This window comes from Actinomycetospora straminea (assembly GCF_028737255.1).
In the GTDB taxonomy this organism is placed as follows: Bacteria; Actinomycetota; Actinomycetes; order Mycobacteriales; family Pseudonocardiaceae; genus Actinomycetospora; species Actinomycetospora straminea.
Map to the genome: position 1 here is coordinate 57,001 of NZ_JAQZAN010000004.1, position 230,686 is coordinate 287,686.

The following is a 230,686-nucleotide window of genomic DNA, read 5'->3' on the forward strand; positions in this document are numbered from 1 at the left end:
GCGGCGAGCTCGGCGACCGCCCCGGCGTCGGGGTCGGCGGGCGGGGTCGCCGGCAGGTCGGTGCAGGTCCAGGACGCCGGCGCCTGCCCGAGCAGCGACACCGCCATGAGCCGCGCCTCGGGCTCGTGGTCGGCGTAGGCCTCGGGGAACCCGCTGCGCTGCACCGTCTGCGCGGCCACCGTGACGTCCATGCCCGCCCAGCCCGGCACCTGCAGGAGCGCGGTGTAGAAGGCGGTGGTGCTGTAGACGGGGTCGAGGATCTCCTCCTCGGAGCCCCAGCCCTGGCTCGGGCGCTGCTGGAACAGGCCGAGCGAGTCCCGGTCGCCGTCGCGCAGGTTCGCCAGGCTCGACTCCTGGATGGCGGTGGCGAGGGCGATCGTCACGGCGCGGTCGGGCACGCCGAGACGCCGGCCGACCCCGACGATCGTCGCCGCGCTGTCGGCCTGCTCGGGGCTGAGGGTCCAGGTCGCGGGCAGGCCGGGGGAGTCGGGCGGGGCGGTGATCGTGCACCGGGGCCGGGCGGCGACGTCGCTCTCGGCGAGCACGACGACGAGCGTGACGAGCAGGGCGAGGACCGCGACGACGACCGCGACGACCACCGCGAGGCGGGCCCGCGCGCCGATCGGGGAGCTCAGGACGGTCCTCCCTGCGACACCTCGGCGCGGTGCTCGGCCACCGACGCGACGACCTCGGTGAGGAAACGGTGGACGACGTCCAGTTCGGCGGGCGTGTAGCCCGTGAGCACGGCGTCGAGACGCGCGGCGAGCGGGCCGAAGAAGGCGCGCCCGACATCGGCGCCCGCCGGGTCGTGGTGCAGCGTGACCCGGCGGCGGTCGATGTCGTCGCGGCGGCGGTGGAGGTGCCCGAGGCGCTCGAGGCGGTCGACGGCCGCGGTCGTGGCCCCCGACGACAGGCCGACCTCCTCGCCGAGCCGCCCCGGCGTCAGCGGGTCCCCGTCCCGCTCGGCGCGCAGGACGGCGAGCAGCGCGGCGGCGTCGGTGCGGTGCAGCCCCTGCCCGGCGGCGAAGACGTGCCCCAGCCGCCCGGCCTCGTCGGCGTAGGCCTGCAGCAGGTCGACGAGGTGCTCGCGCTCCTCCCGGCCACGGTCCGTCACGTCCTGCAGCCTAGTCGCGCTCCCTGTATTCTCGACGATCGAGAGATTCGACGATGAAGGAGTGTCGGGTGACGACGTCGGTGCGGTCGCGGGTGACGGTGGCGGACCGGGTGCGGGCCGGGGCCCTGCTGCTCGGCGCGCTGGTGCAGGTGGTCGCGGGCGGGCTGGGCGGCTCGGGCGCGTTCGGCCTGTCGGTGGGCCAGGTGGCGCAGGAGAACACCACGGTCGTCATGCCGGTGCCCGCGGCGTTCTCGATCTGGGGCGTGATCTACGCCGCGCTGCTCGTGCTCGCCCTGCGCGGCGTGCTGCCCGGCCAGCCGGAGCGTCCGGTGCAGCGGGCCACGGGCTGGTGGCTGGTCGCCTCCGCGGTGCTCAACGCCGGCTGGATCCTCGCGTTCTCGGCGCAGGCGGTCGTGCTCGCGCAGGCCGTGATCGTCGGGCTGCTCGTGGTGCTCGCCGTGGCACTGGCGCGCCTCACGGCCCACCCCGCGGACGGGGCGGCGGACCGCTGGATGCTCCACGGCCCCGTCGCGCTCTACGCGGGCTGGGTCAGCGTCGCGACCGTCGTCGGCGCGGCCACCACCGGCACGTTCCTCGGCGCGCCGGGCGCCGGCGGCGTCGCGACGGTGCTGGGCGCGCTGGTCCTGCTCGTGACCGGGGCGATCGCCGCCGCCGTCGTCGCCCGCACCGCCGGGGCGCTGCCCTACGCGGCGTCCGTGGTCTGGGCGCTCGGGGCGATCGTGGTGATGGGCCCGCCGCTCGCGGTCGTCGTCGCGGCCGTCGTGGCCCTGGTCGCGGTGGTGGCCGTCGCGGTCCGGCGCGTGCTCGCCGCGCCCCGGGGTCGGCGCGTGGCGGCGGCGTTCGGCTGACGCGGGATCACCAGCACGCCGAGATCACCAGGACGCCAGGCACCTCGCGAGCCCTCCCGAGGTGCGTGGCGTCCTGCTGATCACGGCTCTTGCTGCTCCGGCCCTTGCTGCTCCGGCCCTTGCTGCGTCCGCCCGCCCCGCGTGGTGAGGTGATCACCGAGCGGAGGAGGGCACGCGGGTGCTGGTGTGGCTGGTGCGCGTGGTGGCGGTGGTGTGGCTGCTCGGCGTGCTCGTCGTCGCGGTCGGCACGTACGCCCCGCGGCTGCCGGTGATCGGGTTCCTCGGGTCCTTCGTCACCGGGCAGTACCCGCTGCACGCCGCGCTCGCGGCCCTGACCGGCGTCGGGCTGGGCGTGCTGGCGCGGGCGCTGGGGGCGCGGACCGACGGCGCGGTCGTCGCCGGCGTGGCGCTGGTCGCCGCCGTGGCCCTCGTCGGGGTCCTCGTCACCCAGGTCCGCGCGTCGGGGACCCGGATCGACTGGTGGCAGGCGCTGACGGTCACGGGCCAGCCCGACGGCCGCCCCGACCGCACCGAGCCCTACGCCGCGGACGAGCTCGGGCGGCCCCTGCTCCTCGACCTGTACCGGCCGGCCGGACCCGGCCCGCACCCCGTGGTCGTGTGGGTTCACGGCGGCAGCTGGGTGCGCGGCGAGCGCACCGACCGGACGGCGCTGTGCCGCTGGCTCGCCGACCGCGGGCACGCCGTCGTCGCCGTGCAGTACCGCCTGCCCCCGCCCGCACCGGTGGGGGAGGGCCAGCGCCGCGACGTGGCGGCCGCGGCCGCGTGGGCGGCGGAGCACGCCGGCGAGGAGGACCTCGACCCCGGCCGCCTCGTGATCGCCGGGCAGTCGGCCGGCGCGACGCTCGCGCTGAGCACCACCGCCGGCATCCTCGCCGGCGAGCTCGCCGCGCCGCGCCCGCGCGCGGTGGTCGCGTACTACCCGGTCACCGACCTGCGGGCCGTGGACCGCTCGCTCCAGGACGCCGTGCTCGGCGGGCGTGCCGCCGACGACGTGGCGGCCACCCGGGCGTCGTCGCCCGCCGCCCTCGTCCGCCCCGACCTGCCGCCGACCCTGCTCGTGCTCGGGTCCGCCGACCACTTCGTCTTCCCCGACCGCGTCCACGCCTACGACCGCGACCTGCGCGCCGCGGGCGTTCCCGGCCGGCTGGTCGAGGTGCCCCACGCCGACCACGTCTTCGACTTCCCCTTCGGCAGCCCGGGCGCCCAGGCCACCCGCCCGCCGGTCCTTGCGTTCCTCGCCGAACACGTGGGGACGCGGACGTCGTGAGGATCGAGGAGGTCGCCGACGGCGTGCACCTCGTGCGCGGGTCGGCGGTGAACTGGGTGCTCGTCGTCGACGGCGCGGCGGTGACGCTGATCGACGGCGGCTACCCGGGCGACGCCGACGCCGTCGGGGCCTCGCTCGCCGCCCTCGGGCGCGGGCCGGGCGACGTCGTCGCGGCGCTGGTCACCCACGCGCACGTCGACCACGTCGGTGGGCTCGCGCCGCTGGTCGCGCGCCACGGCATCCCGGTGCTGACCGGCCCGGTCGAGGCGCGCCACGCCCGCCGGGAGTTCCTCGAGCAGGCGGGCCCCGCCGACGTCGCCCGGAACGCCTGGCGGCCGCGGGTGCTCGCCTGGGCGGTGCACGCGGCGCGGCTCGGGGCGCTGCGGGAGGTCGCGCTGCCGACCACGAGCGGTGTCGCCCACGCCGCGCCGCTCGACCTGCCCGGCCGCCCCGTCCCGGTCGCGACGCCCGGCCACACCAGCGGGCACACCGCCTACCTGCTGCCCGGGGCCGGCGTGCTCGTCAGCGGAGACGTGCTGGTCACCGGGCACCCCACGAGCCGCCACCACGGCCCCCAGCGCCTGCCCGCGTTCTTCGACCACGCGCGCGGGTCGCTCGCGCCGCTGGCCGGCCTGGACGCGGGCGTGCTGCTGCCCGGCCACGGCCCCGCCTGGCACGGCACGCCCGCGGAGGCGGTGACACAGGTCTCCCGGCGCGAGGGCTGATCGTGGTGGACTGCCCGGCATGACCGATCGGGGGACCGAGGACGTCGTCGCGGGCCAGGAGCCCCGCCGGCGCTGGAGCATCGTCGGACCGGGCATCGTCGTCGCGGCGACCGGCGTGGGCGCGGGCGACCTCGTCGCCACCCTCGTCGCGGGCGCCGAGTACGGCTACACGCTGCTCTGGGCGGTGGTGCTCGGCGTCGTCGTCAAGATCGCGCTGGCCGAGGCGACGGGCCGCTGGCACCTCGCGACCGGCTCCACGATCTTCGCGGGCTGGCGCTCGCTGGGGTCGTGGACGACCGTCTACTTCGTCGTCTACGTCGCGATCTGGGGGTTCGTCTACGGCGCGACGGCGATGACGTCGTCGGCGCTGCCGCTGGCCGCGATGTTCGGCGGCTCGATCCCGGCCTGGGGCATCCCGTGCGGCCTGGTCGGGCTGGTGCTCGTGTGGTTCGGCTCGTACCCGCTGTTCGAGAAGATCATGACGGTGCTCGTGGGCGTCATGTTCGTCGTCGTCGTGGGGCTCGCGATCCTCGTGCTGCCCGACGTCCCGGCGATGCTCGCGGGGCTGCTCCCGACGCTGCCGCAGGGCTCGGGGATCTACACGCTCGGGCTGGTCGGCGGCGTCGGCGGGACCGTGACGATGGCGGCGTACGGCTACTGGGTCAACGCCAAGGGCTGGCGCGACAGCTCCTGGATCCGGGTCATGCGGCTGGACAACCGCGTCGCCTACATCACCACCGGCATCTTCGTCGCCGCGATGCTCGTCGTCGGCGCCGAGCTGCTCTACACGGCCAACATCGCGCTGGTCGAGAGCGACCGCGGCCTGCTCGACCTCGACGCGATCCTCGCCCAGCGCTTCGGTCCGGTGATCGCGACGCTGTTCCTGGTCGGCTTCTTCGCGACGTCGTTCTCGTCGCTGCTGGGCGTGTGGCAGGGCGTGAGCCTGATGGTCACCGACTTCGTGCGCACGCGCCGCGAGGCCGTCGCCCGGACCCCCGAGCAGCTCGCCGCCGCCGGGCAGCTCTCCGACGACGCCGAGCGCTCCGTGCCGTTCCGGGCCTACCTGCTGTGGCTGACGTTCCCGCCGATGCTGCTGCTGTTCCTCGGGCGGCCGTTCGCGCTGGTCGTCGCGTACGGCGCGCTCGGGGCGTTCTTCATGCCGTTCCTGGCGATCACGCTGCTGTGGTTGCTCAACAGCAGCCGCACCCCGCGGGAGTGGCGCAACGGGTGGCTCTCGACGACGTTGCTCGTCGGCGCCGCGGCGCTGTTCCTCGTCCTGTGCGTGACCGAGCTGATCGACACGTTCGGGTAGGGCTATGTGCGTGATCTCCTGAGCTATGGCTCAGGAGATCACGCACGTCGAGGTCAGAACGTCAGGACCAGGCGGCCCCGGACGCCGCCGGCCTCGAGGCGCCGGTGGGCCTCGGGCGCCTTCTCGTACGGGATGGTGTCGGCGACGCGCAGGGTCAGCACGCCCTCCTCGGCCTGGCGGCGCAGCCGGTCCAGCGCCGCGTGGTCCTCGGCCACCTCGCGCACCAGCACCGGGTGCCAGGTGATCCCGCGCTCGTCGGCGCCCCGGTGGCCCCGCACCGTCGCGATCCTCCCGCCGTCGCGCACCGCGTCGAGCAGCGCGTCGCCCTGCAGCGAGCCGTCGACCACGGCGTCGACCCCGCCCGGCTGGTCGTCGCGGATGCGCCGGGCCACGTCGTCCCCGCGGCGCACGACGACGTCGGCGCCCAGCTCCCGCACCAGGGCCTCGTCGTCCTCGGAAGCGTCGGCGACGACGGTCAGCCGGTCGGCCTTCGCGAGCTGCACGACGTAGCCCCCGAGGGCGCCCGCCGCCCCGGTGACCGCGACCGTCTGCCCCGGGGCGAGCGCGAGCGTGTCGAGCGCGAGGCGCGCGGTCAGGGCGTTCATGGGCAGGGTGGCGGCCTCGACGATCGACGCGGTCGACGGCGCCCGCACCGCCGACGCCGCGGGCACGACGACGTGCTCGGCGTAGGCGCCGTGGGTGCCGTCGGGCACGACGATCGCCATCGCCGCGTCGCCGACGTGCAGCTCGGTGTCGGTGCCCTCGCCGATCTCGTCGACCTCGCCCGCGGCGTCCATGCCCGGCACGTACGGCGGCGGGTCCTTGCGCTGGCGCTCGGCCCGGGAGCCGTCGCGGGCGAGGGTGTCGGTGGGGTTGACGGCCGCCGCCCGCACGCGCAGCCGGACCTCGCCGGGACCGGCGTGGGGCTCGGGCAGCTCGACGACCTCGAGGGCGTCGGGCCCTCCGTAGGACTTCACTCCGATGGCTCGCACGCATCGTGCCTACCCGGACGGGTAGACCGGGACGCGTGACGACATCGCCGCGCCGCTTCCGCGTCGTCGACAGCCCGATCGGCCCGCTCACGCTCACGTGGGACGACGAGCGCGGGGCCGTCGTCGGGGTGCACGTCCACGACCAGCACGAGCGCGGGCCCGACCCCGCGTTCGGCGTCCCCGACGAGGGCGCCTGCGCGGGCCTCGACGCCCTCGCCGTCGAGCTCGACGAGTACTTCGCGGGGGAGCGGCAGCGGTTCTCGGTGCCCGTCGACCCGCCCGGGACGGCGTTCTCGCGGGCCGTGTGGGCGGCCCTGGCCGAGGTGCCCTACGGGTCGGTGACGACCTACGGCGCGCTCGCGGCGGCGGTCGGGAAACCGCGCGCGGCGCAGGCCGTCGGGACCGCGAACGCTCGCAATCCGGTCAGCCTGCTCGTTCCCTGTCATCGCGTGGTCACCGCGGCGGGTCATCCCTCGGGTGGGGGACCCGGGATCGCACGCAAGCGATTGCTCTTGGCGCTGGAGCGCCGGAGCCCTTGACCCTGCCCTCGCGGCGAGTACCGTCGGACGTGTTGCTGTGGTGCCGATCACAGGAGCTGACGGGTGATCCGCACCGCGCACGCGACCGCAGTGGAATGACCGGGAAGAGGTGATGGATTGGACGCAGGGAAGACCCCGCACCGCATCACGAGGACCCGGTCGTCCCGGCGCCGCACCGCGCACGGGAGCTGATCCAGACCAGACTCCACGCCGCTGAGCGCATCCAGTCGGTCGGTGGGACGACCGGGACCGTGCGGGTCCCGAGCTGACACTTCCTCCCAGAAACGGACCGGCGTCCCCGCCACGGGGGCGCCGGTTCGTTGTGTTCGGGGTGGCTCCTCGCTGGTGATCGACGGGGACTTCGCGCGCGTAGAAGCAGCGAACAGCCCGTTCGCTGCGACCGGGCCCGTCCGCGGCGGCCGGGCCCGTCCGCCGCGACCGGGCCCGTCAGTAGTGGACGACGCCCCGCTCGCCGCCGGCGGCCGCGACGGCGCCGCCGGTGACGCTGACCGCGCGGGGGGAGGCGAGGAACGCGACGACGTCGGCGACCTCGTCGGCGGTGATGATCCGCCGCAGGCTGGTGGCCGCGGCGAGCTCGGCGCGGACCTCGTCCTCGGAGCGCCCGGTGGCCGCGACCCGGTCGGCGATCATGCCGGCCGTGCGCTCGGTCTCGGTGTAGCCCGGGTGCACGACGACGACGCCGACGCCGTGCGGGCCGAGCTCGTCGGCGAGGTTCGCGGTGAGCGCGGCGACGCCGACGTTGCGGATCGTGCCCGCGATCGAGCCGGTGCGCCGGGCGTTGAGGCCGGAGATGTTGACGATCCGCCCCCAGCCCTGCGCGGTCATGTGCGGCGCCACGGCGCGTGCCGTGCGCAGGTAGCCGAGCACCTTGGTGTCGACCTCGGCGAGCACCGCGTCGTCGGTCAGCTCCGCCAGCGGCGGGATCGGCGACCCGCCCGCCGGCCGCGCCGCCGCGTTGACCAGCACGTCCACGCCACCGAGCACGCCGACCGCGCGGTCGACCATCGTGCGCACCGCCGCGTCGTCGGTGGTGTCGGCGACGATCGTCAGCACCGTCGACGCCGGGCCGGCCGAGCGCACCCGCCCCGCCGCGCCCTCCAGCGTGTCGGCGTCCCGGCCGACGAGCACGACGTGCGCGCCCTCCGTCGCGAGTGCCCGCGCGCACGCCAGGCCGATGCCCCGCGAGGCGCCGGTGACGATGGCGACCCGCCCGCCGAGGTCCAGGTCCACGCTCAGCTCCAGTCGTAGAAGCCGCGCCCGGACTTCTGCCCGAGCTCGCCGCGCTCCACCTTGTCGCGCAGCAGCTGCGGCGGGGTGAACCGCGGGCCGAGCTCCCGCGTGAGGTGCTCGGCGATCGCCAGGCGCACGTCCAGGCCGACGACGTCGGTGAGGCGCAGCGGGCCCATCGGCCAGCGGTAGCCCAGCTGCATGCCGGTGTCGATGTCGTCGGGGCTCGCGACGCCCTCCTCGACCATGCGGATCGCCTCGAGGCCCACGGTCAGGCCCAGGCGCGAGGTCGCGAAGCCGGGCGCGTCGTTGACGACGATCGAGGTCTTGCCCAGCGCGTCCACCCAGTCGCGGCAGGCCTGCGTGGTGGCCTCCGAGGTCCCCGGGTGCACGACGAGCTCGACGAGCTTCTGGGCCGGCACCGGGTTGAAGAAGTGCATGCCGATGACGCGCTCGCCGGGCAGCTCGGCCGCGATCGCGCCGATCGAGAGCGACGAGGTGTTCGACGCGAGCACGGCCTCGGGGCAGGCGCGGGCGGCGGCGCCGAGCACCGTCTGCTTGATCTCGACCCGCTCGGGCACCGCCTCGACCACCAGCGCGGTGTCGGCGGGCAGCTCCTCCACCGCGGTGGTGGGCGTGAGCCGGGCGACGAGGTCGTCGCGCGTGGTTCCCTCGGGCAGCTTGCCGCGCTGCGCGGCGCCGTCGAGGCTCGCCGCGACGGCCTGGGCCGCCGCGTCCAGCCGGGAGCCGTCCGCCTCCACGAGCACGACCGGGGAGCCGGCGGCGAGCAGGACGTGGGCGATCCCGGCGCCCATCGTGCCGCCCCCGATGACGGCGGTCGTCGGGCGTGCGTCCATGCGGTGGGACCTCCTGGGTGATCGAGCGCTCAGCCCGTGTCATAGCACGGCGGGGCCGTGCAGCGCCGCCGTGACGTGGTCGGGCAGCAGGACCGCGTGCCGGGCGACGTCGCCGAGGAAGCGGTTGGTCAGGGCGTCCGGGTCGGCGCCGGTGTAGGCGGCGAGCTCGCGCTCGACGCGCGGGACCGGGCGGGCGACGGTGCCGGGGAAGTCCGTCGGGACGATCGCCGCGGGCACCAGTGACGGCCCGATCCCGGCCGCCGTGAGCAGGGGCGCGACGGCCGTCTGCTCGGTGCGCACCGCCACCCGCGGCCGGTAGCCGACGCGCTCGCAGGCGTCGAGGAGGACGTCGGCGAGCGCGTGGTCGGGCGCGTACTGCACCCACGGGACGTGCTCGAGGCGCGTGAGGGCGATCTCACCGCCGGCGGGGGCCATGACGTCGTCGGGGCCGAGGTTCGGCGGCAGCAGCACGACCATCTCCTCCTGGCCCAGCGTGCGCTGGCGCCCGCGCCACCGGGCGGGCACCGGCCCGACGCCGACGTCGGCCTGCCCGTCGGCGATCGCGGCGGCGAGCGCGTCGCCGTGGCGGTGCTCGAAGAGGCGCACGGTGACGTCGGGGTTCTCGGCGCGCCAGCGGCGCAGCACGCCGGGCAGCAGGCCCAGGCTCACCGAGTAGACGCAGGCGATGCGCAGCTCACCGCCCTCCGATCCGGTGACCTGGCGCGCCGCGGCGTGGCCGCGCTCGGCCGCGGTGACCGCGGTGCGGGCGTGGGGGAGCAGGGCGCGGCCGGTGGGCGTGAGGTGCACCGCACGCGGGAGGCGGTCGAACACCGACCCGCCCAGGTCCTTCTCCAGCGCCGCGATCTGCTGCGACAGGCCGGGCTGGGTGACGAACAGCCGGTCGGCGGCCCGGGTGAACGAGCCCTCGTCGACGACGGCGAGGAACGACTCGAGCTGCCGCAGGGTCGGTGCCATCAGCTCATCTTATCGATCCTCGCACTCAGCTTCTTCGACTTATGGTTGCTGGCCGCGAACCGTGGATCGGGACGACAGCCAGCCCGTCGAACCCCCCGAGGAGCTCCCCGTGCCTCTGGCCCTGCTCGCCCTCGCCCTGGGCACCTTCGGCATCGGTACCACCGAATTCGTGATCATGGGCCTCCTGCCCGAGGTCGCCTGCGCGCTCGGCGTCCCGGTCAGCGAGGCCGGACACCTCGTCTCCGCCTACGCGGCGGGCGTCGTGGTCGGCGCGCCCCTGCTCGCCGGCGCCACCGTCAAGCTCCCCCGCCGCCCGGTGCTCATGGCGCTGATGGGCGTGTTCGCGGTCGGCAACCTGCTCTCGGCGGTCGCGCCGGGGATGGGCTCGCTGCTCGCGATCCGCTTCCTCACCGGCCTGCCGCACGGCGCCTTCTTCGGCGCGGCGTCGGTGGCCGCGGCGGCGATGGTCGGCCGCGACCGGCGCGCGACCGCCGTCTCGCGCGTGTTCCTGGGCCTGACCGTCGCCAACGTGGTCGGCGTGCCGCTGGGCACCCTGCTCGGCCAGGCCGCGGGCTGGCGGGCCACCTTCGCGGTCGTCGGCGTGATCGGCCTGGTCGCCGTCGCCGGGATCGCCGCCTTCGTGCCGGCCGCCGAGCCCGCCGCGACCGGGCGCGGCGCGCTGCGTACCGAGGTCGCGACCCTGCGCCACCCGCAGGTCGTGCTCGCCCTCGCCGCCGTGGTCTTCGGCTTCGGCGCCATGTTCGCCTGCTACAGCTACGTCACCCCGATGCTCACCGAGGTCGGCGGCTTCTCGACCGCCACGGTCACGGTCCTGCTCGCCGTCGTGGGCCTGGGCATGACCGCGGGCTCGGTGCTCGGCGGGCGCGCCGCGGACCGGGCGCCGATGACCACCCTGTACGCGTGCCTCGTGGCGCTCGCCGGGGTGCTGGTGAGCTTCGTGGTCACCGTGCACCACCCGGTGCTCGCGGTGCTCTCGCTGTTCGGGGCGGGCATGTTCTCGCTGGCCCTGGGCCCGGCGATCCAGACGCGCATCCTCGACCTGGTCGGCGAGGCCCCGACGATGGCGTCGGCGGCGATCCAGTCGGCGTCGAACATCGCAAACTCGCTGGGCGCCTGGCTCGGCGGGATGGTCATCGCCGCGGGCCTGGGCTACCTCGCCCCCGCGGTGGTCGGGGCGGTCCTCGCGGTCGTGGGCCTCGCCGTCCTCGCGCTCTCCGGTGGCCTGGAGGTCCGCGTGCGCCGGCGCGACGCCCGGGCGGCGCTGGCGGCGGCCTGACCTCATGTGCGTGATCTTCTGAGCCATAGCTCAGAAGATCACGCACCTAGAGCGCCACGACCAGCAGCACCGGCACGCTGACCAGCGTCGTGAGCAGCGCGGCGTCGCGGGCCAGCGGGACGCCGGTGCCGAAGCGCACGGCGTAGCCGAAGACGTTCTGCGCGGTAGGCAGGGCCGCCGAGACCACGACCGCGAGCAGCGCCGGGCCGGTCAGCCCGAACGCCGACCCGATCGCCCACGCCAGGAACGGGTGCGCGAGGTTCTTGAGGACGATCACCGCGCCGAGGCACACCGGGTCGTCGTCGCGGCCCGGGCGCTGGGCGTGCGCCAGCGAGAGCCCGAACGCCAGCAGCATCGCCGGCACCGCGAGGTCGGCGAGCAGCTCGACCGGCTCGAGCAGGCTCTCGGGGACCGCCACGCCCGCCACGTTGAGCAGCAGGCCCGCCACCGTCGCCAGCAGCAGCGGGTTGCGCAGCGGCGCGACCAGCGCGTCCGCCAGGCCCGGCTCCTCGCCCCGGCGCCGGGCGGCGACGACGTCGAGCAGCGTCGTGTACGCCGGCGTGAGCACGGCCAGCTGGAAGATCAGCGACGGCGCGATCTCGGCCGCGCTGCCCAGCGCGTACGTCGCGATCGGGATGCCGAGGTTGCCGGCGTTGAGGTAGCCGCTGGCCATCGACCCGACGACGGTCTCCCCGCGCGGGCGCCGCCGCAGCAGGCCGACCGGGACGTAGAGCAGGCACACCGCCACCGCCGCGAGCGCGGTCACGACGAGCCCGGTCGACAGCACGCGGGCCACGTCCGCGCGCAGCAGCGTGACGAACAGCAGCGCCGGGCTCGCGACGAAGAAGGCGGTGCGCGAGAGCGTCTCGGTCGCGCCGTCGGGCAGCACCCCGAGGCGCCCGACGACGATCCCGACCGCGACGACCACCCCGATGACGAGGAAGCCCTCCAGCACCCCGCTCACCGGTCGACCACGCCCGGCACCCTAGGAGCGCTGCGCGGCGTGCCCTACGGTCCCGTGACCATGGGCATCCTCGACCGCTTCCGACTCGACGACCGCGTCGCCGTGATCACCGGCGCCTCCTCCGGGCTGGGCGTGGTGTTCGCCACCGCGCTGGCCGAGGCGGGCGCCGACGTCGTGCTCGGCGCCCGGCGCGCCGAGAAGCTCGAGGACACCCGCCGCGCCGTCGAGGAGCGCGGGCGCCGCGCGATCACCGTCAGCACCGACGTCGCGTCACCCGACGACTGCCGCAAGCTGGCCGACGCCGCCGCGAACGAGTTCGGCAAGATCGACATCCTGGTCAACAACGCCGGTGTCGGCACCGCCTACCCGGCGACCAAGGAGACCCCGGACCAGTTCCGGCAGGTCATCGACGTCAACCTCAACGGGTGCTACTGGATGGCCCAGGCCGTCGTGCCGCACATGCCCCACGGCGGTGCCATCGTCAACGTCTCGAGCATCCTCGCGCTGACCACCGCCGGGCTGCCGCAGGCCGCCTACTCGGCGTCGAAGGCGGGCCTGATCGGCCTGACCCGCGACCTCGCCCAGCAGTGGACGCCACGCAAGGGCATCCGCGTCAACGCCCTCGCCCCCGGCTTCTTCACCTCGGAGATGACCGACAGCTACCAGGAGGGCTACCTCGAGAAGATGATGCCCCGGGTGCTGGCCGGGCGGATCGGCGATCCCGAGGAGCTCGCCGCGACGCTGGTGTGGCTCGTCTCCGACGCCGGCTCGTACGTCACCGGGACCACCGTCACGGTCGACGGCGGGGTGACGACCACCTAGCGGCCGGGTAGCCCGGCGGTCATGGACGACACCCTCACCGAGGAGCAGAAGCTGACCGCCCGCGCCGTGCTCGAGCGCGAGGGCCGAGGGTTCGCCGAGGAGATCGGGCTCGGACGCACCGACAACCCGGCGAGCCTGTTCGGTCTGCTCGTGGCGGCGGTCCTCGTCGCCCCCCGCGGCGAGGCGACGGGACCCGCGCGCGCCGCGCACGAGGTCACCAACCGCTGGCACACCGCCTCCGACCTCGCGGCCGCGAACGAGCAGGACGTCGCCAAGGAGCTCGGGGCGGCCGTCGAGGGGTTCGACCGCGACGACGACCGCGACGACAGCGCCTCCGCCGACGCCGGGACGCTGGTGGCGCTCGCGTCGTCGCTGTCGGCGGACTGGGGCGGTGACCTGCGCACGCTGCGCGACGAGGCCGGCCGCGACCCCGCCCGCGAGCGCGAGCTGCTCACCGCCCTGCCCGGGGTCGACGACGCCGTCGCCGACGTGTTCCTGCGCGAGGTGCAGGTGCTCTGGGAGGAGGTCTCCCCGTTCGCCGACACCCGCGCCCTGCGGGCCGCCGCCACGCTCGGGCTCGGCGAGACGGCCGCCGACCTCGCCCGCTACGGCAGCGGCGCCGAGAAGACCGGCCGCCTCGCCGGGGCCCTGGCCCGCATCGAGGTCGAGGGCTCCCACGACGAGGTGCGGCGCACGACCTCCTAGGTGGCCGCGGTCTCGTCGGCCGCCAGGGCCTCGGGCAGCACGTGCGCGGCCTCGAGCAGGCTCGGCCCGTACCAGGTGAGCAGGCGCCCGCTGACCAGCGCGGACGGGGCGTCGAACGCCTCCGGGCCGTCGTCGGCGGTGAACCGGTACGGCTCGTCGGGCAGGACGACGAGGTCGTGGGCCGGCAGGTCCGCCGGGTCGAAGCGCGGGTAGCGCTCGGGGCTGTCGCCCAGCACGTTCTCGATGCCGAGGCGGGCGAGGACGGACCCGGTGAAGGTGTCCGAGCCGACCGCCATCCACGGCCTGCGCCAGATCGGGACGACGGCGCGGCGCGGGTGGTCGGGGAGCAGGAGCGAGTCCCACGCCGCGCGGGCCCCGTCGAGCCACGCCGGGCGGTCGAGCCCGCACGCGGCCAGGACGCGCTCCAGCGAGCGCAGGGCGCCGTCGACGGTGCGGATGTCGGTGACGTAGACCGCGAGGCCGGCCGCGCGCAGCTTCTCGAGCTCCGCGGGCTTGTTCTCCTCGGCGTTGGCGAGCACGACGTCGGGCGCCAGCGCGACGATCGTGTCGATGTCGGGGTTCTTCGTCCCCCGCACCCGCGTGACCCCGTGGTCGTCGAGGTCGTCGGGATGGGTGCACCAGTCCGTCGCACCCACCAGCAGGCCGGGCTCGGTGACCCCGACGGCCTCGGTGAGCGACGGGACGAGGCTGACCACACGCCTGACGGTCGCGGGGAGCGGGACGCGGCGGCCCTCGTCGTCGACGACGTTCATGCCCCCAGCGTGCCACCCCCGCGAAGTCCGATACCGTCGGTACCGCCATCTTCTGCGTGACCGGAGGAACACCGCCGTGGACCGTTGGGCGTCGGGCATCGACACCGCCTGGCTGCAGCTCGAGCAGCCGGCCAACCGCATGGTCGTGCACGGCGTGCTGTTCTGCGACGGGCCGGTGGACGTCGCGGCGGTGCGCGAGCGGGTCGCGGAGCGGTGGCTGCCCGCCTACCCGGGGCTGCGCCAGCGCCCGACGTGGTCGGCCGGCGGGCTCGGGCCGGTGCGGTGGGTCGACCACGAGCCCGACCTCGCCGCGCACATCGACACCGTCGCGCTCGAGGCGCCGGGCGACGACGCCGCGCTGGCCCGGCACGTCGGGCACCTGATGTCTCGTCCGCTGCCCGACGACCGCCCCTGGTGGGCGATGCACGTGCTCACGGGCTGGCAGGGCTCGGGGACCGCGGTGATCGTCAGCATCCACCACGGGCTCGCCGACGGCGTGGCGCTCAACCACCTCTTCCACGCCCTGGCCGACGACCCGCCCGGCACCGACGAGGGCACCCCGGTCGCCTACGCCGCGCCGCCCAAGCGCCGGCGCGGAGCGCGCGACGTCCGCCTCGTGCGCCGCGAGATCCCGCAGCGCCTGCGCCGGCTGACGCGCACGGTGGCGGGGTCGTCGCGGCCCGGCGGGGCGCAGGAGCTCGCGGCGACGAGCACGGCGATCGGGCGCTCGACGGCGCTCATCGTCCGCCCGCCCGCCGACGCCGCGACCGCGCTGCAGGGCGAGCTGGGGACGGAGAAGTCGGCGCGCCGGACCCGCGCGGTGGACCTCGCCGCGGTCAAGCAGGCGGGCAAGGAGCACGGCGCGAGCGTCAACGACGTGCTGTGCGCGGCGATCGCGGGCGCGCTGCGGACCTACCTGGGGGAGGACACGCCGCGCCTGCGGGCGGTCATGCCGACGAACCTGCGCCGCCTCGACCGCCCGGTGTCGCACTGGCTGGGTAACGAGTTCGGGCTCGTGCTCCCGACGATCCCCACCGACGAGCCGGATCCCGGCAGGCGCGTGGAGCGCGTGCACCACGTGATGTCGCAGATCAAGCGCACCAACCAGGCGCTGGCGACCTTCATCGGGATCGCCGCCGCCGGTCACGGCCGCGCCGCGTGGACCCAGGCGCTCGTCGCGCGCTACGCCGAGGCCGCCTCGCTGATCATCACGAACGTGCCCGGGCCGGTGCGGGAGCTGACCCTCGCCGGCACGCCGATCCGCGACCTGCTGTTCTGGGTGCCGTGCTCCGGGCGCCTGGCCCTCGGCGTGAGCATCCTGAGCTACGCCGGCCGCGTGCGCCTCGGTGTCGCCGCCGACACCGGCGTGCTGGGCGGCGCCGACGGCGTCGACCGCTTCCTCGCGGCCCTGGACGAGCAGCTCGCCGACATGCTCGCCTGACGTGCCCGGTGACTGGCTCGTATCGCTCGCTGGGCGAGCGATACGGGCCAGTAACCGTCGGGATCGCGGCTACATCGAGCGCCGGTACTGCCCGCCGACCTCGAAGAACGCCTCGGTGAGCTGGCCCAGGGTGCAGACGCGGGCCGCGGACATGAGCTCGGCGAAGACGTTGCCGCCCGAGGTGGCGACGTCCTGGAGCCGGCGCAGGGCCTCGGGCGCGGTGTCGGCGTGGCGGGCCTGGAAGTCGGCGACCCGCTGGAGCTGGCCCTGCTTCTCCTCCTCGGTGCCGCGCGAGAGGTCGAGCTCGGGCGCCTCCTGCTCGGCGTCCTCGGGGGGCAGGAAGGTGTTGACGCCGACGATCGGCAGCGTGCCGTCGTGCTTGCGCGACTCGTAGAGCAGCGACTCGTCCTGGATCTTGCCGCGCTGGTAGCCGGTCTCCATGGCGCCGAGCACGCCGCCGCGCTCCGCGAGGCGGTCGAACTCCGCGAGCACGGCCTCCTCGACGAGGTCGGTCAGCTCGTCGATGACGAAGGACCCCTGCAGCGGGTTCTCGTTCATCGACAGGCCCCACTCGCGGTTGATGATCAGCTGGATCGCCAGCGCGCGGCGCACCGACTCCTGCGACGGGGTGGTGACGGCCTCGTCGTAGGCGTTGGTGTGCAGGGAGTTCGCGTTGTCGTAGAGCGCGCACAGCGCCTGGAGCGTCGTGCGGATGTCGTTGAAGTTCATCTCCTGCGCGTGCAGCGACCGCCCCGAGGTCTGCACGTGGTACTTCAGCTTCTGGCTGCGCTCGTTCGCGCCGTAGCGCTCGCGCATCGCCACGGCCCAGATGCGGCGCGCGACCCGCCCGATGACGGAGTACTCGGCGTCCATGCCGTTGGAGAAGAAGAACGACAGGTTGGGCGCGAAGGCGTCGATGTCCATCCCGCGGGCGAGGTACGACTCGACGTAGGTGAAGCCGTTCGCCAGCGTGAAGGCGAGCTGGCTGATGGGGTTCGCCCCGGCCTCCGCGATGTGGTAGCCGGAGATCGACACCGAGTAGAAGTTGCGCACGCCGTGCTCGATGAACCACTCCTGGATGTCGGCCATCATCCGCAGCGAGAACTCGGTGGAGAAGATGCAGGTGTTCTGGCCCTGGTCCTCCTTGAGGATGTCGGCCTGCACCGTGCCCCGGACGTTGCGGTACGCGTGCTCCGCGAGCTCGGCGCGCTCGTCGGAGGACGGCTCGCGGTCGTGCTCGGCGCGGAACGCGTCCACCTGCTGGTCGACCGCGGTGTTGAGGAAGAACGCGAGGATCGCCGGTGCCGGGCCGTTGATCGTCATCGACACCGACGTCGTCGGCGACGTCAGGTCGAAGCCGGAGTAGAGGACCTCCATGTCGTCGAGGGAGGCGATCGAGACCCCGGACGTGCCGACCTTGCCGTAGACGTCGGGCGGGGTCGCCGGGTCGTGGCCGTAGAGGGTCACCGAGTCGAACGCGGTCGACAGGCGCTTGGCCGGCGAGTCCTGCGAGAGGTAGTGGAAGCGGCGGTTGGTGCGGAACGCGTCGCCCTCGCCCGCGAACATGCGCGCCGGGTCCTCGCCCTCGCGCTTGAACGCGAACACCCCGGCGGTGAACGGGAAGTGCCCGGGGAGGTTCTCGCGGCGCAGGAAGCGCAGGACCTCCTCGTCGGCGGTGAACGGCGGCAGCGCGACGCGGTTGACCTTGTTGCCCGAGAGCGTCTCGCGCGTGAGCTGGGTGCGCAGCTCCTTGTCGCGCACGTGGACGACCATCTCGTCGCCGGCGTACGCCTCGACCGTCTCCGGCCAGGAGTCGATGAGGGCGGCGGCCTCGCCGGGCAGGTCGCGCTCGGCCTCGGCGAGCACGGCGGGCAGCTCGCCGGCGTCGCGGTCGCCGAGGGCCTCGACGGCGGTGCGCAGGGCCGCGCGCCGCCGGGCCGCGGTGACCATCGCGTCGGTCGCCTCGTGGTAGCCGCGCACCGTGGCCGCGACGTCGGCGAGGTAGCGGGCGCGCTCGGGCGGGATCGAGGCGGCGAACTCGGTGGAGGTCTTCGTGTCCGGGATCGTCAGCCGGCCCTCGCCGACCGTGAGGCCGTGCTCGCCGAGCAGCGTGCGCAGGTGGCCGTAGAGCGCGGTCACGCCGTCGTCGTGGAACGTCGCGGCGCTCGTGCCGTAGACCGGCATGTCCTCCCACGATGACGAGAACGCGTCGCGGTTGCGGACGAGCTGGCGCGCGACGTCGCGGCGGGCGTCGTCGGCCCCGCGGCGCTCGAACTTGTTGATCGCGACGGCGTCCGCGAAGTCCAGCATGTCGATCTTCTCGAGCTGCGACGCGGCGCCGAACTCCGGCGTCATGACGTAGAGCGAGGCGTCGACGAGGTCGACGATCCCGGCGTCGCCCTGTCCGATGCCCGGCGTCTCGACGATGACGAGGTCGACGCCCGAGGCGCGCAGCAGCAGGATCGCGTCGTCGAGGTGCTCGGGCAGCGTGCCCCCCGAGTTGGACCCCTTATGGCCGCGCGACGCCATCGACCGGAAGTAGACCTGTGCGCCGCCGAGGGAGTTCATGCGGATGCGGTCGCCGAGCAGCGCGCCGCCGCCCTTGCGCCGGGTCGGGTCGACCGCGAGGACCGCGATGCGCAGCTTGTCCTCCTGGTCGAGGCGGAAGCGGCGCACGAGCTCGTCGGTCAGCGACGACTTGCCCGAGCCGCCGGTGCCGGTGATCCCGAGGACCGGCACCTGCCGGCCCTCGATCGTCGACGTCGCGCGCTCGCGGACGTCGTCGGGCAGGGCGCCCGCCTCGGCGACCGACAGGGCGCGGGCCAGGGTCGCCGGCTCGCCGGTGAACACGCCGTCCCAGCTCGACGGGGGCTGCGCGCCGAGGTCGACGTCGCAGGCCCTGATCATCGTGTTGATCATGCCCGGCAGGCCCAGGCGCTGGCCGTCGGTGGGGGAGAAGATGTGCTCCACGCCGTGGGCGTGCAGCTGGTCGATCTCCTCCTGCACGATGACGCCGCCGCCACCGCCGTAGACCTTCACGTGCCCGGCGCCGCGCTCGCGCAGCAGGTCGACCAGGTACGAGAAGTACTCCAGGTGCCCGCCCTGGTAGGAGCTGATGGCGACGCCGTGGGCGTCCTCCTGGATCGCGGCGGTGACCACCTCGTCGACCGACCGGTTGTGGCCGAGGTGGACGACCTCCGCGCCCTGGCGCTGGAGGATCCGCCGCATGATGTTGATCGCGGCGTCGTGCCCGTCGAACAGGCTCGCCGCGGTGACGAAGCGGATCGGGTGGGTCGGGACGTACAGCTCGTCCGTCATGCTTCCCTCGCAGTCCTGGGGGGCGCCTCGCCGGAGAATAGTAGGACGTCAAAGCGTTTTCCGGTGGGCGACGCGCATCACTCACGCAGCGAAGTCGGCGTTGGGCCGAACGAGTGGCTACTAGGGCGCGTCGGCGCCCGTAATGGTTACTGTGCGTCGAGAACGACAAGGAACCCGCCGTTCCCGCCCCACTCGCTCCTTCCCCCCGGGAGACCTGTTGTGACCACCCCGACCACGCCCTCCGGTCCGCCCGCCGGTCAGGGCGTCCCGTCCGCCCCGACCAGCGTCGTCGGGCAGCCGGGCCACGCCCCGTACGGGTACGGCGGGTATCCACCGGCGGGGCAGGGCGGATACGGGCCCCCGGCGTTCGGTGGCGGCCCCGGGTACGGCATGCCCCCGACGGGTGCGATGCCCGGGTACGGCCCGCCGCCGCCGGCGCCCCGACGTGGCTGGATCGGCTGGCTCGTCGGCGGCGTCGCGCTCGTGCTCGTGGCGGGCGTCGTCGGCGCGTTCCTGCTGTTCTCCGGCGGCGGCACGCTCATCGCGGTGTCGACGACCAGCGCGGCGATCCCCGACGCCGACCCGAACGGCCTCGCCGCACCGCTGGTGCTCGACGGCTCGGGCAAGGTGCAGTCGATGCACGTCGAGGCGTCGATCACCCACCCCTACACCTGCGACCTCACCGTCGTGCTGGTGTCGCCGCAGGGCACCCCGGTGACCCTCGCCGACCCGCCGACCTGCAGCCGCTCGACCCCGGACCTCGACATCAACCTCGACAGCGCCACGCCGGGCAGCCCGCTCGCCCCGGTCGTCGGGCAGGAGGCCGGCGGGGAGTGGCGCCTGCAGGTCGTCGACGCCGTCGGCATCGATCAGGGCTCGCTCACCGGCTGGGGCCTGACGGTCCAGACGGACTAGGCCCCGCATCCGTGCGCTCGTGGGGCGGGCCCCCACGGGTGCGCTCGGACTGCAGCGCGAGCACGCCGACGAGGGACCCGGCGCCGAGCAGCTCGCCCGCGAGGGCCAGCCGCAGCGCCTCGGCGAACGGCATCCAGCGGGCGCGGCCGGGTTCGTAGGGGTCGAGGGGGCGGTCGCCGGGCTCGCTGTCGGTCCACACGTGCACCGACATGGGCGAGACGACCATGCCGGGCAGCGGCTCGAAGGCCACGAGCGTGCGCCCGGGGCCGGCCGGACGGCGGCCGGTCTCCTCGGCGGCCTCGCGGGCCGCGGCCTCCTGGGGATCCTCGCCGGGCTCGACGATCCCGCCCGGGAGCTCCCACCCCTCCTGGTCCACGACGTGGCGGTGGGTGCGCAGGACGAGCACCCGGTCGTCGGCGTCGAGGACGAGGGCGACGGCCACCCGGGGGAGCACCGCCCGTTCGTGGTCGAAGCGGTCCCCGGCCGGCGCAGTGACGTCCTCGACCTCGACGCGGAGTGTCCGGCCGGCATACGCGGTGTGCCGCGAATGGACGACCCAGGAATGGTCCGGTTGCGGCGTGTCTTCGGTCATGCGGCGGGGTAATTGGCAGTCCCGAGCAAGTGATCAACTCGTGACCGAGGAGTAGTAGCAGTGATCATCCTGGGCGTCATCCTCATCATCATCGGGGCCCTCACGGGCATCTCGATCCTCTACACGATCGGCGCCATCCTCGCTGTCGTCGGCCTCGTGCTGACGATCCTGGGCGCCGTCGGCCGTGGCGTGGGCGGTCGCAAGACCTACTTCTGATCCCCGAGTGACGTGCGCGGCCCGTCCCCCGTGGGGGACGGGCCGTTCCCGTCCGCGGCCCGCCTCTCGCGGTCCAGGCGCGCGACGACCTCGCCCGCCGGCTCCTCGGTGACCGCGTGGTACCCCGTGCCCGCCCAGAGGTGCACCGCCTCGGCGTCGCCCGCGCGCGACGCCGCGGCGCGCAGGGGGCGGGTGAGGTGGTGCAGCTCGGGATAGGCGGCCGGCGCCGCGGTCGAGTGCTCGCGGGTGAAGCGGTTGACCAGCGCCCGCGCGGGCCGCCCCGTGAACGCCCGCGTCACCACCGTGTCGCGGCCGCCGGCGCGCAGCGCCGCCCGGTGGGTCGCCGACGTGCCGGCCTCCGGCGCACCGAGGAACGCGGTGCCCAGCCCGACCGCGGTCGCCCCCAGCGCGAGCATCCGCGCGATCCCCCGCCCGTCGTGGAGCCCGCCCGCGGCGACGATCGGGAGGTCGGTCGCGGTCCGGATCGCGGGCAGCAGGCGCTCGAGCGGCTCGGCGCCCGCCTCCGGGTCGCCGCCCGGGTCGACGTGCACCCCGCGGTGCCCGCCCGCCTCGCGGCCCTGCACCCACAGCGCGTCGACGCCCTGGACCTCCGCGGCGCGGGCCTCGGCCACCGACGTCACGGTGGCGACGAGGCAGGCCCCGGTGTCGCGCAGTGCGGCGTACCGCTCGGACGAGGGCAGCGCGAACGTCACCGACACGACCGCGGGCCGGTGCCGCGCCAGCACGGCGATCTTGGCGTCGACGGCGTCGTCGTCGATCCGCGGCTCCCCGAGCTCGACGCCGTGGCGCGCCGCGTCCTGCTGGAGCCGCGCGCCGTAGTCCCGGACCGCAGCGGCCCGGGCGGTGGCGTGGCCGGGGTCCGGGTCGGGCGGCGCGGGCAGGAAGAGGTTCGCCCCGAAGGGCCGGTCGCTGCGGGACCGCAGGTCGGTGAGCTGCTCGTCGAACGCCTCCGCGGTGAGGTAGCCGCCGGCGAGGAAGCCCATCGCCCCCGCCTCGGCGACGGCGGCGACCAGGGCGGGGGTGGACGGACCGCCGGCCATGGGCGCGGCGATCAGCGGCACGTCGAGCGGGGGGAGCGTCGGCACGCCCGCATGGTGCTACGGCGCGGCATCCCGGAACAGGTACTCCCCGGCCGCGTCCCAGGGCCCGCCGCGGTAGCGCCACAGCCCCAGCCCGGTGATCGTCGCCGACCACGGCCGGTGGGTGGCCGTGAGCTCGGCGAGGGTCGCGCGCGCGGTCGGCGGGTCGACCTTGTTCTGCACGGTGACGTGCGCGCGGAGGCGCTGCTGGTCCTGGCGGGTCAGGTCGCCGGCGAAGCGCCGCGCGATCGCCGTGTGCACGTCGGCGAGCCCCGGCGCGTCGACGGGGTGGGCGACGCCGCGGCCCAGCGAGATCGGCGCCTCGATGGTCGCGGCGATCGGCGGCCGGTCGGTGACCTCGTCGAGCGCCGCCGCGACCTCGCCCACCCGCGCCCCGGGCAGCGCGTGGAACAGCGTCAGGTGCGCGCCGACGACCCGCCGCCCCGCCGGGAACCAGCGCCGGCGCCGGGCGTCGAGCTCGTCCTGGCTCGCGGCGTCGAACAGGGCGGTGACGATCAGGGGATCGGTGTCGGTCACGGGCCCGCCCGCCAGCCGTCGGGGTCGTCCCAGGCCTGCAGCGTCCGCCTGCTCGTGAAGCGGCGCTCGGTACCCGTCCGCGGGTCGGGGAAGGCGAGCTCGCGCGCGAGCAGCTGCAGCGGCGCGCGGAAGTCGTCGAGCGGCACGTCGCGCACCTCCGGGTAGAACGGGTCGCCGAGCAGCGGTACCCCGAGCGAGGCCATGTGCACCCGCAGCTGGTGGGTGCGGCCGGTGTGGGGGGTGAGCCGGTAGCGGGCGAGCTCGTCGCGGTGCTCGATCAGCTCGACCAGCGTCTCCGCGTTCGGCTCGCCGGGGACCTCCTGCGCGGTGACCACCCCGCGCTCCTTGACGATGCGGCTCTGCACCACCCTCGGGAGGTCCAGCGCCGGGTCGTGCGGCGCGACGGCCTCGTAGACCTTCGCGACGCGCCGGTCGCGGAAGAGGTTCTGGTAGGTGCCGCGCCGCGCGGGCTCGGCGACGAACAGCACCAGCCCCGCGGTGACCCGGTCGAGCCGGTGGGCGGGGCTCAGGAACGGCAGGTCCAGCGCGTGGCGCAGCCGGACCAGCGCGGTCTCGCGGACGTGGCGCCCGCGCGGGATCGTCGCGAGGAAGTGGGGCTTGTCGACGACGACGATCTCCTCGTCGCGGTGCACGACCTCGACGTCGAACGGCACCGGCGCCTCGTCGGGCAGGTCGCGGTGGAACCACACCACCGACCGCGGCACGAACGGCGCGTCCGGGCCGAGCGGCCCGTCGTCGCCGACGATCCGGCCCTCGGCGAGCATCGCGTCGACCCGCGCGGACGGGACCGGCAGCCGGTCGACGAGGTGGTCGCGCAGCGTCGCCCACGGCCCGTCGTCGGGCATCCGCACCCGCGCCGGGTCCAGCCCGTCCCGCGGTGGGAGCGGGGGACGGCGGCGGGGCACGGCGTCGAGGTTAGATCAGCGCCGTCGCGAGGCCCGTGGTCAGCAGGTCGAGCGTGGCCTCGGGCACCGTGCGGTAGCTCGAGCTGCCGCGGTGGCGCCACATGCGGTCGGCGAAGTCCCAGGCGAGGTCCCGGGTGCCGGTGACGAGGATGTCGCCGAGGACGTTGCCCGCGCGGTCGAAGAACGACCCGTCGCCGCCCACGTCCGACCACGGCGCGTCGAAGCGGTTGCAGAGCTCGTCCATGTTGCGCTCGAAGATCGTGTTGATCGCGAGGTAGTCCGCGTACTGCTGCTCGACGGTGCCGAGCGGCACGCGGTGGCGCTCCCAGACGTCGAGCAGGGCGAACGCGAGGTCGAAGTTGACGTGCGCGTTCACCCCGGCCGCCGCGAACCGCCACGGGGCCGTGTCCTCCTGGCGCCGGTCGAACAGCACCTGCCAGCACCGCGGCGCCCCGGAGCCGTCGGCGTGGGCGACGATCGCGTCGAGGTAGCGGCGGGCGAACGCGATGTCGAGCTCGATGATGAAGTCGCCCGGGCACGTGAAGAGCCCGCCCTGCCGGTAGCCGTCCAGCACGTCGACCGTGATCTGGTGGTAGAGCCGGCTGAAGGACGCGACGCCGTCCTCGGCACCCTGCGGGGGCAGCTTGGCCGCCCGGTCGGCGATCCGCTCGAGCGCCCTGATCACCTTCGGGACGTCGTCGGGCCGCGGCTCGGACAGCTTGGCCAGCGCCTTGGCGTTGGCCTTGGGGGAATCAGCCACGATGGCCTCTCTCCGATCCGGTGGGTCGGGCGCGGACGCGCTGGAGCAGCGCCGCGGCCTGGGTGCGGGAGCGGGTGCCGGTCTTGGCGAGCACCCGGGAGACGTGGACGGCGACGGTGCGCTCGCTGATGTAGAGCCGGTGGGCGATCTCGCGGTTGGACAGCCCGTCGGCGAGGACGGCGAGGACCTCGTGCTCGCGGGAGGTCAGCGCGGCGAGCTCGGGGGCCACGCCGCCGTCGCCCGCGCCGGGCGCCGTCGTCACCGCCGCCTCGCCGGCGTGGGCGATGTCGAGGCGGGCCCGGCGGGCGAGCCCGGCGATCTCGTCGAGGAACGGGCCGGCGCCCATCTCGCTCGCGGTCGCCGCCGCCGCGCGCAGCGCACGGGCCGCCTCCCCACGCCGCTCGCCGGTGTCCAGCAGGGCCTCGGCGCGGCGCAGCAGGGCGTAGGCGGCGGGGTAGCGGTTGAGCTGCGCGCTCCACATCTCCGCGACCTGCCCCCACGCCACCGGGTCCGACGCCCCGGCCGCGCGCCCGGTCTCGGCGTGGCACATCCGCACGTAGGCCAGGACGACGCGGCGCAGCGCCGGCACCGTGTGCGGGATGCGCCGCTCGAGGTGGGCGACGTGGCGGGCGAGGCGGTCGAGGGCCGCCCGGTCGGTGGTCATGCCGTGGGCGGCGGCCTCGGCCTCGGCGCGCAGCCCGTGCCAGACCAGCGGCGCGACGAGGAAGACGTCGTCGGGCGTGTGCTCGGCGACGTCGAGACCGCGCGCGACGAGGGCGCGCGCGAGGTCGGGGCGCCCGCGCCACATCTCGACGCCGGCGCGCAGGGTCAGCAGCGGCACGCGGTAGCGCGAGGCGACCGTGCGGCGCCGGGGCGGCGCGGCGGCGCGGGCGTCGAGCACGTCGACGTCGCTGCCGGACGGGCCGAGCAGGTCCCCGGCCTCCTCGCCGGTGCCGTCGAGCGCGAGGAGGTCGACGGCGCGGAGGTCCTCGTCGGCCTCGACGAACTCGCCGCGCCCGACCTGCAGCCGGCACCGGGCGAGCCGCACCTCGAGCGCGTCGGCGCCCGTGGGGGAGAGCGCCCAGGCCTCGTCGACGGCGTCGGAGGCCTCCGACCAGCGCCCGAGCCGGAACAGGCCGTTGGCCGCCGTCGCGAGCAGCCGCACGCCCGCGGAGCGTGCGAGCCCGAGGTCCCGCATGCGCGCCACGCCCTGCCGGGCGATCTCGACGCCCTCGTGCAGCTCGCCCAGCGGGCCGGAGAGGAGGTCCGCCCAGGACTGGTAGGCGCGCCCGACCGCGGCCGCGTCGCCCGAGCGCTCGGCGATCATCAGGCCGTCGGCGACGGCGGCCAGACCGGCGTCGGGGTTCTCGAGGTAGGCCAGCGCGAAGCCCAGCGTGGCGAGCATCGGCGCCTGCTCGGCGAGCTCGCCCTCCCGGCGCGACACGGCGAGCGCGCGCTCGGCCTCGCGGCGGGCCCCGCGCACGTCCCCGGTGATCAGGAGCGCCTCGGCGTGCGCGGCGTGCACCGCGGCGAGGGCGGGGTCGTCACCGACGCGCCCCGCGGCCCGTCCGGCGTCGTGCAGGACGGCCACGGCGTCACCGGTGCGCCCGGCGTCGAGCAGCGAGCGCCCGAGCCGCACCACCGCGGGCAGCTCGGCGGCCCCGGCCGCGGCGGGATCGGGCACGAGGCGTTGCAGCAGGTCGACCGCGACGTCGTACTCGCCGGCGAGCCGGGCGGTGTCGGCGGCGCGGGCCAGGAGGTCGCCGGCGTCGGCGTCGGCCGGGGGCAGCGCCGGTGGTCGGTGCCCCGGCAGGACCCTCGCGGCGGGCGGGACGGCGCGGGCGGCGACGAGGGCCAGCGCGGCCATCCACTGCCGGTACGCGGTGCCGAACTCGTGCATCTGCTCGGCGACCGTGGCCGCGTGCACGACGGCGGGCAGCGCCCGCTCGGGGTCGTCGGCGCGGGCCCAGTGGTGGGCGCGGCGCAGCGTCACCGCCGGGCCGTGGTCCGGGTCGGGCTCGCGCCCGTCGCCGAGGACGGCCTCGTAGGCGAGCGCGTAGCGGCGGTGCAGCCCGCGGCGCTCGCCGGGCATCAGCTCGCCGGCCACGACGTCGCGCATCAGCCCGTGGCGCAGCGCGTAGCCGTCCACCTCGGGGTCGACCACGACCATCGCCGCCTCCGCGGCCTCGCGCAGCGCCGCGAGCAGGTCGTCCTCGTCGTCGGTGCGGACCACCTCGGCGAGCAGCCGGTGCGGGACGGGCTCCTCGCCGAGCGCGAGGGCGGCGACGACGGTCTGGGCGAGCGGGCGCAGCGCGGAGAGCCGGCCCAGGACGAGCCCGCGCAGCCCGGGGGACAGGCCGTCGGCGGCGCCGTCGGCCACGGCGGCGAGGGTCTCGGCGATGATGAAGGGGTTGCCGCCCGAGCGTCGCCAGACGAGCTCGGAGAGCGCCGCGTCCCCGCCGTCGGCCCGCACGATGTCGGTGACGACCGCCCGCGGCAGCGGCGTGAGCGCGATCGCGCGGACGGCCCGGTCGCGCGTGAGCTCGGGGAGCATGCGGCGCAGCGGGTGGGCGGCGTCGAGGGCCTCCGAGCGGGCCGTGGCGACGAGCAGGATGCGCTCGTCGGCGAGGTGCGCGACGAGCGAGACGACGAGCTCGCGGGTGGTGCGGTCGGCCCAGTGCAGGTCGTCGACGACGACGAGCACCGGCACCTCGGCGGCGATCGCGACGAGCACCCGGCGCACGAGCTCGAGCAGGTGCCCGCCCGACGGCAGCGTCGTCCCCGGCCCGGGCTCCAGGAGCGGGGCCAGCTCGTCGCGCCACGGGGTGAGGGCCGCGCGGGCGGCCAGCACGGGCGGCGGCGCGTCGTCGGGGGCGCGCAGCAGGCGGCGCAGCCCGGTGGCGACCGGCCACAGGGGTAGCTGCTCGCCGACGTCCACCGCGGCGCCCGCGACGACCACCCCGCCGTCGGCCTCGGCGCGGTCGGCCAGCCCGCGGACCAGCCGGGTCTTGCCCGCGCCGGCGTCGCCGGTGAGCACGACGGTGAGCGCGCCCTCGGTGCGCGCCCGGTCCCAGCAGCGGGCGAGCACGGCGGCGTCGGCGGCGCGCCAGGGTGCGGCGGCGGTCCCGCCGGCGTCGGATCCCCCCTGACCTGGCACGACGGAAGACGCTAGGCCGGACGATTCGACGCCGTCCAGTGGCGTACGCGGGCACCGTCGCTACCTAGTCATTTCTTCTGATGTCCCGCTCGCGGGTGATCCGCGAGGCTTCTCCCCGAGGGCGGGTCGACGGTCGTCGGGGGACCGGGAGGGGTCGCTCGGACGTCCTCGCGCTCGCCCGCCGGACCCCGGCCGGGCGCGCGACGGGAGGGGGAGGCGGGGCAGCGGGCGCCCGGGGGGACGCCGGCCGGGCCCCGCCTCCCCTTTCCGCGTGCCCGGGCCGCTCAGCCCCAGAGACGCTCGGTGGCGATCGCGGCGCCCCGGCTCAGCGCCCGGAACTTCTCCCACACCACCGTCGGGTGCACCTCCGGCGAGTAGCTCGCGCGCGACGAGAACCCGCAGTCCGCGCCGGCGATGACGTTCTCCCGCCCGACCACCGAGGCGTACCAGCCGATCATGTCGGCGATCAGCTCCGGGTGCTCCACGTAGTTCTGCGCGTGACCGAGCAGCCCCGGGATGAGCACCGACCCGTCGGGCAGCGGGAGGTCCTGCCAGATCTTCCACTCGTGCATGTGGCGCGGGTTGGCGACCTCGAAGGAGTAGCCCCCGGCGCGGATGCCGAGCATGTACGGCGCGACCTCGCCCATGCCGATGTCGTGGATTCGCGGGCCGTGGTTGAGCCCGTAGCAGGTGTGCAGCCGGATCTTCTCGGTCGGGATGCCGCGCAGGCTGTGGTTGACGATCTCGGCGTGCTCGCGGGCGGTGCGGTCGCGCTCGGCGGGCTCGAGGGTCGGGTCGGAGAGGATCTCGATCAGCCACGGGTCGTCGACCTGCAGCAGGAATCCCGCGTCGACGATCGCCAGGTACTCCTCGCGCAGCGCCTCGCCGACGGCCTCGTAGTACTCCCGCTCGGTCGCGTAGTACTCGTTGCGCCCGAAGCCGCGGGGCGACGTCGAGGGCAGGAACGCCTCGACGACCCCGGAGACGCCCGCGAGCGCCTTCTGCAGGTTGGCCAGGTCGGTCTGCAGCTCGTCGTGACCGGTGTAGCGCACCGGCCCCGTGCAGGCGATCTCGACCATGGGCGCGACCGTCTTCGCGTACTTGCCGAGGTAGCCCGCGTAGTACTCCGGGAACGCGTCGATCTCGACCTGCCAGGACGGCGGCAGGAGGCGCTCGCCGGAGTCGGGCGCGAACCCGTCGAGCCGGCGCTGGATGTAGGTCGCGAAGCTGACCTTGCCCATCTCGCCGTCGGTGACGACGTCGAGGCCGACCTCGCGCTGGCGGGCGACGACGTCGGCGACGGCGTCGGTGACCTGCCGGGCGAAGAGATCGGCGTCGTAGGGGCGGCCGTGCTCCTTCTCCCGCATCGTGTCGAGCAGGGCCTCGGGCCGGGCGAGGCTGCCGACGTGGGTCGTCAGGACACGGTCGGTGCTGCGCTGCATGGCACCGACGCTAAGAGGGCCGCGGGGAGGCGGGCACCACGTCGTTCCGGTGGGGCGAACGCCTCAGCGGCCGGCCGTCAGGGGGACGGTCGCCGCGGGCAGCGGCGGCGGCACCCGGGCGTGCAGGCCCTCCTCGACACCGGCGGCCACCGCCAGCAGCCGGCCCTCCGACCAGCGGCCGCCGATCAGCGACAACCCCAGCGGTACCCCGTGGGACATCGCCATGGGGACGCTGGTGCTGGGGTAGCCGGCGGTCGCCGCGGGCCCGGCCGGGCTGACCGAGAAGTGGTCGCCGTTCACGAGGTCGGTGGGCCAGGCGGGGGCATTGGTGGGCGAGACGAGGGCGTCGACGCCGGCGAGCGCCGCGTCGAGGTCCGCCCGGCTGAGTGCGGTCGGGTCGGCGCGGGCGGCCCGGTAGCGCGGGTCGGTCACGTCGCCGCGGGTCGCCGCGGCCTGCTCGAAGAGCTCCTGACCGAAGAACGGCATCTCCCGGCCCGCCTGCTCGCGGCCGAAGGCGATGAGCTCGTCGAGCGAGCGCGGCCCCGACACCCCGGGCGAGCGCAGGTAGGCGCCGAGGTCGTGCGCGATCTCCGTGGTCAGCGCGCTGTTCGCGGCCGCCCTGGCCCGGCTCGCGTTCGGCAGCCGCACGGGGTCGACGAGCTCGGCGCCCAGGCCGCGGAGGCGGTCGAGCGCCGCGGCGTAGGCGTCGTCGGTCTCCTCGCTCGCGCCCTGGTCGTCGCGCAGCACGCCGAGCCGGACCCCGGCGAGCGGTCGGGGCGCCACGGTCGGGGTGACCGGGTGGGCGTCGGCCTCGGCGGTGGAGGGGTCGCTCGCGTCGCTGCCCTGCACGACCGCGAGGACGGCGGCGGCGTCGCGCACCGAGCGCGCGAGCGGCCCGACCGTGTCCTGGGCCTGCGAGTACGGCACCACGCCCGACCGGCTGACCAGCCCGACGCCCGGCTTGACGCCGACCACGCCGTTCGTCCCTGCGGGGCAGACGATCGAGCCCGAGGTCTCGGTGCCGAGCGCCACCGGGGCGAGCGCCGCCGCCACCGCGGCCGCCGAGCCGGAGCTCGACCCGCAGGCGGTGCGGGTCGGGTCGTAGGGGTTGCCGGTGGTGGCACCGGTGGCGCTCCAGCCGCTGGCGGACTGCGACGAGCGCGCGCCCGCCCACGCCGTCATCGTCGTCGACCCGAGGATCACCGCCCCGGCCTCGCGCAGCCGGCGCACGGCCTCGGCCTCCGGCGGGCGGGAGTCGGCGAGGGCGAGCGAGCCCGCGGTCGTCGGGAGGGTCGGCCCGACGCTGGTGTTGCCCTTGGCCATCACGGGGACGCCCTCGAGCGGACCGGTCCGCCCGGCGGCCCGGCGGGCGTCGCTGGCCGTGGCCTGGTCGCGGGCGGTGGGGTCGACGGCCAGGACGGCGTGGACCCCGGGGTCGACGGTGCGGATGCGCTCGAGCGACCACGCGGTCAGCGCCGCCGCGGTGAGCCGGCCGCGCGCCATCGCGTCCTGGAGCGTCGCGAGGTCGGCGGTCTGGAGGTCGAGGTCCGCGGGCGGGATCGGCGGGGGAGCGGTCGGCGCGGCGGTCGCGGGCGGCGGCGGGGTGTCGACCGGCCGGTCGGCGCAACTCGCGAGGAGGGTCGCGAGCAGGGCGAGGACGGCGAGGAGCAGGCGCATCAGTGGTGGGGGTGCCCGTGGGTCGCGGCGGTGGTGTGGGCGTCGGTGGCGTCGTCGGAGGTGCTGTCGGGAGCGCTGTCGGTCGCGGTGCCGGAGGCGAGGCCGGTGCCCACCGCGGCGAGGTCGGGGTCGGGCCGGCGGGCCCGGCGGCGGCGCACGACGACGTCGGCGAGCCCGAGGGCGGCCGCGGCGAGGACGCAGGCGAGCACCACCGCGAGGCCCGCGGCGAGCGCGGTGCCCTGCTGCCCGGAGGCGGCGAGGACCGCGAAGAACACCGTCGCCACCAGCGCGATCCCGATCGACGACCCGATGCGCTGCGCGGTCTGCTGCATCCCGCCCGCGGTACCGCCCTGGTCGGTGGGCACCTGCTGCAGCGTCAGCGCCTGGTTCGGCGTGATCACGAGCCCGCTGCCGATGCCGGCGACGAGCAGCGGCAGCGCGGTCAGCAGCCCGGTCGACGGGTCGGTCCGCGCGTTGACGATCAGCAGCGTCGCGAGGATCCCGGCGGCCATGACGAGCGTGCCGGCCAGCACCAGCGGTCGCCCGACCCGCACGACCACGCGCCCGCCCCACGCCGCCGCGACCGCCGAGCCCACCGCGTAGGGCATCGTCGCGAGCCCCGCGAGCAGGGCGGAGTAGCCCAGGCCCTGCTGCAGGTAGACGGTGAGCACGAAGAAGATCGCGGTCGAGCCGGCCATGTACAGCGTGCCGAGCGAGGTCCCGAGGACGTAGCCGGGGCTGCGCAGCACCCGCTCGTGGAGCAACGGGTCGTTCCCGCGCCGGGCGTAGCGCCGCTCCCACGCCACGAAGCCCACACCGACGGCGAGCCCGACCGCGAGCGTCCACCACGGGGCGGCGGCCGGATCGCGCTCGGCGAGGACCACCGGGAGCAGGACCCCGAGCACCGCGACGCCCAGGAGGACCGCCCCGACCGGGTCGAGGGAGGTGCGCGTGCGCTCGGCGGGTGCCGGGTCGGCGGGCAGCAGGCGGGGCGCGAGCACGAGGGCCGCGAGCGCCAGTGGCAGGTTGACGAGGAAGACCCAGCGCCAGCCCTCGCCCGGCCCGCCCAGCGCGATGAGCAGCCCGCCCAGCAGGGGCCCGACCGCCGTCGACGACGCGTTGACCGCGCCGAAGACGCCGAACGCCGTCCCGCGCTCGGTGCCGCGGAACATCTGCTGGATGAGGCCGAGCAGCTGCGGGTTGACCAGCCCCCCGGCGAGGCCCTGGACCAGGCGGGCGACCACCAGCCACGTCGCGTCCTGCGCCAGCCCGGCCGCGAGGCTCGCGAGGGCGAAGAGCACGAGGCCGGCGACCAGCACCCGCTTGCGGCCGCGCCCGTCGCCCAGGCGTCCGGCGGGGACGAGGGCGAGGCCGAAGGTCAGCGTGTAGCCCGCGACGATCCACGAGAGGTCCGCCGGGCTCGCGCCCAGGCCCTCCCGGAAGGCCGGCAGGGCGACGTTCACGATGCTGACGTCGACGAAGATCATGACGCCGGCGAGCATGCAGACCGCGAGGGCTCGCCAGCGTCCGGGGACGGGTGTCCCGTCGTCGGTGCGCTGGTGATCCGTCGCGGGCACGAGGCCGTGGCTACCCGTGCCCGCGACGCGTCATGTCCCGGCGTGTCGCGTCACCCAACGTGGTGGCGATCCTGTCGTCCAGTGCCAGCGTGGACGCCAGGCTGGTACGCGCCGCTCAGCTCCGGGCGCGCTCCAGGTCGGCGGAGACGCGGGCGGCGGCGCGGCGCACGCCCTGGACGACGGCGGGCTTGCGCGGGCCCAGGATGCGCGAGGTCGGCGCGACCACCGACAGGGCGGCCACCGGGTGCGGGCGCCCGCCGCGGGTCAGCGTGATCGGCGCGGCGATCGACGACCAGCCGGGCTCGAACTCCTCGCGCGACGTGGCGTAGCCCTGTTCGCGGGTCGAGGCGAGGATCTGGCGGTAGCGCAGCGGGTCGACCACGGTGAACGGGGTGTAGCGCTGCAGGCCCCGCTCGAGGATCGCGGTGACCAGCGCCGGGTCCGCGGCCGCCAGCACCCGGCCGGCGCTGGACGAGTGCGCCGGGTTGCGGCGGTGCTCGCTGCGGAAGCGGACGTTCATGCTCGCGGCCTCGGCGCGCTCGACGTAGAGCACGTCGGTGCCGACGACGACGCCGAGCTGGATCGTCTCGCGCAGCAGCTCGCGCAGCTCGCCCATCGCGGGCAGGGCGACGTCGCGCAGCATCAGCCGGTCGACGGCGAGCTGGCCGTACTCGAAGAGCCGCAGGCCCAGGCGGTAGCGCCCCGAGCCGGTCCGTTCCAGCAGCCCGCCGGTGGCGAGCGCGGCGAGCATCCGACACGCGGTGCTCTTGGCGATGCCGAGCCGGGTGGCGACGCGCGTCGCGCCGAGCTCGGCCTCGTCGGCGAAGCAGTCGAGCACCGCGACGGCGGTGGACACCGACCGCAGCGGCGAGTCGTCGTCCCCCGTGGGACCGGTGTCGAGGTCGAGCGGGGGCAGGGACAGGACTGTCATCGACTCACGCCTCCCCGGTCTCTTCCCACCGCGGGAACTCGTCCGGCGGCGGCACGTTCACCTCGGTGACCCGGTTGCGGTACGACACGAAGGCGGTGCGGCAGCCCTCGCGCATCTTGATGCGGATCTCCTCGGTGTTCAGCGGCTCGCCCGGGTCGTAGCCGTGCGCCCAGGTGGCGAACGCCCGCATCGGCCCGGAGTGCGTCGCGGCGAGGATGCGGCGGTGGCTCACCGAGCCGTCGGGCTGCGTCGACTCCGTGATGAGCCGGTGGAACCCGCGCCAGAAGCGGCGCACGCACATCGCCGGCGGCTCGAAGTACATCATCGGGATCGTCAGCCACTCCTGGATCGGGTCCGCCCCGCCCAGCTGGGTCCGGTAGAAGCGGTCGATCTCGACGAGCCAGCGCGGGCGGTCGCCGACGGCGAGGCGCTCGAGGGTCTCGTTGGTGGCCTGGTACTGCCGGAACGCCGAGGTGACGTCGCGCAGCCCGTCCGGGGTCCACACCCCGAAGTTGCGCAGCTCCGGGATCGGCTCCTTCTCGCTGATCTCGGCGTCGATGCCCCACATCTGCAGGCCGTCGGTGACGCCGTTGTAGAGCTGGTCGGCGGTCTGGCGGGCGCGGTTGGTGTCGGCGCAGACGAGGCGCACGCGGTCGCCGTGGTCGAAGCGCCGGGCCAGCTCGTGCCCGCGGCGGTGCGCCTGCCAGCCGCCCATCGGCGTCAGGCCGGCGTCGGTGGAGTAGCCCTGGGTGATGCCGTGCCGGATGATCGAGATCTCGCAGACGATCTTCTCGGACGACCGGCGCTCCACCGGCGCCGCGATCTCCTTGCCGCGGCTCGCCTCGGCCAGCGCCGGGGTGAACGACGCGCCGTCGTGGGTGACGGTCGTCGTCTCCACCGGCGCCGACCCGCGGTCGCGGAACCGGCGCAGGTAGAGCGGCGTGCCGTCACCCTCGGGCGGGGCCTCGGGTGCGCTCGGCGCCGCGGCGGCCGACGCGCGGTCGGACTCCGGGGCCTTCCCGCCACCCCGGCGCGCGCGGTAGCGGGCGAGGTAGTCGGGGGCCTCGTAGCGGTGGACCGACCGGGCGTCGGGCCGCTCCACGCCGGTCACGAGTGCACCGTGAAGAAGCGCTCGTTGACCTGGCGGTGGTAGTAGAAGATGGCGCGCCCCATCTCCTCCTCGGTCCAGGTGATCGGCTCGAAGTCCGGGTCGACCCAGTAGCCGCCGGTGAAGAGCTCGTTGCGGTTGCCGGCCGGGTCGAAGAAGTAGGTCGTGTAGCCGCGGGTGACGCCGTGGCGCGTGGGGGCCACATCGATCGTCACGCCGTGGTACGCGAGTGCGTCGGCGGCCTCCCGGATGCCGTTCCAGTCGTCCATCCAGAACGCGAAGTGGTGCAGCGCCCCGTTCGGCCCGGTGATGACGGCGATGTCGTGTGGGGTGTGGGAGTGCTCGAGGAACGTCGCGAGCTGGTGGCCGTCGTTGGCGAGGATCTGCTCGGTGAGCCGGAACTCGAGCAGCTCGGTGAAGAACGCCGTGAACGCCTCGACGTCCTCGGCCATGACGAACAGGTGGTCGAGGCGCGGCGGCGCGATGCCGATGAGGTCCTGCGGGCGGGGCGGCGGGTTCGTCCTCGGCAGCATGTTGCCGATGCGCTCGGTGCCGTGCGTCAGCTCGACGAGGTGGCCCGACGGGGACTCGAAGCGGATCGCCTCGCCCCAGCCCGGGCCGAGCTCGCGGGCGGCGAACCGCTTGACCGGCACCCCGGCCGCCTCGAGCTTGGTCGTGAAGTGGTCGAGGTCGCCGGCCTCGTTGAGCTTGAACGACATGTGGTCGAGGCCGTAGGTGGGGGCCTCGCGCAGGATCACCGAGTGGTGCTCGCGCTCGTCCCAGCACTTGAGGAAGACCCGCGGGGCGCCGTCGCGCTCGTCGCGCGCCGTCTCCACGAGGCCGAGGACCTCGGTGTAGTACGCGGTCGCGAGCTCCAGGTCGGGGACCCGGACCTCGACGTGCTGCAGCCGGATGATCCGGTCGGAGGTGGTGGCCACGTGTCCTTCTCCCTTACGTATGCATCCGCAGGAAGCGCTGGCTGACGACGTTCTCGTAGTAGAAGAGGCCCTTGCCGAAGTTGTCCTCGGTCCAGGTGAGGATCTCGGTGTCGGGGTCGACCCAGTAGCCGCCGGTGAAGACCTCGTTGCGGATGCCGAGCGGGTCGAAGAAGTAGATGGTGTTGCCGCGCGTGACGCCGTGGCGCGTCGGGCCCTGGTCGATCTGGACGCCGTTGTAGGCGAGCGTGTCGGCGGCCTGGCGGATGTGGTCCCAGTCGTCGAGCCAGTAGGCCCAGTGGTGCAGGGCGCCGTTCGGGCCGTTGACGATGGCGATGTCGTGCGGGGAGCGGGTGTTGCCCGCGAGCCACACGCCGAGCTGGTGGCCGTTGCCGTCGAGCACCTGCTCGGTCATGCGCATGCCGAGCACGTCGATGAAGAACGCCGCGGACTCCGCGACCTCCTCGGCGTTGACCAGCATGTGGTCCATGCGCGGCGGGGCGATGCCGGGCAGGTCGGGCGGCGGGACGGGCGACGGGTTGCGCTTGCCGAGCACGTTGCCGGTCTTCTCGATGTCCCAGACCAGCTCCATGATCTGGCCCGACGGGACCTCGAACCGGATCGACTCGCCCTGGCCGACGGCCTCGCCGCGGCTGACCCGCGACGTCGGGCAGCCGTACGCCTCGACCTTCTTCTCCAGGTCGTGGAGGTCGTCCTCCTCCTCGACGCGGAAGGTGAAGGAGTCCATCCCGGTGCGCGGGTTGTAGCGCATCCGCAGGGAGTGGTGGTCCTCCTCGTCCCAGCACTTGAGGTAGACGCAGTCCTCGGTCCGCCGGACCTGCTGGAGGCCCATGACCTCGGTGTAGTAGGCAGCGGAGAGGTCCAGGTCGGGCGTGCGGACGTCCACGTGGGCCAGGCGCAGGATCCCCATGCCTCGGCTCCTTTCCGGTCCTCCCGGCGTGCTTGACGTCGCGACGCTAACCGCCCTAGCGTTCCGGAAGGAAGCAGTTGCGTTCCGCACATCGGAACGCGGCCCCTTGACTGCGGGCGCGACGGAGGGCACGGAGGGGACACGGCATGGCGGACCCGATGGCGATGCGCCGCGCGGTCGCCGGCTACGTCGAGGGCGTCCACCGCGCCTACCTGCAGCAGGCGACGACGTTCCCGCCGGCGGTGCAGGGCCGCCTGCCCCTGCTGTCCGCCGGACGCCTCACGGTCGCGGCGGTCGGCGCGCGCAACCTGCACATCCTCGCCACCACCGAGGGCCTCGGTCCGCCGCGCGGGCAGGAGGTGGAGGTGCCGGGGTCGGCCGAGGGGCTCGAGTGGGTGGTGCGGTTCTACGACCCGGTCGTCGTGCCCGCGCTCGGGCTCATCGACGAGTCCGACGGCCCGGCGTCGGAGAAGGTGCGGGCCGCGCTGGGGATCTCCACGGTCGTCTATCACGTCGTCACCCAGCCCGGGTCCGGGCTCTCGCCGCACCACGCCGGCCACGTCGGCTCCGGGCTGGCCAGCGCGCACTCGGCGGCCGCGCGCGACTTCGAGCGCCTGCGCGACCGGGCCCGCGGGCGCGAGGCGCTCGTCGACGAGATGGAGGGTGCGGCGGTCGCCGGCCTGCCGCGCGCCCAGGTGCTGCTGGCCCGCGCGATCCGCCCGCACGACGCCGCGGTCGGCGAGGCCGTCGACGCCGCCCTGCGCCCGGGCGCCACGCCCGACCCGGACGCGGTGCGCAAGGTGCTGCTCGCGAGCTTCATCCAGGAGCCGGCGTGAGCCCGTCATGAGCGATGCGCCCCTGCAGACGGTCACCAACGCTGCGCGCCTGCTCAAGGCGTTCCTCACCCGCGAGGAGTCGCTCGGGGTCTCCGAGCTCGCGCGGCGCCTGGGCCTGGGCAAGAGCGCGGTGCACCGGCTGCTCGTCACGCTGGCCGCGGAGGGGCTCGTCGAGCAGGACCCGCACACCGGCGGCTACCGCCTCGGGCTCGTCGTCTTCGAGCTCGGCGAGGCGGTGCGGGTGCACATGGACCTGCACGCCGCGGCCGGCTCCGTGCTCGCCCACCTCCGCGAGGAGACCGGCGAGTCCACGCAGGTCGGCATGCTCGACGGCCACGACGTCGTCTACGTCGACCGCCTCGAGTCGAGCCACGCGCTGCGGCTGTTCACCGAGACCGGCCGGCGCGTGCCGGTGCACTGCACCAGCTCGGGCAAGGTGCTCATGGCCTTCGCGTCCGAGCCGGTCCGCGAGCGCTTCCTCGCGACCGCGACCCTGGCCCGCCACACCCCGCACACGATCACCGACCCCGACGAGCTGCGCCGGGCGCTGGCCACCGTGCGCGCCCGGGGCTGGGCCGACGCCGTCGACGAGCGCGAGATCGGCGTGGCGTCCCTCGCGGCGCCCATCCGCGACGCGCGCGGCGTCGTCGTCGCCGCGATCGGCATCGGCGCGCCGGTCAGCCGGTTCCGCGCCATCCCGCGCAAGCGCCTGGCCCGCACGATCGTCGAGGCCGGTGAGGCCGTGTCCCGCCGCCTCGGCTGGTCGGAAGAGGCACCCCTACTCGAGAAGGAGAGCTGAGTGGCCGTCACCGACGCCCCGGTAGATCCGATCAAGGCGAAGGCGCGCGCACTCTTCGAGGCGCGGCGCACGCGGGTGCCGATCCCGCCGTTCACCGACAGCGAGCCCGACCTCGGGATGGCCGACGGCTACGCGATCCAGCAGGAGCTCGTGCCGCTGCTGCTCGCCGACGGCGACCGGGTCGTCGGGCACAAGGTGGGCGTCACGTCGGCGGCGATGCAGAAGATGATCGGCATCGACACCCCGGACTACGGCCCGACCCTGGCGTCGACGGTCTACCGCGACGGCGACGCGATCCCGCTCTCGCGGTTCATCCAGCCCAAGGTCGAGGCCGAGATCGTCTTCGTGCTCGGCGAACGGCTGCAGGGCCCGGGCATCCGGCCGACCGACGTCGCGCCCGCGATCGCCGGGGTCGCGGCGGCGATGGAGATCGTCGACTCGCGCATCGTCGACTGGCGGATCAAGCTCGCCGACACCGTCGCCGACATGGCGTCCAACGGTGCGGTCGCGATGTCCTCGCGGCTCGTGCCGCTCGCGGGGCTCGACACCCGGCTCATCGGGATGACGTTCACCCGCAACGGCGAGCTCGTCGACACCGGGGCGGGCGCCGCGGCGCTCGGGGACCCGCTGGCGGTGGTGGCGTGGCTGGCGAACGTGCTCGGCGAGGCCGGCGTGGCGCTCGAGCCCGGCCACACGATCATGACCGGGGCGCTGCACGCGGCGGTCCCGATGGCCGCGGGCGACGTGTTCCGCGCGGAGTTCGACCGGCTGGGACCGGTGACGATCAGGGTGGTGGAGTGACCATGGCCGATGTCCACGAGCTGGCGTCCCGGCTGACCAAGGCCGTCACCGAGCGCACCGCGATCGACCCGCTCACCGACGACGTCCGCGACCTCGACCTCGAGACGGGCTACGCCGTCCAGCGCGTGCTGCGCGAGCAGGCCGGACCGCGGGCGGGCTGGAAGCTCGGGGTGACGTCGCGGGCGAAGCAGGCCCAGGTCGGGGTGTCCGACCCGGTCTTCGGTTTCCTGCCGGGTGCCGCGGCGCTCGACCTCGGCGCGCCCCTGCGCACCGGGGAGCTGATCCAGCCCCGCGCCGAGCCGGAGATCGTCTTCGTGCTGGGCCGGGACCTCGCCGGCGAGCACGTCACCGCGGCCGACGTGCTGTCGGCGACCTCCGGGCTCGCGGTGGGCATCGAGATCCTCGACTCCCGGTTCCGTGACTACCGCTTCACCATGGCCGACGTCGTCGCCGACAACACCTCGGCGGCCCGCTTCGTCGTCGGCACGCCGGTGCCCGCGGCGGGCATCGACGTCCGCCTGGTCGGCGTGCTCCTGGAGAAGAACGGCCAGCTCGTCGCGACCGCGTCGGGCGCGGCGTCCCTGGGCCACCCGGCGGCGGCCGTGGCCTGGCTGGTGCGCCGCCTCGCCGCGTCGGGGGAGGGCCTCGCCGCCGGGGAGGTCGTCCTGTCCGGTGGCCTGACCGCCGCCACCCCCGTCGTCGCCGGCGACGTCGTGACCGTGACCATCGACCGCCTCGGGACGGTCGAGCTCGCCTGTACGTGAGTGGTTTTCCCGGCTGCAGCCGTGGATTTCGCTCACGAGGACCGGAGGCAACGCCATGCCGCTCGTGCAGATCACCCTCGCCCGGGGCCGCAGCCCCGAGCAGCTCGCCGCGCTGGGGGAGGAGGTCACCGCCGCGGTGACGCGCGCGGTGGGCGCCCCGGCCGAGAACGTCCGGGTCGTCGTCACCGAGTGCGAGCCGGAGCACTGGTTCGTGGGCGGTGAGTCGCTGGCGTCGCTGCGGGCCTCGGGCCGGCGGTGAGCCGGTCGTGAGCTGGGTGCGCGTCGACGCGCCGGGCGTCGTGACCAGCGACGACGGCCGGCGCTTCGTCGTGGTCGCGGTCGACGACGGCTACCGGGTCGTCGACGCCGTGTGCCCCCACAACCGCGGCCCGCTCGAGCAGGGCTGGGTCCGGGACGGGCGCACCCTCGTCTGCCCGTGGCACTGGTACCGCTTCGACCTGGACACGGGGGCGTGCCCGACCTCGCCGCAGCACGTGCTCGGCGTCTACCCCCTGCGCGAGGTGGACGGCGTGCTGCACGCCGACGTCGGGGACCCGCCGCGGGCGCTGTCCTGGTCGGAGCGCCTGCGCGCCCACGCCCGGGAGTGACCGGTCCCCTGTCCGGACCGCGTCGGGGAAACGGCGCCCTCGTCGTGATCGGCGGCGGGGTATGTTGCCGCGCGTGTCCTCCCCCTTCGGCGGCTCCGGGTCCGAGGACCCCCAGCGCTCCGAGTCGTTCGGCTCCCAGCCCACCCAGCACGGCCCGACGGCCGACCCCTCGGCGGCCCAGGGAGGCCAGGGCGCCCCGGCGCCGGGTCAGGGGCAGTACGGCCAGTCCGGCCCGCAGCCCTACTACGGCGGCTACGAGCAGCAGGGGTACGGCCAGCAGGGGTACGGCCAGCAGCAGGGGTACGGCCAGCCCTACGCCCAGCCCGGCTACGACCCGCAGCAGGGCTACGGGCAGCCGGGCTACGGCCAGCCGGGCTACGGCCAGCCCTACGGCCAGCCGGGGTACGGCCAGCCGGGATACGGGCAGCCGGGGTACGGCCAGCCCTACGGTCAGCAGGGGTACGGGCAGCCGGGCTACGGGGCGCCCTACGGCCAGCCCGGCTACAACCCCTACGGCCAGCCCGGCTACGGCCAGCAGCCGCCGAGGAAGAACAAGGCGCTGCCCTGGATCCTCGGTGGGGTGGCCGTCCTGGTCGTCGCGATCGTGGCGGTCGTCGTCCTGGTCGTGACGCTCGGCGGCGGGCCCGTGCAGGCGGCCTCGGCCCGGTCGGTGCCGATCCCCGACGCGAACCCGGCGGGCGTCACCGACGTCCTCACCCTCGACGGCTCGGGCTCGGTGTCGGCGCTGCAGGTCAACGCGACGATCTCGCACCCGTACACCTGTGACCTCGTGGTCTCGCTGCGCTCCCCGCAGGGGGCGACGGCCGTGCTCGCCGACAGCAACGACTGCGACCGCAACCGCCCCGGCCTCGTCCTGGCGCTCGACAGCCGCCAGCCCGGCAGCCCGCTGGCCCCGCTCGTCGGCCAGCAGGTCCAGGGCCCGTGGACGCTGGTCGTCGCCGACGGTGTCGCGATCGACCGCGGCACGCTCGACGGCTGGAACATCACCGCCGAGCGCTGACCGTCGACCGGCCCGGAGCTGAGGCGTTCTCAGCAACTCGCGCAGGACTGTCAGGGGTCGGGTCTACCGTCGAACACATGAGCGAACAGGTGATGGGGCCAGAGGCACGGGCCGCGCTCGAACGCGCCCGCCTCGGCGAGGTCGCCCGTCGACGCGAGAGCTACACACGGCTGGAGCAGGTCGCCGAGCTCGATCGGTCCGCGGTCGCGGAGGTGACCGGCGACCGCTCGACCGAGCGGCTGCTCGAGGAGCTCTGGCGAATCAGCGCCGCGGAAGCCCGCCGCGCGGTCGCCGAGTCCCGCGACCTGTGCCCCCGGCGCTCGTTGCTCGGCGAGGCACTGCCGCCCCGGTTGCCCTGCACCGCCACCGTGGCTGCCTCCGGGGAGATCGGGCCGGCCCACATCGCGATCATCCGCGCCACCATGCGACGGCTCGACGGCGTCGAGGGCCTCCCGGCGCACGCGTGGGCCGACGCGGAGCAGGCCCTGGCCGACGAGGCCACGCGGTGGGGACCGCGGGGACTGCAGGCCGTGGCCGACCGACTGCTCGCCCACCTCGACCCCGACGGGGACGAGCCGCCCGAGGAGGCCCGGAGCCGGGACGACGAGCTGCTGGTCACCCGTCGGCGCAACGGCACCCTGCTGTTCCGCGGGCGCATGGGCGACCCGGTGGACGGCGAGGCGTTCCTCGAGGTCATCGACGGGCTCGCCACCCGGTGCGGGCCCGAGGACCAGCGCGAGCTCGCGCTGCGCCGCGTCGACGGGCTCAAGGACCTCGTCGCCGACGCCCGCAGCCCCCGCGGCATCGCCGGCGACACCACCGGCCCCGACCCCGATGGTCGACCCGAGGGCGACGGCGAGGTGCCGACAGCGTTGCTCCCTGAGCCGCGCCGCGCCGACCCCGCCGAGGGTGCGTCGCGGGTCGAGCGGCCCGGCAGGGCGCTGCTGACCATCACCATCGACCACCGGTGGCTCCGCCAGGCCCTCGGGGAGCGGGGCGGCTACGGGTTGCTCGATTCCGGAGCGCGGGTCCACCCCGCCACCGCCCGTCGCTGGGCCTGCGACGCCGAGATCATTCCCGTGGTCCTCGGCTCCCGGTCCGAACCCCTCGACGTCGGTCGCACCCGGCGCACCGCCACCGACGCCATCCGCCGGGCGCTCGACCTGCGCGACGGCGGTTGCGCCTTCCCCGGATGCGCCCGCCGGCCCCGCCGCTGCCAGGCCCATCACGTCGATCACTGGCTCGACGGCGGCGACACGGCGCTCGACAACATGTGCCTGCTGTGCTCGTTCCACCACCAGCTGATCCACCACGGCCACTGGACGACTCGGATGATCGACGGGCGGCCCTGGTTCACCCCGCCCTGGGTGATCGACCCCGACCGACGGCCTCGACCCGGCGGACGGCCCCGCGTCCCCACCTGACGGGAGGAGTGGAGCGGTACCCGATCTCCGGAGGACGGTCAGTGCTCCGGCTCGTGCCCCAGGGCGGTCTCGCCGGTGGTGGTCACCTCGCCGGTCCAGCCGCACGAGCCGCACCAGCAGTAGAAGCGGCGGGCGTCGCCCTCCCAGAACTCGGTCGCGAGCCCGAGGTCGCGGGCGCACGCCGGGCAGAACCGGGGGGCGTCGCGGCGGTGGGCCTCGACGTCCGCGGCGAACCGGCGGTCGATCCGGGCCCCGGGGGAGCCGTCGGGCGGCCGGGGCGGGGGCTGCGGAGGGGGAGGTGTCACCGCGGGATCAGCCCCGAGTCGACCTGCGCCGAGGTGTCGGGGGCGAGGGTGGCCGTGCCGATCCCGCCCTCGGGGGTGAAGGACGGGCGCCCGGCCTCCTTGTCGGCCTCCACCCGCGCGGCCGCCGAGAGGTGGACCTGGGTGATCGTGTCGAGCGCAGGGGAGTAGCGCGTCGAGCCCATGCGGCAGAAGTCGAGCGCGAACCCGGCGCCGCCGGCGTGGAACTTGTCCTTCTCGCAGGGCAGGTCGATGCGCTCGTGCGGCTCGCGGATGGTGCCCAGCGGGTCCTCGCCCTTGGCGACCGCGGCCATCTGCTGGCGGAACATCTTGCGCAGCATCGCGACGCCGATGTCCGAGCGGCCGAGGTGCTCGGTGGTCCGGTCGGTGATCGGTCCCTGCGTCACCCAGGCCATGATGTCCTGGCCCTCGACGTAGTTGACGACGTGGTGGCCCCGCTCGTCGAACACCGGGATCTCGTAGTCGGGCACCCTCTCCTGCGCCACCGGCTCGTACCCCTCGGGGGCGTGGACGGTGTAGAGCATGAACCGGGTGGTCGTCCGATTGATCGGCACGCGGATCTGCATCTGGTGGATGCCGCCGCCCCCGACGCGCATGTTGTAGGGGAAGACGAGCGGGTGCCCGACCTTCCAGTCGTCGTTGTCCTCGCTGGCCCCGGCGAGCACGCGGCGCTTGATGATGCCCCACTCGAAGGCGTCGAACCCGATGCGCTGGTGCTTCTTGCCGAACGACGCCGGTGCCTCGAAGCCCTCGTGGCGCCCGATGAACTCGAAGTAGCGCCCGTGCAGGTGCTCGACGTGGTGCGGGTCGACGGCGTTCTCCATGACCTGCACGTAGTTGCAGGGGATGTCGGCCCAGCCGATGTCGCGGAAACCGTCCATGACGTAGACGTCGAAACGCGGCAGCAGCGGCGCCGGGTCCGGCCCGACGTAGGCCCACACGAGCCCGCCGAGCTCCTCGACCTTGCCGGCGGTGGCCCGCACGCGCTCCTGGAAGTTGGTGTTGTCCTTCTCCGCGGGCTGGTCGGTGCACGCGCCGTCGGTGTCGAACTTCCAGCCGTGGTACGGGCAGCGCAGGCCGTCGCCCTCCACGACGCCGTAGGCCATCGACGCCTTCCGGTGCGGGCAGGGCTCCGGGATGATCCCGTAGCGCCCGGACGGCGAGCGCCAGAGCGCGAAGAAGTCACCGAGCAGCTCGACCCGCTTCACCGGGAACTCCTCGAGCTCGCGGGTGAACGCGACGGGGTACCAGTAGCGGCGCAGCACCTCGCCCATCGGCGTGCCGGCCTCGACGGCGGTGAGTTCCTCGTTCTGCTCGGCGGTCAGCACGTGAGCCCTCCCGGGGTGTGGCGGTGCCCCGACGCTAGGCAGCCGCCGCACCGGCGAGAAGGGTTCCGTCCCGCTCCGCGGGATGGTGCGCTGCGCGCAGGTGAGCAGAAAGGAGTGCTCCAGCACTCATTTCTGCTCACCTGCCGCAGGCACCCGGAAGCGCCGGCGGTAGGCCAGCGGCGACAGGCCGACCGTCTCGCCGAGGTGGGCCCGCAACGACGCCGCCGTGCCCAGGCCGACGGCCGCGGCGACCCGGTCGACGGGCAGGTCGGTGCCCTCGAGCAGGCGCCGCGCGTGGGCGAGGCGCTGGGCGACCAGCCAGGCGTGGGGCGAGGTCCCGGTCTCGGCGCGGAAGCGGCGGGTGAAGGTGCGGACGCTCATCGCCGCGTGCGAGGCGAGGGCCGCGACGTCGAGGTCCTCGTCGAGGTGCTCGAGCGCCCAGGCCCGCGCTCCGCCGGTGGTGCCGGTGGTCCCCACGCCGGCGCGGGGGAGCGGGTGGTCGATGAACTGGGCCTGCCCGCCGTCGCGCCACGGCGACACGACGAGGTGGCGGGCGACGGCGTTGGCGACCTCCGCGCCCTGGTCGCCGCGCAGCACGTGCAGGCACAGGTCGAGACCGGCGGCGAGGCCCGCCGAGGTGGCGACGTCCCCGTCGTCGACGAACAGCACGGACTCGTCGACGTCGAGGTCGGGGTGCAGGCGGCGCAGGTCGCCGGCCCGGGCCCAGTGGGTGGCGACCCGGCGCCCGGCGAGCCGCCCGGCCGCGGCGAGCACGAACGCGCCGGTGCAGATCGACATCCAGCGGGCGTGCGCGGGCACGGTGGCGAGCGCGGCGAGGAGGTCGTCGGGCAGCGCGCCGTCGCGGCGGGCCGGCACGTAGTGCGTGCCGGGGACGATCACCGTGTCGGCGACCGCGAGCGCCTCCGTGCCGTGCTCGAGCAGCAGCGAGAAGCCCGCGGTGGACGCGACGCGCTCCTCGAGGCCGCACACCCGCACGTCGTAGAGCGGGCCGTCCGGTCCCTCCGCGGTCCCGAACACCTGCGGCGGGATCTGCAGGTCGAAGCCGACCACCGGGGGCAGGGCGAGGACGGCGACGACGTGCGGTCGGCCGGCGGCAGCGGGCATGGCCGGATTCTTGCACGAGTTGGCGTTCCGGCCACTGGCTCGGCGCGCGCTCCTGGCGCAGGCTGTCCCCTCGTGACCGAGACGCGGCCCGACCCCCCGGCCCCGAGCCCGCCCCGCACCCGCTCCTCCGCCTGGCCCTGGGCCGTCGCCGCGACCGCGTTCGTGACCCTGCTCGGCGCGTCGGGCTTCCGCTCCGCGCCCGGGGTGTTCGTCGAGCCGCTGCACGCGGAGTTCGGCTGGTCGACGGCGACCATCTCGTCGGCGGTGTCGCTGAACCTGCTGCTCTACGGGCTCATGTCGCCCTTCGCGGCGGCGCTGATGGAGCGCTTCGGGATGCGGCGCGTCGTCTCGATCGCGCTCGTGCTCGTGGCGGTGGGCAGCGGGCTGACCGTCTTCATGACGGCGTCGTGGCAGCTCATCCTGCTGTGGGGCGTGCTCATCGGTGGGGGGACCGGGTCGATGGCGCTGGCGTTCGTCGCCGTCGTCACCGGGCGCTGGTTCGTGCAGCGCCGCGGCCTGGTGTCCGGCGTGCTCACCGCGGCACAGGCGGCGGGCGGGCTCGTGTTCCTGCCGCTCATGGCGTCGCTCGCGGGCTCCGTGGGCTGGCGCGCGGCGTCCCTGGTGATCGCGGCCGGGGCCCTGCTCGTCGTGCCGCTGGTCCTGCTGTTCCTGCGCGACCGGCCGTCCGACGTCGGGACCGTGGCCCACGGCGCGGACCCGGCGGTGGACGAGCCCACCGAGGTCGTGACGACGGGCGCGGCCCGGCGGACCGTCACCGTCCTCGCCGACGCCGCTCGCACCGGCACGTTCTGGCTGCTCGCGGGCGGGTTCGCGATCTGCGGCGCGACCACCGTCGGCCTGCTCAACACCCACTTCGTGCCCGCCGCCCACGACCACGGCATGCCGGCGACGACGGCGGCGGGCCTGCTCGCGGTGGTCGGCGTCTTCGACGTCGTCGGCACGATCGCGTCCGGCTGGTTCACCGACCGCGTCGACCCGCGCAAGCTGCTCGCCGTCTACTACCTGCTGCGCGGCGGGTCGCTGGCGGTCCTGCCGTTCCTGCTCGCGCCGACCGCCGCCCCGCCGCTGTGGGCGTTCATCGTCTTCTACGGGCTGGACTGGGTCGCGACCGTCCCGCCGACCGTGGCGCTGTGCCGCGAGCGGTTCGGCGCCCGCGCCCCGATCGTCTTCGGCTGGGTCTTCGCCGCCCACCAGCTCGGCTCGGCGATCGCCGCGGTCGGGGCCGGTCTCATCCGGGACGTCACCGGCGACTACGACGGCGCCTGGTGGGCCGCGGGCGTGCTCTGCGTCGTGGCCGCCGGGCTCTCGCTCGCGATCTCCCGGCGGGCGGGGATAGCGTCGGTGCGGTGACGATCTCCGTGCACCCCCCGGCCGGCGACCGCGACTGGGGCGGTCGGCTCCCGCGCAACGAGACGCTCGACCTCGACGACGACCAGCGCGCCGCCCGCGAGGAGATCCTCGAGCGCTCCGCGCGCTGGGCCGAGCGTTCCGGGTTCGCGCCGACCGACGACGCGGGCGGGCTGATCGGCCCCTTCAACGCGTTCGCGCTGCGGCCCGCGCCCGGGCGGGCGTTCAACCGCTGGGTGCAGACCGACCAGCGCGGCTCGTCGCTCTCGGCGCCGATCCGCGAGGTCGTCATCCTCACCGTCGGGGTCGCCTGGCAGGCCGACTACGAGGTCTACGCCCACGTCGCGGTCGCGCGGACCGTGGGGCTGTCCGAGACCGTCATCGCCGGGCTGCGCGCCGGGGACACCGACGGCTTCGCGCCCGATGAGCTCGCCGCCCACCGCTTCGCCGAGGAGCTCGTGCGCACCCACCGCGTCACCGACGCGACCTACGCCGCCGCCGTCGCGGCGTTCGGCCGCGACGGGGTGCTCGACCTGGTCCACCTCGTCGGCATGTACCTCGCGACCTCGGCGCTGCTCAACGCGTTCGAGGTCCCGGCGCCGCCGATCCCGGCGCCCTAGCCTCTCGGCATGGCGGCGCGCCCGAGCTGGGAGCTGACCTCGGTGCGCAACGCCGCGCGCCTGCTCAAGGAGTTCTCGGTGACCGACCGGGAGCTGGGGGTCGCCGAGCTCGCCCGCCGTCTCGGCCTGGGGACGAGCACCGTGCACCGCCTGCTCGCGACCCTCGCCGACGAGCGCCTGCTCGAGCGCGGCCCGACCGGCACCTACCGGCTCGGGCTGGCGGTGCACGAGCTCGGGGCGTCCGTCGCGCCGCACGTCGGGCTGCACGAGGCGGCGATGCCGGCGATGGCGGGCCTGCGCCACGCCACCGGCGAGACCGTGCAGCTCGCGGTGCTCGACGGCCTGCACTCGGTGTACGTCGAGCGCCTCGAGAGCCCGCACACCGTGCGCATCTTCGCCCGCGTCGGGACGCGGCTGCCGGCGACGACGACGAGTACGGGCAAGGTCCTGCTCGCCGCCCTGTCGCCCGCGGACCTCGACGCCCGGCTCGCAGACTGGACCCCCGAGCGGCCCACCCCGCACTCCATCGCCGACCCCGCCACGCTGCGCCGGCGCCTGCGCGAGATCGCCGCACGGGGCTGGGCCGACAACCGCGAGGAGAGCCGCCTGGGCGTCGTGTCGGTGGGCGCGCTGATCCGCGACGGGGCGGGGGCGCCGGTGGCCGCGGTCAGCGTCGCCGTCCCCGTCGACCGGGCCGCCGCCGCGACGATGCGCCGCTACACGACGCTCGTGACCGACACCGCCGACGTCATCACCCGGCGGCTCGCCGCTGGAGCAGGAGGCTGACGAAGGCGACGAGCGCGAGCAGCGCGACGATGCCGGCGAAGACGACGCCCGCGGTGACCGGCCCGAACGCCGCGGACGCGACGCCCTCGCCGACCACGGGCAGCGAGATGCCGACGTAGAGCACGAGGAAGAAGCTCGACGCGACCTCGCTGCGCCGCTCCGGCGGGCTGCCGGCGTTCACCGCGCCCAGCCCGGCGCGGAAGCTCATGCCCTGCCCGACGCCCGCGACCGCGGCCCCGGCCACGAGCAGCGCGAGCGAGGCCAGCGCGAGCGCGGATCCGACGCCGGCGGCGCCGACGACGAGCGCGGCGCAGCCGACGAGCAGCGAGCGGCGCTCCGGCAGCCGCGACGACGCGATCTGCCCGATCGTCGACGCCCCGAGCAGCGTGAACACGACGAGCCCGGTGACGAGGTGGTCCCGCACGCCGAGGACCTGGCCGAGGAACGACGCCGAGACCGCGGTGAACAGGCCGAGCACCGCGAACCCGGCGAACCCGGCGATGGCCGCGCGCACGAACACCCCGCGGACCTCGGGCGGCACCGCGACCCGCTGCGGGCGCCAGCTGACCGGGCCGTCGGTGCGCTCGGTCGGGTCGACCACCCGCCACAGGAACGCCCCGACCACCAGCACCATGCCGATGTGCACCGCGTACGGGAGGGACAGCGGTGCGGGCAGGTACTCGGCGAGGGCGCCGGCGACGACGGGGCCCAGGCCCAGCCCGAGCATGTTCACGCAGGCGGCCGCGAGGCTGTAGCGGCTCTGCCGGCCCGCCGGCGCCAGGTCGACGAGGGCGGCGGTGGCCGTGCCGGTGAAGATGCCGGCCGAGAGCCCGGAGAGCACGCGCCCGGCGAAGAGCGCCGGGACGCTGTCCGGGACGAGGAACACGGCGCTGGAGACGGCGGCCAGCGCGAGGCCCGGCAGCAGCACGGCGCGGCGCCCGAGCTGGTCGGACAGCCGCCCGAAGAACAGCAGGGCCAGCATCACGCCCACGGCGTACGTCGCGAAGACGAGGGTCACCACGACCCCGCCGAACCCGAGCTCCTGCTCGTAGATCGGGTAGAGCGGCGTCGGCAGCGTCGCGCCGAGCATCGTGACCAGGAACGCGAGGGCGACGACCACCGCGGCCGTCGGGCCCCGCAGTCCCCGGGCGGGGCGGGTGGTCTCGGTCGACGAGCTGATGGTGGTTCTCCGTCCGGCGGTGCGCGATCGCACGCCGGACGGCGTTCCCCCGCCGCGCCGGCCCCATACCGGCGCGACCGGGGGTGTGACCGGACTAGCGCCCCGGGATCGGCTTGCCGGAGAACAGGTACTTCTGCGCCAGCGCCACCGGGTCGTACGCGGCCGGCGTCGCCTCCTCGGGCGCGGCGGTCACCGTCACGGGGCGGGTCTGCACGATGCAGACCGGGTCGCCGGCCCGCCGGTGCCGGCTGATCACCCACTCCACGTCCACCGGGTGGCCGTAGTGGTCCTCGATGGCGCGGACCGCGGCGCAGATCGCGCCGATCTGCTCGTCGTCGAGCACGCGGCGGTCCGCCAGCTTGGCCGGCATGTCGATCTCGGTGACGGCGCCGACCGCGAAGTCGAACGCCGACACGATCCGCTTGTGCGCGACGTCGTACTTGAGGACCCGGCCGTCGGCCTTGCCGATCTCGACGTGGTCGGGATCGACGAGGCCCTGCACGATCGCCTCGCCCCAGCCCCAGCTGGTCTCGACGACGATCCGGTCGGCCTTGCCGGTCACCGGGTGGACCGAGAACGCCACGCCCGACGCGCGGGCGTGGATGAGCTCGATGACCCCGACGGCGATCGGCATCGCGTGGTGGCTGATGCCGCGGCGCAGCCGGTAGGCGAGCGCCCGGCCGGTGAACAGCGAGCCCCAGCAGTTGCGGACCGCGTCGAGCACCCGCTCGATGCCCGACACCCCGAGGTAGGTGTCGAAGATGCCGGCGAACGAGGCGTCCGCGGCGTCCTCGCCGGTGGCCGACGAGCGCACCGCGACCGGCACGTTGACGTCGACGGCGCGCAGGCAGAGCTCCTCGTAGGCCTCGGTGAGCCGGGCGGTGAGGTGCTCGCCGATCGGGGTGTCGCGGAACATCGCGCGGATCGCGGCCGAGGCCTCCTCGACCTCCGCCTCGGACGGTGTCGCGCCGAGCCGCTCGATCACCGCGTCGATCCGCGCGTCGAGGCCCGACTCGGAGCAGTGCCGGGCGTAGGCGTCGACGGTGACGGCGAAGCCCTGCGGGACCTCCACCCCCGACTGCAGGAGCTCCGCGAGCCGCCCCATCTTCGAGCCGCCGGCCGCGATCGCGCGCTGCGGGTCGACCTCGTCGATCCAGACGACGGCGTCGCAGCTGTGCACGGGCTCGGCCGTCCCGCTGGTACCGCTGCTCCCGCTGGCCTCGGGGGACCCGAGGGGGTCGGTCACGCTCATGGCTGCCTCCGGCGCGGCGGTCACCCGGCGACCCCCGCAGGGGTCTCGGCGACGCCGGACGTGGTGGTGGGTGCCTTCGTGAGGATGGTGACGGTGCCGTTCGTCCCGTCGACCTCGATCTCGTCGCCGTCGGAGATCGACAGCGTCGCGACGCCGACCGCGGTGACCGTCGGGACGCCGTACTCGCGCCCGACGATCGCCGCGTGGGACAGCATGCCGCCTCCGTCGCACACCGCACCCGCGATCTTGCCGAAGGCCGGCGTCCAGTTCGGCGACGTCGACTCGCAGACGAGGATCGAGCCGGGCTCGAGGCGGTGCAGGTCGTCGGAGGACTGCAGCACCCGGGCGATGCCCCGCGCCGTGCCCTTCGCGGCCGCGACGCCGGACATCACGGTCTGCCGGGCCGCGTCGGGGTTCTGCACGGCCTTGATCGACTGCGGGTTCAGCCCGAAGATCTCGATGAGGATCGGGTCCTCGACCGCCTCGGGGATGGTGCCGAGCACCTTGGGCATCTCGCCGCGCTTGGCGTGCCAGTGGTCGAAGTACTGGCGGCGGTCGGCGACGAGGCTCTTGAGCTCGCCCGCGTAGGGCCGGCGTCCGGCGGCGACGTCCATGAGCTCCGGCCAGAACAGGTAGAGCATGTCGTCCTTGTGGTCGGCGCCCTGGCGCCGCGCCAGCTCCTGGCAGCCCCACCGCAGCGGGAGCATGACCTTGAGGTCGATGTAGTAGTTGTGGTCGTCCTGCCACCAGGGGAAGTTGGCCTCCTGGTTGGACCGCAGGCCGGCGTCGAAGACGGCCTGCTCCTCCCGGGTCAGGCCCGACCGCGCGTTCTCGATGGCCGTGTCGCGCTCGGCGAGCGCGTTGCGGGCGGCGGCCTCGAAGTCGTGGTCCTCGGGTCGCTTGAGGAAGGTCTTGACCAGGCCCAGGGCGACCGAGTTGTCCTCGATCCAGCTCGGGACGCCGACGTCGCAGGTCGCCTCCGCGCGCCAGCCGTAGACCTGCAGGAAGTCGTCGAACTCGGTCAGCCAGGTCGACGCGGCGCCGCCGTGGCGCGCGAGGGCGTCGCGCAGCTCGTGCGGCTCGTGGGTCTCGAAGACGTCGGCGAGGCCCAGCTGCCGGGCGCGGCCGGCGAGCCGGTCCAGCTCGCGGTCCGTCTCCATGATCTTGGTGTCCTCGCCCTGGAGGAACTTGCCGATCTCGTTGGGGTTGATCCCCATGTCGGCGCAGGCCCCGTAGAAGCCGAGGAAGTTGGCGAGCATCGGGTACATGACGCCGAAGTGGATCTCCATGGCGCGCTTGTGGTAGCGGCGGCCCTGGCCCAGCAGGTCGCTGAGGTCCGGCGTGCCGGCGAAGTCCACGCCGCGGAAGTACTGCCAGGTGGCCTCGAGCTCGTCGCGGCCGCTCTCCCAGATCGAGCGGTAGTTCTGCAGGAAGTGGGGGAGGTTCGTCGCGATGCGGTTGGCGCGCGCACCGATCTCGCGGGGATCGGTCTCGGGGAGCGCACAGCCGTAGAGGTGCGTGCCGGCGAACCGGGCGGTGACGCCGCGCCCCGGGGGCAGGGGCAGCGACTCGGCGGCGTGCTGGGTGCCCCAGCAGTAGCCGTCGCCGCTCCACAGCGTCGCCGCGAGCGGGGTCAGGCCGCGCGACCAGTGGAAGTCGAGGAACCAGAACCCCTGCTCGTCGCCCGGCCGGAAGGGGCTCGCCGGGTCGACGATCCACGGCATCTCGAAGTGCTCGGGCCGGTATCCCGGGTACCACTCGCCCGTGGCGAACTCGTCCACCGGCACCACGTTGGCCATCTGATCCTCCTCGACGATGAGCGCCCGATCACCGTTCATCGCCGCGCCGCTGTGAGGCAAGCAACACGTTCCGCCACCGCGAACGTTGCCCGCCGCCGAACGGGCCTCTGGTGTGCCACTCGTGGACCCCTAGGGTCACGCGCCGTGGGAGATCGTGCGGACCCGCTCCTCGCCGTCGTCGTCGGGGCCACCGGCGCGCTGGGCGGGGCGATCGTGCGCCGGCTGCGGGACCGCGGCCTGCCGGTGCTCGCCGTCGCCCGGTCCGCGGAGGCGGTCGCGGCGCTGGCCGCCGACGACGAGGGCGTGCTCCCCTGCGCCGCGGACATCGGCGACGACGCCTCCGGCCCGGTGATCGCCGAATCCCTGGCGGCGCGCGGGCTGCCGGTGCGGATGGTCGTGCAGGCCGCGGGCCTGCCGGCGCTGGGTGGCCTCGACGCCGTGGAGCCGGCGGCGCTGGGCGCGGCGGTCGCGCTCAAGGTCGGCGGCCTGCTGCGCCTGGTCCGCGCGGCCGAGCCGTGGCTGGGGGAGGGCTCGCGGATCGTCGCCCTCGGCGGGCACTACGGCGCCGAGCCCTCGCCGCACGTGCCGGGGGCGGGGGTCACCAACGCGGCGCTCGCGAACCTCGTCCGCCAGCTCGCCGACGCGTACGGACCGCGCGGGATCACCGCGCACCTCGTCGCCCCCGGGCCCGCCGACACCGAGCGCCTGCGCCGGCTCTCGACCGCGCAGGCCGAGGTCCGGGGCGTGGACGTCGAGGCGGTCCTCGCCGAGCGGCGCGCCGAGTCCCCGCTGGGCGCGCTCGTCACCCCCGAGCAGGTCGCGTGGGCCGTCGCGACCCTCCTCGACCCCGAGGCCTCGGCCCTCACCGGCTCCACCCTCGCCCTCGACATGGGGGCGCGCCGGGGCGTCTGACCCCGGCGTCAGGGCGGCGCCACCGCCATCACGGCCTCGACGACCGCGGGCCCGTGGCCGAGCACGGCGTCGTTGTGGTCCGCGCCGGGCACGGCCACGACCCGCCCGCCGGCCGCCGCGGCCACCGCCCGGCTCTGGGCCGGCGGGATGATGCGGTCGGCCTCGCCGAGGACCACGACCGTCGGCACGCGGGTGCCCGCCACGGTCTCGACGACGGGGAAGCGGTCGGTCAGCAGGGCGCGGACCGGCAGGAACGGGTAGGCGAGCTCGCCGACGGCGGCGAGGTCGATGAACGGCGAGCGCAGCACCATCCCGGCGGGCGGCGCCTCCGTCGCGAGCCGGGCGGCCACCGCCGACCCGAGGCTCTCGCCGAGGTGGATCAGCCGGTCCGGGGCGACGCCGCGCTCGCGGACGAGGTGCTCGCGGGCCGCGCGGGCGTCGGCGAGCAGCCCGTCCTCGCTCGGGCGTCCCGGGTTGCCGCCGAAGCCCCGGTAGTCGAACAGCAGCACGTCGAGCCCGCGTGCGGTGAGCGCGGCGGCGAGGGGCGCGCGCAGCGACCGGTCGCCGGCGTTCCCGTTCGTCACCAGCACCGTGACGTCGCGGCGCTCGCCCTGCGCCGGGGCGAACCACGCGCCGAGGCGCAGCCCGTCGGCGGTGGTGAGCACGACGTCCTCGCCCTGCGCGAGCATCGTGCCTGCCGGCGGGACCGGCCCCGACGAGGGCAGGTAGACCAGCTCACGCTGGAACCACCACAGCCCGCCGACCAGCACGAGCGCCGCCACGACCAGCACCGCGACGACCGTCGCCACCGGTCCGATCAGCGCACGCACCGCCACCCACCTCCCGGTGTCGATGATGACGTGCCCGATTCGTACCGTCTGGCGGAACGAACGGCACGGGGAGTCCGGACCGGGAGGTGCTCGTGGACGTCGCGATCGTCGCCGAGGAGGCCGCGGGGGCGCGCGCCCTGCAGCGGGTCGCCCGTAGCGACCACCGTCCCGTCGTCGTGCTCACCGCGAGCAGCCCTGACGACGCCGGCTCGGTGGCCGCGACGGCCGCCGGCCTCGGCGTCCCGACCCTGCCCGCCGACCGCGTCCGCGACCCCGCCCTGGCCGACGACCTGCGCGCCCGCGGCGTGGACGTGCTGCTCAACGTCCACTCGCTGCACCTCGTCCGCCCGGAGGTCCTCGACGCGCCGCGCCTCGGCGCGTTCAACCTCCACCCCGGCCCCCTGCCCGAGTGCGCGGGCCTCAACGCCCCGAGCTGGGCGATCGCGCGGGGCCACACCGAGCACGGGGTGACGCTGCACTGGATGGAGGCCGGGATCGACACCGGCGACGTCGTCGACCAGGTCCGGTTCCCGATCACGCCCGACGACACGGGGCTCACGGTGTCGGTGCGCTGCATCGGCCACGGGCAGGAGCTCGTCGACCGGCTGCTCGGCCACCTCGACGCGGGCACCGTGCCCCGCCACCCCCAGGACCGCAGCGCCCGGCGGTACTTCGGACGCGGGGTGCCGCACGAGGGCCGGGTGCCCTGGTCGGCGCCGGCCGACGAGGTCCTCGCCTTCCTGCGGGCCTGCGACTACGGGCCCTACCCCTCGCCCTGGGGCGTGCCGCGGACCTCCCGGAACGGCGCCGGGGAGATCGGGATCGTGCGCGCGGCGGCCACCGGGCGGTCCTCCGCGGGCCACGCGCCCGGCGAGGTGGACCGCGACGACGAGGGCCCGGTCGTCGCCACCGCCGACACCTGGATCCGCCCGCGCCGGGTCGTCGTCGACGGCCGGGGGACCGACCCGGCCGAGGTGCTGGCGGCGGGGGACCGGCTCTCCTAGCCCGATCCGTCAGACGACCTGCAGGCCCAGCGCCCGGCACACGTCCGCGGCCTGGGCGGTCGACACGATCGCGCCCCGCAGCACCGCCGGCGTGTCCGGGGTGATCTCGCCGAGGTCGGCCCCGCGCAGGTCGGCGCCGGCCAGCCGGGCGTGGGTGAGGTCGGTGCCGCGCAGCGCGCAGTCGGTGAGGACCGCGTCGCGCAGGTCGGCGCCGGACAGGTCGGCGTCGGAGAGGTCGACCCGCTCGAGGCGCCAGCCCCGCAGAGCGGCGTCGGCGAGCCGGGCCAGGGCGAGCGAGCAGCCGTCGACGCTGAAGGTGACCGCGAGGCTGCGCATGCCGGTGAGGTCGGCGCCGATCATGCGGCAGTCGCGGAACGCCGTGTCGGTGAGGCGGGTGCCGACGAGGCGGGCGCGGGAGAGGTCGACGCCGGTGAGGACCGCGTCGGTGAGGTCGGCGTCGGAGAGGTCGGCCTCGGCCAGCGAGCCGCCCTCGACCGTCGCGCCGTCGAGCACCGCGCCGCGCAGCCGCGTCCTCGTCAGCGTGCAGCGCTCGAGCGTCGCGGCGCCGAGGTCGACCCCGGAGAGGTCGAGCTCGGTGAGGTCGCAGCGCCGGAGCACCCACCGGCCGCCGTCGGACAACGCCTCGCGGACCGCCTCGGGGTCGGCGCCGGAGAGGTCGACGTCGGTGACCTCGGGGCCGAGCTCCAGGGCGGCGAGGGGGTCGGTGCGCACGGGCGCCGAGTCTGCTCCTCAGCCGGGGATCGGGGCCCCGGAGGGCACGCCGGCGTCCACGTAGGCCCGGTAGAGCTCCTCCCACGCCGGGGTGCGGCCCCCGGGGGCACCGCCGGGCGTGCCGGCGAGCGCGGCGTCGAGGGCGTCCAGGCACAGGTCCCACCCGGCGGCGTTGCGCGAGGCGCCGTCGCGCTCCTCCATGACGTGGGTGAACGTCAGCCGCGTGCGGCCGTCGCGCAGCGTCTCGACCTCGAACCACAGCTGCTCGCCGCCCCACGAGAACCCCACGCGGTGCGGCGGCTCGTGGACCAGGACCTCGCCGCCCCCGCCGTCGCCGTCCTCCTCGAAGGAGAAGGTGACCGCCGCGCCCGGCGCCCACGACGACGCCGCGACCCGGGCGGGGAACCAGTGCGCGAGCTCGTCGGGGTCGGTGAGCAGCGTGAACACCCGGTCGGCGGGGTGGTCGTACTCGCGGACGAAGCGCAGCGCGGGGCGGCCGTCGATCTCGAGGTAGCTGCCGGTGGGGCTCACGGGGTGTCCTTCCGTGGATCGGTCTCCTCGAGTCGCCGGCCGAGGGCGTCGAGGCTGTCGGACCACAGCCGCCGGTAGGGCGCGAGCCAGGCGTCGAGGGCGACGAGCGGTGCGGGGTCGACCTCGTACACGCGCCGCTGGGCCTCGGGTCGCGCGCGCACCAGCCCCGCCTCGCGCAGCACCCGCAGGTGCTTCGACGTGCTGGGCTGGCTGAGCGCGAGCAGGTCGACGAGCTCACCGACCGCCCGGGGCCGCTCGCGCAGCAGCCCGAGCATGGCCCGGCGGTGCGGGTCGGCGAGCGCCGTCCACGTGCCGGCGTCGGGGGCGGTGGTCACGGCGTCGAGCATGCCGCATCGGGAATATGCCGCGCAAGGCATAAGGCGGTCGCGTGGCGCCGCGCGCGTGATCAACGGGGAGTTCGCGCGCGTAGAGGCAGCGAACAGCACGTTCGCTGCGACCTACCCCGAGGCCCGCGCCGCGATCTCGTCCCGGCGGGCCCCGGACGCCGGCACGCCGCCGATGGCCCAGTCGTCCGGCGGCACCTGGAGGACCCGCCCGCGCACCCGGGAGCGCTCGACCCCGAGGACGTCGACGATCAGGTCGGTGACCTCGGCGAGCAGCCGGTGACGCTGCTCGACCGGCCGGCCCTCGAGCACCACCGCGGTGAAGTACGGCGCCGGCGCGCTGCCGGTCTCGCCGCCGACCACGACCTGCTCGCGGGCGTGGAGCGTCGCGACGCCCGGATGCGCTCGAGCGGCGACCCGAGCACCTCGGCGTAGCGTCGGCTCGCCTCGCGCAGCAGGCGCGTCACGTCCGCGGGGTCGTGGTCGCCCTCGACGAGGTGGACCTCGAGGACGGGCACGTCAGCCCTGCTCCCGCTCGCGGGCCAGCTCGAGGGCGATGTCGATGATCATGTCCTCCTGGCCGCCGACGAGGCCGAGCTCGCCGCAGCGGCGCAGGATGTCGGGCACCGGGACCTTGTAGCGCTCGCCGGCGTGCTCGGCGTGGAGCAGGAAGCTCGAGTAGACCCCGGCCCAGCCCTGGGTGATGGCGTTGCGGTCCATCTTCGGCCAGCGGTGCAGGTAGGGGCGCACGACGTCCTCGGCGGCGTCGAGCAGCGCGGTGACGTCGAGGCCGGTGGCGATGCCCATCCGGTCGAAGACGGCCGCGAGCACCTCGGTCGGCGAGTTGCCCGACCCGGCCCCGAGCGCGCAGAGCGAGCCGTCGATCTCCTTGACGCCGACCTCCGCGGCGATCACCGAGTTGGCGACGCCGAGCGAGAGGTTCTGGTGACCGTGGTAGCCGACCCACGCCTCGTCCCCGACCTCGGCGAGCAGCGCCTCGAACCGCGCGCGGGCGTCGTGCATGAGCAGCGCGCCCGCGGAGTCGGTGACGTACGGGCACTGGCAGCCCGCGTCGACCATGATCCGCGCCTGCTTCGCCAGGTCCTCGGGCGAGGTGCGGTGGGCCATCATGAGGAACCCGACGGTCTCCATGCCCAGGTCGCGGGCGACCCCGAAGTGCTGCGGGGAGACGTCGGCCTCGGTGCAGTGGGTGGCGACGCGCACGACGTCGGCGCCGGCGTCGCGGGCGCGGCGCAGGTCGTCGACCGTCCCGATGCCGGGCACGAGCAGCACCGCGATCCGGGCCTGCGTCGCCTCCTCGCGGGCGGCGGCGATGAGCTCGAGCTCACTCGTGTGCGAGAAGCCGTAGTTGAAGCTGGAGCCGCCCAGCCCGTCGCCGTGGGTCACCTCGATGACCTCGACGCCGGCCCGGTCGAGCGCGCGCACCGTGTCGCGGACCTGCTCGACGGTGAACTGGTGGGCCTGCGCGTGGCTGCCGTCGCGCAGCGTCGTGTCGGTGATGCGGACGTCGTGACGAATCTCCGGCCGGCTCACGCGGCCACCTCCATCTCGGCCGCGACGAGCTCGCCGACCTGCGCGGCGGCCGCCGTCATGATGTCCAGGTTGCCGGCGTACTCGGGCAGGAAGTCGCCGTTGCCCTTGACCTCGAGGAACACCGCGACCCGGCCGCGCCCGCCCCACGTGTCGGTCGGCGGGTCGAACTGCGGCTCGGCGCGCAGCGTGTAGCCCGGGACGTACTGCTGGACCCGCTCGACCATCCGGTGCACCGAGGCGGCGACGGCGTCGTGGTCGGCGTCGGGCGGCAGCGAGCAGAACACCGTGTCCCGCATGATCATCGGCGGCTCGACGGGGTTGAGGATGATGATCGCCTTGCCGCGCTCGGCGCCGCCGACCTCCTCGACCGCCCGCGCGGTGGTCTGGGTGAACTCGTCGATGTTGGCCCGCGTGCCCGGCCCCGCCGACCGCGAGGCGGCCGATGCGACGATCTCGGCGTAGGCCACCGGCACCACCTGCGACACCGCCGCGACGATCGGGATCGTGGCCTGCCCGCCGCAGGTGATCATGTTGACGTTCGGGGCGTCGAGGTGCTCGGGCATGTTCACCGCCGGGCAGACCATGGGCCCGAGGTGCGCGGGCGTCAGGTCGATCGCGCGGATGCCCGCCTGCTCGTAGCGGGGCGCGTTGGCCGCGTGCGCCTTGGCCGACGTGGCCTCGAAGACGATCCGGGGCAGCGGGTCCTGGCGCAGCAGCCAGTCGACGCCCTCGGCCGACGCGGGCACGCCCATCGCCCGCGCCCGGTCCAGCCCCTCGGACTCGACCACCCCGACCATCGCGGTGACCTCGATCCGCGCGCTGCGCGCGAGCTTGGCCAGCAGGTCGGTGCCGATGTTGCCCGGCCCGACGATCGCGGCCGGGACCTTCGCAGGCGCAGTCATGACCGCAGCGTGGCACCGGTCACGCCCGCCGGGGAACCGCGACGTTCCGCCGACCGGGACGGGTCGGGTCCGTTGTTCAGGTCAGTTGTCGTGCGGCCCGGCCGGCGGCCTCGACGACCTCCTCGGCGCAGCGCGCCAGCACCGGGCGGGTGAACAGCGAGGAGGGCCCGGCGACCGACAGCCCGCCGACCGGCCGGCCGTCGGCGTCGACCACCGCCGCCGCGACGGAGGTCCGCCCCGCCTGGAAGGTCGAGGACACGACGTAGCCCGCGCGCCGCGCGGCGTCCAGCTCGTCGTGCAGCGCCGCGCGGTCGGGTGGGGCGACCTGCTCGTCGCGGCACAGGCGCCCGATGCGCTCGTCGACCTCCGCGGCCGGCAGCCGTGACAGCGCCGCCTTGCCGCACCCGCCGCGCCAGGCGGGCGCCCGCAGGCCGACCCGGTTGTCCATCGGTGCGCGCACCGGACCGGCCTCCCGGTGCAGGTAGACGGTCCAGCCCCCGACGAGCTGCGCGACGTGGACCTCCTGCCCGGCCGCCCGGCGCAGCCCGCCGAGCCCGCCCTCGACGGCGGCGACGAGCCCGGTGCGTTCGATGATCTGGCCGGCCAGGCCCACGAGCAACGGACCGAGCCGCCAGCCGCGGCGGGGCACGGTCTCCAGCAGCCCCTCGGCGGCCAGCGTGCTGGCCAGGACGTGGACGGTGCTGCGCGGGATGCCGGTCCGCTCGGCGAGGGCGCGGGTGGACAGCACGACGGTGGTCGGGCCGAAGGCGCGCAGCAGCACCGCGGACTTGCTCACCGCCGCGACCGTCACCCGATCGAGTCTGGGGCGCCCCGATCGCCGGTGTCCAGCACGGCGTTGTCCAGCTCAGCGGGACGGCGGCCTGGGGAGCCGGTCGCGGTCTGCCTAGCGTCCCGGGCCATGGCTCGTGTGTTCCACGTCACCGCCGGCAGCGGCCGGTCGGCCGCGCGGCGGGCGCCGCGCCACGAGCCCGCCCCCGGCCCCGCCGCTGTGCCGGCGGGCCCGTCCGGCGGCGGCGGCATCGTCGCCGGCTACCTCGCCCCGCACCCGCCGCACCTCGTCTACGCCGAGAACCCCCCGCAGAACGAGCCGCGGTCGACGGGCGGCTGGGAGGTGCTGCGCTGGGGCTACGAGGAGCTGCGCCGCCGGCTGAAGGCCCACCGGCCCGACGTGCTCGTGGTGCACGCGCCGCACTGGATCACCATGGTCGGCCACCACGTCAACTGCGTGCCGAACCCGCGTGGCGTCTCCGTCGAGCCGATCTTCCCGCACCTGTTCCGCTACCACTACGACTTCCGCACCGACGTCGACCTCGCCGAGGCGATCGTCGACGAGGGCGCCCGCGCCGGGCTGGTCACCAGCGCCCTGCGTGAGGAGGGCGTCCGCGTCGACTACGCGACGATCGGGGCGCTGCACCTGGCCAACCCCGACTGGGATCTGCCGGTCGTGTCGCTCTCGGCCAACAACAACCCGTACTACTACTCCGACGCCTCGCTGGCCGAGATGGAGACGCTCGGCGCCGCGACCCGCCGGGCGATCGAGCGCACCGGTCGGCGCGCGGTGCTGCTCGCGTCCAACTCGCTGTCCCACCTGCACTGGGACACCGAGCCCGAGCTCCCCGAGGACATGGGCGTCGAGCGCCCCTTCGACCACGCCCAGTACGCGGGCGACATGGCGCTGCTGCAGACCATCCGCGAGGGCCCGACCTCCCGGCTGAAGGAGGCCGTGCCGGCGCACATCGAGGCCACGTCGTCCGAGACGAAGGCGGGCAGCCTCACCTGGCTGCTCGCCGCGATGGGCTGGCCCGCGATCGCCGGCGACGTGCTCGCCTACGGCACGGTCATCGCGACGGGCAACGCGGTCGTGGAGTGGGTCCCGTGACCCCGCCGGCAGCCCTGGTCCCGGCCATGCCCCACCTCCTCGCCGGCGACCCCGCCCCGAGCTGGGCCGAGCTCGCCGCCGCGACCCGCACCGTCGGCGACCGCCTGCGCGCCGCCCGCGTCGACACGGTGCTGCTGCTCTCGACCCAGTGGTTCACCGTGCTCGGCCACCAGGTGCAGTGCGACGACCGGCTGCGCGGGCGGCGCACCGACGAGAACTGGTACGCCTACGACTACGGCCACCTCGACCACGACCTGGCCGTCGACGTCGAGCTCGCCCACGCCTGGGCCGACGCGATCGACGCCGCCGGCATGCAGGCCCGACGCACCCGCTACGACGGCTTCCCGGTCGACACCGGCAGCGTCGTCGCCTCCCGCTTGCTGGACCCCGACGGTCGGGGCCGGTGGGCGCAGGTGTCGTGCAACCTCTACGCCGACCCGTCGGCGATGGCCGAGGTCGCCGCCGCCGGGGTGCGCGCCGCGTCCGGGCTGGGCCGCCGCCCCGGCGTGGTCGCGGTGAGCGGGCTGTCGTCCGGGCTCACGCCCCGCTGGATCCGCCCGTCGGAGGACCGGGTCGAGCCCGAGCACGACCGGTGGAACCGGAAGGTGCTCGACGCGATCGCTGCGGGCGACCGCGACGCGGTGCTCGGGATGCGCGAGGAGTTCGCCGCCGCGGCGCAGGCGGACAGCCAGTTCCGGGCCGTCGCGTTCCTCGCCGGCGGCGGCGCGGTGGACCGACCGGGCGAGGTCCTCGCCTACGGGCCGGTGTGGGGCACGGGTGCGGCGGTCGTCTGGTGGAACGAACAGGAGACGTGATGGCACGGGCAGTGGGGTTCATCGAGGCCGAGGGGTTCGTGCCGGTCTTCGACGCGGTCGACGCGATGGTCAAGGCCACCGAGGTGGAGGTCCGCGGCGCGGTCCGCCTCGGCGGCGGGCTCGTCGCCGTCGCCGTGACCGGCGACCTCGCGACGGTCGAGGAGGCCGTCGAGGTCGGCGAGGAGGTGGCGCGGGCGGTGTCCGGCCGCGCCGTGAAGTCGATCGTGTTCGCGAGCCCGTGCGTCCCGGTCCAGGCGCTGGCCGGCGACCTGTCGATGGTGGGGAGCTGACCGACGTGGCCGAACGGGGTGCGGGAGCCATCGGGATCCTCGAGACGCGCGGCGTGGTCGCGCTGTCGGCGGGGATCGAGGCGATGATGAAGACCGCCGACGTCGAGACCATCGCCGTCGAGCGGGTCAGCAGCGGCTATCTCGCCGCGGCCGTCCGCGGCTCGCTGGCCGCGGTCCGGCAGGCCGTCAACGCCGGGTCGGCGGCGGTCGAGCAGTACGGCGAGCTGCGCGCGGCGCAGGTCTACCCGAAGCCGCACGGTGTGTCGGTCGGCCTGCTGGAGAACGGCAGCTCCGAGCGGCTCGCGCGGGCGATCGCGTCCGGGGCGGAGCGGTGATCCTCGGCGAGGTCGTCGGGCGCGTCTGGTCCGAGCGCGAGGTCGACGGGCTCGGCGGGGCGCGGATGGTGGTGGTGCGCGAGCCCGGGTCCGGCGCGCAGCGGGTGGCGGTCGACCTGCTCGACGCCGGCACGGGCACGACCGTGCTCGTCGCCACCGACGAGGCCGCGGCGGCGGTGACCGGCCGCAGCTGCGTCGACGCGGCGGTGGTCGCCCTCGTCGCCGGGTGGGACGGCTCGTGAGCGCCGGCTGGATCGTGGGCCTGGCCGACGCCGCGGCCGCGGACGTCGCCACCGTCGGCGGGAAGGGCGCCGGGCTGCACCGGCTCGTGGCCCTGGGCGCCCGGGTGCCGGCCGGGTTCGTCGTCACGACCGACGCCTTCCGCGCGGCCCTCGACACCGTCGCCGCCCAGGTGGAGGCCCCTCTGCAGGCACTGGGCCCCGACGCCCCGATCGACGCCGTGGAGCGGGCGGCGGCACAGGCCCGGGCGCGCCTGCTGCGCACGGCCTCGGCCGGACCGGTCCTCGAGGAGGTGCGCGCGGCCTACGACGACCTCGCGGGCGGCATCGCGCGCGTCGCGGTGCGCTCGTCCGCGGTCGGCGAGGACGCCGCGGGCGCCTCGTTCGCCGGGGAGCACGACACGTTCCTCGAGATCCGGGGCCGCGACGCGGTCGCCGACGCCGTCTGCCGGTGCTGGGCGAGCCTCTACACGGCGCGGGCGGTGTCCTACCGCGAGCACGCCGGGGCCGGACCGGCCGGGGCGATGGCGGTCGTGGTCCAGGAGATGGTCCCGGCGCGCGCGGCCGGCGTGTTCATGACCCTCAACCCCGCGAACGGCGACCGCTCGACCGTGGTCTGCGAGGCGGTGTGGGGACTGGGCGAGCCGCTGGTCTCCGGCGCCGTCACCCCCGACCGGTTCGTCGTCGACAAGGTCAGCGGCGAGGTCGTGCGCCGCGAGATCGCCGACAAGCCGCGCCAGTTGGTCCGCGGGGAGATGCCGGGGACGGCCGAGGTCGACGTCTCCGCCGAGCGGCGCGGCCGGCCGTGCCTCGACGACGCCGAGCTCGCCGAGCTGCTCGACCTGGCCCGCCGCGTCGAGCGCGACGCGGGTGTGCCGCAGGACGGCGAGTTCGCGGTGGCCGAGCCCGGTGGCCCGGCCCGCGTCCACCTGCTCCAGACCCGCCCGGAGACGGTCTGGAGCACGCGGGCCCCGCGGGCCGCGACCAATGGTTCCGGCGCACGCACCGCCCTGTCCGCAGTGCTCGCCACGCTCACCCGCGGCGCGGCCGCGACCAGCACGACGCCCGAAGGGACGCCCGACCATGGCGGCTGACCGTTTCCCGAGCCCGTTCGACATCGAGACACCGCCCGGCGCGGAGGGCTGGGAGTCGATGTACGACTGGTACCACCTGTTCGGCTCGGAGCGCCGTGAGCTGGACGAAGGCCGGTTCTGGTTCGCCGACCGCCTGCACCACCCCGACGTGCTCCACCCGTACGACGAGATCCAGTGCGAGTGCTGGTGGCAGGCCCTCGGCGCCTTCAACACCCGCATCTTCGCGATGCCACCGGCCTTCGGCGTCGACCAGCGGATCGTCAACGGCCGGCTCTACGTGACGCCGGTGGCCGCGCCGGCCGAGGACGTCGCGGCCCGTGCCGAGGAGTTCGGGAAGCGGGCCGGGCACTACTACGAGCGCTGGGACGCGATCTACACGGAGTGGAAGGAGAAGGTCACCGCGAAGCTCGAGGAGATCCGCGCGCTGCGCTTCGAGCCGCTGCCCGACCTGGAGCCCGAGTCCACGGTGTTCGACCACACCGGCCACTCGGCGGGGTTCCGGATGATCCGGGACTTCGACCGCCTCGTGCTGACGATGTACGAGACCTACCAGTACCACTTCGAGCTGCTCAACATCGGCTACGCGGCGTACCTGACGTTCTTCGCGATGTGCCGCCAGGCGTTCCCGGACATCTCCGACCAGTCGATCTCGCGGATGGTCGGTGGCCTGCGGGTCGAGCTCTACCGGCCCGACGACGAGCTCAAGCGCCTCGCGAAGGAGGCCCAGCGTCTCGGGCTGGTCGAGCGCCTGTCCGGCACCGAGGACGCGGCGACGCTGTTCGCGGCGCTGCGGCAGGACGCGGCGGGCGCCGAGTGGGTCGCCGACTGGGAGCGCACCGCCGACCCGTGGTTCCTCATCAACACCGACCCCGGGCACCCCGGCGGCTACCACACCTACCCGACCTGGGCGGACCAGCCGGACATCCCGCTGGCGTCGGTGCGCGAGTACCTGCGCCGGCTCACCGACGGCGAGTCGATCGACCGCCCGACCGACGAGGTGCTCGCCGAGCGCGACCGGATCACCGCCGGCTACCGCGAGCTGCTCGCCGACGACGACCGCGCGACGTTCGACGACACCGTGGCGCTCGCCCGCCAGGTGTTCGCGTTCATCGAGGAGCACGTGCTCTACATCGAGCACTGGATGTGGGCGACGTTCTGGGCCAAGTCCCACGAGCTCTCCCGCGCGCTGGCCGCGATGGGCGAGATCGACGAGCCCGAGGACATGTTCTTCCTGCGCCGCTACGAGGTCGCCGAGGCGATCTACGACTGCGTCGCGGCGTGGTCGGTCGGCTCCCGCCCGCGCGGCGCGGACCACCTGCGCCCGCTCATCGCCCGCCGCCGCGAGATCTACACCGCGCTCCGGGCGTGGGAGCCGCCGCCGGCGCTCGGGCCGCCGCCGACCCAGATCGACGAGCCGTTCACGGTGATGCTGTGGGGGATCACGACGGCGTCGGTGTCCGAGTGGCTGCGCGCCGACGGCGACGACGGCACCCTGCGCGGCACGGCCGGCTCGCCGGGCGTCGTCGAGGGGCCGGTGCGGGTGGTCACGCACCCGTCGGAGCTCCCGGACGTCCAGCCCGGCGACGTCCTGGTCTGCCCGGCCACGTCGCCCGCGTGGGCGCCGGTGTTCGCGCGGACCGCCGCCACGGTCTCCGACGTCGGCGGGATCATGAGCCACACCGCGATCGTGTGCCGGGAGTACGGCATGCCCGCGGTGGTCGGCACCGGCAACGCCGTCGCCACCCTGCGCACCGGGCAGCGGGTGCGGGTGGACGGGGACACCGGCGTGGTGACCGTCCTGTGACGGTGGGACCGTCCTGCGCTCCCCGCCCCGCCGGGCGGGGAGCGTCGGAGTCCGCGCCCCCCGACGCGGTGCGGGCCGCCCGGCGCCGGGCGCTGCGCCGCACCCGCACCACCGGCGGCACGCTGCTGCTCGACATGGGCGGGGTGGTGATCCCGACGCTGTTCGAGTCGACGGCCGTGCCGGGGTTCCCGGCCGGGCCGACCGGCACCGACGAGGACTACCGGTCGGTCGAGCGGGGCGAGTCCCAGGAACGCGACTACTGGGCACGCCTCGTCGCGCGCCGGCCGGACATCGACATCGGCGCCCTGTGGCGCGAGTGCTCCTACGTCCGCGGCGAGGTGCTCGGGCTGGTCGAGCGGCTCGCGGGACGGGTGCGGGTGGTCGCGTTCACCAACGACATGGCGCACTGGTTCGGCGACGACTGGCCGGCGCGCTTCCCGGCGGTGGCGCGGTTCGACGGGGTGCTCGAGGCCGCGAAGCTGGGCGTGCTCAAGCCCGACCCCGCCGCCTTCCGGGCCGCCGCCGACGCGCTGGCCGAGGACCCCGGGCGCTGCCTGTTCGTCGACGACCTCGCCGCCAACCTCGACGGGGCCCGGGCCGCCGGGATGGCCGCCGAGCTGTTCGAGGTCACCGACCCGGCCGGCTCGGTCGCCCGGGTCGCGCGCGCCCTGGGGCTCCCGCCCGACGAGCCCCGCCGGCGACGGGTGTGGTCGCCGTGACGGCTCCCGAGGAGCGGCTGTCCGCGCTCGGCCTCGAGCTGCCGGCCTTGCGCCGTCCCGCCGGGCACTACCGCGGCTGGACGACCGCCGGCGACGTCCTCTACCTGTCCGGCCAGGGCGCCGACGGGCACACGGGACGCGTGGGGGCGGACCTCACCGTCGCCGCCGGCTACGCCGCGGCCCGCGCCTGCACGCTCAACCTCCTGGCCCAGGCCCGCGACGCCGTCGGCTCGCTCGACCGCGTCGCGCAGGTCCTCGTGCTGCGGGGCTACGTCGCGTGCACCGACGACTTCACCGACCAGCCCGGCGTGGTCGACGGGGCCTCGGACCTCCTCGTCGAGGTCTTCGGCGAGCGCGGGGAGCACGCCCGCACCGCGATCGGGGTCCGGGCGCTGCCGCGGGGGTTCGCCGTCGAGCTGGACGCGGTGCTGCGTGTGCGCTGAGCGCGTGGCCTACGGGGACGACCCCGCGCAGTTCGTCGACCGGTACCCCGGCAGCGGGGCCGGCACGGTGGTGCTGCTGCACGGCGGGTTCTGGCGGGCCCGCGTCGGGCTCGACCACATCGCCCCCGTGGCCGCGGACCTGCACGCCCGCGGGCACGCGATCGTCAACGTCGAGTACCGGCGGGTGGGCCAGGCGCCGTGGCCCGCGACGCTCGACGACGTCGAGGCCGCGCTGCGCCTGGTGGGGGAGCCGGCCGTGCTCGTGGGCCACTCGGCGGGCGGGCACCTCGCGGCGTGGGTGGCGTCGCGGGTCCCGGCGGCCGGCGTGGTGTCGCTGGCCGGGGTGCTGACCCTCGCCGACGGTGCGCGCGAGGGCATCGGGAACGGCGCCGTCCGGGACCTCGTCGGCGGGCTGCCCGACGAGGTGCCCGAGCGCTACGCCGCCGCCGACCCGGCCGCGCTGCTGCCCCTGGGCGTGCCGCTTCGCGCGGTGCACGCGCGCGACGACGACCGCGTGCCGTTCCGGGTCAGCGAGCACTACGTCGCGGCCGCCCGGGCCGCCGGCGACGACGCGGCGCTCGTCGAGGTCCCGGGCGACCACTTCACCCTCGTCGACCCGCACCACCTCACGTGGCCGACCGTGTACGGACAGATCACGGATCTGCTCGCCTAGTGGGAAGGGCCTCCGACCTGCGACGATCCGTCGGGTGAGCACCGTCCTGCTCGAGCGCGCCACGGAGCTCGAGGTGCTCGCCTCGACGCTCGCGCCGGCGGCCGCCGGGCAGGGGACCGTGGTCCTGCTCGCGGGCGAGGCGGGCATCGGCAAGACCAGCCTCATCCGCGCGTTCCTCGCGGCGGTCCCGCCCGGGATCCGGGTCCTGGTCGGCGCCTGCGACGACCTCGTCACGCCCCGCACGCTCGGCGCGGTGCGCGACGCCTTCGCCGGTCACTCGCCGCGCCTCGACCGCGTCCTCGCCGAGGGCACGCGCGACGACGTGCTGGTCGGGGTGCTCGCCGAGCTCGTCGAGTCGTCCCGGCCGACGGTGCTCGTCGTCGAGGACGTGCACTGGGCCGACGACGCCACCCTCGACGTCCTGCGCTACGTGTCGCGACGCATCGAACGGACGTCGGCGGTGCTGGTGGTGTCCTACCGCGACGACGAGGTGGGTCGCGACCACCCCGCGCAGCGCCTGCTCGGCGGACTCGCCGCCATGCCGGCGCACCGCGTCGTCATCCCGCGCCTGTCCCCGGCCGCCGTGGCGAGGCTCGCCGGGAGGACCACGTCGGGGTCGCTGTACGCGCTCACCGGCGGCAACCCCTTCTACGTCACCGAGGTCGTCGCGGCCGGGAGCCGCGGCGACGGGGCGGTGCCGCTGACCGTCGCCGACGCCGTCATGGCCCGCGTCCACGGGCTCCCGGCGGCGACCCGCAGCGCGCTCGAACAGCTCGCCGTCGTCCCGTCCCAGGTCGAGCTGCCGCTGGCCCGCGCCCTGCTGGGCGACCTCACCGTGCTGGCCGAGGCCGAGCGGCGCGGGGTCCTGCAGGTGCGTCCGGACGCCGTGGCCTTCCGTCACGAGCTGGCGCGGCGCGCGGTGGAGGACTCGCTGCCGGTGAGCGAACGCATGCATGCGCACGCCGCGGTCCTCGACGCGCTGCTCGGCGCCTCCGGCGATCCCGACGAGGTCGAGCTGCCCCGGGTGCTGCACCACGCCGTCGAGGCGGCCGACGACGAACGGGTCGTCGCGCTCGCCCCGCGGGCGGCGGCGCGGGCGGCGCGCGACGGCGGCTACGGCCAGGTGATCGAGTGCCACCGCCTCCTGCTCGAGCGCGAGCACCTCGTGCCCGCCACCGAGATCGGGACGACCCGGTGCCAGCTGGCCGCGGCGCTCTGGACGATGGACTCGCCCACCGAGGCGCTGGAGCACGGGCTGGCCGCGGCCCGGATCTTCGAGGAGCTCGGCGACGTCGTCGCCCAGGGTGAGGCGTTGGCCGTGCTCGCGCCGTCGCAGTGGTCGCTGGCGCGCACCGCCGAGGCGAAGGTGAGCCTGGCGCGTGCCGTCGCGCTGCTCGAGTCGGTGCCCGAGACGCCCACGCGGACCTTCGCGCTGCTGTGGTACGCGGTGCTGCTGGGTGTCGCCGGCGACGGGGACGCCCTGGCCGCCGCCGAGCAGGCCGCGGCCTCGGCCGAGCGCACCGGGGCGCCGGAGCACATCGGCATGAGCCGGACGTGCCTGGGCCGGGCGCGGGTGATGCGCGGCGAGCACGACGCGGGCCTGGAGCTGATGCGCGCCGGCCAGGCCGCCACCCGCGCGGCGGGGGCGCACACGTTCGCCCTCATCGCCCACGGGCTCCTCGTGCTCGACCTGTTCGCCCTGGCGCGCTACGCGGAGTGCCGGCGTCACCTCGACGAGGCCATCGCCTACGCCGAGGAGCTCGAGACCTGGTTCCTCGCGTCCTCCTGGCAGGCCATCGGGCACTGCCTGCAGGCCGTGCACGGCGAGTGGGACGAGGCGATCGCCGGGCTCCGCGAGATCGCCGGCGTGCGGGGGGCGGAGGAGAAGGGCTCGCTGCGGTACGCGCTGCCGCCGCTCGCCGGCCTGCTCGCGCGCCGGGGCGAGGACGACGCCGCGGCGTACCTGGCGTGGAGCCGGGACCTCGCTGCCCGCGCCGACTGCTACGACGTCGGGTGGGCGTCCGGGCTGGTGGAGATCGAGGCGGCGTGGCTGTCGGGGCGCCCGGCCGACGCCGACGAGGCGGTCGCGCGGCTCGCCGCATGGACCGCCCGGCCCGGTCGCGAGTTCGACCGCGGCGAGCTGGCCCGCTGGGAGACCCGGCTCGGGCGGCCGGCCGCGGTGCCGGCGGGCGCCCGGGCCGTCCACGCCGCCGGCATCCGCGGCGACTGGGAGGCGGCGGCCGCGGCGTGGGAGGCCGAGCGGATGCCGTACCACCAGGCGCTCGAGCTGCTCGACTCCGGGGAGGCGGAGCCGACCCTGCGGGCGCTGCGGATCCTCGACGGGCTCCGGGCGAAGCCCGCCGCCCGCCTGGCCCGTCGGCGGCTGCGCGCGCTGGGCGTCTCGCACATCCCGCGCGGCCCCTACGCGGCGACCCGCGCCAACCCCGCCGGGCTGAGCGACCGGCAGGTCGAGGTGCTGCGCCTGCTCGCCGAGGACCTGACCAACGCCGAGATCGCGGCCCGCCTCGTCATCTCGGAGAAGACCGCCGACCACCACGTCTCGGCGATCCTGGCGAAGCTGGTGGTGCGGACCCGCCGGGAGGCCGCCGCGGTCGCCCGCACGCTCGGCGTCGCCCCCGAGAGGCGGCGCGCGCCCCGCGCCTGATCAGGCGTGCGGGTAGCCCCGCCCCGCGTAGTCGAAGCCGCCCAGCTCGAGGCGCTCGTACCCCGCGGCCTGCGGCGAGGCGTAGTAGGCGCGGATCTCGGTGATGCGGCCCTCCTCGTCGAACTCGTACCACTCCGCGCCGCGCAGGATCACCCCGAGCGAGCCCTTGTGGTGGGTCCACTCGCACACGGCCTGGCGGCGGGCCTCGTCGACGACGATCGCGTCGACGGTCCACGACGATCCCCGCTCGCGGACCGCGGTCGCCCAGCGCTCGCCGATCGCCTGCGCGCCGACCCAGGGCCCGTCGTACATGTCCGGCGGGAAGAAGTGCCGGGCGTGGTCGGCGAGGTGGGCGGCGACGGCGTCGGCGTCCCCGGCGGTGCAGGCGTCCATGTAGCCCCGCACCGTCGCCTCGAGCGCCGCGGAGGTGGTGCCGGCTGCTGTGCTCACCGCGCGAGCATGGGGAGCCCGCGCCGCGCCTGGCAAGCGCGGGTGCGCAGGACGGAACGGGAGCGGCGGGCCAGGATGACCCGGTGACACCGAGCGGGCGCGTGCGGCAGGACGAGGTCTACCGGGGCGGGATCACGGGGCGGCGGCCGGTGGTGCCGACCGCGTTCCCGGCGCTCGAGCGGCGGGCGCGCCGGGTGATGTCGCGGCGGGCCCATGCCTACGTCGCCGGCGGGGCGGGGAGCGAGGAGACCGTGCGCGCCAACCGCGCGGCCTTCGAGCGTCACCGGATCGTGCCGCGGATGCTGCGCGGGGTGGGGGAGCGCGACACCTCGGTGGAGATCTTCGGCCGGCGCCACGAGCACCCCCTGCTGCTCGCCCCGATCGGCGCCTGCGACCTCGTGCACCGGCGCGCCGACCTCGCCGTCGCGGAGGGCGCCGCGCACGCCGGCGTGACGATGATCGTGTCCAACCAGGCCGGCTTCCCGTCCGAGGAGATCGCGCCGAGGGCGACGGCCGGCTGGTGGTCGCAGCTCTACTGGTCGACCTCCGACGACCTCGTCGACAGCTTCCTGGCCCGGGCCGAGGCGGCGGGCGCCGGCGCGGTCGTCGTCACCCTCGACACGACGACCCTCGGGTGGCGCCCGCGCGACCTCGACCTCGGGCACCTGCCCTTCGCCCGCGGGCTGGGCATCGCGCAGTACACCTCCGACCCGGTCTTCGCGCGGCTCACGCAGGAGACCGCCGACGGCCCCCGGCGCCCGTCCCCGACGCCCACGCCGGCCGCCGTCCGCACGCTGCTCGAGATCAGCCGTCACCACCCCGGCGCCCTCCTCGACAACCTGCGCTCGCCGCTGCCGCGGGCCGCGGTCGAGACGTTCCTGCGCGTCTACTCCCGGCCCACGCTCTCCTGGGACGACATCGCCACCCTGCGCTCGCGCACGCGCCTGCCCGTGGTGCTCAAGGGCGTCCTGCACCCCGACGACGCCCGCCGCGCCCTGGACCACGGCGTCGACGGCGTGCTCGTCAGCAACCACGGCGGGCGGCAGGTCGACGGCGGCGTCGCGGCGCTCGACGCCCTGCCCGGCGTGGTCGAGGCGGTCGACGGGCGGGCGCCGGTGCTGCTGGACTCCGGCGTCCGCAGCGGGTCCGACGCCGCCCGCGCGCTCGCCCTCGGCGCGACGGCGGTGTGCCTGGGCCGGCCGTGGGTCTACGGCCTCGCGCTGGCCGGGGCGGCGGGGGTGTCCCAGGTGGTCCGCGACGTCCTCGCCGAGCTGGACCTCACCCTCGCCCTCGCCGGGGCCCGCACCGCGGCCGACGTCGAGCTCACCCCGTTCGCCACGGCGGAACCCGCCGCGCGGGGCCGGGGCTGATCACGACAGGGTGGAGGGCATGTCCCGGGTGCTGCTGATCCGCCACGGCGAGACCCACGGCTACTTCGACGACGTCGGGCTCACCGAGCACGGCGAGGAGCAGTGCCGGGCGAAGGCCGCCGAGCTCGCCGCCGACCTGCCCGACGGCGCCGCGGTCGCGCTGGTCCACGCGCCCACGACCCGGGCCACCGCGACCGCGCGGACGCTCCGCGCGGTGCTCGCCGCCCGCCGCGACGACCTCGACCTCGGCGACCTGCGCCCCGACGCGCGGTTCGACAGCGTCCAGTTCCTGCACGACGGCGCGGCCCGCGAGTCGTCCGGGGTCGCCGCGCACCGGCTGCGGTTCGCGGAGAACGGGGCGGGCGTCCCCGACTGGGTCCGCGCCTACGACCGCTTCGACACCGACTACGGCGCCGGCTCGCGCCTCGGCGGCCCGATCGACCGGTGGATGGACCTCGTCAGCCTCCACTTCGAGCCGCCCCAGGTGATCGCCTACCGGGCGTGGGCCGGGATCCGCGCCCTCGGGGAGGGGACGACGCTGGTGTCGTCGCACTCCGCGCTGCTGCGCGGCTTCGCGGCCGCCGCGCTCGGGCACGACCCCGGCGAGCCGCGCAACCTCGAGCACGTCGAGGTGGTCCACGACGGCCGGCGCGCGGTCGTGACGTTCCGCGGCGAGACCGCCGAGGTCGACGTGCCCGCCGAGCTGCCGCCGTGGCTCGACGCGTCGTACCTGGAGGCGGGGGAGCGGGCCGCCCACCGGTGGTGAGCGCACTCGTCGCCGGGTCGTGACGTTTCGGGCCCCCGGACCCCGCCGATTCCCCTGGGTCAGCGCTGTCCAGCACGGGGAGCCCCCACCATGTCCCTCGCCGAGACCCTCGCCCGCCTGCGGGCGCGCCTGACCGGGGAGAGCGGTCCCGTCGGCCCCTCCCGCTCGTCCGACGGCGACGAGTCGGACGCGGGCCACGACCCGCGCACGGCGGCGTCGCGCGTCACCGGCGGCGTCCACGCCGAACATCGCGGCGACCAGGGTTCGGTCACCGGCACCGGCGACACCGACACGTTCGTCGGCCGGGCCGCCGGCCGCGACCTGGGCTACGCCGGCGAGACCGGCGCCGAGGCCCGCCGCGAGGCCGAGCGGGGCGAGCGGTGACCGGCGGCGACGGGGGCGGCTCCGGCCCGATGCAGGCGAACCACCGGGTCGTGTGGGTGCACCGCGTCGGCGCCGTCGTCGTCGCGATCGTCATCGCGGTGTTCGGCGTCCTCGGCTTCGTCGGCGGCCTGTCCTTCTTCGACACCCAGGGCGCCCCGATCGCGGGCCTGTCCACGAACGGCGCGCTCTCGACGATCTCGGTGGTCACCGCCGTCGTGCTCATCGCCGCCGCCGTCCGCGGCGGGCGGCTGTCGTCGACGGTGATGATCGTGGTCGGGACGCTGTTCCTGGTCTCGGCGTTCGTCAACCTCTGGCTCATCGGCACGCCGTACAACCTGCTGGCCTTCCGCCTGCCGAACGTCTTCTTCTCGATCGGCGCGGGCCTGGTCCTGCTGTTCACCGGCGCCTACGGGCGGCTCTCGGCGAAGCTGCCGAGCGACAACCCGTACAAGCAGGAGCGGCGCCCCGGCGACCCCGAGGACCACGGCGACGCCGCCGAGGCGCCGCAGGACTCCCACCGCCAGCCGCGCCCGTCGTCGCCCGCCGAGGCCGCCGCCGACCTGGCGATGGCCGAGGCCGAGCGCGCGCTCGTGCAGGGTGCGGCCACCGCGGACCAGCGCCGGCGCCTGGCCGCGGCCGAGCGTGCGCGGACCCACGAGGAGCGCCGCGAGATCTGGATGGGGTTCGACCGGTCCGACGAGCGTTCCGGTCACCGCCCCGACCGACGCTCCCACCGACGCGGCACGACCATGGCGTGATCACCCGGCTCGCTGTCGACCCCGCTGTCGACCCCGCTGTCGACCTCGACCCGACCCGGCCACCCGGCCCCTGGTCCCGCCGTCGCGTGACTGATAGACGTGGACGCATGACCGTGAGTGCGCCCGCCGCCGTCCGCGTCGAGGTCGAGGGGTCGACCGCGGTGCTCACCCTCGACAACCCGAAACGCCGCAACGCCCTGTCGGTGGCGACGATGACGGAGCTGACCGCCGCGCTGCGCGACGCGTCGGCCCGCGAGGGTGTGCGCGTCATCGTCCTGCGCGCCGAGGGGCCCGCGTTCTCCGCCGGGCACGACCTGTCGGAGATGATCGACCGCACGCTCGAGCAGGAGCGTGAGGTCTTCGCGGTCTGCACCGAGCTCATGACCACGCTGCACGCGGTGCCCCAGCCGGTGATCGCCGCGGTGCAGGGCGTCGCGGTCGCCGCGGGGTGCCAGCTCGTCGCCGCGTGCGACCTCGCCGTCGCCGCCGACGTCGCCGTCTTCGGGACGCCCGGGGTGAAGATCGGGCTGTTCTGCTCGACGCCGATGGTCGCGGTGACCCGCGCGATCGGGCGCAAGCGCGCGATGCAGCTGCTGCTCACCGGCGAGACCATCGACGCCGCGACGGCCGCCGAGTGGGGCCTGGTCAACCAGGTCGTCGCGCCCGACGCGCTCGACGGGGCGGTGCGCGAGCTCGCGGCCAAGGTCGCCGACGCCAGCGCCGTCACCCTGCGCATCGGCAAGGAGGCGTTCTACCGCCAGGTCGACCTGCCCGAGGACGCGGCCTACGAGCAGATGCAGGAGACGATGGCGACGAACGCGATGACCTGCGACGCGCAGGAGGGCATGTCCGCCTTCCTCGCCAAGCGGGCCCCCGTCTGGGCGCACCACGACTGACCCCCTCACGAGGCAAAGGAGCCCCGTCATGGCCTTCCCCGGCCTGCAGCACGTCGCGATCACGGTGTCCGACCTGGATCGCAGCACCGAGTGGTACACCCGCCTCCTCGGTGCCGAGCCGGTGCTCGTCGAGGACGAGGAGGGCGGGGAGTTCCGCCACGTGGTGTACGCCCTCGACGGCGGGACGCTCTTCGGGCTGCACACCCACATGGGCAGGGAGTCGAAGGACCGGGCCGACGAGCGGCGCACCGGGCTCGACCACGTCAGCTTCGGCCTGTCGAGCACCGCGGAGCTCGAGCAGTGGCGCGACAAGCTCGACGAGCTGGGCATCGAGCACGGCAGCATCAAGAAGGCGCACTACGGCTCGGGCGTCTCGTTCCGCGACCCCGACAACATCGCCCTCGAGTTCTTCATCGCCCCGGGCACCTGAGCCGGCGTGGTCCGCAGCGAACGCGCTGTTCGCTGCTTCTACGCGCACGAAGTGCCCGTTGATCACCGAAGGGCCTGCGCTCCCGGTACGAGCGAACGCGCTGTTCGCTGCTTCTAGCGCAGCGAACAGCGCGTTCGTTGCGACGGAGTGGGTCGCCGCCGAACCGTCACAGGCCCTATGGTCCTACGGAGCAACTTCTCGGGTCGGTAGACGTATCCGGTGATAGGCTGCCGGTATGGCTGCACGACGGGACTACTTCGACGGCTGCGGCGCCGCGCACGCGCTCGACCTCGTCGGGGAGCGGTGGGCGCTGCTGGTGGTGCGCGAGCTGGTGCTCGGGCCCAAGCGGTTCACCGACCTGCGGGCGGGTCTCCCGCACGCCAGCCCCAACGTCCTCTCCCAGCGCCTGCGCGAGCTGGAGGACGCCGGCGTGCTGCGCCGGCGCCGCCTGCCCCCGCCCGCCGCGTCCGCGGTGTACGAGCTCACCGAGTGGGGCCAGGAGCTCGAGCCGGTGCTCCAGGCCCTCGGGCGCTGGGCGGCACGCTCGCTCCCGGAGTCCGACAGCATCAAGGTCGACTCGTTCGTCCTGTCGCTGCGCACGATGTTCGACCCGGCCCGCGCGGCCGACGCCGACGTCACCCTGCAGCTCGTGCTCGACGAGCAGCCCTTCCGCACGCGCCTGGCGCACGGGGTGCTCGACATCGAGCGGGGCGAGGTGTCCGGCGCCGACGCGACGGTGCGCTGCTCGCCGACCGTCCTCGCCGGCGTCGTCTACCAGGGCCTGTCGGTGGACGCCCTGCAGGCGGACGGCGCCCTCGAGCTCACCGGCGACCCCGCGGCCCTGCAGGCGCTGGTCGACGCCGTGCACCTCCCGGAGCCCCTGCCCGCCTGACGCCGCTGCTCACGGACGGCGTGGCCACTCCGGCACGAGGTCGGTGTGGTCGCGCGTGCGGCGCAGCGGGAAGCGCGGCGGTCGCTTCTCGAGGAACGCCGTGACGCCCTCGGCGGCGTCGGCGTCGCGCCCGAGCTCGACGATGGCGCGCGAGTCCAGGGCGTGCGCCTCCCACGGCGAGGCGGCCGAGAGCATCGACCACATCATGTGCCGGGTGACGGCCACGGACACCGCCGAGGTGTTCTCGGCGACCTCCCGCGCCAGGCCGTACGCCGTGTCGAGCAGCTCGTCGTCGCCGACGACGCGCGAGACGAGCCCGCCGTCGAGGGCCTCCTGGGCGCCGAAGACCCGGCCCGTCATCGCCCACTCCATGGCCCGCGAGATGCCCACGACGCGCGGCAGGAACCAGCTCGACGCCGCCTCCGGGACGATCCCGCGACGCGCGAAGACGAAGCCGAACCGGGCCGACGCGCCCGCGAGCCGCACGTCCATCGGCAGGGTCATGGTGGCCCCGACGCCCACGGCCGCGCCGTTGATCGCGCCGATCACCGGGACCTGCAGCGCCGCGAAGCGCAGCGCCACCACCCCGCCGCGGTCGCGTCCGACGCCGTCGACCTCGCCGTAGCGCGCCGCCTTCGTCTGTGCGGGGTCCCGTCCGCGGTCGTCGAACGTGCTGCCGCCCTCGCCGAGGTCCGCGCCGGCGCAGAACGCCCGGCCCCGCCCGGTGACGACGAGCGCGCGGACCGCGTCGTCGGCGTCGATGGCGTCGCACGCCGCCACCAGCTCGTCGCACATGCGGCCGGTGAACGCGTTCATCCGGTCCGGCCGGTCGAGCACGATGGTGGCAATCCCGTCCGTGATCGAGTACTCGATCTCCGTGCTGTCCTGCACACGACCTCCTCGCCACCGTTGTCTCGCCACCACTGCCTCGCCACCAGTGCTGCGCCGCAGCCTCCCGCCGGCGCCCGGAACGGTCAACCCTGACCGGAAACGGCGGGCGCTCATCCGGGCAACGAGGAGGTCTCGGGCGGCGCGCGGCGTGGACATGCCCCGATCGGGGTACAAGAGTGAGGAGTCCGGGTCGACGGTGCGGTCGCCCGTTCCCGACCGGCGCTCCGAGCGCCCGAGGAGGGCCCGTGACCACTGCACTGCCGAGGTCGAGCGAGTCGGCCGACATGCCCGAGCACACCGGGCCCCCGGGGCCCACAGGACCCCCGGGGCCCACCGAGGTCGTCGTCGCGGTCCCCGACGACGCGGCCACCCTGAGCTGCCGCCTCCACGGCGTCATCGCCGGGGCGGGCGCGGGCGCGGTGCTGACGATCGTCGTCGACGCCGGCGACCGCATCCACGACCCCGATCTCGCCCGCGTGCTCGCGTGCGCCCGCGACGCCGCCGCCGGGCGTGGCCTGGGGTTCGTCGTCCGCTAGCAGGGGCGCCTGTCGGACCGCCGTGCTTTCCTGGAGCCATGTCGTTCGTCCACGGGCACCCGCGTGAGTCGGGCTGGGTGGTGAGCCACTACCGGCGTCCCCAGCACGCCGGGGACGACCAGCTCGATCTCGCCCTGCCCGCGCCGCGCGCGCAGCAGGACGAGGCCGAGCAGGCTCAGGACGACGCGACCGACGCGACCGTCGACGCCGACGACGGCGACGGCGACCCGGACGAGCGGGCCAAGGTCCGCTCCATCCCGCGCCGCACCGCGTCCACGAGGTAGGGCCGCAGCCGCTCGGGCTCGACGATGGCGTGCACCGAGCCCATCTCCTGGGCCCGGGCCACCGAGTGCTTGGTGTCGAACTCGTCGGCCACCTCGCCGAGCTTCTCCGACCGCACGACGGGCCGGACGTCCGCGAGCTCCGCGCGCAGCTCGGCCACGTCCTCGCCGCGCTCCAGGCCCTCGCTGATGCGGCTCTCGAGGTCGGCGACGCGCGGGTCGGCGGCGGTGCGCTTGGCGACCTCCCCGGAGAACACGACCGCCGCGGCCGGCGCCCCGCCGATCACCGAGGCGTAGGAGCCCTGGACCGCGGCGATCTCCATGTCGTCGTTGAGCGTCCCGGAGAACACCACGAACGCGCCGCCGTGGTAGCGGGAGACGACGCAGAAGACGATCGGGCCGTCGAAGTTGACGACCGCCCGGCCGATCTCCGCGCCGTACTCGAGCTGCAGGCCGCGCAGCGACTCGGGCGAGCCGTCGAAGCCCGACAGGTTGGCGAGCACGACCAGGGGCCGGTTGCCGCTCGCGGCGTTGATGGCCCGCGCGGTCTTCTTCGACGAGCGCGGGAACAGCGTGCCCGCCGTCCACTGCGCGGGCCCGTCGACCGGGGGCGGCCCGCGGCGGGGGAGGGGCTTGGACTCGATGCCGATGAGCGCGACGGGGTGCCCGCCGAGGTGGGCGTCGAACACGACGACCGACTCGGCGGCCTGCATGTCCGCCCAGCGCTCGAGGGTCGCGTGGTCGGCGTCGGCGACACCGCCCATGAGCGAGCGGATGTCGAAGGGCTTCTTGCGCTCGGCGTTGACGGCCGGGTCGAAGATCTCGCCGAGCCGGTCGAAGCCGTCGCCGTGGTGGGGCGCGTCGCGCACGTCGCGGTCCACCGGGTCGTCGGTCGGCGCCGGGCGGGGGAAGCGCTCGCCGGGCACGACGTAGGTGTGCCGGTAGTGGGCGAGCAGGACGTCGACCGCGCCCGAGAGGTCGGGTGCCCAGTACTGGGCCTCGCCGTTCGGCCCCATGATCCGGTCGTAGCCGCCGATGCCGTAGTTGTCCTCGGCCGAGACGCCGCCGGAGTAGTCCAGCGACTGCTTGCCGGTGAGCACCATCGCCGAGTCCGGTGTCATGACGAGGATGCCGCGCGTGTGCATGAGCATCGTCGCCTCGGCGTTCCAGTAGGGCTGGGCGCCGACGTTGATGCCGGTGACGACGACGTTGATCTCGCCGCCGTCCTGGGTGAAGTCGATGATCGCCCGGAGCACGCGGGAGATCCAGTCCATGTTCTCGGTGCCGGAGTCCATCGCGATCTTGGCGCCGGCCGACACCGCGTACCACTCGATGGGCACGCCGTGCTCGCGCGCGAGGTCGATGGCGGCGATCACCCGGCGGCACTCGGGCTCGGCGATCGCCCCGAGGGCCCGGGTCGGGTCGCCGAGCAGCACGACGCGCGTGAGGCCCTCGGGCTGGCGGCGGGTCGGCGTCGACACCATGCCGAGCACGAAGTTCGCCGTGTTGGCGCCGTAGGGCCGGTCGACGGGGACCGGCGCCAGGGTGTCCGGGTCGAGGTCGTACTCGGTGAAGGTGCCCGGCTCGCCGTCGGCGTCGGGGCTGCGGGTCATCAGCGGGACGAGCTCGTAAGGGTAGAGCGCGCCGCGGCGTGCGGCCTTGATGACCTTCTGCGTGTACGCGTCGAGCTCGCCCATCGGGTGGCTCGGCGGGTCGGTGACCCGCAGCGTGAGCCCGGCGCCCGGCGGGCGGCTCATGCGCAGGACCAGCTCGCGCTCCGGGGTCCGGAACCGCACCATGACCTGCTCGATCCCCAGCGACTCCGTGCGCGGCGCGAGGGTGCGCACGATGCCGTCGAGCTCGGCGAGCGGCACCTCGACCACGGGCCAGACGTAGAGCAGCACGCGGTTCCAGCGCAGGCCCGCGAGGTCGGCGTCGGCGGCGCGCGCCGAGCGCAGGCTGTCCAGCGCCGCGTCGAGGACGGCCTCGACCTGGGGCAGCGCGCGGATCGAGCCGTCGTCGTCGCGCAGCACCGTGAGGTCGCGGACGTCGCCGGTGACGATGAGCCGCTGGTCCTCGGGGACGTGACGGCCGCGGGCGTGGAACAGGTGCACGTCGGTGGCCGACGGCAGGCGGGTGAGCTCGAAGTCGCGCAGCCGCCACAGGCCGAGCCGCTCGGCGACCATCGGGTGCAGGCCGCGCAGGGTGCGGTCCTCGACCGGCGCGCCCTGGTCGTCGCCCCGGAAGGTGAACCAGCTCGTCGCCGGGCCGCCGTGGTCGCCCTCGCGCACCGTGCCGCGGATGCCGACGGTCACGCGCCCGACCGCGCCCGGGACGGTGCCGATCGAGTCGCGGATCCGCGTCGCGCGCTCGTCGGGGCCGTCCGGGGACTCCGGGCCGCGCGGGGAGGTCACGTAGAGGTCGACGAGCACGGTGTCGCCGGCCGGCAGGGCCTCGATGAGCCGGTGCAGGTCGGTCGAGACCGTCGCCGGCGCGGTGGCGCCCTCGGACTCGTCGACGGTGGCGACGGTCGCCAGCACGACGTACGAGGCGCCGTCGTGGGTGTAGCGGGCGGTCAGCAGCGGGCGGCCGTCGTGCTCGTCGACGCGGACGTCGCCGAGGTCGCGGATGAGCCCGTAGTAGCGGCGGGTCATCACCTCGAGCATCGCCGCGTGGTGGCGGTCGCCGAAGACCCCGAGGATCGGTTCGCCGGACGCGACGATGTCGTCGATCTGCGCCGACCGGGTCGCGGGGTCGTCGGACAGGGCGTCCAGCTCGGCCCGGACCCGCTCCTGGGTCTCCTCGCGCTCGCGCTCGATGAGCGGGGCGTCGAAGCAGCGGAACCGCACCTGGCGGGCGAGGTCGCCGATCTGCGGGTGGCGCACCTGCGTCGCGGCGACGAGGTGGTCGAGCTCGGCGCGGTAGGCCTCGCCGCCCCCGTCGCGGTCCTGGCCCACCGACTCGGGGTGGCGCAGCCGCGCGCCCAGGAGCGCCGCCACGACGGGCTGGTGCGCCCCGGCCCGGCGGTGGGCGAGGAACATCCGGTAGAGCGCGGGGCCGAGCAGCTCGGGCGCGGCGGTGAGGTCCGGGACGCCGTAGTGCGCGAGCGCGCGGCGCAGGCGCAGCCGGAACGACTCGGGCAGCACCTCGGCGTCGGGGTCCCGCGAGCGCAGGTAGGCGTAGAAGTACTCCTGCGGGTTGCGCGCCGACTCCTCGTCGACGGCCGTGTCGTCGAGCTCGCCCGGCCCGCCCTCGAGGCGGCGGTTGCGCGAGAGCGCGGAGAGGTCCGCGACGATCCGCAGGATGCCGATCTCGTCGGAGAGCAGGCCCGGGTCGTCGGCCGGGAGCTCCTCGCGGGCCCGGTCGAGCGCGTCGAGCAGGGGCCGGGCCTCGCGCTCGTCGACGTCGTAGCCCAGGACGAGCGCGCGCAGGGCCGCGAGCGCGTCGTGCGCCCGGGTGCGGGCGTCGCCCTGCTCGTCCTCGGGGCGGGGCGAGGCCAGGGCGGCCAGGCTGACCCGCTCCTCGCCCGCCGCCGCGGCGGGGTCGTCGGCGTCGGGCTCGAGGCGGACCAGGCGGGTGCCGCCCTCGACCTGGGTGTTGGCGTCGACCAGCACCTCGGCCACCCGTCCGGTGACCGGCGCCCGCAGCGCCGTCTCGAGCTTCATGCTCTCGACGACCGCCACGACGTCGCCCTCGGTGACCGCGTCGCCGGGGGAGACGGGGATCGAGACGACCATCGCCGGCGCGGGGGCGCGCACCAGCCCGGCCTCGCCGCCCGCGATGCGGTGCACGGCGCCGTCGACCTCGACGAGGTAGTCCGGGCCCTGCGCCACCGAGAGCACGCCGAAGGTCTGGCCGCCGACGGTCAGCCGGCGCTCGAAGCGCCCGGAGCGCTCGACGACCACGTCCACCCCGGCGCCGTCGCCGTCGAGCACCACGCGGTAGTGCGACGGCCGGGTCCGGGCCACCCGCAGCCGGTAGGACTCGCCGACGACGCGGACGTCGACCTGGTGCCACACCTCGTGGCCGACCTCGGGCCGGCCGCGCTCGGCGGAGAGGAACAGGCGCCCCTGCTGGCGGAACTCGTGGGCCTCGTGGGCCTCGACGGCCGCCGCGAGCAGCGCGACGTCGACCCGGCGCGGCGGGGTGTAGCCCTCGGCCATCATCGTGTCGAGCCACGTCGTGTCCGCGGTGCCCTCGCGGACCTCGGGGCGCGAGAGCAGGTCGAGCAGGAACGCCTTGTTGGTCGTGCCGCCCTCGACGACGACGGCGGTCTGGCGGATCGCGCGGGCGAGGCGGGCGCGGGCCTCGTCGCGGTCGCGGCCCCAGGCGATCACCTTGGCGATCATCGAGTCGTACTGCGGCGGGATGACGTCGCCGGTGGCCACGCCCGTGTCGACGCGGATGCCCGGGCCGGCGGGCAGCACGAGGTGGCGGATCGCGCCGGGCGCGGGCGCGAAGCCGTGCTCGGGGTCCTCGGCGGTCAGCCGGGCCTCGATGGCGTGGCCGGAGGCCGGGGGCTCGATGGGGTCTGCCATCACCGCGTCGCCCAGGACGTCGGCCAGCGAGCCGCCCATCGCCACGTGCAGCTGGAGCTTGACGACGTCGACGCCGGTGACCGCCTCGGTGACCGGGTGCTCGACCTGCAGGCGGGTGTTGACCTCCATGAACGACAGGACCTGCTGCCGCGGGTCGTAGAGGAACTCGACGGTGCCGGCGTTGACGTAGTCGGCCGCGCGGGCGAGGTCGGCGGCGCTGCGGCGCAGCAGCCGGTCCTGCTCCGCGTCGAGGGCGGTCGACGCCGACTCCTCGATGACCTTCTGGTTGCGGCGCTGGACGCTGCAGTCGCGGACCCCGAGCGTCACCACCCCGCCGTGCCCGTCGGCGACGACCTGCACCTCGACGTGGCGCCCGCCACGCACCGCGCCCTCGAGGAACACGGTGCCGTCGCCGGCGGTGCGCTCGCCCTCGGCCGACGCGCGCGTGAAGGCGTCGTCGAGGTCCTCGGCGCGGGCGACGAAGCGGATGCCCCGGCCGCCGCCGCCCGCGGTCGCCTTGACCATGAGCGGGAAGCCGATCTTCTCGGCGGCCGCGCGGGCGGCCTCGACGTCGGCGACCGGCCCGCCGCTCCACGGGGCCATCGGCACGCCGACGCTCTCCGCGATCCGCTTGGACTCGATCTTGTCGCCGAGCCGGCGCATGGTCTCCGAGCCCGGCCCGACGAAGGTGACGCCCAGCCGCTCGCACAGCGCCGCGAACTCCGCGCGCTCCGAGACGAAGCCCCAGCCCGGCCAGACGGCGTCGGCCTCGCGGGCGACGAGGGCCCGCTCCAGCTCGGCGAGGTCGAGGTAGGGGACCGGCCCCATGTCCTCGGGGTCGTCGGGGCCGATGAGGACCGCCTCGTCTGCCTCGCGCACCGCCATCGCGTGCCGGTCGACCGCCGTGTGCACGGCGATGGTGCGGATCGGGGGGAGCTCGCCCTCGTGCTCGGCGTTCCACTCCCGGACGGCGTTGATCAACCGCATGGCGGGCTCGCCACGGTTGACGATCGCGAGACGCCGGAACGGACGAGGGGGCACGCTCACGGTCGCCGACCCTAACGGCGACGGGCCGTCGCGCGAGTCCTCGCGGCGGGCCGCTACGCCGGCAGGCGGAAGATCGGCGTCCCGTCGGCCCGCCGGACCGGTTCAGTCGCGGGCGCGGGCCGCCGGGAACGTCAGCAGACCCGGGACGTGCCCGACCCCCCGGCGCGGGACGACGACCCGGTGCCGCGGTGCCTCCTCGCGCAGGGAGCGCAGGAGGTCGGTCACCGACCGGCCCTCGCCGTGCGCGCCGGACCGGGCGGGCTCGGTCGCGGCGAGGTCGCTGAAGATCGGCGTGGGCTCCATCGCCGGCGACGCTAGCCGCGGGCCTCGTCCTCCGTCCGGACCTGACCACGATCGTGGGCGGTGGTGTCACCCGGCGGCGTGGCCGGGCGACGCAGCACCCGGACGAGCCGCACGACGACCCCCACCGCCCCCAGCCCGCCGAGGACGACGAGCACCGCCTCGCCCCACCCGTCGAGCGCGCCCTGGATGATCACCGCGTGGCCCACGCCCAGCACGACGACGAGCCCGGCGAGGCTCCCGTGCACGAACCGCCAGGTGGCCGCGGACCAGGGCAGGCGCCGCCGCAGCAGGCCGAGCAGCGTGACGACGACGAGCAGCACCGTCGCGAACAGCGCCATCCGCGCCCGCGTCGGCCCGTCCGGCGACATCGAGTAGAGCGCGTCGTCCGGGCTCTCGACGACCAGCGCGACCACGTGCACGGCGACGAGCGCGGCGACGATCCCGCCGACCCGGACGTGCGCGCCGACCCGGCGCCGGGTCAGCCAGGGCTGGACCGCCAGCGCGGCGACCGCGACACACGCCGCCAGCGTCGACACCACCACCACCGGCGAGGCCTGGGCGAGGTGCGGGGCGGCCAGCGCGAGGGCGACGAGCAGCGCGCCGCCGAGCGCCGCGACCGCGACGAGGACCCTCACGACACCGGCGCCAGCGTCAGGTCGACGACGGCGAGGGTGTCGTCGGCGCGCAGGACGTGGCGCTGCCACACCGAACGCCACGGGCTGTCGTCGGGGTCGTGGGCGACGTGGACGTTGGGCTCGCCGAACTGGGCGACGGCCGGGTCGGTCGAGACGCGGTAGCGGCCGTCGGGACCCGTGAGCACGGTCGTGCGGTTCTCCCGCTCGCTGCCGAGGGCGGTCTGCAGCCACACCTGCACGGGCACGCCGGGCAGGGGGCGGCAGGCGGTGTCGCGCACGAGGCCCGTGACCACGAGCCCGCGGCCCAGCGGCACGTCGAACGGGGCGTCCTCGCGGTAGTTGTTGTCCCCGCCGGGGTTGGTGACGGTCGGGGCGCACGACGCGCCGGGCAGGGGCGGGGGGAGCGCAGCGACCGGCGCGGCGACCGCACCGGCGGACTCGCCGACCTGGCGCGCCCCGGTCCCCGACTCGTCGGAGTTCCACAGCGCGGCGGCGATCATCGCCACGAGCAGCACGACCGCGCCCACCGCGAGGGGGTGCGGGCCGGTGCGGGTGGTGGGCACGTCACCAGGGTGCCCTGCGCGCGGATCAGGCGGGGACGCGGGCGAGCACGACGGAGTTGACGACGTCGGTGTGCGGGTGCAGGACCGCCAGCGGCTCCAGCCCGCCGAGGCCGTCGCCGGCGACGTCGAGCACGGGGTAGAGCAGGCCGCGCAGGGAGTGCGCGCTGCGGGCCAGCACGGTCGCTCCGGGGCGCATCCGGGCCCGGACGTGGGCCAGCGCCGCGGTCTTGGCGTCGGGGTCGAGGCCGACGAGGGCGGCCACGCAGACGAGGTCGTAGCCGGCGAGGTCGTCGAGGTGCAGGACGTCGCCCTCGCGGACGGTGACGTCGTCGCCGAGCGCCCGGGCCACCGCGCCGCCGAGCGCGACCGCCTCGGCGTCGACGTCCACCGCGTCCACGGCGACGCCGTACCGGGCGAGCAGGAGCGCCGAGAGCGGCAGGGGCCCGGCGCCGACGAACAGGGCCCGCCGCGGCGGGAGGGGGGCGTGGCCGGCGACGGCGTGGTACTCGATCCGCGTGAGGTCGCGGTAGTTCTGCAGGTAGGGGAAGCGCTCGAGGGCGGCGGCGGGATCGTCGGCGGCGAGGACGCGGCGGGCCCACGCCCGCTCCAGGGCGTACTCGCCGGCCGAGCACCGTGCCCGCAGGTCCGGGAGCCGGTCGGTGAGCTGTGGGTCGGCGAGGACGGCGTCGACGACGTGGGCCGGGCGCGGGACGACGGCCAGCCCGACGAGGCGGGTGAACAGGGCGTCGGTGCCGGGGCCGGGCTCGAGCGTCGGGGCGGCGACGAGGGCGTCGTGCAGGGCGAGGATCTCGGTGACGAGGGCGGCGGCCCCGCGGTCGGGCGTGCAGGCCCGCACGGGCACCCGGGCCGGGAGGTCGAGCGGGCGTTCGGCACGGCTGCGGGCGGCGGCCCGGGCGGCGGGTCGGGCAGCGGGTCGGTCGAACGGGGTGCTCATCGGGAGTGGACCTCCACCGGGCGGGGCGTCGTCGGCCGGTCACCCATGGAACACGATCTGTCGCCCTGGCACGATACGTAAACGTGTACGCAACCGACAACGTCGACGCGACCCGCGCGTTCGCCCACCTGCCGGACCCGGCGCACGTCGAGGTCGCCGTCGAGGGGCTGCGGATGCTCGCCGACCCGACCCGGTTGCGGATGTTGTGGCTGCTCTGCGGCGCGGAGCTCGACGTCTCGACGCTCGCCGACCGGCTCGGAGCGACGCGGCCCGCGATCTCGCAGCACCTCGCGAAGCTCCGGCTGGCGGGCCTCGTCACCCAGCGGCGTGCGGGACGTCACGTCCTCTCGCGTGCGCGGGACCACCACGTCGGCGAGCTCCTCGACGTGCTCGTGCACGACGCGGGACACCGTAGGGCGATGAGCGCGCACCCCGCGGGGGGCGCGCCGTAGGGTCCGGCGCCGTGGGGGAGGCAGCACCGGACGTCCCGGACGCGCCGGACGGGCGGCTGGGCGAGGTCGTCGCCGCGCTCGCCGCGGGACGCACCGCCGCGCAGGTCGTCGACGCCGAGGGGCGCCTGGCGTGGGTGTCCGAGCAGATGCAGCTGCTGGCCGGCATCGACGACGGCACCGACCTCGGCCTCGGGCACCACCTCGACGAGGTCCTCGAGCGCGAGGTCTGGCACGACCTGCTGACCGCCGAGGCCGTCGACACGCTGCGCCACGAGCTGCACCCGCGCCTCGCCGACCCGGGGAGCACGCCGCTGTGGGTGCTCGCGCTGGACCTGCGGGTCGGCGGGCGGCAGCGGGGCGTCGGCATGCTCGGGGTGACGCTGCGCCACCCCGACGGGAGCCCGCTGGGCGCGGTGCTGATCTACGCCCCGCTGCTGCCGGCGCGGGTGCTGGCGCTGGTCAGCGAGGGCGACGAGGCCATGTTCACGCGGATGGCGGACCTCTCCGCGCCCGCGCAGCGGCCGGCCGCCGTGGTGTTCGCCGACATCGACGGCTCCGGCCCGCTGTCGCGGCGGCTGCCGACGCCGGTGTACTTCGAGCTGGTCCGGGGGGTGACGACGGCGTTCGACGAGCTCGTCGGGCGCCACGGCGGCATCGTCGGCAAGCACGCGGGCGACGGGGCGAGCGCCTACTTCCTCAGCGACTCCCACGGGTCCGACGCCGCGGCCGCGGGCGCGGCGCTGCGGACGGTCCAGGAGCTGCCGGGGGTCGTCGCCGACGTCGTCGCGGACCTCGCCGAGAGCGGGGCGGAGATCCGCCGCGAGGACTGCCTCATGAACATCGGCGCGCACTGGGGCGCCGACCTGTTCATCGGCCAGATCGTCACCGGCGGGCGCCTGGAGGTGACGGCGCTCGGCGACGAGGTCAACGAGTGCGCGCGGGTCGAGCAGGTCGCGAGCGGGGGCCAGCGGCTGGTGACGAAGAACCTGGTCGAGCGCCTCGACGACGAGGCCGCGAACGCCCTGGGCCTGCGCCCGCGGAGCCTGACCTACCGGATGCTCGCCGAGCTCACCCGCGACGGCGAGGCCGCGGGCGGCAAGGCCGAGCGCGACGCCGGGTCGCTCGCGGTCCACGATCTGGGCCCCAGCGGGCTACGGTGACCGGCGTGAGCGCCGCCGAGAAGTCGTCGTTGATCAGCGAGGAGGAGCGGCAGCGGCTGACCACCGCCCGCGACCGCATCCGCGAGGAGTTCCTGTTCTCCCGTGAGCACCGCCCGCCGTCGACCGGCAAGGGCATCCACCACACGGCCCTGATCTGCCGCGACGTGCGCACGACCGTGGAGTTCTACCAGAACGTGGCCGGCTTCCCGGTCACCGTGCTGTTCGAGAACCGCGACCTCGCGGGCTCGACGCACTTCTTCTTCGACGTGGGCAACGGCAACTGCCTGGCCTTCTTCGACCTGCCCGGCGTCGACCCCGGCCCCTACGACGAGGTGCTCGGCGGGCTGCACCACATCGCCATCTGCGTGCCCGGCACCCAGTGGTACGGGATCAAGAGCCGGCTCGACGAGCGCGGGATCGAGTACATGGTCGAGTCGCAGGTCTCGATCTACACGCGCGACCCCGACGGCGCCCGCATCGAGTTCATCATGGACCCGCTCGGCGAGATGTACGGCGAGGACACCGTCTGACGCAGGGGTGGGTCAGCGTGGCGTCCACGCTGTCACCGGACGCGCGGAAATCCCCCACGATCACGGGGCTCAGTAGCCCGACACCGCGCCGCCCGCCAGGTCCTGGCGGGCGGCGGCGGTGCCGTCGCGCAGGCGCGCGAGGTGGTCGCCGACGAGCCGGGGGTCGGCGGGCCGGGGCGGGCGCGCCCGGGCGGGCGGCCGGATCGTGCCGGGCGCGAGCCGGGCGGCGGGCTCGCGGATCGGGAGCCCGGCGGCCGTGAGGTCGGGCGTCGGCGCGTGCAGGGCGCTGCGCGCGGCGTCGTACCCGCGGTCGGCGGGGGAGGTCCAGGCCGGGTCGTCCTGCGCCGGCGCCGCGTCGACGTCGAGGAACCAGGCGGAGAGCTCGTCGAAGATGGGCTCGTCGTCCGCCGGGCGGCGGTGGGCGCCGTGCTCGCGGTCCGGCGCCCGGTCGGGGGGCGCCGCCGCGGGACCGCCGTCGAACAGCGGCGCCTGCGCACGTGGCCGCGCGACCGGCTGCTCCGGGATCGTCGGCTGGTCGAACGCTGCCGTCGGCTCGGGGACGACCGGGCCCGGGGCCTCCCGCGGCGGTGCCTCCCGTGGCGGGGGCGGCGGCGGCACCGTCGAGATCTCGCCGGACGGCGGCGGGGGCGGGACGACCACCTCGGGCCGCGGCGCCGGACGGGGCCGCACCTCGGGCTCCGCGGGCGTCTCCGGTCCGGTCGGTCTCGTCGCGGTCATGGGACGCGCGGCGCCCCAGCGCGACATCAGCTCCCGCACCTCGGCGTCGTCGGCGGCCGGCACCCGCAGCACGGGGACCCCGTAGCGCCGCAGCCGCCGGCGGAACCGCTCGGGGAGCTGGGCGTGGCGCATCCCGTCGAGCTGCTCGAGGTACTCGCCGCCCGGCGTCGGTCGACCGGCGAACGGCAGGTCGTCCTGGACGAACCGCCACAGCGCGCGGAGACGTTCGCGGCCGTCGAGGACGACCTCGCGCTCCTCCCCGCCGGCGACGACGAGCGGGGGGATCGGCCAGTCCCGCACGACGGTGTCGACGAGGAGCTGCTGGCGGCGCGTGTCCCAGGTGCCCGTGTCGGACCAGCCCGGATCGAGCTCGCCACGGCCGATCCGCGCGAGCAGCACCTCGAGCTCGACGACGGTGTGGTGGAGCTCCATGGCTGATCTCCGGGGCTGGCGGGTCCCGATCGCGCGACGGCCGACGCCCGGGGAGCCGGGCGCCGTCGCGATCGTAGGAGGTCAGGTGCCCCGCGCGGGCGGGTAGGACACCACTGGGCCTTCCGCACGAACGGGGCACCCGGCGACGGCGCACGCTGATCGTGGGGGGTTTCCTGACGTCCAGTGCCAGCGTGGACGCCAGGCTGGCACACCTCGCGAGCCACAGGGCGCCCGAGCGTCAGCGGCCCCGCCAGACCGGGGCGCGCTTCTCGGCGAAGGCCGCGGCGCCCTCGCGGGCGTCCTCGCTGTTCAGCACCGGCCCCAGGATCTCGCCCTGGCGCGCCCAGACCTCGTCCGCCGGCCAGGTCGGCGACTCGACGATGACCTGCTTGCTCGCCCGCACCGCGAGCGGCCCGTTCGCGCCGATCCTCCCCGCCAGCTCGCGGGCGCCGTCGAGCGCGCCGCCGGGCGCGGTCAGGTGGTTGACCAGGCCCCAGCGGTGGGCGTCCGCCGCCGACATCGGGTCGCCCGTGAGCGCGAGCTCCATGGCCACGGCCCGCGGGATGCGCGTCGGCAGGCGCAGCAGCCCACCCGCGGCGGCCGCGAGCCCGCGCTTGACCTCCGGGATCCCGAAGCTCGCCTCCTCCGACGCGACGACGAGGTCGCACGAGAGCGCCAGCTCGCAGCCCCCGGCGAGCGCGGGGCCCTCGACGGCGGCGATCAGGGGCTTGGCCGGTGGGCGCTGGGTGATGCCGGCGAAGCCCCGGTCCCCGATGTGCGGGCGCTCGCCGCGGAGGAACGCCTTGAGGTCCATGCCGGCGCTGAAGAACCCGCCGGCGCCGGTGAGGATGCCGGTGACCAGCGCGTCGTCGCCGTCGAGCTCGTCGAGGGCGTCGGCGATGCCCTGCGCGACCGCGGTGTTCACCGAGTTCCGGGCCTTCGGCCGGTCGATCGTGATGACCAGCGTCGTGCCCTCGCGCTCGGTGCGGAGGACCTGCTCGTCGGGGTCGGGGGAGCTCACCGCGGCGCCATCCGGATCGCGCCGTCGAGACGGATCGTCTCGCCGTTGAGCATCGGGTTCTGCAGCATCGAGACCGCCATCTGCCCGTACTCGGCCGGGTCGCCGAGGCGTCGGGGGTGGGGCACCGAGTCGCCGAGGGCCTTCCGCACGTCCTCGGACAGCGTCGCGAACAGCGGGGTGTCGAAGAGCCCCGGGGCGATGGTGTTGACCCGGATCAGCTTCGAGGCGAGGTCGCGCGCGGCGCACAGCGTCATCGACACGACGCCGCCCTTCGACGCCGAGTAGGCCATCTGCCCGATCTGGCCCTCGAACGCGGCCACCGACGCCGTCATGATCATCGCGCCGCGCTCGCCGTCCACCGGCTCGGTGCGGGCGATCGCGGCGCCGGCGAGGCGCAGGGCGTTGAACGACCCGAAGAGGTTGACGCGCACGACGCGCTCGAAGGCCTCCATGTCACCGGGGTCGCCGTTCTTCTCGACGACGCGGGTGAGGCTGCCGATGCCGGCGCAGTGTACGAGCGCGCGGAACGGCCCGGCGGCCTCGGCCGCGGCGACCGCCTGGCCCAGGGCGTCGGCGTCGGTGACGTCGGCGGCCACGAACTCACCGCCGAGGTCGGAGGCCACCTCCTTGCCGTTCGACGACGGCAGGTCGGCGACGACCACGCGCCCGCCGGCCGCGGTGATCGCCTTCGCGGTGGCCAGGCCGAGGCCCGACGCGCCGCCGGTGACGAGGGCCGAGACGCCCTGCAGATCCATGATCGGAGTCCTCCCGTGGTCGTGGTGCGGACCGCACCGTAACCAGTCACGGCTGACCGTGTCACCGGGTCCGGCTGCCGGCCCGCGTCCCGGTCACCGCGGCGGCGACGCCCGCCACCACGAGCACCAGCACCGACGCGCCGACGACCGCCGCCCACGGCGCGACCGTCTCGATCAGCACGCCGGCCAGGGGCGAGGCGATCGTCGCCCCGACCATGAGCGCGGAGCTGTGCAGGCCGGTCGCGACGCCGCGCGCCGCGTCCGGTGCGAGGCGCCCGACGGTCTCGGCGGCCGCGGCCAGGGCGGGCGCGCAGAACGCGCCGGCGGGCACGAGCAGCAGCGTGATCGTCCACCACGGCCCGCCGAGGGCCACCGGCAGCGACCCGGCCGCGAGCAGCGCCAGCAGCGCGGCCGTCGGCGGCGTCCGGCGTGCGGCCCCGTAGATCCAGCCGCCGAGCAGCGACGCCGCGCACCAGACGGTGTTGGCGAGCGCGAACCACGCCGTCTCGTCGCGGGCGGTGAGCATCGCGACGACCGCCAGCTCGGTCGCGGTGAGCATGAGGATGGCCGCGCCGGTCGAGGCGAGGGCGACGAGCATCGGGCTGCGCAGCCACGTCCGCAGCCGCGGCGGCCTCCCGCCGTGGGCGACGCCGGGTGGCCGCACGGGCGGGTCCAGCCGGGCCAGCGCCGCGGTCGCCAGCACGAACGCGCCGCCGACGACCCACGGCCCGGTGCCGGGCAGCGTCAGGGCCACCAGCGTGCCCAGCGCCGGCCCGACCGCGTAGGTGACCTCCACCGACATCGCGTCGAGCGCGAACGCGGGCCGCTGGTGCTCGGCCGGCACCGAGGCGGCCAGCGACTGGCGCACGATCGAGAACGCCGGCGGCATGAGCAGCCCGGCGACAAGGGCGGCGGGCACGAGCGCGGTGGCGCCCAGCAGCGGCACGACGGCCCAGAACACCGCCTGCACGACCCCGCACAGCGCCAGGACCGGGCGCAGCCCGTGGCGGTCGATCAGCCGTCCCAGCAGCGGCGCCCCGAGCGCCACGCCCGCGGTGACCGCGCCCCCGACGAGCCCCGCGGCCGCGAAGCCGCGGTCCATCCCCACCGCGACGTGCAGCGTGAGGAACACCCCGACCGCGGTGACGGGCAGCCGCGCGGCGAACCCGATCGCCACCAGCGGTGCGAGGCCGGGCAGGCGCAGCACCGCCCGGTACGTGGCGAGGCTCCCGCCGACCGCCGTGTCCGCCACCCCGCCATCATCACCCGCGGGCGCCGGCCGCCCCGCGACGATCACCCCGGGCACGTCTGTCCGCCCCCGCGCGTGGGCACACTGCCGACCATGACCGCCCCGACCGACCCGCCCGTCCTGCCCACCGCGAGCTACGCCGTCACCGCCGCGACCGGCCACCTCGGCCGCCTCGCCGTCGACGCCCTGCTGCGGCGCGGGGTGCCCGCGCGCAACGTCTTCGCGCTCGTGCGGCAGCCGGACAAGGCCGGCGACCTCGCCGACCTCGGCGTCGGCGTCCGCGAGGCCGACTACGACCGTCCCGACACCCTCGACCCGGCCCTCGAGGGCATCGAGCGCCTGCTGCTCGTGTCGAGCCCCACGGTCGGCAACCGGCTCGAGCAGCACACGAACGTCCTGCGCGCCGCGGACGCCGCCGACGTCGGGTTCGTCGTCTACACGAGCGTGCTGCACGCCGACGAGACCGAGCTGGCGCTCGCCCCGGAGCACGCCGCGACCGAGGACGTCCTGCAGGGCTCGGGCATGCCGTTCGCGGTGGCCCGCAACGGCTGGTACGTCGAGAACTACACCGGCCGCCTCGACGAGTACCTCGCGCGCGGGGAGATCGTCGGTGCCGCGGGCGACGGCCGCGTCTCCGCCGCCACCCGCGCCGACTACGCCGAGGCCGCGGTCTCGCTGCTCACCGGCGACATCGCCGACCAGCAGGGCTACTGGGAGCTCGGCGGCCCGGCCTTCTCGATGACCGAGCTCGCCGCCGCGATCACCGAGGTCACCGGCATGGAGGTGACCTACCGCGACCTGTCCGCCGAGGAGTACACCGACGTCCTGCGCAGCGCGGGGATGGACGAGGACACCGCCGCGTTCGTCACGGGCCTCGAGCTCTCCACCGCCCGCGGCGAGCTGGAGACCGACAGCCCGGCGCTGGAGAACCTGCTCGGCCGCGCGCCGACGTCGCTGCGCGACGCGATCCGGGCGGCGCGGCTGTAGCTTCCCCGGTCATGGAGACCTTCCACGGACGCGAGGAGCTGGTCGCGTCGCTGGGGCGCGAGCTCGGGCCGGGGGAGTGGCTGGAGATCGGCCAGGACCGGATCGACGGGTTCGCCGACGTCACCGGCGACCACCAGTGGATCCACGTCGACCCCGAGCGCGCGGCGGGCGGGCCGTTCGGCGCGACGGTGGCGCACGGGTTCCTCACCCTGTCCCTGGTGCCGCTGCTCCTCGACGGCCTGCGCCGCGTGGAGGGCACCCGGATGGGGCTGAACTACGGCCTGGAGCGCGTGCGCTTCCCGTCCGCGGTGCGCTCGGGCACCCGGGTGCGGGCCCGCTCCACGCTCGTCGACGCCACCGACGTCGGCGAGGGCGGGCTCCAGCTCGTCACGCGCGTGACGATCGAGGTCGAGGGCTCGGCGAAGCCGGCGTGCGTCGCCGACCTCGTGACCCGCGCCTACTTCTGAGCGGCCGCTACCGGAGGGTGATCGGGCACGGACGGTGAGGCGTGCGGGCCGTGCGGTGCGACGAACGGGACGGGAACGCGACGGGACGGCCCCCAATCGGGGCAGTTCGGAGGTCGTGGGCGGGGGCCCCGGGTTGCGGCCGACCGGCACCGGGTAAACACCTGTTCACACCGGGCCGCGTCGATGCGGCGGCGGTGCGAGGAGGTGGTCGTCATGGACGCCCCCACACCGATCTGGCGATCGGCCCACCCCGGTGCCGAGGCGCTCCCTTTCCCCTCCTGGTGGCTCACCGCCACCGACCTCGCCCGGGCCTCGGTCGAGACGGTCGCCTGGCACACGGTGCGGCACGTCCTGCCGACGGGCGGCCGTGGTGACGGGCGCCCGGTGCTCGTCATCCCCGGGTTCTGCACCAGCGACCTCGCCACGGGCTCCCTGCGCGCCCACCTGCGCAAGCGTGGCTTCCACACCCACCGGTGGACCCTCGGACTCAACCGCGGCTTCACCGACGACATCCTCCACGGCCTGCTCGAGCGCTTCGACGAGCTGCACGCCCGCCACGGGCGCAAGATCGCGATCGTCGGCTGGAGCCTGGGCGGGCTGATGGCCCGCTGGCTCGCGCAGCTCCGTCCCGACGCCGTCGAGCGCATCATCTGCCTGGGCTCGCCGTGGCGCGCCGAGGCCGAGGAGAACCGGGTGTCCGGCGCCTTCCGGGCCGCCGAGCGCCACTGGGGCTTCTCGTCGGACACCGCGGACGTCGTCGACCTCATCCGCCGCCCCGTGCCGGTGCGGTCGATCGCCGTGTACTCGCCGTTCGACGGCCTGCTGCACGGCGAGGGCTGCCGCCAGGACGACGGGGACCTGTGCGAGAACGTCGTCGTGCCGGGCAGCCACTGCGGGCTGACCCACAACCCCGCGGCGGTCGTCGCCGTCGTCGACCGGCTCGAGGTGCCGCTGGACCGCTGGCGGCCCTTCCGCTGGGCGTCGGCGGTGTCGCACGGCTTCGCGGGCGACGGTCGGACCCCCGAGCAGCGAGCGGCGGCCGTGCCCCCCGCGCCGGTCGCGGCGGCGGCCTGAACCGGATCGGTCGCCCGCGACCGATCGAGACGTGGATCTCACAGCCGTCCATCGGCCGGAGGTGTACGACGGTCGGTAGGAGGTGAGCATCAATGGCTGATGTCTCCCGGCTGCCGTGGGCGATCACCGACCACTGGGACTGGCAGCGCCACGCCGCGTGCCGCGGCATGAACTCCGAGGTGTTCTTCCACCCCGACGGAGAGCGCGACCCCCGGCGCAGCCAGCGTGTCGAAGCAGCGGCACGCATCTGCTCGGGGTGCTCGGTCCGCGAACCCTGCCGGGACTGGGCCCGCCGCGTCGCCGAGCCCTACGGCGTGTGGGGCGGCGAGAGCGAGCAGGAACGCCGCGAGCACCTCGCCCGCGTCCGGACCGACCGCAGCGCCTGACCCGCTCGCGGGGGAGTGGCAGGCTGGTGACCATGGACGCGCCGACGGTGTGGGCCCGTGGTCACCTCGCCGACGGGGACGGGCGGGTGGTCCACGTCGACGTCAACGGACTGCCCGTCGCGTGCACCGTCCCCGCCGACGACGACGTGCCGGAGGGGGCCACCTCGTACGGCCTGCTCGCCGCGTCCCTGTCCTCCTGCACCGCGATGTCGGTGCGCACGTTCCTCCAGCGCTGGGAGTGCGACGGCAGCGACGTCGAGGTGGACGTGGCGTTCGAGTCCTCGTCCCCTCCGGTCATGCACCGCCGGGTCCGCCTCACCGCACCCCTCGACGAGGACGCCCGCCGCCAGCTCGCGTCCGTCGTCGACAGCACCCCGGTGACGATCCTGCTGCGCGACGCCCTGGTGATCGTCACGCAGCTGGACGTGCGCACACCCTGAGGGTCAGACCCCGCCGTCGAGCAGCGTGTGGAGCCGGACGATGCGCCCGTCCTGCGTGAGGGCGATGTCGGTGCCGGTGACGACGGGCTCGCCGCCCTCGGGGCCGAGCGCCCAGGTCAGGACGCCGAGGTCCCCGCTGACCCGGACGGGCCCGGTGGGACGGAAGGCGAACGCCGGCGGCGCGTCGGCGAGCAGCGCGGCCACCTTGGCGTCGATCGCGTCGCGACCGCGCACCGCGCCCTCCGGGTCCTGGAACAGGACGTCGGCGTCGTAGAGCTCGTCGATCACGGCGCGGCGGCGCGCGTCGTCGCGCTCGCCGAACACCTCGAGCAGGTTGCGGGTCAGGATGTCCTCGACGTCGGCCATGCCGCGATCATGCCGCGATCACGCCCCGGATCACGAGCGCGGCAGCACGCTCGTGAACACCCGGTGCGCCGCGGCCTTGACCTGGTCGGGCAGGACCCCGTTCACCGCGGCCTGGGCCTTCACCCACGGCGAGCCGCCGACGACCGCCGTCCGCCCCTTCATCATCGCCGCGTAGCCCTGCGCCGCGACCGTCGCGGGGTCGTCGACGGCCGAGCGGGCGAGCAGCGTGCCGTCGAGGCCCGCGCGGCGGAAGAAGTCGGTGTCGGTGGGGCCGGGCATCAGCGAGGTGACGGTGACGCCGGTGTCGCGCAGCTCGTCGGCGAGCGCCTCGGCGAGCGACTGCACGAACGACTTCGCCGCGTTGTACACCGGCTGGCCCGGGCCGGGCATCGTCGAGGCGATCGACGACGTGATCAGCAGCTTGCCGTGGTCCCGCGCCGTCATGTCCGTGAGCAGCAGGTGGGCGAGGTGCACGACGCCGCGGACGTCGAGGTCGACCACGCGTAGCTGGTCGGCGACCGGCGCGTCGAGGAAGGCGCGGCCCTGACCGACGCCGGCGTTGAGCGCGGCCGCGGCGAGGGGGCGGGGGAGGGCGGCGTGGAGCGTGCGGACCCCGTCCTCGGTCGCGAGGTCGGCCTGCACGACGTGCACCTCCACGTCGTGCCCGTGCAGCTCCCGGGCGGCGTCGGAGATCGCGGCGTCCTCCGCGGAGACGACGAGGTCGTGGCCGTGGCGGGCGAACTCGTGCGCGAGCGCGAGACCGATCCCGCGCGAGGCGCCGGTGACGAGGGCGAGGGGGCGTGCCATGCGACAGGGCCTACCCGGAGGTAGCCGCCCCGCACGCGTCGGCGACCCGGCTGGAATACCCGTAGCCACTTCAACGCTTGTAGCAACTATCGAGCACGAGTGATGGGGTGACGAGATGACCGAGCTGCTGCTGGTCCCCGTCGACGACAACGTGGTCTTCCCGGGGATGACCGTGGTGGTGCCGGCCGCCGAGGTGGGGCCGGTCGAGGCGGGCGAGCAGGTCCTGCTCGTCCCGCGTCACGAGGGGACGTTCGCCGCGGTCGGCACGGTCGCCGACGTCGGTGGACGCACACGCCTGCCGAACGGTGTGACGGCGGTCCAGCTGACCGGCGTCCACCGCGGGCGCGCGGGCACGGGCCGGACCGACGACGAGGGACGCCTCCGCGTGGAGGTGACCGCCCACCCGGACGCGGTGGAGCGCGACGGCCGGATCCGCGAGCTGGAGACGACGTACCGCGCGGTGGTCGAGGAGGTCCTCGAGCTGCGCGGTGACGACGGCCGGGTGTCGGCGGTGCTGCGCGGCATCGACGAGCCCGGGGCGCTGGCCGACACGTCGGGCTGGGCGCCGGAGATCCCGTACGACGAGAAGGTGTCGCTGCTCGCGACGCTGGACGTCCGCGAGCGCCTGGAGCTCGCCCTGCGCCTGCAGCGCGAGCGGCTCGCCGAGCTGCAGGTGCGCAAGTCGCTGCGCGAGGACGTCGAGTCCGGCGCGGCCAAGCAGCAGCGCGAGTACGTGCTGCGCCGCCAGCTGGAGGCGATCCGCAAGGAGCTCGGGGAGGGCGGCGACGACGCCGGCTCCGGCGACGACTACCGGGCGAAGATCGCCGAGGCCGGCATGCCCGACCACGTGCGCGAGCAGGCCGAGCGCGAGCTCGCCCGCCTCGAGCGCGCCGGCGACCAGTCCGGCGAGTCCTCGATGATCCGGACCTACCTCGACTGGCTGCTCGCCCTGCCCTGGGCGCAGCGGTCCGCCGAGCAGCTGGACCCGACGGCCGCGCGCGGCGTCCTGGACGCCGACCACACCGGCCTCGAGGACGTGAAGGACCGCATCGTCGAGTACCTGGCCGTCCGCAAGCTGCGCCGCGACCGCGGCGTGGAGGACGACAAGAAGGCCGGCACGATCCTCACGCTGGTCGGGCCTCCGGGCACCGGCAAGACCTCGATCGGCGAGTCCGTGGCCCGCGCGATGGGCCGCGAGTTCGTCCGGATGTCGCTCGGCGGCGTCCGCGACGAGGCCGAGATCCGCGGTCACCGGCGCACCTACGTCGGCGCCCTGCCCGGGCGTCTGGTGCGGGCGCTGCGCGACGCGGGCACGATGAACCCGGTGATCCTGCTCGACGAGGTGGACAAGGTCGGCGCCGACTGGCGCGGCGACCCGTCCGCCGCGCTGCTGGAGGTCCTGGACCCGGCGCAGAACCACGCGTTCCGCGACCACTACCTCGACGTCGAGATCGACCTCTCGCAGGTGGTGTTCCTGGCGACGGCCAACCAGCTCGACACGATCCCGGGTCCGCTGCTCGACCGCATGGAGGTCATCTCCTTCGACGGCTACACCGTCGAGGAGAAGGTCGCCATCGCGCGTGACCACCTGCTGCCGCGGCAGATCACGAGTGCCGGCCTCACGGTCGACGACGTGACCGCCGACGAGTCGGCACTGCGGCTCGTGGTGTCCGAGTACACCCGCGAGTCCGGCGTCCGCCAGCTCGACCGCGAGCTGGGCAAGCTGACCCGCAAGATCGCGACGGAGATCGCCTCCGGGGCGAGCGGCGTCGTCGTGGACACCGACGTGGTGCGCAGGCACCTGGGCCGGCAGCGGGTCTTCACCGAGTCCGTCGAGCGGACCGCGGTGCCCGGCGTCGCGACCGGCATGGCCGTGACCGGCGCGGGCGGCGACGTCCTGTTCATCGAGGCGGCCGCCATGGCGGGCGACGAGGGGCTGGTCCTGACCGGCCAGCTCGGCGACGTCATGAAGGAGTCGGCCCGGATCGCCCTGTCGTGGGTGCGCTCGCACGACGCGGAGCTGGGCATCGCGCAGGACGCGTTCACGGGGCGCTCGTTCCACGTGCACGTCCCCGCGGGCGCGATCCCGAAGGACGGGCCGTCGGCCGGCGTCACGATGGCGACGGCGCTGGTCTCGCTGCTCACCGGCCGCCCGGTGCGGCACACGGTGGCGATGACCGGCGAGCTGACCCTGCAGGGTCGCGTGCTGCCGATCGGCGGCGTGAAGCAGAAGGTGCTGGCCGCGCACGCGGCGGGCCTGACGCAGATCGTCGTCCCGGAGCGGAACCGCGCCGACCTCGACGACGTCCCCGCCGACGTCGCCGGGCAGCTGGAGTTCCACCCGTCGATGACGATCAGTGAGGTCCTGGACGTGGCTCTCGAGCCCGTCTCCCAGGGCCTCGAGGTGGCCGCCTGACATGTGCTCACGGGAGCCGATACCGCCCGAGGTGCGCGCGCTGACGGCACTGCTGGAGCGACGCTGGTCGCTCTCGGTGCTCTACGCCGCGCACCTCGGTGCGGTCCGGTTCTCGGAGTTCGAGCAGGCCCTCGGCCAGGTGCCGCCCGCGACGCTCGCGGCGCGCCTGGCCGATCTCGAGGCGGCGGGGCTCATCGAGCGGCGGGTGCTCGACACCCGCCCGCCCCGCACCGAGTACGCCCTCTCCGCGGAGGGCCGGCGCCTGGCGCCGTTGCTGGAGGCGCTGACCACCTGCAGCCGCGACCGGCGACCCCGTTGACGTGGGGCCCTACGCTCACGGCGTGAAGGTCCTGCTCCTCGAGAACATCCATCCGGTCGCCGCCGACGCGCTGCGCGCCCGGGGCTTCGAGGTCGACGTGCGCTCGTCGGCCCTGAGCGGCCCCGAGCTGGCCGACGCCCTGCCCGGGGTGTCGCTGCTCGGCATCCGGTCCAACACCACGATCACCGCCGACGTCCTCGACGCCGGCAAGGACCTGCTGGCCGTCGGCTGCTTCTGCATCGGCACCAACCAGGTCGACCTCCCCGCCGCCGCCGAGCGCGGCGTCGCGGTCTTCAACGCGCCCTTCTCCAACACGCGCAGCGTCGTCGAGCTGGTGCTCGGCGAGATCATCGCGCTGGTGCGCCGGCTGCCCGAGAAGACGCAGCGCATGCACGAGGGCATCTGGGACAAGTCGGCGCGCGGCAGCCACGAGTTCCGCGGGCGCACGCTGGGCATCGTCGGCTACGGCAACATCGGCACCCAGCTGGGCAACATGGCCGAGGCCGTCGGGCTCCGAGTGATCTTCTACGACACCGCCGACCGCCTCGCCCACGGCAACGCCCGCCGCGTCGAGTCGCTCGAGGCGCTGCTGGCCGAGGCCGACATCGTGAGCCTCCACGTCGACGGCCGCCCCGGGAACGCCGGCCTCTTCGGCGCCGAGCAGTTCGCGCAGATGAAACCGCGCTCGATCTTCATCAACGCCTCGCGCGGCATGGTGATCGACGACGAGTCGCTGCGCGAGCACATCCTGTCCGGGCACCTCGCGGGCGCCGCGATCGACGTCTTCCCGATCGAGCCCAAGGCCCAGGGCGACGCCTTCGAGTCGCCGCTGCGCGGGCTCGACAACGTGATCCTCACCCCGCACGTCGGGGGCTCCACGCAGGAGGCGCAGGAGGAGATCGGGCACTTCGTCAGCGGCAAGCTGCTCAACTTCGTCACCACCGGCGTCACCGCGCTGTCGGTGAACATGCCGGAGGTCGCCCTCCCCGCGGCGCCCCACGCGTTCCGCACCGGCTTCCTGCACACCAACACCCCGGGCGTGCTGGCGGGGATGAACCAGGTCCTCATCGACCACGGCGTCAACGTCGTCAGCCAGGCGCTCGCGACCCGCGGCGAGCGGGGCTACGTGCTGACCGATACCGAAGGCGCCATCCCGGACGAGGCGCTGTCGGACCTGCGCCGGTCGTCCCACACCGTGTGGTTGCGGACCTGGGCGTCCTAGTAGCTTCCCGGCGCGCCACGGAGACGCAGTCCCAGCGCGAGCGCCGGTGGGCGACGTCGAGTCGGTCCAGGGCCGCCTCGCAGACGGCGAGGATGTCGAGTGACTTGTCGGAGAAGAAGTAGCGGGGGTACTCGTAGCGGACCATCCCGGACGACCTCTTCGTCGAGGTCCGGTTGGTGACGCGGCAGCCGTCGGCGTGGATGAGCCCGCGAACCAGCGGTCCAGGGTGCTGCTCGGCGATCTGTTCTTGCCACGGCTCCAGCGCGATCGCGCGAGGAGTGCATCGCGGACCTCGGCGGCGATACCCGGCCAGTCGTCGGCGCAGTAGATCGCCGCGACACCAGTGGGCGACCGTGCCCTTGGCAGCCGAGGACGCGAGCGACCTCGAACGGGCGGAGGCCGACCGCCGCCGGCTTCAGGGCCTGGGCGACCGTCGTCCGGGGGTGCACGTCGCCATGGTGCTTCCGCGCCCCGACAGTGCCCTGGTCACCCTTCGATGCGCCCGGGGAACGGGATCGGTCGGACCTCTATGCTTCTCCTGTCCGGCTCAGACTCGTCCCTCGAGGTGCCGAAGCCGGCCGAGCCGCCCCCGTAGCCCAATCGGCAGCAGGCAATGGTCTCAAACTCCATACAGTGTGGGTTCGAATCCCACCGGGGGCACCGTGGGTTCCGCCTCCCCTTGCGCGTTACCGCGCGCCCGGGAGGCAAGCGTCACCGTCGGGGGGCGGGCGTTCGACAGGTAGGCTCCTGAATCGACACGGCCTGCTCCGACGGTCGTCGCCGGCCACCGGCCGCGGCCCGGACAGGTCGGCCGTTCCTCCCAGGTCTCACCGGGGCGGCCCGACGAGGGCGGCGCGACGAGGCGATCACCGAGGAGCCCTCATGAGCCAGTCGGCCGACACCATCAGCGAGACCGCGAGCGCTCCGGAGGACCAGGTCCCCACCGGGCTGCGCGTCGTGGTCGCCGAGGACGAGGCGCTCATCCGGCTCGACCTCGTGGAGATGCTCCGCGAGGAGGGCTACGAGGTCGTCGGCGAGGCCGGCGACGGCGCGGAGGCCGTGCGCCTCGCCCGCGAGCTCCGCCCGAACCTGATCATGATGGACATCAAGATGCCCGGCACCGACGGGCTCGAGGCCGCGCGCACGATCGCGGGGGAGCGGCTGGCGCCGGTCGTCATGCTCACCGCGTTCAGCCAGCGCGAGCTCGTCGAGTCCGCGCGTGACGCGGGCGCGATGGCCTACCTGGTCAAGCCGTTCTCGAAGACCGACGTCGTGCCGGCCATCGAGCTGGCCGCCTCGCGGTTCGCCGAGGTCACCGCCCTGGAGGCCGAGGTCACCGCCCTGGAGGCCGAGGTCGCGGGCCTCACCGAGCGGCTGGAGACCCGCAAGGCCGTCGAGCGCGCCAAGGGCCTGCTCATGGCCAAGAAGAAGATGTCGGAGCCCGATGCCTTCCGCTGGATCCAGCGCACCGCCATGGACCGGCGCACGACCATGAAGGCCGTCGCGGACGCGGTCGTGGAGACGTTCGGCTGACGGTACGCAGCGTGAGTGCCCCGATCGGGTGACAGGCACTCGGCCGGCGGCCCGCCAGGACGCTGACCAGGACAGACGTATCCCTACCGTCCCCTGCGCGGCCGTCACTCCGCCGTGACCTACCGTGGGCCCTCGCCACGCATCGGACGGCGAGGGGTTGAGGCCAGTGGGCGCGCGACGGCGACGTCGGTTCGGCACGGTCGCGGCGCTGGCCGTCGCCGTCGTCCTCCTCGCCGGGTGCGGGGGCGTGAGCGGGTCGTCGGGCGACGGCAGCGACTGCGACACGAGCCGCGGCACGCTCGTCGTCGGCCTGGTGGCGCCGCTGTCCGGCGAGCTCGCGTCGGTGGGGCTCGGCATGAAGAACTCCGCCGACCTCGCCGTCAGCCAGGCCAACGCGCGGTGCGCGGTCCCCGGCTACCACCTCGCCGTGCAGAGCCAGGACGACCGCGCCGACCCGGCGACCGGCGCCGCGGCCGCCCGGACGCTCGCGCAGGACCCGTCGCTCCTGGGCGTGCTCGGGCCCTTCAACTCGTCGGTGGCGCAGGCGATCCAGCCCGTGCTCAGCGACGCGGGCATCGTGCAGATCTCGCCCGGCAGCACCGCGACGTCGCTGACCCGCGGCGCCAACGCCGTGACGGCACCGCTTCGGCAGTACCAGACGTTCTTCCGCACCGTCGCGACCGACGCCGTGCAGGGCCCGGCCGCCGCGACGTACCTGACGCGCGTCGAGGACAGGCGCCGCATCGCCGTCGTCTCCGACGGCAAGACCTACGGCGAGGGCATCGCCGAGGAGTTCGCCAAGCAGCTCGCGACCGAGGGCGGCCAGGTCGCCGTCCGCGTCACCGCCCCGCCCGGGTCGGCCCGCGACGGGGTCGTCGCGCGCGTCGCCGCCGCCCGGCCGGACGCGGTCTTCTACGGCGGCGAGTACCCCGAGGGCGGTCCGCTGTCGGCGGCGCTCGCCGCGCGGGGCGTCACCGTGCCCGTGATGGGCGGCGACGGCATCGTGAACCCCGGCTTCGTCACCTCCGGGGGCCGGGAGGGCGACCTCGGCACGTCGGTGGGCCCGCCCCCGGAGACGCTGCCGGCCGCGCAGGGGTTCGTCGACGCCTACCGCCGCGCCGGCTACCCCGAGAGCATCGGGTCGTACGGGGCCTTCACCTTCGACGCCGCGAACGTGCTCGTCGACTCCGCCGTCCGCACCCTGGGCGACGACCGCGAGTGGAGTCCGGCGGTGCGCCCGGAGATGGTCCGGGCGGTCCAGGGCTTCCACGGCGACGGCGTCACGGGGCCGCTGTCGTTCGACCGATTCGGCGACGTCAGCCGCGACGCGGTGACCGTCTACCGGGTGCAGGCCGGCGGCTGGTCGGTCGTCGGTCCCGTCGACTGAGTCCCGACCAGCGGATCTCCACCTCCGCCGCGAGCGGATCTCCGGCCTGATCGGACGTTACGGTCCGAATACGACGGCCCCGCCGCTTGCGCGAGCGCCGTCACGCGCCTATACCTTCCACACCCGACTGGGCGAGCGATCACGCGAACCCGTCGCGAACATCTGACAGCAGGTGACGGAGGTGGACGTGATCCGACGACGGATCGCAGCCGCGGGTGCGCTCGTGGCGGCGGTGGCGCTGGTCCTCAGCGGCTGCGCCAACCAGGGGGGCGGTGAGCAGCAGGGCGGGGGACCGGCGGCGGGTGCGCCGAGCCAGCCGACCAATGCGGAGCTGCCCGCCGGCAACGGGCAGGGGCGCTGCGCGCCGGGCACGTCGATCGGGTACGCGGGCACCATCGCCGGGCAGAACGCCGCCCTCGGCATCGCGATCCTGAACGCTGCGCAGCTCGCGGTCGACCAGCACAACCAGGCCAACCCGAACTGCCAGGTGACCCTGGTGCGCGCCGACACCGGCGGCACCCCGGACACCGCGGTCGGCCCCACCACGGCGCTGATCAACAACCCGGCCGTCCTCGGCATCGTCGGCCTGCCGTTCTCCGGCGAGTCGCGGGCCGTCGGCCCGGCCCTCAACGCGGCCGGCCTCGTCAACATCACGCCGTCGGCCACCAACCCGAGCCTGACGCAGAACGGGTGGACGAACTTCTTCCGCGGCCTCGGCAACGACGCCGTCCAGGGCCCGGCGGTCGCCCGCTACATCCAGCAGCGGGTCAACGCCCAGAACGTCTGCGTCATCAAGGACGACTCGGACTACGGCATCGGTCTGGCCACCCAGGTCAGCCAGGTGCTCGGCCCGGCAGCCGGCTGCCAGATCGACGTGAAGACCAACCAGCGCGAGTTCTCGGCCATCATCGGCCAGGTCCAGCAGACCAACCCGCAGGCGATCTTCTACTCGGGCTACTACCAGGAGGCCGCGCCGCTGATCCAGCAGCTGCGTGACGCCGGTGTGCAGACCACCTTCATCGGCCCCGACGGCGTGAAGGACGAGCAGTACGTCGTCAACGCGGCCGGCTCGGCCGACGGCACGCTGCTGTCCTGCCCGTGCGTGCCGCAGGAGGGCTTCACCGACTTCACGAACGCCTACCGCCAGGCCTTCGGCGTCCCGCCGCAGACCTACTCGGCCGAGTCGTACGACGCCACGACGATCCTGCTGCGGGGTCTCGACCGGGGCATCGCCGACCGCGCCGGGCTGCTCAACCACGTCCGCAACTACCAGGGCCAGGGCCTCACCAAGTTCTTCCAGTGGAGCCCCACCGGCGAGCTGACGAACACGCCGGTCTGGATGTACCGCGTCCAGGGCAACACGATCGTCACGGACAGCCAGATCTGACCGACCCGTCCGGCGTCCTCGGCCGCGTCCCCGCGCACCGTCGCGCGGGGGCGCGGCCGTCGGGTGTCGGGCACGATGTCCGCGGGCGCCGCCCGCGGATGGACACTCCCGTCCAGCATCCCCCGTGCCTGCCGCAGGGCGGGCGCCCGACGCCCCCGGGGAGCGCGTCATCTCCACCGTCCTCGACCCGGCCGTGCTCACGCCGCTGGTCGTGCACACCGAGGCCTGGATCAACTTCGACGTCGGTCTGCTGATCGACCGGTTCTGGGCGAACACCATCAACGGGCTCGCCTACGGCAGCATCTACGCGCTCGTCGCCCTGGGCTACACGCTGGTCTACGGCGTGCTCCAGCTGATCAACTTCGCACATTCCGAGATCTTCGTGATCGGCGTGTTCGGGGTCTACCTGACGTTCCTCGGGCTCGGGTTCGAACCCGGCGCGCTGCCGAACCTGCCGCTGGCCGCGATCATCCTCGACCTGCTGCTCGCCGGGGTCGTGGCGATGGTGGTCGCCGGGCTCGCCGCGGTCGGGCTGGAACGGGTGGCCTACCGGCCCCTGCGACGGCGCAACGCGCCGCGCCTCGCGTTCCTCATCACCGCGATCGGCGCCTCGTTCGCGATCCAGCAGGTCATCCGCATCGTGCGGGGCTCCAACCCCGAGGGCACGATCCGCCTGCTGCCGCCGTCGCCCGCGTTCACGGTCTTCGGCGCGCCGGTGACGAACCTGCAGATCGTCATCATCCTGGCCTCGATCGCGATGTTCATCGTCGCCGATCAGTTCGTGAACCGCAGCCGGCTGGGCCGCGGCATCCGGGCGGTCGCGCAGGATCCGGCGACGGCGACGCTGATGGGCGTCAACCGCGAGCGCGTCATCATGATCACGTTCCTGGTCGGCGGCGTGCTCGCCGGTGCGGCCGCGCTCTTCTACCTCATGACGATCCCGCAGGGCGCCGTCTACAACGGCGGCTTCCTGCTCGGCATCAAGGCGTTCACCGCCGCGGTGCTCGGCGGCATCGGCAACCTGCGCGGGGCGCTGCTCGGCGGCCTGATCCTCGGCGTCGCGGAGAACTACGGGCAGAGCCTGTTCGGCGGCGACTGGCGCGACGTCGTCGCGTTCGTGCTGCTCGTGCTCGTGCTGATGTTCCGCCCGACCGGCATCCTCGGCGAGTCGCTGGCGAGGTCGCGCGCATGAGGACCCGCTTCGCGACCGTCTCGCACTGGTGGAACAGGCAGAGCCGGCCCGTCCAGTGGGCCTACATGGTCCCGGTCGTCCTGTTCCTGCTCGCCCTGCCGGTGCTCAACCCGCCGATCATCACCACCGAGCCGTACACCGACTTCCCGATCTCGCTGTTCAACGCGGCGGTGTTCGCGCTCATCGCGATCGGGCTCAACGTCGTCATCGGCCAGGCGGGCCTGCTCGACCTCGGCTACGTCGGCTTCTTCGCCATCGGCGCCTACACCGCGGCGCTGCTCTCGAGCCCCGACTCCGAGCTGGGCGTGCGCTACCCGTGGCTCGTCATCGTGCCCATCGCGATGGTGGTCACGATGATCTCCGGGGTCATCCTGGGGACGCCGACGCTGCGCCTGCGCGGCGACTACCTCGCGATCGTCACGCTGGGCTTCGGCGAGATCGTGCGGTTGCTCGCCGACAACGTCGACCCGCTGCGCGGCAACCGGGGCTTCCAGAACATCGCCCGTCCCGGCGGCGAGTTCGCGGACGGCACCCCGATCTTCAGCCAGACCGACGCGCTCGGGTTCTACTGGCTCGCAGTGATCATCATCGTCATCGTCCTGCTGTTCATGGGGAACCTCGAGCGCTCGCGGGTCGGGCGCGCGTGGATCGCCGTGCGCGAGGACGAGGACGCCGCCGAGCTCTCCGGCGTGCCGACCTACCGCTTCAAGATCTGGGCGTTCGCGATCGGCGCCGCGGTCGGCGGCCTGTCCGGGACGCTGTTCGCCGCGCAGGTCGGCTACGTCAACAACCAGCGCTTCGACGTGACGACCTCGATCCTCTACCTCGCCGCCGTCGTGCTCGGCGGCCAGGGCAACAAGGTCGGCGTCATCGTCGGGGCGTTCATCGTGTCCTACATCCCGGACCGGTTCCAGTTCGAGCCGCAGTACCGCTTCCTGGTCTTCGGCATCGCGCTGATCGTGCTGATGATCTTCCGTCCGCAGGGCCTGCTCGGCATGCGCCAGCACCTGCTGACCTACGGCCGCCAGGCGTACCAGAAGCTGTTCGGGGCCAGGGCCGCGGTGGCGCCGAGCGGGCTCTCGGCGTCCTCGCGCGCCCGCGGGGACCTCCCGGAGGCCGTACCCGACGACCACGCGGGCACCTCGCCGCGCGGAGGTGGGGAATGAGCGAACCCACGCACGACAGCACCTCGACCAGCCTCGACGTCCCGCCCTCGGAGGAGGGCCTGCTCGAGTCACTCGAGCACATGGACGCCGCCGAGCGCGCCGAGCACGACGCGGCGGTGTCGGCGAGCGTCGCCCCGGCCCGCGACTTCGCCGTCGCGCAGGGGGAGACCCTGCTCGCGGTGGACGGGCTGACGGTCCGCTTCGGCGGCCTCACGGCGCTCGACGACGTCACCTTCGACGTCAAGCGCGGCGAGATCCTCGGGCTGATCGGCCCGAACGGTGCGGGCAAGACCACGTGCTTCAACATCATGACCGGCGTCTACCGGCCGACGGCGGGCGACGTCCGGCTCGAGGGCCAGTCGCTCGCCCGGATGAAGCGCTACCGGATCATCCAGGCCGGCGTCGCGCGCACGTTCCAGAACATCCGGCTCTTCGGCGCGATGACCGCGCTGGAGAACGTCGTCGTCGGCACCGACGCGCGGCACCGGACGTCGGTGCCGGGCGCCCTGCTGCGGCTGCCGCGCCACCGTCGCGAGGAGCGCGACGCGGTCGAGAAGGCGATGGCGCTGCTCGAGTTCGTCGGCATCGCCGACCGGGCCGCCGACAAGGCCACGGCCCTGCCGTACGGCTACCAGCGACGCCTGGAGATCGCCCGCGCGCTCGCCACGGAGCCGAAGCTGCTCTGCCTCGACGAGCCGGCGGCCGGCTTCTCGGCGACGGAGAAGGACGCGCTCTCCGAGCTCATCCTCAAGATCCGTGACGACGGCTACACGGTGGTCATCGTCGAGCACGACATGCGGGTGGTGCTCGGCGTGACCGACCGCCTCGTCGTGCTCGACTTCGGCCGCAAGATCGCCGACGGCCTGCCCGACGAGGTCCGGCGTGACCCCGCGGTGATCTCGGCGTACCTGGGTGGCGCGGTCGAGGACGCACCGGCGGGCGCGGGGGAGGAGGACGCATGACGACCATGCTCGAGCTGGACGACGTGCACGTCGCCTACGGGCGGATCCAGGCCCTGCGCGGGATCTCCCTGCGCGTCGAGGTGGGCCAGATCGTCGCGCTCATCGGCGCGAACGGCGCGGGCAAGACCACGACGATGAAGGCGATCTCGGGCATCCTCGGCCTGCAGTCGGGGTCGATGCGCTTCGAGGGCGAGGACCTCACCGCGATCCGGGCCGACCTGCGGGTGGGCAAGGGCATCAGCCAGGTGCCCGAGGGCCGCGGGATCTTCCCGGGCATGACGGTGGCCGAGAACATCGACATGGGCGCCTACCTGCGCAGCGACCGGCGCAGCCCGGAGTTCGCCGCCGACCTCGAGCGGGTCTACGAGCTCTTCCCGCGCCTGGCCGAGCGCCGCTCCCAGGCCGGCGGGACGCTGTCCGGCGGCGAGCAGCAGATGCTCGCCATGGGCCGCGCGCTCATGGCCCGCCCGCGCCTGCTGTTGCTCGACGAGCCGTCGATGGGGCTCGCGCCCCAGTTCATCGCGCAGATCTTCCGCGTCATCGAGGAGATCAACGCGCAGGGGACGACGGTGCTGCTCGTCGAGCAGAACGCCACCCAGGCGCTCGGGCTCGCGCACGAGGCCTACGTCATGGAGACCGGCGAGGTCACGCGCTCGGGCACCGGGGCGGAGCTCCTCGCCGACCCGACGATCCAGGACGCGTACCTCGGGGTGAGCTGACCCATCGGCGGCGGTCGGGGCAGCGCGCTGCTCCGGACGGTGCGGCGCGGGACCGTCGACGTCCACGGGGTGTGGCGAGGCGACCCTCAGGCGACGGGCAACGGCTCGCCCTCCCGCGGAACGACCGGGGAGTTCGTGCGCGTAGAGGCAGCGAACAGCGCGTTCGCTGCATCCCCGGACGCGAGCCCCAGGGTCCGGGCCACGGCACCGCGCAGGGTGGTGGCGGGGTCGGTGGCGACGGCGTCGTGGCGCCAGGCGACGCGGCCGTCGGGTCGGACGAGCACCGCGCCGCCGCTGCCCAGCCGGTAGGCCCGGCTCAGCCGGCCGCGCGGGTCGTCGAGGACCGGCGCGTCCACCCCGACCTCCGCGGCCGCCCGGCGCCAGCTGTCCTCGGCGGTGACGACGGTGAGCCGCCCGTCCCAGAGGTCGAGCGTCGAGCGACGCCGGCCGTCGACGCTGACCCAGACGTGCGGGGCCCGCTCCCCGGGGGCCGCGGTGAGCCGCGAGGGGTCGACGAGTGCCTGGTCCCCGTACCGGGTGCCCAGGTCGCCGACCATGCCGTCGGACGGGTCGGTCTCGCCGGCCCGCACCGAGCGGCGGGCGTTGCGCTCGCCGACTGGCCGGCGCTCGGTCACGTAGCTCGCGAGCAGCCCCTCGCCGGCGCGGCCCCGCGCCGCCCAGGCCAGCTTCCAGCCCAGGTCGTGCCCGTCGTGCACCGCGGTGTTGAGCCCGACGGCCGCGATCGGCGTCATGCGGTGCGCCGCGTCGCCGACGAGGAACGCCGCACCCGCTCGCGAGGCGGTCGCGAGCTCGGCGGCGAGGTCGAACGTGGCGGCGCCGAGCAGCTCGGGCTCCAGGTCCGGCACCCCGGTCGCGGCGCGCACCATCGCGACCCACTCCGCGTCGGTGGGCACGGTGTCGGGGGTGACGCCGAGGCGGGCGAAGCCCCAGCGGTCGGTCCCGGACGCGGTCCCGAAGGCGATGAGCAGCCCCGTGCCCTCCGGGTGGGTCAACCAGTAGAGCGCGTGGCGAGGCCCGGGCAGGACGCGGGAGAGGTCGGCGCGGAAGAGCACCTGGGCCGCGGGGCCCAGGCCCCCGAGGGGCTCGGTGACGATCCCGAGGGCGGTCCGCACGCGGCTGCGCGGCCCGTCGGCGCCGACGACGAAACGGCTGCGCACGGTGTCCGGCGTGCCGGTGATCGTGTCCCGCACCCGGGCCCACGCCCCGTGGTCGTCGACGGCGAGGTCGGTGAGCTCCGTGTCGAAGCGCACCTCGACCCCGGCCGCGCGGGCGGCGTCGAGCAGGATCGGCTCGAGGTGGTCCTGGGCGCAGCAGGCCGGGTACGTCGGGCTGACGGCCAGCGCCTCGCGGGGGAACGGGAAGCCGAGCGCGCTCTCGGTCAGCTCGCCGTCGGCGAGCGTCACCCCGGTGGCGCTGCGCGCGATCACCGTCGAGCTCGCGGCGCGGACGGCGTCGGCGACGCCCCAGGCACGGAAGATCTCCATGGTCCGCGTACTGAGCCCCGAGGCCCGGGGATGGATCGAGGTACTGCGGTGCCGTTCCACGACGAGCACCTGCGCGCCGTGGCGCGCGGCGGAGATGGCGGTCGCGAGGCCCGCGGGGCCGGCGCCGACGACGAGGACGTGGGGTGTGTGCTCCATGGCGTCGAGGGTCACGGCCGGGCCCGCGCCGCGCGTCCGTGGTGACTACCGATCCAACGCCCAGGCCCGCAGCCCGACCCGGTCGGTGGTGCCGGTCTTGGCCAGCAGCCGGGCCACGTGGGTCTCGACGGTCCGGGTCGAGAGGTGCAGGCGGGCGGCGATGTCGGCGTTCGTGCGGTGCTCGACGACGAGCGCCAGGACCTCCGCCTCCCGCGCGGTCACCCCGAGACGTCGCAGCTCCGGGGCCACCCCGTCGCCGGACCGTCGGGTGGGCGCGCCGGCGGCGCGCAGCAGGTCGCGGCAGGTCCGGGCCAGAGCCCGGGATCCGGCGTCGTCGCCCCGCTCGTGGACCGCGAGGTCGGCACGCAGCGCGGGCACCGGGTCGCCCCAGCCGTCGCGTACCGCCGCGTCGAGGACGATCGTGCGCAGCAGCCGGTGCCACCACGGCCAGTCCGCGAGCTCCGTGGCCGCCGCGGCGACGAGGGCGTCCGCCTCCGCGGCGCGCCCGGCGCGTCCCGCCGCCACCGCGTCGGCGTAGACGAGCGCCGCGCGGTTGGGCACGGCGATGAGCACCGGGTGCCCGCGCAGGCGGTCGCGGGCCTCGGCGTCGCGGTCGCCGACGGCGGTGCGCAGCAGGGGCCAGAGACCGTAGAAGGGGACCGGTGCGGCGCTGCGGTGGGCGAGCACGGCGGGCACGGCGCGGTCGACGAGGTCGGCGGCGCGCGGCAGGTCGTGGGCGAGCAGCGCGGTCAGTGCCGGCACGAGCGGGCCGAGGACCGCGATGTCGGCGGGGAGGTCGGCCCGGGTGGACGCCCTCGCGAGCAGGGCCTCCGCCCCGGCGCGGTCGCCGGTCAGCGCCGTCGACGCCGCCGCGAACAGCTCGGCGGTGCCCTGGAGGGTGGCGAGCCGCAGGCGGCCGAGCTGCTCGATGGCCGGGTGCAGGATGGCCAGGGCCGCCCGCGGGCCGTGCACGTGCAGCGCGGCGTCCGCGCGCAGCAGGTCGGCCTGGGCGGCGCGGGCGAGCATGCCGTGGCGCTCGGCCAGGTCCCGCGCGGCGTGCAGGTCGGCGGCGCCGGTGTCGCCGCGGCTCATGCGACGGGCGCCGAGGGAGAACAGCGCCTCCACCCGCCACGGCGCGAGCCCGTGCTCGGCGGCCACCGCCGCCGCCCGACGCACGAGGGCGTCGGCGTCGGGCGCGGAGTCCGGCGACGCGACGGCACAGCGGGCCAGCACCAGCAGCGCCTCGCAGAGGGTCGCGGCCACCTCGCTGTTGCCGTCGCGGATCAGCGCCGCGTCCGCGGCGGCCACCGCCTCCTGCGCCCGCGGGGCGGCGACGGCGGTCGCGCCGGCCCCGTACGCGGCGTCGGCACCGAGCACCAGCGAGCGGGGGTCGTCGGGGCGCGCGGCGCGTCCGACCCACTCGTCGGCCTCGCCGTAGCGGCCCGCGAGCACCGCGGCCCGGGCCAGGCGGAGGCACAGCTCGGCGTGCTCGTCGCCGGCCACGTCGCCGAGGGCCGCCTCCCCGAGGGCGAGGGCGTCCGCGGCCGCCCCGCGCAGCGTCAGCACCCGGACCCGCTCGGCGGCGACGCGGCCCGGGGCCGCACCCAGGGCCCCGGCGCGGCGCAGGAGCTCGTCGGCGTGACCGAGGGCGCCGCGGTCGGCGTCGCGGCGGGCGAGGTCGAGCAGGAGCGCGACGGCCCGCCGGTGGTCCCCGGACTCCGCGTGGCGGTCGGCGGCCGCCTCCCGGTCGCCGGGCGCGTCGCGGGCCTCGAGCGCGATGGCCACCCGCGCGGAGACGGCGGCGCGGTCGGTCGGCAGGAGGGCCGCGAGCACCGCGTCGCGGGTCAGGGCGTGGCGCCAGGTGAGGTGGTCCCGGGCGGCGACCAGTAGCCCGGCCCCGACCGCGGCTCGCAGCCCGTCGAGGACGGCGTCCCCGCCGACGCCGGTGGCCGCCGCGAGCAGGCGGTGGTCGGGGTCGCCGGGCGCCACGGCCGCGGCGTCGAGCACGACCCGGGCGGTCGCGGGCAGCGTCGCCAGGCGGCGGGCGACCAGCGCGGTCCAGCTCGGCGGCACCGTCCCGTCGCCGGCGTCGAGGAGCTCGGCGACCAGGAAGGGCAGGCCCTCGGACCGGCGCACCAGGTCGTCGACCGCGGCGCGTCCGGTCCCGTCGGACGCCACCAGTGCCGCGACCTGGCCGGCGTCGAGGCGGGCCGGGCGCAGGACGGTGACGTCGGGGTGCGCGACGAGCGTGGCGAGCGCGGCCACGGGGTCCCCGGCCTCCGCCGGCCCCTCGTCGTCGCGCGCCCCCAGCGCGAGCACGACCGGGACCCGGCCGACGGCCCCGGCGAGGTAGGCGAGCAGGTCGTGGGTGTCGGCGTCCGCCCAGTGCAGGTCGTCGAGGACCAGGACCGCACCGTCGGGGTGGAGGGCGGCGAGCAGGGCGAGCACGCCCTCCCCGAGGACGACGGCCGCGTCGAGGGCCGGTCCCGCGGGCGTCCCGGCCGGCCCGTCGACGGCGGCGCCCGGCACGAGCCGGGCGAGCGCGGCCCGGAACGGCCGCAGCCGCGGGGACTCCGGCAGGGGCGCGTCCCGCAGGGGCGGCGCGAGCGCCTCGGCGAGCGGGCGGTACGCCCCGCCGCCCGCGACCGCGCGGCCGGTCAGGACCCCGAGGCCGGCCGCCGCCGCGACGTCGGCCACCTCGGCCAGCAGCCGGGACTTGCCGATGCCCGCCTCGCCCGTGACCAGCAGCGTCCCGCCGTGGCCCGCGCGTGCCGCGGCGACGCGGGCGCGCACCACGGCCCGCTCGGCCTCCCGGCCGACCAGCGGGCGTCGCGGCGCGACCATCCGCCCATTGCAGCGCGGTGGCGCCGCCCTGACCAGGGGCTCAGCCGCCGGACCCCGGCGGGCGCGAGCGGTAGACGCAGGTCAGCTTCGCGGTGCAGACGCGGCGGCCCTCGTCGTCGCTGACGACGATCTCGAAGGTGCCGATCGTGCGGCCGACCGACAGCGGGGTGCAGACGCCGGTCACCTTCCCGTCCAGGGCCGAGCGGTGGTGCGTGCAGGAGAGCTCGAGGCCCACCGGCATGCGCTCGGGCCAGCCGTGCAGCGCGGCCGCGGTCGACCCGAGGGTCTCGGCGAGCACACCGTTGGCGCCCCCGTGCAGCAGGCCGAAGGGCTGCCGGTTGCCGGTCACGGGCATCGTCCCGACGACCCGGTCGGGGTCCCACGCCGTGATCTCGATGCCCATCCGCGCGGCGAGCTGCTCGTCGGGGTACTGGACCTCGATGTCGGGCACCGCAGCGGACTCGGGGGCCGAGGAGCTGGTCATCCCCGCAGGGTAGGGCGGGCCCGGGGACGGGGCCGCCCGGGCGCCCGGGGTGTGTCGGGGGTCGCGCCTAGACTCGGCGTGTGGCTCCGACCAGCACGGCAGCGCCGACCTCAGGCCAGCCCGAGACGACCCCGGACGCGCCGGCGAGCGGGCGTGGGCGGCTGCTGCTGCTCGACGGGCACTCGCTGGCCTACCGGGCGTTCTTCGCGCTGCCCACCGAGAACTTCAACACCACGACGGGGCAGACGACGAACGCCGTCTACGGCTTCACGTCGATGCTCATCAACCTGCTGCGCGACGAGGAGCCGACGCACGTCGCGGTCGCGTTCGACGTCTCGCGCCAGACGTTCCGCGCCGAGACCTACGCGGCCTACAAGGCCAACCGCAGCTCGACGCCCGACGAGTTCCGCGGCCAGATCGACCTGATCAAGGACATCCTGGCCGCGCTGGCGATCCCGGTGCTGGCGGTGGAGGGCTACGAGGCCGACGACCTCATCGCCACGCTGACGACGCAGGCGGTCGCGCAGGGGATGACGGTGTCGATCTGTACCGGCGACCGGGACGCCTTCCAGCTGGTCTCCGACGACGTCACCGTGCTCTACCCGCGCAAGGGCGTGTCGGATCTGGTGCGCTACACGCCCGAGCAGGTCATGGAGCGCTACACGCTCACCCCGGCGCAGTACCCGGACTTCGCGGCCCTGCGCGGCGACCCGAGCGACAACCTGCCGAGCATCCCGGGCGTGGGGGAGAAGACCGCGCAGAAGTGGATCCGCGAGTTCGGGTCGCTCGACGCGCTGGTCGACCGTGTGGACGAGGTGCGGGGCAAGGCCGGCGACGCGCTGCGCGAGCACCTGTCGTCGGTGGTGCTCAACCGCCAGCTCACCGAGCTGGTCCGCGACGTCGAGGGCATCGGCATGGGCCCGGACGACCTGGTGGTGCGGCAGTGGGACCGCGACGCGGTGCACCAGCTGTTCGACAACCTCGAGTTCCGGGTGCTGCGCGAGCGGCTGTTCTCCACGCTCACCGCGGCGGAGCCGGAGGCCGAGGAGGGCTTCGAGGTCCGCGGCGCCGCGCTCGAGACCGGCGCGGTGGCCGACTGGCTGGCCGACCACGCCCGCGACGGCAGCCGGGTCGGCCTCGCCTTCCGCGGCACCTGGGCGCACGGCACCGGCGACCTCGAGGGCATCGCGCTCGCGGCGGCCGACGGCGAGTCCGCCTACGTCGACGTCCGGGCGGTCGACGAGGCGGACGAGAAGGCGCTCGCGGCGTGGCTCGCCGACGTCGACGTGCCGAAGGCCGGTCACGAGGTCAAGGGCCCGAGCCACGCGGTGCGCGCCCGGGGCTGGCGCCTCGACGGGGTCACCAGCGACACCGCGCTCGCGGCCTACCTCGCCCGCCCCGGCGAGCGCAGCTTCGACCTCGCCGACCTCGCGCTGCGCTACCTGCGCCGCGAGCTGCGCGTCGAGGACAGCACGGAGGGCGGCGACCAGCTCACCCTCGACGGCGGCGAGGAGGAGGCCGACACCGCGCTCGCGCAGGCCGAGATGCTGCGCGCCCGCGCGGTGTACGACCTCGCCGACAAGCTCGACGCCGACCTCGCCGAGCTGGGGGGCACGGCGCTGCTCACCGAGCTGGAGCTGCCGCTGCTCGCGGTGCTCGCCGACCTCGAGGCCGCCGGCGTCGCGGTCGACATCAGCGCACTGCACGACCTCGAGTCGCAGTTCGGGGCGCGCGTGCAGTCGGCGGCGCAGCAGGCGTACGACGTCATCGGCAAGGAGATCAACCTCGGCTCGCCGAAGCAGCTGCAGGTCGTGCTGTTCGACGAGCTGGAGATGCCGAAGACGAAGCGCACCAAGACCGGCTACACCACCGACGCCGACGCGCTGCAGACGCTCAACGAGACGAACCCCCACCCCTTCCTCGAGCACCTCCTCGAGCACCGCGACGCCACGCGGCTGCGGGTGACGGTCAAGGGCCTGCTCGAGTCGTGCAGCGACGACGGGCGCATCCACACGACGTTCAACCAGACGATCGCGCGCACCGGGCGGCTGAGCTCCACCGAGCCCAACCTGCAGAACATCCCGGTGCGCACCGCGGAGGGCCGGCGCATCCGCGACACGTTCGTCGTCGGGTCCGACTCCGCCGACGGCGCGTTCGCCGAGCTCATGACCGTCGACTACTCGCAGATCGAGATGCGCATCATGGCGCACCTCTCGCGCGACGAGGCGCTGATCGAGGCGTTCCAGTCCGGCTACGACTTCCACTCCGCCACGGCGGCGCGGGTGTTCGGCGTCGGCGAGGACGAGGTGTCCCCGGCCCAGCGCGCCAAGATCAAGGCGATGAACTACGGCCTGGCCTACGGGCTGTCGGCCTACGGGCTCTCCGCCCAGCTCCGGATCTCCACCGACGAGGCCAAGGAGCTGATGGAGGAGTACTTCGCCCGGTTCGGCGGGGTGCGCGACTACCTGCAGCAGGTCGTCGGCCAGGCGCGCAAGGACGGCTACACCAGCTCGATCCTCGGCCGGCGTCGCTACCTGCCCGACCTCACGAGCGACAACCGCCAGCGTCGCGAGATGGCCGAGCGGATGGCGCTCAACGCCCCGATCCAGGGCAGCGCGGCCGACATCATCAAGGTCGCGATGCTCGGGGTGCACCAGGCGCTGCGCGACGAGGGCCTGCGCTCGCGGATGCTGCTCCAGGTCCACGACGAGCTCGTGCTCGAGGTCGCGGCGGAGGAGAAGGAGCAGGTCACCGAGCTGGTGCGCCGCGAGATGGGCGCGGCCTTCGAGCTCGACGTGCCGCTCGAGGTGTCGGTGGGCTTCGGGCGGTCCTGGGACCAGGCGGCCCACTGAGCCCGAGTCGTCACGCCGGGGCGTGGTGGTCCCCGTCTCGGGTCGTCTCCCTTGGTACGCGTCGGTACCACGCGCTACCGTGGTACGCGTGAGTACCGAGCACCTCGACGTGGTCATCGTCGGCGCGGGCCTGTCCGGGATCGGGACGGCCTGCCACCTCGAGCGCGAGCTGCCCGACCACTCCTACGCGGTGCTCGAGGCCCGCGAGGACCTGGGTGGCACCTGGAGCCTCTTCCGGTACCCGGGCATCCGGTCCGACTCGGACATGCACACCCTGGGCTACCGGTTCCGCCCGTGGAGCAGCGCGACGGCGCTCGCCGACGGCCCGTCGATCCTGGAGTACGTCCGCGAGACGGCGCAGGAGTTCGGCGTCGATGAGAAGATCCGTTACGGGCACCGCGTCACGCGCGCGTCGTGGGACTCCGACGCCCAGCGCTGGACGCTCGAGATCCCGGGACAGGCCCCGCTGACCTGCTCGTTCCTGCTCATGTGCTCGGGCTACTACCGCTACGACCACGGCTACACCCCCGACCTGCCGGGCATCGACCGGTTCGGCGGCACCGTCGTGCACCCGCAGCTCTGGGACCCCGAGCTCGACTACGCCGGCAAGCGCGTCGTCGTCATCGGCAGCGGCGCGACGGCCGTGACCCTCGTGCCCGCCCTGCTCGAGGGGGACGGCGCCGCCGCGAAGGTGACGCAGCTGCAGCGCTCGCCGAGCTACGTCCTCTCGATCGGGCGCACCGACCCCGTGGCCGCGGCCCTCTCGCGGTGGCTGCCCCGCGCGGTGGCCGATCCGCTCACGCGCGCGAAGAACATCGCCCAGATCATCGCGCTCTACCAGATCAGCCAGCGGTTCCCGCGGTTCGTCCGCGGGCTGCTCCGCAGGGCGACGCAGTCGTCGCTGCCCGAGGGTTACGACGTCGACACCCACTTCAACCCGCGCTACGACCCGTGGGACCAGCGCATGTGCATGGTCCCCGACGGCGACCTGTTCCGGGCGATCCGGCGCGGCGACGCGGAGATCGTCACCGACACGATCGACACCTTCACCGAGACCGGCATCCGCCTGGCGTCCGGGCGCGAGCTCGAGGCCGACATCGTCGTCACCGCGACCGGGCTGACGCTGCAGATGTTCGGCGGCGCCGAGGTCGTCGTCGACGGCGAGCCGCTGCACCTGCCCGACACCATGGCCTACAAGGGCATGATGCTCTCCGGCGTGCCCAACCTCGTGTACATGATTGGCTACACGAACGCGTCGTGGACGCTCAAGGTCGACCTCGTGGCCGAGTACGTCGTGCGGCTCCTGCGCCACCTGCGTGACCGTGGCCTCGGGGTCGCGGTGCCCGAGCGCGACCCGTCGGTCGAGGAGGCCCCGTTCCTCGACTTCGGCGCCGGCTACGTGCAGCGCTCCATCGACGAGCTGCCGAAGCAGGGCACGCGGGCGCCGTGGCGCCTGGCGATGAACTACGCCGTCGACGCGGTGTCGCTGCGGCGCAGCCGGGTCGACGACGAGGTGATGCGGTTCGTGCCGGCGAGCGCCGCCCGGGTGCGCGCGGAGGACCGCGCCGCGGGCTGAGCGCAGCGCGCCGGACGGGCGGTGCGGACCGGTCCGCGCGCCGCGAATCGGGTCACCCTTCGTAGCCGTCCGTGCGCGGCGCGTGCGGCGGCCGTCGAGCGACCGAACGCGAGCGGTGGCACCTCCGTTGACGCGACGGCGTTCGCCCCTGCGGCGGTCGTCGCGGCCCCGATCGCTGCGTGGCGGGACTCGTTCGGGTGCTTTCCGTCCACCCGTGTCGGAACGGTCAGGTCGCCGAACGGCCGACAGGGAAGGGCTCCGCCCGGCCCTCGACCTCTCCGTCGTCCGGAGACTGACGGCACGATCGACGTCGACGCACCGTGACGGGCTGGTCGGTCGGCAGCCGTCTGATCAGCGCTTCTGCGCTTCTCCGTGCGGCCATGGTCAACGCTGCGTGTACGGTTCGGCACCCTCATCACCGATGTGGCACCGAGGAGGGCGACCCGCAGCACATGGTCCCTGTCCTGGACTATCTCCCGCGCGGGGACACGCTGGACGTCGCCGCCCGGTCCGGCCGGCACCGTGTCCTGGTCGGCGTCCTGCTCGCCGCCGTGCCGATCGCGGCCCTCGTCGGTCTCGCGACCGGCGCCCCGGCGCTCGAGACGGCGCTCGCCGCCGTCGTGCCCCTGTTGGCCGGACTCGTGGGTGTCCGGGTCGGCGCGGGCCACCGTGTCGGCCCGCTCGTCGTCGCCGTCGGTCTCGGGGCCACGTGCGCAGGCCTGGTGGCCGTCGGCGAGGGCGCCCCTGCCGCGCAGTTCTCCTTCTTCGTGCTCGTCGCCGCCGTGGCCCTCTACCGGTCGTGGATCCCGTTCGCCGGGTTCGCCGGGGCGGCCGTGGTCGGCACCGGGCTCGCCGTCGCGACGTCCTCCGCGGGCCCGCTCGATGGTGGATGGTGGCTGGTCCACGGCACGGCGGTCGTGGCGGCATGTGCCGGGGTGGCCGTCGTCGTGCGCCTCGGCGAGGACGAGCAGCAGCACCTGGTGGCCCGGGCGGAGGCGCTGTCGCGGGAGCAGGTCCGTCGGCGGGAGTTCACCTCGGAGCTGCTGCTCAACCTGGCGCGTCGCAACCAGAGCATGTTCCACCGCCAGCTGGAGATCATCAACGACCTCGAGGAGCGGGAGCGCGACCCGGACGTCCTCGCCGACCTGTTCCGGCTCGACCACCTCGCCACCCGGGTGCGGCGCAACGCCGAGAGCCTGCTCGTGCTCTCCGGGGAGCAACCCGCCCGCGTGTGGTCGGGCCCCGTCGCCCTGCGGGACGTCGTGCGCGCCGGGGTCGCCGAGACCGAGGAGCTCGACCGGGTCACCCTCGTGGTCGACGAGCGCCTGCGGGTCGTCGGGAGTGCAGTGGCCGACCTGACCCACGTGGTCGCCGAGCTGGTCGAGAACGCGGTGCGCTCCTCCCCGCCGTCCGCGCCGGTGGTGGTGCAGAGCCGCGCCGACCGGCGCCGGCCCGGCGCGTTCCTGCTCGTCGTCGAGGACACGGGCAGCGGGATGCCGCCGCGGGAGCTGGCGGCGGCCAACGACCTGCTCGCGCGCCCGCAGGACGTCGACGCGCCGGCCGCGACGCGGCGGCTCGGCTTCCACGTGGTGTCGCGCCTCGTGGCGCGGCACGGGATCGAGGTCTCGCTGACGCCGACCCCCGGGTGCGGTGTCACCGCGGTGATCGTGCTGCCGCCCGCCCTGTTCGCGGAGCCGGCCGCGCCGGCGCACGGTCCGGGCCCCGGCTCCGCCACGGACTCCGCGGTCCCCGTGCCCCGGCGCAGCGCCGACGACGACGGCCAGCCGGGGCGCGACCCGGTGGGCGCGGGTGGCCGCCACGCCTGGCCCGGGGGTGGTCCGGCGGCCGGGCGCGCGGCGGGCGCGCCACCGGCGCCTCCCGGAGCGCACGCGGCCGCCCCCGGCGCGGAGCCGCCCGAGGACCGCCCCGACGCCCCCGACGCCCCCGGGGCGGGCGGGGCCGGCGGTCACGAGCACGGGTTGGGCGGGGCCCGGGTCGAGGCCGCCGTCGACGAGACCGAGGCGGGCGGGGACGGCCACACCACCGTCGAGCACCCGCCCTCGACGCCGCCCGCGCCCGCACCGCGCCGCGGGCTGATCCACCCGATCGTCGTCCCGCCGCCGCCCTCGCCCGCCGGTCCCGGGGACGACCCGGACGCCCGGGCGGCCCGCCCGGAGCGCCTGCCGGGACGTCCCCCCGGCCGGATGCCCGCGGCGGCGCCACCGGCGCGTCGGGCGCCGGGGCCGGACCCCGCGGCCCCCGGGCGGTCGGGGATCGTCCTCGCTCGACGCACCCCCCAGACCCATCTCGCGCCCGAGCTCGTGCGGCCGGGCGGACCGCCCCCCGCCGGCGACGAGCCGACGCCGACGCCGCCGTCGGGCGCGACCCCGCCCGACCGCGCCGCGCCCAGTGGCCTCGGGGCGGTGCAGGCCCTGTCGGCCTACCAGGCGAGCCGCGCCGTCGCCCGCTCCGAGATCGACGGGGGTCCCACGGCGGACCGCGGCGACGACGAGGTGGACGCCGAGGGCCGGCGCGGCCCGTCCGACGACGGCGACACGACGAGGAGGCAGCCGTGAGCGCACCGACCGACGAGGGTCTGGACTGGCTGCTCTCCGACTTCGCGACCGGCACGCCGGGCGTGCGGCACGTGCTCGTGGTGTCCGCCGACGGGCTGCGCCTGGCGGTGAGCAACGGGGTCGATCCCCGGCTCGCCGACCAGATGTGCGCGGCGGTGTCGGGCCTCGTCAGCCTGGCGCGGGGCACCGCCACCCTCCTCGACGGGGAGCCGGTCACCCAGACCATCGTCGAGATGGCGGGCGGTTACCTGTTCGCGAGCGCGATCAGCCTCGGCTCGACGCTGGCCGTGGTGACCACGCGCGCCGCCGACATGGGTCTCGTGGGCTACGAGATGACCCTGCTCGCGGCACGGGTCGGGCACGCCCTGACGCCGTCGCCCACGAGCTCGCCGGGAGGTCCCGGCAGGGGAGCTCCGTGAGCGTCGACGGCCGGGAGGACACCCGCGGCGATGGCGGGCGGGTGGTCCCGAACTACGCGTTCACCGCCGGCCGCACGCGGTCGGCGCGCGGTGCCGACATGCCGATCGAGGCCCTGGTGACCGCCACGGAGTCCGGCCTCGCCGCGGCGCCGGGCCTGCCGCCGGAGTCGCGGGCGATCATCGAGGCGAGCACGGGGCCGCAGTCGCTGGCCGAGATCGGGGCGCTGCTCGAGGTCCCCCTCGGCGTGGCGCGGGTGCTCGTCAGCGACCTCGCTGCCGACGACCACCTCGCCGTCCACCTGCCCCTCGTCGGGACCGACGGCCGTCCGCGTCGAGAACTCCTGGAAAGGCTCCTCGATGGTCTCCGTGCACGGTGACCACGCCGCCGATGGTGGCCTGGTGCGCGCCGGGGCGAAGGCGGCGCAGGCCGAGCTGCTCCCTCTGAAGATCCTCGTCGCCGGCGGGTTCGGGGTCGGCAAGACGACCCTCGTCGGTGCCCTGTCGGAGATCCCGCCGCTGTCGACCGAGCAGGAGATGACCAGCCTGTCGGAGGGCATCGACGACACGAGCGCGGTGCCGGACAAGACCACGACCACCGTGGCGATGGACTTCGGTCGCGTGACGGTCGACGACGCGCTGGTGCTGTACCTGTTCGGGACGCCGGGCCAGTCGCGGTTCTGGTTCATGTGGGACGAGCTCGCTCGCGGTGCCGTCGGGGCGGTGATCCTCGTCGACCTGCGACGCATCGACGAGTGCTTCGCCGCCGTCGACTACTTCGAGAACCGTGGCGTGCCGTTCGTCGTCGCGCTCAACGACTTCCCCGGCACCGAGGGGGTCGACGACGACGCCGTGCGGGATGCGCTCGCCGTACCTCCGGGCTGCCCGCTCGTGCACGTCGACGCGCGCGACGGCACCTCCTGCACGGCCGCCCTGATCTCACTGGTGGAGCACGCCCTCGCGGAGGCCGCCTGACCGGTGCGGGCCGGGCGTCTCAGCCCGACCGGTCGCCGCGCAGCGCCTCGAGGAGCTCGTCGAGGGCGTCGAGGCGGTGGGCGCTGACCACCGCGTCGCAGTGGGGCCACGCGGCGGCGATCCCACGGGCGAGCGGCTGGAAGTGCGGCCGGGCGGTCCGCGGGTTGGCCCACACCACGCGGTGCGCGAGGCGCTGCAGGTGGGCCATCTCGCGGCCGAGCAGCGCCGGGTCGCCGGTGTCCCAGCCGTCGGAGACGACGAGCAGGACCGCACCGCGGGCCATCCCGCGGCGCCCCCACCGGCGGGTGAACTCCGCGATCGACTCACCGATGCGGCTGCCGCCGGACCAGTCCGTCGCGAGGCTCCCGGCGCGGGCGAGGGCGTCCTCCGGCCCGCGGCGGGCGAGGGCCGGGGTCAGCCGCGTCAGGCGGGTGGCGAAGGTGAAGATCTCGGCGCGCGACGAGACCCGGGCGCACCACAGCATCTGGAGCAGGGCCCGGGCGTACGGCTCCATCGAGCCGGAGATGTCGCACAGCACGACCAGCCGCCGGGGGCGCGGGCGCCAGGTCCGCCGGGCGAGCGTCACCGGTTGCCCGCCGGTCCGGCGCGCGCGGCGCAGGGTGGCCCGCAGGTCGACGGCGGCGCCGCGCGGCGAGGCCCGGTGGCGGCGGGACGGGCGCGGCGGGGTGGCCACGCGGAACCGGCGCATCGCCACCGCGAGGGCGGCGAGCTCGGCGGGGGAGAGGTCGGCGAAGTCGCGGGCGCCGAGCCGCTCCGCCGCGCTGGCGGCCACCGGCACCGGCCGGGGGTCGTCGTCCGCGGAGGTCTCGCCGGTGGCGGCGTCGACGCGGGGGACGCCGCCGACCGCGGCGGTGCCCCGGGCCGGGGCGGCGACGGGCGGCGGCGCGTGCTGGTCACCGCGGGAGTCCGCGGGATCGGTGGGGCCGGCCGTGTCCGTGGCGTCGCCCGCCCGGAACACCGCGTCGAACACCGCGTCGAAGGCGGGCACGAGGGCGAGGTCGGTGAGCAGTGTGACGCGGGCGACCCAGTACAGCTCCCGCGTGCTCGCCGGGTCCGCCGCGACGACACCGGTCGCGAAGCGTGTCGCCTGCCCGACGTCGACCGGCACGCCGGCCCGCCGCAGGGCGCCGGCCAGGCGGGCGGCGAGGGTCGCCAGGTCGGGGCCGGCGCGCCCGGGCGGGTCGGGGCGGTCAGGGTCCACCGACGACCGACTCCAGCCCCGTCCGCAGGACGAGCTCCCGGTCCTCGTCGTGCTTGACGACCGCGCCGAGCGTACGGCGCGCCTGCTCGGCGTCGAGTCGCTCGACGCCGAGCGCCTGCAGGGCGCGCACCCAGTCGATGGCCTCGGCGAGGCCCGGTGGTTTGAGCAGGGCGGCGGTGCGGAGCCGGGCCAGCGCGTGGGCGACCTGGTCGGCGAGGACGTCCCCGACCTCCGGGACCCGGACCCGGATGATCGCCTCGACGGCGGCGGTGTCGGGGTGGGGGATCGCGTGGTGCAGGCAGCGCCGGGTCAGCGCGTCGTGCAGGTCGCGCGTCCGGTTCGAGGTGAGCACGACGACCGGTCGGTGCACCGCCCGCCGGGTGCCGAGCTCGGGGATCGTCACCGCGCCCTCGGCGAGGAGCTCGAGCAGGTGGGCCTCGAACTCGTCGTCGGCGCGGTCGACCTCGTCGATCAGCAGGACGGCCGGTCGCGGCCCGGGGTGGGTGACCGCGGCGAGGAGCGGCCGCGCCAGCAGGAACTCCTCGCCGAACAGGTCGTCGTCGCCCAGCGGCTGACCACGGCTCTCGGCGAGCCGGATCGCGAGCAGCTGGCGGGGGTGGTTCCACTCGTAGAGCGCCTCGGCCGCGGTGAGCCCCTCGTAGCACTGCAGCCGCACCAGCGGGGTGTCCACGACCTCGGCCAGGGCGAGGGCAGCGCGGGTCTTCCCGACGCCCGGCTCGCCCTCGAGCAGCAGCGGCTGGCGCAGGGCGACGGCGAGGAACAGGGCGGTCCCCAGGCCGTCGTCGGCGAGGTAGCCGGTCGCGGCCAGCGCGGACCGCAACGACGCGACGTCGGTCGGGAGGTCCGTCACGAGCGGCCCGCCGCGAGGTCGACGACGGTGAAGCGCGCCGGGTCGTCGAGGAAGGCACGGCGACAGCCCGGTCCGCAGAACCACCAGGTCCGGCCGTCGACGACCGCGGACGGGTCGGCCGCCGCGCGGGCCACGGCCATCCCGCACACCGGGTCCACCGCCGGTCCGGCGCCGTCCCCGTGGTCCACGGCCGCGGGCGGTCGGGCCACCCGTTCCCGACCGGCGACCATCTCCGCGTAGATCGAGAGGGCGATCTCCGCCGGCGTCGTGGCGCCGAGGTCGAGACCGGCCGGGGTCCGCACCCGGGCGCGCTCCGACGGCGTGACGTCGAGCGCGTCGAGCACGGCCGTGCCGCGTGTCCGGCTCGCCACCAGCGCGACGTAGGGCACGCCGGCGCGCAGCGCGGCGACCAGCGCCTCGTCCTCGTCGCGTCCGTGCGCGGCGACGACCACGGCTGCCGGCGGGGACGAGGCGGACGGGTCCCCGCCGGCCCGGACGTCGAAGTCCATGGCCTCCCCGATCCGCACCAGGGCCCGGGCCACCGGGCCGTCGCCGCACACGTGCACCACCGTCGGCGGCACCATGGCCTCCAGGAAGATCTCGAGGGTGCCGCCGGACAGGCACGGGTTGTCGACCGTGATCACGCCCTCCCGCTCCGCCCCGCCGATGTCGACCGGTGGCGTCGCCGCGTCCCCGCCGGCCGGGACGATCCGCAGCAGGGTCGAGCTGCGGTCGCGGAGCAGGCGCAGCCCCTCCACCCGCACCGTCGACTCGGCGCAGGCCCCGCCCACGAACCCCTCGAGGGTGCCGTCGGGCAGGACGAGCGCGCTGTCGCCGGCCCGGGCGCTCGTGGGGCTCTGGGCCCGGACGACGGTGGCGAGCACGAAGGGTGTCCCGGCGTCGCGCAGCGCCCCGGCACGACGGAGGACGTGCGCGGTGGTCACGTGATCGCGAGGTCGGTGCGCAGGGGACGACCCTGGGCGGCGCACCAGACGGCGGCCGGGGTCAGCGGCATGTCGGCGTGCCGAACCCCGTAGGGCGCCAGTGCGTCGATCACCGCGTTCACGATCGCGGGCGGCGAGCCGACCGTGGCCGACTCCCCGATGCCCTTGGCGCCGATCGGGTGGTGCGGCGACGGGGTCACGGTCTCGCCGAGCTCCCAGGACGGGCACTCCAGGGAGGTCGGCAGCAGGTAGTCCATCATCGACCCGCCCAGGCAGTTGCCGTCGAGGTCGAACGCGATGCCTTGCATCAGCGCCATCCCGACGCCGTCGGCGAGCCCCCCGTGGATCTGTCCCTCGACGATCATCGGGTTGATGCGCACGCCGCAGTCGTCGACGGCCACGAACCGCCGGACGTCGACCGCGCCCGTGCCGGGGTCGACGTCGACGACGCAGACGTAGGCGCCGCACGGGTAGGTGAGGTTGGGCGGGTTGTAGACGCACGTGGCGTCCAGGTGGCCCTCGACGCCCTCGGGCAGCTCGAGGTTCGAGTGCGCGGCCATGGCGATCTCGGCCATCGACCGGGACGCCTCGGGGTCACCGGCGACCTGCCAGCGCCCGTCGTGCCACTCGAGGTCCTCGGGCGCGACCTCGAGCATGGTCGCGGCCACGATGCGCGCCCGCTCGCGGACCTTGCGGGCGACGACCGCGGTAGCGGCGCCCGAGACCGGTGTCGAGCGGGAGCCGTAGGTGCCCAGCCCGAACGGCGTGAGGTCGGTGTCGCCGTGCACCACCTCGACGTCGTCGGGGGAGATCCCCAGCTCCTGCGCGACGATCTGCGCGAACGTCGTCTCGTGCCCCTGCCCCTGGCTCTGCGCGGAGATGCCGAGGACGGCCTTGCCGGTGGGGTGCACCCGCAGGTCGGCGCCGTCGGCCATGCCGAGCCCGAGGATGTCCATCGACCGGCGCGGGCCGGCGCCCACGGCCTCGGTGAAGAAGCTGAGCCCGATCCCCATGAGGCGCACGCGTTCCCCGGCCTCGTGGCGGCGGCGCCGGTCGGCCTGTTCCGCGCGCAGCGCCTCGTACCCGGCCTTCTCCAGCGCGACCTGCAAGGTGTGCGGGTAGTCGCCCGAGTCGTACTCCCACCCCGTGGCGCTGCGGTAGGGGAACTGGTCGGGACGCAGGAGGTTGCGCATCCGCAGCTCGGCGGGGTCCATCCCGAGGTCGTGGGCGACGACGTCGACCATCCGCTCGACGAGGTACACGGCCTCGGTGATCCGGAACGAGCAGGCGTAGGCGACGCCGCCGGACGCCTTGTTGGTGTACACCCCCGTCACCGCACAGTGCGCGGCCTCGAGGTCGTAGGAGCCGGTGAACACCCCGAAGAAGCCGGCCGGGAACTTCGTCGGCTGGGCGGTGGCGTTGAACGCGCCGTGGTCGGCCAGCACGTCGACCCGCACCGCGCGGATCGTGCCCTCGTCGGTCACCGCCACCTCGCCGCGCATGTGGTAGTCGCGGGCGAAGGAGGTGCTCATGAGGTTCTCGGAGCGGTCCTCCATCCACTTGACCGGCTTGCCGGTGACGATCGAGGCGACGATCGCGCACACGTAGCCGGGGTAGATGCCGACCTTGTTGCCGAAGCCCCCGCCGATGTCGGGGGACACGACGCGGATCTTGTGCTCGGGCAGGCCGGCGACCAGCGCGTAGAGCGTCCGGTGCGCATGCGGGGCCTGCGTGGTGGTCCAGAGCGTGAGCTTGCCGGTCACCGGGTCCATGTCGGCGATCGCGCCGCAGGTCTCCAGGGGTGCCGGGTGGACCCGCGGGTAGAGGATGTCCGCGGTGACGACGCGCTGGTCGGGCGCGGCCTCGGCCTCGGCGAACACCCGGTCGGTGGCCGCGGAGTCGCCGGACTCCCAGTCGAAGATGTGGTTGTCGGCCTGGCCGTCCTTGTCGTCGCGCACCACCGGCGTGCCCGCCTCGAGGGCGCGCCGCGCGTCGATGACCGGGTCGAGCGGCTCGTACTGCACGTCGATGAGGTCGAGCGCGTCCCGCGCGGCGTACTTGTCGTCGGCGACGACGAAGGCGACCTCCTGGCCCTGGAACCGGACCTTGTCGGTGGCCAGCACCGCCTGCGTGTCGTTCGACAGCGTCGGCATCCACGCCAGGCCGAGCCCCGCCAGGGTCTCGCCGGTGATCACGGCGTGGACCTTCGGGTGCGCCTCGGCGGCGCTGGTGTCCACCGCGGTGATGCGGGCGTGGGCCAGCGGGCTGCGCAGCACCGCGCCGTGGAGCATGCCGGGCAGCACGACGTCGTCGACGTAGCGGCCCCGCCCCCGCACGAAGCGCGCGTCCTCCTTGCGCTTCATCGAGCCGTAGCCCCGCGGCGTCTCGGCCTCGGCGTGGATCTGGACCGCCGGGTCCTGCACGCCGGGGATGCGGCTGTCGTCGATGCTGGTCACGGGGCCACCTCGCTCTGCTGCTCGGCCTGGGTCCTCTCGGCGGCCCACCGCACCGACCGCACGATGTTCTCGTAGCCGGTGCAGCGGCAGATCTGTCCGGAGATGGCCTCCCGGATCGTCGCGGGGGAGGGGTCGGGGTCGCGGTCGAGCAGGGCCCGGGTCGTCATGAGCATCCCCGGGGTGCAGAAGCCGCACTGCAGGCCGTGACAGGTCACGAACCCCTCCTGCACCGGGTCGAGCTCGGCGCCATGGGCGAGGCCCTCCACGGTGTCGACCGACGCGCCGTCGGCCATCACCGCGAGCACGGTGCAGGACTTGACCGGGACCCCGTCGAGGCGGACCACGCAGGCCCCACAGTTGGTGGTGTCGCAGCCCCAGTGGGTGCCGGTGAGGCGGAGCTCGTCGCGCAGGAAGTGGGTGAGCAGCAGGCGGGGTTCGACGTCACGGGTCTGCGGCACCCCGTTGACGCGGACGGTGATCTCCATGTCAGGCCTCTCCTCGGGCGCGTGCGGTGGCGCGCTGGAGCGTGCGGGTCACCAGCTCGCCGACGAGGTGGCGCTTGTAGTCGACGGGTCCGCGCTGGTCGGCCGACGGCGAGCAGTGCTCGGCCGCGACCCGGGCGGCGGCGGCGAAGGCGTCGTCGGTGGCGGGGCCGCCGCGCAGGGCGTCCTCGGCCTCCGGGGCGACGAAGTGCGGGGCGCCCACGGCGGTCAGGCCGATGCCGACGTCGACGACGGTGTCGCCGTCGAGGGTCACGACCGCCCCGGCCGACGCCACGGCCCAGTCCCCGGCCCGGCGTTCGATCTTCTGGTAGGCGCTCCCGGTCGCCGCACGGATCGGGACCCGCACCTCGAGCAGCAGCTCGCCGTGGGCCACGGCGGTCTCGTAGGGACCGTGGTGGAACTCGCGGACCGGGACGACGCGCTCGCCGTCGGCCGAGCGGATCACCACCGAGGCGCGGAGGGCGGAGAACGCCGCCGAGAGGTCCTCCGACGGGTCGGCCTGGCAGAGCGAGCCGCCGACCGTGCCGCGGTTGCGCACGATCGGGTCGGCGATGAGGCGCTCGGCGTCGGCGAGGATCGGGAAGTGCTCGCGCACGACGGGGGAGTCGAGGACCTCGCCGTGGCGCACCATGGCTCCCAGGCGCACCTCGTCGCCCTGCACGGCCACGCCGGTGAGCTCGGAGAGACCGTTGATGTCGATGAGCGCGGTCGGTTCGGCGAGGCGGAGCTTCATCATGGGGATGAGGCTGTGCCCGCCGGCGACGACGAGGGCGTCGGGTCCGTGGCGGCGCAGCAGCGCGATCGCCTCGTCGACGCTGCCGGCCTTCGCGTAGGCGAACTGGGCGGGGACCTGCATGGGTTTCCCCTCGGTGGTGGGAGACGGAGCGGGGCCGGTGTGGTGGTCGGCCTCACCACGACGAGTGTGGGCGAGGTCACTGTCGTCGACGTCCCGCATGTTGGGACAGTCGGAGTTGAGCGATCGCTCAACCGGCCGCTGGCCGCCCCTCGGGGGCTGCACGAGACTCGTGTGGGTGACGTTGACCCAGCTGCACACCTTCGTGCTCGTCGCCCGTCTGGGGACGGTGCGAGCGGCGGCCGAGGCGCTCGGCGTCACGGACTCCGCGGTGTCGCAGGCCCTGTCGGTGCTCCGCAAGCACCTCGACGACCCCCTCGTCGTGCGGGTCGAGGGCCGGATGGAGCCGACGCCGGCCGGGGTGCGCCTGCTCGGGCTGGCGTCGCAGATGGTGGCCCTGGGCGCCGAGGCGGAGGCCGCGGTGCGCACCGCCCAGGGGCGCGCCGAGGAACTGCGGGTGGTGACCACCTCGGTCACCGCGGAGTTCGTCGCCGGGCCCGTGACCGCGGCGTTCGACGCCCGCGGCGGTGGCTTCGACGTCTCGACCGGGGTGGCGTCCACCGCCGAGCTCGAGGTCCTCGTGGCCAACCGGCTCGCCGACGTCGCCCTCGGCCCGGCGCTCGGCGCCGACCCCGGTCTCCGGCTGGCGTCCGAACCGGTGCTGCGCACCCAGCTGGTCGCCGTCGCCGCCCCCGGGCTGCGCCTCGCGGGTCGCCCCGCGGGCTGGCCCTGGCTGGCGGACCCGAGCGCGGGGGACCCGGACAGCGAGACCAGCGAGCTCCTGCGCCGCCTCGGCGTGCCGGAGGACCGGGTGCGGGTGTTCGGCTCCCACGCCGGCGCCTGGGACACGGCGGTGGCCGGCGGCGGCGTCGCCGTGGCGACGGCGCACCTGGTCAACCCGCAGGTCCGCCGGGGCGATCTGCGGGTCGTGCCGACCCCGGCCACCCCGCTCGCGGGAGCCTGGCACGCCACGACCCTGCGCCCGGAGCTGCGCGGCGCGGGCGCCGCGGCGTTCCTGCGCTTCCTCACGACGCCCGAGGCGATGGCGTTGATGCGGTCCCCCCACGGCGGGGTGGTGCCCTCCCGGTTCCGGCCACCGGTGTACGTCACGATCTGGAACTAGCCGCCCGACGATCGCGCGAGGGAGGCTGCTGGCGACCACGAGCGCCGAGGAGGTGGCCATCGCCCCGCCCGCGACGCGGGCTGAGCAGGCCCCCCGGGGCGACGGGGAGGGCGGCGACGTTGTGGGCGAAGGCCCGGGCGAGGTCGCGGCGGATGGTGCGGCGGCTGGCGCGCGCGAGGGCGAGTGCCGCGGGGACGACGCCGAGCCCGTCCCGCACGAGCACCATGTCGGCGGCACCGATCGCGACGTCGGTGCCCGAGCCCATCGCCGGTCCGAGGTCGGCCGGGGCGAGCGCGGGGGCGTCGTTCACCCCGTCCCCGAGCATCGCCACCGACACCCCCGCGGCGCGCAGCCGGTCGATCTCCGCCGCCTTCTCGTCGGGGGTGACGCCGGTGACCACGTCGTCCACCCCGACGGTGACGCCGTCCGCGAGCGCGAAGGCGCCGACCACCCCGGAGCCGCGACCGACCAGCACCGTGGTGTAGCCCCCGCGTTCCCACCGCGCGGTGCACGCGGCGATGTCCCGGGAAGGTGCGAGGCCCTCGGCGCCGAGCAGGCGCACCGAGCCGACGCCGTCGCGTCGACGGGGATGCGGGAGGTCTGCTTCACCGGGGCGAGGGTGGGCGGTCGTGGAGTCGGCCCGCCGGGCGCACACCGGCGGGGAGGGCGACGTCGTCGCGCTCGGCTACCCGACCCCGGACACCCCGCGGTGCTCCGCCGGGCGGCGCGGCTACCTCATCGACGTCACGCCCGGTCCGGACAGGACCGACCCCGCGCACGCGCGCCGGTCGTCCCTGCGGCCGATCCACGACGAGGCCCTCGCGCGCGACGCGCTCGCCGTGCTGGACGACCACCTCCACCCCCGTGCCGGAGGCCGGCCTGGCCCTGCTCGAGTGGCTGGAGGTGGCGCGGGCGCGCTCGGTCGACGCGGTCGCGCGGGACCTGCTGCACGACGCGACCGGGCCGGTGGGTCGGCAGCACCCGCGGCGGACGCTGCTCGCCGCCACCGATCCGGACCTGCTGCCCCCGGCCGCCAGGTCCTGACCGGGCCCCGCAGCGGGTCGTCAGCGCAGCGCCGCCGCCGGCCGGACCTCCCACAGTGTCCACAGCGGTCGGTAGCCGTGGCGGGGCCAGAACACCGAGGACACCGGGTTCGGCGGGTTGTAGTAGAGGTAGGTGCCGCGGACCCCGGGCGGCTGGAGGGCGGGCAGGGCGGCGGCGACGAGCGCGTGCCCGACGCCCCGGCCGCGGTGGCCCGGCAGGACCGAGGCGCAGTTGACGTAGCCCCACCGCCCGGTGGGCAGCAGGCCCGCGAGCCAGCTGCCCGGCGTCGCCTCGGTGAGCCCGCACTCCAGCAGCCCGACCAGCCGGCCGTCGCGCTCGGCGAGGAAGATCGGTTCGCCGCGCGCCCACCGCTCGCGCAGCGCCGTCCGCTTCACCGCCTCGGCGTCGGGGCGCAGCACGCTGCCGCCGACCATGCTCGAGTAGGCGATCTCGTGCATCGCCAGCTCGACGCACCCCTCGAGGTCGTCCTCGCCGGCGGGACGGACCTCGAGGCCCGGGTCGCGGTCGAGCACCCCGGCGAGCGGGCCCGGGCGGCGCACGGCGAGGACCGCGAGCGGCACGAGGCCGTGGTCGAGGAAGGCGCGGGCGGCGGCGACGTCGCGGCTGGGCCAGGTGACGACGGCGGCGGAGTCGGCGGCGGCCCGCACGCGCGCCGGCACGCGGCCCGGCCACTCCGCGAGCAGCCGGTCGGCGCCGCGGCGCCCGCTGTGGCCGAGGACGGGGTGCAGCTCGGTGACCTCCGCGGCCGACCACAGCAGGGGAGCGCTGCCCGCCGGCCAGCTGTGCTGGGTGACGACGCCCGCGGCCTCGCCGCCCGGGCCGTCGCCCACGACGACGACGTCGCCCGGCGGGGGCAGGACCGCCGGCGGCAGACCGGTGTCGAGCTCGGCGAAGCGCGCCTGCTGGTCGCGCAGCAGCTCGGTGAGCACGACCTCGGGGGAGCGGCCCGACGGCGTCGCCCGCGACCGGCCGATCACGGCGCGGTCCCCGGCCGCCGGCAGCAGAAGATCGCCGTCCCGGGGAACAGGCGCCCGCGCAGCGGCGACCACTGGCCCCACACGTCGTCGAGGTCGTCCGGCCATGCGGGCTCGACCAGCCGCTCGAGCACCAGCCCGGCGGCGACGACGTCGGCCACGCGGTCGCCGAGGGTGCGGTGGTGCTCGACGTAGACCACGCGCCCGTCGTCGTCGACCTCGGCGTAGGGCGTGCGGTCGAAGTAGGACTGCGAGACGGTCAGCCCGTCGGGGCCGGGATCGTCGGGGAACATCCAGCGCATGGGGTGGTTCACCGCGAACACCCACGGCGCCCCGGGGCGCAGCACGCGGGCGACCTCGCGCATCACCGCGGCGGCGTCGGCCACGAACGGCACGGCGCCGAAGGCCGAGAACGCCGCGTCGACCGTGGCGTCGGCCAGCGGGATCGCGCCGGCGTCGGCCTGCACGAGCGGGACGGCGACCCCGGTGCGCGCGTCGGCGGCCCGGGCGTGGGCGAGCATGCCCGCCGACAGGTCGATCCCGACGACCCGCGCGCCGATCCCGGCGAGCCAGCGCGAGCACGACGCCGCCCCGCAGCCCACCTCGAGCACCCGGGCACCCCGCAGGGCCGCCGGGTCGCCGAGCAGGCGGGCGTCCGCCTCGCGCAGCCGCTCGGGGCACCAGACGAAGTCGTCGTCGCCGAGGAAGGCGCCGTGCTCGGCCTGGTAGTCGTCGGCGTCGGCGTCCCACCAGGCGCGGCTGGCCGCGCTCGACTCCGCCGCCCCGACCGGCCGCCGGGCGATCCCGGCCGCGCCGAGGAGCTCCTCGGCCGGCACGCGCCCGCCCTCGAGGGAGGGCGGGGGAGGCGTCGGCACCGGGGCATCCTGACACGCCCGGGCGCGGGGGCGACCTCCCCCGGCCGGGCCCTCACCGGCCACGACACGCCGCGCCCGTGCCCTGCGACACGCCGAGGCCGAGCAGGGGGTGCCCCGATTGCCGGGCCGTGTCGGACGCGGTTACGATGAAGGTCCACGTCAGTGGTCTCGCCCTGTCCGCGTGCTCCTCGCCTGCGGGTGGGCGGACACCTCGTCTCCGGTCTCGTCCTCGGGCTCGCCGGTGCACGCGTCAGGACGACGGCTCACTTCCGTGGTGTCCCTGCACGCTCGATCTGACCATGTTCCCGGAGCCGTCCACCGTATGTCCATCGACACCCACACCGCCCCGACGACGACCAGCCCCCAGGTGGCTGTGAACGACATCGGGTCGGAAGAGGACTTCCTCGCCGCCATCGACCAGACGATCAAGTACTTCAACGATGGCGACATCGTCGAAGGCACGATCGTGAAGGTCGACCGGGACGAGGTCCTCCTCGACATCGGCTACAAGACCGAGGGCGTCATCCCCTCGCGTGAGCTCTCGATCAAGCACGATGTCGATCCCAACGAGGTCGTCGCCGTCGGCGACGAGGTCGAAGCCCTCGTCCTCCAGAAGGAGGACAAGGAGGGCCGGCTGATCCTGTCCAAGAAGCGCGCCCAGTACGAGCGCGCCTGGGGCACGATCGAGCAGCTCAAGGACAACGACGAGCCCGTCAAGGGCACCGTCATCGAGGTCGTCAAGGGCGGCCTCATCCTCGACATCGGCCTGCGCGGGTTCCTCCCGGCCTCGCTGGTCGAGATGCGTCGCGTCCGCGACCTCCAGCCCTACGTGGGCAAGGAGATCGAGGCCAAGATCATCGAGCTGGACAAGAACCGCAACAACGTCGTCCTCTCCCGCCGCGCGTGGCTGGAGCAGACCCAGTCGGCGGTGCGCAGCGAGTTCCTCAACCAGCTCGCCAAGGGCCAGATCCGGTCCGGCCAGGTCTCGTCGATCGTCAACTTCGGTGCGTTCGTCGACCTCGGCGGTGTCGACGGTCTGGTGCACGTCTCCGAGCTGTCCTGGAAGCACATCGACCACCCGTCCGAGGTCGTCGAGGTGGGCCAGGAGGTCAAGGTCGAGGTCCTCGACGTCGACCTCGACCGCGAGCGGGTCTCGCTGTCGCTCAAGGCGACGCAGGAGGACCCGTGGCGCCAGTTCGCCCGCACCCACCAGATCGGCCAGATCGTGCCCGGCAAGGTCACGAAGCTGGTGCCGTTCGGTGCGTTCGTCCGCGTGGACGAGGGCATCGAGGGCCTGGTCCACATCTCGGAGCTGGCCGAGCGCCACGTCGAGGTGCCGGAGCAGGTAGTCCAGGTCGGCAACGACGTCATGGTCAAGGTCATCGACATCGACCTCGACCGTCGCCGCATCTCGCTCTCGCTCAAGCAGGCCAACGAGGGCATGACGCCGGAGACCGAGTTCGACCCGGCGCTCTACGGCATGGCGGCCGAGTACGACGACGCGGGCAACTACATCTACCCCGAGGGCTTCGACCCGGACACTGGCGAGTGGCGCGAGGGGTACGAGTCGCAGCGCGAGGAGTGGGAGCGGCAGTACCAGGCGGCCTACGCCCGGTACGAGCAGCACATCGCCCAGCTCCAGCGCACCCAGGAGCAGGAGGCGGAGGCGGCCGAGGCCGCGCCGGCCAACTACTCCTCGGGCGGCCCGTCGTCCGAGGGGGAGCGCGACGACGACGACGCCGCGGACCCGGGCCAGGGCCCGCCGTCCCAGAGCGGCGGCGGCGCGCTGGCCAGCGACGCCCAGCTCGCGGCGCTGCGCGAGAAGCTGTCGGGCGGCTGATCACCCGGTAGCGAGGCTCGACCGACGGGCCCCCACCCCCTCGCGGGGTGGGGGCCCGTCGTCGTGTGCGGGGGGTGCGTGGGGGCAGCGAACGCGCTGTTCGCTGCTTCTACGCGCGCGAACTCCCCGTCGATCACCGGGCCGGACCGGCGAGGGGCACGTTGCGCATGATCATGGAGCGCCTGGCGCTGCCGACCGTGCCCCTCGCCCTCGCCGGCGCGCGCGATCTTCGGGGGCGCGCGACCGTCGATGCGCCGGTGCGCAGCGAAGGACGCCGTGGGTGCCTGGCACGCAGCGAACGACGCCCTCGCTGCTCACCGCGGAGCCGGGCACCGCGGAGCGAGGGACGCCCCGGCTGCCTGGCACGCAGCGAGGGACGCCCTCGCTGCCACAACCCGGCGAGCCTCAGGCCGCGGCCGGCACAGCGACCGCGACCGCGGCCGCGGGCGCGGGCTCGAAGGCCGGGCGCAGGTGCCGCGAGCCGGCGAGGAAGCGCTCCACCAGCCCGCGGCGGGCGATGTGCGGGACGGCCAGCGCGGCCTCGACCTGCGGCAACGTGCGGCACCAGACGAGCCCGGGGGCGCCGAGGCGGTGACGTCCGGCGGTGCGGCGCGAACGGAACACGCGCATCTCCCTCAGGTCGTGTGGTGCGGGTGAGGCAGCACCGTAGCGCTGTGACTCATGGGACGCGAGTGACTCGCCGCGCGACTCTCGACCCCGGGTCGAGTGAACCCGGCGGCCGGTGGGCAGACTGCGGGCGTGCTGAGGCTCGGGCTCACCGGCGGGATCGGGGCGGGGAAGTCGACCGTGGCGGAGACGCTCACCGAACTGGGCGCGGTGGTGATCGACGCCGACCGGATCGCCCGCGAGGTCGTCGAACCCGGCACCGACGGCCTGGCCGCGGTCGTCGAGGCCTTCGGCGAGGACGTGCTCGACGACGACGGCGCCCTCGACCGGCCCGCGCTCGGGCAGATCGTCTTCGCTGACGACGCGAAGCGCCAGCAGCTCAACGGCATCCTGCACCCGCGCATCGGCGCCCGGACCGCGGAGATGGTCGCCGAGGCCCCCGACGACGCGGTGGTCGTGCACGACGTCCCGCTGCTGGTCGAGAACGGGATGGGCGCGGCGTTCGCGCTGGTCGTGGTGGTGGACGCGCCGGTCGACGTCCGGGTCGCGCGCCTGCGGGACAACCGCGGCATGAGCGTCGAGGACGCCCGCGCCCGCATCGCCGCGCAGGCCGACGACGAGGCCCGGCGCGCGGCCGCCGACGTGTGGCTGGAGAACGCCGGGGCCGCGGGGGCGCTGCGCGAGCAGGTCGAGCGGCTCTGGCACGAGCGCCTCGTGCCGTTCGCGCAGAACGTCGAGCACGGCGAGGCGACGCCCGCCCCGACCGACGTCGTGGCCCCGGCCGACGACCGCGACGTCGTCGCCCGGCGGCTGGCCGCGCGGTTGGCGGTCGTCGGCGGCGAGCACGTGCGCCGTGTCGAGCACGTCGGGCCGGGCGCGATCCCCGGCCTGCCCGCCCCGGACGTCGTCGACTTGCTCGTCGAGGCCGTCCGCCCCGGCGACGAGCTCGCCGAGGCCTTCCTCTCGGCCGGCTTCCCGCGCACCGGCCCCGGCCGCCACGGCTCCGCCGACCCCGCCCGCCCCGCGCGCGTCCTCGTGCTCGACGGCAAGAGTCGCCGCGAGGCGAAGCGCGTGAAGGCGATCGTCGAGGCCCGCGACCGCGCCCGTCAGGACCCCGACCGCGTGGCCGCCGACCCCGCCGCCGTGCGGGCCGAGGTCGCCCTGCCGTAGTCCGGGTCGCGGGCTGCGGGACGATCAGGCCCGGTCCAGCGACCCGAGCCCGAGTGAGTCGGTCCAGGTGCCGAGGTCGTGCCGGGCGTCGACGAGCTCGCCGAGCACGCGGTGCACGGTGCTCATGGCCTCGTCGGCGTCGGCGGCGGCGAGGACGCCCCCGGCGACGGCGGCGGCGAAGTCGGCGTCGTGGACGACGCGGGCGGGGCGTCCGGGGACGACCTCGAGGCCGAGCAGGAGGTCGGTGCAGCGCCACTGCGCGCCGTCGACGGCGATCCGCACCGCGCCGATCTCGGTGGTGGTGTCGGCGGCGCCACCGTCGCGCGGCCGTCGCCGGCGCAGGCGCAGGCCGTGATCGGCGACGTACCAGCACGTCTCGGCCAGGACGAACGGGTCCTCGGGGCTGAGCACCGTCGTCCGCAGGCCCCACGGGGACACGCACCACCGGTCGAGGGCCTGTTCCAGGACCTCGTCCGGCGCGAGGAGGTGGGTACGGGTCACCGTCCGGGTGTCGATGACCTCGACCAGCTGGCGGGAGACGACCGGGCTCACGGCGGAGGACCCTAGGACACCCGTCAGGGGGTACCGGAGGCGACCCCTACCCGAATGCCATCCCTGTCATTCACCGGCGTGGTGCGCGTCACGTCCACGTGAGGGTGACATCATGCCGGGCGAGCCATCGCTCCAGGTCGTGGCCGTGCTCGGCGAGCCCGGCGAGGGTGCGGTGACTCGTCGTGAGGGCGCGTTCGGCGCGCGCGGGATCGAGCAGCCCGGCGGCGACGGCCTCGGCGAGCTCGTCGAGGTCGAGCACCTCGGTGTGCTCCCCGGTGTGGACGACGAGGTCGACGTAGTGGTCCTCGGTCCACCACGTCGAGCCGTCGCGGGTGATGTCGACGATGTCGATGTAGTGGTCCTGCATCCGCTCGGCCCCGGGCTTCCAGGAGAAGTCGGTGACGCGGATGCCGAGCGCGGGCAGCAGCCACGAGCGCAGGTGCGTCAGCGTGGGGTGGTCGGGCATCGGCCGGCTGACGTAGAGGCCGAACGCCTCCTCGCGGTAGACGTCGACCGCCCGCACGAACCCCTTGGGGTCGGTGTTGGTGCGGGCCGCGACGTCGAAGGTCTCGGTCTTCGGCGCGTGGATGCCCACGGTGCGTGACCCTAGTGCGCGCGCGACGGCACCCGCCCCCGTGCGACACGGGGAGCGGGTGCCGGACGGAACCGATCGCGCCGGGGTCAGGAGCGGGCGCGCACGAAGAAGGGGATGAGCGCGCCGACGGCGAGGTGGACCGCGACCAGCGCGATGCGGGTCGCGGTGGTGGCCTCCACCAGGAAGACCGGGATCATCGACGCGGCGACGACCAGCGCGGCGAGCACGGTCCAGATCGCCGTGCCGTGGCGCGTGACGCGCTCGAGCAGGGCGAGTACGCCCCAGCCGACCAGCCCGAGGACCACGGTGACCTGCGTGGTGACCAGGGCGTCGATGCGGACGGAGCCCTGGCTGTCGGTGATCCGGTAGTCGGCGCCGGCGAGATGGCCCACGAGCCACACCGCCAGCGCCACGACGAGGGTGGCGACGATGCCGAGCGCCCGGCGGCGACGCCGCACGGCGGGCGTGGCGCGGAACGGTGCGGCCGTGCCGTCCGTGGTGGTGCCGGTGGTCGGGGCCGGGGCGGTGAGCGACATGGTGACCTCCGTCGTCGGAGAAACTGTGTCCTGCGGAGACTGTGTACGGTAGACACAGAAGACGCGACGAGGCAAGGACGAGACGGATGAGCAGGACGACCGGCACGGACCCTGCCGCGGGCCACGTCCTGTGGCGGACCCCCGAGGAGCCGAGGCGCGGGCCGCGCCGCGGGCTGACCCTCGACGAGGTCGCGCGGGCGGCCGTCGAGGTGGCCGACCGGGACGGGCTGGCCGGGCTGTCGATGCAGCGGGTGGCCGCCGAGGTCGGGCTGACCAAGATGGCGCTCTACCGCTACGTCGCGAACAAGGACGAGCTCGAGGCCGTCATGATCGACGCCGCGGTCGAGGAGCCGCCGGCTCCGGACGCGCTCGCCGGCACCTGGCGTGAGCAGGCCGAGGAGTTCGCGCGCCTGGTGTCCGACGTCTGGACGCGGCACCCGTGGCTGCCGTGGGTGACGGTCGGCGAGCGGGTGATGGGCCCCCGCGAGGTCGGGTGGGTCGAGGCCGCGGTGCGTGTGTTCGAGCCGCTCGGCCTCACCCCCGACGAGCGGATGGACGCGGTGTCGATGCTGTTCGGGCACCTGCGCACCACCCTCGCGACGGCGTCGGCCGGCACCCGGCCGTGGACCGCCGACCCCGCGGGCGGGAGCACGATGCGCGACCTCGTCGCGGCCCACGCCGAGCGCTATCCGGCCCTGACCGCCGTGATGACCGATCCCGGTCGCCCGGTCGTCTCCCGCTGGGACTTCGGGCTGCGCTGCCTGCTCGACGGGTTCGCGGCGGCCGCCCGGCGCCGGGAGGGCTCGCGGTGAGCGCGACCCCGGCGGTGCTGCACCGCTACCTGGCCGCGCTCGACGCCGGCTCGGTCGACGACGTCCTCGCCTGCTTCGCCCCGACCGGGGAGGTGGCGTCGCCGCTGTACGGGACGATGCCGGCCGCGGAGTTCTACCCGGGGCTGTTCGCCGACTCGTCGGCGTCGAGCACCGAGCTGCGCCGCGTGTACGTCGACCCCGCCGACGACCGCGAGGTCGCGCTCGCCTTCCACTACGCGTGGGTGCTCGGCGACGGCACGCCCGCCCCGTTCGACGTCGTCGACCTCGTGACGCTGACCGACGACCGCGAGCGGATCGCCCGGCTCACCATCTGCTACGACACCGCGCCCCTGCGGAGCTCCTGGCAGCGGGTGACCGGTGGCGGTGCAGAGGCCGGCTGAGGCCGCTCCCGGCACCGTTGTCGGGGGGCGCGGTTAACCTCGATCCCATGGCGTTCGCGACAGAGGTTCCGGGGTCGGCCCGCGAGGGGGAGAACCCCGAAGGGCTGCCCGACGAGGCCCTCGCGCACTCGGAGTTCCGCCCGGTCGGCGAGATCGAGCGCACCGGGGTCCCGTTCGAGGTCGTCAGCCCCTACGAGCCGGCGGGCGACCAGCCGGCGGCCATCGAGGAGCTCGAGAAGCGGGTGAAGGCCGGCGAGCACGACATCGTGCTGCTCGGCGCCACCGGCACGGGCAAGTCGGCCACCACGGCCTGGCTCATCGAGCGGGTGCAGCGCCCGACGCTGGTGATGGCGCCCAACAAGACGCTGGCGGCCCAGCTGGCCAACGAGTTGCGCGAGCTGCTGCCCAACAACGCGGTCGAGTACTTCGTCTCGTACTACGACTACTACCAGCCCGAGGCGTACATCGCGCAGACCGACACCTACATCGAGAAGGACTCCTCGATCAACGAGGACGTCGAGCGGCTGCGCCACTCGGCGACGTCCAACCTGCTCTCGCGCCGCGACGTCGTCGTGGTCGCGTCCGTGTCCTGCATCTACGGCCTCGGCACGCCGCAGTCGTACCTCGACCGGTCGGTGCAGCTCGCGGTGGGCGAGGAGCTCGACCGCGACCAGCTGCTGCGCGCCCTGGTCGACGTGCAGTACACCCGCAACGACATGGCGTTCGCCCGCGGCACGTTCCGGGTCCGCGGCGACACCGTGGAGATCATCCCGGCGTACGAGGAGCTCGCGGTCCGCATCGAGTTCTTCGGTGACGAGATCGAGTCGCTGTACTACCTCAACCCGCTGACCGGCGACGTGGTCAAGCAGGTCGACGACGTGCGCATCTTCCCGGCCACCCACTACGTGGCCGGCCCCGAGCGCATGGAGAAGGCGGTCAAGGCCATCGAGGCCGAGCTCGAGGAGCGGCTGGCCGAGCTGGAGCGCCAGGGCAAGCTGCTCGAGGCCCAGCGGCTGCGCATGCGCACCACCTACGACATCGAGATGATCCGCCAGGTCGGCTTCTGCTCGGGCATCGAGAACTACTCGCGCCACATCGACGGCCGCGGTCCGGGCACGGCGCCGGCCACGCTCATCGACTACTTCCCGCAGGACTTCCTGCTGGTCATCGACGAGTCGCACGTGACGGTGCCGCAGATCGGCGGCATGTACGAGGGCGACATGTCCCGCAAGCGCAACCTCGTCGAGTACGGCTTCCGCCTGCCGAGCGCCACCGACAACCGCCCGCTGACGTGGGAGGAGTTCGCCGACCGCATCGGGCAGACCGTCTACCTGTCCGCGACGCCGGGCGACTACGAGATGCGGATGGCGGGCGGCGAGTTCGTCGAGCAGGTCATCCGCCCCACCGGCCTCGTCGACCCGGAGGTGGTGGTCAAGCCGACGAAGGGCCAGATCGACGACCTGGTCGGCGAGATCCGCACGCGGGTCGAGAAGGACGAGCGGGTCCTGGTCACGACGCTGACCAAGAAGATGGCCGAGGACCTCACCGACTACCTGCTCGAGCTCGGCATCAAGGTCCGCTACCTGCACTCCGAGGTCGACACGCTGCGGCGGGTCGAGCTGCTGCGCCAGCTGCGGTCGGGGGAGTACGACGTCCTGGTCGGCATCAACCTGCTCCGCGAGGGCCTCGACCTGCCCGAGGTGTCGCTGGTGGCCATCCTCGACGCCGACAAGGAGGGCTTCCTGCGCAGCGAGCGCTCGCTGATCCAGACGATCGGTCGCGCGGCCCGCAACGTCTCGGGTCAGGTGCACATGTACGCGGACACGGTCACCGAGTCGATGCAGTACGCCATCGACGAGACCAACCGGCGCCGCGAGAAGCAGATCGCCTACAACACCGAGCGGGGCGTCGACCCGCAGCCGCTGCGCAAGAACATCGCCGACATCCTCGACCGCGTGTACCGCGAGGCCGAGGACACCGAGGAGTCGGTGGAGATCGGCGGCTCGGCGCGCAACAGCTCGCGCGGACGCCGCGCGGCGGGGGAGGCCGGCGGCGGCCGGGGTCACTCGGGCGTCGTCGAGCACCGCGACACGTCGGGCATGGCGCGCGCGGAGCTGGCCGACCTCATCCAGCAGCTCACCGACCAGATGATGGCCGCGGCCCGCGATCTGCAGTTCGAGCTCGCCGGGCGGCTGCGCGACGAGATCGCCGACCTCAAGAAGGAGATGCGGGGCATGGATGCGGCCGGGGTGAGCTGAGGCCCGCTCAGCCCAGCAGGCCGCCGGCCACCTTCAGGTCCGCGACGAACCCGGCGAGCATCTCGTCGCGGTCCTGCCCGCGGTCGGGGTCCGCGCGCAGGATCGCCGAGGGGTGGATGGTCGGCACGAGGGTCATGTCGTTCCAGGCGCGGGGCTCGCCGCGCTCGGCCGTGATCCGGAACTTCGGGCCGAGCAGCGCCTTGCCGGCGGTGGCGCCCAGGGTGAGCAGCACCTGCGGCTTCACCAGCGCGAGCTCGGCGTCGAGCCACGGCCGGCAGGCGCGGATGTGCCCGGCCTTCGGCGTCTCGTGGATGCGCCGCTTGCCCTGGTAGCGGAAGTTGAAGTGCTTGACGGCGTTGGTGACGTAGGCGTCGTCGCGGGCGATCCCGGCCTCGTCGAGGGCCTCGTCGAGCAGCCGCCCGGCCGGCCCGACGAACGGGGCGCCCTGCCGGTCCTCCTGGTCGCCGGGCTGCTCGCCCACCATCACCAGGCGCGCCGTCGTGGGGCCGGAGCCGAACACGGTGCCGGTGGTGTCGTGGTACAGCTCGCAGCGGGTGCAGCCCGCCGCCTGCGCGCGCAGGGTGTCGAGGTCCGGCGGCAGGTCCGTGCTGGCGTCCGTGCTGGCGTCCGTACTGGCGGGGTCGGCGGCGTCGCCGAACAGGTCGAGCGGCTCGGTCACCGAGCGGGGATGCCCACTGCCCGGCACCGGGAACACGACCTCGCCGCCCGACGCACGGGGTGTGTCAGCCTGGCGTCCACGCTGACACTCGACGTCAGGGAAGCCCCCACGATCACCGGAGCGGCGACCGGGTGCCGGACGCGAGCTGTCCGCCACCACGGCCAGACTGTCCGCCATGGCCCTGGGAGTGCAGATCACGTTCGACGCCCACGACCCGCGCCGGCAGGCCGAGTTCTGGGCGCTCGCGCTCGACTACGTCCGCCAGCCCCCGCCGCCCGGCTTCGACACGTGGGAGGACTTCGCCGCGAAGATCGGCATGCCGGAGGACCAGTGGGACCGGCTGGACGCGGTGATCGACCCCGACGGCGCCGGCCCGCGCCTGCTGTTCCAGAAGGTGCCCGAGGACAAGACGGTGAAGAACCGCGTCCACCTGGACGTCAACGTGGGGGAGGGCGCGGACGACCGGAAGGCCGCGGCCCGGGCCCACCGCGAGAAGCTCGAGGCAGCCGGGGCGCGGTTCCTGCGCGAGGTCGACGAGCCCGCGGGCTGGTGCTTCGTCATGGCGGACCCGGAGGGCAACGAGTTCTGTCTGCAGTGAGCAGGTCCGCCGGCGTGATCGGCCGCGCCATCTCCACCCCGGCGAGGGTCACGCCGGCGGGCGTCGGGACGTCGACGCGGCGCACCTCGGTGAACCCGAACGCCGTGTAGAGCGGCACGCCGGGCAGGGTCGCCATGAGCACCAGGCTCGTGAAGCCCTCCTCGCCCGCGGCGCGGACGCTCGCCTGGAGGATCGCCCGGCCCAGGCCGCGGCGGGTCCGGTCGCCGCGCACGAACATCGCGCGCACCCGCGCCGGCTCGGTCGCCGGGTCGAGCAGCCGCGCGTCGTCGTCGCGGTCACCGGAGCCGGTGTAGAGCCGGGCGCGGCGGCTCCAGCCCCCGCAGGCCTCGACCTCGCCGCCGTCCTCGTGCACGTAGTAGGTGCCGTCCGCGATCATCGCGCGGTCGAGGTGGGCGATGTGGACCTCGGCCGCGGCGGTCTGCTCGGCGTCGTAGAACAGTGGGAACAGGGCCCGCACCGAGGCACGCATCAGCTCGGCGATCGCCGGGACGTCGGCGTCCGTCGCCGTCCGCGGTGTCGGTGGCGTCCCGAGCCCTCGCTGCGTCGTGCGCACCCCTCCAGCCTGGTCTATGGCGCCGCTCACCCCCGCTGCCTAGGCTGCGGCCAGGTCCGTCGTCGACGTCGGGAGGGTCGCCGTGCCGCACCCCGACGACGGCGTCTGCGCCGTCACCCGCAGCACCGACCTGCGCCAGCACGCCCGGCTGCTCCACCAGGCCCACGACGCGCGGCTGTCGGGGAGCCGCCCGTCGACGCCGCTGCGCCGGGTGGTCAGCCGCTCCTGGGACCGGGTGCTGTCGTACGGCGTGGCCCCCGACGGGCGGTCGCTGGACGACCCCGCGCCGCCGGAGATCGTCGAGCGCCGCCGCGCCGAGTCGCCGATCAGCGGGGTGCTGCCGCAGCTGCGCGCGAGCCTCACGGCGGTGGCCGAGGACGCCGAGCACGTCATGGTGATCACCGCCGCCGACGGGTTCGTGCTCTGGCGCGAGGGCGCGGTGCGCGTCGGCCGGCTCGCCGACGACCTCGGCTTCCTGCCCGGCGCCGACTGGACCGAGGCGTCCGTCGGCACCAACGCCATCGGCACGGCGCTCGCCGAGCACGCCTCGGTGCAGCTGTTCTCCGCCGAGCACTTCGTCCGCGCCCAGCACCCCTGGACCTGCACCGCGAGCCCGATCCACGACCCGCGCACCGGCGAGATGCTCGGTGTCGTCGACCTCTCCGGTCCCGCCCCGACGGTGCACCCGACGACCGTCGCCCTCGTGCACACCGCCGTCCGCCTCGCCGAGACCGGCCTGTGGGCGGCGCACGAGACGCGCCTGGAGAGCCTGCGCGCCGTCGCGGCCCCCGTGCTCGCCCGCCAGACCGGGCCGGCGCTCGTCGTCGACGACCACGGGTGGGTCGCCGCCGCCACCGGCCTCGCGCCCCGCGACCGAGTCGGTGTCCCGCAGGCCGGCGAGGCGATGCTCGTGCACGGGCTCGGCGCGTGCCTGCCCGACCGCGTCCCGGGTGGTTGGCTGCTCCGGCCGTCCGACGCCGCGGGACCGAGCCGGACGCGCCTGCGCCTCGACCTCGACGCCGACCCGCCGGCCGCGCTCGTCGAGGGCCACGAGGTCTGGCGCCACATCCTCGGGCGGCGCCACCTGCAGATCGTCGCGCTGCTGATGGCCGCCGGGAGCGCGGGGCTCGACGCGGCCGCGATCAGCCGCGCGCTCTACGACGACGCCGACCACCTCGTGACCGTGCGCGCCGAGCTGTCGCGCCTGCGCCGCGTCCTCGGGGGGCTGCTCGCCGCCCGGCCGTACCGGATCGCGCCCGGGGTGGAGGTCGTGCCGCCGTCGCCGGCGGACACGGCGCGGCTGTTCGGGCCCGGCCGGGGTGCAACACCGCTGCAACCCTGGCCGTGACCCCGGTCACTCCCGTGGGATGTCCTCGAGGCAACCCCGGGAGGACCCATGAAGGCTGCTCGCTTCCACGGTCGTGAGGACGTCCGCGTGGAGGACATCGCGGAACCGCACCCCGGTCCGGGACAGGTACAGGTCGCCGTCGAGTGGTGCGGCATCTGCGGCACCGACCTCCACGAGTTCCTCGACGGCCCGATCTTCACGCCGACGCCGCAGGCGCCGCACCCGCTGACCGGCGGCGCCATCCCGATCACGCTCGGGCACGAGTTCTCGGGGGTCGTCGCCGAGGTCGGCGAGGGCGTGACGGGGCTGTCGGAGGGCGACCGCGTCGTCGTCGAGCCCTACGACGTGTGCGGGACGTGCGTGGCGTGCCGGTCCGGGCGCTACAACATCTGCCGGCAGCTGGGCTTCATCGGCCTCGACGGTGACCAGGGCGGGTTCGCCGAGAAGATGGTGGTCGACCAGCGCTGGGTGCACCCGATCGGCGGCCTCACCACCGAGCAGGGTGCGCTTGTCGAGCCCCTCGCCGTCGGCTACCACGCGACGAAGCTCTCGGGCCTGCAGCCGGGGCAGTCGGCGGCGGTGTTCGGCTCCGGGCCCATCGGGCTCGTGACGGCCGCCGCGCTCAAGGCGTGCGGGGCCGGGCAGGTCGTGGTCGTCGAGCCCGCCGACGCCCGCAAGGCCAAGGCGCCCGGGGCCGGCGCCGACCACGTCCTCGACCCCACCGAGGTCGACGTCCCCGAGGCGATCCGCGAGCTCACCGACGGCGCCGGCGCGGACGTGACGTTCGAGTGCGCCGGCCTCGACCCCGTCCTCGCCCAGGCCGTCGCCTCGACCCGGCCCGGCGGGACCTGCGTCAACGTCTCGATCTGGGGCCACCCGGCCACCTTCGACGTCAACTCGCTGGTGTTCTCCGAGATCCGGCTCATCGGCTCGCTGGCCTACGCCGGCCGCCACCGCGAGGTCATCGACCTCATCCGCGACGGCGTCGTCGACGTCGGGCAGTTCATCACCGGCCGCATCGCCCTCGACGACATCGTCGACCAGGGCTTCCGCGAGCTCATCGACCACAAGGAGACCAACGTGAAGATCCTGGTGCACCCGTGACCGCGGCGGGGACGCGCGTCGCCGTCGTCACCGGGGCCGGGCGGGGGATCGGTGCCGCGATCGCCCGCCGCCTCGCGGGCGACGGGCTGGCCGTGATGGTGTCCGACATCGACCCGTCGACGGCGCAGGAGGTGGCGCAGGAGATCACCGACGCCGGCGGGCAGGCGGCCTCGACCGCCACCGACGTCGCCGACCGCGACGCCTGCTCCGCGCTGGTCGCCGCGACGCGGGAGCGGTTCGGGTCGATCGACGTGATGGTCGCGAACGCCGGGATCGCGCAGGTCAAGACGCTGCGCGAGGTGACGCCCGAGGACCTGCAGAGGATGCTCGGCGTCAACGTCGGCGGCGTGCTGTGGTGCCTGCAGGCGGCGTCCGAGGCGATGATCGAGCAGGGTCGCGGCGGGAAGATCATCAACGCGGCGTCCATCGCCGGGCACCAGGGCTTCGACCACCTCGGGCACTACTCGGCGTCGAAGTTCGCGGTGCGTGCCCTGACCCAGGCGGCGGCCAAGGAGCTGGCGGGCCACCAGATCACCGTCAACGCCTACTGCCCGGGGATCGTCGGCACCACGATGTGGGACGAGATCGACCAGGGCCTCGGCGGCTACCTCGGCACCGGCAAGGGCGAGGCGCTGGCGCAGTACTCGCAGCTCATCGCGCTGGGCCGGGTGCAGACGCCGGAGGACGTGGCGTCGTTCGTCTCGTACCTGGCCAGCAGGGACGCCGACTACATGACCGGCCAGGCGGTGATGATCGATGGCGGGATCGTCATGGTGTAGCCGCGCCGGGGGGTGTCGAGTTGACCACCGGAGTGGCGCGGGTAACATGGTCGACATGCAGGCAGCGCGACACCGAGAGGTAGTACTTCGGCGCGCCGGGTGAGCCAGGGCCCCGGCGCGCACCACCGCTCGTCCCGTGAGGGGCTCTGAGCGGCCCGCCGAGACCTGGCTCGGATCCACCTCCCTCACGGATCCCCAGGAGTCCTGTCGTGACCATGCTCGAGCCGGCCCCCACCCGCCGCCTCTCCCGCCTGCCCCGCCCGTTCACGATCCTGACGACGGGCGGCATGACCGGTGTCATGGACCTCGCGTCGGCGCTGTGCTCGTTCGGCTACCGGGTCCCGGACTTCTCGGTCGACGTCCACGAGGGCGTCAGCTGCAGCTGCATCCAGTGCACGGTGGCCCTGACCAGCGCCGAGTGCTCGGAGTTCGCCGACCGCGTCCGGACGCTGCCCGGCGTGCTCTCGATCGAGCCCAGCTGCTAGCTGCTCGTGCTGGGCGGCGACCTCCGGCGCGCGTCGGTGGTGGTCGCTCGCGCGGGCGCATGATGGTCGGGTGAGCGACGACGCCCGACGTGACCGCGGACCCGACGACCGCGGCGGCCCCGACGACTGGTCGAACCCCCTCGAGCAGCTGATCGGCCGGCTCGTCGAGGGCTTCGGCGACCTCGGCGGCGCGGGCGGGTTCGGCGGCCCGGGTGGCGCGGGCGGGTTCGGTGGCCCGGGCGGCGGCCGGTCCGACACCCGCACGCCCGTGCTCGACCGCTTCGGACGCGACCTCACCGCGATGGCGCGGGCGGGGAAGCTCGACCCGGTCGTGGGCCGTGAGCGCGAGGTCGCCGCCGTCCTCGAGATCCTGGGGCGGCGCACCAAGAACAACCCGGTGCTGGTGGGCGATCCCGGCGTCGGGAAGACCGCGATCGTCGAGGGGATCGCGGCGCGGATCGCCGAGGGCTCGGTGCCGGGCGCGTCGGGGCAGCGGGTGGTGGCGCTGGACCTCGCCGGGCTGGTCGCCGGGACGAAGTACCGCGGCGAGTTCGAGGAGCGGCTGCGGCGCCTGGTGGAGGAGGTCACCGCGACCGACCGCGGCGTCGTGCTGTTCCTCGACGAGCTGCACACCGTCGTCGGGGCGGGCGCCGGCGTCGAGGGGACGATGGACGCCGCGGACATCCTCAAGCCGGCCCTGGCCCGCGGGGAGCTGCAGGTCGTCGGGGCGACGACGATGGAGGAGTACCGCCGTCACGTCGAGTCCGACCCGGCGCTCGAGCGGCGGTTCGCCCCGATCACCGTCGAGGAGCCGACCGTCGAGGAGACCGTCGCGATCCTCGACGGGCTGCGCGAGCGCTACGAGCAGCACCACGGCGTGCGGCTGCCCGAGGACGTCCGTCGCGCCGCGGTCGAGCTGACCGCCCGCCACGTCCGCGACCGCTTCCTGCCCGACAAGGCGATCGACGCCCTCGACACCGCTGCGGCGCGGGTCCGGCTGCGGCGCGGCGAGGACCCGGGCGCGTCGCGGACGGTGGCGGTCGCCGACGTCGCCCAGGTCGTCGCCGACCGCACCGGCCTGCCCGTCGCCCACCTCACCGACTCCGAGCGCACCCGGCTGCTCGAGCTCGCCGACCGGCTGCGGCGCCGCGTCGTGGGCCAGGACCACGCGCTGGAGGCGGTCACCGACGCGGTGCTCGCGGGCCGGGCGGGGATGGGCCAGCCGGGCCGGCCGGTGGCGTCGTTCCTGTTCGCCGGCCCGACCGGGGTGGGCAAGACCGAGCTGGCGCGCGCGCTGGCCGAGGCGCTGCACGGGTCCGACGAGCGGCTCGTGCGCCTCGACCTCGGCGAGTTCCGCGAGGCGCACACCGTCAGCCGCCTCACCGGCGCCCCGCCCGGCTACGTCGGGCACGACCGGCCCGGCGAGCTCACCGAGGCGATCCGGCGGACCCCGTCGTGCGTGGTGCTCCTCGACGAGATCGAGAAGGCGCACCCCGACGTGCTCGCGCTGCTGCTCGGGGTGCTCGACGCCGGTCGGCTGACCGACGGGCGCGGGCGCACCGTGTCGTTCGCCGACGCCGTCGTGATCATGACGAGCAACCTCGGCGCCGCGTCGCTGACCGAGGGCAAGGACCCCGACGACGCGCGGGGCAGCGTCCTGACCGCGCTGGCCCGCGCGCTGCGCCCGGAGTTCCTCGGTCGCGTCGACGAGGTCGTGCTGTTCACCCCGCTCGACCAGGAGGCCCGCCGCGCGGTGGTGGAGCTGCTCCTCGAGGGCACCCGCGAGCGCCTCGCCGCGCAGGAGATCGGGCTGACGGTCACGCCGGCGGCGGTCGACGCGATCGTCGTGCGCGGCCACGACCCGGCCCTGGGTGCGCGGCCGATGCGCCGGGTGGTGACGCGCGAGGTCGACCGGGCGCTGTCGCGGCGGATCGTGGCCGGCGCGCTGCGCCCGGGCGGGCACGCCACCGTCGACGCGCCCGACCCGGACGGCCCGCTGACCATCGAGGTGGGCCTCCGGCCCTCGTGAGCAGAAAGAAGTGCTTCAGCACTTCTTTCTGCTCACCAGCGCGAAGCGCACCTACTCGACGGTGACGCTCTTGGCGAGGTTGCGGGGCTTGTCGATGTCGCGGCCCAGCACCGCGGCGCAGTGGTAGGCGAGCAGCTGCAGCGGGACGCCGAGGATGATCGAGTCGAGCTCGGGCTCGAGGCGCGGCACGCGCAGGACGGCGTCGGCGAGCCCCTCGGGGAGCTCGGCGTTGGTCACCGCGATGACGGGCCCGCCGCGGGCGCGGATCTGCTCGATGGTGCTGACGTTCTTCGCGAGCAGCTCGTCGTCGGGGACGACCACCACGCACGGCATCTGCGCGTCGACCAGCGCGAGCGGGCCGTGCTTGAGCTCGGCGGCCGCGTACGCCTCGGCGTGCACGTAGGAGATCTCCTTGAGCTTCTGCGCGCCCTCGCGGGCGACCGCCGCCCCGCGCACGCGGCCCAGGTAGAACATCGAGCGCGCGTCGGCGTAACGGCGCGCCACCTCGGCCACCTCGTCGCTCGTCTGCAGCGCGGTCTCGACGGCGTCGGGGAGGCGCCGCAGGCCCTCGACCAGGCGCGACCCGTGGGCGGCGGAGAGGTCGCGCACGCGTCCGAGCAGCAGCGCGAGCAGCGTGAACGAGGTCGCCATCGAGCTGAACGCCTTGGTCGACGCGACCGACACCTCGGGGCCGGCGTGCAGGAACATGCCCGCCCCGCACTGTCGCGCGATGGCCGAGCCGATGACGTTGACGACGCCGACGACCCGCCCGCCCTTGCGCTGGAGCTCCTCGACCGCGGCGAGGGTGTCGATGGTCTCGCCGGACTGGCTGACCGCGACGTAGAGGGTCTCGGGGTCGACGAGCGGGTTGCGGTAGCGGAACTCGCTGGCCTGCTCGGCGTCGGCGGGGATGCGGGCGAGCTCCTCGACCAGTCCCGCGCCGATCTGCCCGGCGTAGAGCGCGGACCCGCAGCCGAGGAAGGTCACCCGGCGGATGCCGCGCAGCTCGCGCGGGTCGAGGCGCAGCCCGTCGAGGCGCGCGGTGGCGAAGCGGGCGTCGAGCCGCCCGGCCAGCACCCGGCGCAGGGCGGCGGGCTGCTCGTGGATCTCCTTGGACAGGAAGTCGGCGTGGCCGTCGAGCTCGTAGTCGGCGTCGTCGATGTCCACGGTGGTGGGCGGCCCGAGGCGCGAGCCCTCGTAGCCGGCGGCGGTGAGCGTCGCGAGCTCCCCGTCGGCGAGGAAGACGACCTGGCGGGTGTGGCGCACGAGCGCGGCGACGTCCGAGGCCACGAACATCTCGCCGTCACCGAGGCCCAGGACGATCGGGCTGCCGTTGCGGGCGACGACGAGCTCGTCGGGGTGGCGGGCGTCGAGCACGACGAGCCCGTAGGTGCCCTCGACGACGCGCAGCGCCTCGCGGACCGCGTCCTCCAGCGTGCTCGCGCCGCCGTCGAGGGCGCGGGCGACGAGGTGGGGGAGGACCTCGGTGTCCGTGTCCGAGGTCAGGGTCACGCCGTCGGCGACGAGCTTGGCCCGCAGCTCGTCGGCGTTCTCGAGGATGCCGTTGTGCACGACGGCGATGCGCCCGGCGGCGTCGGTGTGCGGGTGGGCGTTGCGCTCGCTGGGCTCGCCGTGGGTGGCCCAGCGGGTGTGGGCGATCCCGGTGCGTCCGGGCGACTCGTCCTCGCCGAGCGCGGCGCGCAGGTCGTCGACCCGGCCGACCGACCGCGTCGTGCGCAGCGCCTTGCGGTGCGCGACGGCGAGGCCCGCCGAGTCGTACCCGCGGTACTCGAGGCGGGCGAGCCCGTCGACCAGGATCTTCGTCGCCGGACGCGGTCCGACGTACCCCACGATGCCGCACATGATCGCTTCCCCCTCTAGCCGTAGACGATGCGTCGCAGGCGCCGCGCGCTGACCGGTCCGGGCGCCACCGGACGGCGCGCCAGCTCGTCGGCGATCACCGTCCAGATCTCGGCGTTGCGGCGGTCGCGGGCCTGCAGCTCCCGGTGCCGTCGGCGGACGAACTCCTCGGTGGTCTCGGAGTAGTACGCGACGACGTCGGCCACCACGCGCGCGGCGACCTCCCCGGGCAGACCCGTCGACGCGGCCACGTGGCGCACGAGTTCGGGGTCCACATCGATACAGAATGCCCACGGCCGGCCGGGAAGACCAGTTTCCTGCCCGATATCGGGCAGGAAGTGCTCCCGGAGCCGATTCCGGAGCACGACGAGGAATCAGTCTCCCGCGGCGCCGCGCGGCGGCCGACACGGGGGACGCGTCCACCGCCGGTCGTGACGATCAGCGTGCGGCGACACCGCGCAGCAGGGCGTCCACCAGGCGTACGGGCATCTGGTCGTCGACCGGCTCGCGGGTGAGGACGACGCGGAAGTGGACCGGGCTCACGAGCATCTCGACGACGAGCCGGGGGTCGACGGTGTCCGGGAGCTCGCCCCGCTCGACGGCGCGGACGACCATCCGGCAGGACCGCTCGGAGCGGGACGTCCAGTAGCGGTCGCGGGCCCGCTGGGTGTCAGGGTCGTCGCCGGCGACGGCGAGCGTGCGCTCGAGGGCGTGGCCGACGGGCGTGGCCAGGAACGCCGCGAGGTCCCGCGCGTAGGCGGTGAGGTCGTCGCGCAGGTTCCCGGTGTCGGGCACCCGGAGCTGCTCGGACGCGTCGAGCAGCGCGTCGATCAGCAGGTTCTCGCGGTTGCCCCAGCGCCGGTAGATCGACGTCTCGTGGACCCCGGCCCGGTCCGCGACCTCGGCGACCTTCAGCCCCTCGAGCCCGTGGGCGAGGAGGAGCTCGAGCGTGGCGTCGAGGACGGCCGCGCGGACGCGCGCCGACCGGCCGCCGGGTCGGCGCCGGACCTCCGGGGTGCTCATCCCGGCAGCCTAACGCAAGTCCACTTGCTTTCTCGCGAGGTCGAAGCGCACACTCTTGACGCAGGTCGACTGGACTTAACGAGGGAGCTCCCGATGCAGATCGATCGCGACGTCGCGGTCCCGACACGCGACGGCTCGCCCGTCGTCGTCGACGTCTTCCGGCCCGACGGGGACGGCCCGGTGCCGGTGATCGCGTCGGTGGGCCCCTACGGCAAGGACGTGCACTGGCCCGACCGGTACCCGCTCTACGACCTGGTCGCGAACAACGAGCACATGGTGTGGGAGATGCCCGACCCCGAGTGGTGGGTGCCGCGGGGCTACGCCCTGGTGCGGGTCGACACGCGGGGCACCGGGCAGTCACCGGGCCGCCTCGACCTCTACGGGCCGCGGGACGCCGAGGACTTCCACGACGTCGTCGAGTGGGCCGCCGCCCAGCCGTGGTCGACCGGGAAGGTCGCCTCCAGCGGCATCTCCTGGCTCGCGATGATGGGCTGGCGCGTCGCGGCCCTGCAGCCGCCGCACCTCGCCGCGGTGGTGGCGTGGGAGGGGTCGACCGACTTCTACCGCGAGTGCGCCTACCAGGGCGGGCTCTACTCGAACGGGTTCGTCGAGTTCTGGTGGAACCGCCAGATCGAGCCGCAGCGCACCGGGCCCGACGGCGACGACTGGCGCGAGGTGCTCCCGCAGCACCCCCTGCTCGACGCCTTCCACGAGGCGCGCAGCACCGATCTCGACCGCGTGACCGTGCCGCTGCTCTCCGCCGCCAACTGGGGCGCCCTGCACCTGCACCTGCGCGGCAACATCGAGGGCTGGCGCCGGGCCGCCTCGACCGACAAGTGGCTCGTGGTGCACACCGGCACCCACATCGACCCCTACTACGCCGACTGGGCCCAGGAGCTCCAGCTCCGCTTCCTCGACCGCCACCTCAAGGACCAGCCCGACCGCATGGACGGCGTCGCCCCGGTCCAGGTGGCCGTCCGCCACGGCCGGGACGTCGTCTGGCGCGACGCCACCGACTTCCCGCTGCCGGGCACCACGTGGCGCGAGCTCTACCTGGGCGAGGGGACGCTCGACTGGTCGCCGCCGACGTCGTCCGCCGACGTCGCCTACCCGGCCACCTTCGAGACCGCGCCGGCGACGGAGCCCCTCGAGCTCACCGGGCCGGTCGCGCTGCGCCTGTGGCTGTCGGCCGACCAGGACGACCTCGACGTCTTCGCCCGCGTGCAGCACGTCGACGCCGACGGCGCGGTGATCCCCGGTATCGGGCCGCAGGGCGGGCCGGTGCCGATGGCCATGGGGTGGCTGAAGGCGTCGCACCGCGCCGTCGACCCCGAGCGGTCGGAACCCGCCCGGCCCTGGCACCCCCACGACCGGGCCGTGCCGCTGGTCCACGGTGAGCCGACGCTGCTCGAGGTCGAGATCTGGCCGACCAGCATCACCCTCGCGCCCGGCGAGCGGCTGCGCCTCGAACTGGTCACCGGCGACAGCGACCTGGGGATGATGGCCCACGACCACCCCGCGCTCCACCGTCCCGCCGTCGACGCCACCGTCCACCTCGGCGGGGAGCACGCCTCGCACCTGCTCGTGCCGGTGATCCCCGGGTGATCGTGGGGGATCTGCTGGCGTCCAGTGAGAGCGTGGACGCCAGGCTGGCACACCCGGTGCGCCGTCCGGGCTAGCTGGTGATGTCCTTGCGGCGGAAGTACCAGACCGCGGTGGCGCCGAAGGCGATGCACCAGACGAGGGCCGAGAGCACGCCGTTGGCGAGGTCGGAGCCGTCGACGTCGAGGGTGAGCAGGTCGGCGAAGGCGAAGACCTCGTGGGTGGGCAGGAGGTTGCGGATCGAGCCCAGCGCGTCGACCGTGTCGAGGATCTGGGACAGGATCGACACCAGCACCGCGCCGCCGACGGCGCCGAGCGGGGCGTCGGTGACCACCGAGAGCAGGGTCGCGACCCCCGCCACCCACAGCAGGTGGATCGCCAGGTAGGCGACGGCGAGCAGGATGCGCACGAGCGCCGTGCCGTAGGGCAGCGACTCGCCGGTGGGGGAGAGGTAGTCGCCCGCCCCGTAGACCAGCGTGCCGAGCAGCACGGCCACCACCGGGAGCACGACGAGCGTGGCCAGCGAGAGCAGCGCGGCGACGATCGCCTTCTGGCGCAGCAGCCGCACGCGCGGCACCGGGATCGCGAGCAGGTAGCGCAGTGACGACCACGACGCCTCGCTCGCCACCGTGTCCCCGAAGAACAGCGCCACGACCACGACGAACAGGAAGCTCGCCGACGAGAACAGCGCGAACACCGCGAAGTTGACCCCGGACGCCTGCGCGAGGTCGGTGAGGCTGGTCGCCGCGGCGCCGGGGGTCGGGTCGTCGCCGACCGAGAAGGCGATCCACAGGATCACCGGGAGCAGCGCGAACAGCCCGAGCGTCACCTGGGTGCGCCGGCGCCGCCACTGGCGCGCGAGCTCCACGCGCACCGGCAGCGTCCGGGACCCGTCCACCGTGGTGCTCACGACGAGCCCTCCTCACCGATGAGCGCGAGGAACGCGTCCTCGAGGCGGCGCCGCGGCCCGACGCCGCGCACCGAGAACCCGGCCTCCACCAGGGTGCGGACGACCTCGGCGCGGTCGACGCCGCCGAGGTCGACGAGCACGACGTCGGTGTCGGCGGGGTCGGGCTCGACGTCACGGACCCCGTTGCGCCCGCGCAGCACCGAGACCGCCTCGTCGCGGCGCTCGGCCACGGTGACCGCGACCTGCCCGCCGGCGACGAGCTCGGCGACCTCCCCGGTGGCGACGACCCGGCCCCGGTGCATGACGACGACGTGGTCGCAGGTCTGCTCCACCTCGGCGAGCAGGTGGCTCGACACGAGCACCGTCCGGCCCCCGGTCCGGGCGTACGACACGAGCACCTCGCGCATCGCGTGGATCTGCGGCGGGTCGAGGCCGTTGGTCGGCTCGTCGAGCACGAGGAGGTCGGGCAGCCCGAGCATCGCCTGGGCGATCGCGAGGCGCTGGCGCATGCCCTGGGAGTAGGTGCGCACGGCCCGGTCGACGGCGTCGCCCAGCCCCGCGATCTCCAGCGCCTCCTCGAGGTGCGCCTCCCCGCGGGGGCGCCCGGTGGCGGCCCAGTAGAGCTCGAGGTTGTCACGCCCCGTGAGGTGCGGCAGGAACCCCGCGCCCTCGACGAACGCGCCGACGCGCCCCAACACCGGCGCGCCCGCCACGACCCGGCGCCCGAAGAGGCGCAGCTCGCCGGCCGTCGGGGCGATGAGCCCGAGGAGCATGCGCAGCGTCGTCGTCTTCCCGGCGCCGTTCGGGCCGAGCAGGCCCAGGACCTGGCCGCGCTCGACGGTGAACGAGACGTCGTCGACGGCGACGAGCCCGCTGGCGCCCCGGAATCCTCGTGTGAAGGTCTTCGAGAGCCCGCGCACCACGAGCGGCGTGTCCGCGAGCCCCTCCTCGAGCGCGAGCGCCCCGCCCGGCTCGAGGTCGCGACGACGACGCCGGACCGCGAGGATCCGCGCCACCAGCCACGCGACGAGCACCCCGAGCAGCAGCACGCCGGCGGCCACGAGCGGGGCGATCGGCACCGAGGTCCCGCTGCGGACGTCGCCGGGCACGGTCGGCACGGCGAGGGACGCCGTGCCCGGGGAACCGGCCAGCCCCACCCGGTACACGGCAGGCGGCACCGCCGCGGCGTAGGCCTGGTCGGTGGTGGACAGGACGACCTCGAGCCGGTGGCCGGCGGCGAGCGTCGCGACCACGGCGGGGAGGCTCACCGTCACCTCGGTCGGCGTCGGACCCGGCGCCGGCAGCCGCAGCGGCGAGACCGCGTTGCCCAGCAGCGTGCGGTTGCCGGGCGCGGCCCCACCGGATTCGACCCCGCCGGCGGCCACGTCGTAGACCTTCGCGAAGAGCACCGGCTCGCCCGCCGGCCGCCCCGGCACCGACGCCACGGTCACCCGCACCTGCGGGGACCCGGCGATCACCGTCCGGGCCGCCAGGGGGTCGGTGGAGAAGCGCGCCGCCTGGCCGGGCAGGTCGGTCGCGAGCCGGCCGAGCAGGGCCGCGGCACCACCGCTCGAGCCGCCACCCCCCCCCCCCGGGCGCCCCCCCGCCACCCGAGCCGCCACCCGACCCGGAGTCCTCGTCGTCGTCACCCGATCCACCCCCGGCCGCGCCCCCGGCGAGGCCCGCGAGCCCCGGCACCGCCGAGATCGCCGACGGCGCGCCGCCGGCCGGGGCGACGACGTCCTGCGGCTCACCGCGCAGGGGCAGGGCCGTGCGGGGCGCGCCCGCGCCGCCGTCGATGCCCGGATAGGTGCTCGCGGTGATGGTGCGCTGGGTCGGGGCGCTGCGCGCCTGGACCCCGGAGGGGACGACGTAGGTGAACGCCGTGCCGGGGTCGGGGCCGGTGCCGGCGAGGTGGTGGTCGAACCACGCCTGCATGCGCTCGGCGGTGCGCCGGTCCGGGCCGCCGCCGTCGTGCCCGCCCGCGAACCAGCTCACGGCGACCGTGCCCCCGCCCGCGGCGATCTGGCGCGCGGTGGCGTCGGCCTGGTCGAGACCGAAGAGCGTGTCGCGCTCGCCCTGGACCAGCAGCGTCGGCGCCGTGATCCGGCCGGCGACGCTGGCGGGCGAGGCCCGGGTGAAGAAGTCCGCGAGCTCGGCGGGCTCGCGCCCGGAGGTGACCGCCGCGACGTACCCGGCGCACACCTCGGGCAGGAACCGGCCGCAGACCTGCGGCGCCTGCTGCTCCTGGCCCGGACCGGGCCGCGTCCCGCTGCCGAAGAAGATCGCCGCCCACGACCGCTTGAACACCCCGTCGGGCTCGGCGGCGCTGGCGGCGGGCGTCGCCGCGAGCGGGGCGGCGCCGGGCTCGCCGGCGCGGTCGGGGAAGAGCGCCTGGCCGAGGTCGTTCCAGGTGATGATCGGGATCGTGGCGTCGACGCGGCGGTCGTAGCCCGCGAGCAGCAGCGCGAGGGCACCGCCGTACGACGCCCCGGTGACGCCGACACGCGGGTCGCCGGGCGCGTCCTGGCGGACCTCCGGGCGTGCGGCGAGCCAGTCGACGAGCTGGCCGGCGTCGGCGACCTCGTAGTCGGGGGAGTTCAGCGCGATCTGCCCGGTGCTCGCGCCGAATCCGCGCGCCGACCAGGCGAGCGCCACGTAGCCCCGCTCCGCCCAGGTGCGGGCCTCGGCGGCCACCGACTGCTTGCTCCCGCCGAACCCGTGCGCGACGAGCACCGCGGGCGCCGGGCCGGTCGTCGCCGGGAGCCACAAGGTCGCGTCGAGGCTCTGCGGCTGGTCGCGCGCCGGGCCGTCGCGCACCTCGATCCGGAGGTCCTCGCTGCGCACGGTGCCGGCGGTGCCACCGGGCGCGGCCGCGACCGTGGAGAGCCCGAGCAGACCGACGGCGAGCACGACCCCGAGGACCCGGAACGGGCGGTAGATCACCCGCGCACGCTATCCCGCGGCGTCTGAGCCGGTCGTGAGCAACTCAGGTGGGCCGGCCGGGCGCCGCGGGTGCGCAACGCCACGCCGGGGTCCCCGGGCTCCGGCCTCACACGGCTGCCACACTGGCCCGCGGAGGGGAGTATCCCCACGCGTCGGCCTCGTCAGCACGGCCGCCGGACCGGTCGAGGTGACCGGTGCCGGTGCCCGGGGCCCACGGTCGCCCGAGTCCGAGAGATCCGGGTGGCGGGAGAGACCTCCGGTGTCCACGTCTGCCCTGACGTCGCCGGAGATCGGAGTCCCGCCGCATGTACGTGCCGTTCTGGGTCTGGGCCCTGACCATCGTGGGTCTGCTCGCGGTGCTCGCCCTCGACCTCGCCATCGTCGGCCGCCGCCCCCACGAGGTGGGCGTCCGGGAGGCCGCGCGCTGGGTGGGCGTGTACGTCGGGCTCGCCGCGCTGTTCGCCGTCGGCCTGTTCCTCGTGGCGGGCCGGGACCCGGCGACGGCGTTCGTGGCGGGCTACGTCACCGAGTACTCGCTCTCGGTCGACAACCTGTTCGTCTTCCTGCTGATCATGAGCGCGTTCGCGGTGCCGAAGGTCCACCAGCACCGCGTGCTGCTCTTCGGCATCCTCATCGCGCTCGTCCTGCGCGGCGCGTTCATCCTCGCCGGCGCCGCCGTCATCGAGCGGTTCAGCTGGGTCCTCTACCTGTTCGGCGCGTTCCTCGTGCTGACCGCGGTGAAGGTCGTGCTCGGGGGTGACGAGGAGGAGTTCGAGGAGAACGCCCTCCTGCGCCTCGTGCGCCGCGTCGTGCCGGTGACCGACGACTACGTCGGCACCCGCTCGGTGGTCCGCCGCCGCGACGCGCGGGGCCGGCTGCGGCTGACGGCGACGCCGATGCTCATGGTGATGATCGCGATCGGCATGACCGACCTGCTGTTCGCGCTCGACTCGATCCCCGCGATCTTCGGTCTGACCACCGACCCGTACATCGTCTTCACCGCGAACATGTTCGCGCTGATGGGCCTGCGGCAGCTCTACTTCCTGCTCGGCGGGCTGCTCGACAAGCTCGTGTACCTGTCCTACGGGCTCGGCGTGATCCTCGCGTTCATCGGCGTCAAGCTCGTGCTCGAGGCGCTGCACGCGAACACGCTGCCGTTCGTCAACGGCGGCGAGCCCGTGGCGGTCCCGACGATCGGCATCGAGCTCTCCCTCGGCGTCATCGTCGGTGTGCTCCTGCTCACCACGGTCGCGAGCCTGGTCAAGGTCCGGTTCTTCCCGGCCGCGCCCGCGGCCGGGCACGGCGAGGACGACCCGGAGACGGCGGCCACGGGCGCCGACCGGGCCCCGGGCACCTGATCGCCTCGCTGTCCTCACCGTGCGGCCACCGCCCGTCCGTTTCGGTGGCACCCTCGATCGTGGACACGGTCGCGTGAGGGGAGTCGGGACGCCGGTGGCGGCACGGTCGGGGTGGGCATCGGGGCGGGTGCCGGGGTGGGCACTGTGGCGCTGGGCGGTGGTCGCGGCCGTGGCGGCGCTCCTCGTGGGGGTGCCGGCGGCGATCGCGGCCCGGCCGGGCGACGCCCGCGCCGACCCGGCGCAGCTGCGCGACCTCGTCGCCGCGTCGGCCGACCGGCCCTGGACCGGGTACGCCGAGGCCCGCGCCGCGCTCGGGCTGCCGCGGATCGCGCAGCTCGCGGACGTCACCACCCTGCTCTCGGGGGTGACGCGGATGCGCGGCTGGTACGCCGCGCCGGACCGCTCGCGCGTCGACGTGCTCTCGGCGGTGGGGGAGCGGGACCGCTACACGACCCCGCGCGGGCAGGCCGTGTGGGACTACGGCGCGGAGCTGCTGACGGTCGTCGCGCGCGACCCGCAGGTGCGCCTGCCCCGCCCCGAGGACCTGCTCCCGCCGGAGCTGGCCCGCCGGCTCCTCGCGGGCACGACGTCCGCCGACCCGGCGACCGAGCTGCCGTCGCGCCGGGTCGCCGGGGTGGACGCGGCGGGGGTGCGGGTCACGGTGGCCGACCCGGAGACGACGGTCGGGGCGCTCGACGTCTGGGCCGACCCGGCCACCGGCCTGCCCGTGGCGGTCGAGGTGCGGGCCAAGGGGGTGGCCGAACCCCTCATCACCACCGCGTTCGGCGAGCTCACCCAGGGCCCGCCCGACCCGTCGGCCCTCGAGCCGCGGCGCGGTCCGGGCGCCGGGGTGACCCGCAGCCCGACCTCCGACCTGTTCGGCGTCCTCGGCCGCGGGGACGGCTCGTCGCTGCCCGCGAGCCTCGCCGGCCGGGAGCGGGTCCGGCCCGAGCGCGGCTTCCCGGCGCTGGGGCGCTACGGCACCACGCTCGGCCAGCTGATCGCCGTGCCGCTGCCGCCCGACCTCGCCGCCACCCTGCTCGCCGGCATCGACCGCGCCGGCGCCGGCCGCACGCTGACCGTCGAGGGCCAGGGCTCGGCGCTGGAGACCCCGCTGCTGACCCTGGCCGTCGTCCGCAGCGACGACGGCGCGCGGGCGTGGGTGCTCGCGGGCCTCGTCCCGCCCGCCGCGATCGACAGCGGCGCCACCGACCTGCTCGCGGGGGGCCGCACGTGAGCGGGGACAACGGCACGACCCAGCGGATCGGCGCCCGCCGCGACCCCGAGCGGCTCGTCATCTCCACGCGAGGGCTGACCAAGCGCTACGGCGCGCACACCGCCGTCGACGGCGTCGACCTTCACGTCGCCGAGGGCGCCCGCTACGGCTTCCTCGGCCCCAACGGCTCGGGCAAGACGACGATGGTGCGGATGCTCCTGGGCCTGGTCTACGCCACGCGCGGCGAGATCACGGTGCTCGGGCGTCCGGTGCCGTCCCGGGTGGCCGAGGTGCTCCCCGAGATCGGGGCGATGGTCGAGGGCCCCGCGGCGTACCCCCACCTGTCCGGGCGCACCAACCTCGCGCTGCTCGACGCCGCCGGCCCGCGCCGCGACCGCGACGGCCGGCGTCGCCGCGACCGCGTCGAGGAGGTGCTCGAGCGCGTCGGGCTCGGCGCGATCGACCGCCGCCCGGTGCGGGCCTACTCGCTCGGCATGCGCCAGCGCCTCGGGCTCGCCGGGGCGCTGCTCAACCGCCCGCGGCTGCTCGTGCTCGACGAGCCCACCAACGGCCTCGACCCGCACGGCATCCGCGAGGTCCGTGACCTGCTGCTCGAGCTCAACGCCGCGGGCACCACGGTCTTCCTGTCCAGCCACCTGCTCGCCGAGATCGAGGCGCTCTGCACCACCGTCGGCGTCGTCGACCGGGGCCGCCTGGTGCTCGAGGACGACCTCGACGCGGTGCGGGGCCCGACCGGTCGCCTCGTCGTCCGCACGCCCGACCCGGACGCGGCGGCGAGGGTCCTCGGGGGCGCGGTGGCCGAGCGGCACGACCACACCCTCGTCGTCGAGGCCGCGCCCGGGGGCCCGCCCGCGCTCGCGCGCCACCTCGTCGAGCACGGCGTCCCGCTCGACGGGCTCGTCGAGCAGCGCCGGAGCCTGGAGGACGTGGTGGTGTCGTTGACGGGACCCGGGTCGGACACCTCGCGCGCGGCGCGACGGAACGGGGCGCGCCCGTGATCGGTGTCGAGCTCGTCAAGCTCGTCCGCCGCCCCCGGACCTGGGTGGCCGTGGGCCTGCTGTGCCTGCTGCCCACGGTGGTCGCGGTCTTCCTCGCCACGACGCGGATCTCCCCGCCGCCGGGGCAGGGCGCGGCGTTCCTGTCCGCGGTGCTGCAGTCCGGCTCGCTCTACCCGGCCGCCGCGCTGGCGCTGGTGCTGCCGCTCTTCCTGCCGATCGCGGTGGCGGTGGTCGCGGGCGACGCGGTGGCGGGGGAGTCGTCGCAGGGCACGCTGCGCTACCTGCTCGTGCGCCCGGTGCGCCGCACGTCGCTGCTGGTGGCGAAGCTGGTCGCGGTCGTGGTGTTCGTCGTCGGGTCGGTCGTGGCGGTCGCCGGGAGCTCCTACGTCGTCGGGGTCTCGCTGTTCGGGGCGGGCGACCCGGTGGCGGTGGTGCGCGCGCTGCCCGAGGTCACGGGCAGCAGCGACGACGCCGTCGCGGGCACCGGACCGGCCGCGCCCGCCGGCGGGCGCGGCCAGGTCGGCAGCTCGGACGCGGCGTCGGGCGGGCAGGCCGGCGCCACCCGGCCGGGCGCCGGTACCGGCGACGGCACGGTCGTCGCCGACGACCAGGCGGCCCGGGAGCGCGCCCAGGCGTCGGTGTCGTCGCTGTCGGGGGAGGCGCTGTCGCCCGCCGACCTCGCGGCCCGCCTGCTGGGCGCGATGGGCTACGTGACGGTGTCGATGCTCGGGGTGGCGGCGATCGCGCTGTTCCTCTCGACGGTGACCGCGTCCTCGCTCGGGGCGACCCTCGGCGCGCTCGCCGCGCTCGTGACCAGCCAGGTGCTGGTCAGCCTCGACGCCGCCGCGGCCGTCACGCCGTACCTGCCCACCCGCTACTGGCTGGCCTGGGTCGACTTCTTCCGCGACCCGATCTTCCTGCGCGACATCACCGCGGGCCTCTGGCTCCAGGCGGGCTACGTCGTCGTGCTCATGCTCGCCGCCTGGGCCAACTTCGCCACCAAGGACGTCACGAGCTGATACCACCGGTCAGCCGGTAGAGGGAACCGGCAGCCGTGTCTAGGCTGTCATGACCCCGAACCACTCACGGACAGTGAGAGCGAGCTCCCGTGCCGGTCGACGCGCTCGTCCTCCTCGTCGAGGACTCCCCGCAGGACGTCGAGGCCGTCGGGCGCACCCTCGCCCGGGCCCACCCCGGCGTGCGCCTCGAGGCCGTCGGCGACGGCACCGCGGCCCTCGAGCGGCTGGCCGACGCGGACGCCGAGCTGCCCGACCTCGTGCTCCTCGACCTCAACGTGCCCGGGCTCGACGGGCACGGGGTGCTCTCGACGGTCCGGCGCCGGGCGCCCCTCGACGGGCTGCCGGTCGTCGTGCTGACGTCCTCCACGCACCCCCGGGACGTCGAGGCCTGCTACCGGGCCGGGGCCAACAGCTACGTGGTCAAGCCGGTCGACCTCACGGCGTTCGGGGAGGTGCTGCGCGGCGTCTTCGCCTACTGGCTCGGCACCCTCACCGGGCACGGCAGGGTGAACCAGAACGAGCTGCCCTGACCCTCGGCGGACTCCACGCCGATCCGCCCCCCGTGCCGCTCGACGATCTTCCGGCTGATCGCGAGGCCCATGCCGACCCCGTCGGCCCGCCCCGGGTGCAGGCGCTGGAACGGGGCGAAGACCTGGTCGCGGCGCTCGGGCGGGATGCCGACGCCGTTGTCGCGCACGTACACCGCGCAGTCGTCCTCGCCCGACCCGGGCGGCAGCGGGCCGAGGCCGACCTCGACCCAGCGCGGCCCGTCGGCGGCGTACTTCACGGCGTTGACGACGAGGTTGGTCAGCACCTCGCCGAGCTGCACCCGGTCACCGCGCACCGCCGGCAGCCGCCCGTCGCGTCGCAGCTCCACGCCGGCGGCGCGGCAGCGCTCGGCGACGACGTCGGCGACCTCGTCGAGGACGCCGTCCAGGTCCACCACGACCGGGTCGAGGTCGCCGCGACCGACCTGCGAGTAGCGCAGCAGGGAGTCGAGCAGCTCGTCCATGCGCACCGCGAGCAGGCAGATCGTGCGCAGCCGCCGGAGGGACTCGGCGTCGAGCTCGGGGGCGTCCTCGAGCACGAAGCCCGCGGTCTGGGCGATCGCGCGCAACGGCTCCTTGAGGTCGTGGGAGGCCGCGTAGGCGAAGGTGTCGAGCTCGGCGTTGCTGCGGGCGAGCTCCGCGTTCCAGGCGGCGAGGTCGTCGCTGCGGCGCGCCGCGAGCTCGGCCGCCACCTCCGCGCGCACCTGCTCGTCGACCTGCACCGCGAGCAGCAGCACCGCCAGCAGCAGCACCGCGAGCAGCATCTGCAGGTAGACGTGGCTGATCCCCGGGGCGACGCCGAGCGTCGCGGAGAACCCGAGACCGACGGCCTCGCCCTGCGCGGCGGTCAGCGCGGTCCCCAGGCCGACGACCGCCACCGCGGCGACGCCGAGCCGCAGCGCGACCCAGATCAACAGGAGCACCGGCAGGAACACCAGGACCAGGGTCTGGGTCCAGAACAGGACCGCCGTGACGCCGACGGCGGCGACGGTCCCGGCGGCGGTGCCCAGCACCGCCCGACGGGTCCAGGGCAGGGTGAGGACGGTGAGCACCGCGGTGCCGACGACCAGCACCGCGAGCCCGTCGCCGAGCCACCAGCGGGCGACGAAGAGGTACCAGGGCCGGTCGGTGCCGGCGAGCGCGGCGACGAGCGCGCCGATGAGCCCCCCGACGAGCGGGGCGGCCAGGGCGGCGCCGAGGAGGAAGCCGGTCAGGTCGCGCCGGCGGCTCAGGTCGGGACGCCCGTGGGCGACGGTGCGGGTCAGCGCCGCGCCCAGTGCGGGCTCGACGGTGTTCGCCACGGCGTAGCCGACGGCCGCGGTGACGCTCAGCCCCGTCGCGAGGTCGGTCGCCACCTCCGCGACCGCAGCGCCCAGGAGCACCGCGGGCCACCACCGGCGCGCCAGCGCGCACAGCAGCGCCACCGTCCACCCCGCGGCGGGGAAGAACGACGGGCCGAGCCCGTTGGGGTCGAACCAGGACATGGCCGTGATCGCCGCGGCCGTGTAGCCGAGCCCGCTGACCAGGAACACCAGGCCGTGACGGGCCGCCACCGGGAGGCGGGCGAACGCCGGCCCGAGGGCGTCGAGCACGGACACCTGCTCATCGTGGGCGGCGGGCGGGGGGAGCCACAGCCGCCGTTCGTCAGATGACCCGGCGGTAGCTCACGACTCCCGCGCACCCTCGGTGCGCAGGTCGTCGCACTGGGTGGGATCGGCCGTCGGGAGGGGACCGGTGCCCAGGCCGCGCAGGACGAGACCGACCGCGAGGGGATCGGTCGGGAGCCGGGAGTGGGTGACGAGGGCGTCCGAGCAGACGTCCTGGAGGCGCACGGCGTCGGTGCCCGGCAGCTCGGCCGAGTCGGGCGGGGTGACGGTCTCGTCGTCGGCGGTCCACAGCGAGAGCCAGGGCAGGCCCGGCGGCGCGGTCGCGAGGCCCGCGAGCAGCGCGCTGCCCGGCGCGAGCTGCTGGCAGGCGCGGGGGCACGCGCCCGGCACGAGCGCCCCGCCGGCGGCGGCGAGCTCCGCGCCCTGCAGCGGCGACCCGAGCGTGACCACGCGGCGGACGGCGGGGGCGGTGCGGCCGCGGTCGAGGTAGACCCGCGTCGCGACCCCGCCCGCCGAGTAGCCGACGACGTCGACGGACGGGGCGCCGTCGTCGAGGAGCCCGCGCACGGTGTCGTCGATCGCCGCGCCCTGGGACACGAGGTCACCGGTGCCGCCGGAGGGCAGCTCGACGATGACCGCGCGCCGGCCCTCCTCCCGCAGCCGCTCGGTGAGCCCGAGGAACGCGGCGCGGTTGCCCCCGTAGCCGGGGACGAGCACCACGGCGCCGGGCACGTCCGGGTCGGCGGGCGGCGGGACGCGGACCTCGCGGGCCACCCCGACCCCGACCAGCACCGCGACCACCGCCAGGAGCGCCAGCAGCGCGAGCACGAAGGCGCGCCGGCGCGGGGCCAGCCCGCCGAGCGGTGCCCGCGCGGGCCAGGACGCCATGGCTCCCAGTGTGCCCGGGACGCGGTGGCGGTCGCCGTGAGACGGTGCTCGCGTGGCCGCCCCCAGCACCGACGACAGCACCTCTGCCCCGACCACTGCCCCGACCACTGCCCCCGCCGACGCCGCCGCGCTCGCGCAGCGCCTCGAGCCCCTCCACTCGATGATCTACTTCGTGCCCGAGGTGGGCGAGGAGCTCGCCGAGCTGGGCATCACCCGCGGCGCGGACCAGTACTTCGCGCAGCGCGCGGCACCGATGGGCCCGGTCGGGCCGGGCGTCGTCACTGCGACGTTCTTCAACTTCAACCCCGCGCGCGTGGCGCGGTCGGTGCCCGGCGTGTGGTCGCTCGCCGCACCTGCCGACGTCGTCAACGCCCGCCTGCGCGCCGCCGACCGCGCCCTGCGCCGGCTGCTCGGCGACGCCGCGTCCTCGGCGGCCGTCACCCGCGCGTCCGAGCTCCTGCGCAAGGCCTGCGAGGGCGCGACCCCGGAGGACCGCCCGCTCTACGCCGCGCACGCCGACCTGCCGTGGCCCGAGGAGCCCCACCTCGCGCTCTGGCACGGGGTGACGCTGCTGCGCGAGCACCGCGGCGACGCCCACCTGCACGCGCTCGTCTCGGCCGGTCTCTCCGGTCTCGAGGCGCTGATCACCCACGTCGCCACGGGGCGCGGCTTCACCGTGGAGTTCGCGCAGCGCAACCGCGGCTGGTCGCCCGAGCAGTGGGCCGACGCGAGCGCCGGCCTCGCCGAGCGCGGCCTGCTCGACGGCGACGGCGCGCTCACCGAGGCCGGGACGGCGCTGCGCGCGGAGGTCGAGGACCACACCACACGCATGTCCCTCGGCCCCTGGCGCCACCTCGGCGCCGAGGGCACGGCGGAGCTCGCCGAGACCTCCCGGCCGCTGTCGAAGGCCGTCCTGCCGGCCTTCGCGGTCGAGGGCGCTTTCGCGCCCCGCTCACCCCGCGCCGGGCAGGGCTGACCTCACCGCAGCTGCTGCGGCGTGCCCGCCGTCCCGTCGACCTTCCGCGCGCCCCGCCGGGCCAGCCAGATCCCGCCGCCGACGACGAGCGCCACCGGCACCAGCCACAGCAGCGCCCCGAACAGCCACTGCACGAGCGGCCAGACGACGCCGCCGACCACCACGAGCGCGCCGATCCCCACCAGTACCCACACCACGATCCTCATGACAGCGACACTGCGCCTCGCTGCGGCCGCGCGGATCGGGGTGCACCCTGAACCCGGTCTCGGGGTCGGGAGGGGTGCACGTGCGGGTGGTCGTGGTCGGCGCGGGGATCGTGGGCCTGGCGACGGCGTCCGCGCTGATCCGGGCGGGCGCCACGGTGCGCTGCGTCGACGCCGGCGAGCCGATGGGCGCGCGCTCGGCCGGTGACACCCGCATCTTCCGCGTCGCGCACGGCGACCCGGGGCTGGTGGCCGAGGCTCGGCGCGCCTCGGAGCTGTGGGACGACTGGTCGATGACGGCGGGCCGGACGTTGGTCGGCGGCGAGCGGGCGATGGTCAGCGGCCCGCGGGTGCCGGCGTGGTCGGCGGCCATGACCGCGGCCGGGGCGATCCACCGCGTCGACCGCCGGTCCGATCCCTGGGGCGTCCTGCACGACCCCGCGGGCGGCGTGCTCGACCTCGCCGCGGCCGGCGCCTTCCTCCGGGAGACGGTCCGGCCCGAGCGGGCGGAGGTCACCGCCGTCGCCGCCGACGGCACGGTCCACCTCGCCGACGGCACCACGGACGGGGCCGACGCCGTCGTCGTCGCCGCGGGCGCGGGCACGCCCGCGCTGGCCGCGCCGCTGGGCGTCGACGTCCCGGCCGGGCTCGAGCACCACGCCCGGTTCACGTTCGCCGGCCCGGCCGACCGGCCCTGCCACCTCGACGGACGCCCCGACGGCCCGCTCGCCAGCACCTACCAGCACCGCACCCGCGCCGGCCACTGGGCGGTCGGCGGGCACCTGCCCGACGAGGACACGGCGTGGGAGCTGGGCGCCGAGGAGGTGGCGCGCCGCTCGCGCGCGGCGGTCGTCGACCACGTCCGGCGCCACCTGCCCGAGCTCGACCCGACGCCGGTGGGCGAGCTGCGGTGCACGCCGCTGCGGGGCGCCGGGGACGGCGTCCACCGGGCGCGGGAGGGCGCCGTGCACGTCGTGTGGGGCGACAACCTGGCCAAGCTCGCACCCCGCATCGGCGAGCTCGTCGCGGCCGACGTGGTGGGGGACACCCCGGTACCCGCCGGTGAAGGGGATCACGCCCCGTAACCTGGAGGAGACGTCCACTCCCTTGTCCGGCTGGAGTTCCTGCGTGTCCGTCACCGCCCCCGAGCGTCCCGAGCCCACCACCGGGCGCGCCGACCTGCGCAACGTCGCCATCGTCGCGCACGTCGACCACGGCAAGACGACGCTGGTGGACGCCATGCTGCGCCAGTCCGGCGCCTTCTCCGCGCGCGCCGAGCTGGTCGACCGGGTCATGGACTCCGGCGACCTGGAGCGCGAGAAGGGCATCACGATCCTCGCCAAGAACACGGCGATCCGCCGCGACGGCGTGACGATCAACGTGATCGACACGCCCGGTCACGCCGACTTCGGTGGCGAGGTCGAGCGCGGGCTGTCGATGGTCGACGGCGTCGTGCTGCTCGTGGACGCCAGCGAGGGCCCGCTGCCCCAGACGCGCTTCGTGCTGCGCAAGGCGCTCGCGGCCCACCTGCCGGTGATCCTGGTCGTCAACAAGACCGACCGCGGCGACGCGCGCTGCGCCGAGGTCGTCGACGAGTCCCTCGAGCTGCTCCTCGAGCTGGCCACCGACCTCGGGCTGGACGACGACGTCGTCGCGGGCCTGCTCGACCTGCCGGTGGTCTACGCCAGCGCCCGCGCCGGCCGGGCCTCGACCGAGCGCCCCGCCGACGGCACCGTGCCGGACTCGCCGGACCTCCAGCCGCTCTTCGACATCCTCATGGCGCAGGTCCCGGCCCCCACCGACGACCCGGACGGCCCGCTGCAGGCGCACGTCACCAACCTCGACGCGTCGTCGTACCTCGGCCGCATCGCGCTCTGCCGCGTGCGCTCGGGGCGCATCCGCCGCGGCCAGCAGGTCGGCTGGTGCCGCGCCGACGGATCGGTCACCCGCGTCAAGGTCACCGAGCTGCTGCGCACCGAGGCCCTCGAGCGCGTGTCGACCGAGTACGCCGACGCGGGCGACATCGTGGCCGTCGCCGGCATCGCGGAGGTCACCATCGGCGACACGCTCGCCGACCCCGAGGACCCGCGCCCGCTGCCGCGCATCACCGTGGACGAGCCGGCGATCGCCATGACCATCGGCATCAACACCTCGCCGCTGGCCGGGCGGGGCGGGGGGGCGAACGAACGGCCGGGCACGAAGCTCACCGCCCGCCTGGTGAAGAACCGCCTCGACTCCGAGCTGGTCGGCAACGTCTCGATGCGCGTGCTGCCCACCGAGCGCCCCGACGCCTGGGAGGTCCAGGGCCGCGGCGAGCTGGCGCTGGCGATCCTCGTCGAGCAGATGCGCCGCGAGGGCTTCGAGCTCACCGTCGGCAAGCCCGAGGTCGTCACGAAGCGGGTCGACGGCAAGATCCACGAGCCGTTCGAGCGCCTGTCGGTCGACGTGCCCGACGAGCACCTCGGCGCGGTCACCCAGCTCCTCGCCGCCCGCAAGGGCGAGATGCTCGAGATGGCGCACTCGGCGTCCGGCCAGGTCCGGATGGAGTTCCGGGTGCCCTCGCGCGGGCTCATCGGCTTCCGCACGGAGTTCCTCACCGAGACCCGCGGCACCGGCATCGCCAACCAGCTCTTCGACGGCTACGGCCCCTGGGTCGGCGAGCTGCGCGCCCGCATCTCCGGCTCGCTCATCGCCGACCGTGCCGGCGCGGTGACCGGCCACGCCGTCGGGCTGCTCGCCGACCGTGGCGACCTCTTCGTCGGCCCGACCACGCCGGTCTACGCCGGCATGGTCGTCGGCGAGAACTCCCGCTCGGAGGACATGGAGGTCAACATCGTCCGCGAGAAGAAGCTGACCAACATGCGTCAGTCCTCGCAGGACGTCCTCGAGCGCCTCACCCCGCCGCGCATCCTGTCGCTCGAGCAGTCGCTGGAGTTCTGCGCCGAGGACGAGTGCGTCGAGGTCACGCCGGGTGCGGTGCGCATCCGCAAGGTCATCCTCGACGCCCAGGAGCGGCACAAGGCGCGCAACCGCGCCAAGCAGCCGTCCTGATCGGGAACCCCGTCGGCGTGACCGCACGTTGGACGATCATGCAGGCAACGGCCGCCGCGCCCGGCGGAGGCGGCATCGCCGGCTGGGCGAGCGACCTCATGGCGACGCTCGGGGCCCCCGGCGCCGGGATCATCGTCGCGCTGGAGAACGTCTTCCCGCCGATCCCGAGCGAGGTGATCCTGCCGCTCGCCGGGTTCGCCGCGGGGCGCGGCGAGTTCTCGGTGCTCTCGGCGATCGCGTGGACCACCGGCGGCTCCGTCGTCGGGGCGGTCGCCCTGTACCTCGTCGGGATGCTCGCGCCGGAGCACCGGGTGCGGCAGGCGCTCTCGAAGATCCCGATGGTGCACCTCGAGGACGTGCAGCGGGCCGAGGGCTGGTTCGACCGGCACGGCCGCTGGGCGGTGTTCCTCGGGCGGATGGTGCCCGGCATCCGCAGCCTGGTGTCGCTGCCCGCGGGCGCGCGACGGATGCCGTGGTGGGAGTTCGGGCTGCTCACGGCCCTGGGCAGCCTGATCTGGAACAGCGTGTTCGTCTACGGCGGCTACGCCCTGGGCTCGCGCTGGTACCTCGTCGAGCGGTACTCGGGCGTGTTCCAGGTGGTCGTGCTGGTGCTGCTCGCCGCGCTGGTCGCGTTCATGTTGTTCAAGCGCTACCGGCGACACCGCCGCAAGGTGAAGGCGATGAACGCCCCGACGGAGCTGATCGAGCGCCCGGACCGGTGACCGCGTCAGCGCCCCGGGCGGCCGATCGCGCCTCCTAGCGCTCCTCCTGCGGGCGACCCTCCTCGGCCCAGCGGGTGTGGAAGGTGCCCTCGCGGTCGGTGCGCCGGTAGGTGTGCGCGCCGAAGAAGTCGCGCTGCCCCTGGATGAGGGCGGCGGGCAGGCGCGAGGCGCGCAGGGCGTCGTAGTAGGCCAGCGCCGTCGAGAACCCCGGCGCCGGGATCGCGAGCTGCGCGGCGACGGCCACGACGCGCCGCCAGGCGTCCTGCGCGCCGGCCAGGGCCTCGGAGAACGAGGTGTCGGTCAGCAGCGTGGGCAGGGCGGGGTCGCGACGGTAGGCGGCGGTGATCTCGTCGAGGAACCGCGCCCGGATGATGCAGCCGCCGCGCCAGATCGAGGCCACCGCGCCGAGGTCGATCGTCCAGTCGTACTCCTCGGCGCCCGCCTGGATCTGGTTGAAGCCCTGGGCGTACGCGACGATCTTCGAGGCGTAGAGGGCCTGCTCGATGTCCTCGGCGAAGCCCTCGGCGCCGGCGCCCTCGAGCACCCCGGCGGGGCCGGGGAGGCCGCGGGCGGCCTCGCGCAGGTCGCGGTGCCCGGACAGTGAGCGTGCGAACACGGCCTCGCCGATGCCCGTCACCGGCACGCCCAGCTCCAGCGCGCCCTGCACCGTCCAGCGGCCGGTGCCCTTCTGCTCGGCCTCGTCGGCGACGACGTCGACGAACGGCTGGCCGGTGTCGGCGTCGACGTGGTCGAGCACCTCGGAGGAGATCTCCATGAGGTAGGAGTCGAGGCGCCCGGAGTTCCACTGGCGGAACGTGTCGGCGATCGCCGACGGCTCCATCCCGAGGCCCTTGCGCAGCAGGTCGTAGGCCTCGGCGATGAGCTGCATGTCGGCGTACTCGATGCCGTTGTGCACCATCTTGACGAAGTGGCCCGCGCCGTCGGCCCCGATGTGGGTGCAGCAGGGCTCGCCGTCGACCTTGGCCGAGATGTCCTCGAGCAGCGGCCCGAGCGCGTCGTAGGCCTCCTTCGGCCCGCCCGGCATGATCGAGGGGCCGTTGAGGGCGCCCTCCTCGCCGCCGGACACGCCCATCCCGACGAAGTTGAGGCCCTTCTCCGACAGCGCCTTCTCGCGGCGGCGGGTGTCGAGGAAGTGGGCGTTGCCGGCGTCGATGACGACGTCGCCCTGCTCGAGCAGCGGGACGAACTCGTCGATCACCGCGTCGGTCGCCGCCCCCGCCGGGACCATGAGCACGATCCGGCGCGGGCGCTCCAGGGCGTCGACGAACTCCTGCGCCGACTCCGCGCCGATGAAGGTGCCCTCGTCGGAGAAGTGCTCGACGAGGTCCCGCATGCGCTGGGCGCTGCGGTTGTGCACCGCCACGACGTGCCCGTGTCGGGCGAGGTTGCGGGCGAGGTTGCGCCCCATCGTGGCCAGGCCGCTGACGCCGATCTCGGCTTTCGCACTCACGCGGTGCAGAGTGCCCACCCGACCGTCGGTCACACCAGTGCCTGTCGTGATCGACCGGGTGGCCTGTCGCGGGAGTTCACCGGACCGTCATCCGGCCGTCGGCGGATTCCCGGCGGGCGCTGTCGCCGGCCCGCTGGGATGGCGGGCGTGACGGAGACCCCGGGCGCGCAGGAGCGCTTCCGCCGGATCTGTGCCGGCGTCGTCGGGGTCCTGCCGGACCCGCTCGAACGCCTCGTCGCGCCGAGCATGGTCGGGTTCTGCCTGGTCAACGGCGTCACCTTCGCCGTCGACCTGCTGCTGCTGACACTGCTGATCGACGCCCTGCGCCTGCCCCTGTGGCTCGGCATCACGGTCGCCTACGGCACGGCGTTCACGCTGAGCTTCCTGCTCAACCGGTGGCTGAACTTCGACCCGGAGCGGCCCGTCGGCGTCCAGGTCGTGCTCTTCGTCGCCGTCGTGGTCGTCAACTACGCGGCGATCGTGCTGGGCGTGACCCAGGGGCTCGCCGCGGCCGGCACGCCCTACCAGCTCGCCCGCCTCGCGGCCGGCGTGTGCGAGGCGGTGTTCATGTACTGCGCGATGCGCTGGGTGGTGTTCGGGCGGCTCGGGGCGCCGGCCGCCTGACACCGAGCGGCGGCACGCGGCGCAGCACCCGGACGCCCGGCGCTGCGCCCTCCGGGCGATCGTGCGCTGACATCGGACGTCTCTTCGTCACGACCCGTAACGACCTGGCCGGGGCGCACGGTGAGGCGGGTACCGGCGGCGCGCCGGGATCACGGGACAGGGGGACGCGATGGGACGCGGGGCAGTGGTGGGGCGCGGACGGTCGGTCGCCGCCGCGATGGGGGCGCTGCTCGCGCTGCTCGCGTCGGTGGTCCTGCTCGCGGGATCGGCCGTGGCCGCGCCCGCCCCGACGCCGCTGAGCACGTGCGACAAGTTCGGTTCGTTCCCGCTCGGCGGGGGCGTGTACGTGGCGGCGAACAACGTCTGGGGGGCCGACACCCGCCAGTGCATCAGCAACTCCGGGGCCCGCACCGACTCCGGCTTCGTCATCGACACCGCCGAGCACGTCAACACCACGGCCCCGGCGGGCTACCCCTCGATCTACCGCGGCTGCGTCTACGGCTACTGCACCGGCGGGAGCCCGTTCCCGCGGCGCGTGGACCAGCTCGGCACCGTGACCTCGTCCTGGAGCACCAGCGGGCCGACCGACCCGGCGAGCACCTACAACACCGCCTACGACCTCTGGTTCGACCCGAACGCGAACCAGCCCGGCCGCAACACCGGCGCCGAGCTGATGGTCTGGCTCAACACCACGGGCGTGCAGCCGATCGGGGACAAGGGGCCCACCGTGGCCATCGCCGGCGCCTCCTGGGACGTCTGGCAGGGCACGCTCGACGGCCTGCCCGTGATCTCCTACGTCCGCACCGTCGGGACGACGTCGGTGAGCAACCTGCCGCTGCACTCCTTCGTGGCCGACGCCACCACGCGGGGCGTCGTGCAGCCGTCCTGGTACCTGACCAGCGTCCAGGCCGGCTTCGAGCCCTGGACCGGCGGGGCAGGGCTGCGGACGATCTCCTACTCGGTCACCCAGAAAGGCCGCTGACCGGGCGCGACGCCTACCCTGGACGGCGTGCCGGACGCGTCGAAGAGGTCCCCCCTGCTCAGCCGGATCGACCTGCGTCCCGGGCACCGCGACGGTGACTTCCCGGCGCCGGGAGCGCTGCGGTCGATGCTGCCGCGGGCCGCGGTCGACGTCGACGCCGCGGTCGAGCGGGTGCGCCCGGTGATCGACGCGGTCCGGGAGCGCGGGGCCGACGCGGCGCTGGAGTACGCCGAGCGGTTCGACCGGGTGCGCCCGGAGACCGTGCGGGTGCCCGCGGCGGCGCTGCGTGAGGCCCTCGACGGTGTCGACCCGGAGGTCCGCGCCGCATTGGAGACGTCGATCGAGCGCGCGCGGGCGGTGCACGCCGACCAGCGGCGGACCGACAGCACGACGCAGGTGGTGCCCGGGGGCACGGTCACCGAGCGCTGGGTGCCGGTGGCCCGGGTCGGGCTGTACGCGCCGGGCGGGCTCGCGGTCTACCCCTCGAGCGTCGTCATGAACGTCGTGCCGGCCCAGGAGGCGGGCGTCGAGGGGCTGGTCGTGTGCTCGCCGCCCCAGGCCGAGTTCGGCGGACGGCCGCACCCGCTCGTCCTGGCCGCGGCGGCGCTGCTCGGCGTCGACGAGGTGTGGGCGGTGGGCGGCGCGCAGGCGGTGGCGCTGCTCGCGTACGGCGGCGGTGAGAAGGGGGACACCGACGGCGGCGCGCTCGAGCCCGTCGACATGGTCACCGGCCCGGGCAACGTCTACGTCACCGCCGCCAAGCGGGTGCTGCGCGGGCGCATCGGCATCGACTCCGAAGCCGGCACCACCGAGATCGCGATCCTCGCCGACCACACCGCCGACCCGGTGCACGTCGCCGCCGACCTCGTCAGCCAGGCCGAGCACGACCCGGCGGCCGCGTCGGTACTGGTCACGACCTCACCGGAGCTCGCCGACGCCGTGGACGCCGAGCTCGACGCCCAGGTGGCCACCACCAAGCACACCGAGCGGATCACCACGGCGCTCTCGGGCCCGCAGTCGGGCACGATCCTCGTCTCTTCGGTCGAGGACGGGCTGCGGGTGGTCGACGCCTACGCCGCCGAGCACCTCGAGATCCAGACCGATGACGCCCGCGGAGTGGCCGCGCGCGTGCGCAACGCGGGCGCGGTGTTCGTCGGCCCGCACAGCCCGGTCTCGCTCGGCGACTACTGCGCGGGCTCCAACCACGTCCTGCCCACCGGCGGCTGCGCCCGGCACTCCAGCGGCCTGTCGGTGCAGACGTTCCTGCGCGGCATCCACGTCGTCGACTACTCCGCGGACGCGCTCGCCGAGGTCGCCGACCGCGTGGTCGCCCTCGCCGACGCCGAGGACCTGCCCGCACACGGGCAGGCCGTCACCGCCCGGTTCGGGCGCCGGAAGGACCGCTGAGGATGTCCGACGTCCTCGGCGCCGGGATCGTGCTCGACGACCTCCCGCTGCGCGACGACCTGCGCGGGCGCAGCCCCTACGGCGCCCCGCAGCTGCAGGTCCCGGTCGCGCTCAACACCAACGAGAACCCGTTCCCGCCGCCCCCCGCCCTGGTCGACAGCGTGGTCGCGGCGACCCGCGAGGCGGCCGCGACGCTGCACCGCTACCCCGACCGCGACCACGTCGCCCTGCGCTCGGCGCTCGCCGCCTACCTGACGCGGGCGACGGGCGTGGGTCTGGCCACCGAGAACCTGTGGGCCGCGAACGGGTCGAACGAGGTGCTCCAGCAGCTGCTGCAGGCCTTCGGCGGGCCCGGGCGCCTCGCGCTGGGCTTCGAGCCCTCCTACTCGATGCACCCGATCCTGGCCGCGGGCACGCGCACCGAGTGGGTCCCGGCCCCGCGCCGCGACGACTTCTCCCTCGACGCGGACCAGGCCGTCGACGTCGTGCGGGAGAAGCGCCCGGACGTCCTGTTCGTGACCACGCCGAACAACCCCACCGGCCAGTCGACCCCGCTCGACGAGCTGCGCGCGATCGCCGAGGTCGCGCCGGGGCTCGTGGTGGTCGACGAGGCGTACGTCGAGTTCTCGTCGGGCCCCTCGGCGGTCGAGCTGCTCGAGCCGCTCGGGCACAAGCTCGTCGTCAGCCGCACGATGTCCAAGGCGTTCGCGTTCGCCGGCGGGCGGCTGGGCTACCTCGCGGCGGCGCCGGCGGTGATCGAGGCGCTGATGCTCGTGCGCCTGCCCTACCACCTCTCGGCGCTCACCCAGGCCGCCGCGCTCGCCGCCCTCGAGCACGCGGACGAGACCCTGGCGCTGGTGGCCACGCTGTCCCGGGAGCGCGACCGGATCGCGGCGGCGCTGGCCGACCTCGGCGCCCACGTCGTCCCGAGCACGGCGAACTTCCTGCTCTACGGCGGCTTCCCCGCCCGGCACGTGGATGCCCACGCCGCGTGGCAGGCCTACCTGGACGCCGGCGTGCTGGTCCGCGACGTCGGCATCCCCGGGATGTTGCGCGTGACGGTCGGGACGCCGGAGGAGAACGACCGCTTCCTCGAGGTCAGCGCGGACGTCCTGCGGGCCTGACGGGTCCGGCCGGTCACGCGGCTCGCCCGGTCGGCGACGGATGCTCGCGCGAGCTATGCCCGAGATCGCGTCGAGAACGCCGCCCGCTGCCCGCTGCCCCGATGAGCGTGTCGGTCTCGACGCGATCTTGGGCCTAGGTCCCGCGCCGCCGTGGTCGTCATCCCCCGCCGCGGTCGCCGCCGACGCTCCCGACCCTCCCGGCCCTTGCGGCCGTCGGGGCCCTCGTCGGCCCTCGCGGCCCTCGTCGGCCGTCGCGGCTGTCGTCGGCGTGGGCGTCGGCGTGGGCGTCGGCGTCGGGCGACCCGACCGGTCGCTTCGGTCAGCTCAGCCGCCCTCGGCAGAGCTACGCACAAGATCGCGTCGAGAACGCCGCCGGCTGCCGAGGTAGATGTGTCGGTCTCGACGCGATCATGGGCAGAGCTTCCGCGGCGCCGTGGTCGTCGTCGTCGCCCGCCACGCTCCCGCTGAGGACGCATCAGCGTCGTCTGAGTAGGGCGACGCGACCGATCTCCCGGGTCAGCCCGTTCGCCCTCCGCGGAGCTGTCGCGTCGCGACCCGCCCCCGACGCACTCGGTGACCCCGGTGTGCCGTTGGGCGGCGAGGTCGACGCGTCGTCCTCGACGCGATCTTGCGCATAGGTCCCGCGGATCAGGCTCAAGGTCCCTGGCCTGCCGGTCGCGCTGTGCGGCCCGGTCGGTCGGCGAGGCTCGGCGACATCGGTCCGCGCTCGCCGTGGCCGGCGCCGTGGCCGGTCTGTCCGATAGGCCCGATCACGCTCGAAGAGGCCCGGTCGCGCTTGTCGGAGCTGTGCACAAGATCGCGTCGAGGCCCCACCCCGCCTCGCGGCTGACCATGGGTCACGCCCGCGCCGAGTCGACGCTGTCGTCCTTGACGCGATCTTGCGCATAGGTCCCGCGGATCAGGCTTAAGGTCCCTGGCCCGCCCGGTCGCGCTGGTCGGCCCGGTCGGTCGGCGAGGCTCGGCGACACCGGTCCGCGCTCGCCGTCTCCGGCAGCTGTGCCGGTCTGTCCGATAGGCCCGATCACGCTCGGAGAGGCTCGTCGACCCCGTCTCGCGCTCACCTGCCCCGGGCCGCGGCCGGTCGGCCCGGCCGACCCAGATGGTGCTCGGCGGAGCTGTGCACGTGATCGCGTCGAGAATCCACGCCTGAGGCTCGCCGCGACCCCGGTTGTCGCGCAGGACAGGAGGTCGGGACCGTCGTTCTCGACGCGATCTTGGCCATAGCTCCCGGGCCGCCTACCGGGGACGAGCTCAGCTCGCCGCCGCGTCCCGGGCTGCCTCGCGTGCGGCCCGGAGGCGCTCGACCACCGGCTCGCGGGGGTGGGCCGGGGCCGGCGCGCCGAGGTGGGTCACGCGCAGCTCGGCCATGAAGTCCTCCCACATCGCGGGCCCGCCCGCCTCGAGCAGCTCGGCGCGCACGGCGAGCTCCTCGGTGGTCTCGCGGTGGCGCAGCCCCCAGGACCCGAGGGCGACGAACACCGGGATCAGCTGGATCGAGGCCTCGGTGAGGCTGTAGGTCGCGCGGCGGCCGCGACCCGGGTCGTCGCGGGTGAGCATCCCGTCGTCGACGAGGCGGTGGAGCCGGTCGGCGAGGATGTTCGAGGCGATGCCCTCCTCCGAGCCCGCGAGGATCTCGCGGAAGTGCCGCTTGCCGCCGAAGGTGATGTCGCGCAGCACGAGGAGCGTCCAGTGGTCGCCGAGTGCCTCGACCGCTCGGTTGATCGGGCAGCCCGACCGTCCGTCCTGCCGCATGGCGACCTCCGAGATGAGAAGTGGTTGCACTTTACCACTGCACCTCGCTAGCTTCTCGACTACCGGTTGCAAAGTACAATCACCAGCGGAGGAGGACACCGTGGCCCGTCTGCGCGTGCACGCGTTAACCATCACCCTCGACGGCTTCGGCACGGGCGTGGGACAGCGGCTCGACGCCCCGTTCGGCGACGGCGTCGAGGGCCTGCACGACTGGATGATGCCGAGCTTCCGCGGCGAGGGGACCGGCGTCGACGACGCCGCGTTCCGCGCGGGGGACGAGAACATCGGGGCGACGATCATGGGGCGGAACATGTTCGGCCCCGTGCGCGGGGAGTGGCCCGACGAGAGCTGGCGAGGGTGGTGGGGCGAGGACCCGCCGTACCACCACGACGTGTTCGTCCTGACCCACCACGCGCGGCCCTCGCTGCCGATGGACGGCGGGACGACCTTCCACTTCCTGGAGGCCACGCCGACGGAGGTCCTGGACCGCGCGACCGAGGCCGCCGGCGGGAAGGACGTCCGCCTCGGCGGCGGCGTCGCGACCGTGCGGGCGTTCCTCGCGGAGGGCCTGGTCGACGAGCTGAACCTGGTCGTCGCGCCGATCCTCGCCGGCGCGGGGGAGCGGCTCTTCGACGGCCTGCACGACCTGCCCGCCGGCTACCGGGTCGACGGGCTGACCCCGGGCGAGAGCGGGGCGGTCCACGCCCGGGTGGTGCGGCGGTAGCGCGGCGGGCCGATCCGTACCCTGGAACCCGTGAGTCGCACGGGACGCGTGGAGCGCGTGACCAAGGAGTCGAGCGTGCTCGTCGAGGTCGACCTCGACGGCACGGGCCGCACCGAGGTCGCCACCGGGGTGCCGTTCTTCGACCACATGCTCGACGCGCTGGGCAAGCACGGCGCGCTCGACCTCGTGGTCCGGGCGTCCGGCGACGTCGAGGTCGACGCCCACCACACCGTCGAGGACGTCGCGATCGTGCTGGGTCAGGCGCTCAAGCAGGCGCTGGGCGACAAGTCGGGCATCCGCCGCTTCGGCAACGCCTGGATCCCGATGGACGAGGCGCTCGCGCAGGCCGTCGTCGACGTCTCCGGGCGGCCCTACTGCGTGCACACCGGCGAGCCCGAGTCGATGGCCGGGTTCGTCGTCGGCGGGAACTACCCGACGGTGCTCAACCGGCACGTCTTCGAGTCGATCGCCTTCCACGCCGGCATCGCCCTGCACGTGCGGGTCACCGGCGGGCGCGACCCGCACCACATCACCGAGGCCGAGTACAAGGCCATCGCCCGGGCGCTGCGCGCCGCCACCGAGCCCGACGCGCGCCTCGAGGGCCCGGCGTCGACCAAGGGCGTCCTGGAGTCGTGAGCTCGGGCAGCGTGCTCGTCATCGGGCTGCTCGCCCTGAGCGGGTTCCTCATCGGCGGCGTCGTCAGCTTCTGGCCGCGCAACAAGGTGGTGGCGGTGATCCTCGGGGTGCTGGCGGCCCTGGCCCTCGGCGGGGCGGTCCTGCGCCTGCTCCCCGCCTGACACGATCATCCTCGCCCACCCCTCGGATTCGGGGGGTGGCGACCGCCGGGAACGGGGACAATCCTCGCGCAGATCAGCACCGGGGAGGCGCCGTGGACGTTCGGGGGCACGGTTCACCCCCCGTCCCACCCCGGGCCCCGTCGCCCGACGCCGCGGCGCGGATCGCCGAGCTCGCAGCCCTCGACGACGAGGCCGACGGCGCCACCGTCCGCCGGATCTACGACGACTGGGCCCCGACCTACGACGACGAGGACGTCGCGGCCCTGTTCGGCTACCCGTCGCCGGAGCGGGTCGCGGACCGGGTCGCGTCGCTCGTGCCTCCCGACACCGACGTCCTCGACGCGGCGTGCGGCACCGGGCTCGTCGGTGCGGCGCTCGCGGCGCGCGGCTTCCGGTCGGTCGACGGGCTCGACCTGTCGCCGGCGATGATCCGGCGGGCCCGCCGGCGCCGCGCCTACCACGATCTCGGACCCGCCGACCTGCGGCGCGAGGTGCCGGGCGCGGCCGCCAAGTTCGGGGTCGTCACCTGCGTCGGCGCGCTCGGTCCCGGCCACCTCGGCCCGGCCGCACTCGGCGGCCTCGTGCGCGTGCTGCGCCCCGGCGGGCTGCTCGTCCTCGCGACCGCCGACGACGTCTGGGCGGCGGGACCGTACGCGGCGGCGGTGCAGCGGCTCGTGGACGGCGGTCACGTCCGGCCCGTCGACGGCTCCGACGACGGCTCCGACGACGGCTCCGACGACGGCTCCGACGACGGCTCCGACCGCGACCCCCACGACGACCGCGACCACGGCGACCGCAGCGATCGCGGTGACACCGGCCCCAGGCGGCTCGTGGTGCTGGCCGCGCGCGAGGTCCCGGGCCCGGGACGCTCGGTAGCCTGGTGGTCGTGAGCTCGCCCGCCCCCACCGTGCCGCGCCCGCCCTCGCGCACCCCGCGCGTCATCGTCCTCGACTACGGGTCGGGCAACCTGCGCTCGGCCGAGCGGGCGCTGGAGCACGTGGGCGCCGACGTCGAGGTCACCGCGGACGGCCGGGCGGCCCTGGAGGCCGACGGGCTCGTCGTCCCGGGCGTCGGGGCGTTCGCGGCGTGCGCGGCGGGCCTGCGCTCGGTGCGCGGCGAGCGGCTGATCGAGCAGCGCCTCGCCGGCGGGCGCCCGGTGCTCGGCATCTGCGTGGGCATGCAGGTGCTCTTCGAGCGCGGCGTCGAGTTCGGCGAGGAGGCCGCCGGCGCGGGCCAGTGGCCCGGCACCGTCGAGAAGATCCGCGCCGACGTGCTGCCCCACATGGGCTGGAACACCGTGAGCGCCCCCGCGGGCAGCGTGCTGTTCGACGGCATGAGGCCCGACACGCGCTTCTACTTCGTGCACTCCTTCGGCGTGCGCCGCTGGGAGCAGCAGGCGCCGGAGCACTTCCGCCCGGCGATGGTGACCTGGGCCCACCACGGCGAGGACTTCGTCGCGGCCGTCGAGAACGGGCCGCTGTCGGCCACCCAGTTCCACCCCGAGAAGTCGGGCGAGGCCGGGGCGCAGCTGCTCTCGAACTGGCTGGGCGCGCTGCGGTAGACGACTGCGGTAGAAATTCCCGCGGCCGGTGTCGAAGACGGTCCACCCCGTTCGACGCCCGGGTGAGCGGCGGGGGAGAGAGCCCCGCCGGCGGTCCGCGAGGAGAGCCCGATGCGCTACATGCTGATCATGTCGGCCCCCGAGTCGATGGTGGTGGGCGGTGCCGACGCCCCGTCGCCCGAGGAGGCCTTCGAGGCCATGGGCCGGTACAACACCGACCTCGTCGACGCGGGCGTCCTGCTCGCCGCCGAGGGCCTCGCGCCCAGCGCCGACGGGTTCGTCGTCAACCACGACGGCGAGCAGCCCGCGGTGACCGACGGCCCCTTCACCGAGGCGAAGGAGCTGGTCGCGGGCTTCTGGATCCTCGAGGTCGCCTCGCGTGAGGAGGCCGTCCAGTGGGCCCGGCGCTGCCCGATCGGGCCCGGCGTGCGCCTCGAGGTCCGGCGCATCGCCGAGCTGGCCGACCTCACCGACATCGCCCCCGCCGAGGTGCTCGACGCCGAGGCCACCCTGCGCCGGCGGATCGCCGAGCGCGAGCAGGTCTGACCCCCGTCCACCCGAGCTCCCCGACCACACCCCAGGAGGACCGAGATGCGCTTCATGCTGCTGCTCAAGTACGACGAGGCCGCGCAGGCGGAGACGCCGCCCGACCCGGCGATGTTCGAGGAGATGGGCACGTTCAACACCGCGATGGTCGACGCCGGCGTGCTCGTGGCCGGCGAGGGCCTGCTGCCCAGCGCCAAGGGCGCGCTCGTCGCGTTCGACGGCGAGGAGCCCACCGTCACCGACGGCCCGTTCGCCGAGGCCAAGGAGCTGGTCGGCGGATTCTGGATCCTCCAGGTCGACTCGCTCGAGGACGCCGTCTCGTGGGCCCGGCGGGCGCCGTTCCGCCAGGGCGAGCGCATCGAGGTGCGCAAGGTCGCCGAGGCCGAGGACTTCGAGGGCATCGCCCCGCAGGAGGTCCTCGACGCCGAGGAGGAGCTGCGCGCCCGACAGGCCCAGCAGCACGGGTGACCGGCTCCGCGACCGCCGACCCCGCCCGTCCGGATCCCTTCGGCGTCCTGGAGACGGTGTGGCGGATGGAGTCGGCGCGCATCGTGGCCGGCGTCGCGCGCGTGGTGCGCGACGTCGGCCGCGCGGAGGAGCTCGCCCACGACGCCCTCGTCGCGGCGATGGAGCAGTGGCCCGCCGAGGGCGTGCCGGACAACCCCGGCGCGTGGCTCGCGGCCACGGCCCGGCGACGGGCCATCGACATGATCCGCCGCGAGCAGACGCTCGCGCGCAAGACGGAGACCCTCGAGGCGGGGGAGTCGGGCGTGGCACCGGGGGCGGACGCGGCGGTCGGGGACGGGGCGGCCGACGTCGGTGACGAGGTCCTCGCGCTGCTCTTCGCCACCTGCCACCCGGCCGTGGCGCGCGAGTCCCGGGTGGCGCTGACCCTGCGGCTGTTCGGGGGCCTGACCACCGACGAGATCGCCCACGCGTTCCTCGTCCCGTCGCCGACGATCGGGCAGCGCATCTCCCGCGCCAAGAAGCGACTGGCCGGCGTGGGCCCCGAGGCCCTCGAGGTGCCCGTCGGCGACGAGCTGACCGCCCGCCTCGGCGCCGTGCTCGAGGTGATCTACCTCGTGTTCAACGAGGGCTACGCGGCCACGACCGGCGTCGACTGGACCCGCCCGACCCTCTGCGTCGAGGCGATGCGGCTCGGTCGGGTGCTCGCGGCGCGCATCCCCGGCGAGGCCGAGGTGCACGGTCTCGTCGCGCTGATGGAGCTGCAGGCCTCGCGCCTGCGGGCGCGCGTCGGGCCGTCGGGCGAGCCGATCCTGCTGGGCGACCAGGATCGCGCGCAGTGGGACCGGATGCTCATCGGGCGGGGGCTCGCCGCGCTCGCGCGGGCCGAGGAGACGGTGCCGCGCGGCCGGTACACGCTGCAGGCCGCGATCGCCGCCTGCCACGCCCGCGCGCGGTCCACCGACGACACCGACTGGGCCGCGATCGCCGGGCTCTACGCCGAGCTCGCGGCGCTGGCCCCGTCGCCGGTGGTCGAGCTGAACCGGGCGGTGGCGGTGGCCCGCGCGGAGGGGGCGGAGGCGGGGCTCGCGGTGCTGGCGCCGCTGGCGGACGACCCGGCCCTCGCGGGCTACCACCTGCTGCCGGCGGTGCGCGCCGACATGCTCACGACGCTGGGCCGCGTCGACGAGGCCGTCGCCGAGCTGGACCGGGCCCTGGAGCTGGTCCGGACGGTGGCCGAGCGGGAGCTGCTGGAACGGCGCCGGTCGGCGCTGGCGGGGACGGGAGCGGGGACGGGAGCGGGCACGGGAGCGGGCACGGGAGCGACCACCTGAGCGACCGCGGCTACGATCGCGCGCCGTGACCATCGACCTGCTCCCCGCCGTCGACGTCGTGGACGGCCAGGCGGTCCGGCTCGTCCAGGGCGTGGCCGGCACCGAGACCGGCTACGGCGACCCCCTGGACGCGGCGCGCGCCTGGGCCGCCGACGGGGCGGAGTGGCTGCACCTCGTCGACCTCGACGCCGCGTTCGGCCGCGGCTCGAACGCCGAGCTGCTGGCGTCGGTGGTGGCGCAGGTCGACATCAAGGTCGAGCTCTCCGGCGGCATCCGTGACGACGCCTCGCTGCGCCGGGCGCTGGCCACCGGGTGCGAGCGCGTGAACATCGGCACCGCGGCGCTCGAGGACCCGGCCTGGTGCGCGCAGGCGATCGCCGAGTTCGGGGACCGGGTCGCGGTCGGGCTCGACGTCAAGATCACCGAGGGCCGGCACCGGCTCGCCGCGCGCGGGTGGGTCTCCGACGGCGGCGACCTGTGGAGCGTGCTCGCCCGCCTCGACGCCGAGGGCTGCGCGCGCTACGTCGTCACCGACGTCGGCCGCGACGGCACGCTGACCGGCCCGAACACCGAGCTGCTCGAGGCCGTCTGCGCGCGCACCGACCGTCCCGTGGTGGCGTCGGGCGGGGTGTCGTCGCTCGACGACCTGCGCGCGCTCGACGCCCTGGCCCCCCTCGGCGTCGAGGGCGCGATCGTCGGCAAGGCCCTGTACCACGGCAACTTCACCCTGGCCGACGCGCTGGCCCTGACCCGCACGTGAGCGATGTTCCCGGTCCTGGCCGGGAAATCCGCTCACGTCGGGCGCGGTTAGGCTGAACGCATGGGTGTTGCCGTCCGCGTGATCCCCTGCCTGGACGTCGACGCGGGCAGGGTGGTCAAGGGCGTCAACTTCGTGGACCTGCGCGACGCCGGCGACCCCGTCGAAATGGCACGGCTCTACGACGCCGAGGGCGCCGACGAGCTCACCTTCCTCGACGTCAGCGCGTCGTCGGGCGAGCGCGAGACCACCTACGACGTCGTCCGGCGCACCGCCGAGCAGGTCTTCATCCCGCTCACCGTCGGCGGCGGCGTGCGGACCAACGAGGACATCGACAAGCTCCTGCGCGCGGGCGCGGACAAGGTCGGCATCAACACCGCCGCCATCGCCCGCCCCGAGTTCCTCGGCGAGGCCAGCCGGCGCTACGGCTCCCAGTGCATCGTCCTGTCCGTCGACGCCCGCCGCGTGCCCGCGGACGGACAGCCGACGCCGTCGGGGTTCGAGGTCACCACGCACGGCGGGCGCCGCGGCACCGGGATCGACGCCCTCGAGTGGGCCCAGCGCGGCCAGGAGCTCGGGGTCGGGGAGATCCTGCTCAACTCCATGGACGCCGACGGGACGAAGGCCGGGTTCGACCTGGAGATGCTCGCGAAGGTGCGCGCGCTCGTCGACGTCCCGGTGATCGCGAGCGGCGGCGCGGGCGCGGTGGAGCACTTCGCGCCGGCGGTCGCGGCGGGGGCCGACGCGGTGCTCGCGGCCAGTGTGTTCCACTTCGGGATCATGCGGATCGGCGAGGTCAAGGACGCGCTGCGCGCCGACGGGGTGGAGGTCCGGTGACCTGGACCCTCGCCCCGGACGTGGCCGGCCAGCTCAAGCGCACCCCGGACGGCCTGGTCTGCGCGGTGGTCCAGCAGTACGACACGCGCGAGGTCCTCATGGTCGCGTGGATGTCCGACGAGGCGCTGGCCCGCACGATCGCCACCCGCGAGGGCACCTACTGGTCGCGCTCGCGCGGCGAGCTCTGGATCAAGGGCGCGACGTCGGGGCACGTGCAGAAGGTCGTCGAGGTCCGCCTGGACTGCGACGGCGACACCGTGCTCGTGCTGGTCGACCAGTCCGGCGCCGCGTGCCACACCGGCGACCACACCTGCTTCGACGCCGACCTCCTGCTCGCGCCCGAGGCCTGAGGCGCGCTCACCCCGAGGCGGCCACCGCCGCGTCCCGCTCGGCCGCGACCGCCCGGAACGCCTCGACGGCGGCGCGCACCGCCGCGGTGTCCCGATCGGTGCGCCACACCGCGTCGATGCTGCGGCGCAGGCACGGGTCGGTGGCGACGACGGCGACGCTCGCCGGCAGCGGCGGGCGCGCGAGCCGGGGGACGAGCGCCGCGACACCGATGCCCGCGACCAGCTCGACGTGCATCCCGAAGCCCCGCACCCGGCAGGTCACCCGCGGCTCGAGTCCGGCCGCGCGGAGCGTGTACACCAGCCAGGCGCCGGCGCGGTTGTCGTCGCCGTCGGCCACCCAGTCGAGGTCGTCGACGTCGCCGAGGTCCACCGGCCCCCGCCCGGCGAGCCGGTGGTCGGCGGGCAGCAGGAGGTCGATGACGTCCTCGCACAGGCGCGCCCGCGAGGTACCGGGCGGGATCGGCGCGGGCAGGCCGTCCCAGTTCTCGACGACCGCGAGGTCGAGGTCGCCGGCGAGGACCGCCGGCAGCGTCTCCTCGGCTTCCCCGTCGGCGAGGGCCACGCGCAGGTCGGGGTGCGCCGCGCGCAGCCGGGAGAGCGTCGGCGGGGCGAGGGCGTGGACCGAGGTCGGGATCGCGCCGATGCGCAGCTCGCCGACCACCTCGTCCCGCAGCCGGTCGAGGTCGAGCCGGGCGGCGGCGACGCGGGCGAGGATCTCCGCGGCGTGCTCGGCGAGCATCCGCCCGGCCGGGGTGAGGCGCAGCCCGCGCCCCGCCGGCTCGGTCAGCGGCGCGCCGGCCTCGCGCTCGAGCTTGGCGAGCTGCTGGGACACCGCGGACGGCGTGAGGTGCAGCGCGCCCGCGGCGCCGGCGATCGAGCCGTGACGCGCGAGCGCGTCGAGGGCGCGGAGGCGGTCGAGCGCGAACACATCAGCGAACGTAACGGGTCGGGGCCAGGAATCATCGCTGGTCCTTGACGGTTACGGCACCGACCATCGAGGACGTGACCCGCTCCCTCGCCCGCGCCGACGCCGATGCCACCGGCGACCCCACCGGCGACCCCGTCCCCGTCCCGCGGGTCGACGCCCGGCTCGTCGCCGTGGCCGGGAGCCTCTGCATCGCGTTCTCGCCGATCTTCATCGCCCTCGCGGGCACGAGCCCGGGCACCGCGACCTTCTTCCGCTGCGCCCTGGCTCTCCCGCTGCTCGCGCCCCTGGCGCTGCTCGAGTGGCGCCGCCGGCGGCGCACCGCGGCGTCGACCGGGAACCGCCCGTTCGTGCTGCTCCTGGGCGGCGTGCTGCTCGGGCTGGACATGACGCTGTGGGCGGAGTCGGTGCGCGCGGTCGGCGCCGGGGTGTCGACGGTCGTCGTCAACGCCCAGGTCGTGATCCTGCCGCTGCTCGCGTTCCTCGTCCTCGGCGAGCGGGTGCGGCGCACCTTCGTGCTCGCGGTGCCCGTCATGCTCGTCGGCGTCGCGCTGGCGGGCGGGCTGGTCGGCGGGAGCGAGGCGATGGTCGGGTCGGCGCCGGTGCGCGGGACGGTCACCGCACTCGTCGCCGCCGTCGCGTACGCGGGCTACCTGCTGTTCGTGCGGCTCGGGGCCGGCCCGGGCCAGCGCTTCACCCCGGTCGCGATCGCCACCGTCGGCGCGGGCGCCACGTCCTTCGTCATCGGCTCCTTCTGGCAGGGCGTCGACCTCGCGCCCGGGTGGCCCGCGATCGGGTGGCTCGTCGCGCTCGCCGTCGTCGGGCAGGTGACCGGCTGGGTGCTCATCGCCTCCGCCCTGCCCCGGCTGCCGTCCTCCACCGGCGCCTCGATCCTGCTGCTCCAGCCCGTCGGCGCGGTGCTGCTCGGGGCCGTGATCCTCGGCGAGCGTCCCGGCGTGCTGCAGCTGCTGGGCTGCGCGGTCGTGCTCGGCGCGGTGGCCGTCGCCGCCCGCACCCGGGCCGCGCCGCCGCCGGAGCCGGCGGGCGAGCCGGCGGTGGAGGCGCGCGGTGAGGCGGCCGAGGACGCGGAGCGCGGCTGATCCGGGGCGCCCGGTGTCCGCAGCGAGGGTCACCTCCGGTGCGCCCGGTACGCAGCGAGGGTCACCTCCGGTGCGTCCCACGCAGCGAACGACGCCCTCGCTGAGCCACCCCGGCGCCACCCTCCGGTGCGCCGCCGATGATCAACGGGGAGATCCGGCGCGTAGAGGCAGCGAACAGCGCGTTCGCTGCAACCCCACCCCGGACCCGGCTGCGGAACGCTGTCGGGGGAGGGGGCCACAATGAGGTCGTGTCCGCGTCCGCCCCCTCCGCCGCCCCTCTCGGCGTGGTCGCGCCCGATCGCGCGGGGTTCCACGCGCTGGCCGCGCACCATCGCGTCATCCCGGTGACGCGGCGGCTGCTAGCCGACGGGGAGACGCCGGTCGGGCTCTACCGCAAGCTCGCCGGGCGGCGTCCCGGCACGTTCCTGCTCGAGTCCGCGGCGCACGGCGAGTCGTGGTCGCGGTGGAGCTTCGTCGGCGCCCGCAGCGCCGCGACGCTCACCGAGACCGACGGGCGCGCCACCTGGACCGGCCAGGTCCCGGTGGGCCTGCCCGGCGGGCCGGACGACGAGGAGCGCTGGGACGACCCGTTGGCCGTCCTGCGCGAGACGCTGCAGCGCCTGCGCACCGACCCGCTGCCCGGGCTGCCGCCGCTCACCGGCGGGCTCGTCGGCTACGTCGGCTACGACGCGGTGCGCCGTCTCGAGCGGGTCCCCGAGCACGCGCGGGACGACCTGCGGATCCCCGAGACGGTCATGCTGCTCGCCACCGACGTGGCCGCGCTCGACCACCACGAGGGCACGGTCACGCTCATCGCCAACGCGGTGAACTGGGACGACAGCCCCGAGCGGGCCGACGCCGCCTACGACGACGCGATCGCCCGGCTCGACCGCATGGCCGCCGAGCTCGCGGCGCCCGCCCCCTCGACGGTGGCGACGATGTCGGCGGTCGCCCGCCCGGGGCCGGACGCCGTCCGGCGCCGCCGCTCGCCGGAGGAGCACCACGCGGCCATCGAGGTCGCCAAGGAGCGCATCCGGGCCGGCGACGCGTTCCAGGTGGTGCTCTCCCAGCGCTTCGAGGCCGACACGGCGGCCGACGCGCTGGAGATCTACCGGGTGCTGCGGATGACCAACCCGAGCCCGTACATGTACCTCCTGCGTCTCGAGGACGGCGAGGGCCGGCCGTTCGAGATCGTCGGGTCGAGCCCCGAGGCGCTCGTGACGGTCCGGGACGGCGTGGCCACCACCCACCCGATCGCCGGGACGCGCTGGCGCGGCGCCGACGCCGAGGAGGACACCCTCCTCGCGAAGGACCTCCTCGCCGACGAGAAGGAGCGCGCCGAGCACCTCATGCTCGTCGACCTCGGGCGCAACGACCTCGGGCGGGTCTGCGTACCGGGCACGGTGACGGTGCGCCGCTTCTTCGAGATCGAGCGCTACAGCCACGTCATGCACCTGGTCAGCACGGTCACCGGGCGGCTCGCCCCGGGGCGCACGGCGTTCGACGCGGTGGCCGCGTGCTTCCCGGCCGGCACGCTGTCCGGCGCGCCGAAGCCCAAGGCGCTCGAGATCATCGAGGAGCTGGAGCCCACCCGCCGCGGCCTCTACGGCGGCATCGTCGGCTACCTCGACTTCGCCGGCGACGCCGACACCGCCATCGCGATCCGCACCGGCCTGCTGCGCGACGGTGTGGCCTACGTGCAGTCCGGCGGGGGCATCGTCGCCGACTCCGACCCGGTGGCCGAGGACGCCGAGTGCGTCAACAAGGCCCGCGCGGTGCTCGCGGCGGTCGCGGCCGCCGACACCGTCGCCGCCCCCGCCACCGCGGCCGTGGTGGCGGCGGAGGACGACGCCCACCGGGCCGAGGGCGGCGACCGGACCGACGGTGCCGATCGCGTCCCCGACCCCGAGCCGGCCGTGCCGTGACCGCCGTCCCGCGCCGCCCCTCCGCCCCGCCCGGGCGCCTGCTCGGGATGCTTGCGGTGCTGCTCGCGGTGGCCGCGGCGGTGCTGTGGGGGGCGTCGCGGCTGACGTGGGTCAGCCAGGTCGTGGAGGGCGTGCCGGGGCCGCGGACCGGCACGGCCGACGGCGCGACGGCCGAGCCGATCCTCGTGCCCTGGGCGCTGCTGTGCCTCGCCGCGGTCGGCGGGCTCGTCGCGACGGCGGGCTGGGGACGCCGGGTCGTCGGCACGCTCGTGGCCGTCGCCGGGCTCTGGGCCGTGCTGCGCGCGGTCACCGGGCTGGTCGCGCCGGCCACGGAGGCCCTGCCGATCGGGGTGCGTCCGGGCGACCGGCCGCTGCCGGCCGAGGCGGTCGTCGGCGGACCGCTGCTCGCGCTGGTCGGGGGGCTGCTCATGCTGGCCGCGGGGCTGCTGACCGTCCGCTGGGCCGCCGTGCTGCCGCGGATGGGTGCGCAGTACGACGCGCCCGGCGCGGGGGCGGCGCGCCCGCGTCCCGCGGACCCGGACCGCGCGCTGTGGGAGGCCCTCGACGAGGGACGCGACCCGACGGGCGAGCCGGCCCGCGAGCCCGTGCACGACCCGGGGGACGATCATCCGGCAGGACCCACGGGCCATCCCACCCCCGAGCCGGGACCACCGCCGCCCGACGGCACACGATCCGGACCCTCCGACGGGGTGGGCAGGGCCGGAGGAGGGGCGGGTTAACATGGAGCGAACTCGGACGGGGGAAAGGGGCAGACCCGGCGTGAGCGTCCTGGAGCAGATCCTCGAAGGGGTCCGAGCCGACCTCGCCGCCCGGGAAGCCGCCGTCCCCTTCGACGTCATCAAGGACAAGGCGGCCTCGGCGCCGCCGGCCCGCGACGCGCTCGCCGCGCTCCAGGGTCCGGGCATCGGGGTGATCGCGGAGGTCAAGCGCGCGAGCCCGTCCAAGGGCCACATGGCCGACATCCCGGACCCGGCGTGGCTCGCCGGCCGCTACGTCGACGGCGGGGCGCGCGTCATCAGCGTGCTCACCGAGCAGCGCTTCTTCGGCGGTTCGCTCGACGACCTCGACGCGGTGCGCGCGACGGTCGACGTCCCGGTGCTGCGCAAGGACTTCGTGGTCGGCACCTACCAGGTGCACGAGGCGCGGGCCCACGGCGCGGACGTCGTGCTGCTCATGTGCTCGGTGCTCGAGCAGAACGCCCTCGACGCGCTGGTCGACCGGGTCGAGTCCCTCGGGATGACGGCCCTGGTCGAGGTGCACAACGAGGAGGAGGCCGACATGGCGCTGCGGGCCGGCGCCAAGCTCGTCGGCATCAACGCGCGCGACCTGCACACCCTCGAGGTCGACCGCTCGGTGTTCAGCCGCATCGCCCCGGGCCTGCCCGGCGAGGTCATCCGCGTGGCCGAGTCCGGCGTCCGCGGGCCGGGCGACCTCATGACCTACGCGGGCCACGGCGCCGACGCGGTCCTGGTCGGCGAGTCGATGGCGACCGCCGAGGACCCGCGCGCCGCCGTGCGCCAGCTCGTCACCGCCGGGTCGCACCCGGCGTGTCCGAAGCCCGCGCGCTGACCCGGCGTCCCCAGCAGCGCCACCAGCGCCCGCAACCCCCTCGCCGGCCCTCGTAGCATCGCCGGCGTCCGCTCCGCCGCGCAGGAAGAAGCACCACGATGACGTCGGCCAGCTCGGGTCTCGCCGGGACCACGCACGAACCCGACGAGACGGGGCACTTCGGTCCCTACGGCGGCCGGTACATGCCCGAGGCCCTCATCGCCGCGGTCGACGAGGTCGCCGCCGAGTACGAGAAGGCGCGCCGCGACCCGGAGTTCCTCGCCGAGCTCGACCGCCTGCAGCGCGACTACGCCGGCCGCCCCTCCCCGGTCACCGACGCGCGGCGCCTCGCCGAGCACGCCGGCGGCGCGCGCGTCCTGCTCAAGCGCGAGGACCTCAACCACACCGGCTCGCACAAGATCAACAATGTGCTGGGCCAGGCCCTGCTGACGCGGCGCATGGGCAAGACCCGCGTCATCGCCGAGACCGGCGCCGGCCAGCACGGGGTGGCGACGGCGACCGCGGCGGCGCTCATGGGCCTGGAGTGCGTGGTCTACATGGGCGAGGTCGACACCGAGCGCCAGGCGCTCAACGTCGCGCGGATGCGCCTGCTCGGGGCCGAGGTCGTCCCCGTGACCACGGGGTCGCGCACGCTCAAGGACGCGCTCAACGAGGCCTACCGCGACTGGGTGGCGAGCGTCGGCCACACCCACTACATCCTCGGCACCGCCGCCGGCCCGCACCCGTTCCCGCGGATGGTGCGCGACTTCCACCGCGTCATCGGTCTCGAGGCCCGCGAGCAGGTGCTCGCGGCGTACGGCCGGCTGCCCGACGCCGTCGTCGCCTGCGTCGGCGGCGGCTCGAACGCCATCGGGATCTTCCACCCGTTCCTCGACGACGAGGGCGTGCGCCTCGTCGGCTTCGAGGCCGCGGGCGACGGCGTCGAGACCGGGCGGCACGCCGCGTCGATCACCGGCGGCTCGCCCGGCGCGCTGCACGGGGCGATGTCGTACCTGCTGCAGGACGCCGACGGGCAGACGCTGGAGACGCACTCGATCTCGGCCGGGCTCGACTACCCGGGCGTCGGCCCCGAGCACGCGTTCCTCGCCGACTCCGGCCGCGCGACCTACGAGCCGGTGACCGACGCCGAGGCCATGGACGCCTTCCGCCTGCTGTGCCGCACCGAGGGCATCATCCCGGCGATCGAGTCCGCCCACGCGATCGCGGGCGCGCTGCGGCTCGGGCGCGAGCTCGGGCCGGACGCCACGATCCTGGTCAACCTCTCCGGCCGCGGCGACAAGGACGTCGACACCGCCGCGCGGTGGTTCGGGGTCGTCGACCCGGAGTCGTTGCCGACCGAGGCCCCGCCCGGGCCGGTCGACGCCGACGGCGCCGTGGCGAGCGGGGAGCGGGAGCTGTGACCACCACCGGCAACACCACCACCGGCAACACCGCCGCCGGGAACACCACCGCGGGCAACACCACCGCGGGCAGCACCGCCACCGGCATCGACCGTCTCGGCGAGGTCTTCACCCGCGCGAAGGCCGAGGACCGCGCGGCCCTCATCGGCTACCTGCCCGCCGGCTACCCGACGGTCAAGGGCTCGCTGGGCCTGCTCACGCAGGTGCTCGACGCCGGCGCGGACCTCGTCGAGGTCGGCCTGCCCTACTCCGACCCGGTGCTCGACGGCCCCGTGGTCCAGCACGCCGTGGAGACCGCGCTGCGGGCCGGGGTGCGGGTGCGCGACACCCTCGAGGTCGTCGAGCAGCTCGCGGCCCGCGGCGGCCGCGCAGTGGTCATGACGTACTGGAACCCGGTCCTGCGCTACGGGGTCGACGCCTTCGCCCGCGACCTCGCGAACGCCGGCGGGCTCGGCGTGATCACTCCGGACCTCGTGCCCGACGAGGCCGCCGGGTGGCTCGCCGCCGCCGACCGCGAGGGCCTCGCGCCGATCTTCCTCGTCGCCCCGTCGTCCACCGACGAGCGCATCGCCGCCACCACCGCGGCCACCCGCGGCTTCCTCTACGCCGCCTCGACGATGGGCGTCACCGGCGCCCGGGACGCGGTCTCGGACACGGCGTCCGTCCTCGTCACGCGCGCCCGCGCCCACACCGACCTCCCGATCGGCGTCGGCCTCGGCGTGCGCAACGGCGCCCAGGCGGGCGAGGTGGCGGGCTTCGCCGACGGCGTCATCGTCGGCTCGGCCCTCGTCAGCGCCGCCGAGCACGGGCGGGCGGCCGTCGCCCGGCTGACCACCGAGCTCGCCGCCGGGGTGCGGGGCCAGCACACGGGACGCTGACCGGCGGGCGATAGCGTGGCGGCCGTGCTCCCAGCGGTGCAGACAGCGGTCACGGCTCTGCCCACCTACCTGCCCACCTACCTGCCCAGCCCGCCGCAGGGCGTCTGGCAGCTCGGGCCGGTCCCGCTGCGGGCGTACGCGCTGTGCATCATCGCCGGGATCGTCGTGGCGATCCTCTGGACCGAGCGCCGCTTCGTCGCCCGCGGGGGCGAGCCGGGCACCGTCACCGACATCGCCGTGTTCGCGGTGCCGTTCGGCCTGGTCGGCGGGCGGCTCTACCACGTCGCCACCGACTGGCCGACCTACTTCGGGCCGGGCGGCAACCCGATCGCCGCGCTCTACATCTGGCAGGGCGGGCTGGGCATCTGGGGCGCGATCGCGCTGGGCGGTGTGGGCGCGTGGATCGGCTGCCGGCGCCGCGGGGTGCCGCTGACGGCGTTCGCCGACGCCGCGGCGCCCGGCATCGTCACCGCGCAGGCCATCGGGCGGCTGGGCAACTGGTTCAACCAGGAGCTCTACGGCGCCCCGACGACGCTGCCGTGGGGCCTCGAGCTCTACCGGCGCGTGGACCCGTCGTCGGGCCTGCCCGACAACCTCACGGGGGTCGCGCTGGACCCGACCCCCGTGGCGGTCGTGCACCCGACGTTCCTCTACGAGCTGCTCTGGAACCTCGCCGTCGCCGCCCTCGTGGTGTGGGCCGACCGGCGCTTCCGGCTCTCCCACGGCCGCGCGTTCGCGCTCTACGTCGCGGGCTACACCGCGGGCCGCTTCGTCATCGAGCTGATGCGCACCGACCCGGCCACCCGCGTGTTCGGCGACGTCCGGATCAACGTCGTCGTCGCCGCCGTGGTGTTCGCCGGGGCGGTGGCCTACCTCGTGTGGATGCGGGGCCGTCCGCGGGAGGTCTTCGGGCGCGCGGCCGAGGAGTCGGGTCGGGACGGCGACCCCGTCGACGGGACCGACGACGGGACCGACGACGGGCCCGCCACCGAGTCCTCGCCGGACACCGGTTCGGGCCACGACGACCCGGGTACGTCGAATCCCGTGACACGCAACGGAAGCACCGGGGACCCGGACGAGGACCAGCGGTCCGAGAACGAGGCGCAGGTGCGCTCCTCCGAGCGCTCGCCGGCCTCCGCGCCGGGCGGCAAGGGCGGTGCGGCCAACCCCAGCAGCGTCGACGCCGAGCCCGACACCCCCGACACCCCCGCGGGGCACGAGGACGCGCCGGCGGAGCCCCCGTCGGCCGCCAAGAGCTAGCCGCATCACAGGGGCGCCGGGCGTTCACCGGCGCGCCACACCGTCGTCGACGGACTACCATCGAGCGCGCACTGCGCAGGACGTCGGGGTCCCGCGCCGCCGGTCCGTGGCCGTCCCCTGCTCGACCACCGTCGAATTCTCCGGGACCTCCACGGACCCGCTGCGCACCCGTCCTGGGCCACCGTCGTCCCCGGGTCACCCACCACCCGTCCCGTGACGACGAGGAGGCACCGATGGCGGCACTGCCGGGCGCATCGACACCGGGTCGGCAAGGGCTCTACGACCCCGCCCACGAGCACGACGCCTGCGGCGTCGGCGCGGTCGCGCACGCCCGTGGCGTGGCGAGCCACGACATCGTGCGCGACGCCCTGACGGTGCTGCACAACCTCGACCACCGCGGCGCGGCCGGCAGCGAGCCGACCAGCGGCGACGGCGCCGGGATCATGATCCAGGTCCCCGACGCGCTGGTGCGGGCCTCGGTCGACTTCGACCTGCCCGAGCCCCAGCCCTCGCCCGACGGCGGCGCTCCGGTGCTCGCCTACGCCACCGGGCTCGCGTTCCTGCCCGCCGATGCGGACGACCGGGTCAAGGCGGTGTCGCTGCTCGAGCGCATCGCCGCGGAGGAGGGGCTCGACGTCCTCGGCTGGCGCGACCTGCCCGTCGACCCCGACGGCGCCGACGTCGGGTCGGTGGCGCGCGGGGCGATGCCGCACTTCGCGCAGCTCGTCGTGGCGACGCCCGACCGGTCGGCGAGCGGGATCGCGCTCGACCGCCTCGCCTGGATCCTGCGCAAGCGCGTGGAGCGCCAGTCGCGGGAGGAGGGCTGCGGGGTCTACATCGCGTCGCTCTCGAGCCGCACCATGACCTACAAGGGCATGCTGACCACCGACCAGCTGCCCCTGTTCTTCCCCGACCTGCGCGACGAGCGGCTGGTCAGCGCCATCGCCGTCGTCCACAGCCGGTTCTCGACGAACACCTTCCCGAGCTGGCCGCTGGCGCACCCCTACCGGTGCATGGCGCACAACGGCGAGATCAACACGATCCGCGGGAACCGCAACCGCATGCGGGCCCGCGAGGCGCTGCTCGGCACCGACCTCTTCCCGGGCGACCTGCAGCGCGCGATGCCGGTGTCCCCGGAGGACGTGTCGGACTCGGCGAGCCTCGACGAGGTGCTCGAGCTCCTCGTGCTCGGCGGACGCGCCATGCCCCACGCGGTGATGATGATGATCCCCGAGGCGTGGGAGAACCACGCCGAGATGCCCGTCGACCAGCGCGACTTCTACCGGTTCCACGCCACCCTCATGGAGCCGTGGGACGGCCCGGCCGCCGTGGTGTTCACCGACGGCACGCTGATGGGCGCCACCCTCGACCGCAACGGCCTGCGTCCGGCGCGGTGGTGGCACCTCGACGACGACCGCGTCGTGCTCGCCAGCGAGTCCGGCGTCCTCGAGGTCGAGCCGGAGCACGTGCTGGCCAAGGGGCGGCTGCGGCCCGGGCGGATGTTCCTCGTCGACACGCGCGCCGGGGAGATCGTCGACGACGACGCCTACAAGAGCGCGCTCGCCGCCGAGGCGCCGTACGGCGAGTGGCTGCACGCGGGGCTCATCCGGCTCGACGAGCTGCCGGCACGCGAGCACGTCGTGCACACCCACGAGTCGGTGATGCGCCGCCAGCAGACATTCGGCTACACCGAGGAGGAGCAGCGCGTCCTCCTCGCGCCGATGGCGACGACGGGCGCCGAGCCGCTGGGCTCGATGGGCACCGACACGCCCACCGCGGCCCTCTCGTCGCGGGCGCGGATGCTCTACGACTACTTCGTCCAGCTGTTCGCCCAGGTCACGAACCCGCCCCTGGACGCCATCCGCGAGGAGCTCGTGACCTCGATGGCGCGCGCCATCGGCCCCGAGCAGAACCTCTTCCACCCGGGGCCGGCGTCGTGCCGCCAGGTCGTGCTGCCCGACCCGGTGATCGACAACGACGAGCTCGCCAAGCTCATCCACATCAACGACGACGGCGACATGCCCGGCTTCGCCGCCACCGTCATCAGCGGCCTCTACGAGGTCGACGGCGGCGAGGAGGCCCTGCGCGCGGCGCTGGACCGCGTGCGCCGCGAGTCGTCCGAGGCCATCGCCGCCGGCAAGCGCATCCTCGTGCTCTCCGACCGCGACTCCGACGCGCAGTGGGCGCCGATCCCCGCGCTGCTGCTGGTCTCGGCGGTGCACCACCACCTCGTCGCCACCCGGGAGCGCACCCAGGTGGCGCTGGTCGCCGAGTGCGGCGACGCCCGCGAGGTGCACCACGTCGCGCTGCTGCTCGGCTACGGCGCGGCGGCGGTCAACCCGTACCTGGCCTTCGAGTCGATCGAAGACATGATCAACAACGGGTGGCTGCAGGGCGTCGAGTGCGAGCAGGCCGTCCGGAACTTCATCGGCGCGCTGGTCAAGGGCGTGCGCAAGGTGATGTCCAAGATGGGCATCTCCACGGTCTCGGGCTACACCGCGGCGCAGGCGTTCGAGGCGCTCGGGCTGTCGCAGGAGTTCGTCGACGAGTTCTTCTGGGGCACGTCGTCGAAGCTCGGCGGCGGCGGGCTGGACCTCGTCGCCCGCGAGGCCGCCGAGCGCCACCGCCGCGCGTACCCGGACAACCCGGGGGAGCGCAAGCACCGCAAGCTCGAGGTCGGCGGCGAGTACGCCTACCGCCGCGAGGGCGAGCTGCACCTGTTCAGCCCGGAGACCGTGTTCCTGCTGCAGCACTCCACGCGCACCAAGCAGTGGGACGTGTTCAAGAAGTACACGGCCGAGGTCAACCGCCTCATCGAGTCCGGCGGCGCCCTGCGCGGGATGTTCCGGCTGAAGACCGAGGAGCGCACGCCGGTCCTGCTCGACGAGGTCGAGCCGGCGACCGAGATCGTCAAGCGGTTCGCCACCGGCGCGATGTCCTACGGGTCGATCTCCGCCGAGGCGCACACCGACCTCGCGATCGCCATGAACAACATCGGCGGCAAGTCGAACACCGGCGAGGGCGGCGAGGACCCCGTCCGCCTCTACGACCCGTCGAAACGGTCGTCGATCAAGCAGGTCGCGTCGGGGCGCTTCGGCGTGACCAGCGAATACCTGGTCAACGCCACCGACATCCAGATCAAGATGGCGCAGGGCGCCAAGCCGGGGGAGGGCGGCCAGCTCGCCGGCCAGAAGGTCTACCCGTGGATCGCCGAGGTGCGGTACTCGACGCCGGGCGTCGGCCTGATCTCACCGCCGCCGCACCACGACATCTACTCCATCGAGGACCTCAAGCAGCTCATCCACGACCTCAAGAACGCCAACGAGCACGCCCGCATCCACGTGAAGCTGGTGTCCTCGGTGGGCGTCGGGACCGTGGCGGCCGGGGTGGCGAAGGCGCACAGCGACGTCGTGCTCATCTCCGGGTGGGAGGGCGGGACGGGCGCCGCGCCGCTGACCTCGCTCAAGCACGCCGGCGCGCCCTGGGAGATCGGCCTGGCCGACACCCAGCAGACGCTGATGCTCAACGGCCTGCGCGACCGGATCACCGTGCAGGTCGACGGCCAGATGAAGACCGGGCGCGACGTCGTCATCGGCGCCCTGCTCGGCGCCGAGGAGTACGGCTTCTCGACGGCCCCGTTGATCGTCAACGGCTGCATCATGATGCGGGTCTGTCACCTCGACACCTGCCCGGTCGGCGTCGCCACCCAGAACCCCGAGCTGCGCAAGCGCTACACCGGCAAGCCGGAGTTCGTCGAGAACTTCTTCTGGTTCGTCGCCGAGGAGGTCCGCGAGCACCTCGCCGAGCTGGGCTTCCGGTCGCTCGACGAGGCCATCGGGCACGCGGAGCTGATCGACGGCCGGGAGGCCATCGACAACTGGAAGGCGCGCGGCATCGACCTGACGCCGCTGTTCACCGTGCCCGACGTGCCCGAGGGCGCCCCGACCGACCGCATCCGCACCCGCGACCAGGACCACGGCCTGGACCGGGCGCTCGACCGCACGCTGATGCAGCTCGCCGAGGGCGCGCTGGCCGACGCGTCGCCGGTGCGTCTGGAGATGCCGGTCCGCAACGTCAACCGCACCGTGGGCACGCTGACCGGCGCCGAGGTGACCCGTCGCTGGGGCCGCGAGGGGCTGCCCGACGACACGATCCACGTCGAGCTGCACGGGTCGGCGGGCCAGTCGTTCGGCGCGTTCCTGCCGCCCGGCATGACGCTCGACCTCGTCGGCGACGCCAACGACTACCTCGCCAAGGGCCTCTCGGGCGGTCGGGTGATCGTGCGGCCCGACGTCCGGGCCCCGTTCGCCGGGCGCGCCGATGCCCTGGAGCGCGACGAGCACCACGTCATCGCCGGCAACGTCATCGCCTACGGCGCGACCGGCGGCGAGGTGTTCCTGCGCGGGCAGGTCGGCGAGCGGTTCTGCGTGCGCAACTCCGGCGCCCTCGCGGTCGTCGAGGGCACCGGCGACCACGCCTGCGAGTACATGACCGGCGGCCGGGTCGTCGTGCTCGGCGCCACCGGCCGCAACCTCGGGGCCGGGATGTCCGGCGGCATCGCCTACGTGCTCGACCTGCCCGAGGGGCGGGTGAACACCGAGATGGTCTCGCTCGACGCGGTCGACGACGAGGACGCCGACTGGCTGCACGGGGTGGTCGTGCGCCACCGGGAGCTCACCGGTTCGCCGCAGGCGGCGGCCCTGCTGGCCGACTGGGACGACACCGTCCGCCGGTTCACGCGGGTCATGCCCGACGACTTCCGTCGCGTCCTCGACGCGACGCAGCGCGCCCAGGCCGAGGGGCGCGACCCCGACGAGGTGATCATGGAGGTGGCGGCCGGTGGCTGACCCGCGCGGGTTCCTCAAGTACGAGCGGCAGGACAACCCCAAGCGACCGGTCGGGCAGCGCCGCACCGACTGGCACGAGCTCTACGCCTCGCTGACCGACCCGGAGGTCAAGGAGGGCACGCAGACCCAGGCCGCGCGCTGCATGGACTGCGGCATCCCGTTCTGCCACTCCGGCGGCGCGGGCTGCCCGCTCGGCAACCTCATCCCGGAGTGGAACGACCACGTCCGGCGCGGGGAGTGGGCGCGCGCCACCGAGCGGCTGCACGCGACCAACAACTTCCCGGAGTTCACCGGCGCCCTGTGCCCGGCGCCGTGCGAGGCGGCGTGCGTGCTGTCGATCACGAGCCAGCCGGGCGCCGTGGCGATCAAGCGGGTCGAGTGGTCGATCGCCGAGAACGGTTGGGTCGACGGGCACGTCACGCCGCAGCCGCCCGCGATCAGCACCGGCAAGCGGGTCGCCGTCGTGGGCTCGGGACCGGCCGGGCTCGCCGCCGCCCAGCAGCTCACGCGCGCCGGGCACGACGTCACCGTCTACGAGCGCGACGACCGCCTCGGCGGGCTCATGCGCTACGGCATCCCCGAGTTCAAGTTCGAGAAGTGGGAGGTCGACCGACGCCTCGACCAGATGCGCGCCGAGGGCACCCGGTTCGTGACGAACTGCGAGGTCGGGGGCGAGGGCCCGGCCGCCCTGCCCGTCGAGCGGCTGCGCGCCGAGCACGACGCCGTGGTGCTCGCCGTCGGGGCGCTGGCCGGGCGCGACGACCGGACGATCGAGGGCCGCGACCTCGAGGGCATCCACCTCGCGATGGAGTACCTGGTGCCCGCCAACCGCGAGCGCGAGGGCGACGGCCCCTCGCCGATCAACGCGCGCGGCCAGAACGTCGTGATCATCGGTGGCGGCGACACCGGCGCCGACTGCTACGGCACCGCCACCCGGCAGGGCGCGATCGCCGTGCACCAGCTCGACCAGTACCCGCCGCCGCCGCGCACGCGCCAGGACTCCACCTCGCCGTGGCCGACCTGGCCCTACGTGTTCCGCACCCCGCCGGCCCTCGAGGAGGGCGGCGAGCGCCTGTTCGCGACGGCCGTGCGCCGCTTCGTGGGCGACGACCGCGGGCACGTGCGGGCGGTCGAGCTGTCGTCGGTGGAGGTCCGCCGGGACGCCGAGGGGCGCCGCGAGGTCGTGCCGACCAGCGAGGAGGTGCACGAGATGCCGTGCGACCTCGTGCTGTTCTCCATCGGCTTCACCGGCCCCGACGACATGGCGCTCATCCCGGGCCTCGGGATCGAGCGGACGCCGAAGGGCTCGATCGGCTGCGGTTCGGACTGGCAGACCGACGCGCCCGGCGTGTTCGTCTGCGGCGACGCCCACCGCGGCGCCTCGCTGATCGTCTGGGCCATCGCCGAGGGCCGGTCCGCCGCCGCCGCGGTCGACCGCTACCTCGACCCCGACGGCGCGACGGACCTCCCCGCCCCCCTGCACCCCAACGCGGTCCCGCTGAGCCCCGCCGGCTGAGGTGATCGCAGCGAACGTGCTGTTCGCTGCCTCTACGCGCGCGAACTCCCCGTTCGCTCGCGGCTCAGCCGTCCTGGACCGGGGTGATGTGCGTCAGCACGCACCGCCAGCCGTCGGAGCGCCGCACGAACACGTCGGTCGTCCACTCGTCGGCGGGGATGTCCTGCCCGCCGTACTGCGCGGTGGACAGGACCCGCACGGTCAGCACCGCGGTGTCGCCGTGCACCCGCACCCGCCGCTCGCCGACGCCCTCCATGCGCGTGTGCCCGAGGACGCCGGAGCGGACGTACGAGAGGAAGTCCGCGCGGGTCGTCACCCCCGACCACGAGACGATGACCCAGTCGTCGTCCATGTACCCGGCGATGCGGTCGGCGTCGTCGGAGACGATCGCCTCGCTCCAGGCGTCGGCGAGGGCGATCAGCTCCTGCGCGGTCGTGTCCGTCGTCGTCATGGACCGACGGTAGGACCCGGGGGGATCGGGCGTCTTGGACGAACCGGACCCACGCCCGGGCCTACGCCCGAACCTATGCCCGGACCACCGCCACCTCGTCCACGAACGCCGCCACGGCCTCGTGCACGGCGTCGCGGTCGTGCTCGTTGAGGACGTCGTGGAGGTCGCCGGGGAACGTCACCACCCGGGCGTCGGGCAGCTGGTCGGCGATCAGCCGGGCGTGCTCCACCGGCACGACCGGGTCCGCCTCGCCGTGCACCAGCAGCACCGGCACCCCGGGGCGCCGACCGGCCAGCCCGTCGGCGACCTCGGGCCAGGTGTCCGTGACCGCCTGCAGCGTCTCCCGCCGGAACCCCCCGTGGTGGGTCAGCGGGTCGTGGAGCAGGGCGTCCACGTACTCGGGGTGCGTGCTCAGCATTTCCCGCGGGTCCTCGACGGGGAGCTCCGCCTCACCGAGCGCGAGCCACTCGGGGATCCACTCCTGGGCGATCGCCGGTGGCGCGGACATCACCACCGCGTCGGCGACCTCGGGCGACCGGAGCGCGAGCAGCAGGGCCGCCAGGGCACCACCCGAGTGGCCGACCAGCGTCAGCGGCACCTGCGGGTGGTCGGCGCGGGCGATCCCCGCGAGGGTCCGGGCGTCGTCGACCAGCAGGTCCCACGACGCGATGAGCGCACGCTCGCCCTCGCTGCGCCCGTGGCCGACCGCGTCGAGGGCGTACACGGCCTGCCCCTGCGCCGTGAGCCGCCGCGCCAGGGCGTCGTAGAGACCGAGGTGCTCGCCGTAGCCGTGCAGCAGCACGACCGTGCCGCGGACCGGGGCCTGCGGTGACCAGCGGTCGTGGAAGACGGAGCCGGCGGAGCCGGGGAACGTGGGCATGGCGGGTCCTCCCGTCGGGTCCCGCGCCGGGTGGTCCGGCGCGATGACCCGACGGTGGCGCCCCGCACTGTCAGGACGCTGCCGGGACGCTGCCGGTCTACGGCGCGGGCGGGGCCGCCACGACGGCGCGCTGGATCTGCACCGGGATGGTCGGGGCGCCGCCGCCCGCCTGGTTGGAGCCGTCGTCGCCGCCCGCGCCGACGCGGTCGAGGACGGCGAGCCCCTCGCTCGCGATCCGCCCGATGACCGAGTACTCCGGCGGCAGCGCCGAGTCGCCGTAGACGAGGAAGAACTGGCTGCCGGTCGAGCCGGGCTGGGAGCTCTTGGCCATGGCGACGAGGCCGCGCGCGTACGTCGAGGCCTGGCCCTCGGCCCCCGGGTAGGGCGGCAGGCCCTGCGGGGGCTCCTCGGCGTACTGGTAGCCGGGACCGCCCGCGCCGGAGCCGGTCGGGTCGCCGCACTGGAGCACCTGCAGGCCCTGGCCGGTCACGAGCCGCGGACAGGGCGTGTCGTCGTAGAAGCCCTGGGACGCGAGGCTGACCACGGCGTTCACCGCGCAGGGGGCCGACGCGCGGTCGAGGGTCAGCGGGATCGCGCCCTGCGAGGTCTGCAGGGTCACGTCGACCGTCCCGGTGGCCGGCGGGTTCGGGTCCGGCGGGGTGTTGGGCTTCGCCGCGGGCTCCGACGGGTTGTACCGGCACGCCGGGGCGGCGACGGGCTCGGGCTCGCTCGGGCCCGAGACCAGGAAGTACACGCCCGCCGCGACGGCGACGACGGCCACCACCGCCACCACGGAGATCAGCGTCAGGCGCTGACGACGGCGCTTGGCCCGCTCGGCCCGCCGTTCGATCTGGCGTTCCAGCTTGCGCTTGGCGGCCTTCCGGCGCTGCTCGTTCGTCGGCACGGCGGACATCGTAGGAACCGCGCCGGGCGGTCCCCGTGAGGGTCTCGACTAGGCTGGTCGGGTCGAGGAATCCGTGGAGGAGGACGAGGACGTGCTGGTCGAGGCCTTCGCGGCCGGGGTGTTCCAGACCAACTGCTTCGTGGTCGCGCCCGGCCCCGGGGAGTCCGCGGTGGTCGTCGACCCGGGCCAGGACGCCGAGGAGGGGCTGCGCGAGGTGCTCGCGCGCCACCGGCTGACCCCGGTCGCGGTGCTGCTGACCCACGGGCACATGGACCACATGTGGTCGGTCACGCCCGTCTGCGACGGTGACGACATCCCCGCCTGGATCCACCCCGAGGACCGGCACATGCTCGCCGACCCGCTCGGCTCGGTCGGGCCGATGGGGCAGCAGATCGCGGCGATGTACCCGGGCCTGGAGTTCCGCGAGCCGCGCTCGGTGGAGGTCCTCGCCGACGGCGCCGAGCTGGAGCTCGCCGGGCTGCGCCTCACCGTCGACCACACGCCCGGCCACACCCGGGGCTCGGTGGTGTTCCGGTCGGCCACCGAGGAGGGCCAGCCGTTCCTGCTGGCCGGCGACACGCTCTTCCAGGGAAGCATCGGGCGCACCGACCTGCCCGGCGGGAACAGCGAGGAGATGATGGCGTCGCTGCGCGACAAGATCCTCTCGCTGCCCGACGAGACCGCGGTGCTGCCCGGCCACGGCCCGATGACCACCGTCGGCCAGGAGCGCACCTCCAACCCGTTCGTGCAGGGCCTGACGAGCGCGCCCGGGCGTCACCTGTGAGCGCGCAGGTCCCGCCCGGCGGCTTCGCCGCGCCCAAGGGCATCCCGGAGTACGTCGGTCCCGAGTTCACCGCCGTCCGCGACACGCTCGTCCGCGAGGCCGACCGCGCCGGCTACGCCCACATCGAGCTGCCCGTCTTCGAGGACACCGCGCTCTACGCCCGCGGCGTGGGCGAGTCGACCGACGTCGTGTCGAAGGAGATGTACTCGTTCGACGACCGCGGCGGCCGCTCGGTGACCCTGCGCCCCGAGGGCACCGCCGGCGTCGTCCGGTCGGTGATCGAGCACGGCCTCGACAAGGGCGGGCTGCCGGTCAAGCTGCGCTACGCCGGGCCGTTCTTCCGCTACGAGCGCCCGCAGGCCGGGCGGTTCCGCCAGCTCCAGCAGGTGGGCGTCGAGGCCATCGGCGTCGACGACCCGGCCCTCGACGCCGAGGTCCTCGCCGTCGCCGACGCCGGATTCCGCGCGCTGGGCCTGCGCGGCTACCGCCTCGAGATCACGAGCCTCGGCGACGCCACGACCCGCCCGCAGTACCGCGCCGAGCTGACCCGCTTCCTCGAGAAGCTCGACCTCGACGAGCCCACCCGCGAGCGCGCCCGCATCAACCCGCTGCGGGTGCTCGACGACAAGCGCCCCGAGGTCCGCGCCCAGCTCGAGGGTGCCCCGCTCATGGTCGACCACCTCTCCGACGAGGCGGCCGCGCACCACGCCGCGGTGAAGCGGTACCTCGACGACCTGGGCGTCGCGTACGTCGAGAACCCGTGGATGGTGCGCGGGCTCGACTACTACACGAAGACGACCTTCGAGTTCGTCCACGACGGCCTGGGCTCGCAGTCGGGCATCGGCGGCGGCGGGCGCTACGACGGGCTCATGGCCGAGCTCGGCGGGCCGGCCCTGTCGGGCGTCGGCTTCGGTCTCGGTGTCGACCGGGCCCTGCTCGCGTGCCGCGCCGAGGAGGCCGGCCACGAGGCCGCCGGCCGGGTCGAGGTGTTCGGGGTGCCGCTGGGGGAGTCGGCGAAGGAGCGCCTGATCGGCATCGTCGGGGCGCTCCGGCGCGCCGGCATCCGCGCGGACCTCGCCTACGGCAACCGCGGGCTCAAGGGCGCGATGAAGGCCGCCGACCGCTCCGGGGCCCGCTACGCGCTCGTGCTCGGGGACCGCGACCTCGAGGCCGGCGAGATCCAGCTCAAGGACCTCGCCGACGGCAGCCAGACCGCCATCGCGCTCGACGGCGCCGCGGCCGCGGTCGACCGGGCGCTGTCCGGCTCCTGATCAGCCCACGGTGACGGCCGCGCGCTGCGGGTCGGGCGTCAGCAGCGCCGTCGTGGGCGCGGGGTGGAACAGCGGGGCTCCCGGACGCCAGGTCAGGCCAGCCCCAGCACCCGGGCCGCGTTGTCCTTGAGGATCGCCGGGCGCACGTCGTCCCGGATGTCCAGCTCGGCGAAGTCCCGCAGCCAGCGGTCGGGCGTGATCACCGGGAAGTCGGAGCCGAACAGCACCTTGTCGCGCAGCTGCCGCGACGCCGCGCGGACCAGCTGCGGCGGGAAGTACTTCGGCGACCAGCCCGAGAGGTCGATGTAGACGTTCGCCTTGTGCCCCGCGATCGAGATCGCCGCGTCCTGCCACGGCACCGAGGGGTGGGCGAAGATCATGGTCAGCGACGGGAAGTCCGCGGCGACGTCGTCGAGCAGCATCGGGTCCGAGTAGCGCAGCTTGAGCCCCGCGCCGCCGGGCAGGCCCGCGCCGATGCCCGTCTGGCCGGTGTGGAAGAGCGCGGGCACGCCGGCCTCGGCGATCGCCTCGTAGAGCGGGTAGAAGACACGGTCGTTGGGCTCGAAGCCCTGCAGCGTGGGGTGGAACTTGAAGCCGCGCGCCCCCTGCTCGACCAGCCGCCGGACGCGCGCGACCGACGCCCGCCCGCCGTGCGGGTCGACGGAGCCGAACGGGATGAGCACGTCGGGGAACGCCGACGCCCGCTCGACGATCTCCTCGCTCGACAGCGGCGGGTGCCCGGTCTGCGCGGGGGCGTCGACGGTGAACACGACCGCGGCCATCGACCGCTCGCGGTAGTGCGCGGCGATCGCCTCGACGGTCGGCGTGCGGTCCTGGTCGCTGCGGAAGTAGGCCGCCGAGGCGTCGAGCAGCTCGTCGGTCAGGGCGAAGCAGCCGTGGGCGTCCTGCTCGACGTGGGTGTGGACGTCGATGGCGGTGAGGTCCTCGATGTTCATCGGCTCTCCCTCGCGGTCAGGACGGCCCGGATGACGGCGTCGCGCCGGGCGAGCAGGGTGTCGGGGTCGGTGCCCTCGACGGCCTCGGTGACCTGCGTGACGAGGCGGTCGGCGAGCTCCGGGGTCATGGTCGGGCTGCCGAGGTCGCCCCAGAGCGCCTCGGTGCCGGGGTGCAGGTGCTCGAGGACGTGCCCGAGGCCGCCGGGCCCACCGGAGAGGTGCTGGCCGGTGATCGGCCCGACGGCGGCCCAGCGCAGCCCGGGACCCTCGGTGATGGCGGTGTCGACGTCGGCGACCGTCGCCACCCCGCGCTCGACCAGCGAGTACGCCTCGCGCCACAGGGCGGCCTGGAGCCGGTTGGCGAGGTGGCCGGGGAGCTCGGCGCGCAGGCGCAGCGGCGTGCGCCCCACGCCCGCGTAGAACGCCATCGCGGCGTCGACGGCGGCCTCGGACGTCGCCTCCCCGGGCACGACCTCGACGAGCGGCACGAGGTGCGGCGGGTTGAACGGGTGCCCGACGAGCACCCGCTCGGGGTGGCCGGGCACCCCGCGGGCGAGGTCGGTGGGCCGCAGCATCGACGAGCTGCTGGCGATGACGACCTCGGGGCGGGTCGCGGCGTCGAGCGTCGCGAGCAGGGTGTGCTTGAGCTCCAGGCGCTCGGGGCCGTTCTCCTGGACGAAGTCGGCGCCGTCGACGGCCTCGGCGGGGTCGGGGGTGAAGGCCACGCCGTCGGGGAGCCGTTCCGCGGCACCCGTCGCGGGGTCGGTGGCGACGACCTCGTGGCCGTGGGCGAGGAACAGGCGCGCCCAGCTCACGCCGATGACGCCGGTCCCGACGACCGCGACCCTCATGACCGCGCCAGCGGGACGAACGCGTCCAGCGCGGAGGCGTCGGCCAGCGAGTCGCGGGAGGCGACGGCGTCGGGGTCGGCGCCGAGCAGGATCCGCTTGGCGGGCACCTCGAGCTTCTTGCCGGTGCGGGTGCGCGGCACGGCGGGGATCGCGTGGACGTGGTCGGGGACGTGGCGGGGCGAGAGCGCGGAGCGCAGCTCGGCGCGGACCCGGGCGACGAGCGCGTCGTCGACCTGCTGCCCGGGCGCCGGCACCACGAACAGCAGCAGCTCGCCCGGGCCGCCGGCCGGGTCCTCGAGGTGCACGACGAGGCTGTCGGCGACCTCGGGCATCTCCTCGACGACGGCGTAGAACTCCGCGGTCCCGAGCCGCACGCCGCCGCGGTTGAGCGTCGCGTCGGAGCGCCCGGAGACGACGACCGAGCCCGACGGGGCGAACCGCACCCAGTCGCCGTGGCGCCAGACGCCGGGGTAGGTGTCGAAGTAGGCCGCGCGCAGCCGCGAGCCGTCGGGGTCGTTCCAGAAGCAGAGCGGCATCGACGGCATCGGCGCGCGGATGACGAGCTCGCCGCGCTCGCCGACGACCTCGTGGCCGTCCGGGTCGAAGGCGGCCGCGTCGACCCCGAGCTCCGGGCCGGAGATCTCGCCCTCGACCACCTCCTGCCACGGCCCGCCCTGGACGATGCCGGTGCAGACGTCGGTGCCGCCGCTGCCGACGAGCAGCAGGACGTCGGGGCCGAACTCCTCGGCGACCCAGCGGTAGCCCTCGGGCGGCAGCGGGCTGCCGGCCACGCAGACCTGGCGCAGGGGCCCGAGATCGTTCTCGCGCGCGGGGTGGACGCCCTGGGCTCGGCACGCCATGAGGAAGCCGGGGGAGGCGCCGAAGTGCGTCGCCCCGGCCCGCGCGGCCAGCCGCCACTGCCAGGACACGTCGGGGTGCAGCGGATTGCCGTCGACGAGGATCAGCGTCGCGCGGTGCAGCAGGCCGCTGACCAGCGCGTTCCACATCATCCAGGCGGTCGTCGTGAACCAGAGCATCCGATCGCCGGGCTGCACGTCCCACGCGAGGCCGTGGTTCTTGAGGTGCTCGACGGTGATGCCGCCGTGCCCGTGGACGATCGCCTTCGGCGGGCCGGTGGTGCCCGAGGAGAAGAGCACCACGAGCGGGTGGTCGAACGGGACCGCGTCGTAGGCGGGCTCGGCGGGGGTGCCGACGAGCTCGTCCCACGGCGTCGCGTCCGGCACCGAGCCGGGGCCGTAGGGGATCGCGACGACGTGGCGCACGGTCGGCAGCGCGGCGCGGACGGTCGCGACCTCGTCGGTGCGGTCGATGGGCTTGTCGCCGTAGACGTAGCCGCCGACCGCGAGCAGGACCGCCGGCTCGATCTGCGCGAACCGGTCGACCACGCTGCGCGCCCCGAACTCGGGCGCGCACGAGGCCCACACCGCGCCCAGGCTCGCCGCGGCGAGGTGGGCGACGACGGTCTCGGGGATGTTCGGGGCGTAGGCGACGACCCGGTCGCCGCGGCGGACCCCGAGGCGCTGGAGGCCCGCGCGGGCCCGGGCCACGCCGTCGCGCAGCTCGGCCCACGTCCAGGTCCGGTCGTCGCGAGTCTGGGAGTGGGCGAGGAGGGCCGGGCCGTCGGGGTCGACGCCGTCGTGCGCCAGGGCCTGCTCGGCGTAGTTCAGCGTGGCGCCCGGGAACCACTGCGCGCCCGGCATCTCCCGCTGCGCAAGCACGGCGGCCGGGGCGTCGTGGAAGCGCACGCCGAAGAAGTCGGCGACCGCGGACCAGAAGCCGTCGAGGTCGGTGACCGACCAGTGGTGCAGGGCGGCGTAGTCGTCGAACCGCAGCCCCCGCTCGCTCGCGAGGTACGCGACGAAGCGGGCGGTGACGGTGCCCTCGGGCGGCGGAGTCGGGGGCGCCATCAGCGGACCTTCCCGGCGCGGCCGGCGAGGAAGGCCGTCATGCGGTCCTGGGCCTCGCTGCTGCTCGAGGAGATCGCGGCCATGAGCGCCTCCATGAGGTAGCCCTCCTCGTCGCGGGCGGCGGCGATGCGGGGCAGGGCCTGCAGGACGGCGAACGTGCTGACCGGCGGGTTCTCGGCGACGCGGTGGGCCAGCTCGAGGGCCTTCGCGAAGCCGCCGCCCGGCTCGGTCCGGTAGGTGGCGACGCCGAGGGCGAGCGCCTCCTCGGCGTCGAGGACGCGGCCGGTGAGCATCATGTCGGTCATCCGCGGCACCCCGATGAGCTTGGGGATGCGCACCGACCCGCCGCCGCCGACGAACAGGCCGTGCCGGCCCTCGGGCAGCGCGAAGAACGCGCTGGGCTCGGCGACGCGGATGTGGGTGGCCGCCGCGAGCTCCAGCCCGCCACCGACGACGGCGCCCTTGAGCACGGTGACGACCGGCAGGCGGCCGTGCTCGATGCGGTCGAAGACGCGGTGCCAGAACCGGGAGTGCTCGACCCCGGTGACGGCGTCGGTGGCGCCGAGCTCGGCGAGGTCGAGGCCCGCGCAGAAGTGGTCGCCCTCGGCGTCGAGGACCACGGCGCGCACGTCGGCCGGCGGCGCGGTGAAGAACGTCTCGAGGCCGCGCACGGTGGTGTCGTCGAGCGCGTTGCGCTTGGCGGGCCGGGCGAGCCGCAGGACGGCGACCGGCCCGTCGCGGTGGAGGCTCAGGGACCGGGGCAGCAGGGACGCGACCTGGGAATCGTTCATCGGACTCCTCCCGCGGCGGGGACCGCACGCCCCCGCAGCTCCACACGACGGATCTTGCCGGTCGCGTTGCGGGGCAGCGCGTCGACGGCGACCAGGTACTTCGGGATCTTGTAGCGCGCCAGGTGCGCCTCGAGGTGGGCGCGCAGCGCCTCCTCGTCGAGCTCCCGGCCCGGGCGCAGCTGCACGTAGGCGGCGCCGACCTCGCCCCAGCGCTCGTCGGGCACCCCCACGACGGCGGCGTCGGCGACCTCGTCGCGCCGGACGAGGACGGCCTCGACCTCCGCGGGGTAGACGTTCTCGCCGCCGGAGATGATGACGTCCTTGACCCGGTCGACCACGTCGGCCCAGCCGTCGTCGTCGACGCGCAGGACGTCGCCGGTGCGGAACCAGTCGCCGTCGACGAACGCGGCCGCGGACTCGGCGGGGCGCTCCCAGTAGCCGCCGAAGACGTGCGGGCCGCGGACGAGCAGCTCGGCGGGCTCGCCGGCCAGGTCGTCGCGGACGCCGTCGCGCAGCATCGCGGTGTCGGTGAAGAAGTGCGGGACGCCGACCGAGACGGGGCGGCCGGGGTCGCCCTCGCGGGGCACCATGCACACGCCCGGCGACGCCTCGGTCATCCCGTAGCCCTGCTGCAGGCGCACGCCGCGCTCGAGCCAGGCGCGGGCGACGCGCTCCTGCACGGGCGAGCCGCCGTAGAGCACCGTGTGCAGCGTGCCGAGCTCCGCGGCCTCCCAGCCCGGGTCCTCGACCATCATCTGCAGCATCGTCGGCACCGCGGAGAAGCTCGTGATGCCCGCGGCGCCGATGCGGGCGAGCACGGCGCCCGGGTCGAAGCGGGGGAGCGGTTCGACCGACCCGCCCTTGAGCAGGGTCGGCAGGGTGATCTGGCCGAGGCCCACGCAGTGGAACAGCGGCGCGATGCACAGGGCGCGGTCGGTGCTCGTGACGTCGGTGTCCGCGAGCTGGTTGATCGTGTTCCAGGTGAGGTTGCCGTGGCTGAGGACCGCGGCCTTCGGGCGCCCGGTGGTGCCCGAGGTGTAGAGGAGGATCGCGGGGCTCTCGGGGCCGACGTCGGGCGCGTCGTCGAGCGCGGGGCCGCGGCTCGCGACATCCTCGAAGCCGGTGTCGGTCCAGGTCACCGGGCAGGACGGGGCGGCCGCCGCCACGAGCGCCGCGGCGTCCTCGCCGGCGACGAGGAGCGCGGCGCCGGAGTCGGCGAGCATGTAGGCGATCTCGGCGGGGGCGAGACGGTGGTTGAGGGGAACGACGATCGCGCCGAGGCGCCAGACCGCGAAGAAGGTCTCGAGCACGCTCACGGCGTTGACGCCGACCTGGGCGACCCGGTCGCCGGGCCCGACGCCCCGGGCGCGCAGGTCCGCGGCGAGGCGGTCGACGCGCGCGGCGAGCTCGCCGTAGGTCAGCGTCCGGTCGGGGCCGACGAGCGCCGGGCGGTGCGCGGCGGCCCGCGCCCGGCGGGCCGGCCACGTCCCCAATCCGGGGACGAGGGCAGCGCGCGGCGTCGCGCTCATGGCAGACTCCTCGAAGTATCAGGAATCTTGATACTAGAACGCGTCCCGCGCGAGCGGAAGTGGATGGGGGGCGACGGTGGCGGCACCGGGCGAGCGGGGGGAGTCGGCCTCGGGACCGTCGCTGCTCTACGCGGTCAAGCAGGTCGAGCTCGCGGTGCGGGCGCGTCTCGACGACCTGCTGCGCGGCACCGGCGTGACGGTGCCGCAGTGGACCGCCCTGACCGTCCTCGCCCGCCGTGAGGGGCAGACCGGCGCGGAGCTCGCCCGCAACGCGTTCGTGAGCCCGCAGGCGATGGGCGACCTGCTCGCCGCCCTCGAGCGCGGGCACTGGATCACCCGCACCCCCGACCCCACCCACGGGCGCCGCGTGCTCATCGGGCTCTCCGACGAGGGCCGCGCGCTGCTCGCCCGCGTCGAACCCGGCGCCGCGGACGTCGAGGAGCGCATGGTCACCGGCCTCGCCCCCGACGACCGCGCCGCCCTGCGCACCCTGCTCAACCGCTGCCGCACCAACCTCATGTGAGTGCTTTTCACGGCTGTAGCCGTGAAAAGTACTCACATGGGCCGGTCGGTCGCCTCCTCGTCGGGGATGACGTCGAGGGCGGCGGCGCCGGCGCGGGCGCCGGGCTCGAAGGTCGTGTACAGGTCGCGGAAGAGGGCGTGGGCGGGCTCGGCGGGCCAGTCGAGCGGCAGGTGGCGCCGGGGCAGCCGGGGGTCGCGGCGGATCGCCTGGAGCCAGTCGGTCTGCAGCACGAGCTGCGCCGCGAGCGGGTCGGGCAGGTGCGGGCGCGTCGCCGGGTCGCCCCAGCGGGCCCGGAACGCTTGGTAGCGCGCGGCGAGCGCCGGCAGGTCCCAGGCGTCGCGGACCAGCGCGTCGACGTCGGTCCCGTCCAGCGCCCGCGCCCCGAACGCGCGCAGCCGCCCGTCCAGGCCGAGGCCCTCGGCGAGCGCCCGCACGTCGACGTCCCCCGGCGCGATCCACAGCCCGCCCTGCAACGGCCCGAACCCGGCCCAGGACAGGCGCGCACGCAGCAGGTGCCGCTCGCGGGCCCAGGCCTCGGGCAGCGAGAACGACAGCAGCGTCCACGACCCGTCCCAGTGGGTGTTGACGACGTCGGTGCGCCAGATCCGGGCGTCGCCGTCGCGCAGGACCTCGCGGGTGACGGGCGTCGGGCCGACGTAGACCTGCCGGCCGCGGCGCACGCGGTGGATCTGGTCGCGGCGCGCCATGCGGCTGACCGTCGAGCGGGTCGCGTGCTCGGAGACCCCGGCGCGGCCGAGGACGTCGACGAGGCTGCTCGTGGCCACGTGCACGCCGCGGCCGAGCAGGTAGCCGCCGAGGAAGGTCAGCAGGATCGCCTGGGGGCGGGGCGCGTCGAGGTCCGGCTCGGCGTCGGGCACCCCGGCTTCGACGTCGACCTCGTGCTGCGCCTCGGACACGCGCCGGAGCGTAGCGTCATGATGTTGGGCAGATCGTTGACGGTCGTTGGTCAGCTGCCTACATTGGCTCGGACATCCCGTGACCCCGACCACACGACGAGGAGGTCCGGCGTGGCCGAGGCCGACGCCCGCTCGCGGACCCAGCTCCGGCGGGCGGTGCTGTCCAGCTACCTGGGCAGCGTCATCGAGTACTACGACTTCCTGCTCTACGCGACGGCGTCGGCGGTCGTGTTCGCGAAGGTCTTCTTCTCGACGCTCGACCCGCTGGTCGGCACCGTCGCGAGCTTCGGGACGCTCGCCACCGGCTACCTCGCGCGGCCCCTCGGAGGCGTGCTCTTCGGGCACTTCGGCGACCGCGTCGGGCGCAAGAAGATGCTGGTCGTGACGATGACGCTCATGGGCGTCGTCAGCGTCCTCATCGGCGTGCTGCCCACCTACGCCCAGATCGGCGTGTGGGCACCGATCCTGCTGGTGCTGCTCCGCGTGCTGCAGGGTGTCGCGGTCGGCGGCGAGTGGGGCGGCGCGGTGCTGATGTCCGCGGAGCACGCGACCTCGCGGCGGGGCCTGTGGGCGAGCTTCACCAACGCCGGCGCTCCCAGCGGCATGGTGCTCTCCACCGCCGCGCTCGCCGGGGCCGCGGCGGTCGCGGGGGAACAGGGCTTCCTGGCCTGGGGCTGGCGCGTCCCGTTCCTGCTCAGCGCGGTGCTGCTCGCGGTGGGCCTGTTCGTCCGTGCCCGCGTCGAGGAGACGCCGGTGTTCACCCGCGCGCAGTCCGGGGCGCCCTCGAGGCCCCCGCTGGTCGAGGTGCTGCGCCGCCCGCGCAACCTCGTCCTCTCGATCGGCATCGGCTTCGGCGCGTTCGTCGCGCAGGGCGTGCTCACGACCTTCGTCATCGCCTACGCCGTGCAGGCCGGGTTCGCCCGGCAGACCGTGCTCAACGCGCTCACGATCTCCTCGATCACCGCGGTGTTCGGGATCATCGGCTTCGCGGCGCTGTCGGACCGCGTCGGGCGCCGGCCCGTCGTGCTCGTCGGGGCGCTGGCGATGACGGTGTGGGCCTTCCTGCTGTTCCCGTTGGTCGACTCCGGGTCCGCCGCCCTGCTCGTGCTCGGCGTCGTCGTCGGTCAGGGCGTGGTGCACGCGGCGATGTACGGCCCGCTGGCCGCGCTCTACACCGAGCTGTTCTCCACGCGCGCCCGCTACACCGGCGCCTCGCTGGGCTACCAGATCGCCGGGATCGGCGCGGGCCTCGGCCCGGTCATCTTCGCCGGCGTCCTGCAGGGCACCGGCAGCCCGGTGCTGGTGTCGGTCGTCATCGCCGCGTGCTGCCTGCTCACCGTGGGATGCGTGCTGGCCGCCGGCGAGACCAGCCACCGCGGGCTCGACGACGCTGGTGCGGACGACCGGCACGCCGCCGCCCGTCCCCGGGCCGACTCGACGAACGTGTGAGGGTCAGCCGGGTCCGTCGGCGAGCTCGACGTACACCCGGCGCCAGGGCTGGTCGTCGATCAGCTCCCAGCGGTGGCCGCCGCCGGCGGTGTCGTCGGCCAGGAGGACGTCGCCCGGCCCGAGCACGAAGCTGCTGCCGTCCCGGGTGGTGAACCGCAGGGTGCCGGTCAGCGTGATGACGTACTGCCGGCACGGGGCGTCGTGCCAGTCCAGGGCGCTGCCCGCCGGCGACTCCTGGGCGTGGACGCGCCGGGCGCCGCTCGTCTCCGGGAGCCCCGTGTCCACCCGGAACCGGGACTGCCCGTCCTCGGTCCACAGGTGGACGAGGCGGCTCACGACAGCACCGCGGTGGTGGTGCCGGGGGCGTCGGTCCCGAGCCACTGCCGGCCGAGGCGGGCGAGGGTGCCGTCACCGCGCAGCTCGTCGAGGACGCCGTCGATCCGGTCGGCCAGCGCGCCGTCGTCGCGGCGCACGGCCACGCCGATCTCCTCCTGCGTGATGCCGGTCTGGACGACGGCGAGGTCCGGGCGGTCGCGGGTGAGCCAGCGCATGACCGGCTCGAGCTTCATGAAGCCGTCGATCCGCCCGGCGGCGACGTCGTCCAGCGCGGTGAGGATGTCGTGGTAGGCGTAGTGCCGCACGGCCGCGATCCGGCCCGTGCGCGCGAGCTCCTCGGCCACCGGCTCGGAGGTGTTGCCGCGCTGCACCCCGACCGTGCCGCCCGCGAGGTCGTCGACGCCGTGGGCGTCGGGGTGGTGACGCCGGTCGACGACGAGGCTCTGGCCGGAGCGCACGTGCGGGCGGCAGAACCGGGCCAGCGTCCGGCGGTGCGGGGTGATCGTCGCCCCGGAGGCCACGACGTCGTACTCGTCGCGCTCGAGGCCGGCGAAGATGCCGTCGAAGTCGTCGGCCTCGTAGCGCACGAGCACGTACTCCCGCCCCAGGCGCCGTGCCACCTCCTGCATGACGGCCGGATCGAAGCCGACGGCGCCGTCCGTGCCGGCCGTGTCCACCGTGCCGTCCAGCTCGAACGGTGGGTCGGGCAGCGCCGACCCGACCCGCAGCGGGGCGCTCTCGTCCACGGGCGACAGCGTGCCGTACGGGACCGCTGGTCGGCGATCGTCACCCGATCGTCACCCACGGACTTCACACCTGCCTCACGCTGTGCGCTCCGGGGGCGAGGGGAAGGGGACGCGGATGGCGGAACAGGTCGGTTCGACCCCGGCGACGGGCACCGGGAGCAGCGACTACCTCGCCGCCCGCCAGCTGCGGGCGGGCTCGGCGAGCTGGGTGCTGCTGGCCGGGCTCGGCGTCGCATACGTGATCTCCGGCGACTACGCCGGCTGGCACTTCGGGCTCGCCCAGGGCGGGTGGGGCGGCCTCGCGGTCGCCGCGGTGCTCATGGCCCTGATGTACACGTGCATGGTGCTGGGCCTCGCCGAGATGTCCTCGGCGCTCCCGGCGGCCGGCGGCGGCTACACCTTCGCCCGCGTCGCCATGGGGCCCTGGGGCGGCTTCGCCACGGGCGCGGCGATCCTCCTCGAGTACGCCGTCGCCCCCGCGGCGATCGCGACCTTCATCGGCGGCTACGTCGAGTCGCTCGGCCTGTTCGGGATCACCGACGGCTGGTGGGTCTACCTCGCCTGCTACGTGATCTTCGTCGGCGTGCACCTGCTCGGCGTCGGCGAGGCGCTCAAGGCCTGCTTCGTCATCGCCGCGATCGCGCTGGTCGGTCTGGTGCTCTTCGCGGTCGGCGGCGTCCTGTCGTTCGACGCCGCCAACCTGTTCGACATCCCGGTCACCGACGCGGCCGGCGCGTCGCCGTTCCTGCCGTTCGGCCTGGTCGGGGTGTGGGCGAGCTTCCCGTTCGCGATCTGGTTCTTCCTCGCCGTCGAGGGCGTCCCGCTCGCGGCGGAGGAGGCCCGCGACCCCGTGCGGGCGGTGCCGCGCGGGATCATCGTCGCGATGGCCGTGCTCGTGGTCGCGGCGGCCGCGGTGCTGCTGCTCGCACCCGGCGCCCAGGGGTCGCAGGCGCTGTCCGAGAGCGAGAACCCGCTGGTCAGCGCCCTGGAGACCGGCCTCGGCGGGCCGTCGTGGCTCTCGACCACCGTCAACTACATCGGCCTGCTCGGGCTCGTCGCGAGCTTCTTCTCGATCATCTACGCGTACTCGCGGCAGACGTTCGCGCTCTCCCGCGCCGGCTACCTGCCCCGCGTGCTGTCCAAGACGAACGCCCGCAAGGCCCCGACGCTGGCGCTGGTCATCCCGGCGCTCATCGGCTTCGTCCTCGCCGCCACCGGCAACGGCGACATCCTCATCAACCTCGCGGTGTTCGGGGCGACGCTGTCGTACGTGCTGGTGATGGTCGCCCACCAGGTCCTGCGCGCCCGCCACCCCGACCTGCCCCGGCCCTACCGGACCCCGGGCGGGCGGGTCACCACCGGCATCGCGCTCGTGCTCGCCCTCGCCGCGGTGGTGGCGACGTTCCTCGTCGACGTCGTCGCCGCCCTCTGCGCGCTGGGCGCGTTCGCCGTCCTCATGGCCTACTTCGGGCTGTACTCGCGTCACCACCTGGTCGCGGCCGCGCCCGACGAGGAGTTCGCGGCGCTGGCGAAGGCGGAGGAGGAGCTGGAATGAGCTGGTCCACCACCCTCGGCGGGCACTCCTACTCCTTCGCCGACCTGCGCGACCTCCTCGCCAAGGCCACCCCGCTGCGCTCGGGCGACGTGCTCGCCGGGGTGGCCGCGGAGTCCGCCGCCGAGCGCGTCGCGGCCCAGACCGTGCTCGCCGACGTGCCGCTCGCGCACTTCCTCGACGAGGCCGTCGTGCCCTACGAGGACGACGACGTCACCCGGTTGATCATCGACTCGCACGACGCCGAGGCCTTCGCCCCGGTGCGCTCGCTGACCGTCGGCGGGTTCCGGGACTGGCTGCTCTCGTGGGAGGCCGACACCGCGGCGCTCACCGCGCTGGCCCCCGGTCTCACGCCGGAGATGGTGGCGGCGACGAGCAAGCTCATGCGGGTCGGCGACCTCGTCGCCGTCGCCCGCAAGACCCGCGTGGTCACGGGCCTGCGGACCACGATCGGGCTGGAGGGGCGGCTCGCGACGCGGCTGCAGCCCAACCACCCGACCGACGACGCCGTCGGCATCACCGCCTCGCTCGTCGACGGGCTGCTGCACGGCGCCGGGGACGCGGTCGTCGGCATCAACCCGGCCACCGACCGCCCGTCGACCGTGCTCGCGCTGCTCGAGCTCGTCGACGACGCCCGCCGGCGCCTCGACGCCCCCATCCAGTCGTGCGTGCTCACCCACGTCACGACGACGCTCGAGCTGCTCGAGCAGGGGGCGCCGGTGGACCTGGTGTTCCAGTCGGTGGCCGGCACGCAGGCCGCCAACCGGGGCTTCGGGGTCACGCTCGACCAGCTGCGCGAGGCGCGGGAGGGCGCGCTCGCGCTGGGCCGGGGCACCGTGGGCTCGAACGTGACCTACTTCGAGACGGGCCAGGGTTCAGCGCTCTCGGCGGACGCGCACCACGGGGTCGACGAGCAGACCCTCGAGGCCCGCGCCTACGCGGTGTGCCGAGCGTTCGACCCGTTGCTGGTCAACACGGTCGTCGGGTTCATCGGGCCGGAGTACCTCTACGACGGCAAGCAGATCCTGCGCGCCGGCCTGGAGGACCACCTCTGCGGCAAGCTGCTCGGCGTCCCGATGGGCGTCGACGTCTGCTACACCAACCACGCCGAGGCCGACGCCGACGACACCGACACGCTGCTGCTGACGCTCGGGGCGGCGGGGTGCGGGTTCGTCATCACCGTGCCGGGTGGCGACGACATCATGCTCAACTACCAGTCGCTGTCGTTCCAGGACGTGCTGCAGGTCCGGCAGACGCTCGGCCTGCGCCCGGCGCCGGAGTTCGAGGCGTGGCTGGCGTCGGTGGGGCTGCTCGACGACCGTGGCCGCGTGCCGCAGCTCGTGCCCGAGCCGATCCGGGCGTTGATGGCGTGAGCGGTCCCGATCCGTGGGAGACGTTGCGCGCCGCGACCCGGGCGCGCGTCGGGCTCGGCCGCGCGGGCGACGGGCTGTCGACCGCCGAGAACCTCCGCCTCGCCGCCGCCCACGCCCAGGCCCGCGACGCCGTGCACACGGCGCTCGACGTCGACGCGGTCGTGGCGGCGCTGGGGGAGCGGGCCGGGCCGGTGGTGCGCTCGCAGGTGGCCGACCGCACCGAGTACCTGCAGCGTCCCGACCTGGGGCGGCGGTTGGCGCCTGATCACGGGCTGCAGGCCGATTCGTTCGACCTGGCCGTGGTGGTCGCCGACGGGCTCTCGGCGCGCGCGGTCGCCGACCACGCCGTCGCCGTCGTCGACGCCCTGCTGCCGCGCCTCGAGGGGTGGTCGGTGGCGCCGGTCGTCGTGGCGCTGCAGTCGCGCGTGGCGCTCGGGGACGAGATCGCCGCGGCGCTCGGGGCGCGGATGGTGCTCGTGCTCATCGGCGAGCGGCCCGGCATGTCGTCGCCCGACTCGCTGGGCGCGTACCTGACGTGGGAGCCCCGCGTCGGGCGCGTCGACTCCGAGCGCAACTGCGTGTCCAACATCCGCCCGCCCGACGGCCTGGGCTACGACGCGGCGGCCGAGGTGCTCGCGGCGCTCATGCACGAGGCCTTCCGCCGGCAGCTCACGGGCGTGGAGCTCAAGGACACCGGCGCGGCCCTGCCGCCGGCGGCGGGCTGAGCGGGCTCGCTCGAGGTCGGGTGATCAGCAGGTCGAGTGATCAGCAGGCCGATAGGCACGTCGGCGGGCGTCGTCCGCGTGCCTTTCGGCCTGCTGATCTCGCGCGTGCGTGGGCCCGGCTCGGAGTTCCGGCCGCTGCGCGAGGTGCCTTCGGCTGATCTTGATACGCCATGCGGATGAATGAATTCGTCACTCCTCCGTGTCCGCTTCGTTACTCGGTGCGTGGTGGCCGACGGCGACCACGTCATCCACGGGGCGGAAGGACACCACACGCATGGGTCTTCACAGGGCGAAACTCGGACGTCGGGGGATGGTCGCACTCGCGGCCACCGGGGCCCTGATCGTCGGCGGCGGGGCCGCGGCGATGGTCGGCGCGGGCAATGCGGCACCGCTGCCGGAACTGCCCGGGGCGCCCTCCGTCCCGGGTGTCGGAACGACGTACGTGCTGCCGGACCTGGCGCCGTTCACGCGGACCGCCACGACCGGCACCTCGGAGGTGTCGGAGGAGTTCGGCGCCCCGATGGGCGGTGGTGAGGCCGCGCTCCGCCTGATCACGCCCGGCGGCAGCGACAAGGCCGCGATCCGGACGACCGAGGACGGGGGCACGCCCCTCTCGGCGTGGACGGGAGCGGCATACAGCGCTTTCCAGGGCGAGGCGGACGTCGACATCCAGTTCCCGAGCATGCAGCTCGTGGTCGACTTCGCTCCGGACGACCCCGCCGTCGGCTTCTCGACGCTCACCTACGAGCCGGCGAACAACCCCGGCGATCCGACGACCGCCGGCGAGTGGCACCGCTACGCGGCCGGAGCAGGCCTGTGGTGCTCGACGCGGGCGATCCCGGAGGTCATCAGCGAGGAGCAGCGCAACTGCTCCTTCGGCGGAGCGAAGCCCCTGGCCGCGTACTTCACCGCGCACCCGACCATCCGCGTCGATGCGCTCGTGATCAACCAGGGCAGCGGCAACCCCGGGCTCGACGCCGCGGTCGACCTCGTGACGACGCCGACCACGACCTACGACTTCGAGCTCACGGAGCCCGAGCTGCCCGAGGTCCCGGGCACCGACCCGTGCGAGGAGCCGACCGTCCCGGGCCTGCCGGGTGAGGGCGGCGAGAACGGGGGCAACGAGGGCCACGAGAACGGTGGCCAGGACGAGCCCAAGGGTCACGAGAACGGTCACAACGGCGGCCACGAGAACGGCGGCAACGAGCGCCACGAGAACGGTGGCAAGGACGAGCCCGAGGGTCACGAGAACGGCGGCCACGACAACGGCGGCAACGAGGGCCACGAGCCGCCGCAGTGCTCGGGGTCGTGATCAGGGAGTCTGATCCCGACTCGCCGTCGCGACCGCGTCAGTGACGCGGAGGACGCCCTCGCTGCTCCCGGAGCAGCGAGGGCGTCCTTCGTTCGCCGGCCGCCCGGGACGTGTGGAGATCAGCAGGACGCCAGGCACCTCGAGACGCCGCGCCGGGTGCGTCACGTCCTCGTGATCTCTACGGCTCAGCTCCTGATCCGAGCCGCGCGGTCCGCCTGGAGATCAGCAGGACGCCAGGCACCTCGAGAGGCTGCCCCCGGTGCCTCACGTCCTGCTGATCACCCGGCCGGGCGCGCGGTGCTACTCGCTCGACCGCTTGCGGCCCGGCAGCCGGTCGACGACCCGCCCGAGGCGCTCGGTCGTGCCCTGCAGCGGCGCGAGGGCGTCGGCGAGGACCCCGATCTGCTGGTCGAGGTTGTCGATGCGCCCGGCGAGGGTGCGCAGGTCCGGGCTGACCTTCTGCAGCTCGCCGGCGGCGGTGGTCAGCGAGGTGTCGAGGTGCTCGAGGCGCGGCGGCACGTCGGGGAACGTGGTGTCGGCGTGCCGGGCGAGGGTCTCGACGTGCCCGATCGCCCCGGTCAGCTTGCGGATCTCGTCCACCGCGCCCGCCATCTGCCCCAGGGCGGGCGCGGCCTCGGCGAGGGCGTGGAGGTCGTCGACGGCCGCGGTGAGCGCGTGGAGGTCGTCGACCGCGCCGGCCAGCGACGACAGCGTCGGGACCGCCTCGGCCAGGCGCGCGATCGTCGGGACGGCGTCCGCGAGTGCGGCCACGGTGGGGACGGCGTCGGCGAGCCGCCCGACCGACGGCACCCCGTGCGCGATCTGCGCGACCGAGCCGGTGGCGCCGGCGAGCGTGCGCAGGTCGCCCGTGGCGCCGGCCAGCGTGCCGAGGTCGTCGACCGCCCCGGCGATCTGCTGCAGGGTCGGGACGGCGCCCGCGAGGTCGGCGAGGTGGGGCACGGCGGCGCCGAGCTCCTGGAGGGCCGGCGCCACCTCCGCGAGGCGGTCGAGCACCGGCGCGGCCTCGCCCAGCTGCTGCAGCGCCGGCACGGCCGAGGCCAGCGCCGCGATGTCCCCGCGCGCCTCGCCGATCTGCTGCAGAGCTGGCACGGCGAACGCGAGCGCGGCGATGTCCCCGCGGGCGTCGCCGATCTGCTGCAGCGCCGGCACGGCGGAGGCGAGGGTCGCGATGTCCCCGCGCGCGTCCCCGATCTGCTGCAGCGCCGGCACCGCGGAGGCGAGGGTCGCGATGTCCCCGCGCGCCTCGCCGATCTCCTGCAGCGCCGGCACCGCGGAGGCCAGGGCGGCGATGTCCCCGCGCGCCTCGCCGATCTGCTGGAGCGCCGGCACGGCCTCGGTCAGCGCGTGGATGTCGGGCGCGGCACCGGCGATCGCCTGCAGCGCCGGGGCGGCCTCGGCGAGGGCGTGCAGATCGTCGGTGGCCTGGCCCAGGCGGGTGAGCGCTGGCGCGGCGTCGGCGAGCCGGTCCAGCGACGGGACCGCGCTCGCGATCCGCTCGAGGGTCGGCACGGCGCGGGCGATCGCGTGCAGGTCGTCGACGGCGCCGGCGAGCCGGTCGAGGGCGTCGGTGGCGTAGGACAGCCGGGTGAGGTCGGGGGCGAGCTCGTCGAGGGTGCTGCGCAGGCCCGACGCGACGGGCAGGAGCTGCTCGAGCATCGACACCAGCCGCGGCACGGCGCGCAGGGCGTCGGCGACGAGCGGGCTGAGGTCGGCGGTGGTCCGGGCGCCGGAGGTGGCGATGTCGGCGATGCCGCGCACGATCGCCGGCCCGTGCAGCGTCAGCTCGACGGCCGTGCGGGTGGAGGCCACGACGAGGGCGCGGGCCGTGTCGAGGATGCCGCTGGGGGCGGACTCGACGGCGCGCGGCAGTGCCCGGGGCGCGGGACGGGTCATGCGGGCTCACTCCGGGGGCTGGTGCCGGCGCTCGTGCCGGAGCTGACGGCGCGGACGACGACGGCGGCGAGGACCGTGGTGACCGGGACCGACGCCACCAGCCCGATGCTGCCGACCAGGGTGCGCACGACCTCCTGCGCGACGTCCTCCGCCGTCAGCAGGTCACCCGGACCCCGCCCCGCCAGCGCGAACAGCAGCAGCAGGGGCAGCGCCGCCCCGGCGTAGGCGAGCACCAGCGTGTTCACCGCGGAGGCGACGTGGTCCCGACCGACACGCATGGCGGAACCATAGAGGTCATTCAGCCGAGCGGCCGGGTCTGCGCGGTGCAGCTCCCAGACGGCGCTGGTCTGGGTGACGGTCACGTCGTCGAGCACCCCCAGCGCGCCGATGATCACACCGGCGAGCAGGAGGCCGCGCAGGTCGAGGCCGGGTCCGAGCACGCCGGCGAGCTCCGAGGCCTCCTCGCCGAGACCGGTCAGGCGGGACAGGGCGGCGAAGAGCACCGCGAGGACGCCGATCAGCCCGAGGCTCGCCAGCGTCCCCAGCGCGGCCGTCGCGGTGCGCGCCGAGACGCCGTGGGTCAGCGGCAGCACGACGCCGACGATGAGCCCCGACGCCGTGAGCGCGACCGGGACCGGCGACGACCCCGTGGCCAGCGCCGGGAGCACGAAGAGCCCGATCACCCCGAGCGTCACCCCGAGCGCCACGAGCGCCGCGAGCCCCTGCCAGCGCCCCAGGAGGAGGACCGCCAGCGCGAAGGCGGCGCCGAGCACGAGCAGCGGCGAGCCGCGCTGGAAGTCGACGATCGTGTAGGTCAGCGGGTCGGTCGGGTCGCCGCCGGCCCAGCCGAGGACGACCGGGTCGCCGACCGCGAACCGCGGCGAGCCCGGCGTCGCCGGGACGAGGGTGAGGATCGTGGTGCCGGGCGCGGGGCCGTCGGCCAGGCGCACCGTGACGGCGACACAGCCCTCGCCGGGCGCGGGGGAGGGCAGGTTGGGGTCGGTGCAGTCGGACTCGCCGGACGCGCGCAGGACCTCGCCGTCGACGGGGGTCTGGGAGCCGAGGCCCGGCGCACCCTGCCCGCTCGCCGCGCGCTGGGCGACCGCGGCGTACTCACCCGGCGAGGGCGCGAGCGTCACCAGCCCGACGAGGACCGCCAGCGCGCAGGGGACGAGCAGCGCGGCGAGCAGGACGCGGACCCGCCGCGCCGAGGCCCCCTCGAGCCCCCCGCCCTCGTGCCCGTGCCCGTGGCATTGCCCCGCGCTCTCGACCGGACGCCGCCGCCCCGACCGCCCCGACTGCCCCGACTGCCCCGACCGGGACGTCGCCCGGGGTGTGCCAGCCTGGCGTCCACGCTGGCGCTGGATGCCAGGATCTCCCCCATCTCGCGCCCCGTCGGCCCGTCGTCCGCGGGGTGCCGCGTCGACTGTGCCCACCGTTTCCTCGTCCTGGATGCGGATCGGGCCGGTGGGGGCGTCGTCCCCGTCGACCGTCGCCGAAGCCGCGCGCGAGCGGCGCGCCGGTGGCCGGGGGGAGGTCACTGCGCCATCATCGCCGGGCCCGCGGCGCTGTCCGAGATGGGGGCTTTCCTGACGATGAGTGCCGGCGTGGACGCCAGGCCGGCACCTCAGGCCCCGGGTGAGGCGAGCTTGCCCCCGAGGCGCAGGACGGGCTCGGGTGCCTTGGTGGCGAGCTTCATGAACACCTCGCCGGCGCGGGCGCGCACCAACGAGCCGTGGCCGAACTTCCGCGACAGGCCGCGCTTGTCCCCGGGCAGGCGGTGGTGCACGGGCTCGGCGGTCGAGTCGAGGTCGGACAGCGTCCGCCCGATGACCATGCGCTGGATCTCGCTCGTGCCCTCGAAGATCGTGTAGAGCTTGGCGTCGCGGTACCACTTCTCGACCGGCAGGTCGTCGACGTAGCCCCAGCCGCCGCAGGTCTGCACGGCCTGCTCGGCGGCGCGCACGGCGACCTCGGAGGCCTTGAGCTTCGACATCGAGCCCTCGCCGACCTGGAACGGCACGCCGTTCGCGGCCATCCACGACGCCCGCCACGTGAGCAGGCGCGCGGCGTCGATGTCGGCGGCGAGGTCGGCCAGCGGGAACGACACGCCCTGGTTGGCGATGATCGGCCCGCCGAACGCCTCCCGGTCGCGGGCGTAGGCGCAGGCGTACTCGAACGCCGCGCGGGCCACGCCCAGCGCCATCGCCGCGACCATCGGACGGGTCTGCTCGAACGTCCCCAGGGCCGCCGGCTTGCCCTCGCCGCGGCGCGCCTTCTCCAGCTTGTGCTCGAGCTTGTCCTCGCCGCCGAGGAGCTGGTCGGCGGGGATGCGGCAGTTCTCGAACTTCAGCTCGGCGGTGTGGGAGGCCCGGTGCCCGAGCTTGCGCAGCCGCCGCACGTGCTCCATGCCCGGCGTGTCCTTGGGGACGACGAACATCGCCTGACCCTTGGTGCCCAGCTCCGGGTCGACGACGGCGTTGACGATGGTGACGTCGGCGATCCCGCCGTTGCCGATCCAGATCTTCTCGCCGTCGAGTACCCAGGAGTCGCCGTCCTTGCGGGCCCGGGTCTGGAGGTTCGCGACGTCGCTGCCGCCCTGGGGCTCGGAGACGGCGAGCGCGGCGAGCTTGATGTCGCCGGGCTCGCCGAACATCTCCGGGGCCCAGCGGGCGAGCTGCTCGGGCGTGCCGGCCTGGTTGAGCGCCGAGAGGGCGAGGGCGGGCAGGACGACGGTCAGCCCGATGCCCGCGCAGCCCCAGAAGATCTCCTCGAGGAACAGCGGCAGGGACAGGCCGGTCGGGTCGGCGATGAGGTCGGCGTAGAAGAGCGGGCTGTAGAAGCCCTCCTGCGCGGCCTTGTCGACGATCTCCCAGGGGCACTCCTCGGCGGCGTCGTACTTCGGGGCCGCCGGACGGATGACGTCCTCGGCGAAGGCGTGGGCGCGGCGCACCAGCTCGTGGTGGGCCGGCGTGAGCTCGAGGGTGAAGGCACTCATCGCCGGGCCTCCTGCTGCTTGGTCTCCGCCGTCTCCACCACCGGACGCCACCTCCTGGTCCCGGAGCAGCTGCTCCACCTGCTGTTACCACCCAGTACCGCGTACCGACGGTACCGAAACGTGGTGACGTCAGGGCAGGACGAGGCCGACGGGGTTGCCGGGCGGGAAGGCATGGCCCGCGACGACGGCGTCGACCAGCGGCGCGAGGAGCCCGGCGAGCCGGTCGGTGCCCTCCCGTCCGAGAGCGGCCCAGGGCCGGGCGGCCAGGCGGTCGGTGGCCGCCTCGATCTCCGCGTGGCCGGCTCGTCCGGCGTCGGTGAGCCGGCCCGTGTCGTCCAGCCAACCGCGCTCGCGGAGCTCTGCCGCACCTGCGGCCCAGGCGTCCTCGTCGAAGCGCCGGGCCTGCCGGGTGGTCGAGCCGTTGAGCTCCCCGGCGGCCTCCTTGAGCCGGTGCGCCGCAACCGGCCCGAGCCCCGACGCGACGAGCACCGAGACGTGTCCGTCGCCCCGGTGCTCGCGCAGGGTCGTCGCCGCCTGCCACAGCGCGCGGACCGGCTCGTCCGGGCGGGGCAGTCCCTGGTTCGCCGCGCCCAGCACGCGGCCCTCGACGTCGGCGGCGTCCGCGGCGGCGCCGGCCAGCTCGGCGGCCTCGGCGATCACGGGCCGGTGCGCCACCTCCTCGCCGAGCAGCCGGTGCAGCGCGGCACCCGCGCCGACCGAGCGGGCGGTCAGGCAGCGCTCCGGGTCGGCGAGCTCCCAGGCGTCGGGCAGTGCCCGCTCGAGGCGCAGACGGTGGAAGCCGTGGAAGGCGGCGTACGCGACCTCCGGGCCGACCGCGCCCAGCGGCGCCGAGCGCTGGGCCACGTAGGCCATCCAGAACCCGCGCAGGCCCGCCGCGTCGGCCGCCGTCCGGGCCTCCACGGTGAAGTAGGTGACCGCGTGCAGCGGCTCGAGCAAGGTCCACAGGCGTCGGGCGTCGTCCACGCGCATGATGGTCCTCGCCGACGGTGGCTTGCCGCACCATCGAACACGTGTTCGAATGGTTCTGTGCGGTGGGACGAGCAGAAGGTCGCGGGCGGGCCCGAGGAGCTCCCGGGCATGCCCGCGCTCAAAGGGCTGGTGCGCAGCGTCCGGACGCCGGAGTTCGCCGGCATCACCTTCCACGAGGTGCGGGCGCGCTCGGTGCTCAACCGCGTGCCCGGGACGTCGCCGATGCCCTTCTCCTGGACGGTGAACCCCTATCGGGGCTGCAGTCACGCCTGCACCTACTGCCTCGCACCGGACACGCCGGTGCTCATGGTCGACGGCACCAGCGTGCGGCTGGCCGACGTCCGCGTCGGCGACCTCGTGGTCGGCACCGCGATGCGCGGCGGGGTCCGCAGCCTCGTGCCGACGCCGGTCCACGACGCGTGGACGACGACGAAGCCGGCGTGGCGCGTGCGCCTCGTCGACGGCACCACCATCGTGGCCAGTGCGGACCACCGGTTCCTCACCCCGCGCGGCTGGGTGCACGTGCGCCCGGAGGGATGCGAGGGCACGGATCGGCCGCACCTGCGGGTCGGCGACGTCCTCGTCGGCGCCGAGACCCTCGCCGACGAGGCGTTCCGCCGGCCCGGGTCGCCGCCGGTCGCCCCGCCCCCGCCGAACGAGGCGCCGGGCGGGCGGGCGGTGGTCGCCGTGGAGGACCTCGGCGGCGAGCGTCCGCTGGCCGACCTCACCACCGGCACCGGCGACTTCGTCGCCGACGGCGTCATCAGCCACAACTGCTTCGCCCGCAACACCCACACCTACCTCGACCTCGACGCGGGCGACGACTTCGACCGTCAGGTGGTCGTCAAGCTCAACGCGCCGGAGGTGCTCGCCCGCGAGATGCGCGCGCCGCGCTGGGCCCGCGAGCACGTCGCGATGGGCACCAACACCGACCCCTACCAGCGCGCCGAGGGTCGCTACGCCCTCATGCCCGGGATCATCCGCGCGCTCGGGGGCACGGGGACACCGTTCTCGATCCTCACCAAGGGCACGCTGCTGGCCCGCGACCTGCCCGAGCTCACCGCGGCCGCCCGCGACGTGCCCGTCGGCGTCGGCGTCTCGCTGGCCCTGCTCGACCCCGAGCTGCACCGCCGCGTCGAGCCGGGCACGCCGACGCCGCGCGCCCGGCTCGACCTCGTGCGCCGCATCCGCGACGCCGGCCTCCCGTGCGGGGTGTTCGTCGCGCCGGTACTGCCCGGGCTCACCGACACCGACGAGCACCTCGACGCGCTGCTCGGCGAGATCGCCGACGCGGGCGCGAACGGGGCCAGCGTGATCGCGCTGCACCTGCGCCCGGGCACGCGCGAGTGGTTCCACACCTGGCTCGCCCGCGAGCACCCCGAGCTCATCGAGCGCTACGCCGCGCTCTACCGTCGCGGCGCCTACGTCGACGCCGCCTACCGGCAGGACCTCGCCGCCCGCGTCCGCCCGCTGCTCGAGCGCCACGGGCTCACCGGCGGCGGGCACGCCATGGGCGGGCGCCAGGGGTACGGCGAAGGCATCGACGGGCGCGAGGGCAAGGGCGGCTGGCCCGACGGGTCGATGCCGCCGCCCACGGTGCCGGAGGCGGTGGTGACGGCGCCGGCCGAGCAGCTCTCGCTGCTCTGACGGCTGGACGTCGGTGTCCTTGCCTGCGCGTCGGGGTCCTCGGCGGCGCGGAGCGATCTCTCGGTGATCGCCGGGACCGGTCGGGGACGGCGGCGTCTGCCTCTCGGATCGAACGCCGGACCGCTGTCGGGGGTCGGCGCTACCATCGAACACGTGTTCGACGACGGCTACCAGGTGGTGCCGGCGGAGCTCGAGGAGACTCCCGCCGGCGCTGCGCTGAGCGCCGTCCTCGAGCGGATCGACCCGCAGCGGGTGTCCCCGTACGACACGGTGCGGCTGGTCGCCGCCCAGCGCCGCCAGCTCGCGCACCAGCAGGCCTGCTTCCACGCGTGCGCGCGGGAGGCCGCGCTGGCGGACCCCGACGCGGAGGGTGGACGGGCGGAGCGGGACGTCGCCGAGTCCGGGGACGAGCTGCGGGCGGTCCTGTCGGCGTCGCGCACGGCGGTGGCGCGGTTGCTCGACCTCGCGGATGCCGCGCAGCGCCACCCACGTCTGGGTGCGGCGTGGCGGACGGGCGAGGTCGATGAGCAGCGGGTGGCGATCCTGGTGCGCTGGACCGCGGCCCTGTCGGCCGAGCACGCCGCCGCGGTGATCGCGGAGCTGATCGACCAGGCCGGCGCGATGACGCCGTCGCGGTTGATCGAGCGGATCCAGGCGCTGGCCAAGGCGCTCGACCCGGCATGGGCGGAGAAGCTCTACCGGCAGGCTCGCCGTCAGCGTCGGGTCCGGGCCCGGTGCACCGACGCGGGCACGGTCAACCTCTCCGCGCTGGACCTCCCGATGCACGGTGGTGTGCGATCGGTGCGGCGGATCAACGCCCTCGCCGCCCGGGCGCAGGCGGCCGGACGTCCCGGGCTCATCGACACCATCCGCGCCGACGTCGTGCTCGCGCTGTTCCATCCCGACAACGCCGGCGCCGACGACGCCGAGATCGTGGCCGCGGTGCTCGCCATGGCGAACGACGACGACCCGCACCCGCATCGCTCGCCCGACCCGGCGCAGGCCCCACCCGACGACCCCACTCCGCCGGACGACCCGACCCCGCCGACGCACCCGACGCCGACCGGCGACCCGACCTCGACCTCGACCGGTGACTCGGCCCCGTTGTCAAATCCGACCCCGCCGTCGGACCCGATCCCGCCCGGCGACGCGGCCGATGACGGGGCCGACCCGTCCGGCAGCATTGGGGCCGGTGCCGCTGGCGGGCGCCGACCGACCCGGCAGTCGCGGTTCGAACTGCGGGTAGGGCTCGGCACGCTGCTCGAGCTCGACGATCGGCCGGCGCGGCTGCCCGGCTGGGGCGTGATCGCCGCGGGCGTGGCCCGCGAGCTCGCGCCCGCCCACGCCGACGCGGAGTGGCGGGTGGCGGTCACCGACGACTCCGGCGCGCTCATCGCGGCACTGCTCGCCGGTCGCCGACCGGCACACACGACGACCACCCCGCAGGAGCCCCCGATCACCGGGGCACCGCGTCCGGTGGTCGAGCTGCACGTCACCGAGGCGGGACTGGCGCGCCTGCGACCACGCGAGCACGTCGGTTGGACGTCCTTCCTCGCCGATCTGCAGCAGCAGCTGAGCCGTTGGCGTGCGGCGCGCGACGAGGACCTCGCCGCCCAGGACGCCGAACGTCGGGCCGCCGAGCCCGACCGGCCGTGGGACGAGCCCCTCGACGCCGAGGCCTGGGCCCGCGTCGCCGCACGGCGACGAGTTCGGGTGCGCGAGGCCCTGGCGCGTTTCCGTCCGCGGCACTGCGTCGCTGGATCATGATGCGGGACCGCGCGTGCGTGTTCCCGCCCTGCGGGGCTACCGCTCTCGCCGCCGAGATCGACCACACGCGCGCCGTCACCGACCACGGACTGACGCTGCCCGACAACCTCGGGCCGGCGTGCGGGCACGATCACGACCTCAAGGACCGGGGTTGGACCCTCGCCCAACCCCGGCCCGGCGTGTTCCGCTGGACCAGCCCCACGGGTCACACCTACGAGCGCGGACCCCGGCCCGTGGTCGACGACCTCCCCGCCCCGCGACCACCGGCCACGCCGTCGAGCACCGAGCCACCCGTCCACGCCGACGACGGACCGGTCTGGGACGACCCGCCTCCGTCGGCGCCCGCCGAACCACCCCCACCTCCCGCCAGAGCCCCGGAGGAGGACCCGGACCCGCCGCCGTTCTGACGGGTCGAGCTCGGCCGCGTCCCCCGGCTGGGGTCGGCCTGGCGCGCGGTCGGCCCGGCGGGGGGTCGGCCCGCGCCACGGTCGGCCCACGGTGTGGTCGGCCCTGTGGTGAGGTCGGCCCGCCGCGCTCGGCCCGGCGCGCGGAGGGCGGGGAGATCGACCCGGTGGGGAGGTCCGCCAGTGTCAGGTCCGCCCGGTGAGTAGGCCGGTCCGCGCGCGGCCGTCGCCGGCCAGGTCGACGGGGAGCATCCGCACCCGCCGTCTCACTAGCCTGTGGCCATGGACCTGGACGAGGCGCGGCAGGTGCTCCGCGAGCAGCACCACGCGGTACTGGCCACCCGGCGCGGCGACGGGGCGCCGCAGATGTCGCCGGTGGCGGTGGGCGTCGACGACGAGGGCGCGGCGGTCGTCAGCACGCGGGAGACGGCGATGAAGACCAAGAACCTGCGCCGCGAGCCCCGCGCGTGGCTCTGCGTCCTGCCCGACGGGTTCTTCGGCAAGTGGATCCAGGTGGAGGGCACCGTCGAGATCGTCGAGCAGCCCGAGGCCCTCGAGGGCCTGCGCGCGTACTACCGGCAGGTCGCGGGCGAGCACCCCGACTGGGAGGAGTACGACGAGGCCATGCGCCGGGAGCGCCGGGTGCTGCTGCGCGTGCACCTCGACCGGGCGGGCCCGACCGTGAGCGGTTGAGATCGCGGTGGAGCCGGGTCGATAACCTCAACGGGTGGCGCGCGACGCGCGCGGCACCCGACGACGACCCGAACCAGGAGCACTCCGCAGCATGATGCGCTCGCACCCCGCCGGCACGCTGCGCGCCGAGCACGTCGGCGCCACCGTCACCCTCGCCGGCTGGGTGGCCCGCCGACGTGACCACGGCGGTGTCGTGTTCATCGACCTGCGCGACGCCTCGGGCGTCGTGCAGGTGGTGTTCCGGCTCGGCGACGTGGCCCAGGAGTCCCACCGGCTGCGCGCCGAGTTCTGCGTGCAGATCACCGGCGTCGTCGAGCAGCGCCCGTCGGGCAGCGAGAACCGCGAGCTGGCCACCGGCGAGGTGGAGGTCAGCGCCACCGCCCTGACGGTGCTCAGCGAGTCCGCCCCGCTGCCCTTCCAGCTCGACGAGCACGGGGAGGTCGGCGAGGACGCCCGCCTGCGCCACCGCTAC

219 protein-coding genes, 1 tRNA gene and 1 pseudogene (2 of these 221 running past the window's edge) are annotated in these 230,686 nt (G+C 75.1%); 127 read left to right on the forward strand and 94 right to left on the reverse strand.

Going from position 1 to position 230,686, the window contains the following annotated elements; translation table 11 throughout:
* Both PH190_RS07655 and PH190_RS07660 read right to left on the reverse strand, forming a co-directional pair.
* Positions 1-599: the 5' portion of a hypothetical protein gene (locus PH190_RS07655; RefSeq protein WP_274230905.1), read on the reverse strand. 208 nt of this gene lie to the left of the window's left edge; 599 of the gene's 807 nt are visible here — the first part of the coding sequence; it begins with the start codon at positions 597-599; its stop codon lies off the left edge, out of view.
* Between the two features lie 32 nt (positions 600-631).
* A complete protein-coding gene (locus PH190_RS07660) occupies positions 632-1,114 on the reverse strand; it encodes a MarR family winged helix-turn-helix transcriptional regulator (protein WP_274230906.1) in 483 nt (160 codons plus the stop codon).
* A 68-nt stretch (positions 1,115-1,182) separates the two neighbouring features.
* Here PH190_RS07660 and PH190_RS07665 point away from each other — a divergent pair, with 68 nt between their 5' ends.
* From PH190_RS07665 to PH190_RS07680, 4 genes are all read left to right on the forward strand, one after another.
* A complete protein-coding gene (locus PH190_RS07665) occupies positions 1,183-1,983 on the forward strand; it encodes a tryptophan-rich sensory protein (protein WP_274230907.1) in 801 nt (266 codons plus the stop codon).
* Between the two features lie 178 nt (positions 1,984-2,161).
* Positions 2,162-3,271: an alpha/beta hydrolase gene (locus tag PH190_RS07670; protein ID WP_274230908.1), complete on the forward strand. Its 1,110-nt coding sequence runs from the start codon at positions 2,162-2,164 to the stop codon at positions 3,269-3,271.
* Entirely contained in the window at positions 3,268-3,996 is a 729-nt protein-coding gene (locus tag PH190_RS07675; protein ID WP_274230909.1) for an MBL fold metallo-hydrolase, read from the forward strand. Before PH190_RS07670 ends, PH190_RS07675 begins: the two co-directional genes overlap by 4 nt.
* A 19-nt stretch (positions 3,997-4,015) precedes the next feature.
* The gene (locus tag PH190_RS07680; protein ID WP_274230910.1) at positions 4,016-5,308 is read left to right on the forward strand and encodes an Nramp family divalent metal transporter; all 1,293 of its coding nucleotides are present in this window, start codon (positions 4,016-4,018) and stop codon (positions 5,306-5,308) included.
* 53 nt (positions 5,309-5,361) lie between these two features.
* Here PH190_RS07680 and PH190_RS07685 read toward each other — a convergent pair whose 3' ends face one another.
* Positions 5,362-6,300, reverse strand: a complete 939-nt coding sequence (locus PH190_RS07685; protein WP_274230911.1) for an NADP-dependent oxidoreductase — start codon at positions 6,298-6,300, stop codon at positions 5,362-5,364.
* Positions 6,301-6,335: 35 nt separating this feature from the next.
* On the opposite strand from PH190_RS07685, the gene PH190_RS07690 reads away from it, so the two are divergent.
* A complete protein-coding gene (locus PH190_RS07690; RefSeq protein ID WP_274230912.1) occupies positions 6,336-6,839 on the forward strand; it encodes a methylated-DNA--[protein]-cysteine S-methyltransferase in 504 nt (167 codons plus the stop codon).
* Positions 6,840-7,286: 447 nt separating this feature from the next.
* Here the strand turns inward: PH190_RS07690 and PH190_RS07695 are convergent, their stop codons facing one another.
* The 3 genes from PH190_RS07695 to PH190_RS07705 are packed head-to-tail and all read right to left on the reverse strand — an operon-like array spanning position 7,287 to position 9,919.
* Positions 7,287-8,090, reverse strand: coding sequence for an SDR family NAD(P)-dependent oxidoreductase (locus PH190_RS07695; protein WP_274230913.1), 804 nt, complete (start codon positions 8,088-8,090; stop codon positions 7,287-7,289).
* Positions 8,091-8,092: 2 nt separating this feature from the next.
* Positions 8,093-8,944, reverse strand: coding sequence for a 3-hydroxyacyl-CoA dehydrogenase family protein (locus tag PH190_RS07700; RefSeq protein WP_274230914.1), 852 nt, complete (start codon positions 8,942-8,944; stop codon positions 8,093-8,095).
* A gap of 39 nt (positions 8,945-8,983) precedes the next feature.
* Positions 8,984-9,919, reverse strand: coding sequence for a LysR family transcriptional regulator (locus PH190_RS07705; RefSeq protein ID WP_274230915.1), 936 nt, complete (start codon positions 9,917-9,919; stop codon positions 8,984-8,986).
* A 109-nt stretch (positions 9,920-10,028) separates the two neighbouring features.
* Between PH190_RS07705 and PH190_RS07710 the strand changes: the two genes are divergently transcribed.
* Positions 10,029-11,216: an MFS transporter gene (locus PH190_RS07710; protein ID WP_274230916.1), complete on the forward strand. Its 1,188-nt coding sequence runs from the start codon at positions 10,029-10,031 to the stop codon at positions 11,214-11,216.
* Positions 11,217-11,262: 46 nt separating this feature from the next.
* Here the strand turns inward: PH190_RS07710 and PH190_RS07715 are convergent, their stop codons facing one another.
* Entirely contained in the window at positions 11,263-12,180 is a 918-nt protein-coding gene (locus PH190_RS07715) for an AEC family transporter (RefSeq protein ID WP_274230917.1), read from the reverse strand.
* Between the two features lie 60 nt (positions 12,181-12,240).
* Between PH190_RS07715 and PH190_RS07720 the strand changes: the two genes are divergently transcribed.
* Positions 12,241-13,002, forward strand: a complete 762-nt coding sequence (locus PH190_RS07720; protein ID WP_274231140.1) for an SDR family NAD(P)-dependent oxidoreductase — start codon at positions 12,241-12,243, stop codon at positions 13,000-13,002.
* Between the two features lie 21 nt (positions 13,003-13,023).
* Positions 13,024-13,707, forward strand: a complete 684-nt coding sequence (locus PH190_RS07725; protein ID WP_274230918.1) for a hypothetical protein — start codon at positions 13,024-13,026, stop codon at positions 13,705-13,707.
* Here PH190_RS07725 and PH190_RS07730 read toward each other — a convergent pair.
* Positions 13,704-14,480, reverse strand: a complete 777-nt coding sequence (locus PH190_RS07730) for a helical backbone metal receptor (RefSeq protein ID WP_274230919.1) — start codon at positions 14,478-14,480, stop codon at positions 13,704-13,706. The genes PH190_RS07725 and PH190_RS07730 overlap by 4 nt on opposite strands.
* A gap of 76 nt (positions 14,481-14,556) precedes the next feature.
* Between PH190_RS07730 and PH190_RS07735 the strand changes: the two genes are divergently transcribed.
* Positions 14,557-15,921: a wax ester/triacylglycerol synthase domain-containing protein gene (locus tag PH190_RS07735; RefSeq protein WP_274230920.1), complete on the forward strand. Its 1,365-nt coding sequence runs from the start codon at positions 14,557-14,559 to the stop codon at positions 15,919-15,921.
* 69 nt (positions 15,922-15,990) lie between these two features.
* Here the strand turns inward: PH190_RS07735 and icmF are convergent, their stop codons facing one another.
* Positions 15,991-19,239: a fused isobutyryl-CoA mutase/GTPase IcmF gene (icmF, locus tag PH190_RS07740; RefSeq protein ID WP_274230921.1), complete on the reverse strand. Its 3,249-nt coding sequence runs from the start codon at positions 19,237-19,239 to the stop codon at positions 15,991-15,993.
* Positions 19,240-19,458: 219 nt separating this feature from the next.
* On the opposite strand from icmF, the gene PH190_RS07745 reads away from it, so the two are divergent.
* Positions 19,459-20,154: a proprotein convertase P-domain-containing protein gene (locus PH190_RS07745; protein WP_274230922.1), complete on the forward strand. Its 696-nt coding sequence runs from the start codon at positions 19,459-19,461 to the stop codon at positions 20,152-20,154.
* On the opposite strand, the gene PH190_RS07750 is transcribed toward PH190_RS07745, so the two are convergent.
* Positions 20,120-20,608 carry an NUDIX hydrolase gene (locus PH190_RS07750; protein WP_274230923.1) on the reverse strand — a complete coding sequence of 163 codons (489 nt, stop codon included), beginning with the start codon at positions 20,606-20,608 and terminating at the stop codon, positions 20,120-20,122. The two genes, PH190_RS07745 and PH190_RS07750, sit on opposite strands and share 35 nt — an antisense overlap.
* A gap of 198 nt (positions 20,609-20,806) precedes the next feature.
* Here PH190_RS07750 and PH190_RS07755 point away from each other — a divergent pair, with 198 nt between their 5' ends.
* Positions 20,807-20,962 (forward strand): hypothetical protein, encoded by a 156-nt coding sequence (locus PH190_RS07755; RefSeq protein WP_274230924.1) that lies wholly within the window; start codon positions 20,807-20,809, stop codon positions 20,960-20,962.
* On the opposite strand, the gene PH190_RS07760 is transcribed toward PH190_RS07755, so the two are convergent.
* The 12 genes from PH190_RS07760 to PH190_RS07815 all read right to left on the reverse strand — a co-directional run bounded on the left by PH190_RS07760 (position 20,953) and on the right by PH190_RS07815 (position 36,043).
* Positions 20,953-22,068, reverse strand: a complete 1,116-nt coding sequence (locus tag PH190_RS07760; RefSeq protein WP_274230925.1) for an NAD(P)H-dependent flavin oxidoreductase — start codon at positions 22,066-22,068, stop codon at positions 20,953-20,955. The two genes, PH190_RS07755 and PH190_RS07760, sit on opposite strands and share 10 nt — an antisense overlap.
* A gap of 12 nt (positions 22,069-22,080) precedes the next feature.
* Positions 22,081-22,599: a 2'-5' RNA ligase family protein gene (locus PH190_RS07765; RefSeq protein ID WP_274230926.1), complete on the reverse strand. Its 519-nt coding sequence runs from the start codon at positions 22,597-22,599 to the stop codon at positions 22,081-22,083.
* Entirely contained in the window at positions 22,596-23,465 is an 870-nt protein-coding gene (locus tag PH190_RS07770) for an RluA family pseudouridine synthase (protein WP_274231141.1), read from the reverse strand. Before PH190_RS07770 ends, PH190_RS07765 begins: the two co-directional genes overlap by 4 nt.
* Positions 23,466-23,535: 70 nt before the next feature.
* The gene (locus PH190_RS07775; protein ID WP_274230927.1) at positions 23,536-24,285 is read right to left on the reverse strand and encodes a DUF5995 family protein; all 750 of its coding nucleotides are present in this window, start codon (positions 24,283-24,285) and stop codon (positions 23,536-23,538) included.
* Positions 24,278-27,442, reverse strand: a complete 3,165-nt coding sequence (locus PH190_RS07780) for a helix-turn-helix transcriptional regulator (protein ID WP_274230928.1) — start codon at positions 27,440-27,442, stop codon at positions 24,278-24,280. The genes PH190_RS07775 and PH190_RS07780 overlap by 8 nt, the downstream gene beginning before the upstream one ends.
* Before the next feature lie 284 nt (positions 27,443-27,726).
* Positions 27,727-28,884 carry a cobalamin-independent methionine synthase II family protein gene (locus PH190_RS07785; protein ID WP_274230929.1) on the reverse strand — a complete coding sequence of 386 codons (1,158 nt, stop codon included), beginning with the start codon at positions 28,882-28,884 and terminating at the stop codon, positions 27,727-27,729.
* A 63-nt stretch (positions 28,885-28,947) separates the two neighbouring features.
* Positions 28,948-30,561, reverse strand: a complete 1,614-nt coding sequence (locus tag PH190_RS07790) for an amidase family protein (RefSeq protein ID WP_274230930.1) — start codon at positions 30,559-30,561, stop codon at positions 28,948-28,950.
* On the reverse strand, positions 30,561-32,138 hold the full coding sequence (locus PH190_RS07795) for an MFS transporter (RefSeq protein WP_274230931.1): 1,578 nt from the start codon (positions 32,136-32,138) through the stop codon (positions 30,561-30,563). The genes PH190_RS07790 and PH190_RS07795 overlap by 1 nt, the downstream gene beginning before the upstream one ends.
* Before the next feature lie 115 nt (positions 32,139-32,253).
* On the reverse strand, positions 32,254-33,069 hold the full coding sequence (locus tag PH190_RS07800) for an IclR family transcriptional regulator (RefSeq protein ID WP_274230932.1): 816 nt from the start codon (positions 33,067-33,069) through the stop codon (positions 32,254-32,256).
* Between the two features lie 4 nt (positions 33,070-33,073).
* On the reverse strand, positions 33,074-34,180 hold the full coding sequence (locus tag PH190_RS07805; protein ID WP_274230933.1) for a histidine phosphatase family protein: 1,107 nt from the start codon (positions 34,178-34,180) through the stop codon (positions 33,074-33,076).
* Entirely contained in the window at positions 34,177-35,115 is a 939-nt protein-coding gene (locus tag PH190_RS07810) for a catechol 2,3-dioxygenase (protein WP_274230934.1), read from the reverse strand. The genes PH190_RS07805 and PH190_RS07810 overlap by 4 nt, the downstream gene beginning before the upstream one ends.
* A 13-nt stretch (positions 35,116-35,128) precedes the next feature.
* The gene (locus PH190_RS07815) at positions 35,129-36,043 is read right to left on the reverse strand and encodes a catechol 2,3-dioxygenase (RefSeq protein WP_274230935.1); all 915 of its coding nucleotides are present in this window, start codon (positions 36,041-36,043) and stop codon (positions 35,129-35,131) included.
* A 146-nt stretch (positions 36,044-36,189) separates the two neighbouring features.
* On the opposite strand from PH190_RS07815, the gene PH190_RS07820 reads away from it, so the two are divergent.
* The 8 genes from PH190_RS07820 (at position 36,190) to PH190_RS07855 (ending at position 42,296) form a co-directional block, all read left to right on the forward strand.
* Positions 36,190-36,879, forward strand: coding sequence for a hypothetical protein (locus PH190_RS07820; RefSeq protein WP_274230936.1), 690 nt, complete (start codon positions 36,190-36,192; stop codon positions 36,877-36,879).
* A 7-nt stretch (positions 36,880-36,886) separates the two neighbouring features.
* Positions 36,887-37,678 carry an IclR family transcriptional regulator gene (locus tag PH190_RS07825; protein ID WP_274230937.1) on the forward strand — a complete coding sequence of 264 codons (792 nt, stop codon included), beginning with the start codon at positions 36,887-36,889 and terminating at the stop codon, positions 37,676-37,678.
* Entirely contained in the window at positions 37,679-38,479 is an 801-nt protein-coding gene (locus PH190_RS07830; protein WP_274230938.1) for a 2-keto-4-pentenoate hydratase, read from the forward strand.
* 2 nt (positions 38,480-38,481) lie between these two features.
* The gene (locus PH190_RS07835; protein ID WP_274230939.1) at positions 38,482-39,243 is read left to right on the forward strand and encodes a 2-keto-4-pentenoate hydratase; all 762 of its coding nucleotides are present in this window, start codon (positions 38,482-38,484) and stop codon (positions 39,241-39,243) included.
* 55 nt (positions 39,244-39,298) lie between these two features.
* Positions 39,299-39,502, forward strand: coding sequence for a 2-hydroxymuconate tautomerase (locus PH190_RS07840; RefSeq protein ID WP_274199461.1), 204 nt, complete (start codon positions 39,299-39,301; stop codon positions 39,500-39,502).
* Positions 39,503-39,509: 7 nt separating this feature from the next.
* Positions 39,510-39,851, forward strand: coding sequence for a Rieske (2Fe-2S) protein (locus PH190_RS07845; protein ID WP_274230940.1), 342 nt, complete (start codon positions 39,510-39,512; stop codon positions 39,849-39,851).
* A gap of 73 nt (positions 39,852-39,924) precedes the next feature.
* On the forward strand, positions 39,925-40,872 hold the full coding sequence (locus PH190_RS07850) for a proprotein convertase P-domain-containing protein (RefSeq protein WP_274230941.1): 948 nt from the start codon (positions 39,925-39,927) through the stop codon (positions 40,870-40,872).
* Between the two features lie 77 nt (positions 40,873-40,949).
* Complete coding sequence (locus PH190_RS07855) at positions 40,950-42,296, forward strand: HNH endonuclease signature motif containing protein (RefSeq protein WP_274230942.1); 1,347 nt, start codon at positions 40,950-40,952, stop codon at positions 42,294-42,296.
* A 38-nt stretch (positions 42,297-42,334) separates the two neighbouring features.
* On the opposite strand, the gene PH190_RS07860 is transcribed toward PH190_RS07855, so the two are convergent.
* The 3 genes from PH190_RS07860 to PH190_RS07870 form a co-directional block, all read right to left on the reverse strand.
* Positions 42,335-42,601, reverse strand: a complete 267-nt coding sequence (locus PH190_RS07860; protein ID WP_274230943.1) for a hypothetical protein — start codon at positions 42,599-42,601, stop codon at positions 42,335-42,337.
* Positions 42,598-43,947, reverse strand: coding sequence for a Rieske 2Fe-2S domain-containing protein (locus PH190_RS07865; RefSeq protein ID WP_274230944.1), 1,350 nt, complete (start codon positions 43,945-43,947; stop codon positions 42,598-42,600). Before PH190_RS07865 ends, PH190_RS07860 begins: the two co-directional genes overlap by 4 nt.
* A 126-nt stretch (positions 43,948-44,073) precedes the next feature.
* Positions 44,074-45,072 (reverse strand): GlxA family transcriptional regulator, encoded by a 999-nt coding sequence (locus PH190_RS07870; RefSeq protein ID WP_274230945.1) that lies wholly within the window; start codon positions 45,070-45,072, stop codon positions 44,074-44,076.
* A gap of 72 nt (positions 45,073-45,144) precedes the next feature.
* On the opposite strand from PH190_RS07870, the gene PH190_RS07875 reads away from it, so the two are divergent.
* Genes PH190_RS07875 through PH190_RS07885 form a run of 3 tightly spaced genes read left to right on the forward strand, consistent with a single transcriptional unit; the run spans position 45,145 to position 47,846 of the window.
* Complete coding sequence (locus PH190_RS07875) at positions 45,145-46,443, forward strand: MFS transporter (protein ID WP_420791598.1); 1,299 nt, start codon at positions 45,145-45,147, stop codon at positions 46,441-46,443.
* Complete coding sequence (locus tag PH190_RS07880) at positions 46,440-47,060, forward strand: carboxymuconolactone decarboxylase family protein (protein WP_274230946.1); 621 nt, start codon at positions 46,440-46,442, stop codon at positions 47,058-47,060. Before PH190_RS07875 ends, PH190_RS07880 begins: the two co-directional genes overlap by 4 nt.
* A 9-nt stretch (positions 47,061-47,069) precedes the next feature.
* Positions 47,070-47,846 (forward strand): IclR family transcriptional regulator, encoded by a 777-nt coding sequence (locus PH190_RS07885; RefSeq protein WP_274230947.1) that lies wholly within the window; start codon positions 47,070-47,072, stop codon positions 47,844-47,846.
* Here the strand turns inward: PH190_RS07885 and PH190_RS07890 are convergent.
* The 3 genes from PH190_RS07890 to PH190_RS07900 all read right to left on the reverse strand — a co-directional run bounded on the left by PH190_RS07890 (position 47,812) and on the right by PH190_RS07900 (position 52,077).
* On the reverse strand, positions 47,812-49,059 hold the full coding sequence (locus PH190_RS07890; RefSeq protein WP_274230948.1) for an MFS transporter: 1,248 nt from the start codon (positions 49,057-49,059) through the stop codon (positions 47,812-47,814). The genes PH190_RS07885 and PH190_RS07890 overlap by 35 nt on opposite strands.
* 61 nt (positions 49,060-49,120) lie before the next feature.
* Entirely contained in the window at positions 49,121-50,278 is a 1,158-nt protein-coding gene (locus PH190_RS07895) for a PEP/pyruvate-binding domain-containing protein (protein WP_274230949.1), read from the reverse strand.
* Positions 50,279-50,298: 20 nt separating this feature from the next.
* Entirely contained in the window at positions 50,299-52,077 is a 1,779-nt protein-coding gene (locus PH190_RS07900; RefSeq protein ID WP_274230950.1) for a PEP-utilizing enzyme, read from the reverse strand.
* A gap of 144 nt (positions 52,078-52,221) precedes the next feature.
* Here PH190_RS07900 and PH190_RS07905 point away from each other — a divergent pair, with 144 nt between their 5' ends.
* The gene (locus PH190_RS07905; protein ID WP_274230951.1) at positions 52,222-52,989 is read left to right on the forward strand and encodes an SDR family oxidoreductase; all 768 of its coding nucleotides are present in this window, start codon (positions 52,222-52,224) and stop codon (positions 52,987-52,989) included.
* Positions 52,990-52,997: 8 nt separating this feature from the next.
* On the opposite strand, the gene PH190_RS07910 is transcribed toward PH190_RS07905, so the two are convergent.
* Positions 52,998-53,819 (reverse strand): alpha/beta hydrolase, encoded by an 822-nt coding sequence (locus PH190_RS07910; protein ID WP_274230952.1) that lies wholly within the window; start codon positions 53,817-53,819, stop codon positions 52,998-53,000.
* Positions 53,820-53,911: 92 nt separating this feature from the next.
* Here PH190_RS07910 and PH190_RS07915 point away from each other — a divergent pair, with 92 nt between their 5' ends.
* A complete protein-coding gene (locus PH190_RS07915) occupies positions 53,912-54,823 on the forward strand; it encodes a methionyl-tRNA formyltransferase (RefSeq protein ID WP_274230953.1) in 912 nt (303 codons plus the stop codon).
* 9 nt (positions 54,824-54,832) lie between these two features.
* Here PH190_RS07915 and PH190_RS07920 read toward each other — a convergent pair whose 3' ends face one another.
* From PH190_RS07920 to PH190_RS07950, 7 genes are all read right to left on the reverse strand, one after another.
* Positions 54,833-55,555, reverse strand: a complete 723-nt coding sequence (locus PH190_RS07920) for a pentapeptide repeat-containing protein (protein WP_274230954.1) — start codon at positions 55,553-55,555, stop codon at positions 54,833-54,835.
* Between the two features lie 18 nt (positions 55,556-55,573).
* Positions 55,574-56,086: an SRPBCC domain-containing protein gene (locus PH190_RS07925; RefSeq protein ID WP_274230955.1), complete on the reverse strand. Its 513-nt coding sequence runs from the start codon at positions 56,084-56,086 to the stop codon at positions 55,574-55,576.
* Positions 56,083-56,421, reverse strand: a complete 339-nt coding sequence (locus PH190_RS07930; RefSeq protein WP_274230956.1) for an ArsR/SmtB family transcription factor — start codon at positions 56,419-56,421, stop codon at positions 56,083-56,085. The genes PH190_RS07925 and PH190_RS07930 overlap by 4 nt, the downstream gene beginning before the upstream one ends.
* A gap of 123 nt (positions 56,422-56,544) precedes the next feature.
* Positions 56,545-56,793: a tautomerase family protein gene (locus PH190_RS07935; protein ID WP_274230957.1), complete on the reverse strand. Its 249-nt coding sequence runs from the start codon at positions 56,791-56,793 to the stop codon at positions 56,545-56,547.
* Between the two features lie 156 nt (positions 56,794-56,949).
* On the reverse strand, positions 56,950-57,984 hold the full coding sequence (dmpG, locus tag PH190_RS07940) for a 4-hydroxy-2-oxovalerate aldolase (RefSeq protein ID WP_274230958.1): 1,035 nt from the start codon (positions 57,982-57,984) through the stop codon (positions 56,950-56,952).
* On the reverse strand, positions 57,981-58,886 hold the full coding sequence (locus tag PH190_RS07945) for an acetaldehyde dehydrogenase (acetylating) (RefSeq protein WP_274230959.1): 906 nt from the start codon (positions 58,884-58,886) through the stop codon (positions 57,981-57,983). Before PH190_RS07945 ends, dmpG begins: the two co-directional genes overlap by 4 nt.
* A 76-nt stretch (positions 58,887-58,962) precedes the next feature.
* Positions 58,963-59,682, reverse strand: coding sequence for an IclR family transcriptional regulator (locus PH190_RS07950; protein WP_274230960.1), 720 nt, complete (start codon positions 59,680-59,682; stop codon positions 58,963-58,965).
* Between the two features lie 123 nt (positions 59,683-59,805).
* On the opposite strand from PH190_RS07950, the gene PH190_RS07955 reads away from it, so the two are divergent.
* Genes PH190_RS07955 through PH190_RS08005 form a run of 11 tightly spaced genes read left to right on the forward strand, consistent with a single transcriptional unit; the run spans position 59,806 to position 69,863 of the window.
* Entirely contained in the window at positions 59,806-60,786 is a 981-nt protein-coding gene (locus PH190_RS07955; RefSeq protein ID WP_274230961.1) for a DODA-type extradiol aromatic ring-opening family dioxygenase, read from the forward strand.
* Positions 60,783-61,601, forward strand: a complete 819-nt coding sequence (locus PH190_RS07960) for a DODA-type extradiol aromatic ring-opening family dioxygenase (RefSeq protein ID WP_274230962.1) — start codon at positions 60,783-60,785, stop codon at positions 61,599-61,601. Before PH190_RS07955 ends, PH190_RS07960 begins: the two co-directional genes overlap by 4 nt.
* Complete coding sequence (locus PH190_RS07965; protein WP_274230963.1) at positions 61,601-61,891, forward strand: BMC domain-containing protein; 291 nt, start codon at positions 61,601-61,603, stop codon at positions 61,889-61,891. The genes PH190_RS07960 and PH190_RS07965 overlap by 1 nt, the downstream gene beginning before the upstream one ends.
* A 5-nt stretch (positions 61,892-61,896) precedes the next feature.
* The gene (locus PH190_RS07970; RefSeq protein ID WP_274230964.1) at positions 61,897-62,226 is read left to right on the forward strand and encodes a BMC domain-containing protein; all 330 of its coding nucleotides are present in this window, start codon (positions 61,897-61,899) and stop codon (positions 62,224-62,226) included.
* On the forward strand, positions 62,223-62,468 hold the full coding sequence (locus tag PH190_RS07975) for a EutN/CcmL family microcompartment protein (protein WP_274230965.1): 246 nt from the start codon (positions 62,223-62,225) through the stop codon (positions 62,466-62,468). The genes PH190_RS07970 and PH190_RS07975 overlap by 4 nt, the downstream gene beginning before the upstream one ends.
* Positions 62,465-63,559, forward strand: coding sequence for a PEP/pyruvate-binding domain-containing protein (locus PH190_RS07980; protein WP_274230966.1), 1,095 nt, complete (start codon positions 62,465-62,467; stop codon positions 63,557-63,559). The genes PH190_RS07975 and PH190_RS07980 overlap by 4 nt, the downstream gene beginning before the upstream one ends.
* Positions 63,549-65,363: a PEP-utilizing enzyme gene (locus PH190_RS07985; RefSeq protein ID WP_274230967.1), complete on the forward strand. Its 1,815-nt coding sequence runs from the start codon at positions 63,549-63,551 to the stop codon at positions 65,361-65,363. The genes PH190_RS07980 and PH190_RS07985 overlap by 11 nt, the downstream gene beginning before the upstream one ends.
* Positions 65,360-66,082 carry an HAD-IA family hydrolase gene (locus PH190_RS07990; RefSeq protein ID WP_274230968.1) on the forward strand — a complete coding sequence of 241 codons (723 nt, stop codon included), beginning with the start codon at positions 65,360-65,362 and terminating at the stop codon, positions 66,080-66,082. The genes PH190_RS07985 and PH190_RS07990 overlap by 4 nt, the downstream gene beginning before the upstream one ends.
* On the forward strand, positions 66,079-66,525 hold the full coding sequence (locus PH190_RS07995; RefSeq protein ID WP_274230969.1) for a RidA family protein: 447 nt from the start codon (positions 66,079-66,081) through the stop codon (positions 66,523-66,525). The genes PH190_RS07990 and PH190_RS07995 overlap by 4 nt, the downstream gene beginning before the upstream one ends.
* Before the next feature lie 4 nt (positions 66,526-66,529).
* A complete protein-coding gene (locus PH190_RS08000) occupies positions 66,530-67,198 on the forward strand; it encodes an alpha/beta hydrolase (RefSeq protein WP_274230970.1) in 669 nt (222 codons plus the stop codon).
* Positions 67,199-67,232: 34 nt separating this feature from the next.
* Entirely contained in the window at positions 67,233-69,863 is a 2,631-nt protein-coding gene (locus PH190_RS08005) for an ATP-binding protein (protein WP_274230971.1), read from the forward strand.
* Here the strand turns inward: PH190_RS08005 and PH190_RS08010 are convergent, their stop codons facing one another.
* Positions 69,864-70,313: a nuclear transport factor 2 family protein gene (locus PH190_RS08010; protein ID WP_274230972.1), complete on the reverse strand. Its 450-nt coding sequence runs from the start codon at positions 70,311-70,313 to the stop codon at positions 69,864-69,866.
* Positions 70,314-70,396: 83 nt separating this feature from the next.
* Here PH190_RS08010 and PH190_RS08015 point away from each other — a divergent pair, with 83 nt between their 5' ends.
* The 7 genes from PH190_RS08015 (at position 70,397) to PH190_RS08045 (ending at position 75,809) form a co-directional block, all read left to right on the forward strand.
* Entirely contained in the window at positions 70,397-71,683 is a 1,287-nt protein-coding gene (locus PH190_RS08015) for an alpha-hydroxy-acid oxidizing protein (RefSeq protein ID WP_274230973.1), read from the forward strand.
* A 19-nt stretch (positions 71,684-71,702) separates the two neighbouring features.
* Positions 71,703-72,449 carry a histidine phosphatase family protein gene (locus tag PH190_RS08020; protein WP_274230974.1) on the forward strand — a complete coding sequence of 249 codons (747 nt, stop codon included), beginning with the start codon at positions 71,703-71,705 and terminating at the stop codon, positions 72,447-72,449.
* A gap of 90 nt (positions 72,450-72,539) precedes the next feature.
* Positions 72,540-72,833, forward strand: coding sequence for a hypothetical protein (locus PH190_RS08025; RefSeq protein WP_274230975.1), 294 nt, complete (start codon positions 72,540-72,542; stop codon positions 72,831-72,833).
* Positions 72,830-73,591, forward strand: coding sequence for a DUF4383 domain-containing protein (locus tag PH190_RS08030; RefSeq protein ID WP_274230976.1), 762 nt, complete (start codon positions 72,830-72,832; stop codon positions 73,589-73,591). Before PH190_RS08025 ends, PH190_RS08030 begins: the two co-directional genes overlap by 4 nt.
* A 107-nt stretch (positions 73,592-73,698) precedes the next feature.
* Positions 73,699-74,487, forward strand: a complete 789-nt coding sequence (locus PH190_RS08035; protein ID WP_274230977.1) for an enoyl-CoA hydratase — start codon at positions 73,699-73,701, stop codon at positions 74,485-74,487.
* A 28-nt stretch (positions 74,488-74,515) separates the two neighbouring features.
* Positions 74,516-74,917, forward strand: coding sequence for a VOC family protein (locus PH190_RS08040; protein ID WP_274230978.1), 402 nt, complete (start codon positions 74,516-74,518; stop codon positions 74,915-74,917).
* 235 nt (positions 74,918-75,152) lie between these two features.
* Entirely contained in the window at positions 75,153-75,809 is a 657-nt protein-coding gene (locus PH190_RS08045; protein ID WP_274230979.1) for a winged helix-turn-helix transcriptional regulator, read from the forward strand.
* Positions 75,810-75,818: 9 nt separating this feature from the next.
* Here PH190_RS08045 and PH190_RS08050 read toward each other — a convergent pair whose 3' ends face one another.
* Positions 75,819-76,700, reverse strand: coding sequence for an enoyl-CoA hydratase-related protein (locus PH190_RS08050; protein ID WP_274230980.1), 882 nt, complete (start codon positions 76,698-76,700; stop codon positions 75,819-75,821).
* Positions 76,701-76,945: 245 nt separating this feature from the next.
* Here PH190_RS08050 and PH190_RS08055 point away from each other — a divergent pair, with 245 nt between their 5' ends.
* On the forward strand, positions 76,946-77,236 hold the full coding sequence (locus PH190_RS08055; RefSeq protein ID WP_274230981.1) for a hypothetical protein: 291 nt from the start codon (positions 76,946-76,948) through the stop codon (positions 77,234-77,236).
* Positions 77,237-77,411: 175 nt separating this feature from the next.
* Here PH190_RS08055 and PH190_RS08060 read toward each other — a convergent pair whose 3' ends face one another.
* From PH190_RS08060 to PH190_RS08080, 5 genes are all read right to left on the reverse strand, one after another.
* A complete protein-coding gene (locus tag PH190_RS08060) occupies positions 77,412-83,102 on the reverse strand; it encodes an ATP-binding protein (protein ID WP_274230982.1) in 5,691 nt (1,896 codons plus the stop codon).
* 102 nt (positions 83,103-83,204) lie between these two features.
* Positions 83,205-83,405 (reverse strand): hypothetical protein, encoded by a 201-nt coding sequence (locus tag PH190_RS08065; protein ID WP_274230983.1) that lies wholly within the window; start codon positions 83,403-83,405, stop codon positions 83,205-83,207.
* A gap of 11 nt (positions 83,406-83,416) precedes the next feature.
* Complete coding sequence (locus PH190_RS08070; protein ID WP_274230984.1) at positions 83,417-84,040, reverse strand: hypothetical protein; 624 nt, start codon at positions 84,038-84,040, stop codon at positions 83,417-83,419.
* Positions 84,037-84,603: a peptidase associated/transthyretin-like domain-containing protein gene (locus tag PH190_RS08075; RefSeq protein WP_274230985.1), complete on the reverse strand. Its 567-nt coding sequence runs from the start codon at positions 84,601-84,603 to the stop codon at positions 84,037-84,039. Before PH190_RS08075 ends, PH190_RS08070 begins: the two co-directional genes overlap by 4 nt.
* Positions 84,604-84,628: 25 nt before the next feature.
* A complete protein-coding gene (locus PH190_RS08080; protein WP_274230986.1) occupies positions 84,629-85,558 on the reverse strand; it encodes a nicotianamine synthase family protein in 930 nt (309 codons plus the stop codon).
* An 83-nt stretch (positions 85,559-85,641) separates the two neighbouring features.
* Between PH190_RS08080 and PH190_RS08085 the strand changes: the two genes are divergently transcribed.
* From PH190_RS08085 to PH190_RS08095, 3 genes are read left to right on the forward strand one after another with little or no spacing between them, the layout of a single operon-like run.
* Positions 85,642-86,010, forward strand: coding sequence for an ArsR/SmtB family transcription factor (locus tag PH190_RS08085; protein ID WP_274230987.1), 369 nt, complete (start codon positions 85,642-85,644; stop codon positions 86,008-86,010).
* 11 nt (positions 86,011-86,021) lie between these two features.
* The gene (locus tag PH190_RS08090; protein ID WP_274230988.1) at positions 86,022-87,170 is read left to right on the forward strand and encodes an adenylate/guanylate cyclase domain-containing protein; all 1,149 of its coding nucleotides are present in this window, start codon (positions 86,022-86,024) and stop codon (positions 87,168-87,170) included.
* 5 nt (positions 87,171-87,175) lie between these two features.
* Positions 87,176-87,700, forward strand: coding sequence for a VOC family protein (locus PH190_RS08095; protein ID WP_420791599.1), 525 nt, complete (start codon positions 87,176-87,178; stop codon positions 87,698-87,700).
* A gap of 69 nt (positions 87,701-87,769) precedes the next feature.
* On the opposite strand, the gene PH190_RS08100 is transcribed toward PH190_RS08095, so the two are convergent.
* The 4 genes from PH190_RS08100 to PH190_RS08115 form a co-directional block, all read right to left on the reverse strand.
* A complete protein-coding gene (locus PH190_RS08100; RefSeq protein ID WP_274230989.1) occupies positions 87,770-88,870 on the reverse strand; it encodes a DUF262 domain-containing protein in 1,101 nt (366 codons plus the stop codon).
* Positions 88,871-89,108: 238 nt separating this feature from the next.
* The gene (locus tag PH190_RS08105; RefSeq protein WP_274230990.1) at positions 89,109-89,891 is read right to left on the reverse strand and encodes a crotonase/enoyl-CoA hydratase family protein; all 783 of its coding nucleotides are present in this window, start codon (positions 89,889-89,891) and stop codon (positions 89,109-89,111) included.
* The gene (locus PH190_RS08110) at positions 89,888-90,646 is read right to left on the reverse strand and encodes an SDR family NAD(P)-dependent oxidoreductase (RefSeq protein ID WP_274230991.1); all 759 of its coding nucleotides are present in this window, start codon (positions 90,644-90,646) and stop codon (positions 89,888-89,890) included. The genes PH190_RS08105 and PH190_RS08110 overlap by 4 nt, the downstream gene beginning before the upstream one ends.
* 61 nt (positions 90,647-90,707) lie before the next feature.
* Positions 90,708-91,898 (reverse strand): MFS transporter, encoded by a 1,191-nt coding sequence (locus PH190_RS08115; protein WP_274230992.1) that lies wholly within the window; start codon positions 91,896-91,898, stop codon positions 90,708-90,710.
* 90 nt (positions 91,899-91,988) lie between these two features.
* Between PH190_RS08115 and PH190_RS08120 the strand changes: the two genes are divergently transcribed.
* The 5 genes from PH190_RS08120 to PH190_RS08140 all read left to right on the forward strand — a co-directional run bounded on the left by PH190_RS08120 (position 91,989) and on the right by PH190_RS08140 (position 95,249).
* Positions 91,989-92,882, forward strand: coding sequence for an SDR family oxidoreductase (locus PH190_RS08120; protein ID WP_274230993.1), 894 nt, complete (start codon positions 91,989-91,991; stop codon positions 92,880-92,882).
* An 11-nt stretch (positions 92,883-92,893) separates the two neighbouring features.
* Positions 92,894-93,349: a MaoC family dehydratase gene (locus tag PH190_RS08125; protein WP_274199416.1), complete on the forward strand. Its 456-nt coding sequence runs from the start codon at positions 92,894-92,896 to the stop codon at positions 93,347-93,349.
* A gap of 213 nt (positions 93,350-93,562) precedes the next feature.
* Entirely contained in the window at positions 93,563-94,423 is an 861-nt protein-coding gene (locus PH190_RS08130) for an esterase/lipase family protein (protein ID WP_274230994.1), read from the forward strand.
* Between the two features lie 92 nt (positions 94,424-94,515).
* Positions 94,516-94,809 (forward strand): WhiB family transcriptional regulator, encoded by a 294-nt coding sequence (locus PH190_RS08135; protein ID WP_274230995.1) that lies wholly within the window; start codon positions 94,516-94,518, stop codon positions 94,807-94,809.
* A 32-nt stretch (positions 94,810-94,841) separates the two neighbouring features.
* On the forward strand, positions 94,842-95,249 hold the full coding sequence (locus PH190_RS08140; protein WP_274230996.1) for an OsmC family protein: 408 nt from the start codon (positions 94,842-94,844) through the stop codon (positions 95,247-95,249).
* A gap of 3 nt (positions 95,250-95,252) precedes the next feature.
* Here PH190_RS08140 and PH190_RS08145 read toward each other — a convergent pair whose 3' ends face one another.
* Both PH190_RS08145 and PH190_RS08150 read right to left on the reverse strand, forming a co-directional pair.
* Complete coding sequence (locus PH190_RS08145) at positions 95,253-95,615, reverse strand: nuclear transport factor 2 family protein (RefSeq protein ID WP_274230997.1); 363 nt, start codon at positions 95,613-95,615, stop codon at positions 95,253-95,255.
* 30 nt (positions 95,616-95,645) lie between these two features.
* Positions 95,646-96,422, reverse strand: a complete 777-nt coding sequence (locus tag PH190_RS08150) for an SDR family NAD(P)-dependent oxidoreductase (protein ID WP_274230998.1) — start codon at positions 96,420-96,422, stop codon at positions 95,646-95,648.
* A 115-nt stretch (positions 96,423-96,537) separates the two neighbouring features.
* Here PH190_RS08150 and lon point away from each other — a divergent pair, with 115 nt between their 5' ends.
* The 11 genes from lon (at position 96,538) to PH190_RS08205 (ending at position 108,725) form a co-directional block, all read left to right on the forward strand.
* The gene (gene lon, locus PH190_RS08155; protein WP_274230999.1) at positions 96,538-98,838 is read left to right on the forward strand and encodes an endopeptidase La; all 2,301 of its coding nucleotides are present in this window, start codon (positions 96,538-96,540) and stop codon (positions 98,836-98,838) included.
* Between the two features lies 1 nt (position 98,839).
* On the forward strand, positions 98,840-99,157 hold the full coding sequence (locus PH190_RS08160) for a winged helix-turn-helix transcriptional regulator (RefSeq protein ID WP_274231000.1): 318 nt from the start codon (positions 98,840-98,842) through the stop codon (positions 99,155-99,157).
* A gap of 22 nt (positions 99,158-99,179) precedes the next feature.
* Complete coding sequence (gene serA / locus PH190_RS08165; RefSeq protein WP_274231001.1) at positions 99,180-100,379, forward strand: phosphoglycerate dehydrogenase; 1,200 nt, start codon at positions 99,180-99,182, stop codon at positions 100,377-100,379.
* Positions 100,380-100,964: 585 nt separating this feature from the next.
* A tRNA-Leu gene (locus PH190_RS08170) sits at positions 100,965-101,039 on the forward strand.
* 222 nt (positions 101,040-101,261) lie between these two features.
* Positions 101,262-101,912 (forward strand): ANTAR domain-containing response regulator, encoded by a 651-nt coding sequence (locus tag PH190_RS08175; RefSeq protein ID WP_274231002.1) that lies wholly within the window; start codon positions 101,262-101,264, stop codon positions 101,910-101,912.
* 166 nt (positions 101,913-102,078) lie between these two features.
* Positions 102,079-103,299: a branched-chain amino acid ABC transporter substrate-binding protein gene (locus PH190_RS08180; RefSeq protein ID WP_274231003.1), complete on the forward strand. Its 1,221-nt coding sequence runs from the start codon at positions 102,079-102,081 to the stop codon at positions 103,297-103,299.
* A 187-nt stretch (positions 103,300-103,486) separates the two neighbouring features.
* Positions 103,487-104,686, forward strand: coding sequence for a branched-chain amino acid ABC transporter substrate-binding protein (locus PH190_RS08185; RefSeq protein WP_274231004.1), 1,200 nt, complete (start codon positions 103,487-103,489; stop codon positions 104,684-104,686).
* Positions 104,687-104,933: 247 nt separating this feature from the next.
* Positions 104,934-105,878, forward strand: a complete 945-nt coding sequence (locus PH190_RS08190; RefSeq protein ID WP_425550255.1) for a branched-chain amino acid ABC transporter permease — start codon at positions 104,934-104,936, stop codon at positions 105,876-105,878.
* Positions 105,875-107,044 carry a branched-chain amino acid ABC transporter permease gene (locus PH190_RS08195; RefSeq protein ID WP_274231005.1) on the forward strand — a complete coding sequence of 390 codons (1,170 nt, stop codon included), beginning with the start codon at positions 105,875-105,877 and terminating at the stop codon, positions 107,042-107,044. The genes PH190_RS08190 and PH190_RS08195 overlap by 4 nt, the downstream gene beginning before the upstream one ends.
* Entirely contained in the window at positions 107,041-108,006 is a 966-nt protein-coding gene (locus tag PH190_RS08200; protein WP_274231006.1) for an ABC transporter ATP-binding protein, read from the forward strand. The genes PH190_RS08195 and PH190_RS08200 overlap by 4 nt, the downstream gene beginning before the upstream one ends.
* Complete coding sequence (locus PH190_RS08205; RefSeq protein ID WP_274231007.1) at positions 108,003-108,725, forward strand: ABC transporter ATP-binding protein; 723 nt, start codon at positions 108,003-108,005, stop codon at positions 108,723-108,725. The genes PH190_RS08200 and PH190_RS08205 overlap by 4 nt, the downstream gene beginning before the upstream one ends.
* 86 nt (positions 108,726-108,811) lie before the next feature.
* Here PH190_RS08205 and PH190_RS08210 read toward each other — a convergent pair whose 3' ends face one another.
* From PH190_RS08210 to PH190_RS08220, 3 genes are read right to left on the reverse strand one after another with little or no spacing between them, the layout of a single operon-like run.
* Positions 108,812-110,386, reverse strand: coding sequence for an FAD-dependent oxidoreductase (locus PH190_RS08210; RefSeq protein ID WP_274231008.1), 1,575 nt, complete (start codon positions 110,384-110,386; stop codon positions 108,812-108,814).
* 45 nt (positions 110,387-110,431) lie between these two features.
* Positions 110,432-113,230, reverse strand: a complete 2,799-nt coding sequence (locus PH190_RS08215) for a helix-turn-helix transcriptional regulator (protein WP_274231009.1) — start codon at positions 113,228-113,230, stop codon at positions 110,432-110,434.
* Positions 113,231-113,270: 40 nt separating this feature from the next.
* Positions 113,271-113,714, reverse strand: a complete 444-nt coding sequence (locus PH190_RS08220; protein WP_274231010.1) for a PaaI family thioesterase — start codon at positions 113,712-113,714, stop codon at positions 113,271-113,273.
* Positions 113,715-113,875: 161 nt separating this feature from the next.
* Between PH190_RS08220 and polA the strand changes: the two genes are divergently transcribed.
* From polA to PH190_RS08250, 6 genes are all read left to right on the forward strand, one after another.
* Positions 113,876-116,566 carry a DNA polymerase I gene (polA, locus tag PH190_RS08225; RefSeq protein WP_274231145.1) on the forward strand — a complete coding sequence of 897 codons (2,691 nt, stop codon included), beginning with the start codon at positions 113,876-113,878 and terminating at the stop codon, positions 116,564-116,566.
* Positions 116,567-116,654: 88 nt separating this feature from the next.
* Complete coding sequence (locus tag PH190_RS08230) at positions 116,655-118,142, forward strand: flavin-containing monooxygenase (RefSeq protein ID WP_274231011.1); 1,488 nt, start codon at positions 116,655-116,657, stop codon at positions 118,140-118,142.
* Positions 118,143-118,594: 452 nt separating this feature from the next.
* Positions 118,595-120,718 carry a sensor histidine kinase gene (locus PH190_RS08235; protein WP_274231012.1) on the forward strand — a complete coding sequence of 708 codons (2,124 nt, stop codon included), beginning with the start codon at positions 118,595-118,597 and terminating at the stop codon, positions 120,716-120,718.
* Complete coding sequence (locus PH190_RS08240; protein ID WP_274231013.1) at positions 120,715-121,137, forward strand: roadblock/LC7 domain-containing protein; 423 nt, start codon at positions 120,715-120,717, stop codon at positions 121,135-121,137. Before PH190_RS08235 ends, PH190_RS08240 begins: the two co-directional genes overlap by 4 nt.
* Positions 121,134-121,514, forward strand: a complete 381-nt coding sequence (locus tag PH190_RS08245) for a DUF742 domain-containing protein (protein ID WP_274231014.1) — start codon at positions 121,134-121,136, stop codon at positions 121,512-121,514. Before PH190_RS08240 ends, PH190_RS08245 begins: the two co-directional genes overlap by 4 nt.
* Positions 121,495-122,109, forward strand: coding sequence for a GTP-binding protein (locus tag PH190_RS08250; protein WP_274231015.1), 615 nt, complete (start codon positions 121,495-121,497; stop codon positions 122,107-122,109). The genes PH190_RS08245 and PH190_RS08250 overlap by 20 nt, the downstream gene beginning before the upstream one ends.
* A gap of 19 nt (positions 122,110-122,128) precedes the next feature.
* Here PH190_RS08250 and PH190_RS08255 read toward each other — a convergent pair whose 3' ends face one another.
* From PH190_RS08255 to PH190_RS08280, 6 genes are all read right to left on the reverse strand, one after another.
* Positions 122,129-123,331 (reverse strand): vWA domain-containing protein, encoded by a 1,203-nt coding sequence (locus PH190_RS08255; RefSeq protein WP_274231016.1) that lies wholly within the window; start codon positions 123,329-123,331, stop codon positions 122,129-122,131.
* Positions 123,321-124,202: an AAA family ATPase gene (locus PH190_RS08260; RefSeq protein ID WP_274231017.1), complete on the reverse strand. Its 882-nt coding sequence runs from the start codon at positions 124,200-124,202 to the stop codon at positions 123,321-123,323. Before PH190_RS08260 ends, PH190_RS08255 begins: the two co-directional genes overlap by 11 nt.
* Positions 124,199-125,146, reverse strand: coding sequence for an XdhC family protein (locus tag PH190_RS08265; RefSeq protein WP_274231018.1), 948 nt, complete (start codon positions 125,144-125,146; stop codon positions 124,199-124,201). The genes PH190_RS08260 and PH190_RS08265 overlap by 4 nt, the downstream gene beginning before the upstream one ends.
* Positions 125,143-127,509 carry an aerobic carbon-monoxide dehydrogenase large subunit gene (locus tag PH190_RS08270; protein WP_274231146.1) on the reverse strand — a complete coding sequence of 789 codons (2,367 nt, stop codon included), beginning with the start codon at positions 127,507-127,509 and terminating at the stop codon, positions 125,143-125,145. The genes PH190_RS08265 and PH190_RS08270 overlap by 4 nt, the downstream gene beginning before the upstream one ends.
* 89 nt (positions 127,510-127,598) lie before the next feature.
* Positions 127,599-128,087: a (2Fe-2S)-binding protein gene (locus PH190_RS08275; protein ID WP_274231019.1), complete on the reverse strand. Its 489-nt coding sequence runs from the start codon at positions 128,085-128,087 to the stop codon at positions 127,599-127,601.
* A gap of 1 nt (position 128,088) precedes the next feature.
* Positions 128,089-128,961, reverse strand: coding sequence for an FAD binding domain-containing protein (locus PH190_RS08280; protein WP_274231020.1), 873 nt, complete (start codon positions 128,959-128,961; stop codon positions 128,089-128,091).
* Between the two features lie 175 nt (positions 128,962-129,136).
* Here PH190_RS08280 and PH190_RS08285 point away from each other — a divergent pair, with 175 nt between their 5' ends.
* Entirely contained in the window at positions 129,137-130,081 is a 945-nt protein-coding gene (locus PH190_RS08285) for a LysR family transcriptional regulator (RefSeq protein WP_274231021.1), read from the forward strand.
* Here the strand turns inward: PH190_RS08285 and PH190_RS08290 are convergent.
* Positions 130,065-130,643 carry an HAD family hydrolase gene (locus tag PH190_RS08290; RefSeq protein WP_274231022.1) on the reverse strand — a complete coding sequence of 193 codons (579 nt, stop codon included), beginning with the start codon at positions 130,641-130,643 and terminating at the stop codon, positions 130,065-130,067. The genes PH190_RS08285 and PH190_RS08290 overlap by 17 nt on opposite strands.
* A 302-nt stretch (positions 130,644-130,945) precedes the next feature.
* Between PH190_RS08290 and PH190_RS08295 the strand changes: the two genes are divergently transcribed.
* A complete protein-coding gene (locus PH190_RS08295; RefSeq protein ID WP_274231023.1) occupies positions 130,946-131,125 on the forward strand; it encodes a hypothetical protein in 180 nt (59 codons plus the stop codon).
* Between the two features lie 20 nt (positions 131,126-131,145).
* On the opposite strand, the gene PH190_RS08300 is transcribed toward PH190_RS08295, so the two are convergent.
* Together PH190_RS08300 and PH190_RS08305 are read right to left on the reverse strand one after the other, a co-directional pair.
* Positions 131,146-132,123 carry a GNAT family N-acetyltransferase gene (locus tag PH190_RS08300; RefSeq protein ID WP_274231024.1) on the reverse strand — a complete coding sequence of 326 codons (978 nt, stop codon included), beginning with the start codon at positions 132,121-132,123 and terminating at the stop codon, positions 131,146-131,148.
* Positions 132,120-132,995: a class I SAM-dependent methyltransferase gene (locus PH190_RS08305; RefSeq protein ID WP_420791602.1), complete on the reverse strand. Its 876-nt coding sequence runs from the start codon at positions 132,993-132,995 to the stop codon at positions 132,120-132,122. The genes PH190_RS08300 and PH190_RS08305 overlap by 4 nt, the downstream gene beginning before the upstream one ends.
* 322 nt (positions 132,996-133,317) lie before the next feature.
* Between PH190_RS08305 and rpsA the strand changes: the two genes are divergently transcribed.
* Positions 133,318-134,835: a 30S ribosomal protein S1 gene (rpsA, locus tag PH190_RS08310; RefSeq protein WP_274231025.1), complete on the forward strand. Its 1,518-nt coding sequence runs from the start codon at positions 133,318-133,320 to the stop codon at positions 134,833-134,835.
* 405 nt (positions 134,836-135,240) lie between these two features.
* Here the strand turns inward: rpsA and PH190_RS08315 are convergent, their stop codons facing one another.
* Positions 135,241-135,459, reverse strand: coding sequence for a hypothetical protein (locus PH190_RS08315; RefSeq protein WP_274231026.1), 219 nt, complete (start codon positions 135,457-135,459; stop codon positions 135,241-135,243).
* Positions 135,460-135,594: 135 nt separating this feature from the next.
* Here PH190_RS08315 and coaE point away from each other — a divergent pair, with 135 nt between their 5' ends.
* Positions 135,595-136,632, forward strand: coding sequence for a dephospho-CoA kinase (gene coaE / locus PH190_RS08320; RefSeq protein ID WP_274231027.1), 1,038 nt, complete (start codon positions 135,595-135,597; stop codon positions 136,630-136,632).
* 24 nt (positions 136,633-136,656) lie between these two features.
* Here the strand turns inward: coaE and PH190_RS08325 are convergent, their stop codons facing one another.
* From PH190_RS08325 to PH190_RS08335, 3 genes are all read right to left on the reverse strand, one after another.
* The gene (locus tag PH190_RS08325) at positions 136,657-137,184 is read right to left on the reverse strand and encodes a DUF402 domain-containing protein (protein WP_274231028.1); all 528 of its coding nucleotides are present in this window, start codon (positions 137,182-137,184) and stop codon (positions 136,657-136,659) included.
* A gap of 88 nt (positions 137,185-137,272) precedes the next feature.
* Entirely contained in the window at positions 137,273-137,779 is a 507-nt protein-coding gene (locus PH190_RS08330; protein WP_274231029.1) for a ribonuclease FAU-1 family protein, read from the reverse strand.
* An 86-nt stretch (positions 137,780-137,865) separates the two neighbouring features.
* Positions 137,866-138,315 carry a DUF6069 family protein gene (locus PH190_RS08335; RefSeq protein WP_274231030.1) on the reverse strand — a complete coding sequence of 150 codons (450 nt, stop codon included), beginning with the start codon at positions 138,313-138,315 and terminating at the stop codon, positions 137,866-137,868.
* A gap of 86 nt (positions 138,316-138,401) precedes the next feature.
* On the opposite strand from PH190_RS08335, the gene PH190_RS08340 reads away from it, so the two are divergent.
* From PH190_RS08340 to uvrB, 3 genes are read left to right on the forward strand one after another with little or no spacing between them, the layout of a single operon-like run.
* A complete protein-coding gene (locus PH190_RS08340; protein ID WP_274231031.1) occupies positions 138,402-139,127 on the forward strand; it encodes a TetR/AcrR family transcriptional regulator in 726 nt (241 codons plus the stop codon).
* Complete coding sequence (locus PH190_RS08345) at positions 139,124-139,528, forward strand: nuclear transport factor 2 family protein (RefSeq protein WP_274231032.1); 405 nt, start codon at positions 139,124-139,126, stop codon at positions 139,526-139,528. Before PH190_RS08340 ends, PH190_RS08345 begins: the two co-directional genes overlap by 4 nt.
* Before the next feature lie 47 nt (positions 139,529-139,575).
* Complete coding sequence (uvrB, locus tag PH190_RS08350) at positions 139,576-141,786, forward strand: excinuclease ABC subunit UvrB (RefSeq protein WP_274231033.1); 2,211 nt, start codon at positions 139,576-139,578, stop codon at positions 141,784-141,786.
* 7 nt (positions 141,787-141,793) lie between these two features.
* Here uvrB and PH190_RS08355 read toward each other — a convergent pair whose 3' ends face one another.
* Entirely contained in the window at positions 141,794-142,465 is a 672-nt protein-coding gene (locus tag PH190_RS08355; RefSeq protein WP_274231034.1) for a UdgX family uracil-DNA binding protein, read from the reverse strand.
* Positions 142,466-142,640: 175 nt separating this feature from the next.
* Between PH190_RS08355 and PH190_RS08360 the strand changes: the two genes are divergently transcribed.
* Entirely contained in the window at positions 142,641-143,063 is a 423-nt protein-coding gene (locus PH190_RS08360) for a VOC family protein (protein ID WP_274231035.1), read from the forward strand.
* Here PH190_RS08360 and PH190_RS08365 read toward each other — a convergent pair.
* A complete protein-coding gene (locus tag PH190_RS08365; protein ID WP_274231036.1) occupies positions 143,023-143,637 on the reverse strand; it encodes a GNAT family N-acetyltransferase in 615 nt (204 codons plus the stop codon). The two genes, PH190_RS08360 and PH190_RS08365, sit on opposite strands and share 41 nt — an antisense overlap.
* Positions 143,638-143,719: 82 nt before the next feature.
* Between PH190_RS08365 and PH190_RS08370 the strand changes: the two genes are divergently transcribed.
* From PH190_RS08370 to PH190_RS08390, 5 genes are all read left to right on the forward strand, one after another.
* Positions 143,720-144,985 carry a GAF domain-containing protein gene (locus PH190_RS08370; protein WP_274231037.1) on the forward strand — a complete coding sequence of 422 codons (1,266 nt, stop codon included), beginning with the start codon at positions 143,720-143,722 and terminating at the stop codon, positions 144,983-144,985.
* An 87-nt stretch (positions 144,986-145,072) separates the two neighbouring features.
* The gene (locus PH190_RS08375) at positions 145,073-146,089 is read left to right on the forward strand and encodes a 2,3-butanediol dehydrogenase (RefSeq protein ID WP_274231038.1); all 1,017 of its coding nucleotides are present in this window, start codon (positions 145,073-145,075) and stop codon (positions 146,087-146,089) included.
* Positions 146,086-146,868 (forward strand): acetoin reductase, encoded by a 783-nt coding sequence (locus PH190_RS08380; RefSeq protein WP_274231039.1) that lies wholly within the window; start codon positions 146,086-146,088, stop codon positions 146,866-146,868. Before PH190_RS08375 ends, PH190_RS08380 begins: the two co-directional genes overlap by 4 nt.
* A 209-nt stretch (positions 146,869-147,077) precedes the next feature.
* The gene (locus PH190_RS08385) at positions 147,078-147,353 is read left to right on the forward strand and encodes a hypothetical protein (RefSeq protein WP_274231040.1); all 276 of its coding nucleotides are present in this window, start codon (positions 147,078-147,080) and stop codon (positions 147,351-147,353) included.
* Positions 147,354-147,423: 70 nt separating this feature from the next.
* On the forward strand, positions 147,424-149,382 hold the full coding sequence (locus tag PH190_RS08390; protein ID WP_274231041.1) for an ATP-dependent Clp protease ATP-binding subunit: 1,959 nt from the start codon (positions 147,424-147,426) through the stop codon (positions 149,380-149,382).
* 51 nt (positions 149,383-149,433) lie between these two features.
* Here the strand turns inward: PH190_RS08390 and glmS are convergent, their stop codons facing one another.
* From glmS to PH190_RS08405, 3 genes are all read right to left on the reverse strand, one after another.
* Positions 149,434-151,245, reverse strand: coding sequence for a glutamine--fructose-6-phosphate transaminase (isomerizing) (gene glmS, locus PH190_RS08395; RefSeq protein ID WP_274231042.1), 1,812 nt, complete (start codon positions 151,243-151,245; stop codon positions 149,434-149,436).
* A 14-nt stretch (positions 151,246-151,259) separates the two neighbouring features.
* Positions 151,260-151,517: a hypothetical protein gene (locus PH190_RS08400; RefSeq protein ID WP_274231043.1), complete on the reverse strand. Its 258-nt coding sequence runs from the start codon at positions 151,515-151,517 to the stop codon at positions 151,260-151,262.
* Positions 151,518-151,680: 163 nt separating this feature from the next.
* The gene (locus tag PH190_RS08405; protein ID WP_274231044.1) at positions 151,681-152,265 is read right to left on the reverse strand and encodes a TetR/AcrR family transcriptional regulator; all 585 of its coding nucleotides are present in this window, start codon (positions 152,263-152,265) and stop codon (positions 151,681-151,683) included.
* 93 nt (positions 152,266-152,358) lie between these two features.
* Between PH190_RS08405 and PH190_RS08410 the strand changes: the two genes are divergently transcribed.
* Positions 152,359-153,870 (forward strand): CocE/NonD family hydrolase, encoded by a 1,512-nt coding sequence (locus PH190_RS08410; RefSeq protein ID WP_274231045.1) that lies wholly within the window; start codon positions 152,359-152,361, stop codon positions 153,868-153,870.
* Between the two features lie 70 nt (positions 153,871-153,940).
* Here PH190_RS08410 and PH190_RS08415 read toward each other — a convergent pair whose 3' ends face one another.
* From PH190_RS08415 to PH190_RS30755, 3 genes and pseudogenes are all read right to left on the reverse strand, one after another.
* Positions 153,941-154,777: an ABC transporter permease gene (locus PH190_RS08415; RefSeq protein ID WP_274231046.1), complete on the reverse strand. Its 837-nt coding sequence runs from the start codon at positions 154,775-154,777 to the stop codon at positions 153,941-153,943.
* Complete coding sequence (locus tag PH190_RS30750; protein WP_420791603.1) at positions 154,774-156,399, reverse strand: ATP-binding cassette domain-containing protein; 1,626 nt, start codon at positions 156,397-156,399, stop codon at positions 154,774-154,776. The genes PH190_RS08415 and PH190_RS30750 overlap by 4 nt, the downstream gene beginning before the upstream one ends.
* A gap of 496 nt (positions 156,400-156,895) precedes the next feature.
* Positions 156,896-157,723 (reverse strand): annotated as a pseudogene (locus PH190_RS30755) (alpha/beta hydrolase); the annotation flags it as partial.
* A gap of 305 nt (positions 157,724-158,028) precedes the next feature.
* Between PH190_RS30755 and PH190_RS08425 the strand changes: the two are divergent.
* The 5 genes from PH190_RS08425 (at position 158,029) to PH190_RS08445 (ending at position 162,865) form a co-directional block, all read left to right on the forward strand.
* Complete coding sequence (locus tag PH190_RS08425; protein WP_274231047.1) at positions 158,029-159,081, forward strand: TerC family protein; 1,053 nt, start codon at positions 158,029-158,031, stop codon at positions 159,079-159,081.
* Positions 159,082-159,154: 73 nt separating this feature from the next.
* Positions 159,155-160,318, forward strand: a complete 1,164-nt coding sequence (locus PH190_RS08430) for a hypothetical protein (RefSeq protein WP_274231048.1) — start codon at positions 159,155-159,157, stop codon at positions 160,316-160,318.
* Complete coding sequence (locus PH190_RS08435; protein ID WP_274231049.1) at positions 160,315-161,316, forward strand: ABC transporter ATP-binding protein; 1,002 nt, start codon at positions 160,315-160,317, stop codon at positions 161,314-161,316. Before PH190_RS08430 ends, PH190_RS08435 begins: the two co-directional genes overlap by 4 nt.
* A complete protein-coding gene (locus PH190_RS08440) occupies positions 161,313-162,335 on the forward strand; it encodes an ABC transporter permease (RefSeq protein WP_274231050.1) in 1,023 nt (340 codons plus the stop codon). The genes PH190_RS08435 and PH190_RS08440 overlap by 4 nt, the downstream gene beginning before the upstream one ends.
* Positions 162,336-162,424: 89 nt before the next feature.
* Positions 162,425-162,865: a response regulator gene (locus PH190_RS08445; RefSeq protein ID WP_274231051.1), complete on the forward strand. Its 441-nt coding sequence runs from the start codon at positions 162,425-162,427 to the stop codon at positions 162,863-162,865.
* Here PH190_RS08445 and PH190_RS08450 read toward each other — a convergent pair.
* Together PH190_RS08450 and PH190_RS08455 are read right to left on the reverse strand one after the other, a co-directional pair.
* Positions 162,808-164,481, reverse strand: coding sequence for a sensor histidine kinase (locus PH190_RS08450; RefSeq protein WP_274231052.1), 1,674 nt, complete (start codon positions 164,479-164,481; stop codon positions 162,808-162,810). The two genes, PH190_RS08445 and PH190_RS08450, sit on opposite strands and share 58 nt — an antisense overlap.
* Before the next feature lie 66 nt (positions 164,482-164,547).
* Entirely contained in the window at positions 164,548-165,378 is an 831-nt protein-coding gene (locus PH190_RS08455; protein ID WP_274231053.1) for an esterase/lipase family protein, read from the reverse strand.
* Between the two features lie 52 nt (positions 165,379-165,430).
* Between PH190_RS08455 and PH190_RS08460 the strand changes: the two genes are divergently transcribed.
* A complete protein-coding gene (locus PH190_RS08460; RefSeq protein ID WP_337993802.1) occupies positions 165,431-166,354 on the forward strand; it encodes an SCO6745 family protein in 924 nt (307 codons plus the stop codon).
* Between the two features lie 2 nt (positions 166,355-166,356).
* Here the strand turns inward: PH190_RS08460 and PH190_RS08465 are convergent, their stop codons facing one another.
* Positions 166,357-166,560, reverse strand: coding sequence for a hypothetical protein (locus PH190_RS08465; RefSeq protein ID WP_274231054.1), 204 nt, complete (start codon positions 166,558-166,560; stop codon positions 166,357-166,359).
* Positions 166,561-166,640: 80 nt separating this feature from the next.
* Here PH190_RS08465 and PH190_RS08470 point away from each other — a divergent pair, with 80 nt between their 5' ends.
* Genes PH190_RS08470 through PH190_RS08480 form a run of 3 tightly spaced genes read left to right on the forward strand, consistent with a single transcriptional unit; the run spans position 166,641 to position 170,330 of the window.
* Positions 166,641-167,642: an FAD-dependent oxidoreductase gene (locus PH190_RS08470; RefSeq protein WP_274231055.1), complete on the forward strand. Its 1,002-nt coding sequence runs from the start codon at positions 166,641-166,643 to the stop codon at positions 167,640-167,642.
* A gap of 43 nt (positions 167,643-167,685) precedes the next feature.
* On the forward strand, positions 167,686-169,608 hold the full coding sequence (typA, locus tag PH190_RS08475) for a translational GTPase TypA (RefSeq protein ID WP_274231056.1): 1,923 nt from the start codon (positions 167,686-167,688) through the stop codon (positions 169,606-169,608).
* Positions 169,609-169,625: 17 nt separating this feature from the next.
* Positions 169,626-170,330, forward strand: a complete 705-nt coding sequence (locus PH190_RS08480) for a DedA family protein (protein ID WP_337993803.1) — start codon at positions 169,626-169,628, stop codon at positions 170,328-170,330.
* Positions 170,331-170,364: 34 nt separating this feature from the next.
* Here the strand turns inward: PH190_RS08480 and gndA are convergent, their stop codons facing one another.
* Positions 170,365-171,801: an NADP-dependent phosphogluconate dehydrogenase gene (gene gndA / locus PH190_RS08485; protein ID WP_274231057.1), complete on the reverse strand. Its 1,437-nt coding sequence runs from the start codon at positions 171,799-171,801 to the stop codon at positions 170,365-170,367.
* Positions 171,802-171,948: 147 nt separating this feature from the next.
* On the opposite strand from gndA, the gene PH190_RS08490 reads away from it, so the two are divergent.
* The 4 genes from PH190_RS08490 (at position 171,949) to PH190_RS08505 (ending at position 175,938) form a co-directional block, all read left to right on the forward strand.
* Positions 171,949-172,425: a GtrA family protein gene (locus PH190_RS08490; protein WP_274231058.1), complete on the forward strand. Its 477-nt coding sequence runs from the start codon at positions 171,949-171,951 to the stop codon at positions 172,423-172,425.
* Between the two features lie 169 nt (positions 172,426-172,594).
* Positions 172,595-173,407, forward strand: coding sequence for a GH12 family glycosyl hydrolase domain-containing protein (locus PH190_RS08495; RefSeq protein ID WP_274231059.1), 813 nt, complete (start codon positions 172,595-172,597; stop codon positions 173,405-173,407).
* 54 nt (positions 173,408-173,461) lie between these two features.
* Positions 173,462-174,814, forward strand: a complete 1,353-nt coding sequence (hisD, locus tag PH190_RS08500) for a histidinol dehydrogenase (protein ID WP_274231150.1) — start codon at positions 173,462-173,464, stop codon at positions 174,812-174,814.
* A 2-nt stretch (positions 174,815-174,816) separates the two neighbouring features.
* Positions 174,817-175,938 carry a histidinol-phosphate transaminase gene (locus PH190_RS08505; RefSeq protein WP_274231060.1) on the forward strand — a complete coding sequence of 374 codons (1,122 nt, stop codon included), beginning with the start codon at positions 174,817-174,819 and terminating at the stop codon, positions 175,936-175,938.
* Positions 175,939-177,210: 1,272 nt separating this feature from the next.
* On the opposite strand, the gene PH190_RS08510 is transcribed toward PH190_RS08505, so the two are convergent.
* Complete coding sequence (locus PH190_RS08510) at positions 177,211-177,711, reverse strand: winged helix-turn-helix transcriptional regulator (protein ID WP_274199353.1); 501 nt, start codon at positions 177,709-177,711, stop codon at positions 177,211-177,213.
* Positions 177,712-177,811: 100 nt separating this feature from the next.
* Here PH190_RS08510 and PH190_RS08515 point away from each other — a divergent pair, with 100 nt between their 5' ends.
* From PH190_RS08515 to hisI, 11 genes are all read left to right on the forward strand, one after another.
* On the forward strand, positions 177,812-178,435 hold the full coding sequence (locus PH190_RS08515) for a dihydrofolate reductase family protein (protein ID WP_274231061.1): 624 nt from the start codon (positions 177,812-177,814) through the stop codon (positions 178,433-178,435).
* Between the two features lie 30 nt (positions 178,436-178,465).
* Positions 178,466-179,071, forward strand: a complete 606-nt coding sequence (gene hisB / locus PH190_RS08520) for an imidazoleglycerol-phosphate dehydratase HisB (protein ID WP_274231062.1) — start codon at positions 178,466-178,468, stop codon at positions 179,069-179,071.
* Positions 179,068-179,232 carry a hypothetical protein gene (locus PH190_RS08525; RefSeq protein WP_274231063.1) on the forward strand — a complete coding sequence of 55 codons (165 nt, stop codon included), beginning with the start codon at positions 179,068-179,070 and terminating at the stop codon, positions 179,230-179,232. The genes hisB and PH190_RS08525 overlap by 4 nt, the downstream gene beginning before the upstream one ends.
* Before the next feature lie 92 nt (positions 179,233-179,324).
* Positions 179,325-180,122 (forward strand): class I SAM-dependent DNA methyltransferase, encoded by a 798-nt coding sequence (locus PH190_RS08530; RefSeq protein WP_274231064.1) that lies wholly within the window; start codon positions 179,325-179,327, stop codon positions 180,120-180,122.
* Entirely contained in the window at positions 180,119-180,793 is a 675-nt protein-coding gene (gene hisH / locus PH190_RS08535; protein ID WP_274231065.1) for an imidazole glycerol phosphate synthase subunit HisH, read from the forward strand. The genes PH190_RS08530 and hisH overlap by 4 nt, the downstream gene beginning before the upstream one ends.
* Before the next feature lie 111 nt (positions 180,794-180,904).
* Positions 180,905-181,339 carry a YciI family protein gene (locus PH190_RS08540; RefSeq protein WP_274231066.1) on the forward strand — a complete coding sequence of 145 codons (435 nt, stop codon included), beginning with the start codon at positions 180,905-180,907 and terminating at the stop codon, positions 181,337-181,339.
* Positions 181,340-181,384: 45 nt separating this feature from the next.
* The gene (locus PH190_RS08545) at positions 181,385-181,807 is read left to right on the forward strand and encodes a YciI family protein (protein WP_274231067.1); all 423 of its coding nucleotides are present in this window, start codon (positions 181,385-181,387) and stop codon (positions 181,805-181,807) included.
* A gap of 65 nt (positions 181,808-181,872) precedes the next feature.
* Positions 181,873-183,138 carry an RNA polymerase sigma factor gene (locus tag PH190_RS08550; protein ID WP_274231151.1) on the forward strand — a complete coding sequence of 422 codons (1,266 nt, stop codon included), beginning with the start codon at positions 181,873-181,875 and terminating at the stop codon, positions 183,136-183,138.
* Between the two features lie 25 nt (positions 183,139-183,163).
* On the forward strand, positions 183,164-183,898 hold the full coding sequence (gene priA, locus PH190_RS08555) for a bifunctional 1-(5-phosphoribosyl)-5-((5-phosphoribosylamino)methylideneamino)imidazole-4-carboxamide isomerase/phosphoribosylanthranilate isomerase PriA (protein WP_274231068.1): 735 nt from the start codon (positions 183,164-183,166) through the stop codon (positions 183,896-183,898).
* A gap of 60 nt (positions 183,899-183,958) precedes the next feature.
* On the forward strand, positions 183,959-184,732 hold the full coding sequence (hisF, locus tag PH190_RS08560) for an imidazole glycerol phosphate synthase subunit HisF (protein WP_274231069.1): 774 nt from the start codon (positions 183,959-183,961) through the stop codon (positions 184,730-184,732).
* Complete coding sequence (gene hisI, locus PH190_RS08565; protein WP_274231070.1) at positions 184,729-185,082, forward strand: phosphoribosyl-AMP cyclohydrolase; 354 nt, start codon at positions 184,729-184,731, stop codon at positions 185,080-185,082. The genes hisF and hisI overlap by 4 nt, the downstream gene beginning before the upstream one ends.
* A 7-nt stretch (positions 185,083-185,089) precedes the next feature.
* Here hisI and PH190_RS08570 read toward each other — a convergent pair whose 3' ends face one another.
* The gene (locus PH190_RS08570) at positions 185,090-186,010 is read right to left on the reverse strand and encodes a LysR family transcriptional regulator (protein WP_274231071.1); all 921 of its coding nucleotides are present in this window, start codon (positions 186,008-186,010) and stop codon (positions 185,090-185,092) included.
* A 74-nt stretch (positions 186,011-186,084) separates the two neighbouring features.
* Between PH190_RS08570 and PH190_RS08575 the strand changes: the two genes are divergently transcribed.
* From PH190_RS08575 to PH190_RS08615, 9 genes are all read left to right on the forward strand, one after another.
* A complete protein-coding gene (locus tag PH190_RS08575) occupies positions 186,085-187,107 on the forward strand; it encodes a DMT family transporter (protein WP_274231072.1) in 1,023 nt (340 codons plus the stop codon).
* A gap of 248 nt (positions 187,108-187,355) precedes the next feature.
* Complete coding sequence (locus PH190_RS08580; RefSeq protein ID WP_274231073.1) at positions 187,356-189,032, forward strand: anthranilate synthase component I; 1,677 nt, start codon at positions 187,356-187,358, stop codon at positions 189,030-189,032.
* Positions 189,029-189,772 carry a Trp biosynthesis-associated membrane protein gene (locus PH190_RS08585; RefSeq protein WP_274231074.1) on the forward strand — a complete coding sequence of 248 codons (744 nt, stop codon included), beginning with the start codon at positions 189,029-189,031 and terminating at the stop codon, positions 189,770-189,772. Before PH190_RS08580 ends, PH190_RS08585 begins: the two co-directional genes overlap by 4 nt.
* Before the next feature lie 40 nt (positions 189,773-189,812).
* Positions 189,813-190,622 carry an indole-3-glycerol phosphate synthase TrpC gene (gene trpC, locus PH190_RS08590; RefSeq protein WP_274231075.1) on the forward strand — a complete coding sequence of 270 codons (810 nt, stop codon included), beginning with the start codon at positions 189,813-189,815 and terminating at the stop codon, positions 190,620-190,622.
* 98 nt (positions 190,623-190,720) lie between these two features.
* Entirely contained in the window at positions 190,721-192,022 is a 1,302-nt protein-coding gene (trpB, locus tag PH190_RS08595) for a tryptophan synthase subunit beta (protein WP_274231076.1), read from the forward strand.
* 86 nt (positions 192,023-192,108) lie between these two features.
* Positions 192,109-192,900 (forward strand): tryptophan synthase subunit alpha, encoded by a 792-nt coding sequence (gene trpA / locus PH190_RS08600; RefSeq protein WP_274231152.1) that lies wholly within the window; start codon positions 192,109-192,111, stop codon positions 192,898-192,900.
* Positions 192,901-192,924: 24 nt separating this feature from the next.
* Positions 192,925-194,160 (forward strand): prolipoprotein diacylglyceryl transferase, encoded by a 1,236-nt coding sequence (gene lgt, locus PH190_RS08605; protein ID WP_274231077.1) that lies wholly within the window; start codon positions 192,925-192,927, stop codon positions 194,158-194,160.
* A 233-nt stretch (positions 194,161-194,393) separates the two neighbouring features.
* A complete protein-coding gene (gene gltB / locus PH190_RS08610) occupies positions 194,394-199,007 on the forward strand; it encodes a glutamate synthase large subunit (protein WP_420791604.1) in 4,614 nt (1,537 codons plus the stop codon).
* Positions 199,000-200,523, forward strand: a complete 1,524-nt coding sequence (locus PH190_RS08615; protein WP_274231078.1) for a glutamate synthase subunit beta — start codon at positions 199,000-199,002, stop codon at positions 200,521-200,523. Before gltB ends, PH190_RS08615 begins: the two co-directional genes overlap by 8 nt.
* Before the next feature lie 64 nt (positions 200,524-200,587).
* On the opposite strand, the gene PH190_RS08620 is transcribed toward PH190_RS08615, so the two are convergent.
* From PH190_RS08620 to PH190_RS08630, 3 genes are all read right to left on the reverse strand, one after another.
* Positions 200,588-200,974: a nuclear transport factor 2 family protein gene (locus PH190_RS08620; protein ID WP_274231079.1), complete on the reverse strand. Its 387-nt coding sequence runs from the start codon at positions 200,972-200,974 to the stop codon at positions 200,588-200,590.
* A 73-nt stretch (positions 200,975-201,047) separates the two neighbouring features.
* Entirely contained in the window at positions 201,048-201,854 is an 807-nt protein-coding gene (locus tag PH190_RS08625) for an alpha/beta fold hydrolase (RefSeq protein ID WP_274231080.1), read from the reverse strand.
* Between the two features lie 97 nt (positions 201,855-201,951).
* Positions 201,952-202,758, reverse strand: a complete 807-nt coding sequence (locus tag PH190_RS08630) for a peptidylprolyl isomerase (RefSeq protein WP_274231081.1) — start codon at positions 202,756-202,758, stop codon at positions 201,952-201,954.
* A 91-nt stretch (positions 202,759-202,849) separates the two neighbouring features.
* Between PH190_RS08630 and PH190_RS08635 the strand changes: the two genes are divergently transcribed.
* Positions 202,850-203,542, forward strand: a complete 693-nt coding sequence (locus PH190_RS08635) for an MBL fold metallo-hydrolase (RefSeq protein WP_274231154.1) — start codon at positions 202,850-202,852, stop codon at positions 203,540-203,542.
* Positions 203,539-204,813 carry a histidine--tRNA ligase gene (hisS, locus tag PH190_RS08640; protein WP_274231082.1) on the forward strand — a complete coding sequence of 425 codons (1,275 nt, stop codon included), beginning with the start codon at positions 203,539-203,541 and terminating at the stop codon, positions 204,811-204,813. Before PH190_RS08635 ends, hisS begins: the two co-directional genes overlap by 4 nt.
* Positions 204,814-204,905: 92 nt before the next feature.
* Here hisS and PH190_RS08645 read toward each other — a convergent pair whose 3' ends face one another.
* Genes PH190_RS08645 through PH190_RS08665 form a run of 5 tightly spaced genes read right to left on the reverse strand, consistent with a single transcriptional unit; the run spans position 204,906 to position 210,868 of the window.
* Positions 204,906-205,769, reverse strand: a complete 864-nt coding sequence (locus PH190_RS08645; RefSeq protein ID WP_274231083.1) for an amidohydrolase family protein — start codon at positions 205,767-205,769, stop codon at positions 204,906-204,908.
* Entirely contained in the window at positions 205,766-206,620 is an 855-nt protein-coding gene (locus tag PH190_RS08650) for a 3-hydroxyacyl-CoA dehydrogenase NAD-binding domain-containing protein (protein WP_274231084.1), read from the reverse strand. The genes PH190_RS08645 and PH190_RS08650 overlap by 4 nt, the downstream gene beginning before the upstream one ends.
* On the reverse strand, positions 206,617-208,548 hold the full coding sequence (locus PH190_RS08655; RefSeq protein WP_274231085.1) for an acetoacetate--CoA ligase: 1,932 nt from the start codon (positions 208,546-208,548) through the stop codon (positions 206,617-206,619). The genes PH190_RS08650 and PH190_RS08655 overlap by 4 nt, the downstream gene beginning before the upstream one ends.
* Entirely contained in the window at positions 208,548-209,339 is a 792-nt protein-coding gene (locus tag PH190_RS08660) for a crotonase/enoyl-CoA hydratase family protein (RefSeq protein ID WP_274231086.1), read from the reverse strand. The genes PH190_RS08655 and PH190_RS08660 overlap by 1 nt, the downstream gene beginning before the upstream one ends.
* A complete protein-coding gene (locus PH190_RS08665) occupies positions 209,336-210,868 on the reverse strand; it encodes an acyl-CoA synthetase (RefSeq protein ID WP_274231087.1) in 1,533 nt (510 codons plus the stop codon). The genes PH190_RS08660 and PH190_RS08665 overlap by 4 nt, the downstream gene beginning before the upstream one ends.
* A gap of 76 nt (positions 210,869-210,944) precedes the next feature.
* Between PH190_RS08665 and PH190_RS08670 the strand changes: the two genes are divergently transcribed.
* The gene (locus tag PH190_RS08670) at positions 210,945-211,391 is read left to right on the forward strand and encodes a MarR family winged helix-turn-helix transcriptional regulator (RefSeq protein ID WP_274231088.1); all 447 of its coding nucleotides are present in this window, start codon (positions 210,945-210,947) and stop codon (positions 211,389-211,391) included.
* Positions 211,392-211,423: 32 nt separating this feature from the next.
* On the opposite strand, the gene PH190_RS08675 is transcribed toward PH190_RS08670, so the two are convergent.
* Positions 211,424-212,308: a PaaX family transcriptional regulator gene (locus tag PH190_RS08675; RefSeq protein ID WP_274231089.1), complete on the reverse strand. Its 885-nt coding sequence runs from the start codon at positions 212,306-212,308 to the stop codon at positions 211,424-211,426.
* A 111-nt stretch (positions 212,309-212,419) separates the two neighbouring features.
* Between PH190_RS08675 and PH190_RS08680 the strand changes: the two genes are divergently transcribed.
* A complete protein-coding gene (locus PH190_RS08680) occupies positions 212,420-213,757 on the forward strand; it encodes an MFS transporter (protein ID WP_274231090.1) in 1,338 nt (445 codons plus the stop codon).
* A 3-nt stretch (positions 213,758-213,760) separates the two neighbouring features.
* On the opposite strand, the gene PH190_RS08685 is transcribed toward PH190_RS08680, so the two are convergent.
* Together PH190_RS08685 and PH190_RS08690 are read right to left on the reverse strand one after the other, a co-directional pair.
* Complete coding sequence (locus PH190_RS08685; RefSeq protein ID WP_274231091.1) at positions 213,761-214,093, reverse strand: cupin domain-containing protein; 333 nt, start codon at positions 214,091-214,093, stop codon at positions 213,761-213,763.
* Complete coding sequence (locus PH190_RS08690; RefSeq protein WP_274231092.1) at positions 214,090-214,839, reverse strand: ABC transporter substrate-binding protein; 750 nt, start codon at positions 214,837-214,839, stop codon at positions 214,090-214,092. Before PH190_RS08690 ends, PH190_RS08685 begins: the two co-directional genes overlap by 4 nt.
* A 115-nt stretch (positions 214,840-214,954) precedes the next feature.
* On the opposite strand from PH190_RS08690, the gene eat reads away from it, so the two are divergent.
* The 4 genes from eat (at position 214,955) to PH190_RS08710 (ending at position 219,801) form a co-directional block, all read left to right on the forward strand.
* The gene (gene eat / locus PH190_RS08695) at positions 214,955-216,394 is read left to right on the forward strand and encodes an ethanolamine permease (RefSeq protein ID WP_274231093.1); all 1,440 of its coding nucleotides are present in this window, start codon (positions 214,955-214,957) and stop codon (positions 216,392-216,394) included.
* Positions 216,391-217,764 (forward strand): ethanolamine ammonia-lyase subunit EutB, encoded by a 1,374-nt coding sequence (locus tag PH190_RS08700; RefSeq protein ID WP_274231094.1) that lies wholly within the window; start codon positions 216,391-216,393, stop codon positions 217,762-217,764. Before eat ends, PH190_RS08700 begins: the two co-directional genes overlap by 4 nt.
* Positions 217,761-218,489 (forward strand): ethanolamine ammonia-lyase subunit EutC, encoded by a 729-nt coding sequence (eutC, locus tag PH190_RS08705; RefSeq protein WP_274231095.1) that lies wholly within the window; start codon positions 217,761-217,763, stop codon positions 218,487-218,489. Before PH190_RS08700 ends, eutC begins: the two co-directional genes overlap by 4 nt.
* Positions 218,490-218,799: 310 nt before the next feature.
* Positions 218,800-219,801: a hypothetical protein gene (locus PH190_RS08710; protein ID WP_274231096.1), complete on the forward strand. Its 1,002-nt coding sequence runs from the start codon at positions 218,800-218,802 to the stop codon at positions 219,799-219,801.
* A 300-nt stretch (positions 219,802-220,101) separates the two neighbouring features.
* Here PH190_RS08710 and PH190_RS08715 read toward each other — a convergent pair whose 3' ends face one another.
* From PH190_RS08715 to PH190_RS08730, 4 genes are all read right to left on the reverse strand, one after another.
* Positions 220,102-221,715, reverse strand: a complete 1,614-nt coding sequence (locus tag PH190_RS08715; protein ID WP_274231097.1) for a hypothetical protein — start codon at positions 221,713-221,715, stop codon at positions 220,102-220,104.
* Complete coding sequence (locus PH190_RS08720) at positions 221,712-223,151, reverse strand: YibE/F family protein (protein ID WP_274231098.1); 1,440 nt, start codon at positions 223,149-223,151, stop codon at positions 221,712-221,714. Before PH190_RS08720 ends, PH190_RS08715 begins: the two co-directional genes overlap by 4 nt.
* Before the next feature lie 191 nt (positions 223,152-223,342).
* On the reverse strand, positions 223,343-224,713 hold the full coding sequence (locus PH190_RS08725) for an acyl-CoA dehydrogenase family protein (protein ID WP_274231099.1): 1,371 nt from the start codon (positions 224,711-224,713) through the stop codon (positions 223,343-223,345).
* 129 nt (positions 224,714-224,842) lie between these two features.
* Positions 224,843-225,697, reverse strand: a complete 855-nt coding sequence (locus PH190_RS08730; protein ID WP_274231100.1) for an SCO6745 family protein — start codon at positions 225,695-225,697, stop codon at positions 224,843-224,845.
* 114 nt (positions 225,698-225,811) lie between these two features.
* On the opposite strand from PH190_RS08730, the gene PH190_RS08735 reads away from it, so the two are divergent.
* From PH190_RS08735 to aspS, 4 genes are all read left to right on the forward strand, one after another.
* Entirely contained in the window at positions 225,812-227,350 is a 1,539-nt protein-coding gene (locus PH190_RS08735) for an Rv2578c family radical SAM protein (RefSeq protein WP_420791605.1), read from the forward strand.
* Positions 227,351-227,503: 153 nt separating this feature from the next.
* Positions 227,504-229,117 (forward strand): 13E12 repeat family protein, encoded by a 1,614-nt coding sequence (locus PH190_RS08740; protein WP_274231102.1) that lies wholly within the window; start codon positions 227,504-227,506, stop codon positions 229,115-229,117.
* A 686-nt stretch (positions 229,118-229,803) separates the two neighbouring features.
* Complete coding sequence (locus tag PH190_RS08745; RefSeq protein ID WP_274231103.1) at positions 229,804-230,214, forward strand: PPOX class F420-dependent oxidoreductase; 411 nt, start codon at positions 229,804-229,806, stop codon at positions 230,212-230,214.
* A gap of 91 nt (positions 230,215-230,305) precedes the next feature.
* Positions 230,306-230,686: the start of an aspartate--tRNA ligase gene (aspS, locus tag PH190_RS08750; RefSeq protein WP_274231104.1), read on the forward strand. It continues 1,425 nt past the right edge of the window; the window shows 381 of its 1,806 coding nt (coding positions 1-381); the start codon lies at positions 230,306-230,308; its stop codon lies off the right edge, out of view.

Bases quoted from the DNA above. Each gene is read 5' to 3' on its own strand.
- PH190_RS07680 (WP_274230910.1), top strand. From the start codon at position 4,016: ATGACCGATCGGGGGACCGAGGACGTCGTCGCGGGCCAGGAGCCCCGC.
- PH190_RS07700 (WP_274230914.1), bottom strand. From the start codon at position 8,944: ATGGACGCACGCCCGACGACCGCCGTCATCGGGGGCGGCACGATGGGC.
- PH190_RS07705 (WP_274230915.1), bottom strand. From the start codon at position 9,919: ATGGCACCGACCCTGCGGCAGCTCGAGTCGTTCCTCGCCGTCGTCGAC.
- PH190_RS07720 (WP_274231140.1), top strand. From the start codon at position 12,241: ATGGGCATCCTCGACCGCTTCCGACTCGACGACCGCGTCGCCGTGATC.
- PH190_RS07725 (WP_274230918.1), top strand. From the start codon at position 13,024: ATGGACGACACCCTCACCGAGGAGCAGAAGCTGACCGCCCGCGCCGTG.
- PH190_RS07730 (WP_274230919.1), bottom strand. From the start codon at position 14,480: ATGAACGTCGTCGACGACGAGGGCCGCCGCGTCCCGCTCCCCGCGACC.
- icmF (WP_274230921.1), bottom strand. From the start codon at position 19,239: ATGACGGACGAGCTGTACGTCCCGACCCACCCGATCCGCTTCGTCACC.
- PH190_RS07770 (WP_274231141.1), bottom strand. From the start codon at position 23,465: ATGCCCGACGACGGGCCGTGGGCGACGCTGCGCGACCACCTCGTCGAC.
- PH190_RS07785 (WP_274230929.1), bottom strand. From the start codon at position 28,884: ATGCAGCGCAGCACCGACCGTGTCCTGACGACCCACGTCGGCAGCCTC.
- PH190_RS07790 (WP_274230930.1), bottom strand. From the start codon at position 30,561: ATGCGCCTGCTCCTCGCCGTCCTCGCCCTGCTCGCGACCCTCCTCGCG.
- PH190_RS07800 (WP_274230932.1), bottom strand. From the start codon at position 33,069: ATGACAGTCCTGTCCCTGCCCCCGCTCGACCTCGACACCGGTCCCACG.
- PH190_RS07815 (WP_274230935.1), bottom strand. From the start codon at position 36,043: ATGGGGATCCTGCGCCTGGCCCACGTGGACGTCCGCACGCCCGACCTG.
- PH190_RS07820 (WP_274230936.1), top strand. From the start codon at position 36,190: ATGGCGGACCCGATGGCGATGCGCCGCGCGGTCGCCGGCTACGTCGAG.
- PH190_RS07825 (WP_274230937.1), top strand. From the start codon at position 36,887: ATGAGCGATGCGCCCCTGCAGACGGTCACCAACGCTGCGCGCCTGCTC.
- PH190_RS07835 (WP_274230939.1), top strand. From the start codon at position 38,482: ATGGCCGATGTCCACGAGCTGGCGTCCCGGCTGACCAAGGCCGTCACC.
- PH190_RS07840 (WP_274199461.1), top strand. From the start codon at position 39,299: ATGCCGCTCGTGCAGATCACCCTCGCCCGGGGCCGCAGCCCCGAGCAG.
- PH190_RS07855 (WP_274230942.1), top strand. From the start codon at position 40,950: ATGAGCGAACAGGTGATGGGGCCAGAGGCACGGGCCGCGCTCGAACGC.
- PH190_RS07870 (WP_274230945.1), bottom strand. From the start codon at position 45,072: ATGCCCGCTGCCGCCGGCCGACCGCACGTCGTCGCCGTCCTCGCCCTG.
- PH190_RS07885 (WP_274230947.1), top strand. From the start codon at position 47,070: ATGGCGGCGCGCCCGAGCTGGGAGCTGACCTCGGTGCGCAACGCCGCG.
- PH190_RS07895 (WP_274230949.1), bottom strand. From the start codon at position 50,278: ATGAGCGTGACCGACCCCCTCGGGTCCCCCGAGGCCAGCGGGAGCAGC.
- PH190_RS07900 (WP_274230950.1), bottom strand. From the start codon at position 52,077: ATGGCCAACGTGGTGCCGGTGGACGAGTTCGCCACGGGCGAGTGGTAC.
- PH190_RS07945 (WP_274230959.1), bottom strand. From the start codon at position 58,886: ATGACTGCGCCTGCGAAGGTCCCGGCCGCGATCGTCGGGCCGGGCAAC.
- PH190_RS07955 (WP_274230961.1), top strand. From the start codon at position 59,806: ATGGCTCGTGTGTTCCACGTCACCGCCGGCAGCGGCCGGTCGGCCGCG.
- PH190_RS07965 (WP_274230963.1), top strand. From the start codon at position 61,601: ATGGCACGGGCAGTGGGGTTCATCGAGGCCGAGGGGTTCGTGCCGGTC.
- PH190_RS07985 (WP_274230967.1), top strand. From the start codon at position 63,549: ATGGCGGCTGACCGTTTCCCGAGCCCGTTCGACATCGAGACACCGCCC.
- PH190_RS08020 (WP_274230974.1), top strand. From the start codon at position 71,703: ATGTCCCGGGTGCTGCTGATCCGCCACGGCGAGACCCACGGCTACTTC.
- PH190_RS08025 (WP_274230975.1), top strand. From the start codon at position 72,540: ATGTCCCTCGCCGAGACCCTCGCCCGCCTGCGGGCGCGCCTGACCGGG.
- PH190_RS08035 (WP_274230977.1), top strand. From the start codon at position 73,699: ATGACCGTGAGTGCGCCCGCCGCCGTCCGCGTCGAGGTCGAGGGGTCG.
- PH190_RS08040 (WP_274230978.1), top strand. From the start codon at position 74,516: ATGGCCTTCCCCGGCCTGCAGCACGTCGCGATCACGGTGTCCGACCTG.
- PH190_RS08045 (WP_274230979.1), top strand. From the start codon at position 75,153: ATGGCTGCACGACGGGACTACTTCGACGGCTGCGGCGCCGCGCACGCG.
- PH190_RS08065 (WP_274230983.1), bottom strand. From the start codon at position 83,405: ATGGAGCCCACGCCGATCTTCAGCGACCTCGCCGCGACCGAGCCCGCC.
- PH190_RS08080 (WP_274230986.1), bottom strand. From the start codon at position 85,558: ATGAGCACCCCGTTCGACCGACCCGCTGCCCGACCCGCCGCCCGGGCC.
- PH190_RS08100 (WP_274230989.1), bottom strand. From the start codon at position 88,870: ATGGAGCTCCACCACACCGTCGTCGAGCTCGAGGTGCTGCTCGCGCGG.
- PH190_RS08110 (WP_274230991.1), bottom strand. From the start codon at position 90,646: ATGGATCTGCAGGGCGTCTCGGCCCTCGTCACCGGCGGCGCGTCGGGC.
- PH190_RS08120 (WP_274230993.1), top strand. From the start codon at position 91,989: ATGACCGCCCCGACCGACCCGCCCGTCCTGCCCACCGCGAGCTACGCC.
- PH190_RS08125 (WP_274199416.1), top strand. From the start codon at position 92,894: ATGGAGACCTTCCACGGACGCGAGGAGCTGGTCGCGTCGCTGGGGCGC.
- PH190_RS08130 (WP_274230994.1), top strand. From the start codon at position 93,563: ATGGACGCCCCCACACCGATCTGGCGATCGGCCCACCCCGGTGCCGAG.
- PH190_RS08135 (WP_274230995.1), top strand. From the start codon at position 94,516: ATGGCTGATGTCTCCCGGCTGCCGTGGGCGATCACCGACCACTGGGAC.
- PH190_RS08140 (WP_274230996.1), top strand. From the start codon at position 94,842: ATGGACGCGCCGACGGTGTGGGCCCGTGGTCACCTCGCCGACGGGGAC.
- PH190_RS08145 (WP_274230997.1), bottom strand. From the start codon at position 95,615: ATGGCCGACGTCGAGGACATCCTGACCCGCAACCTGCTCGAGGTGTTC.
- PH190_RS08150 (WP_274230998.1), bottom strand. From the start codon at position 96,422: ATGGCACGCCCCCTCGCCCTCGTCACCGGCGCCTCGCGCGGGATCGGT.
- lon (WP_274230999.1), top strand. From the start codon at position 96,538: ATGACCGAGCTGCTGCTGGTCCCCGTCGACGACAACGTGGTCTTCCCG.
- PH190_RS08160 (WP_274231000.1), top strand. From the start codon at position 98,840: ATGTGCTCACGGGAGCCGATACCGCCCGAGGTGCGCGCGCTGACGGCA.
- PH190_RS08175 (WP_274231002.1), top strand. From the start codon at position 101,262: ATGAGCCAGTCGGCCGACACCATCAGCGAGACCGCGAGCGCTCCGGAG.
- PH190_RS08195 (WP_274231005.1), top strand. From the start codon at position 105,875: ATGAGGACCCGCTTCGCGACCGTCTCGCACTGGTGGAACAGGCAGAGC.
- PH190_RS08200 (WP_274231006.1), top strand. From the start codon at position 107,041: ATGAGCGAACCCACGCACGACAGCACCTCGACCAGCCTCGACGTCCCG.
- PH190_RS08205 (WP_274231007.1), top strand. From the start codon at position 108,003: ATGACGACCATGCTCGAGCTGGACGACGTGCACGTCGCCTACGGGCGG.
- PH190_RS08210 (WP_274231008.1), bottom strand. From the start codon at position 110,386: ATGGAGCACACACCCCACGTCCTCGTCGTCGGCGCCGGCCCCGCGGGC.
- PH190_RS08215 (WP_274231009.1), bottom strand. From the start codon at position 113,230: ATGGTCGCGCCGCGACGCCCGCTGGTCGGCCGGGAGGCCGAGCGGGCC.
- PH190_RS08220 (WP_274231010.1), bottom strand. From the start codon at position 113,714: ATGACCAGCTCCTCGGCCCCCGAGTCCGCTGCGGTGCCCGACATCGAG.
- PH190_RS08235 (WP_274231012.1), top strand. From the start codon at position 118,595: ATGGTCCCTGTCCTGGACTATCTCCCGCGCGGGGACACGCTGGACGTC.
- PH190_RS08250 (WP_274231015.1), top strand. From the start codon at position 121,495: ATGGTCTCCGTGCACGGTGACCACGCCGCCGATGGTGGCCTGGTGCGC.
- PH190_RS08270 (WP_274231146.1), bottom strand. From the start codon at position 127,509: ATGAAGCGCAAGGAGGACGCGCGCTTCGTGCGGGGGCGGGGCCGCTAC.
- PH190_RS08275 (WP_274231019.1), bottom strand. From the start codon at position 128,087: ATGGAGATCACCGTCCGCGTCAACGGGGTGCCGCAGACCCGTGACGTC.
- PH190_RS08280 (WP_274231020.1), bottom strand. From the start codon at position 128,961: ATGCAGGTCCCCGCCCAGTTCGCCTACGCGAAGGCCGGCAGCGTCGAC.
- rpsA (WP_274231025.1), top strand. From the start codon at position 133,318: ATGTCCATCGACACCCACACCGCCCCGACGACGACCAGCCCCCAGGTG.
- PH190_RS08335 (WP_274231030.1), bottom strand. From the start codon at position 138,315: ATGTCGCTCACCGCCCCGGCCCCGACCACCGGCACCACCACGGACGGC.
- PH190_RS08340 (WP_274231031.1), top strand. From the start codon at position 138,402: ATGAGCAGGACGACCGGCACGGACCCTGCCGCGGGCCACGTCCTGTGG.
- uvrB (WP_274231033.1), top strand. From the start codon at position 139,576: ATGGCGTTCGCGACAGAGGTTCCGGGGTCGGCCCGCGAGGGGGAGAAC.
- PH190_RS08360 (WP_274231035.1), top strand. From the start codon at position 142,641: ATGGCCCTGGGAGTGCAGATCACGTTCGACGCCCACGACCCGCGCCGG.
- glmS (WP_274231042.1), bottom strand. From the start codon at position 151,245: ATGTGCGGCATCGTGGGGTACGTCGGACCGCGTCCGGCGACGAAGATC.
- PH190_RS08405 (WP_274231044.1), bottom strand. From the start codon at position 152,265: ATGAGCACCCCGGAGGTCCGGCGCCGACCCGGCGGCCGGTCGGCGCGC.
- PH190_RS08410 (WP_274231045.1), top strand. From the start codon at position 152,359: ATGCAGATCGATCGCGACGTCGCGGTCCCGACACGCGACGGCTCGCCC.
- PH190_RS08425 (WP_274231047.1), top strand. From the start codon at position 158,029: ATGTACGTGCCGTTCTGGGTCTGGGCCCTGACCATCGTGGGTCTGCTC.
- PH190_RS08455 (WP_274231053.1), bottom strand. From the start codon at position 165,378: ATGGCGTCCTGGCCCGCGCGGGCACCGCTCGGCGGGCTGGCCCCGCGC.
- PH190_RS08465 (WP_274231054.1), bottom strand. From the start codon at position 166,560: ATGAGGATCGTGGTGTGGGTACTGGTGGGGATCGGCGCGCTCGTGGTG.
- PH190_RS08495 (WP_274231059.1), top strand. From the start codon at position 172,595: ATGGGACGCGGGGCAGTGGTGGGGCGCGGACGGTCGGTCGCCGCCGCG.
- PH190_RS08505 (WP_274231060.1), top strand. From the start codon at position 174,817: ATGTCCGACGTCCTCGGCGCCGGGATCGTGCTCGACGACCTCCCGCTG.
- PH190_RS08510 (WP_274199353.1), bottom strand. From the start codon at position 177,711: ATGCGGCAGGACGGACGGTCGGGCTGCCCGATCAACCGAGCGGTCGAG.
- PH190_RS08540 (WP_274231066.1), top strand. From the start codon at position 180,905: ATGCGCTACATGCTGATCATGTCGGCCCCCGAGTCGATGGTGGTGGGC.
- PH190_RS08545 (WP_274231067.1), top strand. From the start codon at position 181,385: ATGCGCTTCATGCTGCTGCTCAAGTACGACGAGGCCGCGCAGGCGGAG.
- PH190_RS08550 (WP_274231151.1), top strand. From the start codon at position 181,873: ATGGAGTCGGCGCGCATCGTGGCCGGCGTCGCGCGCGTGGTGCGCGAC.
- hisF (WP_274231069.1), top strand. From the start codon at position 183,959: ATGGGTGTTGCCGTCCGCGTGATCCCCTGCCTGGACGTCGACGCGGGC.
- trpB (WP_274231076.1), top strand. From the start codon at position 190,721: ATGACGTCGGCCAGCTCGGGTCTCGCCGGGACCACGCACGAACCCGAC.
- gltB (WP_420791604.1), top strand. From the start codon at position 194,394: ATGGCGGCACTGCCGGGCGCATCGACACCGGGTCGGCAAGGGCTCTAC.
- PH190_RS08620 (WP_274231079.1), bottom strand. From the start codon at position 200,974: ATGACGACGACGGACACGACCGCGCAGGAGCTGATCGCCCTCGCCGAC.
- PH190_RS08625 (WP_274231080.1), bottom strand. From the start codon at position 201,854: ATGCCCACGTTCCCCGGCTCCGCCGGCTCCGTCTTCCACGACCGCTGG.
- PH190_RS08645 (WP_274231083.1), bottom strand. From the start codon at position 205,769: ATGAACATCGAGGACCTCACCGCCATCGACGTCCACACCCACGTCGAG.
- PH190_RS08650 (WP_274231084.1), bottom strand. From the start codon at position 206,620: ATGAGGGTCGCGGTCGTCGGGACCGGCGTCATCGGCGTGAGCTGGGCG.
- PH190_RS08655 (WP_274231085.1), bottom strand. From the start codon at position 208,548: ATGGCGCCCCCGACTCCGCCGCCCGAGGGCACCGTCACCGCCCGCTTC.
- PH190_RS08660 (WP_274231086.1), bottom strand. From the start codon at position 209,339: ATGAACGATTCCCAGGTCGCGTCCCTGCTGCCCCGGTCCCTGAGCCTC.
- PH190_RS08665 (WP_274231087.1), bottom strand. From the start codon at position 210,868: ATGAGCGCGACGCCGCGCGCTGCCCTCGTCCCCGGATTGGGGACGTGG.
- eat (WP_274231093.1), top strand. From the start codon at position 214,955: ATGGCGGAACAGGTCGGTTCGACCCCGGCGACGGGCACCGGGAGCAGC.
- PH190_RS08700 (WP_274231094.1), top strand. From the start codon at position 216,391: ATGAGCTGGTCCACCACCCTCGGCGGGCACTCCTACTCCTTCGCCGAC.
- PH190_RS08710 (WP_274231096.1), top strand. From the start codon at position 218,800: ATGGTCGCACTCGCGGCCACCGGGGCCCTGATCGTCGGCGGCGGGGCC.
- PH190_RS08715 (WP_274231097.1), bottom strand. From the start codon at position 221,715: ATGACCCGTCCCGCGCCCCGGGCACTGCCGCGCGCCGTCGAGTCCGCC.
- PH190_RS08725 (WP_274231099.1), bottom strand. From the start codon at position 224,713: ATGAGTGCCTTCACCCTCGAGCTCACGCCGGCCCACCACGAGCTGGTG.
- PH190_RS08735 (WP_420791605.1), top strand. From the start codon at position 225,812: ATGCCCGCGCTCAAAGGGCTGGTGCGCAGCGTCCGGACGCCGGAGTTC.
- PH190_RS08745 (WP_274231103.1), top strand. From the start codon at position 229,804: ATGGACCTGGACGAGGCGCGGCAGGTGCTCCGCGAGCAGCACCACGCG.